Genomic DNA, 230,686 nt, shown 5'->3' on the forward strand with positions numbered 1-230,686 from the left:
CAAAAGCACTGCTTAATAAGCTTGATTGTGAGTATGAAATAGTTAGGGAATTCAAGGGCTCTGAATTAGAAGGAGTAGAATACGAACAATTATTTAAGTTTGCGAAACCTGATAAAAAAGCTTTTTATGTAGTTCATGCTGACTATGTAACACTAACTGATGGTACTGGTATAGTTCATACTGCTCCTGCTTATGGAGAGGATGATAATATTACTGGTAAAAAGTATGACTTACCTTTAATTAACTTAGTAGATACTGAAGGAAAGTTTATCTCTGAAGTTGAGCCATGGGCAGGAATACCTGTTAAAAAGGCTGATGCTAAGATTATTGAAGCCTTAAAAGAATCAGGAAACTTATACAAGTCAGAAGGCTTTACTCACTCTTATCCACACTGCTGGAGATGTGATACTCCGCTGTTATATTACCCAAGAGAATCCTGGTTTATAAAAATGTCTGCAATGAGAGATAAGCTGCTTAAAAATAACAACAGTGTTAATTGGTATCCAGACAATGTTAGAACTGGGAGAATGGGTAACTTCCTTGAAAATGTTATAGATTGGGGGATTTCCAGAGAAAGATATTGGGGAACTCCACTGCCAATATGGGAATGTGAATGTGGTCATAGAGAAATGATTGGCAGTATAGAAGAGCTTAAAGCTAAGGGAAAAAATGTACCTGATGATATAGAACTTCATAAGCCATATATAGATGCTGTGCATCTAGAATGCCCTCATTGTCATAAGGAAATGACAAGAGTGTCAGATGTTATAGACTGCTGGTTTGATTCTGGTTCTATGCCTTTTGCACAGCATCATTATCCTTTTGAAAATAAGGAATTATTCGAAGAGAACTTCCCTGCACAATTTATTTCAGAGGCTGTGGATCAAACAAGAGGTTGGTTCTACACACTGCTTGCCATATCAACTGTAATATTTGATAAGAGTCCTTTTGAAAACTGCTTAGTTTTAGGTCATGTACTTGATAAAAATGGTCTTAAGATGTCTAAGCACAAGGGCAATGTACTTAGCCCATGGGTTTCTCTAGACAATGAAGGAGCAGATGCTACCCGCTGGTACTTCTATACCTCCAGTGCACCATGGCTTCCATCAAGATTCTATGAAGAAGCTGTTATAGAAGCTCAAAGAAAGTTTTTAAGCACATTGTGGAATGTATATTCCTTCTATGTACTTTACGCTGAAATAGACCAATTTGACCCAACAAAGTATGAAGACTTTGTAAGCGGGAATATAATGGATAAATGGATAATGTCAAAGCTTAATAGCCTTATAAAGAGCGTTGATGAAAATTTAGCTAGTTATAAAATAACTCAAGCTGCACTTTCCATTGAAGAATTTGTGGATGGACTTTCAAATTGGTATGTTAGAAGAAACAGATCAAGATATTGGACAGAAGAATTAACTGATGACAAAATTGGAGCTTATGTTACTTTATATAGAGTGCTTAAGACTATAAGCTTTATAGCAGCTCCTTTTGTACCATTTATTACAGAAGAAATGTATCAAAATCTTGTAGTTAATTTAGATAAAAACGCGCCAGAAAGTATTCATTTATGCTATTGGCCAATTGTTACAGAAAAACTTATTGATAAAGACCTAGAAGCAGAAATGGATTTAGCTTATAAGGTAGTTAATTTAGGACGTAGTGCAAGAAATGCTGCTAATATAAAGAACAGACAGCCTCTTTCTGAAATGCTTCTAAGTACTAAGGTGCTTCCTGAATACTATAGCCATATTATAAAAGAAGAGCTCAATATTAAAAATTTAGAATTAGGTGCTGACTTATCTAAATATGTAAACTTTGAAATAAAGCCAAATCTTCCTGTTCTGGGCAAAGCTTATGGAAAGCTTATACCTGGAATAAGAAAAGAACTAGCTGCAAGAAATCAGATGGAATTAGCTCAAACTATACAAAATGGCGGCATAGTAGCTATAAATGTTCAAGGTACAGAAATTGAACTTAATTCTGAGAATCTCCTTGTAACTATGCAGGGACTAGAAGGATATGCATTTGCCGGAGAGGGGCAAATAGGTGTTGTACTTGATACTCATATAACTGATGAGCTTAAGGAAGAAGGCCATGTTAGAGAAGTTATTAGCAAGGTTCAAAATATGAGAAAGGAAAGCGGTTTTGAGGTTGCTGATAAGATAAAATTATATGTATCAGATAATGAAATGCTAGAAGCCGTAATCAGAAAATTCGAAAGCCATATTATGAAGGAAACTCTTACTGTAGAGGTAATTTACAATACAGATAGAGAGTATAATGAAGCCAGCATAAATGGTGAAAAACTAAAGTTAGCAGTTGAAGTAGTGAAATAAAAGATACAAAAAGCTGAGATTTTCTCAGCTTTTTATATACATAAAAATATATTCCTAATTTTTGTTCAAAGTTGTCAGACAAATGCATGGTCAAAGTTAAAGTACATTATCTTGAAAAAACGTTTACTTTTTCTTATAGTTAAGATAATAAGAAAAAGGGGGTTTGAACAAATGGAAACATCTAAAAAAATGGTAAAGCCTGTTACTGTTAAAAATAGTACAGGAAAAGCAAAAATGCAAAAGTTTGGCGGATTTCTTTCAGGGATGGTTCTTCCAAACATTGGAGCTTTCATAGCTTGGGGACTTATAACAGCATTCTTTATTCCAACTGGCTGGATACCAAATGCGTATCTAGGAAAATTAGTAGGACCAATGATTACTTACTTACTTCCATTACTTATTGGATATACAGGCGGTAAATTAGTATATGGCACAAGAGGAGCTGTAGTTGGTGCAATAGCTACCATGGGAGTTATTGCAGGAGCCTCTGTGCCAATGTTCCTTGGAGCTATGATAGTTGGCCCACTAAGTGGTTATGTTATTAAGAAGTTTGATCAATTAGTAGAAGGAAAAGTTGCTACAGGTTTTGAAATGCTAGTAGATAACTTCTCAGCTGGAATTTTAGGTGGCTTACTTACTTTACTAGCATATACAGCAATTGGACCAGCAGTAAATGCAATATCAGTTGCTCTTGGAAATGGTGCAAACTGGGTAACTCAAGCAAAGTTACTTCCATTTATAGCATTATTTGTTGAGCCAGGAAAGATATTATTCTTAAATAATGCCATTAACCATGGCGTATTTGATCCGCTTGGAGTTCAACAGGTAAAGGAAGCTGGAAAATCAATATTCTTCTTATTGGAATCTAACCCAGGACCAGGACTTGGAATACTATTAGCTTACTGGTTACATGGAAAAGGAATGGCAAAACAATCTGCACCAGGAGCAGTTATAATCCACTTCCTTGGTGGTATTCATGAAATTTATTTCCCATATGTATTAATGAATCCAGTATTATTATTAGCAGTAATAGGCGGTGGTTTAGCTGCTGATTTCACATTCGTAATAACTGGAGCAGGCTTAGTGGCATCACCTTCACCAGGAAGTATCTTTGCAGAAATAGCTATGAGCCCTAAAGGCGGACTTTTACCTGTTTTAGCTGGTATACTTGTAGGTGCTGTAGTTTCCTACTTAATAGCATCTGTAATAGTAAAGAGAAGCCATGTTGGCGAAGATGAGGAAACCTTTAATGAAGCAAAGACTTTGGTTAGTAATTTAAAGGCTGAAAGTAAGGGACAAAAGGTAGTAAATTCTATAGAAGTACCTAGTTTAATAGTTTTTGCCTGTGATGCTGGAATGGGTTCCTCAGCAATGGGAGAATCAATTCTTAAAAAGAAAATTAAAGAAGCTGGTTTTGATGTAACTGTACGGCATTCAGCTGTAAATGAGATTCCTAAAGAAGCGGAAGTAGTATTTACACAAGAGAGCTTAGCTGCAAGAGCAATGCAGGTTGCACCTAATGCTAAGATAGTTACTATTAAAAACTTTTTAGATAATTCAACTTATGATAACTTTGTTAAATCATTAAAAAAATAAAGTATTGGATGGCGATGTAAACTATGAATGACTTAACTGCCAGACAAAAGTTTATCTTAAATTCAATAATAGAGAAAGGTCCTTTAAATATAAAGGACCTTTCAGAACAAATTGCAGTTAGTAACCGCACTATTTCTAGAGAAATTGCGGTTATTAATAAATTTTTATTGGATAAAAACATTACAATAAATGAAATAAACGCTAGCTTAAGCATAAAGGGCAGTAAGGATGCCATTAAAAAGCTTCAACAGCTTCTTGTAGGCATTCCAATGCAGTGGCTTTTAAGCCAAGATCAGAAAATGCTACTTATTATTGCAGAGCTTCTGGTTTCAGAAGAACCATATAAATCAGCCTATTTCAGTTACCAGCTAAATGTTGTTGAAGGCACCATTACCTTATATATGGATAAAATAGAACAGTGGCTCAACTTAAGAAACCTTCAATTAGAAAGAAAAAGAGGATATGGCATTGAAATCAGTGGTTCTGAATGGGTTAAGAGAAACATATTCCTTGAACTTTTATATGAATACAAATCAATTGATGAATTGCTTGCCTTTGTATATGGCAGTAAAAATGATGCAGCAATAAATTCTTTCTTTAAGATAATTTTTGATGAAGAAAGTATAGAAGAAACAAAAGAAATACTTGAACTTTTAAAAGATGAAATGATAAGCATGGACGATATGTCTTATTTTAATTCCTTTATTTATATATTATTATCACTTAAGAAAGCAAAGTCGGGCTTTGCAATTGAGTTACCTGATTATTTAGTTCAGGATATTTTATCCTCAGGAGAATTTGCTTTTATTAAAAAAATAAAAGATTATTTATTAAGCATAAACATTACTGTTTGTGAGGATGAATTAGCATATATAGCTATACATCTTATGGGGAATAAGTACATTTATAACATGAACAGAAAATTTGAAGAATTAGGTGTACCTCTTGAAGAATTATCCACTGAAGTGATTTTTGAAGTGGAGAAGAACTTAAATATAAATATTGAATGTGATGAACAACTTATTTTAGGATTAACTCAACATTTTAATCCAGCATTATATAGGATAAATATGGGTATACAAGTGAAAAACCCTTTAATAAATGAAATAAAAGATTATTACGGAAATCTTTTTAATGCAGTTAATTATGCCTGTAAGCTAGTTTTTTCAAAATATAATATTACAATGCCTCAGGATGAAATTGGCTTTTTAACAATGCATATTGGAGCTGCTATAGAAAGAACCAACGCAAATAATAATAAGCTGTCAGCCTTAATTATTTGTGCAAATGGAATAGCCACTGCAAGAATATTATCGAATAAAATAAAGCATTCCATACCTAGAATTGGCTCTATCACAATTTCTTCCTTAAAAGATTGGAATGAAAAGGATAATAATTACGATATAATATTAACTACCACAAAATTAAATGAGAAGCTTAAGTTTGAAAATATGGTAAATGTAACACCCTTTCTTCAAAATGGGGATATAGAGAAAATAAATAATTTTATTAAAAATTATTCATTAAATAATAGGCTTTCCAGCAACTTTAATGCTCTATCCAAAATTAAAAAAAATAGTGTATCAGCTGAAAAGTATAAGTTATTAGATAGTATTTTAGAAAATATACAGCTTGAAGTAATTGAGGCAGATTCTTTTAATTGTCTAATTGATTTAATATCAAAGGATTTATTCAGTAAGAAGCTAATAGAAGATAGTGATGAAGTATTTAAATTAATAATGAATAGAGAAGAAATGGGAAGTGTGGTAATACCAAACAGTCATGTTGCACTGCTTCATACTAGGTCTGATAGTGTTATTGGTCCCTTTGTAGGAGTTTATAGATTAAGAAAGCATATGTTATTAAAAAGTGTAGGCTTTATAAATGAAAATGTTGATACCTTTATTGTAATGCTTGCTAGAAAAAATGAAGATAGCTACAGCTTAGAGCAAATTGGTAAGATTAGTATAGCATTAATTGAAGATAAGAAGTTTACTGAAGTCTTAAGGTTAGGTGATTTAAAAGATTTAAGAAGCTCTCTTATAACCATTCTAAATGAGGAGGCAGATTAAAATGGATAAGAAAATATTAAATGAGGCTAATATACTTTTAAATTTAAAATCAGAAGCAAAATATGAAGCAATTGAGAGAGCAGGTAAATTGTTAGTTGAAAATGGCTATGTAGAAGAATCCTATTTAATTGGAATGAGGAAAAGAGAAGAGGACATTACCACCTATATAGGAAATGGAATTGCTATTCCACATGGTATGAATGAATTTATAAAGTATATAAAGGAATCTGGAATCGTTGTGCTCCAATATCCTGAGGGAGTATACTTTGGTGAAGGAAATACAGCCTATATAGTTATTGGTATTGCCGGTAAGAACAATGATCATATGGATATACTTTCAAAGATTGCAATTGTATGTTTGGATGAAGCTAATGTCCAAAAGTTAATTGCATCAAAAGATAAGAAAGAAATAATTGATATACTTACAGAAGAGGTTTAAAGGAGGTTAAAGTCCTAAATGGACTTTAACGAGGTAGAAGCCCTAAATGGGCTTCTACGGGTAGTCTGCCGATGAGCAATCGGCAAGCTAGACTACACAGTGTTACGAGCGGAAGCGAGTGGTCTTAAACTACTCAGTGTTCCGACTAAAAGGAGGAATTTCTATGAAAACAAGAGCAGTAAGATTATATGGTAAAAAGGATTTAAGACTAGAAGAATTTGAACTGCCTGAGATAAAAGAGGATGAAATACTAGTACAAGTTGTATCAGACAGCATATGCATGTCCTCCTATAAGGCTTCTATTTTAGGCACTGACCACAAAAGGGTGCCAAAGGATGTTGCAGTAAGCCCAATAATAATAGGACATGAAATGGCAGGAAATATAGTTCAAGTAGGTGCTAAATGGAAGGACGAATTTAAACCAGGTGAAAAGTTCTCCATTCAACCAGCTTTAAATTATAAGGGAAGTATGGATTCACCAGGATATTCTTATAAATACTGCGGCGGAGATGCAACTTATGTAATAATGCCTCATGAGGTAATGGAGCTTGGATGCCTTTTACATTATGATGCTGATACCTATTATGAAGCTTCACTGTCTGAACCAATGTCATGTATAATTGGTGCCTTTCATGCCAATTATCATACTACTATGGGAAGCTATGTTCATAAAATGGGAATAGTAGAAGGTGGTAAACTGGCACTACTGGCAGCAGCTGGCCCAATGGGTCTTGGTGCCATTGATTATGCTCTGCACTGTGATAGAAGACCTTCAATGCTCGTTGTAACTGATGTAGATGAAAATAGATTGAAAAGAGCTGAAGCTATATTTAATCCAGAAGAAATAAAAAATGAGGGGATTGAATTAGTGTTTGTAAACACAAGAAACCTTGAAGATCCAGTTAGCTATTTAAGGAATTTGACCGGTGGTACAGGCTTTGATGATGTTTATGCATTTGCACCTGTTAAAGCGGTAGTAGAGCAAGCAGATAAGATTCTTGGAAGAGACGGATGCCTAAATTTCTTTGCTGGCCCTACAGATACAAACTTCTCAGGAGAATGTAATTTTTATAATGTACATTATAACTCAACTCATATTGTTGGTACTACAGGAGGCAATACTAATGATATGATTGAATCCTTAAGAATGACAGAAAAGAAACAAATTAATCCGGCAGTTATGGTAACTCATATTGGAGGACTTGACAGCGCTGCAGAGGCAACCCTTAGACTTCCAGAGGTTCCTGCTGGCAAGAAGCTTATATATACAAATATCAATATGGAGCTAACTGCAATTGATGATTTTGAAGAAAAGGGAAAATCCAATAAACATTTTGCAACACTTGCTGAAATTACTAAGAAGAATAGAGGGCTGTGGTGTGCAGAGGCAGAAAAATATCTGCTTGAAAATTGGGATAAATAGAGAAATAGTATAAATTTAACACTAAAACACCATTAAAAACGAGAAGCACTGAGGGGCCCGAACTGTTCCCGGTCTAGTGGACAGGGAATAGTTTATCTTTTATTTTTCCGAAGCAAAAACAGAATATTCTTAAAGAAAAGCTAATAAAAAATCTATGGTACAATAGCTTTGAGAATTCGGGAAAAGGAGAAGATACAATGTATAAAGCAGAAGTTGAAAATGTAGCTCATTATGCTGAAAAGAAAATAAATGCACTAAAAAAGAGCAAATTAAACTATTTAACAGCCGCTGTACTAGCAGGAATGTTTATAGGTATATCATATATATTTATTTTTACTATAGGCGGGGCGCTTCATTATGCAAATTCACCAGCTTATAAAATAGCTATGGGATTATCCTTTGGAGTTGCCCTTAGCCTTGTAATGGCTGCTGGAGCAGAGCTTTTTACTGGGACGAACCTTGTAATGACTATAGGTGCACTTGAAAAGAAAACTACTTGGCTGGACGCAGTAAAGATTTGGGCATTTAGCTGGGCAGGAAACTTTATAGGTTCTATGATAACAATAGCACTTTTTTTAGCTACTGGCCTCGCTAAAGGCACTACAGGAAAATATATTATAGAAGGTGCACAAGGAAAGATAGCACCAACATCCCTTGAAATTTTTGCAAGAGGCATACTTTGCAATATACTAGTTTGTCTAGCAGTCTGGTGTTATTATAAACTAAAGGAAGAGACAGCAAGACTTATAATGATTTTTTGGTGTATATTTGCATTTATTACCTCAGGCTATGAGCATAGTGTTGCCAATATGACACTACTGCCGCTAGCTGCTATTCTTTCAAAGGGTGCTCAGGTAACTATTGCAGGAATTGCTCATAATTTAATATTTGCAACTTTAGGAAATATTGTTGGTGGCTCATTATTTGTGGCAGTGCCTTACTGGATAGCTTCAAGAAAAGATAAAAAGGAAGCAGTGAACCTTAATATTTCGAAAAGTGCATAGTTTTAAGTATTTTAGCTAAATCACAAAGAATAACTAGTGGTTTAGCTTTTCCTTTTATTTATAAAAGGATATGTATATAATACATATATAAGACTATTGATAGAGGTGTACCTATGATTAAAAGTGGAATGTTAACTGGAAATAAGGTTCGATTAGGAGCTATAAATGCAGAAGATATAGAAACTATTGCAAGCTGGTATGAAGATGCGGATTTTCTAAGATTTTTTGATAAAATTCCAGCGAGTCCTAAATCTAAACAGGAGCTCCAGCAGTGGATAAAGGAAACTCAAATTTCAGGTAAAAGTTATTCTTTCTCAATAAGGCCAATTGATAAGGATAAAATGGTTGGCTATATTGAACTAAGTAATATTCAATGGTGGAATGGTGTTGCTAATCTAGGTATTGGCATTGGTGAAACAAAGTACAGAGGCGGCGGCTTTGGAAAAGAGGCAATGGAGCTGTTGCTTGATTTCGCTTTTAATGAGTTAAATTTGCATAGAGTTCAGCTTAACGTATTTAGCTATAATAAGGGGGCTATGTCTCTTTATGAAAAGCTTGGTTTTAAACAAGAAGGAGTATACAGAGAGTTTATACATAGAGATGGTAAGAGATGGGATATGTATCTTTATGGAATTCTAAGGTATGAATGGAAAAAAATATAAAGTATTTATAAAATCAGTACATATTTACTTGTAAAGTGATGAATTTATAAGTATAATTATGGAATAGAATAATGAGTAGGAGTTGATTTTATGGCAGCTTCAATTAAGGACGTTGCAAAAGAAGCAGGAGTATCTATTGCTACTGTTTCCAGAGTTTTGAATGATGTAGATGTAGTAAATGAAGACACTAAGAAAAAAGTTCAGGATGCTATAAAGAAATTAGGTTATAGACCTAATATAATTGCAAGAAGTTTAAAGACACAAAAGAGCAGAACTATAGGAATTATAATCCCTGATATATCTAATCAGTTTTATCCTGAAATAGTCAGAGGTGCAGAAGATGTTTCTAATATATACAACTATAATATAATGCTTTGTAATACCGATTTAGATCCTGATAAGGAAATGGAGTACCTAAGAGTACTTAAGGAGAAAATGGTAGATGGAGTTATTTACATGAGTAATTCCTTAGAAGCAGAAATGATTAACCTCATAAAGGAGCTAGAACTTCCAACAGTGCTGGTTGAAACTACAGATAAAGAAAATACCTTTCCAAGCGTTACAATAGATAATGAAAAGGCAGCAATTGATGCCATAAATTATCTTGTTAAAAAAGGTAATAAAAAGATTGCCTACATAGGTTCTCATGAGGATGCAGTAAATGCTGCAGCTTATAGATTTGCAGGCTACAGAACAGCGCTTAAAAAGAACAATCTTGAATTAAAAGATGAGCTCTGCAGTTTTGGTGGCTTAAAACCTCAAGACGGTTATGAAGGTATTAAAAGGATTTTAGAAAATAATGAGATAGACGCAGTATTTTGTGCAAGTGATGAGCTTGCTATGGGTGCTATAAATGCACTTAGAGATATGGGAAGGAAGGTACCAGAAGAAATAGATGTTATAGGTTTTGATAACATCTACAGTGCTGCATACTTCTATCCTAAGCTAACAACTGTTGAGCAGCCAATGTATGACATGGGTTCTGTTGGTATGAGAATGCTTATAAAAATAATAAATGGAGCAGAATTAGTTCAGCACCATTTTGTATTACCTCATCAAATCGTTGAAAGAGATTCTTGTAAATAATAAAGTATAAAGCCTGTTTAGATTTCATGCTAAACAGGCTTTTATTAATTAAGCTGCTTTTCAAAGCTGCCATCCAGTTTGACCTTATATAGTTTTTGACCACTTTCAGATTCACCAAAGAAGAATATATTATCATTAACTATGCTAATACTTGTAATATAATTAATAGCAATGGAATTATCCCTATTATTATTTTCAAAGACAAATATATTATTAGTAATTTTAGTTATGCCTTTCCCGTTAAGATCTGATTTGTAAATATTATTTTGGTCCTTTCCTGTGAAATAAATATTATCATTGCTAATATTGAAGTTTTGAATAGTATAAGGAAATAGGTATATTTTATTTGAGCCATTTAGGTTCATTCTATAAAGTCTTTGATCATTGTAATTGATATAAAATATATAGTCGTTGTAAATAACAAAGTTAATTATATTATCATTACTTAACTTTTTGAAATTTGATCCATCTAAATTCATGGAATTAAGACGTGTAACAGTTACAGTGTCATTAGACAAATTTGTGGCCTGTTCATAAGTAGAATTATATATTAAATTATTGTAAATGCTCATATAGGTGAAAACTTGACGTTTTGTAATTAAGGTTCCCTTATCTCCTTTTGAACTATTAAGCTTTAATTTGTATATTCCTTCTGGAGAAGAATAATAAATAAAATTATCCTTAATAAGCATCCTAAAGGCAGTATATTCAACTACCACTTCTGTAAGGCTTCCATCAGTTTTTGTCCTAAAAATATAAGATCCACTCTTATCATCAAGATAATACACCCAATCACTTATAACGTTAATGCAGCGAAAATTTCCTTCCTTAGTTATAGCCTTTAATCCTGTTTCACCATCAGTCATAACTCTATAAATTGGATGAAGTTTGTAATTTGCCGGTGGTAAAGTGAAGTAAATCCACTTTCCTTGCTTAGCAAAATAACCACCATTTAATAAATTTCCCGAGGAATTACCTTCTGTATTAGGGGTGGTGCCAGCCATTGTAATATCGTTTGTAATTTTTCCTTTAGGGGGTTCTGTTTTGTTGACTTCAGCATAAAGACCATCCTTTGATTTTGTATTATTTTCTGAAGTGGTTTTATTTTTGTTAGTATCATTAGTGACCGTAGTACTTTTTAAATTATCATTACTTTTAATAGTTCGTTGCCTCAAAACAATAAAGCTGCATATTAAAGCAATACATATACCATATATTATATATTTTTTGTATTTCAATGGAGCTTCCTCCTTGTATTCCTTTAATATAATTGTCTAGTTATACTTCCATCTAGACTAGTTTTATAAAGGCCTAAATTGCCGCTAGACTGCCCAAAATAAAATACGTAACCATCTATAATGGATAAATTATAAATAAAATATACACCCTGATAAGCAGAGTTGTTATTCAAAGTGCTGTTATTAGTTATATTAACTATATTTTTTCCGTTAAGATCCGACCTATAAATATCATTTTGGTTTCCACCATAACCCGTAAAGTAAATTTTATCCTTATTAATATTAAAATTACTTACTGTAGAATTAGATAATTGTATTTTATTAGAGCCATTAAGGTTCATCCTATAAAGCCTTTGATTATCACCTAAATAAAATAAATAATTATTATAAAAAATATAGTAATATGAATTGGCAGTGCTTAATTTTTTAAAATTTGTACCATCTAAATTCATGGTGTATAGATTAAAAACCCAATCTGTATTGCCTTGAGTAGAATTAACTGATCGCATATCAGTAGCAAGTAAATAAATTAAATTATTAATAATATAAAAATAACTATAATTTGAACCTTTCGCTATTAAGGTTCCAAGATTCTTTTTTGAACTATCTATACTTAATTTGTAAATCCCAAGTGGTGAGTTATAATAAATAGTCCCATCTTTAATAAACATATAAAATACAGGGAATTCGCTAACTTGTTCTGTAAGACTTCCATCTGTTTTTGTTCTATAAATAAAGGGACCAGTGTCGCCGTTAAGATAATATACCCAATCTCCTATAACATTAATATATCTATAAATTCCTTCCTTAGTAATGGCCTTTAGGCCGGTTTCACCATCACTCATTGCTCTATAGATTGGATGAGGTTTTGAATTAGCTGGGGGCATGGTGAAATATATCCATTTACCCTGCTTAGCAAAATACCCCCCAGTTGATAAGTTTTCAATGGTATTGCCTTCTGTGTTAGGAGTTGTACCAATCATGGTGATATCAAGCTTGCTTGTTTCTATGGAAGGATGCGTACTGTTAACTGTTTCTTTAGTATTACCAGCTGCATTTGTACTATTGGTCTCTGCATTTGTACCTCCACCACTAGTATCATTACTAACAGTACTAACTTTATTATTATCTTTAATCTTGCTACTCAGCAGCTTAATTCCAATAAGGCTACCTATTATAGCAATACATACAACGAATATTATATACTTTTTATACTTCAAGATAAATCCTCCTACCTCTGTAATGGGCAACCTTTACTTGTCTCTTATCACCAGCTAGGTTACCTTTACACAACGATTATTAATTGTTGTACTCTTTGTTACAAAATATTGGATATAATTACATTATAAATCATTTTTAGAATAAATACCATCTACGGCTGAATTAGTTAGAACAAGTAATGAGTTTTCGTAAAATAAGGGATTTATTAAGTTTTAATTAAGTAAAGTACAATTTCATCGCGAAATTATTTTAACTGTAGTATAATAATATATTGTAAGAACTTTGGAAGTAATAAAGGAGAACACAAATGATTGAACTAATAGTTAATTGGGCTGTTGCTACTCTTGGAAGGCTTGGTTATTTTGGTGTGGCAGCCTTAATGGCACTTGAAAGCGCATGTATTCCAATACCCAGCGAAGCAATTCTTCCCTTTGGAGGATATCTTGCATCAGCTGCAAATACAGGTCATAGACTTAATCTTTATGCAGTAATTATTATTGGAACTTTAGGAGGAACCTTTGGTTCTATTGTCTGCTATTATATTGGTGCACTAGGCGGTAGGCCTCTTGTAGAAAAGTATGCAGATAAGCTGAGACTTAAAAAATCCCATCTTGAAATGAGCGATAGATACTTTGAAAAGTATGGTGAAAAGATTGCCTTTTATTCAAGGCTGCTGCCTATAGTAAGAACTTTTATTTCCCTGCCTGCTGGTATAAGCAAAATGAATGTTAAGAAGTTTGCTGCCTATACTTTCTTTGGCTCCTTACTTTGGAGTATTGTTTTAAGTTATGCAGGCTATTACATGGGAGAAAATTGGACTAAGATACGTCAGTGGCTTCATTTAGCTGATTATGTTGTAATAGCTGCAGTTATAATAATAATTTTCTACTTTATTTTCAGAAATAAGAAAAAAATAAAAATATAATGTAATAGAAAATATTAAAAATTAGACACTGAACAAGCAGAAGACGAAGAGGACACTGAAGGGTTTATATTAAAACTCATCCAGTGTTCTTTGTCTTATCAACAAATTTAGTGTATATTCATAAGTTGTTTGTAATTCATTATGAGCTTAAATATTACTTAAGCATTGGTTTCCAGCTTAGAAGACTTGTTTAATACCTATAAGAATTAATATTAGCCCTGAAAGTATAGTGGCTCTTTTCTCCAGATTCCATTTCTTAAAGAAATCAGTAATATAGTTTCCTGCAAAAAGTGCCAGAAAGCTGATTACAGCTGAAAAAAAACCTACGAAAAAGGCATTTAATCCAATCATCCCAGCACTTAAGCCTCCTCCAATATTATTAATAGATAGGGCTATACCTAGAAAAGTAGCTTCTTTAAAATCTATATCCTTCGACTTATCTTTGTCGGCCTTTTCAGGATTTACTAATATATCATATATGTTAGAGTTTTTTATATCTATATCATCACTTTCTATTTTGTTTTTGTGTATATACGGCTCAATAATAATCCATAAGCCAATGATGATTAAGAGAACCATACTTATTATAGAAGCTGTATTTTTATTTAAAAGCTTTGAGATAAAGGATCCAGAAAAAGCAGCTAAGGAGGAGATTATAAAGGTTATTATAGATATCCAAAGATTTTTAGCTGTAGTTATTTTTATTCCTCTAATGCTGTAGGCTATTCTAACCCCGATATTATCTAAATTATTTGCAAGAGCAATAAATAAAGTATAAAGCGTATGCATAATGTTACTCCTTTAATTCTTAGTACATAGTCAGTATATTAAGCAGACATTAAAAGAGTTACTGATTATTAGTTTAACAAATATATTAGATTCAGCTTCATGGTTATTATCATATTTAAAGCCATGTTTCTAAATAAAGAGCAAAAAAATAGCTAACCAGGGCATAAAGCCCTGGTTTAGCTATTTAGGGTGGTAAACCCTTTAATAATAACTATGCAGTTTTAGATTCTTCTGTATTTGCGACCTTTTCCTTCTGCATATTTTCTTTCTCAGCGGGCATTTGAGCCGTAGTCTTTTGGGCTGCCGGCTTTGAAGCAGGAACTGGAATTTCAACCTTATGAATTACTATTTCCTTATCTTCTGCTGCATGTCTTCTATCATTAGTCACAGTTATAGATTTCTTTGGGCATGCTGTAGCACATTCTCCACAGATTATGCATCTTAATGCATCCAATTCCCATTTTCCTTCTTTTCTATCAACTATAATAGCATCTGCAGGGCAGCGCCTTGAACAAATTCCGCATAGTATGCAGGTGTCTGGATTTAATACAATTCTTCCTCTTGAGCGTTCAAAAGCTGGCCTTTCTGCAGCTGCAGGGAAGAGTCTTGTTTGCTTTTTATTTAATAAATTTCTCGTTATAAGCTGAAGCATATTTGCCATTTAAAAAACCCCCCAAAAATTCTTATTTGGTGATTTAATTTTAGATTAAATCATCCTTAAAAGCTCATTTTATCGCTTTATCGTTCTGTACAGCTAATGCATGGGTCAATAGTTAAAACTAGAATAGGCACATCTTGAAGCTTGCTCCCAGGAAGCATTTTAAGTAATGACGGTATATTAGCAAAGGTGGGAGTCCTTATTTTTAACCTCTCTAGGTTCTTTGTGCCGTTTGCCTTTATATAATAAATTGCTTCTCCTCTTGGCTGCTCTATTCGAGATATAGCCTCTCCCTTTGGAAAGCCCTTAACAGGTACTACAATATCACCAGAAGGCAATTTGCTAATTGCCTGTCTTATTAAATCAAAGGATTGATATATTTCTTTAACTCTAACTACACAACGTGCATAGCTGTCTCCAGCATTTTCAACTATAGGCTCAAAGTCAAGGTGCTTATAAGCACTGTAGCCTGTTGCTCTTAAGTCGTATTTAATGCCGCTGGCTCTCATCATAGGTCCAACTACAGCATATTCTGCAGCATCCTGATTTGTAAGAATTCCAACATCTACAAGTCTTTGTTTAACGGTGTAATTATCAAAAAATACTTTTTCTACATCTTTCATCTGTTGTTCTAAAGTATCAACAGTATCTAATATTATTTTTGCCTGGTCTGAAGTAATATCTTTTGTTGTTCCTCCAACCTTGTTTGCAGAAATTATTACTCTGTTACCAGTTGTCATTTCCATTAAGTCAAGAATTTTCTCTCTGTATTTCCAGGTTTCCATAAATAAGCTTTCAAAACCAAAGGCATCTGCTAAAAGACCTAGCCATAGGAAATGGCTTTGAAGTCTTCCTATTTCAGCCCAAATTACTCTTAAAAATTCTGCTCTTTCAGGAATCTGTATGTTCATGATGTCTTCTATACCTCTAACATAAGCCATAGAATGCATAAAGCTGCAAATACCGCAAACTCTTTCAACTATATAAACTGATTGATTGAAGTCCTTTAATTCTGCCATTTTTTCAAGGCCTCTATGAACATAGCCTATAGCAGGAAGTGCTTCAACTACCTTTTCGTCTTCCATAACTAACTTTAACTGAATTGGTTCCGGTAATACTGGATGTTGAGGTCCGAATGGAATAACTGTCTTTGCCATAAATGTACCCCTTTCTATTGAGCATTTTTATCTAACATTGGTGCTTTTGGTGATTTTTCTGCAAGTAGTAAATGTCCTTTGTAATCAATTAAGAGTCCCTCGAATTCAAAGCCATAAAGGTCTTTGTATTCATTTTCTATTAAGAGTGCCGAAGGATATATTGATGATACACTTTTAATAACATCCTCAGGCTTCATTAAAATTCTTATATTACTTAACTCATAATTATTGTCAAAGTGATAGGTAAGCTCGTAAAATTCTCCTTCTTTTTCACAGGTCATAGCAACAAATCTATTTCCGTAAAGCTTTTTGTTGTTAACGGCTTCTCTAATATCTTCTTTGTCTATAACAACTAGATTCTCAAGCATAAATTTCCTCCTTTTAGTCGGAACACTGGGTAATATACCATTCGCTCCGCTCATTATTACCCGTTAAAGTCCATTTAGGACTTTGACCTCTTCATTTCTTCTCTTTTTTTATCGAGTATTCCAGCTGCCTGAGCTATTCCTTCCATTATTGTTTCCGGCTTTGGACAACAGCCAGGCACATATACATCTACAGGTATGATTTTATCAGCACCTCCCAAAACATTGTAACAGTCATGGAAGATACCTCCTGATGTGGCACAAGCCCCTACAGCGACAACTGCCTTAGGTTCAGGCATTTGATTATAGGTATTTAAAACTACATCTATACTTTTACTGTTAACTGAACCAGTAATAACCATAATATCAGCTTGCTTTGGGGTTCCAATATTTAAGACTCCAAGTCTTTCAGCATCATATAATGGAGTAAGACAAGCAAGTAGTTCTATATCACAGCCATTACAGCTGTTGCAGTTCATATGAACTATCCAAGGTGACTTTGACATAACACCTGCCATAATTAAAACCTCACTTTCTTTAAATTAATTTCACATTATTTAGGTATAAGAATAGTATATTTACAATTGAGAGTCCAACAATTATTGTCCAAGTAACTTTAAGCATCCATTCCCAGGAAAGTCTTGCTGTTATGTTATCTATTATGATTACAAAGAAAAAAGTAAATAATGATAATATTGTTCCCATTATAAAATTTTGCTTCCAAAATATAAACATAAGTCCTGAAAGAAATACATATTCATACCAGTGTGCAAATTCTATTATACCCATTGTTGGCCCAGAAAAATCTGTAAACATTCCTTTGACTAATTCCTGATGCGCATGATGAGAACTTGAAAAGTCAAAAGGAGATTTTTTAAACTTTATACTCATTATAAATAGCATTGATATAAATACAAGTGGTAAATAGAGTATAAGTGGAGCATTTGCACCATTTAACTGAGAAATTTTAAAAGAACCGGTAAGCATATACATACCAACTATATAAAATACTAATATTGGCTCATAAGCCAGCATAGAAATTGCCTCTCTAGCAGCACCAATTCTACTGTAAGGAGAACCAGTGCTCATAGCTGCTAAAATAAGTGCAACATTTGCTATGGTATAAACAAAGATAATCATAAGTAAGTCCATTTCTAAGAATAACATTATAAGGCTTACTATTATAAAGATTAAATAAAACAGTATATAAAGGTTTTGATATTTGTTAACTACTAAGTTTTCCTTAGACATAAGCTTTCTAAAATCATACCAGGGCTGACGAAGCTTTGGCCCTATTCTTCCCTGAAGCTTAGCTGAAAGCTTTCTATCAACTCCAGCAAAGAAACAGCCAATTACCGGTGCTGCTATTAAAACTAAAAGTATTCTTACAATTATTTCTGTAGTACTCATTATGACAGACCTCCCAATATTACAATTAACATCAGTGCAATTGAAACTACAGTTCCAAGTTTAGTTATAAGCTTTTCATCGAAAATTTTTGTTAGATAGTAGTTTCCGAACACTGCCTTTTCATAAGATCCATCTGGAGCTCTAAACATAGCTGCATCTTCTTTAGCATTTTCACCACACATGTATATATCTGTTTTTCTTGTATTTACAATTAAGGTTCTGTGTACTAAGAGGGCCAGTATAATTACTACTGCTATAACAATAAATACAATATTATTATTGAAGCTTCCTGTCTGAGCTATTATATTTGCATTTTTAACTGTTAAAGCCTCTGATGCATTTGGCAGTAAGACTTTAAGTTCTGGTGAAACCAAATTATTATATAGTGGTGCTACAAAAATACTTGATATTAAAACTAAAATGCTTAGTATCCAAAGTGGAATATATATATTCATATTCGCACCACTTTTCTTTTCAAGGGAGTCAATTGGAGAAGCAAGCAAAGTTCCCATCCATTTAATATAGTAAAGAGTTGTTAAGGCACTGCCAAGTATAATTAGAATTACTAAAAATGGATTTTGAGCAGTAGCTTCGATGGAAATTAGCTTTGTTACTAGTACTCCAAAAGGAGGTAATATCATTGAAACAAGTCCAAAAGCGGTAATAATAGCAAGTACTGGCGCTTTTGAAACGAGACCAGTCATATCTTCTACATCTCTGCTTCCGATAGTATGCTCAATTTGTCCTGTACATAGGAATAATAGAGCTTTTGAAACAGCGTGGAACACTGTTAAAATAATTGCTGCTGCAATAGCTAAACTGCTGCCCATACCAGCACTGCAGATTATAAGTCCTAGGTTTGCTATAGTAGAATAAGCAAGTATTCTTTTTGCATTTCTTTGTGTAACTGCTATAGCTGAACATAACAGAAAGGATATTCCTCCATATAATGCAATTGCAGTACCAAGCTTAGTGCCTGCATAGGAAGGAGCTAATTTAATTATTAAATATACTCCTGCTTTAACCATTGTACTTGAGTGAAGCAGTGCAGAAACAGGGGTAGGTGCAACCATAGCACCAAGAAGCCAGCTTTGAAATGGCATCTGAGCTGATTTTGCAAATCCTGCAATACATAATAAGAAAACAGGAATTATATAAATACCAGAAAGCTGACCTTTCTCAGCTATTCCAGATAAAGTTGAAATACCTAATTGATTTTGGAATAATATAATTCCTATTGAGAAACAGAGACCACCGATAATATTTAGTAATAATGCCCTAAAGCCGCTGTTATAGGCTTCTTCATCTCCATTATAGGAAATTAAAATAAATGAAGCTAATGTAGTTATTTCCCAGAAGAAGTAAACCCAGCCTAAAGCATCACTAATAACTAATCCATTCATTGCAGCAAGAAAGATGCTTATTACAAAATAAAATAACCTTTGCTTGCTTTTCATATGTCTGTGATGTTCATATTCAGTAATGTATCCGTTTGCAAATACTAGAATTAATGTACCAATAATGTTAATTAGAAGAAGCATTATTATTGAGAAACTATCCACATTTATAAGTGCTTCATGATGCTTATCCATAAAAAATGTTGAATAAATAAATATAATTGTTTGAAGGATTGTTAGTGCAAATACGACTTTGCGATTATGTTTCTTAGATACCCAAAATATGAATGCTAAAATCAAAATCTCTAAGACAGTTATGATTCCTTCTAAGAAACTAAAAGCTGAGCCTGTTATTTGAAGTTGAATTGGCCCATGTATTGCAATGGTTATGGAAGCAATGGCTCCAAAAGCAAGTAATACATATGAAAGTATTTTATAGAGTTTCTTATTTTCACTTAGTAAAAACAAGAAGGAAAACGCTAAAGGAACTAAAATTAGTGAAAAAATTAACGAATTCAAGATAATACCTCCCCATTTGAAATAATTTTTTTATAATTACAACTAATACAGCTATTTTTTTTAAATATAACAGCCTACTATCATTATATTATTTATTCTGAAAAAAAACAACATTAATAAGGGTGCTAGAAATAATAAATAAACCGAGGAACATTTTTCTTTAAGTGTCATATTATATATGAGGATCATAGGGTCAGATTAAATCATCATAACAAGAAAGGAGGACACATAGGATGGCAAGTTTAAGCGGTTTTGAAGCTAATTTAGCTAGGCATATTGGACAAACAGTAACAATATTTACTACAAGCGGAGGAGAATCTGGAGAAGGATTTACAGGGGTTTTGATTTCAGTAAATTGCCGTTTTGTAAGACTTATTTCTCAGATAGGATCAGCACCAGGCTGTGCATTAGGAAATTGCTGTGATGTAAGAAGAGAGAATACAGAAAATGTTAATAGAGGATGTACTGAGGAAGAGAATAATGACAGAAATTTAGAGAACCAAATTAACTTTTTAGGTGGAACTGGTAACGTAGAGCGCAGAGTAACAAATAGAGAAAATAGAGGTACTGAACGCAGAATAGATTGCACAGGAAGAACTTTAGGAGCAGTAGTTGATATTCCAGTAGATAGAATCGCAGCTTTCGTTCACAATGCTGTAGGAAGCGGATGGTAGCGTTTAAATAATAAAAATATAGACATCAGCTGCTGCTGGTGTCTTATCTAATTTATATATGAACCTTCATAAAATCAAAGCATACAATAAAATTATGAGTAATTATAAGGGGAACGAGCACTTGTTTAGAAGGAACATAGTAATAGTGAATATAAATAGGAAAAAGAAATATTATAACCTTGATAATGAATGCTTCAGGGAGAGCCTTATAAAATTTATTGGTCAAACAATAACTATTTTTACTACAAGCGGCGGCATATCTGGACATGGATTTACTGGGGTGCTGCTCCAAGTAAGTACAGATCAAATAAAACTTTTGATAAAAATGCAGTCTGCTCCACAAATAACCTTTGAAGATGGTTTTTCTGATGAGGAGGGAGATGAGGCTTCCCTTGGCTCTGCAGCTAACATTCCTATTAACAAAATAGCAGCTTTTATTCATAATATAGTATAAAAATAATTTTTCATATAGTAGCAAAATTACACGTTAAACATACTATGTATTAGGACAAAGGTCCTAATAAATCTTTTTAATAAGAAAGGAGGAAACTTAAGATGCCAGATGGCTTTAGTGTAGTTGGAGATTTAGCAAGACACATTGGACAAACAGTAACCATTTTTACTACTAGCGGAGGAGAATCCGGAGAAGGGTTTACAGGAGTTTTAGCATCAGTTAATAACGGATTTGTAAGATTAATAACTCAAATAGGACCAGCTCCTGGCTGTGCACTTGGAAATTGCTGTGATGAAAGACGTTTTAGAGATCGTGAATCTGATAGAAGAACTGACAGAGGAACTTCTAGAGGAACTAACAGAATAGATTGCACAGGAAATAGAGGACTAGGTTCAATTATAGATATACCAGTAAATAGAATTGCAGCTTTCGTTCATAATGCAGTAGGAAGTGGCTGGTAATATACTGAAGACTTATATATAAATCCCTATCTTTTGATAGGGATTTTCATTTTTGTTCTACTAAAAAAATTACCCTATATCAATAAATAGATTAAATACATGATGATTTTTTTTCATTATTTATTTATATTAAATATGAAGGACTGTATTTATAATTAATTATTTAACAATATAATTTTCATTAAATTAATTTATATAAAAATTAACAATCTTTTTATAATAACCTTTAATTTAGATTAAAATTTTATAATTTTTCAAAAAATTATAATGAAATTTATCAAAAAGCTCGAAGAAGGTAATTAATAGGGAAAATTTGCTTAACTTAGTTATTCTCATTTAATATAAAATAAAAATAAGATGAGGATGTGGTTAGATGTGGTACTAGTTCCAGTAATTTTATAGTGTAATAATTGTGTTTCAGGCAATATTAATATTACAACCAACAATTATTACATAAATAAAAGGAGGAAATTTTCATGGCAAACGGAAAATTAGTACCACAGGCAAAAGATGGATTAAACAAATTTAAGATGGAAGCTGCAAGAGAAGTAGGAACTAATTTAAAGGAAGGCTACAATGGAGATCTTACTTCAAGAGAAGCTGGTTCAGTAGGCGGACAAATGGTTAAGAAAATGGTTGAAGCTTACGAAAAGAATTTATAAAAAAAGTAGTTAATAAATAAGGTCTATCATCTTATATAGATGGTAGGCCTTATTTATTATAATAAATTCCCTGCATTGAAATATATAAATTAAAAGGATATTATATAAATGTACATAATCATTAAATGAGGAGTTGACGTATATGAAAATAGTTATTCTTGAGCCACTAGGAGTTTCTGAAGAAGAACTTAGAAATATTGCAAAACCAATAAGGTCCAAAGGACATGAGCTTGTAATACATAAAGATAAAAACTTAAATGTGGAAGTTTTAAAGGAAAGGGCAAAGGATGCTGAAGTATTAGTACTTGCGAATATGCCTTTAAAAGGTGAAGTAATTTCGTCAGCAGAAAAGCTTAAAATGATATCTATTGCATTTACTGGAGTAGATCACGTTGATCTTAAGGTCTGCAGAGATAAGAACTTAATGGTTTGTAATGCAGCAGGCTACAGCACCTCTTCAGTAGCAGAATTAACCTATGGATTAATATTATCAGTTCTAAGAAACATAGTTCCTCTTGATAAGGCTGCAAGAGAAGGGAAAACTAAGGATGGATTTAGCCAAAGGGATTTAGATGGGAAAACTATAGGCTTAATAGGTACAGGTGCAATAGGTAGTAAGGTAGCTGAAATAGCTATTGCCTTTGGCTGCAACGTGCTAGCCTATAACAGAAGCGAAAAAGATAACTTAAGAGCAAAAGGGGTTAAGTATGTATCCTTAGAAGAGTTGCTTAAAGAAAGTGACATAGTATCTTTGCATACTCCATTAAATGAAGCTACTAAGGGACTTATAAATGCTGAAAAGCTTGCACTTATGAAAAAGGAAGCTATTATAATTAATACTGCAAGGGGTCCTATTATAGATAATCATGCATTAGCAGAGGCACTAAAAGAAGGAAGAATTGCAGGAGCTGGAATTGATGTGTTTGACATTGAACCACCACTTTCAATTGATGATGCCTTGCTTAATGCACCTAACTGCACAGTAACACCGCATATAGGGTTTGCAACAAAGGAAGCTATGGTAAGAAGAGCACATATTACCCTAGGCAATATAGAAAAGTGGCTAGAAGGCAACCCACAAAATGTAGTAAAGTTTTAAAACATATTAAAAAAGCAGTATGGAGATGTTTTCTTGATTCCACACTGCTTTTTAAATTTAAATTGATTTTTTAAAGCCTTTACCCTGTATTTCTGAGGTATCGAGAATTGACATAAAGGCATAGGGATCAGCATTTTCTACAATTTGCTTTGCTTTAGGCACCTGAGATAGTGATACAACACTATAAACTAACTTCTTTTCAGCCTTTGTATAGGTTCCTAGTCCATATAGAAGAGTTGAACTTCTGTGTAGATCCTGATGTATCTTATCAATTATTTCTTTTTCCTTATCAGTAACAATAAGAAGCATTTTCTTTCTATCTAGGCCTTTAATAACTTTATCCAGTACTGAAGATGCAATGTACATGGATATTAAGGTATAAAGTCCCTTCTCAACTCCGAAGAACATTGAACCAATAGATACTATCAAAAGATTTATACCAAAGGATACATTTCCAATTTCAAGATTATATCTTCTTCTTAGTATCATGGAAATTATATCAGTGCCACCTAAGGAACCATGATTACTAAATACAATTCCAAATGCAATTCCATTTATAACCCCGCCGCAAATACTGCTTAATAAAATATCGTTGGTATGATATACCATGGAAATATTTCTTGTAAGAATTAAAAATAATGACTGACAGATAGTTCCTGTTAGAGTCAATATAGTAAATTCTTTATCAAGTTCTTTTAAACTTAATATAAGAAGTGGTATGTTGAGTAAAATAATTAAAAGACCTGCAGGAATATTGAATAAATATTGAGTTATAAGTGCAATACCTGAAACTCCTCCGCTTAAAAGCTTATGAGGCACTATAAACATGTTTATTGCAATTGAAGAAAAAAGACTAGCACAGACAATGTATAACGCTCTTTTTAAGGTTATTACAGGATTAATTTTCAAAAAATCACCACCTAAGTTTTATCACGAGTATCGCATCAGTTTTTTAAAAAATTTTTATATCTTAATCTACTTATTAATAATAAATGAAAAAAATAAAAATTACTACTTAATTTTCCTATAATATATATTTCTCCAATGGTTAAATTAATATTGAAGAAATATTTAAAAAAGGAGGTCAAAGTCCTAAATGGACTTTGACGGGTAGACTGTGGATGGCAATCCACAAGTTAGGCTACCCAGTGTTCCGAATAAAAGGAGGAAGACTATGAATAATAATAAAGGCTTAAGAAAGACAAGGCCTAAATCTAATCCAGAGCTTAGACAAGTATATTTTCAAAACGGCGGCAATATAGGAATAGAAAATGGACATAAAATTGGAATGCATGAGCCAGAAAAACATTCACTAGATGCAAATTCTGAGAAATAAAAAGGGTGAAAATAGTTATGATGGGATATAGAAATGTATATGGATATGGTTATGGATATAATATGATGCCTTGGGTAGGTTTTTTCTGCCTAATGGCTTTGGTTTTAATAATAATAATCGCCATAGTGGTATATAAAATAACTTTAGGCAGAAGAGATAATGCAAAAAATTATATTAACAATAATGCTATTGAAATATTGAAACAAAGATATGCTAAGGGTGAAATTGATGAAGAAGAATATAGAAAAATCCGAGATGCAATAGAAAAGTAAATTTTATTTTTATTAGAAGTTTGGAATATCGGGCCAGACTTCTTTTTATTACTGTAAAAATTAAAACTTAATTATAATTAATCTTCATATTATCTTTAAAAGAAATTGTTATAATGAGTATAAGGATACATTAAATTAATATATTAAAAGATATTTTTATTAAGATCAAAATACGAGGTGTGTTATTATGTATAACATTTTAATAATAGAGGATGAAGAAAAGGTATCTGAGGTTTTAAAAGCATATTTAGAAAAGGAAGGCTATAAGGTGTACTGCACTACAAAAGGATTAGCAGGAATTGAACTGTTTAAAAAGTTGGATTTTAAACTAATAATTCTCGATTTAATGCTGCCTGATATAAGCGGAGAAAAAATATGCAAAATTATTAGAGAGACTTCTGATGTCTATATTTTTATGCTTACTGCAAAGGGAACGTTAAATGAAAAAATAGAGGGGTTAAATATTGGGGCTGATGAATATTTGGTTAAACCATTTAGTCCAAGGGAGTTAACGGCTAGGGTTAATGCATTATTTAGAAGATTATCTGAAGCTCACGAAAATATAAGCTTTATTTTCAATGATGGAAGATTAACCATAGATTATGATAAAAGAATTGTAAAAGTTAATGAAGAGGAAGTTTTACTTACCCCAAATGAATTTGATATATTATATACTTTAATAATAAATAAAGGGAAAGTATTATCACGAGAACAATTAATAAATAAAATATTTGGTGTTGACTTTGATGGCTATGATAGAACAATCGATGTACACATTAAAAATATACGTAAAAAGATAGAACAAGATACAAAAAATCCAAAATACGTTATAACAGTTATGAAAGTGGGTTACAAGTTTGGTGGTGAAGATTAGTGCAGACAATTAGAAAAAAATTAAGCCTTTTATTAGTTACCTGTTCAATTGCGGCAATTTTACTAATTACGTTATTTGTTAACATTACTATAAACAATAAATTCAATCAGTATATGGTGGATACACAAAATAACAGATATGAGAGTATTGTATCTTATTTTCAAGAACTATATAAGAAAGATGGAAAGTGGACTGAAAACTCAGGCATAGAGTTAATGCATGAGGCTTATATGGGTAATTATTGTTTAACTCTACTTGATAAGAATGAGAAGTCTATATGGGGCATGAACCCAAATGATATTAAAAATAAACTAAATTTAAATACAATGCCAGTAAAAAATAATGGAGTTTATAACTCTAAAAGATTTGAAATTAAAGTGAGTAATAAAATAGTTGGATATGTTGATATTGGTCAATACTCACCAGTATTATTATCAGAAGATGATTTAAATTTTAAAAACTCTATTAATAACAGCATTATTGTAAGTGGCATTATAACCCTTCTTATTATTGTTATTATAAGTCTTTATTTCTCAAGACAGTTTTCTAATCCAATAAAGGAAGTTGCTATTATGTCTGAGAGCCTATCGGAAGGAAATTTCAATGCAAAATCAAGTGCAGAAAGTAACATTAAGGAAATAGAAAGTCTAAGAAACAGTATTAATATTTTAGCCGAGAAACTGAAATATCAAGATATGCTTAGAAAGCGATTAGTATCTGATATATCACATGAAATAAGAACACCCTTAAATGTTCTGCAAAACAACTTAGAAGCAATGATAGATGGACTTTTTCCAATTACTACAGAAAGATTAAATTACCTAAATGAAGAAGTGATAAGATTTGGAAGGCTACTTAATAATTTGAATGCTTTAAAGGAGTTCGAATCAGAAAGCATAAAGTTAAATTTTGAAGTTATTCCATTAGATGAATTAATTCAAGCTATTTACTTGGATTTTAATATGGCAGCAAAAAATAAAAATATTATACTTAACTATAATGTTCAGCCTAAAAAAGACTATTTAATAACAGGTGATAAAGATAAACTTAAGCAAGTGTTTATAAATCTTATATCCAATGCCCTTAAATTCACCAAAAGTAATGGGGAAGTATGGATAAACCTTTATGGCGATGATGAAGAGGTCATCGTGGAAGTAAAAGATAACGGTATTGGAATAAAGAAAGAAGATTTAGCTTTCATTTTTGAAAGACTGTATAGGGGAGATAAAAGCAGGCATGAAATTGAAGGAAGCGGTATAGGGTTAACAATAGTTAAAAATATTCTGCAGCTTCATTCTGCTAAAATAGACGTAGAGAGCGAGGAAGGGAAAGGAACTACCTTTAAGATTTACTTTACTAAAAATAAATAATTATTTTATACAGGGTAAATAAATCTTTGTACTTTGAATAATTATGATGAAATAAATATATTTTAAGTGGTTATTTCTTCATATAGTCTTCATATAATTTGATTATTATGTATTTGTAGAATATCAAATACATAAAGGAGTTGTAATTATATGAATAAGACTAAGAAAATCGTTTCTTTACTTGTTTCTTCAATTTTAGTTCTATCCTTTGCAGGCTGCAGTAGAACAGTAACAGGAAACAAAGAAACAGATAATGGGCTTAATGCCTTTAATGCAATTGTAAAGGCCTATCCAGCAAATAAAGGCTTCCATCAAGCACTTCAGCACTGGGGATTTAAGCTTTCAAATGGAGAAAAATTTGAATGGACAAAGGACACCTCTGCTAACAAGGCAGACTTTGCCATGGTAATGCTTGCAGATCCATTAGTAAAAGCAGGACTTGATATAAATAAGCTTGATAAAAATGATTGGTTATATGAGCCAGCAGCAAAGGATGAAAATGGACAAGAATTACCAAATAGATTAATTAAACCTTATAACGTAAGTGATAAAAAGGTAAGTTCTAATGGTTCAGAGGATGCTATGAGAAGAATTTTAAAGCAAGATCCAAGCCTAGTAAAATATCATAAAACACAGCAGCATTATAGATTAATTCTCGGTGATGGTAATGAAGTAGAGTGGACAGAAAAATTAGGAATTAACGATGCAGATATGATATTTGTACTAAAAGCAGAACCGTTAATAAAAGCAGGGTTAGATATTAATAAACTACAAGAATCTGGATGGTCATTCAAGCCTGCTGGTAAGGATGATATGGGTGAAAATCCAGCTCAAATAGTAAAAACATTTAAAATAAAGCAATAAATATTAATATTACCCCACTCCTCTGAGGGGGAGTATAAATTTTTTTAGAAACCCCCTTGAAATTTATAAAATAAAGTATTATAGTATAAACATAAAACACCCCCACCTAGGGAGGGGGTATTGGAGGCAGGGTATGAACGAGGAGCAAAAAAAGGCATTACAATCACTTAAGACTTCAAAAGGTCAAATTGAAGGAATAATAAAGATGCTAGAAGATGGTAGATACTGTGTTGATATATCTAATCAAATTATTGCAGCTCAAGCTCTTTTGAAAAAAGCAAATATGCTTATTTTAAAGCAGCATATGCATCATTGTGTGAAAGATGCATTTAAAAATGACAATGGTGATGAAAAGGTTGAAGAAATTATTGGACTTTTATCTAAGATTATTGATAAATAAGAGCTTTGGAATACAGGAGGCAAAACAATTAATAATTGTTTTGTGCAGAATTAGGAATTCAGGAGACGTGAAGATTAATAATCTTCACGCGCTTAGAAGAAATACAGGAGGGATCTAAATGGCAACTAAGTCATTAAAAATAGAAGGAATGACCTGTGCAGCTTGTGCAAAAGCTGTAGAGAGAGCATCTAAAAAGCTCCAAGGAGTAACAGAGGCAAATGTTAACTTTGCCACAGAAAAGTTAAATATAAATTTTGATGAGGCTGTAGTATCTATTCCAGATATTCAAGCAGCTGTTGAAAAAGCCGGGTACAAGGCTGTTGTTGAAGCAAATAACAAAACCTTAAATATAGAAGGTATGACCTGCGCAGCTTGTGCCAAAACAATAGAAAGAGTAACAAAAAAGCTTGATGGAGTTATAGAATCTAATGTAAACTTTGCAACAGAAAAATTAAGTATTAGCTATGAACCTTCTAAAGTTAGAATGTCTGATATAAAAAAAGCAATAGAAAAGGCAGGCTATAAAGCATTAGAAGAAGAAGTTTCTGTGGATGAAGATAAAGAAAAGAAGGAAAAGGAAATAAAACTACTTTGGAAGAAGTTTATAATTTCATTAGTATTCACTATACCTCTTCTTACTATTTCCATGGGACATATGATTGGAGAAAAGCTTGGATATAGCCTTCCACAATTTATTGATCCTATGATAAATCCAAGAACCTTTGCATTAGTTCAATTAGCCTTAGTAATACCGGTTATGATTGCAGGTAACAGATTCTTTAGAGTTGGTTTTAAGTCATTATTTAGAAGAAGCCCTAATATGGATTCACTAATTGCAATGGGGACATCAGCAGCATTTTTATATGGAATATTTGCTATTGTGCAAATTTTTCAAGGAAACATTGACTACGCCTATGACTTATATTTTGAATCAGCTGGAGTAATTATAACTCTTATAACTTTAGGTAAATATTTAGAATCAGTAACAAAAGGTAAAACCTCAGAAGCTATTAAAAAGCTTATGGGGCTTGCACCTAAAACTGCAATAATAATAAGAGACGGTAAAGAAACAGAAATTTCTATTGATGAAGTCGAAGCAGGAGATATAATCGTTGTTAAGCCCGGTGAAAAGATGCCTGTAGATGGTGAAGTAGTAGAAGGCATTACTTCTGTTGACGAATCTATGCTTACAGGTGAGAGTATACCAGTAGAAAAAAATATTGGTGATAAAATAATCGGTGCTAGTATAAATAAAAATGGTAACATTAAGTATAAAGCAACTAAGGTTGGTAAGGATACAGCTCTTGCCCAAATAATTAAATTAGTGGAAGACGCTCAAGGCTCAAAGGCTCCAATTGCAAAAATGGCTGATGTAATTTCAGGCTATTTTGTTCCAGTTGTTATGTCAATAGCTGCAATTTCAGCTATCGCATGGTACATGTCTGGTGAAACAGGTGTATTTGCTCTAACTATATTTATATCAGTTCTTGTAATTGCTTGTCCTTGCGCATTAGGACTTGCTACACCTACAGCAATTATGGTTGGTACAGGTAAGGGTGCAGAATATGGAGTCTTGATTAAGAGTGGTGTTGCATTAGAAACAGCTCATAAGATAAAAACCATAGTATTTGATAAGACAGGTACCATTACTGAGGGTAAGCCAATAGTTACAGATGTTGTAACTGCAAATGGCATAAGTGAAAATGATTTATTACAGCTAGCTGCCTCAGCAGAAAAAGGATCTGAACATCCACTAGGAGAGGCCATTGTAAAAGGCGCAGAAGAAAAAGGCTTAGAGTTTAAAAAACTTGATTTCTTTAAAGCTTTACCTGGATATGGAATAGAAGTTAAAATAGATGGTAAAAGTATTTTACTTGGAAATAGAAAGCTTATGACTCAAAGCAATATATCTTTAGAGGATTTAGAAGTAACCTCTGATAAGTTAGCAGGAGAAGGTAAAACCCCAATGTATATTGCTATAGACAGCAAAATGGCAGGTATTGTAGCTGTTGCAGATACTGTTAAAGAAAACAGCAAGAAAGCAATAGAAAAGCTTCATGAAATGGGTATAGAAGTTGCCATGATCACAGGAGATAACAAAAGAACTGCAGAAGCTATAGCAAAACAAGTTGGAATAGATAGAATCTTAGCTGAAGTACTTCCTCAGGATAAAGCTAATGAAGTTAAAAAGCTTCAAGCAGAAAACAAGAAGGTGGCAATGGTGGGAGATGGTATTAATGATGCCCCAGCACTTGCACAGGCTGATATTGGTATTGCAATAGGATCTGGAACAGACGTTGCTATGGAATCTGCTGATATAGTTCTTATGAGAAGTGATTTAATGGATGTTCCAACTGCAATACAATTAAGTAAAATAACCATTACCAATATTAAGCAAAATTTATTCTGGGCCTTTGGCTATAATACATTGGGTATTCCAGTTGCCATGGGTGTACTGTACCTATTTGGAGGACCACTATTAAATCCTATTATTGCCGCAGCAGCTATGAGTTTCAGCTCTGTATCAGTTTTATTAAATGCATTAAGGCTTAAAGGCTTTAAACCAGTTAGATAAATATTTAAATATTTATATATAATATCAGCAGAAGTGAGTAGATTTAAACTACTCACTTCTGCTGACAAAAGTTTATCAGCGGAATACCCTGTGTTCCGACTAAAAGGAGGAAATTATAATGAAAAAGAAAATATTAGTTGAAGGAATGAGCTGTGGACACTGCGTTAATCACGTTAAGGAAGCTTTAAGCGAGCTTAAGGGAGTAACTAGTGTAGATGTAAATTTAGCTTCTAAAACTGCGATACTTGAAGCTTCTTCAGATGTAAAGGATGAAGATATAAAGTTTGCTATAGATGATGCAGGATATGAAGTAGCAGGAATAGAAGTATTATAATTTTTAGGAGAGCTTTGATAATTATGTTTATCAAAGCCCTTTTTTTATGAAAAGAAAATCTTGTAATATTTTAACATTAAAAAAATGTGTATTTTTTCATAAAATATTAATAAATTTGTTGTATAATAACTAATAGTAGTGATTAATGCTAAAAAAGCCAAGGAGGACGTAACTAGATGAAGAAAATGTTAAATATTGTCGTGTTTGCTGCAGTAATATTACTATTAACAATATTTAATAGTAATAAGGCATATGCAATTGATACGACAAGATTTGGGGGAGCTGATAGGTATGCAACTGCCCTAGAGGTTTCAAGAAACAATTGGACAAACTCTGATTATGCTATACTAGCTTCTGGTAAGGATTATCCTGATGCTCTATGTGCTACACCACTAGCTAAAAAGTATAATGCACCCATACTATTGACTCAGGGTGACACTTTAACTGCTGATATTAAGAGCGAATTTACCAGACTTTTGGTGAAGAACGTATACATAATAGGTGGAACCGGAGCTGTATCGCAAAATGTGGAGAATTCTATAAAGGCTCTTGGCATAAATGTCATCAGATTAGGCGGAATAAATAGATATAAAACATCTTTATTAATTGCCAAAGAGCTTGGTACCAGTACTAAGGTAGCTTTAGCCTCTGGGGATGACTTTCCAGATGCAGTTTCAGTAGCAGCACCAGCTGCACTTTCTAGTATGCCTATCTTATTGTCTAGCAAGAGTACAATAGACGATGAAATTAAACAATTTATAAATTCAACTAGTCGAGATGTGGTATATGTAATAGGTGGAAGTGGAGCAATTAGTGATACAGTATTAAATCAGTTTTCGAATACAAAGAGATTGGCAGGCTTAAATAGAATTCAAACAAATTTGGCAGTTATCAATGAATTTTTGCCAGCTTTGGATCTAAGTAAAGTATTTGTTGCTTCAGCACAGGATTTTCCAGACGGATTATCTGGATCAGCAGCTGCTGCCCTAACTGCTTCTCCAGTATTTTTATTGGACAAGACTAACTTAGCTCCTTCTATAAGCTTTATTACACCAAATATAAGCGAAAGTGCAAGCTTTAAAATTTTAGGTGGTACTGGTGCAATAAGTTCTAGTATAGAACAACAGCTTAAGACATTAAAAAATAAAACTGTTGTAATCGATGCTGGACATGGAGGACAAGATCCCGGTGCTATAGGGCCAACAGGGATCAAAGAAAAGGATGTAAATTTGGCGGTGGCTTTAAAATTAGGCCCGCTGCTTCAGGCTCAAGGTATAAATGTTGTTTATACAAGAGTTGATGACAATATTCCATGGACAACAGTAACTAATGATTTACAAATGAGGTGTGATATAGCCAATAAAGCTAATGCAGACTTTTTTATAAGTATCCATAGTAATTCTAACGATAGTAGTTTGCCTTATGGTACTGAGACCTATTATACAACTCAAAAACCTAGCGACGGATCCTTAGCTCAAATAATTCAGAGTAATTTAGTTGCACAAAATGGTTTAAGTAATAGGGGAATTAAAACTGCAAACTATTATGTTTTGAATAATACAGCTATGCCAGCAGTCCTTGCTGAACTTGGATTTATTAGTAATCCAACTGAAGAACAACTTTTAAATAGTCCTGATTTTCAAGCAAAGTGTGCAAATGGACTTGCTAATGGAATTAAGCAAGTGTTAGGATTATAAAATTATAATACTAAAGAAAAAACGTCCTACAATTAGGGCGTTTTTTCTTTTAACTTAAATTATTGACCTAAGTACTTATTTCTGATTGTTTCCACATCTGCAGTCTTTAAATTATCAACTACTTCAATTATACCAAGTACACCATTATCTTTAAGTATTGCATATCCTCCTGCTTTTTTAGGACTAAATTCAACAACATTTATTCCTTTCTTTGCAGTAAAGGAGCTAATTTCATCACCTGTATTTGCGTCTACAATCTGGTATTTTCCTTCAGCATTATCAAAAGCACTTAAATCAAAGGTTAGTTTTGTATTTAAAAGACTTCCTGTTACAACAATTAAGGGCTGAAGCTCGTAACCTTTTCCTTTAAATGTAGCACTTTGATATTTATCAGCTGCTATTGCCTTATTTACTAAGGTTGAGGTTGGAACCTTTGTAATATCACTACCATAAATACTAGGTTGGCTAGAAGCACCAGAGCCTGAAGCAGAACCACTATCGGCTACAGGACCTGCACAGCAGCTAGGACCTGTACTAGCTGGAGGTAAAGATGGATCAGCCTTTGAGGTATCTACGGTATCAAGCTTGTCAACAACTTTTATTACACCTCTTATCATACCCATCCAGCAGCTGAAGTTTATATCCTTATCACCAGGGGTAAATTCTATAACATTTTCACCACTTTTTAATTTCTGCTGTTTATTTAAAGCTTGTATTACAATATTATTATTACAAGAATTAAGCTGCTGTCCATCAATTATCCACTTAACAGGCATGTTCTTTTGGACATAAAAGGCATTAGGTGTATAACCATTGTTGTTTGCAACCATATTTATAGTTTGAACTCCATCTTTAATAGTGGCCTTAGCAACATTTGCATTAGAAGTACCAGAGGAAGATGAATTTCCACCTAAGAAACCTTTTGAGCTGTTTGCAAGTGCTGTTATAGGATTAATATTTATTCCTGCTAAGGTAAGACCTCTATTACCCATAATTAAACCTAGAACTATAATAAGAACTCCGCTAAATTTTAAAATTTTCTTAGTATAACCCTTACTAAGAAGTCCTGATAATGCGCCAAAGGTTAACATAAGAGGCACTGTTCCTATAGAAAACATAAACATTGATAAAGCACCTTTTACAGCACTTCCAGTACCTAGAGCAAAAAGCTGCATAGTTTGAAGTGGACCACAAGGCATAAGCCCATTTAAAAGTCCGACTATAAAAGGAGAGCCAGATTTATTTTTTACTTTACATGCAGCATGTGGAAGTTTAATATGAAACTTTCTAAAGGCACTGAAACCTGCCATATTAAAGCCCATTATAATCATAAAAACTCCAGCAAATACCTGCATTGCAGCTTTTGCAGTAATGGAAAGTGAAAATACTGAACCTAGTGCGCCTATTATTCCTCCAAGAATAGTGTAGGAAACAACTCTTCCCAAATTATATAATACAGCAGGTATAATTGCATCAATTTTATTTGTACTTTCTTTTGATAAACTCTGGGAGAGCATAATTCCACCGCACATGCCAACGCAGTGCAATGATGTAAGTAGTCCAACTACAAAAAGAACAGCATAAGATGCATTTGTAAGCTTAGCATCCATATCAAAGCCGCTTGTTTTTAATCCTAGCAGTACCACAGCAGCAACCATTATAAATATTCCCATGAATTTATAATCATTTGAAGCTTGAGTACTATAGCCTGCATTTTTTATAGCGGCTTTAATCTTACTGTGATTACATAACTCATCATCATATTCAATTTCAGCAAATTGACCGCTGTAATTTGCCTTTGCGTTAATTACCCCATCTAATTTTTTTACAGCTCTTTCTACCCGATTTTCACATGACGTGCAGGTCATTTCATAGACTTTAATTTTTTCTTTTTTAATACTCATGGGTTCTCCCTCCGATATTTACTTACTAAACAAATTAAGTAATATTCAATAAGCAAATAAAATTATAGTTTATTTTGTTTTTTAAAATGTAATTATAAGTTTAAAAAATAAGTCAAAATTATTATTCCAACATTAATATAGCAAATAAATGTGTTGATTTTATGAAGATATGTTTGTTTAAAATAATTACTAACAAATATTGTAAAAAAGTGAAATTAGGAATTCTACATAATTTCTACACAAATATGTTATAGAATCTTAAAATAGAATTTGCTAGGAGATGATAACATTTGAAAATATTAAAATTATTATTTATTAAGAAGTGGAAACAAGAATATTCACAAAAGTTTATAAGTGATTTTAATGAAATTAATAAAAGAATTGAAGAAGTATATTTAGAAGTTAGCAATGATAATAACTCAATAAAAGATTCGGTTGCATAAGTTTAAGAATTTAATGTATTTAAGTATTTTATAAATTCTTCATAATTGCCCCATAATCTTAAGCTACTATATGCTTATAGAAACAAATAATTAAAAAAGGAGAGATTTTAATGAAGAAAAAAGTAGGCGTAATAATAGCTACAGCTTTATTAACTGTTGGAGCAGTAACTGCGGTTTATGCAAAAGAAAATTATAATTCAAAGAATTATGGTTATACAGGAACAATGATGCAGCAGAGTAATTTAAATAATGTTTCATACAATAAAATGATAGATATTATGAGAAGCAATGGTTTTGAAGCAGCAGCAAATGCCATGGAAAACAGAGACTATAATGCTATGAGTAATTTTATGAATAACCTTACTGATGATCAATATAATCAAATGAAAAACATAATGCAAAACAATGGTTATGGGTACATGGCTAAAAGAATGTCTTCAGTGAATAGACAGCAAATGGTTAATATACACAATACTATGATGGGAAATTAATCTACATTTATCGAAGAACGAGCAAAATTTTAGCTTGTTCTTCTTTTTTGTAGATTAATTAATAATGTCTACATAAGATAAAATATAAAAAGAAGCTTGGATGGGTAAAACAAGCTTCTCTTTATTATAAAACAAAATAAAAAATGAGGGGATAAAATAATATTAAGCATTAAGTTTTTGTTTTGCTTAATAATTTTACAAACAAATAATATCAATAAAATATGTAGGACATATGAAGATAAATATTTTTATTTCTTCATATGTTCTTCATATGAGAAATATACAATTCAAATATAAGATAATATTTTTTGAAAAAAAAGAGAGTATGCGGAGGTAATAATATGAGTTGCCATGAAGATAACAGAGGAAGCCAAGGAATTCACAAACACAGTCCATTAAAACATATGTTACATATGATTCTATGCTGCGGGCTGCCTATAGTTATTATAGGATTTTTACCACTTATTACAAAATTTAGCCCCAGTGCTGGTAGTGTTATCGGAAGAATAGTACCATTTTTATGCCCATTAATGATGCTTTCAATGATACCAATGATGTTTGGCGGTAATAGAAAGGAAAGCTGCTGTGACGATGAAAAAAAGAATCTCGATAATAATAGATCTATTGAGTTAAATAAACCTGTTGAATAACTCAAGTGATTATTTTTAAGATAATGTTGCAGAAAGCATTCAAAAAGCTTAATAAAAAAAAAAGCTGTAGAAATATTGATATATATTACTACAGCTTTTTTTTAATTGTAGATTATTTGCCTTTTAATATGGTTTTTCTTTTTATATATTCTTCTTCACTTATTTCTCCGCTAGCAAATCTTTTATCTAAAATATCTATTGCACTATTTGAATTTTCATTTTTCCTAAAGATAATGTTATTTCCTTGGCTAGTAGTATTAAATATAGAAAATATTAAAACAGCAAAAATAATCAATAATATAAACATCATAATATCATCTCCTTTATTCCTTTGATTATATTATATTTTGCAATTATGAAGGAAATATGGAGAACTGAAAAAATTATATAGTTACTATATAATTTAGCCAATTTAAGGCTTGAAGATATAAAATTATCCTTTTTGATGAATTTATTAAATGCAAAAAAATTGGGCTTAGACATTAATAAAGTTATCACTAATATTATGAAAATACTCTGTTAAACAAACATAAAGAATAAAATCTAATTATCCACACAAAATAATATAGAAATTTGTCTTATTGAAATTATTTAATAATTAATAAAGGAGAGATGAAAATGGATGAAAAACCTGTAGTAGCACAAAAATCCCCAATTCCTGTAGAACTTAAGAATGGTGAAACTTATTACTGGTGTTCCTGTGGAAGAAGCGGAAAACAACCTTTTTGTGATGGAACACATAAGGGTACTTCCTTTGATCCACTAGCATTTACGGTGGAAAAAGATGAAACAGCTTATCTATGTGCATGCAAATATACTAAAAATCCACCATATTGCGATGGAACTCATAAAAATTTATAAGAAATTGGTTTAAAAATTTTTGTCCATTTGATGCACTCCAATTTCTTAAAGTATTTTATACAATTGCATCTAATGAGCTGCATAAGAAACCTTACTTAATATGGAAAATGATTGACAAAAGATGTAATTTAAAGTATAATCATTTTATCAAATAAATAAATTTAGTTAAGAGGGAGTAACTACCTTGTAAAAGGTGATAAAGTCAACATACTGACCTTTGGTCTGGCTTTATCGTAACTATTTTAGTTAAGTGAGACTTTTAGCACAATGTTTTATTGTGTTAAAAGTCTTTTTTGATGTTGTTAATTAAAGTATCAAGAAAGACTTTTAACATTATGTATTTACGTTGTGTTAGAGGTCTTAATTTTTATAAATTTTAAATGAGATTTATAGGAGGGTAGGGTTAATTAAAAACTATTTATTTAATTGGAGGATGAAGAATGGCAGTATTTATTAAAGCTTTATTACTTGTAGTAGTTGCAGAAATGGGAGATAAAACACAACTTCTTGCTATGGCTATGGCCGGTAAATATAAAGCTAAACAAGTTCTTTTGGGGGTTTTAATAGCAACTATTTTAAATCATGCGCTTGCAGTAGCAGTAGGAAGTTATTTAAGTTCAATGATACCAATGAATGTTGTAAAAATAGCGGCAGCAGCAGCCTTCATAGCCTTTGGTCTTTGGACTATACGAGGAGACAAATTAGAGGATGAAGAAGATAAAAAAGTAAAGTTTGGACCAATTGTTACTGTTGCTATTGCTTTCTTTTTAGCTGAAATGGGAGATAAGACTCAGCTTATGACTATAACTATAGCAGCGGAAAATAACCAACCCTTATTTATTTTAATGGGAACTACTGTAGGAATGCTTGTTGCGGACAGCATCGGTATTTTAGGCGGAGTATGGATGTGCAAACATATACCAGAAATATATATAAAGTGGGTAGCTGGAATCGTATTTATGTTCTTTGGAACAATAACTTTATATAGTTCTGTACCAACTGTATTATTAAGTCCTTTATATATAGTTCTATTTTTAGCCTTTTTAGGAGCACTTATATATTTATTTGGAGTAAAATTTGCCTACTTCGGTCAAGTGTGCGACGCGGCACTGCCTAAAGAAGGGGCTTCAGTAGAAAACATCAATTAAAAAAGTATTTTATTAATCAAGGAGCTAAATGATTGATAATCATTTAGTACAGTATAAGGAATACATGGAGGGAGAAATATGGAGGAAAAGTATAATGGCTTAAAGCTTGCAGAACGAGGTGCACGTGTAAGTATTATTGCATATATTTCGCTATCTTTCTTAAAGCTTGGGATCGGGTATTTATCTGGTTCAAAGGCCTTAACCGCTGATGGACTTAACAATACAACAGATATTGTGGCTTCACTAGCAGTATTAATAGGACTTAAGATTTCAAGAAAACCAGCAGATGATGATCACCCATATGGACATTTTAGAGCAGAGACTATTGCCTCTCTTATAGCTTCCTTGATTATGATAGCTGTTGGATTAGATGTTTTATATAATGCAGTTCATTCCATAATTTACTTTAAAGCACAAGCACCAGATTTAATATCTGCAGTAGTGGCAGTTTTTTGTGCTACAGCGATATACCTTGTTTATCGTTATAATAAAAAAATAGCCATAAAGATAAACAGCTCTGGCCTTATGGCTGCTGCTAAAGACAACCTTTCAGATGCATGGGTTAGTATAGGCACTGCAGTAGGTATTACGGCTTCTCAATTTGGTTTACCTTGGATAGATCCTTTAACAGCAGTAATAGTTGGTGTATTAATTGTGAAAACTGGCTTTGATATTTTTAAAGAAGCATCACATAATTTAACAGATGGATTTAAGAAAGAAGAACTAAATAATATAACTCAAAATATAAAGAAAGTCCCGGGCGTAAAAAAGGTTAAGGATATAAGAGCAAGAGTGCATGGTAATAATATTCTTCTTGATGTAATTGTTGTAGTTAGTGCAGAATTAAGTGTAATTGAAGGACACAGAATTACAGAAAAGATTGAAGAAAATCTTAGAAAAGATTTGAATATCACCTATGTAATTGTTCATGTTGAGCCTGATGTTTAAATTATAAATAAAAAAATAATGCCAAAGTTACACGCTTTGGCATTATTTTTTATTTTATACTTGACTATTTTAGTAAGATATCGTAATATTAACAAGGGCGTGATAATGAGTATCAATTGCACGTGTTAAATATTATCATATCTCAAATACATATTATTAATGTGGACAATGAAATCTTAATAACAAAATCTTAAGGAGCTGAGACAATATGCTAAAAAAAATTATGCATTTCCTTTTATTTTCACTACTATCTATTTTCTTTCTAGCTGCACCAGTACTAGCCTCAGATATAAATTCATCTCTAAAGGATGCAAATCAGGTACTAGACAAAGTAAATAATCTTGTTAATTCTGGAGATTTAGCTGCAGCGAAAGAAAATTTCGCGTCATACAGTAAAGATTGGATAAACTATGAAGATACGATTAAAACACAGTCAAAGCAAGCTTACGGTGATATAGAAGGAAAAATGGGGATGGTACAGTTTCTATTCTCACAAGAACCTGTTCAAAAGGATAAATTGCTAGCTGCTCTGAAAGATTTAGAGGAAACTAACGAAAGCTTTATTCAAGGAAAGTATAATGTTTCAGCTACTGAGAAAAATGTTAATAAAACTCAAGTTAAAGATTTAGTTACTATCTTAGAAAATGCTAAGAAGCAAATTAAAGATGGACATAACGAAGCTGCCTTAAAATCTATGCAAGATTTTAGTTCAAAGTGGCTGGATGTTGAAGGAGTTATTTTAACAAAATCTCAGAAAATATATAATGATGCTGAAAAGGATATGGTAACCTCAAAGGCATATCTATCAGTAGAACCAAAGCAGCCAGATAAAGCATTAAAGGTTATTGAAAGAATGATTGGTTACATGTCTCAGGTTGCTGGTGACAATTCATACAGTATTTTAGATGTTGTCACAATTATTCTTCGTGAAGGTTTAGAAGCACTATTAGTTGTTGTAGCACTACTTGGATTTTTAAAGAAATCAGGAAATGAAGAGAAAAAGGGATGGATTTATGGTGGTGTAGTTATAGGATTAGCAGTAAGCTGTATTATAGCTGTACTAGTTAAAGTCTTATTTAGTTCAGGAACCTTTGGAAATAACAATTTCTTAATTTCTGGATGGACAGGCGTATTTGCAGCAATAATGCTGATTTATGTAAGTTACTGGCTTCACAGTAAATCAAGCGTAAATGAGTGGCAGGATTACATTCATAATCAAAGTACAAAAGCACTCGCTGCAGGAAGTTTGTTCTCCTTAGGATTTTTGTCCTTTTTAGCAGTATTTAGAGAAGGAACAGAAACAGTTTTATTCTATATAGGAATGGCATCTTCAGTAGGATTACCTGTGCTTCTGGGAGGTATAGCAATAGGTGCTGGAATATTAGTGCTTATAGCTTTCCTGATGTTAAAGGCAGGATTACGTATTCCAATGAGGCCATTTTTCCTAATCTCAAGTATTCTTGTATTTTACCTAGGACTAAAGTTTACTGGTCTTGGAATTAACAGTTTGCAAAATGCAGGAATTATTCCTGCTGCTTCAAGTGACTATTTACCAACTATATCTTGGCTGGCTGTCTACCCATCCTGGCAAAGTGTTGTACCGCAAATTGTTTTAGTGCTAGCAGCTATAGTTATGGTAGTTAAAAATAATATTAACGCAAAAAAATTGGAGGCTAAGTAATGAAAAATTTAAAAAGTCTAGTAGTATTAACAGCATTAGTAACAGCACTTACACTTACAGGATGTGCATCAAAGAATACCGATCAGCAAAGCCAATTAAAGGAACAGCCTAAGGTAGAAGAAACACAAAAGACAATTACTATAAGTGAGGGCTCTCAGAATATGCGCGCAGCATTAAAGAATATGAAAGCACTTATGACTGCTAAAGACGAAGATGGAGCAATAAAAGAAGGATCAAAGTTAGAAGCAAATTGGAAGTTATTTGAGGATAATGTTAAAGATAAGAACAAAGATCTGTATGAGAAAGTAGAAGGTCCTCTTGATATAATTAATGCCGGAATAAAAATAAAGCCGCTGGATACAAAAACCTTAAATACTGCAATAGATTCCTTGGATAATACACTTTCTGAAGTTGAAAAGATACAGTAATTATTAACAATTACATTTTCTTGCTTGTTGGTATATAATATAATTTGTGTTTTTGTATCAATAAGGGGGGATTTTATTGAAAACTATAAAGAAGTTTATAAGCTATTATGGACCTTATAAGGGAATGTTTTTTATGGACATGTTTTGCGCCCTGGTATTATCAGCCATTGATTTGGTGTTCCCTATTATAGTAAGGTTTCTTTTAAATGATGTTTATATTAAAGATAAAACTACCATAATAAGATATGTTTCAATGATTGGTGCAGCTTTACTACTAATGTACGTAATAAGATATTTTTGTCAATATTATATAACCTCCTGGGGACATATAATGGGAGCTAGAATGGAAGCAGATATGAGGAGTGATATTTTTAGTCACCTACAGAGGTTGTCCTTTTCCTATTATGATAATACAAATACTGGGAAACTTATGTCAAGAATAGTCACAGATCTTTTCGATATATCAGAGCTTGCCCATCATGGTCCTGAAGATGTATTTATATCTCTATTAAAAATTGCAGGCTCCTTCATTATCCTTATGGGTATCAATGTTAAAATCACTGCAATATTATTTTTTATAACATTAGCAATGCTTTATTTTTCAGTAAGATATAATAAAAAGATGAAGGAAACCTTTAGGGAAAATAGAGAAAAAATAGCCATAGTAAATGCTCAGGTTCAGGATAGTCTATCTGGAATAAGAGTTGTGAAGTCTTTCTCAAATGAGCATATTGAAAATAAAAAATTTCAAAAAGGAAACAATGAATTTTTAAGAAGCAAAGAAGATAATTATAGTCTTATGGGCAGATTTTTCAGTATGAACGGTTTCTTCCAAGGGATTTTATATCTTTCTGTTGTATTGTTTGGTGGTATATTTATTAGTATGGGAAGTGTACAAGTCTCAGATTTAGTAATTTATATTTTGTATATTAATATATTCTTAAATCCTATAGATAAGCTTGTGAACTTCACAGAGCAATATCAAAGAGGACTATCAGGCTTTGAAAGATTTTTAGAGGTTATAAATACTTACCCGGACATTGTTGATAAAAAGGATGCAAAAGAGCTAATTAATCCAAAGGGAACTTTAGAATTTAAAAATGTTACCTTTAGCTATAATAATAAAAATACCATATTAAATGATATTAATTTAAAAATAGAGGCAGGAAAAACAGTAGCAATTGTTGGTCCATCCGGTAGTGGAAAAACAACCTTTTGCAGTATAATTCCTAGGTTTTATGAGATAGATGATGGAAATGTAACCATAGATGATATAGAAATAAAAGATATAAAATTAAGGTCTCTTAGAGGGAACATTGGTATAGTGCAGCAGGATGTTTATATGTTTGCAGGAACCATAAAGGAAAATATAGCCTATGGCAAACCTAATGCTAGTGATGAGGAAATAATTGAAGCTGCTAAGAGGGCTAATGCCCATGAATTTATTATGGGTCTTGAAGAAGGATATAACACCTATGTAGGAGAAAGAGGAGTTAAGCTTTCAGGAGGTCAAAAACAGAGAATATCTATAGCTCGAGTGTTCTTAAAGAATCCACCAATATTGATATTAGATGAAGCTACCTCTGCACTTGATAACGAAAGTGAAAAGTTTATTCAGCTTTCTCTAGAGGAGTTAGCTAAAAATAGAACTACAATTGTAATAGCACATAGATTAAGCACTATAAGAAATGCAGATGAGATTTGCGTATTAACTGAAGATGGCATAAAGGAAAAAGGAACTCATGAAGAATTATTAAAAGACAATGGAATTTATGCTGAACTTTATAATATGCAATTTGAGGCAATTTAAAATTATATTTGAGTTTGCAGGTTTTGGTTTATATATTCACCAACCTGCAGACTCATTATTTTTATTAATGAGAGTTATCTAGCTAAATTAAGTACAGATTTAAATGTTTGAGCTAAATGTTCTGGTCTGTCTACTGACCAAAAGTGCATGAAGAATAGTCGTGGAACTTCAGTCAGCATATGATTGTGAATAGCTGTTACAGCAATATTATTCTTCATAAGAAGGCTTGCAACCGGATTTACTTCATTTGCTAATAAAACAAAATCACCAGTTGTAGCCACTTTATCTCCTACAGATTGAAAATTAATACCGTGTGATATTCCCATAGCTGGTGATAACTGATGACCATCTTCTGTAATTACAATGGATCTCGGAAATGATAACTGAAGCACCTTACCCTTATGTGTACCTTTTCGTCCTAAAATATTTTCTATTATATTCCAGTCAATTTGTGATGGAGGTTTCTCTTTCGATACAAATGGCGTTGCTGTTTGAGAAAGAGCATTTTTTACGTCCTGGGCAAGTTTAACTGATTCTCCTTCACCTTTAATATGCATATACATAATTCTTGGCTGTTCATGCTGCAAATGATTATGCAGAGCTGTTACTTCAATTCCGTTTTCAAATAAACTAGACATGACAGGACCAACCTCATCCTCCAGCAAAACCAAATCTCCCATGACCATACTGTGACTTTCTAATTGATTAAATGCCACCCAAGAAGTGAGAGCCAGATCAGGCTCTATTATTATATTATCTATTCTGACGGTAAGATCATAACGTGGAAATGTAAATTTTATAACTCCACCTGAGGTAGTACCTTCCTGTGAAAAAATCTTTTTTATATTATTTAAATCATGCTCCAATCTATAATTTCTAAAACTTAAGTCTCTGCTTGATTCAGTAATTGGAATTAACAGTTCTTGCCTTTCAAACATTTGATACGGGCAAAAAATATTATTAAACATTGCAAGCATTTGAGCACTTATTCCAAAACGATGTGCAACAGTATAAAGTGTATCTCCATTTTGAACTTTATAGGTTATCATGAAGCTTCTCTCCTAATAATTAATAAATATCCTTTATTATTCTATTCGCTTATTTATAGATAAGTTACTAAGAATCACTACGAAATGAATAACAAAACCAATATTTTGTAATAATGAATAGAGAATATACCAATTACGTGAAAGGGAATGAAGTTTATGGCAGAATCAAATTCTAATTCTAAAGGCAGCGGTAAAGAAAGTTTGGGGAAAATAACTGCACTGCTTCTTACTTCGGCAATGATGGTTGGCACTGGAATATATACAACATTGGGTGCAGCCACAGCAAAAGCACAAAGCGGTATTCTAATATCAATGATTATTGGAGTGATAATCGTTCTATTAACAGCAATTAGTGCAGCCCAGGTAGGAGTCAATTATTCAGAGGAGGGTGGGGCTTTCATTTGGATGCGTATTTTTGGTTATCCCTCAATAAGTTTCACTGCAGGGATTTCTTATTTAATTAAAGGTATGGTTGGCCTTGGCATTCCATCTCTAGGGTTAGCAAGCTATTCAGCTGTAGTATTTCCAGGATTACCAGTACCATTAGTGGCAAGCATTGCTCTTCTCATTGTTGCTGCTGTGAATTTCTTAGGGATCACACCAACTGCAAAAGTTATAATCGGAATATTTTTTGTGAATTTAGTCTTACTATTATTATATGTAAGCTTTTCTGTTCCAAGTGTTGAGATAAGTAACTTTACACCAATTTTTGGTACTGGAATAACTGGTATAATGAGCGGCGCTGCTGCTTTCTTCTGGTCCTGGGATGGCTTTCAGCGTACAGCAATCATGGCTGATGTAATCAAGAATCCAAAAAAGTCAATTCCTTTTGCAATAATTGGCGGAATTTTAATAACAGCTATTATTTATCTCTTGGTTGCAGGTACTACTTTAGGTGTTCTTGGGGCTGACGCTTTAGGTCAAAGTGATGCTCCATTATTACTTGGTGCTAAGAAGGCAATGTTAGGATGGGGCATAGGGATAATCATATTATCTGTAGGGATATTGACATTTAGTGATATACTTGGCGATATGATGAGTACATCCAAGGTAGGCCATGCAATGGGTCAAGAACATGAATTACCCCATTGGCTTGGTAGAGTGAATAAACAATTTAAGAGTCCTCAATTTGTAATTGTTCTATTGACTATTGTTGGTCTTATACTTATAAACTTGGTTCCGCTGAGAAAGCTTACAACTGTAGCAAGTGCCAGTACGCTCTTTTGGTATATAATTACTAACATATCAGCCTTAAAATTAAATAAGGATCGGCTTTTTGCTTGGCCTATCATTTCCTGGCTAGGTATTGCTGCATGTTTAGCACTTTTCTTTTCACTGCCCCTTTGGAGTACACTTGGTACAATAGGCTTCATTGCACTCCTTGTTGGAATCCGTTGGCTATTCATACGAATAATCCAAAAATCAGTAGTAGATACTGGTGGAAACTGGTCTGTATCCGGTTTAACTTTAGCACAGGGTGATTTAATTTCTGTAACTGCACAGTATGCTGGTGAAACAAAGAGCACAGAAGTAACAAGCATAGTAGCTGAAGCGCCACTTCAAACAACAGCACCGGTAATTTCGAGAAATGTAACAGCAGCAGATACAACTGTAACTGGAAAGGCTCCTTCTGATTCGAGTGTATTGTTTAGCATTAATGGTGTGGCTCAAACAGCAGTTGTGGCTACTGGCGGAAACTGGGCTGTGTCTGGTTTAAAATTATCGCAAGGTGATATTATTTCTGTAACTGCTCAATCTGTTGGTGAAACAGTCAGTACACAAACAACTATGACTGTGGCCCCAGCACCAATTGAAACTTCAGAACCAGCAATTTCTGGAGTAGTAACTGTTGCAGATACAACAGTATCAGGTAGAGCACCCTCAGGTGCAAGCGTAGTACTTAGTGTTAATGGAAAAGCACAACCAGCAGTTGTAGCAGCCAATGGAAGTTGGACCGTTTCCGGTTTAAAGTTGTCAAAAGAAGATTTGATTTCTGTATCTGTACAGCATGGGGATGAAACAGTAAATACATCAACAGAAATGAAAGTTATTACAGCACCACTTCAAACAGGAGAACCATTAATTACTAAAGTAGTAACAGCAGCAGATACAACCGTATCAGGGAGAGCACCTGTCGGAGCAAATATAGTACTTAGTATTAATGGTAAAGCTCAACCGGCTGTTATAGCTACAAGTGGAAAAATTGAGGGGACAGGAGCAACAATGACAGTAGCTGCTGCACCACTTGAAACTGCGGTACCAGCAATTTCTGGATTAGTAACAGCATCAGATACAACAATATCAGGCAGCGCAATTTCAGGTGCAAGCGTAGTACTAAGTGTTAACGGAGTATCTAAATCAGCAGTTGTAGCTACAGGTGGTAACTGGATGGTATCGGGTTTAACTTTATCTCAAAATGATTTGATTTCAGTTACTGCACAGTCCGCTGGTAATGCAGTGAGTTTACCATTAACAACGACAGTAGCACCTGCACCACATCAAACTGCGGTACCAGTTATTTCTGGAATCATAAAATCTGCAGATAAAACAGTATCAGGAACTGCACCTTCAGGTGCAAGCGTAGTCCTTAGTCTCAATGGAAAAGCTCAACCAGCAGTTGTAGCTACAGGTGGTAACTGGATTGTAGCCGGGTTAACCTTGACAAAAGGTGATTCTATTAACGTAACTGCTCAAGCTGTTGGTGAAACAGTAAGTGCCCCAGCAGCGATCCAGGTTCAATAAAATAGAAAGAATTAGTTATATTGACACTGGAGTTTTTTTGAGGAACACATCTTTTATTTCAATGCGATTTCTTATTATTAAAACTTTAATAAAAGTCAAGCAGTAGTACAGTAAGACTGATACTCTGCGTGGCTTTTTTGTTTCTAGGAATATATGGAATAATATTGTGAAAAAGTATATAATAAATATATCCCCTACAGGGGGATAGTAATTTATAGGAGGACATCAAATGAGTGAACATAATCATCCGAATAGTAAAGCGGTAATCAATAGATTATCACGAATTAGTGGGCATGTAGATGCTATAAAACAGATGGTTCGAGATGGAAGGGATTGCAGCGAGGTACTTATTCAAATTTCTGCTGTAATATCAGCTTTAAATAATACTGGTAAAGTAATATTAAAGGATCATATAAATCATTGTGTAAAGGATGCAATTAATAATAATGATGACTCCATATTAGATAACCTTAATAATGCTATAGATAAATATTATAAATAGAGATAATTAATGGAGGTTTTTTTGTATGAATAAAGCAAAAATTTTTCCAATAATACAGGCATTGCTTGCTGCGCTTTTATTTGGTGCAAGTGCACCACTGGCTAAAATACTTCTAGGACAAATAGATCCAGTTCCACTTGCTGCCTTCCTTTACTTAGGGAGTGGAACAGGATTATTGGTATATCAAATGATAATTAATATAATTGACAAAGGAAAAAAAGGAGAAGCACCTCTTTCAAAAAAAGATTTTCCCTGGCTATTAGGAGCAATATTATTTGGTGGGGTAGTTGCCCCTATAATCTTAATGACAAGTCTAAAAATTACACCTGCGTCAACATCAGCCTTACTGCTTAATTTTGAAGGAGTATCTACAACATTAATTGCTTTATTTTTCTTTAAAGAAAGCATAGGAAGAAGAGTTTGGATTGCAGTTATATGTATTACTGCGGCAAGTATATTACTTTCCTGGGACTTTACTAATCAATGGGGATTTTCTTTAGGGGCATTAGGTGTAGTTGGGGCTTGTATCTGCTGGGGAATTGATAATAACTTTACAAGAAATATCTCTTTAAAGAATCCTTATACAATAGTAATCCTTAAAGGTTTTGGAGCAGGTACTTTCTCATTAATTTTAACATTTCTTTTGAAGAATCATATTCCTGAAATAAAAGTGATTTTATTAGCTATGATACTTGGATGCTTTAGTTATGGTTTCAGTATAGTGCTATTCGTCCTTGCCATGAGGAATCTTGGAAGTGCAAGAACAAGTTCCTTTTTTGGAACATCGCCATTTATCGGAGCAATTCTGGCATTTATATTATATCGTGAAGTACCAAGTAATATGTTTATTATTGCATTGCCATTTATGGTACTAGGAACATTCTTTCTGCTAAAAGAGGATCATAATCATAAACATATACATGAGAATTTAATACATGAGCATAGACACTGCCATAATGATAATCATCATAATCATAGCCATTTGCCTGGAGAGGTACCACCTAGCGGTTACCACTCTCATGTACATGAACATGAAGAAATACAGCATGTGCATCAACATACTCCAGATATACACCATAGACATGCTCATTAAGATCAACAAAGTTCTAAAAGAGAGCCTAAAAAGTTTATATGCAAAATAGTTGCAATATGCAACAGTTTTATATTACAATTAATTTAGAGGTGTTAATATGGATAACAAAGAAAGTCATTATTTAAGGGAACTAATAAGGGTTCTTGTTAGAAACCTAGGAATATTAGAAGAGAGTGAGGCCACATGCTGCGGGACAACAATATCTCAATGTCATGCTATCGTTGAGATAGGTAGAGTAAAAGAAATATCGTTAAATGAATTGGCTGAATTATTATCGTTAGATAAAAGTACTATGAGTAGAACTATCAATAAATTAGTAGATTCAGGCTTAGCAATTAGAGAGTTGTATCCTGAAGATAGAAGGTATATATCAATTAAATTAACAAATGAAGGAATTAAAATATTTGATAATATTGAATGCAGCATGGAGCAGTATTATCAAAGTATCTTTACAACTATACCAGAAGAAAAGAGAGAACAGGTATTAGAGAGTTTACAATTAATCATTAATGCAGCAAAACAAAATAAATGTTGTTAATGAAAGGGGCATAAGAAATGGAAAATAATATTAAAGGTAAAGTTAAGACTTATTATGGTGGAATTGCTAGAAAGGTAAGTAATAATTCAAAGGCATCTTGTGGATGTGGAGCTGCTTGCTGTGGTAGTATTAATGACAATTCTGACATTTACACTAGAGAATATTTAGAGGGATTACCAGAGGATGCTGTAGATGCATCTTTAGGATGTGCTAATCCTGTTGCTTTAGCAGCATTTAAACAAGGTGAGACGGTTTTAGATCTAGGCAGTGGTGGAGGAATTGATGCATTTATAACTTCTAAATATGTAAGTGAAGAAGGAAAAGTCTATGGCCTTGATATGACAGATGAGATGTTAGAATTAGCAAATAAAAATAAAGAAAAGATGGGAGTAAAGAATGTAGAATTTATAAAAGGCTATATTGAGGATATTCCACTTGAAAATGAAGTAATAGATGTTATTACTTCAAACTGTGTTATAAACCTTTGTGAAGATAAGGAGGTGGCCTTGAGAGAAGCATATAGAGTTTTAAGACAGGGAGGCAGAATTGCTATTGCAGATATTGTTCAATTAAAAGAAGTTCCTGAGGAAATAAGGCAAAGTGCAGAAATGTGGGTAGGATGTATAGCAGGTGCATTAGACATTAAAGTTTATGAAGATATACTTAAAAAGGTTGGATTTAAGGGAATAGAGATTACACCTGTAAATATATATACGAAAGAAATTATAGAAGAAATAGCGAAACAAAAGAACTTAAAGGACATTTATAGTCAAATAGATGCTGATTTACTAGATAGTGCTTATGCTGGAGCACATGTAAAAGCATATAAGTAGGTGGTTAAAATGGAGTTTAAAACTAGAAAAGCAAAAATTGAGGACATATCATTTATAACTAGAATTTATAATCAAGGCATTGAGGATAGGATTGCTACCTTAGAAACTAGATTAAGAGATATAGATGACATGAAAGAATGGTTTCTCAGCAGAACAGAAAGATATAAGGTAGTTGTAATTGAAGATACTGAAGGAATAGTAAGAGGATGGGCTTCCATAAATATATTTAATTCAAGGTGCTGCTATAGTGGAGTTGGAGATTTATCAATCTATGTAGAAAGAAATATGAGAGGTAAGGGAATAGGAAAGCAGCTTCTAGATTATCTAATAATAATAGCAAAAGAGCAAGATTTTCATAAACTTGTTTTAAGCACATTTGAGCACAATGAAGTAGGCAAAAAGCTTTATAGATCTACTGGATTTAGAGAAGTAGGGACTTATGTAAATCAAGGAATTCTTGATGGCGAATTTGTCAACATTACTATCATGGAGAGACTTTTATAAAAAAATTAATTGATATAATTTACATTAAAATAGTGCAAATCTAATGAAGATTTGCACTATTATTTTTAATTAAATTGTTTTAACAAATAGGAAATAGTGGCATACAATAAATTAATATAGAAGGTAATATATATAAAGTTAAACAAACTTTAGTTTCTAATAATTTAATTGACATTATATAGATAATCATCTATACTATATATAGATAGTTATCTATATAGGAGGTATTTATATGAATATGAATTATGAGGAAAATTCAAAGCTTATAAAAGCTTTATCTGATCCTAATAGATTGCAAATAATTGATATTCTATCCTGTGGAGAAAGATGTGCCTGTGAGATACTTGAAAAGTTTAATTTTACTCAGCCAACACTTTCACATCACATGAAAGTGCTAATGGACTGCGGGTTAGTTAAATGCAGGAAGGATGGATTATGGAGTTATTATTCACTTAATACAACTAATTGTAATAAGCTTATTATATTTCTTATGAATCTAGTATCAGATACAGATGATTGTATCTGTAAAGATAAATCTAAATGCGAATGTGAGGCTAAATGATGAAAAAAATGATTATTTTTGACCCAGCTATGTGCTGCTCTACAGGAGTGTGCGGACCGTCTGTAGATAAAGATCTTTTGAGAGTAGCTACTTTATTAAACAATCTTAAAAGTAATGGTATAGTTGTTGAAAGACACAATCTTACCAGTAATCCACAAATTTATGTTGACAATAAAACAATTAATAGAATGCTCCTTAAGGAAGGAGTAGAAATTCTGCCAATTACTATCGTAGAAGGTGAAGTAGTTAAAACAAAAGCTTACCCTACTAATGAAGAATTTTGCAGCCTTCTTGAAATACCAGCAGATTATTTAAAGATTTCCATAAAAAAACCTTCAAAAGGTTGAGGATGTGGCGATGGATGCTGCTAGGAGGCAGAAAGATTAATAATCTTCATGCACAGAATGAGAAATACAGGAGGGTTACATGTTTAAGGAATTCAATATTTCAGATATTAATTTGACTAAATATTTGTTCTTTACAGGAAAAGGCGGAGTCGGTAAGACTTCAACCGCTTGTGCAGTGGCAGTAACTTTAGCTGATGAAGGCAAGAAAATAATGCTTATCAGCACTGACCCTGCTTCAAATCTTCAGGATGTTTTTAACACTGAACTCAACAATAAAGGGGTAGAAATAAAGGAAGTTCCTAATCTAGTAGTTGCTAACTTTAATCCTGAGGAAGCGGCAGCAGAATATAGAGAAAGTGTATTAGCACCATATAGGGGTAAACTCCCTGAGTCTGTAATAAAAAATATGGAAGAACAGCTTTCAGGCTCCTGTACCGTTGAAATAGCTGCCTTTAATGAATTTTCAGGCTTTATAACTGATGAAAAAGCAGCTTTAGAGTTTGACCATATTATTTTTGATACAGCACCAACAGGCCATACCTTAAGAATGCTTCAGCTACCTTCTGCTTGGAGCAACTTTATCAGCGAAAGCACTCATGGAGCATCATGTTTAGGACAGCTTTCAGGGCTTGAGGATAAAAAAGAAGTTTATAAAAACGCGGTTAAGACGCTATCGGATGGAGAAAAAACAACACTTATACTTGTATCACGTCCGGAAACTTCACCATTAATAGAAGCAGAAAGAGCTTCTAAAGAGCTTCAGGATATAGGAGTTAAAAATCAGCTTTTAATAATTAATGGAGTGCTTAAGGAATCCGATGATAAGCTTTCTCATGCTATTTTTGAAAAACAACAAAAGTCATTAAAGGACATTCCGGTGAGTATTAAAGATATTGAAGCCTTTGAAATACCACTAAGACCTTACAACATAACTGGTCTTGAAAATGTAAGAGCGTTTTTAAAGAATAACAATATTAAATTAAATAAAGAAACACTAAACACTAATAATATTTCTAAACTAAATAATGTTATAGATGATTTATATAATAGTGGGAAAAAAGTTATATTTACTATGGGAAAAGGTGGAGTAGGTAAAACAACTATAGCTGCGGCAATAGCTTTAGGTTTAACTAAAATGGGTAGGAAGGTACATTTAACAACTACTGACCCAGCAGCACACTTAAAGTTTGTATTAGATGAAAGCTGCGGTATTACCTTAAGTAATATTGATGAGAAAGAAGAACTTGCAAGGTATCAAGATGAAGTACTAAGTAAAGCTAGAGAGACAATGGGAGAGGACGATATTGCTTATGTAGAAGAAGATCTAAGGTCTCCTTGTACCCAAGAAATTGCAGTATTCAGAGCTTTTGCAGAAATTGTAGAAAGATCAGAAAATGAAATTGTAGTTATTGATACTGCACCAACAGGCCATACATTATTACTTTTAGATTCAACTCAAAGTTATAATAAAGAAATACAGCGTTCACAAGGAGATATTCCGGAGTCAGTTAAAAAGCTTTTGCCTAAGCTTAGAAATGAAGAGGAGACAGAAGTTATTATAGTAACTCTTGCAGAAGCAACTCCTGTATATGAGGCTGAAAGGCTGCAAAGTGACCTTAGTAGAGCAGGTATTCTTAGCAAGTGGTGGGTTATAAATTCAAGCTTCTATGCAGCTAATACAACCAACGCCATATTACAGGTAAAAGCAAGTAATGAAGTACAATGGATTAATAAGGTGAATGAAATATCTCATGGTAATTTTGCAGTTATAGAATGGCTTCAGGATGAAGTTAAAGGAGAAAAGCTAGAAGATTTATTATAGTGAATTACTTAATTTAATTAAAATTAACTGTACGGAGGATGATTTTTTATGAAACCAAAAGTTGCCTTTATTTGTGTTCATAATTCATGTAGATCCCAAATGGCAGAAGCACTGGGAAAGCTTTATGCTGCAGACATGTTTGAGTCATATTCTGCAGGGACAGAACTTAGAGATAAAATAAATGAGGATGCTGTAAGAATAATAAAAGATTTATACAATATCGATATGAATAAGACACAAAAGTCTAAACTTCTTACAGATTTACCGGATGTAGATATAGTAGTTAAAATGGGTTGTAATGTAGTTTGTCCATTCTTACCTTCAAGGCATGAAGAGGATTGGGGTTTAGAAGATCCTTCAGGTAAAAGTGATGAGGAATTTATTAAAACTGCTAAGAAGATAGAGGAAAAAATTAAAGATTTAGCTCAAAGAATTAAGAATAAAGAAATAAATTATGATGAAGAAATTTAATAGGAGGAATAATTTTGAGTAATAAAAAAGGAAGACTTGCTTGGTTAGATAAGTATCTAACTTTGTGGATTTTTTTAGCTATGGCACTAGGAGTATTAATAGGATGGGTATTCCCAGGTCTTTCAAATGTATTATCCTCACTTTCAATAGGTACCACATCTATTCCAATTGCTATAGGACTTATTGTAATGATGTATCCACCGCTTGCTAAGGTAAATTATAAAGAGTTAGGAAAGGTCTTTAGAAGTCCTAAGGTCTTAACTTTGTCACTAGTACAGAACTGGATTATTGGACCAGTATTAATGTTTACACTAGCGGTAGTATTTTTAAGAAATTACCCACATTTTATGGTAGGACTTATACTTATTGGACTTGCAAGATGTATAGCTATGGTAATTGTATGGAATAGCTTGGCTGATGGAGATAATGAATATGCAGCTGCACTTGTTGCGTTTAATTCAATATTTCAAGTGGTATTCTACTCAATATTTGCTTATATATTTATCACAGTATTACCAAAGTGGATTGGTCTAGAAGGCATGGCAGTGCATGTTTCAATGGGGGAGGTTGCTTCGTCAGTAGCTATCTATCTTGGTATACCATTTATTGGTGGAATGCTAACGAGATTATTATTAGAACCAGCTAAGGGAACTGAATGGTATACTAAAAAATTCATACCAAAGATTAGCCCATTAGCATTAATTGCATTGTTATTTACTATTGTTATTATGTTCATGTTCAAAGGTAAATATATAATCGAACTACCGATGGATGTTGTGAGAATTGCTATACCACTTGTAATATATTTTATAATAATGTTTTCTGTTTCCTTCTTTATAAGTCATAAATCTGGAATAGACTATCCTAAAACAGTTAGCCTTTCATTTACGGCAGCTAGTAATAACTTTGAACTTGCAATAGCTGTTGCTGTAGCAGTCTTTGGAATTCAATCAAAGGAAGCATTTACTGCAGTTATAGGACCACTCATTGAAGTACCAGTGATGATAGGACTGGTTAATGTGGCACTAGGTTGGGGAAGAAAATATTTTAATTACAAGAGAAATATAGAAAGTTAAAAATTAATATAAACACTAATGAGGCCAGTATATGCTGGCTTTTTTTTAATTGAGATAGATTTATAATTATTTTCTATTATTTATTTGAGCTTTTCTATAATTTATAAATAATAGCCTAGAAATTTATTGGTAAAAATATTTACATTATAAGGAAATAAATGTATAATATATCCATAAATAATATATCGAATCGATATAGGAGGATAATATATTGAATACAAATATTGACTACCTAATAATGGGTTTACTAATGAATGGGGATAAAAGTGGATACGATATTAAGAAAATTATTGAATTATCACCAGTTCCGTCTATTTCATCAAGCTGTGGTTCTATATATCCAGCAATTAAAAAGCTTGAAAAGGAGGAAATATTAGAAAAGCATCTCATAGTTCAGGATGACAAACCAAACAAGCATCTGCTTCTTTTAACGCCAAAAGGTAAAAAAACCTTTATGGAATGGTTGAGTGCGCCTATTCTCATTGAGAATTTTAACATGGCAGATGAATCCTTTAACCAAAAATTTCTGTTTTTTTCTTATTTAAATGAAAATGAGGTAAATGCACATTGTTGTGAACAAATTAGAGCAATTAATAACTTCATTGAATCTGTAGAAGGGTTTAAGGTTAAGTACGGAAGCCAACTAGATAAATATGCATTGTGGAACCTTAAAGGTTCTTTAGATTTACTTAAATGCAGACTGAAGTGGCTAAATGATATATTAAATGATTTAAAAAATGAGGTTTCTATAAATAAATTTAGTAAAGCAAAATGTATAAAACAGCATTGCTTTAAACAAAAATTCTGAAAGGAGAACTATAATATGCGTAATATTATTCTTAGAGGAATTTATGTCGGTTTTGTTTCAGGAGTAATCACTGGAATTTTAACAATAATATCTGATGGAATATTTTACTCTAAATATGTAACGAGCAACCTGATGGCAAAAGAATATTCAAAACCAGTTATACAGTTACTGGTTTTCATGCTGATTAATATTTTTTATGGGAGTATACAAGGAGGAATATTTGCTTGGCTTCTACCTTTGCTGCCGAATGATTGGTTGTTTAGAGGGGTAATCTTTGGAGTAGTTAGTTATGTAATTTTAAGTAGGCATTTCGTTGAAGGTTTAGCATTTATTAATAATAAATTCATACCAGTAAAATTATCCATATATCTTTCTGTTGAATTTTTCTTATTATATTTATTTCAAGGCATAATAATTTCCAGGTTTTTTTAGTATCAAAAATAAGACATAAAAGTTTAATATTGAGGTAAAATGATTAATTTAAAGTAATCATTTTACCTTTATTATTTACTTTAGCAAAAAAACTATTTTTGTACCAATAATAAACCCTATTACGCCTAAAATCAAAGAAGTTAAAATATAAGTAAAGGCATTAAGTTTTTCATTTTCATTAAAAAGGTTAAAACCTTCATACATAAAGGTTGAAAATGTGGTATAACCACCTAAAAATCCATCTGCTAGAAGATGAGTTAAATTAGCACTTACTCCAATTGAACTTACTATTCCAAGTATAAAGGCTCCGGTAATATTTATTGTAAAGGTTCCTATGGGATACTTAGTTTTTGATTTTGAAGAAATTACTTTTCCAAGCTTGTATCTTACAATGCTTCCAAAGGCCCCGCCAATACCAACAAGAAGGTAATCCATCTTATTCAGCCTCCTCCTCTAAATCAGCAGCAGTTTCTTCTGCAGTTACCCATTGATGCCATTTTGTGTCTACCTGTTTATAAGAAACTATCCTTGCCACAGCTGTACCCAAATATGCCGCACCAAGTCCTAAAATTATTGAAAGTAAAATATAACATGCAGCTGAAACAAAATATCCGCTGGTTATTAGTAAAGCAGTTTCCTTGCACATAGTAGAAAAAGTAGTATATGCTCCAATAAAACCTGTCCCTATTCCAAGTTTAATATCAGAATCAAATCCCTTTATTAGAAGGGCAGCAGTTAAAATAAATGCAAGTAGAAAGCTTCCTGTAATATTTATTATGAAAGTATTTAAAGGAAATGCTCCATTGTAATGATAAAGCTGTATATTCTTTATATAATATCTCAATATTGCTCCAAGTATTCCGCCTAATCCTATAAAAATGTATTTCCGCATTATTCCTCCTAGTAGTATTTAGCTTTTACAAAAGTATAAACATTTCTGCTTATATTGCATTGTTATTTTTATAAATATTTTATCTCTTTTTGTTTTCCCATAATTTACTAAGTCTTTCTTTAATTCGTACCTCTGCTCCATTTTCTGTAGGGCTGTAATAAACCTTATCCTTATGTGAGGTTGGAAGGTACTGCTGTTCTACAAAACCACCAAAGCTATGTGGATAAAGATAATGCTGTCCCTTTTCCAAACGGTCAGCTCCCTTATAGTGAGCATCCATTAAATAAGGAGGAATACCTGAATCCCTATTTTTGCGAACATCTTCAAGTGCATTATCTATGGCAAAATATGAGGCATTAGATTTAGGTGCACAAGCTGCGTAAATAGCAGCTTGAGAAAGGTTTATTCTGCATTCTGGCATTCCAATTACTTGAGCTGCAGTCATAGCACTTGTGGCTACAACTAGTGCCATAGGGTCTGCATTTCCAATGTCTTCTGAGGCACAGATTACAATTCTTCTGGCAATAAATATAGGGTCCTCTCCACTATCCAGCATTTTAGCTAAATAAAATACAACAGCATCTGGATCACTGCCTCTCATGGATTTAATGAAAGCACTAATAGTGTCATAATGATTATCTCCATTTTTATCGTAGAGAGTCATTTTTCTCTGAATACATTCTTTAGCATCCTCTACAGTAATAATAATTTCATTATCTGCTCTTTTAGAGGTCTTTGCAGCCATTTCTAAGGCATTTAAAGCCTTCCTTATATCTCCATTGCTGTGAACAGCAAAATACTCTAGCACTTCATCTTCTAGAGAAATAGATAAATTTCCAAGGCCCTTAGGATTCTTAAGTGCATTCTTAAGTGCCTTAATTACATCCTCATCTGTTAGAGCCTTTAGCTGAAATATCATTGAACGTGAAAGTAAAGCGTTGTTCACCTCAAAATAAGGGTTTTCAGTAGTTGCGCCAATTAAGGTTATAATTCCCTTTTCAACCCAGGGAAGAAGGGAATCCTGTTGAGATTTATTGAAGCGATGCACCTCGTCTAGAAATAGTATTGTTTTTATGCTATACAGCTTAAGATTGCTTTCTGCTTCATGCACAATTTTTCTAACATCAGCCGTTCCTGCTGATACGGCGCTTAACTCTACGAAATTGGCTTTAGTTTTATTTGCTATTATCCTTGCTAGAGTTGTTTTACCAACGCCTGGAGGTCCGTAAAATATTGCTGAAGATATATTATCTGTCATTATTGCTCTATATAGCATCTTATCCTTTGAAAGTAGATGCTCCTGGCCAATAAAATCCTCAAGGGTTTCTGGTCTAACTCTTTCTGCAAGTGGTTTCAGCTTAAAGTTATTTTTTTCATTTGCTATATCAAATAAATCCATTTTTCCACTTCCTGTTTTCATGAAATATATTAAATTATAATAAGATTAAACTTCTGTAAGTTACAATATCTATAGAAATCGATTGATTTCATCATAATATTTATCTATATATTATAGCATATTAATATTCACAAAGTGTATTCAGCAAATCAGTCAAATTTTAGTGAAACACATATTTTTCACATAATTTATCTAAAATGTTTCGTTAATTTTATGCTAGAATATAATTAATTTAAAACAGTTTTGTTGAGGTGATAGGTATGTCACAAAAAATCTATCTTGTAGAAGATGAAAAAAGTTTAAATATCTTGCTGGAAAAATATTTGCAGAAGGAAGGTTATGAAGTAACTACTTTTGCAAACGGAAATTCTGCAATAGAAAAGATAAAAGATTTGCCGGATCTATGGGTATTAGATATAATGCTGCCTGATACTGATGGCTACGAAATAATTAAGACAATTAAAGAGTATAACAAAAATACTCCTGTCATATTTATGTCTGCTAGAAATGAGGAGCTTGACAGAGTGGTGGGGCTAGAGCTAGGAAGTGATGATTACCTGTCAAAGCCGTTTTTACCAAGAGAATTGGTTATTAGGGTTAACAAATTAATGGAAAGAATATATGGGAAGGTAAATGAGGAAGCTGTAGATATTCTTCTGAGTATAGGAGAATATAGAATAAGCAAGAATCAGAGAACTGTTTTACTAGGAAATGAGGAAATTCAATTGACAAATAAGGAATTTGAATTATTAAATTATTTTGTAGTGAATAAAAATACTGTAGTTTCCAGAGAACAAATTCTAGTAAATGTATGGGGCGATGATTACTTTGGTTCAGACAGAGTGGTGGATGATACAATAAGAAGACTTAGAAAAAAGGTAGAAAGACTAAACTTTGAAACTGTATATGGCTATGGTTATAAATTGGTGGTAAAAATATGAGAAAACTAAAGTTTAAATCCTTAACTATGAGAATATGGACTACCTTTACTGCTATAATTCTTGTAATAATATGCAGTATTTCTTTATTATATTTATTTGCCTTTAGAAGAATGAGCGATAATGCAAAGGTTCAAGACTTAAAGGTTGTCCACGAATTATTAAAAAGTAATAATTTTAATCAGCCAACCAGATTAGATGAACTAAAGAATTTGAGGGGCAGCGATAGTTTTATAGTCAAAATTGACAGCAGCAAACAAGTTCAGATTAATGATATTAATAATAAAATGAATGTGCCTCATGATCAGGGGAATAATCCTCCTCCTGGGTTTCATGGCAATGACACTGCTGCAAGGAACTGGATGGCAAGTTTTATAAAAGAAGATAACATTTATGAAAAACAGTTTAAAGCCAATTATAATGGTATGAATTTTATCTTTATTATAAGCTCAATAGATAGCAGCAGTACTGCAAAATCCTATTTAATTACTTATATGCCAAATTTTCAAGACAATACTTTATTATATTCAATGCTTGTCATTGGAATGGTATTTATTGCCATTGGGTTTCTAACGGCAAAACTTGTAGCAAATTATATTTCGAAGCCCCTTAAGGAACTTGAGGAATTTACAGTTAAAGTAGCCCATAAGGACTGGAAAGAATCAATAAAATTAAAAAATGAAGATGAAATTGGAAGGCTTGCTGAGTCTATGAATAGCATGCAAAGGGAATTAAAGCATGCAGATGAAGAAGAAAAAATGTTTCTGCAGAGTATATCTCATGATTTAAAAACTCCTGTTATGGTAATTATGAGCCATGCAGATGCAATTATAGATGGTGTGTATATTGATTCTGTAGAAAAAACTGCAGAAATTATTAGGGATGAAGCTATAAGCTTAGAGAAGAAAATTAAACAGCTTTTGTATTTAAATACCTTAGATTATGTTTTGGGAAATAATACTGAAAACAATGAAATTGAATTACATGATTTTTTACTTCATATTATTAATAGGTTTGAATTAGTAAACAGTGAAATAGAATGGAATCTTAATTTAGACAATTTAAGTGTTAATGGTTATGAAGAAAAGCTTCAGGTTGCCATAGAAAACATACTAGATAATGCACTTAGATATGCAAAGGAGAAGATCTGCATAACATTAAAAAGAGAAGGCGCCTTTGCTGTTTTAGAAATATTTAATGATGGGCCCAATATTAAAGAAGAGCATTTAGATCACATTTTTGACAATCTATATAAGGATAAAACGGGAAACTTCGGCCTTGGGCTTGCAATTTCTAAAAAGATTATAGATTTTTATAATGCTGAAATAAAAGCTGTAAATAGAGAAAATGGCGTAAGCTTCATAATTAAGTATCCAATAGAAGCCATATGACTTATTTTATAAGTCATATGGCTTCTACTTATTTTAACATATTATACAAGAAATAAGTCATAAGCCAATGGATGCCACTTTCACATAATGTTCACATTAGTTTTTGATAATAGTGCAACAATTAAAAATTATAATTCTTTATATGGATATAAGATGGAATTTAAGCTTCTAGCTAAGAGGAGGAATTATAATGAAGAGTAAATTAATTAAGGCCGTTATAGCAGGAATAATTGTTCTTGGCGTTGCATTTGGAGGTTTCTATGGATATAAGACCCTAGCTGGTAAGCCGGCTTCTGCAACAGTTAGCCAGTATTATTCAGTAGCTGCAAGAAAAATGAATCTGCAGGTAACTATTCAAGGTACAGGTGCAGCTTATGCTGCTGTAACTAAGGATGTAGCTCCAAACAATAATGGAACTTTAAAGAGTCTTACAGTTAAAGTAGGTGATACTGTTACTACAGGACAAAAGCTTTACACCGCTGATAGTGATGACTTAAGAAAAGCAGTTACTAGTGCACAAAATAATTTAACGAAGCAGAAGCTAACCTTAACAACTGATGAAAGTGCTGAAAAAGTAGATGATAACAAGGTTGCAATGGATAAAATATCTGTAAGTGATGCACAGTCTCAATTAAATGATGCATATGCCCAATTAAATAAAATGACTGTTACTGCGCCAATTGGCGGAGTAGTGACTGCAGTAAATAATATTAACGGAGACAGTGTGTCGCAAGGAAAGAGTGTACTTACTATAGTTGATATGAGTTCAATGAAGGTTAAGGTAGCTGTTGACGAACTAGATATAGGAAAAGTAAAGGCTTCCCAGGCAGCAACAATTAAATTTGATGCTATTAAAGATAAATCTTTTGATGGAACAGTAGAAACAATCGCTCAGACAGGTACCTCTTCAAATAATGTTACAACTTATGATGTGGTGGTAGCCATTAAAAATCCAACTGGCATAAAGCTTGGTATGAATGCAAATGTTACTATTTCAGTTGAAAGCAAAGACAATGCGCTAGTAATACCTGCAGATGCTCTAGTTGAAAATAATGGACAAAAATTTGTTAGGTTAATAAATAGTAGCAGCTCAGCAGCTGTAAACAACAGTAATGCAAATTCAAGCTCACAAAATAGTCAAAGCAGTAATTTAACTTCAATAAAGACTGGACTTGAAACTGAAAACTATATAGAGGTAACTGATGGATTAAAAGAAGGAGATAAGGTTCAAATAAAATTAACACAAGCAAGCTCTTCAAATAGTAGTAATAAAGGAAATGCCGCCGGAGGTTTCGGAGGAGATATGGGCGGCTTTGGAGGACCTCAAGGCGGAAATGGCGGCCCAATGCCTCAAGGCAGCAATGGGGGTAGCGGAACACAGGGCAGCAATAGCAGCGGGACTAAAAATTAAGGTGTGTGGAGGGTGTGAGTATGGGGGATAGTTTTATTAATAAAGATATTATTACCATGACCAATATTGAAAAAGTATATAAAATGGGAAGCAGCACCTTTAAAGCCTTAGATGGTGTTACCTTAAGAATTAGTAAAGGAGAGTATGTAGCTATTGTAGGTCCTTCTGGCGCTGGGAAGTCTACTCTTATGAATATAATTGGCTGCTTGGATAAACCTACAAATGGGGAATATATTTTAGATGAGCTAAATACAAGCTGCAGCGATAATAAATTAGCCGAAATAAGAAATAAAAAAATAGGATTTATATTTCAAAATTATAATCTGCTCCCAAAACTTAATGTATTTCAAAATATTGAGCTTCCTCTGTTATATTTAGGCTACCCAAACAGCAAGATAAGGGAAAAGGTATTGAGGGCAATTGAAAAGGTTGATCTTCAATCGCATATAAAACATAAGCCTTCAGAACTTTCTGGAGGGCAGATGCAGAGGGTGGCCATAGCAAGGGCTCTTGTTACTGAACCACAAATAATTCTTGCAGATGAACCTACAGGGGCCCTTGATAGTAAAACTGGAAAAGAAGTATTGAAAATGCTTACCAAGTTAAACTCTGAAGGTAATACAATTATTATTATTACACATGATAAAGAAATAGCTTCAAATGCAAAAAGAATAATAACGGTAAGAGACGGCGTAACTGTATCAGATCAATTAAGCGAAAGTAAGGTGGGAGTATGAAATATACAAGACTTATAAAAATGGCATTATCTGCAGTTTGGCATAATAAAATGCGCTCTTTTCTTACTATGCTAGGTATAATCATAGGTATATCTTCGGTTATAGTACTTGTAGGTATGGGACAAGGCACCCAAAAAAAGATTAGTGATCAAATTGAAAAGTTAGGGACTAATTTAATAACAGTCAATATAATGGGCAATAGAACTCCTACTATTACAGATAGTGAGTTAGCAGACTTAAAAACAAAGCCGGGAATTAAAGAAATTGCACCTACTATTTCTGAGGGAAATGTAAATATTAAATCAGGCAGCAAATCCAGCACTACCACCATTGAGGCCTCCACACCAAATTATTCGGAAATAAGAAAGCTTACTGTAAGTAGTGGGAGGTTTCTAACTCAACGAGATTTAGATAATAGATATAATGTACTTGTTATCGGTACTGATACAGCACAGAACATCTTTGACAGAACAAATGTAGTTGGAAACACCATGTATGTTAATGGTATCGAATTTACTATAGTGGGTGTTCTTGAGTCAACGGGGACCTCAAGTTCAGGCTCTGGTGATGATAGAATTATACTGCCTCTTACTACAGCTGAAAGGCTACTAAAAACTGCCAATGCAAAAACCTTTTATATAGAAGCAGAAAGTAAGGATACAGTAGATACTGCCATGTCATATTTGACGTTGTTTTTAAATAAAAAATATAAAATTACTGACAACACTACAAATACCAGAAGCTACTATAGAGTTATGAACCAAACTAGTATACTAGACACAGCAACATCAACAACTCAGAGCATGACCTCCATGCTTGCAGGGATTGCAGCCATTTCTCTTATTGTAGGTGGGATAGGAATAATGAATATTATGCTTGTTTCAGTAGTAGAGAGAACTAGAGAGATAGGTACAAGAAAAGCAATTGGAGCGAAGCGGAGAACAATACTTTTGCAATTTTTAATTGAAGCTGCAAGTGTAAGCGGACTAGGTGGAATAATAGGAGTTTTATTTGGGTATTTAGGCTCCTATGTAGGACAGCGATTTTTTAATACAACAATATTGATTTCAGGCAATATAGTAATAATTGCATTTTTGTTCTCTGTAATAGTAGGAGTAGCATTTGGAATATATCCTGCTAATAAGGCTTCGAAACTAAATCCAATAGATGCGTTAAGATTCGAATAAGAGTAGTGGACATCAATATGGCTTATGTAATAAGTCATATTGATGCCACTTAAATTAAATAAAATTGGGAATAATATCAATGAGGTGGTGTGTTAGTATGATTAATAAAATATATTCTCTAATAGTTCCGCTTTATAATGAAGAACTTGTTATTAATGAAAGTTACAGAAGATTAAAAGAAGTGATGGAAGAGACTCATGAGGAATATGAAATTATTTTTGTAAATGACGGCAGTAAGGATTTAACTAAAAAAATGGCAGAGGAAATATGTAAAAAAGATGGAAAAATAAAACTTGTTAGTTTTTCAAGGAATTTTGGGCATCAGGCAGCAATTACAGCAGGAATGAATATAGCGGCTGGCAAAGCTGTAATAGTTATTGATGCAGATCTTCAAGATCCCCCAGAGGTTATATTACAGATGATTGAGAAGTGGAAGGAGGGGTTCCAGGTAGTTTATGGAAAGAGAGCTAAAAGGGAAGGAGAAGGCTTCTTAAAAAAGTTTACTGCTAAAGCATTTTATAGAATATTGAAAAGTATGACTAGTATAGATATTCCTGTGGATACAGGTGATTTTAGACTTATAGATAGAAAGGTATGTAATGCATTAAATTCACTTCCTGAAAAAAACAGATATGTAAGAGGCCTTGTAAGTTGGGTCGGATATAAACAGAGCTCTGTAGAATTTATTAGGCAAGAGAGATTTGCGGGAGAAACTAAGTATCCTCTTAAAAAGATGATGAAATTAGCACTGGATGGAATTACCTCCTTTTCTCACAAACCCCTTATAGTTGGCAGCTATTTTGGAGGGATCATATTTTCCATAGGGATAATTTCAGCCTTTGGAGTATTAATAAGAGATTTAATAAATAAGGTAAATCCTATAAACATATATTTTATGTTTGCAATAAGCTTAATAATGTTTGGGCTTGTTTTTATAACTCTCGGAATGATGGGGGAGTATATTGGAAGAATGTTTGATGAAAGCAAAAATAGGCCTTTATATATAATAGATGACATTATTAATTATGAAGAAAAACCTCAAATATATGAAGTTATTAGCTAATGTGTAAATGTGACTCCAATTAGCAAATATATGCAAAATACTACTATATATGCTATAATAGATTAATAATTTGGATAATTGGGGGCGCAATTATGAAATCCTTGAAAAATTTGAAGATTACCACTAGTTTTAAAATTATCAGTATATTTGCAGCAGTTTTATTAATAGTAATTGGGGCCGTGGGATATTGGAGCATGAAAACCATTAATGACAATTTAAAATATGTATTAGATAATAATTTAGTGCCTGTAAGTATGACAGGTAATATGAGAAGTGACTTTCTAAAGATAGATTTAGAAGTAAGCAAGGCTGGATTAGGAGCGTTAGATATTAATACTGCTTCAACAGTAGATATGTATAAAAAAGATATGGAAAGTTCTGAAAAAGAATATAGAAAAATAAATATTTCTAGTTTTGAAAAGTCTAAGCTTGATGAACTAGATGGTTACGAAAAGAGCTTTTTTGAAATATGGGATAATGTTGTAGTACAGACAGGTAATTCTCAAAAGCTTAATGAATCAGATAGCTCTCATTTAGCAGACATAAGCGGGAAAATTGAAACCTTACTGCAGAATTTATCTCAATATAATGAAAACGAAGCTAATACTAGAAGAACAGAAAGCCTTGCAGCCTACAAAAGTGGCTTATACACCATGTTAGCCATAATAATAGCAGCATTTATTATGTTCTTAGTGATAGCTTATATAGTTATTAAAATGGTTCAAAAGGCATCAAAGAATATGATTTCTACATTAGAAACTATATCAACCGGTGATTTTACAGTTCAAATAGATGATTTTAGTAATAATGAGTTCGGAATAATGAAAAAGACTCTAAGAAAGACCATAGATGGTGTTTCTAATATGATAAAAACCATACAAGATAAAATAACACTTCTAGATGAGGATGCAATAAAGTTAAGTTCAGTTTCTGATGAGATGTCATTATCTTCAAAGAATGTAGCTGCTGCTATTGGTGAGGTGGCTAGTGGTACTAGCTCACAAGCTGAAGATTTAATGGAAGTATCAAAAGTATTATATGACTTTGGAAATCAACTTGATAATATAGTTCATTCCATAGGAAATGTTGACAATAATTCAAGAAAAATTAATGAAATGACCAAAAGTGGCAACAATAATATGGTTAATTTGACACTTTCAATTGAAAACATCAGCAGTACATTTAATACCTTCATAAATGGAATTATGAATTTGAATCAAAACATAAACAAGGTGAATGAGATTACAGGGTTAATAAATGGTATTGCAGAGCAAACTAATCTCTTAGCACTTAATGCTTCCATTGAGGCTGCTAGAGCAGGAGAGGCAGGAAAGGGATTTGCAGTTGTTGCGGATGAAATAAGAAAACTTGCTGAACAAAGTAAAGTATCCTCTGATAACATAAGCCAATTAATTTCAGGAGTATCACAGGAAAGCAGTAATATAAAGAGCAATGCTTATACAGTAAATGATGAATTTAAAAATCAAATGGTATTAATAAATACTGCAGTTGCCACTTATGAAGAAATTTTAATGGCAATAAATGAGGTTATTTCACAAATAGAAGAGGTAAATACTTCAGCCCAAAGCTTAAATGGCGGAAAAGATAATATAATAAATAAATTGGACGCGGTATCAACTGTTGCACAAGAAGTATCTGCTTCTTCTGAAGAAATTTCTGCATCAACAGAAGAGATGGAAGCTTCATCAAATGAGGTTGCAAATACCTCAAAGAGGTTAAATGAAATGGCAAAGACTATTATAAATGAGGTAAATAAATTCAAAATGTAATGTAAAAAATGTTGTGTTTTTAGTTAAACCTATAAAAACACAACATTTTTATTTTTTTACATATTAATTAAAGACAAATATTTTGCATTTACTAACCGTTTATGTGGATTAATAAAAATCTAATCTTTTTATCTCCCCAGCCCAGATCCCAAGGCACATGATATCTATCTGTAGTATGTGAATTTACCAAAGGATAGCCATGGCAATCAAAACCTGTAACAATTGCAAAATGATCTATATTACCTCTGCCTTTTTCATAGCAAACTAAATCCCCTATTTGGAGCTTGCTGATTGCAGGCGGGGAACCATTTTGTGAGGCCGTAAGCTCTTTAAAGGTACCTATCTTTATTAAACTTCCCTTTCCGGAGTAAAGGAGATAATTCTTAAATGCATCTGCATTTACCCATGCGCTAGAATGAGGAACCCAGCCTCCGCTTAAGGGCAAACCTCCGCCAGCTTTGTCTCCCAGTGCCTGGGAAACATAATTAGTACAGTCCCCACCAATACCATTATAATCATTATATTTTTTATTATATTTGAAATTATTTCCGCTGCCCCATGCTGCGCCGCAGTACTTATCAGCGTAGGCCGCTGCATTTTGCCTGTCATAATATTTTTTATTATTAAAGGAAAACAGATCATTAGATAATAGTGAGAATTTATTGTAGGATATTGTTGAGCTTGGTAATTCTATAGTGTAGGATTGTAGTGCATCTTCAAAGCAGTCAGTATACCAATCGTTATAAATTATCCAAGCACCGTTTTTATTAATAAGACTTGTTGTATGTCTTATACCAACACCAAAAGAATTAACAGGGGAAGCCTCATCATTGTTATAAACATAGTCAAATTTATAGGACTCCTCTAATGCTATTTTGATAATATTCCCCCTTGGATAAATCTTTTTAATTCTCACGTATGATTCCACATTTCCAAAGGTAATTTCTCTTTCATTTGCCCAATCATTAAGATATTTTATTCTCTTAATTTCATGCTCCAGCGCCCACTTGCCATATTTTTGAGAAGTATCAAATAATTCTTTAACTGGAGACAGGTCTCCAGAGACAAAAGCTGATGAGCGAATATTATATATTCTTTCAATTTCCGCTTTAATTTGTTTATCATCTATTGAAGATTTTGATGGTTCAGCTCTTACAACTTCGTATTTTATATTAAATGTTATTATAAGAAATAATGATATCAAAATTATGGGTAAAACTTTATTTCTAACCTTTATACCTATTATCAAGCAAAACAACTCCTTTATGCAAAGTTAATTCAAAAAGCCCTACTTAAGATATTATTTAAGTAGTTTTAGTGTATCCAAACTTGCAAAGAAAATTGTATTGATTTTAAAAAATTTAAATTCAATTTTCTTCATAAATTTTCTTCATAAATTGTTAACAATATTGCCACTAAAAAAACATTAAGGGGCAATAAAATAATTACATTGCAATAAGAAATTAATTTTGGAATCATAAATCATATATTTTAATCAAATGGGAGGAACAATATGAAAAGTAAGTTAATTAAAACTATAATAGCGTGTGTTATAGTTGCTTGTGTAGCTGTTGGAGGCTATTATGGCTACAATAAATTTATTGCAGCTAAGCCAGTTAAGGCTGCAAGTCAGTATTTAACTGTTAATGCTAGGACAATGAATATGCAGGTAACTATTCAAGGAACTGGAGCTGCATATGCAGCAGTATCAAAGGATATAATGGCTAATAATAATGGAACTTTAAAGGATCTAAATGTAAAGATAGGGGATACGGTAGCAGCTGGAGCAAAGCTTTTTACTTCAGACAGCGATGATTTGAGGAAGAATGTTACTTCAGCACAAAATAATTTAAATAAACAAAATCTAACTCTGGCAAGTGACAAACAAGCTTTAGCAAATGCTCAAGCAGCGGTTACAGCAGCTGCTAGTACTACTGCTTCAAGTTCTAATGATAAAAGCTCTTCACAAAATGGGGGACAAAGTAATCAAAATCCTCAGGATGCTGTTTTAAGTGCTCAAAATAAAGTATCCATGGATCAATTAAGTCTATCTGACGCTCAGAGTCAATTAAGCTCTGCTAATGTACAACTAAGTAAAGCTGTAGTTGCAGCACCAATAGGAGGAGTGATTACAGTTGTAAATAACTCAAACGGTGACGCTGTTTCACCTGGGAAGGCAGTTGTTTCAATAGTTGATATGTCCTCTCTTAAGATAAAGGTTCAGGTAGATGAACTTGACATAGATAAGGTTAAAACTGGACAAAAGGCACAAATTACATTTGATGCTGTTAAAGATAAAACCTTTGATGGTACAGTAGAAACCATCGCTCAAACAGGAACTTCTAATAATAATGTAACAACCTATGATGTTGTTGTTGATATTACAGATCCTACTGGAATTAAAATAGGAATGAATGCAAATGTAAGCATTCAAGTTGATAGCAAGGATAATGCACTTGTTGTTCCATCTGAGGCTGTAATTGATAGGAATGGTCAAAAATTTGTTATGGTTCCTTCAAGCAGCACTACTACTGGTACAGGATCTTCAAATAATAACCCAACTTCACAAAACAACTCTGGAAACAATGGACAATCAACGAATGGAAGTAATGGACAATCAACGAATAGAAGTAACGGACAATCATCTGGAAGCAATGGACAGCAAGGAAGCAGCGGTCAGAATAGAAGATCAGGCAGCAGCTATGGCACATCCAGTGCTGGTAAATTAGTAAGAGTACAAACTGGCCTTGAAAATGAAAACTATGTAGAAATTACACAAGGTTTAAATGATGGAGATAAGGTGCTTATACAATTACCTCAAACAAGCTCAAGTACCAACAGTTCAAATAGAAACGGGTTAAGCACTGGCTTCGGTGGCGGCAGCTTTGGTGGCGGAGGTTTTGGTGGCGGAGGTAATTTCAGCGGCGGTGGTAATAGACAACAAACCAGCGGCGGCGGAAATAATGCTTCAAAAGGAAACTAAAACAAATAACAGGAATACAGGAGGGTCCTATGGCTGAGAATTCAAATAAAGAAATAATTAAAATGACCAATATAGAAAAAGCTTACAACATGGGCAGCAGTACCTTCAAAGCACTAGATGGAGTTGACCTAAGTATTTCTAAGGGGGAATACGTGGCTATTGTCGGACCATCTGGGGCTGGTAAGTCAACTCTTATGAATATTATTGGCTGTTTAGATACCCCCACCAATGGAGAATATATATTGGACGGGTTAAATACAAATTGCAGCGATAATAAACTAGCAGAAATAAGAAATAAGAAAATTGGCTTTATATTTCAAAATTACAATCTGCTGCCTAAATTAAATATATTAGAAAATGTTGAATTACCACTTATGTATCTAGGTTATCCCAATAAAGAAATAAGAGATAAGGCAAAGGCTGCACTTGAAAAGGTTGGTTTAACCACTCATTTAAAGCATAAACCCTCTGAGCTTTCAGGAGGTCAAATGCAAAGAGTTGCTATAGCTAGAGCACTTGCAACTGAACCACAAATAATACTTGCAGATGAGCCAACAGGAGCCTTAGATAGTAAAACTGGTAAAGAAGTATTACAAATGTTAAAGGATTTAAATAAAGAAGGCAATACTATAGTTATGATAACACATGATAAAGAAATAGCTGCAGAAGCAAAAAGAATGATTACTGTGAAGGACGGAGTTATAACCTCAGACACTTTATCAGTGAGTGAGGTGGGAGCATGAAATTTACTAGACTAGTAAAGATGGCATTATCATCCGTATGGAACAATAAAATGAGATCCTTTCTTACAATGCTTGGTATAATTATAGGTATATCCTCTGTAATTATATTAGTAGGAATGGGTCAGGGAACTCAAAAACAGATAAGTGATCAAATAGAAAAATTAGGAACGAATTTGATTACAGTAACTATTACGGGAAGAAGGACTCCTTCAATCTCAGATTCAGAACTTGCAGTTTTAAAGACTCAGCCTGGTATAAAGGAAATAGCACCGCAGCTTAGTTCAGGCAGTGTAAATATTAAAGCAGGAGATAAAAGTGCAACAACTTCCTTGGAAGCTTCTACACCAAATTATTCTGAAATAAGAAAAATTAACGTAGCTTCTGGCAGGTTTATAAATCAAAGAGATGAAGATAATAGATTTAAGGTTGCTGTAATAGGACCTGAAACAGCACAAAATATTTTTGGTAATACAAACGTTGTTGGTAATACTATGTATGTAAATGGAATTCAATTTACTATTGTTGGTGTTTTAGAATCCCAAGGTACCTCAGCTATGGGGTCAAGTGATGATAGAATTATAGTTCCGCTTTCTACAGGAGAAAGGTTACTTCAAACAACAAAAATTAATAACTATTATATAGAGGCAGAGAGTAAGGATACAGTTGATGAGGCAATGTCATATTTAACTTTATTCTTAAATAATAAATACAAAATTAGTAATAATAGCAATGTAAATACAAGAAACTATTATAGAGTAATGAATCAAACAAGTATTCTAGATACTGCAAATGCTACTAATCAAAGTATGACAGCAATGCTAGGCGGTATAGCAGCTATATCACTACTAGTTGGCGGTATCGGTATAATGAACATAATGCTTGTATCAGTAATTGAAAGAACAAGAGAAATAGGAATTAGAAAGGCAATTGGGGCAAAAAGAAGAACTGTTCTTCTGCAATTCTTAATTGAAGCAGCAAGTATAAGCAGCTTAGGAGGTATTCTTGGAGTTCTCCTTGGATATTTAGGTTCCTATTTTGGACCAAAGCTTTTTGGCAAAGTAATATTAATGTCGAATAGTATCGTAATAGAAGCCTTTATTTTTTCAGTAGTAGTGGGTATAATTTTTGGTATATACCCTGCAAATAAAGCCTCCAAGTTAAACCCAATCGATGCCTTAAGATTTGAATAAGTAATGTTAAACACGGAATATAGGTTAAGCACCGAAGACGCTGAAGGGTATGCGATTTAGTACTTTAAGAGTTTTGTGTAATAGGCTATATTTCGTGTTTTATTTTAAGGAGATTTTGAAAATGAAAGAAAAAATTTTGGTTGTAGATGATGAAGATAGAATGAGAAAGCTTATATGCGCTTACTTAATAAAAGAAGGTTATGAAACTATAGAGGCAGAAAATGGTGCTCAAGCTCTTAATTTGTTTAAAAGCCAAAGCACACAACTTGTTATATTAGATGTAATGATGCCTGTAATGGACGGTTTTACAACCTGCAGAGAGCTTAGAAAGATTTCGAATGTACCAATTATTTTTTTAACTGCAAAGGCTGAAGACGAAGATAAATTAATTGGCTTTGAGCTTGGAACTGATCATTATATATCAAAGCCTTTTAATATGAGGCTGCTCTTAGCAAAGGTGAAATCACTGCTTAATAGAGCTTATTATTCCGATACTCAACCTAAGAAGGAACATTTTTTTGATGGATTATCTATAGATGAGCTCTCTCATAAAGTATCCATAGGTGGCACCACACTAAATTTATCGCCAAAAGAATATGACTTATTACTATATTTCGTAAATAATAAGGGAATAGTTTTAACCAGAGAAAAAATTTTAGATTATATCTGGGGTGTGGATTTTTATGGGGATTATAGAACAGTAGACAGTCATATAAAAAGACTAAGAGAAAAGCTTGGTGAAAAAGCTTCTTTAATTTCAACTGTAAGAGGCACAGGATATATTTTTGAGGGAAAACATGATGAAAAGAACTTTAATTAGTATAAGAAATAAATTCACAAATAATATGAGTATAACAAAGAAGTTATTTGCCATAACAGCCCTTATTTTTGCAATATTTATTATTGGTACTCTGCTTATTCAATCTCTTTTCTTTGAAAGATTTTATGTATATAGGAAAAAAACTGATTTAGCAGTAACTATTGATAAGTTTAAGACAGAATACGACAAGACTAAAAGCGATGATGAATCAGCTCAATTAATTGATGAATATGAAACTAATGGAAATATAAAAATAGTTATTTTAGATAGCTCTAATAGACTAAAATTTTTAACAAAGAATTCGGGATATAGAACAGATGTAAGTAAAACAAGAGAATTAACACAATTCATTCAAGCCTTTGCAAGTGATAATGGAATGGTTGCAAATTTAAAGCAGAGTAATAGCTCCATTACAGAGATGCCTCGGACCATAGATGGAACGGTAAAAAACATATTTTATATAACAGCTGATAAACAGAAGGATGAAGTGATTTTTGCTGTAACCTCCTTGCAGCCCGTTAATGAAGCTGTCTCAGTAATTAAAGGTCTGTATGGCTATTTTTGCATAGGAGCAATTTTCATAATTGTAATTCTCTCTTTAATATACTCTAATATGATTGCAAAACCTCTTGTGAAGATAAATAAAGTGGCAACTAAAATGGCCAATTTAGATTTCAATGAAAAATGTGAAGTTAAAAGCAAGGATGAAATCGGAAATGTTGCTTCTTCTCTTAACTTTCTCTCGGAGAATTTAGGTAATGCATTGACCTCTCTTAAAGAAGCTAATGCAAAGCTTGAAAGAGATATTGAAATGGAAAGAAATTTGGAGAAAATGAGAAAGGAATTTGTTGCTTCAGTGTCTCATGAACTCAAAACTCCAATAACACTTATAGATGGCTATGCTGTGGGCTTAAAAGATAATATATTCGAAGATGTAGATAAGGACTATTATCTTGATATTATTATAGACGAAACAGAAAAAATGGGAAACCTGGTATCTGAAATGCTTGATTTATCTCATTTAGAATCAGGAAGTTTTAAGCTTTCAAAACAGAAATTTAATATAACAGAGCTTATTAAACTTACCTTGAATAAATATGAGGCAATTTTTGATGAAAAAGAAATTAAATTAGAAACGAACCTTGCTAAAGAAGTGATGGTTTTTGCTGATTGGAACAGAATGGAGCAGGTACTTACCAATTATATTACTAATGCTATACGACACGTTGAAGATAGGGGACATATTTATATAAATACAAAAGAAGAAGAAAAGGAAATATCAATTGAAATTGAAAATACTGGCTCTAATATTCCGGAAGAAGATTTACCTAAGCTTTGGGATAGATTTTACAAGGTAGATAAATCAAGGAATAGAAAGCTAGGGGGTACTGGGATAGGACTTTCTATAGTTAAAAATATACTGCTTCATCATAGTTATAGTTTTGGAGCAAAAAATACAGATAGAGGTGTAATATTTTATTTTAAAGTTCCAAAAGAAATATAATTATATTATATATGATGTTTACAATTTATTTACCTAATTGTGATACATCTGTCATATGACTTCAATAATATAAGACTGAAGCAAATATCTACAACTTTTACTTGAGCATTATAGGAGATTGGGTTATGGGGAAAATTAAATATTTAAAAAGTCTGGGTATATGCTTATTTATTATTACATTAATTTATACTCAGACTGCCTGCACAAATAATAAGCTTGCAACTGACAGTACGAGTATTATTAGGGATAATGTTACTACCTCAAATGGACAAACAGTTAATGAAGCAGATAGTAATAATGATAATAATGACATTATGATAATGGAAAAAAAGGCACTGCTTGTAAGCTTAAATGAAAAGTCTGTTGAGTTTGAGAACAAGAGAACTGAGCTTGAAAGCCAAATTAAGGCCTATTTAGGTAACAATATCAATATGGTAGGCTTATCCTATTATGATATTAATTCTGGTAAAGAAATAATAATAAATGGAGATAAAACCTTTCTAGCGGCCAGCACAGTTAAAGTTCAAATGAATATGGTACTGGATGATATGATTCAAAATGGTACAGTAAGTGAAAATGAAAGCCTACAGTACACAGATGACAGCTTTGAAGAAGGAACAGGAATACTGCAGTCTCAGGATTTATCAAAGCCCATTTCTTTATCATTATTAAGTGATTATTCTATAATTTACTCAGATAATATTGCTACAAACATGATTATTAAAAGAATTAATTACTATAATATGAGAAATATGATTGATGCTAAACTTGGACATGCAACTGATAAATCTGGTAACTTTATTACGGCTACTGATGAAACAACCTTATTAAAACAGCTATATGAAAATGTAAACAATAACACATATTATTCTAAAATTATTGATGATATGAAAAATACAGAATTCCATGATAGATTAGATCTTTATTTGCCCTACAATATTGTTGCCCATAAAGTGGGGAACTATGACAGCTATGTTAATGATGTAGGTATAATCTATACTGAAAATCCTTACATTTTAAGTATTTACACCAATGGCTTGGATAATGCTAATGAAGTTATTGCTCACATTTCGAAAATGATTTATGATTTCCAGGTAAATTATAATTAAAAAGTGGAGGCTTAATAATGAAAAAAGCAATTAGTTTAATAGCAATATCAATTTTAACTGCATCTTTATTATTTGGATGTAAGGCAAAGACAGTTGACAACCAAAATAATGGTGCTAATCAAAACAGTACAGCTCAAAATGGTCAAAATCAAGGTAATTCTAATGGAAGAGGCCAGTTTCAAAGGGCTGATTTATCAGGACAAGTAGTAAGCATAAAGGGAAATGCGGTAACAATAAAGGTTATTAAGCAGCCTCAGTTTACGCAGCAAAATGGAAATAACAATAATGGCAGCAGCAACGGTAACGGAAATAACAGTTCAAACAATAACAGTAACAATAATAACAACAATAATACTGGTAATAACAATAATCCTAATTCGAATAACGGCAACGGTAATAATCAAGGACAAAGACCAAGAAGACAGCTGGAGTTTACAGGTGAAACAAAAACTATAACAATTCCTGATGGAACTTCAATAACTACAATGGTAAGAGGAAATCAAGGCAGACAAACAGAGCAGTTAAAGGTTTCAGATTTAAAGGCAAATGATATATTACAGATTTGGTATGCAGATAAGAATAAAGGCACCTTTTCTAAAATAACTGTGCAGGAATACGGCGTAAATGGCAATGGAGGAAACGGAAATAACAGCAATAGCAATAGCAATAATAACAGTAACAGCAGCAATCAAAGTAGTAGTTCAACTTAATTATTAAAATAAATCAATGAATATACAGGAGATACTTAAAAACGCGGAAAGAATTTCTAAAATTTCTTCCGCGTTTTTCTTTGAATTTTACTTGTATAGTGTCAAAGATTTCAATAGGGATTCTCGGAATGCTATTTACCATCCTGTAATTTAAAACAACTCTTAATTTAAAATAAATTTTTTAATTCTCTCATTTCCAGAATCATTAAAGAAAACTTCCTTTTGGCCTTCCTCTATTATTTCACCATTTTCAATAAAAATAATTCTATCTGCCACCCTTTCAGCTAACTTCATATGGTGGGTTATGATGAGTACAGCCATATTATCTTTTGCTAGACTTTCTATAGACTTTGCTACACTCTCTGTAAGCTCAGGGTCTAGTGCAGAGGTAGGTTCATCAAAACACATTATTTTAGGACTAAGTGCACAAGCTCTAGCTATAGCAACTCTCTGCCTTTCACCACCGGAAAGCTCACAAGGATAGGAGTTTAGACGGTCTTTAAGACCTAGGCTGCTTAATAATTCTACTGCTTTTTCTATTGCTTCCTTTTTTGAAACCTTATAGGCGTTTATAGGTGCCTCAATAACATTTTCTAGAGCAGATTTGTGCGGGAACAAGTTATAACTTTGAAAGACCATTCCAAGATTTTTAATCACTTCACGTACCTTTTTCTTCTTAGGATATACGCTTTTGTTATTCTCACCCTTGCATAGAAATTGTCCATCTATTTCTATAGTTCCACTGTCAGATCTTTCAAGACCGTTGATACATCTTAAAAGGGTAGTCTTTCCAGCACCGGAGGGCCCTATTATTGCTAGTATTTCACCTTCCCTTAATTCAAAATTAATATTCTTTAATACCTGATTTCCCTTAAAGCTTTTATTTAAATTATCTATTTTTAAAATCATAATTGTCACGCTCCCTATTGATAGTAAGAGTACTTTTTCTCAAATACTTTAAAAAATTTTGTTAAGACAGCCGTAATTACAAGATAAAATATACCAACTACAATTAAGGGAGTTAAGGAAGCATCTCTATTTGATGCAATTTTACCTGCACGAAGCAGCTCACCTAGTCCAACTACATAAACCAAGGAGGTATCTTTAACTAAGGTTATAACCTCATTAGAAATTGGAGGTAGAGTTCTTTTTATAACTTGAGGGAGAATAATTCTAATAAAAGTTTTAAACCTTGTAAGCCCTAAAACTTCTGCAGCTTCATACTGTCCTTTATCTATTCCTTCAATGCCGCTTCTAAAAATTTCTGCAAAATAAGCACTATAATTTAATACAAATGCTATAATTGCCGCTGTATATCTATCAAAGGTTATACCAACTACAGGCAGACCAAAGAATATAAATATTAACTGCAGAAGCAGGGGAGTTCCCCTCATAATCCAAATATATAGCTGCACTATTTTATTTAAAACCTGCAGCTTAGATATTCTGCCAATTGATACTATCACGCCTAAGGGAATTGATAGTAAAGCTGTTATTAAAAATATTTGCATAGTTGTATTAAGTCCATCAAGCATGGAAGGTATTAAATTATAAATATAATCCACTTGTAAACACCTTCTTTATTTTACAATATTTGAACCAAACCACTTCTTTGATATTTCTGCGCTTGTTCCATCTTTCTTCATATTTTCTAATTCGCTATTTACCATACTAACTAACTCATTATCAGCTTTTCTAATTCCTACGGCATACTGCTCCTTACCAAAGTCCTCTTGAAGTACTTTGTATTTTTCTATACCTCTTTCCTTCATATAGTATCTAGCTAAAACCTCATCTGCTATGACTGCATCAACTCTGCCTGCTTCTAAGTCCATAAAGGCTTCATTATTGGTATCAAATAATACTGGCTTCCCTGAACTTAGGGATTTTAAAACTTCTGGTTCCTTGTTTAAGGCATCTAAGGAGCTTGACCCATTTTGAACTGCAACTTTTTTACCTTGAAGATCCTTTTTACTTTGTATATTTGAATTTGCCAGAGTTATAATAAGCTGTCTATTTTCTAAATAGGGATTAGTAAAGGCAACCTTTTGCTTTCTTTCATCAGTTATTGAATACCCATTCCATATTAAATCAATATTTCCTGAATTAAGTTCTGTTTCTTTCATGGACCAATCAATGGATTGAAATTTAACATTTATACCTATTCTCTTAAATACTTCCTTAGCTAAGTCTATGTCAAAGCCTACAATGTCTCCTTTGGTATCTTTAAAACCCATAGGTGCAAAGGTGTCATCCAGGCCAACAACCACATAGCCTTTTGCCTTTAATTTTGAAAGAGAATCCTCATTACTTGCTGCTTTTTTTGAACACCCTGAAAATATTGCTATGCAAAATGCAAATAGAATTATTAAAACTATAAATTTTTTTGTTTTCATTATCTTTAATCTCTCCTTTAATATTTTATTATTTAAGTTTTGTGTATTAGCTGTAGATTATGAACTTTATAAACTTAAGATCAAAAATAGCAAACCCCTTTTTATTTCTTGAATTTGCAGCGCTACAAATTTAAGAAATAAAAAACTCTCGTCCTCTAGTTTCAACTAGAGGACGAGAGTAATACTCACGTGGTTCCACCTCAATTTATTAATATTTCACAATATTAACCTCTTCAAGTACGACAAAATATGCTTATACTCTAGCACTATAACGGGTGCAAGTAATCCGGAGGCAGTCTACTTCCGTAGGGTTCGATGCTCAGCTCAAAGATGTGTTCAAAATATACTCTAATGTCCTTCTCACCAACCAGGAGCTCTCTGTAAAAGAAAATATATTTTTACTCTTTCTTATCAATGCTATTATTGTTTTGATTTAATATAGTAGTATTGTAACGTACTAAAGTAAATTTGTCAACTAATTTTATAAAGGAAAAATCTAATTGCTAAAATAAATTTATTTACAATTTGGAAATAAATTTACCTTCAAATTGACATAATTTAATCGTATATTGATAATAAATATTATTCAATAATAGTAATTATTTAGGGGAGCCGTAAATTATGAAAAAAATATTTGTTTTTGGTATATTAAGCTTTATGTTAATTGTAAGCGGATGTTCAAATAAGAAAGCGGAGGTACAAGGCACGGTTAATCCAAATGCTAGTACTGAAAGTAGTACAAATGCTGTAGCAAATTCAAATACCTCAGTAAACAAGGAATTCACTTTAGCTGAATTATCAAAGTATGATGGTCAAAATGGTAATCCAGCTTATGTGGCAGTTGATGGGGTAATTTATGATGTAACTAATGCAAAGGGTTGGAGAAATGGGCAACATGTAGGTGGAGTTACTGCTGGAAAAGACTTATCTAAAGAAATAGAACAGTCCCCACATGGAAAAGATGTTCTACAGGGGCTGCCAGTGGTAGGAAAACTTAAATAAGTAATTAAGATTACATAAGGTGGACACAATCTTTTGCTTAAGAAGGGAAAAACATGAATAATAATAAACATTTAATAGCAAATAAAATTGAAAGAAAAAGAGTGATTTATACCTTAATACTATTAATAATAGTTATTGCAGCTCTTCTATTTATGATATTTAGTAATATTGATATAGTAACTGCAATAAATTACAGGAAATTAAGAAGCTTTAGGGGACTAACAGGTCAAATAGCCGCTTGGGGATTTGGATTTTCAATATCAATGCTGGTTATTAGAAGAATTGCAAAGAGAATAAATTCTAAGGATATTAAAATGAAGCTATTATCCTTAGCTAGGTTTACAAGAGAATGGCATGTTCCTATATCAATTATAGCATTTTCAGTAATTTTACTGCACGCATATATTATTTTATCAAATGGATTTATTTTAGAACTAAGATATATTTCGGGACTTGCGGCATTGATTGTATTAGGAGCACAAATAATATCTGGAATCTTTAGATATAAAAGAAAAGGTATAAAATTTCATATGATAATGGGAATATCTTTTATTGTTCTAATGGTTATCCACTTAATGTCTTAAAACTGTTATTATTTTAAAAGATTAAGTAATAATTAAAAAATTGCCTATGTTATTGTAATATCAAACTGAATTCAGAAGCTAATATTGTAATTTATTCATGTATTGCTATACTATTAGTAGGAATTTAAAATTAAGCTATATGGTAAAATACAATGCTGATAAATTATTATTTATAAGGAGTAACTAGATGCGTATTATAGTTGGAATAACTGGAGCAAGTGGAGTAATACTTGGATATCATTTATTAAAGGCATTAAAAACATATCCTGAGTGTGAAACTCATTTAATAATAACAGATGGTGCAAAACGAACTTTTAAAATGGAAACACATTTAAACATCTCAGAAGTTGAAGATTTAGCGGATGTTGTACACGATAATGGTAATCTAGGAGCAAGCATCGCAAGTGGTTCCTTTAAAACAGATGGAATGATAGTAATTCCCTGCAGTATGAAAACATTGTCGGGAATTGCCACGGGCTATGCTGAAAATTTATTAATAAGGGCTGCAGATGTATGCTTAAAGGAAAATAGACGTGTTGTATTGGTGCCAAGGGAAATGCCTTTTGGAAAAGTGCATATCAAAAACTTGAAGGAAGCTTCTGACCTAGGCTGTGTTATCCTGCCGCCAGTTTTAACCTTCTATAATTCAGCGGAAACTGTTGAAGAGCAAATCAACCATATAATTGGTAAAATCTTAATGCAGTTTGGTTTAGACTACGAGAATTTTGTAGTGTGGAAGGGCGAGGAATTTGATAGGTCGTAAGTAAAGCTAAGTGCCGTCCCTTAACTTTTAAAGTTAGTGGCGGCACTGATATTAACTAATTTTATAAAATTATTCATATCGTATTTATTGCTGACATACAGCCTATGAAGCTTAAATAAGCCATTAGCTTTGCTTGCAGTTCCTGTTATTGTTGAAAATCCCATTTTATAGCCCAAATTTTCAACTATCTTTAGAGTGTCCGTATTAAATTTACCATAGGGGTAAGCTATGTATGGAACCTCTCTTCCGAGAACCTTTTCAAGAGTAGTTTTTGAATCTTTAAGTTGACTCAATTGAACATCGTAGGATAGTTTGTTTAATTCAGGATGAGATACTGTATGAGACTCAATTTCCATACCTGACTTATCCATTTCCTGAAGCTGGTTGCTTGTTAAGTATCTATTATCGGTGTCAATACATGAGGTAATCATAAATACTGTTGCCTTAAGATTAAATTCTTTCAGTACAGGAAGGGCATTTGTATAATTATCAACATAACCATCATCTAAGGTAATAACAATGGGTTTCTTAGGGAGCTCGCTGCCATAAACTAGATGATCGTATAATTCATTAAGGGTTAGAGTTGTAAAGCCATTATCCTTAAGATACTTCATTTGAAGCCTAAATTTTTCCTTTGGTATTCGAAGTTCATTTCCCTTTTCATAAGCTATGGAATGATACATTAAAACAGGGATATCCCTTGACTTACCTTCGCCTTTAATAGCTTCCTCAATTTTTATTTTTTCTGCTTGAAGCTTCTCATCTTCTGCCTTCTTAGCTTCTTCAGTCTTCTTAGCTTCGTAAAGCTTTCTTTGATTCTCAGCTTCTTTTTCCTTCACAGCTTGTGCCGCTGCCTGAGCCTTTGCTTTATCAGAGGAATGTTTAATAGAGTAAAAACTTAATGAACTTATTAAAAGGATTACAAGAAAAATAATTGCGGATAATACATATTTTCTGCTATGTTTTCCCATGGGTTTTTCCTCACTTTTAAATATGTAGTAAATAATAAAATTATAGCATAATTTGTATATTAATAATATACATGAAATATAAAAAATGTTGCATGGACGTGGCAAGGACGTTTCTCAGACGTCCCCGTACCACATTAAAAAAGGTTAAGGCAAAATGTAAAAATATTTGCTTTAACCTTATTATTTTAATATTTATATTTTATATACTACTAATTCATGTAATGCTCTAGTTGCCATTACGTAATTAAGTTTGCTGTCACTTAATTTTTCCTTGCCATGAATTAGAATAACGGCATCAAACTCTAGACCCTTTGCAAAGTAGGAGGGGATAACAACAGTACCGCCATTATATATTAAATCTTCTTCATCTAAGAGTTTAATGTAATCCTTTGATTTAAGACTTTTTCCTATTTTCTCGGTTTCCTCCATATCTCTGCAGAGGACAGCAATATTTTCATATTCTTTAGCTTTAAGAGTTTGGAGGGCTTTATCAATATCTTCAACTAAGGTATCTTCATTATTAAAGTTTTTTTCTATTACTTTCTCACCACTTCTTACTAAAGGAACTATTCTGTTATCGTCTATAAATTCATTAGCATATTCCATTATCTCTTTAGTTGATCTGTAACTCTTAAATAAGTTAAAGTATTCAATATTAAGAGATGGTAGAATCTTATGAAGGCTAAGCATTGGAGTAGTTCCATCAAGTGGTATAAGCCTTTGATTACTGTCACCTACAATAGTTAGAGAGCTGCACCTTGTAAGCTCTTTAATAACTAAGAACTGAATAGGGCTATAGTCTTGTGCCTCATCTATAACTACATGTTTTATTTCTTCTTTTAATGCTAAACCTTCTAGTTTTAATTTAAGATATAAAATTGGAGCTAAATCATCTTGTGTAAGCTCTTTATTGTCATTTATTTCATTATAGAGCTCTATGCAGGAAGGGTTATTAAGCCAGCTCATTTCCTTTTTAGCCCTCATAACTTCACTAACTGCATCTCTGATATTATTTATTCTAGCCATATTAAGAGAGGTTTCAAATAGCTCAAGTTCAGCCTTTGACATACTTCTGATCTTTTCCTTATATTCACGCTTAATAGTTCTTACTTTTTCGTCTCTTAGCTCTTTAAGCTTTGTAAAAATAATTCTTTTTATTTTTTTAGAACGCCTGAAAAGAGGCATGGATTTATAATGAAAATTAAACAGCTTATCAATTTCCTTTATATCAACTGCGGTTTTATCAAAGTAATTTACATCTTTATAACTATATAAGCTTAAATCAAGCTTATTAGTAAACTCATTAAGCGTATTTAAGTAATCTAAAGATGTCTTTTTGCGTACATCAGCAATAAATTCCTTATCTCCTATTAGGATCTTTTCCATGTAGGTTTTAAAATCCATTACAGCAGGAGTATCTAAAATTTTCATAGCAAAATTTCTAAAGGTTGTTTGTTTTACTCCTACTTCACCTAGACTTGGAAGCACTGTGCCAATATACTCCATGAAAATACTGTTAGGACCAAGTATAAGAACCTTGTCTTGCAGTGTATCTCTGTGATTATAAAGTAAATATGAAATCCTATGAAGAGCAATAGTAGTTTTTCCGCTTCCTGCAACTCCGTCTACCACAATGGTTTTATCCTTAGGCTGTCTAATCAGCTGATCCTGCTCCTCTTGAATAGTCATTATAATATCCCTTAATTTTGCAGAGGTATTGGAGCTTAATACTAACTGTAGTATGTCATCTTTAACATCTAAAGCAGAGTCAAAAAGGCCTACCAGTTTAGATTTCTTAATAACAAATTGTCTCTTAAGTTTAATGTCCACTGTTATTTTGCCTGCTGGGGCATTGTAGGAATTCTCCCCAAGCCTATTAGCGTAGAAAAGAGCCGAAACAGGGGCTCTCCAATCAACTATTACAGGTTCATATTCTCCTTCAGGAGTCATACCAAATCTGCCTACATAAATTATTTCCTTATCATCTTCATCAGCTTCATTATAATCTATTCTTCCAAAATAGGGAGAAACAGATAATATATTAAGTTCCTTTAATCTGGAATCAATATTTTTAAAGGACTCCTCTTTAACATATCTTTCGTGATCAAAGTATTCAATAAGTTTATCTTCATCATCTCGATATTCTTCAATTGTTTTTTTTCTGTAATCTTCAATATAATTAGCAACATTTTTTCTTTTATTGATGTAGACTAATATTTCTTTATTAATTAACTCTATAACTTCAGAAAGCTTTGTACTTTCTAGGTTAAACTGTAACTCCTTTTGAAGTTCAAGTTCTTTTTCTAGTGTAAAATCATTATTCTCCAATAATATCGCCTTCCCTAACTACATTACTTTCTTTTACCATTTCCATAAACTCGTCGCCCATTAAGGTTTCTTTATCTAGAAGCCTTTCTGATATTTTAGTCATAAGCTCTCTATTTTCCTTAAGTACGTTTATTGCTTTTTCATGAGCTTCTTTAATTATTTTTAAAGTTTCTTCATCAATAATTGAAGCAGTTTCTTCACTGCAATTCTTAACTGGTCTACCATCTAAGTATCTGTTTGACTGAGACTCTAAGCCCATCATGTCAAAGCGATCTGTCATTCCGTACATACTTACCATACTTCTTGCAGTTTGGGTAGCTTTTTCAATATCATTTGAGGCACCTGTTGAAATCGAGTTAAATTCTACTTCTTCAGCAGCTCTTCCACCTAATAAAATTGCAATTTCATTAAAGAGTTCTTCCTTTGTTAAAAGGTATTTTTCTTCCTCAGGTAGCTGCATAGTGTATCCAAGAGCACCCATGGTTCTAGGAACTATTGTGATTTTATGCACTGGATCTGTACCCTTTAGAAGAGCTGCGACTAATGCGTGGCCAACTTCGTGGAAGGCAACAGTCTTTTTCTCCTTTGCAGAAAGAATTCTATCCTTTTTCTCTTTACCAGCTATTATAACTTCAATGGATTCTTCTAAATCCTCTTGAGCAATTTCCTTTCTTGAATGCTTTACAGCTCTAAGTGCAGCTTCATTAACTATATTTGCAAGATCTGCTCCTACTGCACCAGGAGTTGCCTTTGCAACAGACATAGTATCTAAATCAGGAGAGGACTTTACAGCTTTTAAATGTACTTTAATTATAGCTTCTCTTCCTTTTAAATCTGGTCTATCCACAATAACTCTTCTATCAAATCTGCCTGGTCTTAAAAGAGCTTTATCTAAGATTTCTGGTCTATTAGTGGCTGCAAGTATTACAACACCTTTAGAGGAATCAAATCCATCCATTTCAGCAAGAAGCTGATTTAAGGTTTGCTCTCTTTCATCATTACCGCCTAGGTTTCCATCTCTGCTTTTACCTATAGCATCTATCTCATCAATAAAAACTATACATGGAGCCTTTTCTTCAGCCTGTTTAAAGAGATCTCGCACTCTTGAAGCACCCATGCCAACAAACATCTCAACAAATTCAGAGCCAGACATTGAAAAGAAGGGTACTTTGGCTTCTCCAGCTACAGCTTTAGCAAGAAGTGTTTTACCTGTTCCAGGAGGGCCAACTAATAGTGCACCTTTAGGAAGCTTTGCACCAATTTCGGAATATTTTTGAGGGTTGTGAAGAAAATCTACGATTTCTACAAGAGATTCTTTTGCCTCTTCTTGACCTGCCACATCTGCAAAGGTTTTGCCTGTTTCATTTTCTGCATAAAGCTTTGCAGTGTTTTTGCCAAAGGACATAACTCCACTGCCCATTTTTTTATCCAGTCTTCCAAAAAGGAGCCTTCCTATAAAGGTAAATAAAACTATTGGAAGAATCCAGTTGAACAAAAGGTTCTTCATAGGGTTATTATCAGGAACTGAGGCGCCAAATATTACTCCTGCAGCATTTAATTTATCTACTAATTGAGGGTCATTCATATTACCAGTATAAAGTATCTTTTTATTTTCACCTGAATCAGGTTTTGGTATTATTACAAGTTTGTCCGCAGACACCTGAACCTCTTCAACTTTTTTATCTGTAAGCATCTTTAAAAAATCATTATATTTTATGGACTGTGTCTGCATACTACCTAGTATGTAGTTTGCAAACATTAATAAAATTGCCGCTCCAAGTATATAATAGGTAGCGTACTTAAATTTTTTATTATCGAACATTTCATCCTCCTACAATGTTAAGCAGTGATTACCTTAATTTGTTATTTTAAAGAATTTTTATCTTAACTTTTAAAACAATAATTACATTATAGTATTAGTTTTAAAATTATATCATACTACAAATTATAAACCAAAAGCTACAACTTTAGATATAGAGTTAATAAAATATTAATAATAAAATTAAAGTTTATTGACATTAATTCTTATAATGGTATAATATTTTTTATAAAATATGTAAAACTATGATGAGAAGAGTAAGCTTTTTGAATTTACAGAGAGAGGATATATTAGCTGAAAGTATCCTTAAAGGAAGATTGCTGAAGACCACCTCAGAGTGACTTTAATAGAGTCCGGTAATGCGTTATAATTTAGCAAGTGGTTTATATTATAGAATTGCAATTTCACATTATATCAGTTAACTTAAGAAATTGAAATTCTAATAAACAATTTGGGTGGAACCGCGGGAGAACTTACACTCTCGTCCCATTTTCTTTTGAATTTGGGACGGGAGTTTTTATTTTATCAAATTTTGTTAATAATAAAAATTATATTGAGAAAGGAGAAATATAAATGATAAAAATTAAATTAAAGGATGGCTCAGTAAAGGAATATGAAGCTGGCATAACAGTTTTTGAAGTTGCAAAGGATTTAAGTGAGGGCCTTGCAAGAGTAGCTACAGCAGGAAGCGTAAACGGGAAAACTGTAGATTTACGTTTTAAACTTAATGAGGATTCAGAAGTTAACATATTAACTTTTAATGATGAAGATGGGAAAAAGGCATTTAGACATACAACTACTCATATATTAGCACAAGCTGTAACAAGGCTATTTCCTGGAACAAAGCTTGCAATAGGACCTGCTATAGATGATGGCTTCTATTATGATTTTGATAAGGAAGGTTCCTTTTCAGCTGAAGATTTAGAAAGATTAGAAGAGGAAATGAAAAAGATTGTTAAGGAAGAGCTTGACATTGAGCGTTTTGAACTCCCAAGAGAGGAAGCACTTAAGCTTATGGAAGAGAAAGGGGAAAGCTATAAGGTAGAGCTCATAAATGACTTACCGAAGGATTCAATTATTTCCTTTTATAAAATGGGAGAATTTGTAGACCTTTGTGCAGGTCCACATTTAATGAATACAAAATATGTTAAGGCCTTTAAATTAACTCAAGTTGCTGGTGCATATTGGAGAGGCAGCGAAAAGAATAAAATGCTTACCCGTATATATGGAACTGCCTTCACAAAGAAGAATGAATTAGAAGAACATTTAGCAAAGGTAGAAGATGCTAAAAAGAGAGACCATAATAAGCTTGGAAGAGAATTGGAATTATTTACTACTGTAGATATTATAGGCCAGGGACTTCCTCTTTTAATGCCAAAGGGAGCAAAGGTAGTTCAGCTCTTGCAAAGATTTGTTGAGGATGAAGAGGAAAGAAGAGGATACCTTTTAACTAAAACTCCATTCATGGCTAAGAGTGATTTATATAAAGTTTCAGGACATTGGGATCACTACAAAGATGGAATGTTTGTACTAGGCGATGAGGAAAAAGATGAAGAAGTAATGGCACTAAGACCAATGACTTGCCCATTCCAATTCCAAATTTATAACTCAAGACAAAGAAGCTACAGAGATTTACCACTTAGATATGGTGAAACTTCTACTCTATTTAGAAATGAGTCCTCTGGAGAAATGCACGGACTTATAAGGGTTAGACAGTTTACTATTTCAGAAGGTCATTTAATTGTCAGACCTGATCAGCTTGAAGATGAATTTAAAGGTGTTGTTGATTTAATTAACTTTATGCTTGATACTTTGGGAATCAAGGAAGAAATCACCTATAGATTCAGCAAGTGGGATCCAAATAATAAAGAAAAATATATTGATGATCCAATTGCATGGGAAGCAACACAGGTTGAAATGAAGAAAATACTTGATGATTTAGGCTTAGATTATGAGGAAGCTATTGGTGAAGCAGCCTTCTATGGTCCAAAACTAGACCTTCAATTTAAAAACGTTCATGGAAAAGAAGACACAATAATTACTGTACAGATAGATTTCTCACTTGCCCACAGGTTTGAAATGACTTATGTGGATAAGGACGGTGAAAAGAAGTATCCATATGTTATTCATAGAACTTCAATTGGCTGCTATGAAAGAACTTTAGCAATGCTAATTGAAAAATATGCAGGAGCCTTTCCAACTTGGCTTGCACCAGTTCAGGTTAAGGTACTTCCAATCTCAGAGAAGTATCATGACTATGTAGAAAAGGTAGATAAGGCTCTTAAGCTAAAGGGTGTTAGAGTTGAACCAGACTACAGAGCTGAAAAAATTGGTTATAAAATAAGAGAAGCGAGAATGGAAAGAGTTCCATATATGCTTATCGTTGGAGAAAAAGAAGCAGCAGAAAATACAGTATCAGTTAGAAGTCGTAAGAATGACGATGAAGGTGCTGTAGATTTGCAGCAATTTATTGATAGAATTGTTAAAGAGATAGAAACTAAAGAAAAATAAGTAACTTTATGGCAGCTAATTTATATGCTTCCATTATGATAAGCAGTTAAAATAATAAATACTGTTTATCATAAGAAGGAGCATATAATTTATTAGCTGCTTTTTTTAACGAAAAGACTCAATATTTAAGATAATTTGCCGATATATATATTGTATTATAAAATTGTAATTTGTAAATTTTTACTAAATTAAACAATATATTAATTGGATGTGATTAATATGTTCTATTTACTAATGCTCTTATTTTTAATAGTTTTTTTTATTGCTAATATGTTAATTTGTAAATTTATCATTAAATTATTTAAGTCCTATTTAAATAAAAGAAAGTATAAATTAACCTACAAGTTTAATTTGACTTTAATTTATCTTCTTATATTTTCAGTGGGATGTGTTTTGGGAGCAGGTATACTTTTTAAAATTCTATAAAGGCTATAGGGGGAAATATAATGTCTATGATGATGTCTGTATTTGAAAAGCTAAATTTAGTTGAAAAGGATGATGCTGAAGCTGTTAAAAAAAGCGAAGCACAAGAAAACAACAATGAAAGCATAAATGAAAAGGAGACTGAGAAAGCATCTGAGTATCAGTTAGAAATTAAGGAGCTTGAAAATAATAACGCTGTGGCACAAAAGAAAAAACATGAAAGAAACATGACAATTAATGAAATTTATTCAATATACAATTTAGAAAATAGCAATATAAATACAATTTTTATGCTTGGAAATTTTATAAATGCACTTCCTGAAAACCTGCCATATGAAATTAAAAAGAAAACAGTTATGAATATAATTAGTGCTTCTAACACCGACTTGAATAAACTAATGTCAGACGGAGAAAAAAGAATAAATGTTCTTAAGCAATTTTCTGAGGATTTTTATTCTACTATTGAAGGAGATATATCAAACTTACATGCAGAAATTAAGAAACTCTCAGAGCTTATAGATAAACATAAAGAGCAGATAAGTATTAGAACAAATATGCTAGAAGAACAAAATCATGCAATTAAATATGAGGCACAAAAGATTAACAGTATTATAGACTTTTTTAGAAATGGCGATTAATCGCTATTCTAGAGGGGTAAACTATGGATGAAAAGAATATTAATATAAGAAAAGTCGTTAATATAATATTGCTTGAATTTATACTAAGCAGTACTGGAATTTTAGCTGGATATGGCTATAAGTTATATGAAGAGAATAAAAAATGGGACATGCTTCTATATCCAGGAATTAAAATTGAGGGTATAGATGTAGGCGGAAAATCTAAAGAGGAATGTCTAAATATAGTTCAAGCTAAGCTTTCGGAATCAGTTCTTAGAGAAAAGAGTATTTTAAAGACCAAGGATAAAACCTTTGAAATAGAAAACTCAAAAATAATTGATAAATTTAATATTGATGCGGCAGTTACAGAGGCTCTGGACTTTACAAAGAGTATGGACCCTTTAAAAAAACATTACTTAATTAAAAACGGGGTTCAAAAAGAGTATAAAGTTGATGTTACCTATAATAAAACTGAATTAAATAATTTACTGAAGACCATTGAAAAGGAAATTAACAAAGATCCTATTAATGCCAGTATTATTATAGATCCTACTGATACAAAAATTACTTACTATGAAGGAAAAGATGGCATTAAGGTTAAAACAGCAGAGCTTGAAAATAATATAAAAGACTCCTTACTTAATAACACTAATGAAGACTCTAGTATAAAAATTCCAACTGCAGAGGTAATGCCAGCTTTAACATCTGATCATTTAACAAATATAAATAGCATAATATCGTCCTTTAGCACATACTATGCTGAATCCTCATATCAACGGTCAAATAATATTAAATTAGCAGCCAGCTTTATTAATGGGAAAATCTTAATGCCTGGAGAAACCTTCAGCTTTAATGATACAGTAGGAGAAAGAACAAAAGAAAGAGGCTTTCTAGAGGCTCCTGTTATAGTTGATAATAAGGTGGAATCAGGCTTTGGCGGTGGAATATGTCAAGTTTCATCAACTTTATATAATGCAGTTTTATTGGCAGGTATGAATGCCACAGAAAGAACCCATCATACCTTACCCTCAGCTTATGTAAAACTTGGGATGGATGCCACGGTTGATTGGAATAACATAGATTTTAAGTTTAAAAATACATTGGAATATCCACTTCTAATTGATATGAGCGCAAAGGATGGAGTTTTAAAGGTTAATCTGCTTTCAAATTCTGAGGCATCAAAGAAAAAATACTTATTAAAAAATGATATATATGAAACTATTAATTCCAGTACAACCTTAGTAAATGACTCAAATTTAGCCATAGGCAGCAATAAGGTCGTTCAAAATTCTTATACAGGCTTTAAAGTTAAAGTAATAAGAAGTACCTATGATGATGGGAAGTTGGTTTCCTCTGAAGTTATTTCAAACGATTATTATTCTCCTGTTAATGGAGTTATAAAAGTAGGAGCTAAAGGTAATTAAAACATTTAATAAAAATTATTTTACAGTAATATCCTTTTGCAGAATAATTCATATTATGGTATTAGTGAAATTATTTTGGAGGTAAATTATGCGAAGTAATTATTGGTTAAATGAATATGACAGAAATTACTTACCCTACTATTGTCCATATTGCCAGCCAAGTCCATATGATTATGACAGATTTTATGATGAGGATTTCTACAATGAATACGGTAGCAGTGACTATAAAGATTATGAGACAACAGAGGATTATTTAGTAAAGTACCCTATTTATGGAGGAAGAAATTATAGAAGCAGAAATGAAATTGAAGATACGGCAAAAACAGTTTTTTTAGATATAAGCAAGGATATAAAGCTTGTTGAAAATATGCCAATTGCAAAAGAATTAATGCATTATTTAATACTAGTCATAGGAGACTACATTAATAAAAATCATGAAAAGTTCTTTGGACCTATTGAGAAGAAAGTTTCGGATATAGCAGCAGCATTAAGAAAAGATCTATATTGGATTTTTGATATTTTAGCATTTTTCGGGGTAACTCCTGAAACCGCAGTAAGCTTTGTAGAAAACGTAGTTAGCAAGTTCTTAAGAGAGCTTATACCAGAAAATAGAGAAGAACAAAAATCACCTTTGTGGGGTTAAATTAATTGTCATATCTTTATTAAAGAAGTTATCATAAGGTTTTGATAACTTCTTTTTGTTTTTTAAAGGAAAATTAAATATATTATAGAATATAAAAGGTATCTAATTTTTTATAGGAGTGTATTTTACATGGCTGAAAGAAAAGAGTTTGGGGATGGAATTATATTTACTATAGGAAACTATGTATGGTGGTTTTTTGCAGCAAATATTTATTTTCTATTAGTTAATATACCATTTATTTTCATAAGTTTAGTTTCTGCACAGACCGGTGCCTCAGGAATAAGTTTGCTTTCTATAATTTGTTCACTGCCTATTGGACCGGCATTAGCTGCACTTTTCAGCGTAATGGGCAAGCTAATAAGAGAGAAAGACATAGATGTAACTAAGGACTTTTTTAAAGCTTACAAGACAAATTTTTTAGAAGGCTTATTCTTTTGGACTATATTAGTGTTTATTCTTTCTGCCATATATATTGATATAACTGTAATAAAGACATCACAGATATTTAATATATTATTTTATGTAATGGCTCTTATTATTGTATCACAGGCCTTTTACATTTTTACTTTTATATCCCGTTTTTATTTAAGAAAGATAGATGTGGTTAAGTTAGCATTTATATATTCGATTAAAAAAATTCATGTAACCATATTAAATTGGATATTATTAGTGCTGATAGCTATACTTGTTACCATAATTCCAATAATACTGATTTTATTTATTTGTAGTATTTATGCATACTTAGCAATGTATATGCAAAAGGGAATATTAAAGGAAATTGAAGAGAAATTCTCGAATAATAAGGAGAACACAAATAATGATATGCAAAGGGCAGGGAACTGATAGTTCTCTGCTCTCTATTATTTAAGCTTTATGGTATCATAACATTCCTTTGCATACTTGCTAGGACTCATTCCTGTAAATTTTTTAAATAACTTGCTAAAGTAATAAGGATCCTCTATACCCACTAGATATGCAATTTCAGTAAATTTCAGGGTAGAATTACTAATTAATTCTTTTGCTTTATTAATTCTAACTAGATTTAAATAATTTATTATAGTATAGCCAGTCATTTTATGAAATACTCTATTCAAATAGTCGTAATTAGATTCAAATCTTTCTTCAATTTCTGAAGTAGTTATTTTTTTGCTATAGCTGCTGCTAATGAAATTTACTATATCTCTTGCTTTAATAAAGGACTTTGAAAATTGAGCTTCAGATTTTTCTATTTTAGTAGTTGTATAGTTCCTGCATATTTTTATTAATAGTTCAAGAAATCTTAATGAAGTAATTGTTTTGTAATTCTCATATCTTTGATAAAAATCATATTCTGCTTCTGAAAGAATAGATAATAATTCACTGCTATTTTCATAGTGATAATGCTTAGGTAAATAATAGATGGAACTTGTGGGAAGTGCTTCAGAGTATATATCGCTTGTGAGGGAAAGTTTTCTTTTGTCTATTAGGTCACTGGAAATTTCCGTATAGGTTTTATCAATTATCTTGGAAATACCATTATGCTTAAAATGAATATAGTAATAATGGCAGGTAGCCTCTTTATAGCCAGAGTGTTCAATATTTGGCTCTAGAAGAAAAGCATCACCCTTCTTTAAGACATAGTCATTATTTCCTTCTCTTATATAAAGCTCACCGCTTTTAATGAAATACAGTATGTATTCATCAATAGTACGAGTAAAATGTTTCCAAGGTAAGTTATAATTCACCCTGCCTAATAGACGCACTTTTGGAACTATATTTGTATCTAATGCAAGCAAGTCCATGTTTTTTCTCCTTAAAATGAATTCTCTAATATTATTTTAAAACAAAAAATCATAAATGCAAGAATTGAGCATTAATGATTTAAAAAAAATGAAAAGCATTTCAAAAAAAGTCGCTATAGTACAAAGAAACTATGAATTGTACATTTTAATTAGCTTGTATAAATTATAAAATAAAAGCAGAAAGAAGCTAAAACAAGAGTTAAGCAGCACAAATTTTTTTATGCACTTACTTTATTCAATGAAAAATGTAACTTAAGGTGTGATTAAATGAAGCTTAGAATTGGAAATAAACAATTGATAAGAGATATAAACAGACAGCTTATAATTAATGAAGTAAGATTAAATGCTCCAATGAGCAGAACTGATTTAGCTAAAAATTTGAAGCTTGGACTTTCTACTATTACTAATATTGTAGAAGAACTAAAAGAGCAGAATTTAGTCTTTGAAACTGGTGAGGCTGATTCCACTGGTGGAAGAAAACCAATAATGCTGGATTTCAACCATCAATATGGTTACACAATTGGAATCAAAATCGAAGAAAACTGTATGCTTTTAGCATTAACTGATTTAAAGGTAGAAGTTAAAGAGTCCTGCAAAGTTACTTTTAAAAAGAATTCTAATAGTGACATAGTGCTTTATCTTCTTATAGAAAGTATTGATAAGTTAATAAATAAAATACCTAAAGGCAAAAGTCTAATGGGAATTGGCATTGCAATATCAGGACTTGTAGATCAGAAAAAAGGGCAGCTTATATTTTCAGGTATGCTTAATTGGAAGGGAATAAATATTTGTAAAATTTTAGAGGAGCACTTTAAAGTAGCTGTTTTTATAGATAATGATGTAAATGCTTATACCTTAGCAGAGCTATGGCAAGGGAAAGGAAAAAGTCTAAGTGATTTTATTGTGGTTACTTATGGCTCAGGTGTAGGGTCAGGCATAGTTCTAAATCATAAGCTCTATAGAGGAAACTTCGGTGGAGCGGGGGAAATAGGACATATGGTTATTGATATTGGAGGCAAAAAGTGTGAATGCGGCCAGCGGGGCTGTCTGGAAGCTTATGCTTCAGAAGCATTTATATTAGAATATATTAAAGAAAATAAAGAGTTTTATAATGACTGCATCATAGATGTTAATGAGGATTTGTCCATTGAAAAAGTTTATGAATATGCAAAGCAAGGGGACATGCTAGCCATAAATGGTTTAAAACTTTCAGCTAAATATTTTGCCTATGGTTTAGTAAGTATAATTAATCTTTTAAATCCATCAACTATTATATTAGCTGGTGAAGGCTTAGTGGCAAAGGATATAATTATTCCAGTAGTAAAAGATATAGTGAAGGATAACTTCTTTAAAATGCATAATAAAAAGGTGGAAGTTTTAATATCTGATTTAGGTGGATATGCTTTTGAAATAGGGGCATCCCTTCTAGTTGTTAGCAAGCTTTTTGAAATGCCACTGTATGAAGAGCGAGAAAGCTCGCTATCTTCTTTATAATATATTATTTTTCATAGTTACTTCATTCAGTGAAGAAAGTAAATATAAAATTATTATAAAAGGGGGAAATATTAAATGAAAAGTAAAGGATTATTTGCTTCTATAGTTGCGGCTTTAATGATTACCACAATTTTTACAGGCTGTTCAAATAAGCCTGCTGCTACAACTGAAAGCAATAATACAGCTACAGATTTGACCAAATTAAGTGGTCAGATTGAAATGTGGAGTACATTCTCAGACAATGAAAACAAGGTGTTAAAAGACAAAATAATACCAGCCTTTAATAAAACATACCCAAGTATAACTGTTAAGGTTACAGCAATGCCTAGTGGAGATGACTACAAAAAGCAAATACTTCAAGCTGCAATGAGTGGTACTACTCCAGACTTAGCAAGAACAGATATTACAGATGTAGCTCTCTATGCTAATCAAGATTACTTAGTACCATTAGATTCTATGCAAGGCTTTGATGAAGTAAAAAAGGATACCTTTGAAGGACCAATGAGTACTAATATGTATAATGGTCATTATTATGGTATTCCACTAGATACAAATACAAAAATTGCAATATATAATAAGGCAATGTTAACTAAAGCAGGCTTAACAGAGGCGCCTAAAACAATGGATGAGCTTGAGCAATATGCCAAGGCATGTAAAGCTGATAAAGTGATGGCTATAGGTATGGGAGGAACTGAAGCTTGGGCTATATCTCCATATTTTTTATCACTTGGAGGTAAGTTTACTGATAATACAAATACAAAAGCTACAGGATATTTAAATAGTCAAGAAAGTGTTAAAGCTCTTACAAAAATAGTGGAATGGAACGATGCCGGATATGTAGGAAAGAGCTTGCTTGGTGGAGAAGGTACTTGGGAAGGCTACAATGCAGGACATTATGGTATGATAGATGACGGTCCATGGTGGTATGGAGCTAATAAAGATCAAAAGCTGGTAAAGGATAATGTAGTGTTTGCTCCAATGCCAAAGGGTGACGGAGGCAGTGTTTCAGTAGTTGGAGGAGAAGATACAATAATATTTAAGGGGTCAAAGAATCAACAACAAGCTTATGCTTTTGCTAAGTTCTTAGCTTCAGACGAGGCGCAAACTATATTTGCAACTGAGTTAAACATGATGCCTGTTAACAAGACTACAGCTAAAAAATCAGTGATAACAGATAATCAAATGTTAGGTGTATATGTTAATCAATTAGGTTCAACTTGGGCAAGAACTCCAAGTCCCAAGTGGGGAGATATTTCAAGCGCAATGAAAGATGATTTTGAAGCGGCCATAAGACATAAGCTTACTCCACAAGCTGCATTAGATGATGCGGCAAAGAAAGTTGATGCATTATTACAGCAAAAGTAACAAAGACAATGTAATAAATTAAGGATTAAGAGGTTTCTTAATCCTTAATTTTAAAATAGAGGAGAGTGATATATTTGGAGAGAAAGCATGTAGCTGTTTCACATTCTAGAAGACTTAAGAAAGAACATAGGGAGGCTTTTGAGGGCTGGGCCTTTATTGGCGTAGGGTTTTTACTTTTTTTAGTATTTGTGGCTTATCCTCTTTTAAAGAATGTGATGATGGCATTCATGAATTACAGTGTTAATCCAAATAAAGCTAGTACCTTTATAGGACTTGCGAACTTTAAAAAGGCATTTATTCCAGGTGGAGTATTAGATGAAAGTTCTAAGTTTTATTTATCTATAAGAAACACACTGCTGGCAGTACTGATTACAGTTCCGGCTCAATGGTTTTTAGGTATGGTAATTGCTGTTATTATTGAAGCACTTTCAAAGGGAAAGATGATCTACAGGTTTTTACTATATATTCCTGTAATTTCAGATTGGATAGTTGTTGCTTTGTTATTTAAGTATATTTTTCAGGATACTAGAGGAGCTTTAATAAATTCCATTTTACTTAACCTGCATCTTATAAGTGAGCCTGTTGCTTGGCTCCAAAATGAGTGGACAGGGAACATTGTAATATGGTCACTTTGTATTTGGAAAGGAATAGGCTGGGTAATGATTATGTATACTGCTGCTCTTCAAGACTTGCCAAAAGATATGTATGAAGCGGCAGAAGTAGATGGAGCAACCAAGGTGCAGCAAGTATTTAAAATTACATTACCATTACTTGCATCAAGAACCTATTTCATAATAATTAACTTAATAATAGGAGCCTTCAATATAATGCTTCAGGTAATGCTTGTTACTGGAGGTGGACCACTAGGTAGGACTGACGTTCTTTTAGATTATATGTATAATAAGGCTTTCTCAAGCTTTGACTTTGGCTATGCAGCAGCACTAAGTTTAGTAATGGGAACTATTTTAATTACTATTTCCGCTGTGCAGAAAAAACTAACTAAGAATATAGAAGTTCAATTCTAAGGAGGTGGAATAATGGTTAGGAATAATTTTGCTCAAAAATTAATGCATTTAATCCTTATATTAATAGTTATAATTTCATTACTTCCATTTCTAAACATGATAACTATGTCACTAATGCCTAATACCTATATTTTACCTTCAATGCCGCAGATAATTCCAAAACAATTTTACTTTGGAAATTATGTTGCTGTTTGGATGGGTGAGAACTTTTCTAGATATTTTATAAATAGCCTATTTGTTACTTTGTGCACTACGTTTCTCACATTATTTGTAGCATCATTATCAGGCTACGGCTTTGCAAGATTAAATTTTCCAGGGAAAAATATAATATTTAATATTTATATATTTTCTTTGATGATGCCCGCTGTGCTTGCTTTAATTTCACAGTTCACTATTTTGCAGGGATTGCACTTAGTAGATACTTATCTAGGTCTACTGCTCTTATATGTTAGTATGGGTGTAGCAGGTAATACCTTCTTTTTAAAAGGTTTTTTTGAAACTATTCCAAAAGAATTAGAAGAATCTGTAATTATGGATGGAGGAAATAAATGGACTATCTATAGGAAAATAATTCTGCCACTTTCAAAACCAGCTTTAGCTACTATGGCCATAGGTACTTTCTCAGGCACCTGGATGGAAGTGTTTACAGCACTAACTGTTATTAAAACTCAATCAAAGAGAACATTACCTATTGCATTAAAACTGCTGCAAAATGGGAAAGCAACTGAATGGGGACTGATTTTTGCTGCAGCCATAATGGTTTTAATACCTATAATTATGATATTTATTATATTTAATAAGCAATTTATAAAGCAAGGTGGAAATCAAGGTGCTGTTAAAGGTTAATTAGATTTCTAGAAATGCAGTGTTTAGTAGAACTTATATTGAAAAAAGCTTGGGAAGGCGGGTAATTATGATTTTAGATTTATATCCAAGGAAGTCATATTTTTGCACAGGTGAAGCAATTAGCATAGAAGTGCTTTTAGATAACATAATAGGTGATTATATTCTTAAACTGCAAGTTTTTAATTTGCAAGAACTTATTTATGAAGAAATAAGACCAATAGTAAAATCAGATAAAAAGGTGATTTTAGAGTTTAAGCTTCCTGTTAAAGAAGCAAATTTAAGTGGGTTTGGGGTAGAGGCTTTGCTTTTAAAAGGGGAAGAGACTATCTCAAGTTCAAGTACAGCCTTTGATGTTTTAGAAGATTTCAAATATGCTCCTCGATATGGATTTCTTTCTGATTTTGAATCTTCGGAACTTAATGATGAAAGTGATGCAGCTCAACTTAATAAATATCATATTAATGCAGTACAGTTTTATGACTGGATGTATAGGCATCATGAGCTCTTGCCTCCTGAAGATGAATTTATTGATGCTATGGGCAGAAGATTATCACTTCCTGTAGTAAAGCAAAAGATTGGCTATGTGAAAAGCTATGGAATGAAAGCCATAGGCTATGGAGCAGTTTATGGTGCAGAGAAGGAATATTACAATGAAAAAAAGGAACAGGTTTATTTTAAAAATGATGGGAAAGTAATAAATTTTATAGATTTTATTTATATGATGGATATTAATAGGGAATCTCCTTGGCATGATCACATAATAAGGGAATTCTCAAAGGCTATTGACTTTGGTTTTGATGGAATACACATGGATCAATACGGATTTCCTAAGGAAGCCTTAGCAAGATCAAAGGAAGGATTAAAGGTTAGGCACTTAAGAGATGATTTTCCAAAACTTATTGAAGATACAAGAAGCTATATTGAAGCTAGCGGAAAGGAAGTTAATTTAATTTTCAATGCAGTAAATAATTGGCCTATTGATTCAGTTGCAAAGGCACCACAGGACTGCATGTATATAGAGGTTTGGTCTCCTAATGACACTTATGAGGATTTAAATAAGCTTATAGTAAATGCTAAAAAATATGCTCCTGATAAACAAGTTATACTAGCAGCATACTTAAAGCCTTTTCTTGAGAAAGAAGAAGAAGCAAGAAAGAGTGCTGAAAATGGAGCTCTTCTTACTATGTCCTCAATTTTCTCCTCTGGCGGATTTCATCTTCTATTAGGTGAAAATAATGGAGTGCTTACAGAAGCTTATTATCCACAATATGCTAGATTAGATTCTGAAAGCTTTATAAAAATAATGAGAAACTATTACGATTTTATTGTAAGATACGAGGAACTGCTTTTTAATTTCAAATTAATTGATAATACATTTACTTATACAGGTGGAATAAATGGAGAATATACATTTAAAAATGGAAACTTTTCACCTAAGCCTGAAAGCGATAAGGTATGGACACAAATAAAAGAAATGGATGGTATAAAAGTTATAAATTTAATTAATTATACTGGAATTAATAATATGAATTGGAATGAAGGAAAGCAGCAGCTTCCAGAAGAGCTTTCAAATATTGAAGTAACTTGTTTAGTTGTTGAAAAAGTAAAAGAAGTTTATTTTGCTTCACCTGATTTTGATAACTGTATGAGTAGGAAAATCAATTTTAAATATGTGGAACATGACCAAGGTAAAGCTATACAGTTCATTGTTCCAAAGCTTCATATTTGGGATATTGTATATATTATGGTAGGATAATATCAAAATATTTGGCAATTGAAAGGAGATTATATATGGAAAGCAAATGGTGGAAGGAAGGGGTAGTTTATCAAATTTACCCAAGAAGCTTTAAGGATTCTAATGGAGACGGTATAGGTGACTTAAGAGGCATCACTCAAAAATTAGATTACCTTAAAAGTTTAGGAATAGATATTATATGGCTTTGCCCAGTATATCAGTCTCCAAACGATGATAATGGTTATGATATAAGCGATTATAGAAATATAATGAATGAATTTGGAAATATGGAAGATTTTAATGGGCTTCTTTGTGAAATACATAAAAGAGGCTTAAAGCTTTTGATGGATTTAGTAGTAAATCATACTTCAGATGAACATAAATGGTTTATAGAAAGTAGAAAATCCAAGGACAATCCCTATAGAGAATATTATATTTGGAGAGAAGGTAAAGGAAATAATCCTCCAAACAACTGGGGTTCTTTCTTTAGTGGTTCTACCTGGAAGTATGATGAATCTACAGGAGAATATTTTCTTCATATGTTTTCAACTAAGCAGCCAGACTTAAATTGGGAAAATGAAAGGGTAAGAGCTGAAGTTTATGATATGATGAAATTCTGGCTTGATAAAGGTATAGATGGCTTTAGAATGGATGTTATAAATTTAATATCTAAGGTACAAGGACTCCCAGATGGAGAAAAAGGACAAAACGCACTTTATGGCAATGGTTTTCCGTATGCAGCTAATGGTCCAAGAGTACATGAATATTTGCAGGAAATGAATAAGGAAGTACTCAGTAAATATGACATAATGACTGTAGGGGAAACCCCAGGAGTAAATCCTGAAACTGCTAAGCTCTATGTAAATAATGATAGGCATGAGCTCAATATGCTTTTTCAATTTGAACTTATGGATATAGACTCAGGAATGGATAAATGGGATATAAAGCCCTGGAAGCTTACTGATTTTAAGAAAATTATGCTCAAATGGTATGAAGGTTTAAAGGAAAAGGGCTGGAACTCAGTATATCTTAATAATCATGATCAACCAAGACTTATTTCAAGGTTTGGGAATGATAAGGAATATAGAGTGGAGTCAGCTAAAATGCTGGCAACATTACTCCATACCTGGCAGGGAACTCCTTATATATATCAGGGAGAAGAAATAGGTATGACTAATGTTCATTTTGAAAATATTGAGGATTACAAGGACCTTGAAATTTTAAATATGTTCAAGGAAAAAATAAGCCAAGGAATATCTAAAGAAACAATTATGAATGGAATTTATGAAAAAGGAAGAGACAATGCAAGAACTCCAATGCAGTGGAATTCATCTATTAATGCAGGTTTTACAAGTGGGACCCCTTGGATTAAGGTAAATCCTAATTTTACTGAAATAAATGTAGAGAAAGCTTTAGGTGACAAAAATTCTATATATTATTATTATAAAAAATTGCTTCAACTTAGAAAACAGCATAAGGTAATAGTTTATGGGGATATAGAGCTTTTAGAAAAAAATAATGAAAGTATATTTGCCTATACTAGAAGCTTTGAAAATAGAAAATTATTAGTTATTCTTAATTTTTCAGAAAAAGAAGTGGAATTTAAGCTGCCTAAATCCTTAAGAAGTAATGATTTTAAATTGATTATAAGTAATTATTTAAACAAAGCACAAACTGAAGAAAGTAAAACTTTAAGACCATATGAGGCAGTAGTTTATTTGGCGTAAATAAAACTGCTAGTAATATACTTTGAACTATGGCTCATGTATTATAGGGGAAGGTTCAAAGAATTACTGGCAGTTTTTATTTTCGAAATTGATTGGTTTTTCCCATCATATAGGCAAGTTTTATAATAGACCTCTCTTCCTTTGACATTTCCCTATTGTACATTTTCTCAAATTGCATATAAAGCTTAATAAAATCAATTTTGCTGCTAGCTTTTTTATGCTTAATATTAGGTTTATTAGGATCATATAACTTTGGCATAATAGCTTCATTACTAATTTTTCTAAAAACCTTTGCCGTATACTTAGCATCGCTAAGGGCATCATGGAAGCTATTATTAATTGGTATATGCAGAAGTTCAACTGCATTTTTAAGGCCCATTAATATGCCTTTTGGGCAATTAAAATATTTAGAGGCATATTTCTGAAGATCTATATATTCTTTTGGAAGAATAGAGATATCAAAGTTATGGTAAGAAAAATTTCGATAAAGTTCCTTAATATCTGCCTTTCCCCATACGCATAAAACGCAGCTTTCCTTTCCTATAAAATGCATAAAATCTTTGTAAACAAAGCTGTGGTCAGGAGCGCTTCTTAAGGCTTCTTCAGTAATTCCAGTAATTTCACTGACATAAGGGCTGAGCCTAGAATATATTTCTGGTTTTATAAAATTATTATAGGTGGATATTTTCTTAAAATGTTCATCTAGTTTTACTGCCCCGATTTGTATTATTTCAAAAGGGCAATTTGGATTATTTGCCGATTCGGGATCTTTAACAGAGTTATAATATTGATTAAATTCTAAATCAAAAACTATATAATTCATTTATCATACCTCTTAAGTAAATATATTATATATTATGTCAAAAATATTACATATTAGTATATACTCCATTATAATTTTACAATAAATTTGATAAATATTTAATTAAATGTTGTAATATTTATAAGGATTTATTACAATTATTTATGGTAGTAAAGGATATCAATTATAAAGCACATTTAATAACATATAAGGAGGGTCCACGGTTAAATGAATTTATTAAATTCAATGCCTTATGGCCAATTAGGAATAATAGCACTAGAAAGCTGCAGAGATTTAGGAATTAAAATTGATCAATATTTGCTTCAAAAGCGTGAAAACATGGAAGATTGCCCAAAAACCTTTCTAATTTCCACAGATGAAATAAGGTTTTCAAATGGGGAAGGTAAGGTTAGACTTGAAGAAACAGTAAGGGGTAAAGACATATATATTTTATGTGACGTTGGAAACTACAGCTGTACCTATGAAATGTATGGATTTACAAATCATAAAGGACCTGATGAACATTTTCAGGACATTAAAAGAGTTGTTTCTGCTATAGGTGGAAAAGCAAGAAGAGTAACAGTTATAATGCCTATGCTGTATGAAGGAAGACAGCACAAGAGAAAAGGTAGAGAATCACTAGATTGTGCAATAGCACTTCAAGAACTGGAAAGATTGGGAGTCAAGGATATCTATACCTTTGATGTACATGATCCAAATGTTCAAAATGCAGTACCATTATTAACCTTTGAAAATTTATATCCTACCTATGAAATAGTAAAAGCATTTTTTAATAATGAGGATATAGAAATTGACAAATCAAAAATGCTTACAATAAGTCCAGATACAGGTGCAATGGATAGAGCAATTTATTATTCCAGTGTTCTAGGTTTAGATATCGGTCTTTTCTATAAAAGGCGTGATTATACTTCAGTTATAAGAGGAAAAAATCCTATTGTACAGCATGAATACATTGGAAGAGATGTTGAAGGAATGGATGTTCTAATTGTTGATGATATGATTGCCTCTGGAGAATCAGTTTTTGATATTGCTAAGGAGTTAAAGAAGCGTAAGGCAAATCGAATATTTGTTGCTACAACCTTTGCATTATTTACTGAAGGAGTAAAAAAATTCAACGAATTTTTTGAAACAGGAGTAATAGATCGTGTTTATTCAACAAATCTAACCTATATATCCCCAGAAGCTAAAGAAGCAGATTGGTTTAGAGAAGTAGATATGTCTGATTTTCTTTCAACTGTTATAGATTATATTAATAATGATAAGTCAATTAGCCCATTAGTTGACGCGACCTACAGTATAAAACAGCTTGTAAGCCATTCTTTATAAATTTGTTATAGAACTTGTACTATAAAAAAGACACATTTATTGCTTTAAAGGTACAAGTATTCAGTAACTACTTAATATAATTGAAAAAGCGACATATTTCCCAGGAAATGTGTCGCTTTAATTTTTACAAAGCGCCGCTTCCAATAGAATTATGAACAAAGGCAGCAATTTTGCATACTGGTATATCTACAATTGAACCAAGTGTATTTGCCCTGCAATCAAATCTGTTATTGGTACCTCTATCCGTATTTCTAACGTTATTTCTTTCAGTTTCGCATTCATCAAATGAGAAATCATTATTATTAGATTCATTCCTGTCATTTCTTCTGTCTACATCACAGCAGTTTCCAAGTGCACAGCCGGGAGCTGGTCCTATCTGAGTTATTAATCTAACAAAGTCTTCATTAACAAAAGCAAGTATTCCTGTAAAACCACGACCTGATTGTCCACCACTAGTAGTAAAAATAGTTACAGTTTGTCCAATATGACGAGCTAAGTTACGTGCAATTTCTGATCTACTGGGCATCTCAAATATTCCCCTTTCTTATATAAAATAGTAGGACCTTTGTCCTGCTATATAATATGAAGTTTACTTAAAATTGTTACAAGATATTAGTATGGCAAAGAGCTGTTTATATTGCCACTTATATATAGCAAAGGGACGCTTCTTCCGCCACTTTCTGGTTTTGAAGCGTCCCATAATAATATTTTTGATTATTTAGGCTTACTTACGAACATTTGTGAAAACATATTTCCATAAGGGCCACCGCTTTTAATTCCTATTCCTATATGTGTATATGCAGGATTAAGAATGTTTTGTCTGTGCCCAGGTGAATTCATAAGTGCGTTTTCAGCATTTTGTACGCTTTGATTACCGGCTATGTTTTCTCCAGCCTCAACGTAGTTAATACCAAAAGCCTTAAGCATATCAAATGGACTGCCATACTTTGGAGAATTATGGCTGAAATAATTATTATCTATCATATCTTGAGCCTTTATTCTAGCAACATTAGTAACTTGCATATCCGCCTGCAGTGGTGGTACGCTATTTTGTGCCCTAGCTTGATTTATTAAATTCAGCATCTGCTGCTCCTGGGCTGTAAGTGTACTGGAATTGTTTTGTGCTGTAGGAGTTTTAGGTGCTGTAGAAGCTGTAGCATTGCCTTGTGATGCCTGAGGTGCTCCGCCAGAAGTATTAGGAGCATTTTTAGCCGCATTGCCTTCAACTACTATTGGCTTAGCATCTTGATTATGCACAAAACCTATTTGATTATTAGGTTGTTTTACAGCATACCAATCTGAAACCTGACTTACTACATCTAATGTACTATTCTTAGCAGGAGTGGAAACTATAGGGGAGTTAGTAGAACATCCACTTCTAATATTTGAATTATCTGCAGTCAATTTTACTGTTTTCACATTTCCTGTTTCATAAGCAGAAGATTCAACACCTTGAATAGGCTGTGCATTTTTCTGCTGCTGTGTAGTACACGAAGTACCTAAAACTAAGGATGATGCTATTAAAAAAGTAAGAAACTTTTTACCCACAAAAAATTACCTCCTCGTATTCCTTATTTTCTCGGGGTAATCTTTGCTCGTCGATTTCCATCGATTAGATTACCCGTAAAAGTCCATTTAGGACTTTTACCATGACAATATTAATTGTCACGCTCCTTATTTAGCTGTTAATATAATTTACAATATTAATATTTGTTTAAATCAAAGCTTTTATAAGTGTAAGTTCTGTGAGGAGAACCATTTCTTAAGGTTTAAACCAAAATGTCACAGTAAAATGAAAAAAACTTGAAACTAATATAAACCTTACTTTTTAGCAAGTAATAAGGTATTCACTTTTGAATATGCATAATCTATGGAAGACTCAAGATTATTTATACTTTTACCGCCGCCTTGTGCAGAAAAAGGACTGCCGCCGCCTTTACCATCTATTAAACTAATTGCATCTTTTAGTAAATCATTCATACTAATACCTTTAATATTTTTAGAACACATAAATAAAAGATTAGCAACAGCTTCGGATTTCATTCCAAATAAAACTATAACATTTTCATGAAAGACAAGCTTTGAAGCAAGTAAATTTACATATTTAATATCTGTATTTACATATATATTTTTTACAATTCTTATATTATTAATAACATCACAGGTATTAAGTATATTTTGAACTTCAAAATCTGCAATTTGTGATTTTAAATTTTTATTTTCAGCCTTTAAGCTATTCAACTCATTAGTTATAGTATTTACTTTAATTAAAGCTTCATCCTCATTACAGTTTAGTGTTTTACAAAGTCTATTTGAAAATTTATATTTTTTAAACGCTTCCATAATAGCTCTTTTTCCACAAGTAAATTCTAAACGCATATTTCCTTTATATTTTTCTTTTTTTAGAATTTTAATTGCTTGAAGTTCGAGAGTTGATTTAGGATGCAGCCCGCAGCAGGCAGTTATATCAACATCTTCGATTTTAACAATTCTTAGGGGATCATTAATACTTGGAATTTTCCTAAGAGATAATTTTTTTAGTTCAGATTTTGATGGAAATAAAAATTCAACTTTTTTATTATCAAAAATATAATTATTAGCTAAATCTTCAACTTTTTCTAAGTCCTCATCACTTAACAACTTATCTAAATCTATAGTACAAATATCTTTTCCCAAATGAAAGCCAACTGTATTACAGCCAAAAGCATCTATAAAGGCAGCAGAAAGAACATGCTGTCCCAAATGCTGCTGCATGCCGTCAAATCTAAAGTCCCAATTAATACTGCATTTAGCTTTATGTATTTTTATAGGTTTTTTATCTGAAACATGATATGTGATTCCATCTTTTTCATAAACGTATGAAATTACACTATCCTCTATTTTTCCAATATCCCAAGGCTGTCCGCCACCACCAGGGAAGAAGGCTGTCTTATCTAGTTCAATATGAAATTCCTTATCTTTTTCTATAATATTTAATATTTCTGCTGTAAATTCTTTTATATATTGATTTTCGTAATAAAGTTTCTGAGTCATAGAAACCTCCTTATAAAGTTGAATTTGCTTGGTATTTTTTTATCCGCCTTCCAATATAGTGAACCACAAATAGTCATATGGTCTATTAATTGAATTTATAATACCATATTGTTGGCAATTTTATCAATAAAGCAATAATTTTAGAATTAAATATAAATTCATATAATTAAATAAAAATTAAATATTGCTTTTATTTAAATAATATTATATTATAAATTCATAGTACTTATGTGTATCGGTTTCGTACTTTTGTTTACCGGTTTCGTTAACTGATTTATAAAGGAGTTATCAAAATGCAAGAAAAAGATATAACTACAATTAACGATGTTGCTAAAGCAACTGGTGTGTCAAAAACTACTATATCTAGATATTTAAATGGCAAATATGAGTATATGTCAGAGGACACAAGAAAACGAATTCAAAATGTCATTGAGGAACTTAATTATAGGCCAAGCAATGTTGCAAAGACTCTAAAGTCAAATAAAAGCGGGCTAATTGGTGTAATAATAGCTGACATTGCCAGCCAATTCTCTTCTATATTAGTTAAGGGTATTGGTGATGTGTGTAAAGCTAATGGGTATCAAGTAATGATATCAAACGTAGACAATGATCCTGAAAAAGAAAAAGAGTATATTCAATCACTGATGGACAACAGAGTCGAGGGAATAATAGTTAATACAACCGGATATAATGATGACTTTTTAGTTGAGATTAATGAAACTAGAGTTCCGCTAGTGCTTGCTGATAGAACTATGCAGGAATTAAAAATAGATTCAGTTGCCACTAATAACTACAATATGACCTTTGATACAATAAAGTTTTTAATTGAAAAAGGTTATAAAAACATAGCATTCTTTACAGAGGAACCTCATAAAAATAGCGCCAGACATTTAAGAAGACAAGGATATCTAGATGCAATGCAGCAATACCTTGGTGTAGATGCTAATGAGCTAGTATATACCATTGACTCTGAGGATGAAAGTACATCTATTAATGCAATTGAGGAGTTTAACAATTTATATAAAAACAAGCTTAAAGCTATCTTCACAGTAAATGGTGTTACTTTATTAAGCGTACTTCAAAGTATAAAAAAGAGTAAGTATAAAATCCCTGAAGATTTTTACGTATGTGGATATGAAGATTGGGGTTGGGCTACACTTGTTTATTCTGAAATACCGGTAATTACACAGCATTCCTATGAAGTTGGTGCAGAATCCGCTAAGATGCTTATAAAAAGAATAAACGGAAAAAGAAAAGGTAAACCCAAATATAAAGAACTTCAAGCAAAGCTGATTATTGGAAATTCTAAATAAATTAAACTATAGGAGGGTTAAAATGGACAAGCAATCAGTTAAAGAGAAACTAAGAAATAAAATAATTGCAGTTATACGCTGTGAAGATGCTGCAAAAGCAAAGCTGATATCAAAAACTATTATAGAATGCGGAATAGATGTTTTAGAGGTTACATTTACTGTTAAAGGAGCACCGCAGCTTATTAAAGAATTAAAAGCGGAAAATCCTAATGTAGTAGTGGGTGCAGGAACAGTGCTTACTACTCAGCAGGCTGAAGAAGCATTAATCAGCGGCGCAGACTTTATAGTTTCACCTTGTACAATCGAAGAAATCGGAGCCTTTTGTAGAGAAAAAAATATATTTTGCTCTATGGCTGCTGCTACCTCTACAGAAGCATATAATTCGCACAAATTTGGAAGTGATGTAGTTAAATTATTTCCAGGTGAATTTATAAGTCCAGGAATTATCAAGGGAATAAAAGCTCCTATGCCATTTATAGATATGATGCCCACTGGTGGAGTAGATAATAAAAACATTAAGACCTGGTTTGAGAATGGTGCCTTTGCTGTAGGAGTTGGAGGGCATTTAACTAAGGGTATTGATGAGACCAACTTAGATGTATTAAGAGCAAGGTGTGAAGCTTTAATTAATGCAGCTAAATAATACTAATAGGAAAGTCAGGAGAAAGCATGGAAAAAAATAATATAGTTATCAATACTCTAGTATTTCTAGAGGATTTAAAAAGTGGTGTAGAGCAAGTAAAGCTTTTACAAGATATTCATTCTTTAGGAATAAACAAAGTAGAAGTTAGGAGAGAGTACATAAAAGATTTTGATAAAGAACTAGACGCTATAAAAAATACAGCAGAAAAGTATAATATGGTGATATACTACTCGGTTCCAAAATACCTATATGTTGATGGTGAGCTTGCTATTAACGAAGTTGAAGAATATTTTTCTGAAGCAAATAAAATGAACTGCAGAAACGTTAAATTAAATATTGGAAACTACAATTTAATAAGTCCTGAAAACGTTACTAATATCAATAGGCTATGCGACAAATATTCCGTAAAGCTTACCATAGAAAACGATCAAACTGAAGAAAATGGGAAGGTTCAGAAAATCAAAGAATTTTTAGATAGAGCAGAAAGGCTTGGAGCTAAGGTTAGCTGTACTTTTGATATTGGAAATTGGCTTTGGCAAAATGAAGATCCAAAAGAAAACGCATACAAATTAAAGCCTTATGTTACATATATCCATTTAAAAGATGCACATCTTCAAGACAAACCTCAAGCTGCATATTTGGATGAAGGAATAATACCTTGGAGAGAGATACTAAAAATATTTCATGAGGACATACCTGTAGCCATCGAGTATCCTTGTTATCCAGATACACTTGTAAGTCTTGAAAAAGAAATAACAAAGTTAATTAAGCTAGGCTAATTAAATCATAAATTTTATGGAGGTGATAAGCACTAAAAACATTACAGTCCGTATCCAATAAAACTAAAGTCAAAATCAAAATTTTAGGGGGAAAAAATATGTCAACACCAGTACTTATTGGAATCTTATTATTAATTTCCTATTTTGGATTAATTTACTTTGCTGCTAAGGGTGGCAACCTTATGTTAGGATTTTTAGTTATGGCTATAATATGGGTAGCACTTGGTATGGCAGGCGGCAAGATTACTTGGCAGGTAGCACAGACTCAAGTATTCCAAGGCGGACCTGAAAGTTGGGGTGCAACAGCAGTTGTAGTTATATTTGGTAGCTGGTTTGGAAGAGTTTTAGTAGAAACAGGAATTGCAGCTACAATTATAAGAAAAACTGTTGAACTTGGGGGAGATAAGCCATTAGTTACCACAGTGCTATTATCAATTGTAACTGGACTTATTTTCACAAGTACCTTTGGAGCAGGAGCAGTAGTAGCTATCGGTGTTATAGTACTTCCAATCCTATTATCCTTAGGAGTTCCAAAATCACTTGCAGTTAGTTCATATCTAATGTCAGTTGGATCAGGTATGTATGTAAACTTAGTTTTATTTAAGCAAATGCAAGGAATTTTCCAAGGCTTTAAATATGATAATAATTATTTGAAATTTGGATTTGTTGCAATGGGAGTTCAATTAGTAGTTATTATAATTATGCTTGCAGTAAGACTTAGAAAGAGCGCTGTAAACCATGCATGGGCAGCTTCAAGCTCAAGTGCAGCTGCACAAAGTTCACATGTTCCAGCTATTGCTCTAATAACTCCTATAGTACCAGTTGTATTAGCTATAGTATTTAGCTGGCAGCCAATACCTGCATTTATAGTAGCAGTATTTTATGCATTATTTGTTTGCGGAAAGCTTAAATCCTTTAAGGAAACAGAGAAAATTGTTACAAAGACTTTCTACGATGGCGTTGTAGACGTAGCTTCCTTACTAGGTTTCTTGTTTATTCTTCCAATGTTTAATAAAGTATCTGGCTTAGATGCTTCCTTCTTCCAAGCAATTTTAGGAGGGGTAATGCCAACTAGTGCACTATTCCTTTGCATACTTTTTGCAGTAATAGCTCCACTTGGTTTATTCAGAGGACCATTAACAGTATTTGGTGCTGGTTCAGCAACCTTAGGTATATTAAATGCAATTGGAGGCTTTACACCAACATTACTATTCCCATTAATCTATATACCAACAATTACTATGAATATATCTGCTTGCCCAACTCAGTCTTGGAACTTATGGGCATTAAATTACTCTAAAGTAAGTGTTAAAGAATTCTTAAAATCAGGAGTTGTTTGGGCTTGGGTAATCTGTATTATTAACACAATTGTTGTATTCATGATGTATGGAGCAAAATAAGTATTATTATAACATTTTACTAATCTGCAGAAGTAATTCTGCAGATTAGTTATAAAAAGGCTATGTTTTAGAATGTGGTTGAAATTTATAATAAGCAACTATATTCTAAAACATAGCCCAAATTAAAAAAATCAATTGGAGGGAAATATTTATGACAAAAAGATCAGTTCGAGTTGGGATTGACGTTGGAGGTACTCATACAAAAGCAGTAGCTATTGATAATGATACTCATGAAATTATAGGTAAAGCTTCAGTTATGACATCACATGATCATGAGATGGGGGTTTCTGCAGGCGTTATTGAGGCCTTTGAGAAGTGCCTTAATGCCAACAACATTGATCCAGATGAGGTAATTTTCATAGCACATAGTACTACTCAGGCAACTAATGCACTACTAGAAGGCGATGTTGCTGATGTTGGAATTATAGGAATTGGAGCAGGTGGGCTGGAAGGCTTTCTTTCTAAAAAGCAGACTAAAATTGATGATATAGATTTAGGAACTGGAAGAATTATTAAAGTTCATCATACTTATATGAAAAAGAAGACTTTTAACAGAGATACTATAGTAGCTGCTGTTAAAGAGCTTACCGAACAAGGAGCTACTGTTATTGTTGCTTCAAAAGCCTTTGGAGTTGACGACATTAGCGAGGAGGAACAAGTACAGCAGGTGGCAGAAGAAAAAAATATTCCCGTAACAGTAGCTTCTGACATAAGTAAGCTATATGGATTAACAAGAAGAACAAGAACTGCTGCAATAAATGCAAGTATACTTCCTAAAATGTTAGAAACTGCTACAAGTACAGAAAAGAGCGTTAGAAGCGCAGGAATAAAAGTACCGCTAATGATAATGCGTGGAGACGGCGGAGTTATGGATATTTCAGAAATGAAAAAACGTCCGGTACTTACAATGCTGTCTGGACCAGCGGCAAGTGTAGTTGGAGCATTAATGTATTTAAGAGCTTCAAATGGTGTTTATTTTGAAGTTGGAGGAACAAGTACAAATATTGGTGTTATTAAAAATGGAAGACCTGCTGTTGACTACTCTATTGTAGGAGGTCATTCAACCTATATAAGCTCCTTGGATGTTAGAGTTCTTGGTATTGCAGGTGGAAGTATGGTAAGAGCAAGTGCCAGCGGCATTGTAGATGTTGGTCCAAGAAGTGCTCACATAGCAGGTATGCCCTATGCAGTATATACTCCTGAAGAAGAAATTGTTGAGCCAGAGTTAGAATTTTTCTCACCTAAAAAAGGTGATCCTGCAGATTATGTAGCAATAAAATTAAAAAGCGGCAAGAGAATAACTATCACAAATAGCTGTGCAGCAAATGTACTTGGAATTGTTACACCTGAAGATTATTCCTATGGAAATGTAAATTCAGCGAAAAAGGCAATGGAACCTTTAGCAAAGCATCTTGGAGTTTCAGTAGAAGAGGTTGCAAAACAGATCTTACAAAAGTCCTTTGAAAAAATTAAACCGGTTATAGAAGCCTTAGCTGAAAAATATAAGCTTGAAAAAGACCAGATTTCTTTAGTTGGTGTTGGTGGAGGTGCTGCAGCACTGCTTCCCTATACTGCTAAGAATATGGATTTAGAATATAGTATTCCAGAGAATGCTGAGGTAATATCCTCAATTGGAGTTGCCCTTGCTATGGTTAGAGATGTAGTAGAAAGAGTTATACCAAACCCCTCCACTAAGGATATTTCAGACCTTAAAAAGGAAGCAACTGAAATGGCCATTGCCAGTGGTGCCGTTCCGGACAGCATAGAGGTACAAGTTGAGATTGATCCGCAGACTTCAAAGATAAGAGCAATTGCATTAGGCTCAACTGAAGTTCAAACTACTGATTTATTAAAAGCATGTACTGAAGATGAAGCTAAGGAAATTGCTGCTAAATCCATTGGAATTCCAATGGAAAAGGTTCAGCTTCAATGCAATAACAATGTATTTTATGTATTTTCCGGCATAAAAGATGAAAAACAAGGAAAGACACAAATTAGAGTTGTAGATAAAAAGGGCTTTATAAAAATTCAAAGAGGAGACGGTATTAGTAAGCTGTGCAAGGTTGGCGAGGTAAGAGAAGTAGCTGCAGATATGTGGGAAAATCTTTCTGTATTTAAAAGCGATATCAGGCTTACTCCGGATGTTTATCTTTGTATTGGCGGTAAAGTACTTGATTACTCAGGAATGATGGACCTTGAGCAGTTATACATGGTTATGGAAACTGAAACTATGCTCTTAGAGCCAGATGAAACAGTAATTTTAGTTGGAGCTAAGAATGACCTATGATTAAGGAAATAATAAGCAATTTAAGAAATATTGACAAAAACATTTGGGGCCTTTATACCTTTAAAAGAGACCCCTTATGTAATAAAATTACTTTTGCAGAAAAGATAGATATGATTGAAAAGGCTAATAAGTGCGGCATAGAGAAGGCCCTTGAACTTAGAGAAAGTTTTGGCAGTAAAACCTGCAGGGAGTATGCTGATAAGCTTGGATTAAGTGTCTCAGAAATAGAAGAAAGAAATAGTAATGACTACATTCTCTTTGCAAAATTCAATGCTCCAAATAAAATTTCCATTTGCAGGAACAATGTTAAAATTGCAAAAGAAATGGTTGAGAGAGAAAAAATAAGTACTTTAATTGATGATGTAAATATTGAAGATGTGTTAATATCACATGAAATGTTTCATTTCTTAGAAGGTCAAGATAAAAATATATATACAAAAAATGAAAAAATTAAACTTTGGAGTATAGGTCCAATTAAGTACCATTCAGGGGTAGTGGCTTTAGGCGAAATTGCTGCAATGTCCTTTGCTAAAGAACTGCTTAAGCTTAATTACTATCCTAATTTATTTGATATATTGCTTTTATATCCCCAAAATGAAAAAAGAGCATTAGAATTATATGATGAAATTTATGCAGTGAAAGGAGCTGATGACAATGCCTGAAATCATACTAATTGGTGAACCTATGGCAATGTTTGTGGCAGACTATGTTGGCAAATTGGAAGAGGTTGAGAAGTTTACAAGATCCTTAGCAGGAGCTGAGGTTAATGTTTGTATTGGTTTAAAAAGATTAGGCTATGATGTTAGCTATGTTACAAAGCTTGGAGTAGATCCTTTTGGAAAATATATAAAAAATTTTTTAGATAAGGAAAAAATAAATACAAGCTATATAACTTTTGATTCAAAATTTCCAACTGCCTTTCAATTGAAAAGCAAGACAGATGTTGGTGATCCGGAGGTTGTCTATTTTAGAAAAGGAACTGCAGCCTCTAACATTTCTAAGGAAGATATTGAAAAAATAGATTTATCTGAAGTTAGACTTGTTCATGTTACTGGAATTCCTCCAGCTTTATCAGAAAGCTGCAGAGAAGCAACCTATGAGCTTATAAAAAAAGCAAAAGAAAAAGGTCTATATATAACCTTTGATCCAAATCTAAGACCTGCTCTTTGGGCTAGCAAAGAAGAAATGGTGAAGGTTATAAATGATATTGCTTCTAAATGTGATATGGTAATGCCTGGCATGGCAGAAGGACTTACATTAACAGGAAGTGAAGATCCTGCAGAAATTGCTGACTTTTATTTAAAGCTTGGAGTTAAAACTGTTATTGTAAAAGTTGGAGATAAGGGCGCATATGTAAAGACTAAAGAGGAAGCTTACACAGTACCTGGTTTCAAGGTGAAAAAGGTAGTGGATACCGTTGGAGCCGGAGATGGCTTTGCAGTTGGTATAATAAGCGGGTTACTTGAAAAATTACCCCTTAAGGAGGCTGTCGTAAGAGGAAATGCTATAGGTTCTCTTCAAGTAATGGTATCAGGGGATAATGAGGGCCTTCCAAGTCGTAAAGAACTTAAGCAGTACTTAGAAGAGCAAATGAGGTAATGATATGAAAATACAACTTGCCATTGATAGAGTAAGTATTGAAAAAGCTAAGGAAATATCAAAAGAAGCTAGTCCTTTTATTGACATTATTGAAGTTGGAACCTCACTAATAAAAGATTTTGGTGTTACAGCTATAAAAGAGCTAAAAGATGCTTTTCCCAATAAAACAATTTTAGCTGATATAAAAACAATTGATGAAGGTGCCTATGAATTTAAAGCAGCTTATAATAACGGTGCAGATATAGCAACTGTTATGGCTGCGGCTTCTATTGATACCATTAAGGCCTGTTATGAGGTTTCTCAAGGTTTTAATAAGGTTATGATGATAGATCTCTTAGGAGTAGATAATGAGAAAATTGATAAATTGAAAGTTTTTAATAAAGCCATATTCTGTATTCATGCTCCTTCAGATGGAGGAGAAAAGGATTTAACTTCACTTCTTGAAGATTTTAAAAAGATGTTTCCAGAAATAAAGAATATTGCAGTAGCAGGTGGCGTAAATTACAACACTATAACTTCAATAAAAGAAGCAGAGGCAGCTATAGTAATAATTGGCGGTGCAATAACTAAAGCATGCAATATTGAAGGTGCTGCTAGAAAGTTTAGGGAGTTGATTTAAATGGATACATTAAATATTATTGCTGAGGAAATACTTTCTGTCTTATCTAAGGTAGACAGAGTGGAACTTAAAACAGTTGTAGGTACAATAGGTAAAAATTCAAGAATATTGGTGGATGGAGAAGGCCGCTCAGGATTAATGGGAAAGGGCTTTGCAATGAGACTTATGCATTTAGGTTATGAGGTATATGTCGTAGGCGAAACTATAACACCTGCAATTGAAAAAAATGATATATATTTTACCATATCAGGTTCAGGAGAAAGTTCTAATGTAGCTTTGAATACAAAGAAGGCAAAAGAAAAAGGCTGTTTTATCATAGCTGTTACAAGCAAATCAGAATCCACAATAGCTTCCTTAGCTGACAAAATAATACTTGTGCCAGGCACAACAAAGGGGGATAATGGAGAAGAAAGGAAATCTGTTCAGCTGTTAAGCTCACTCTTTGATCAAAGCCTTCACGTAGTTCTTGATGCATTATGTCTAATGCTTAGTAAAAAGGACAATGTTTCAAATAGTGAAGCTACAGCAAAGCATTGGTAGGTGTGTATATGAGTAGTAAAATGATTAACTTTGGTATTATTGGTACAAATAAAATAACTGGTAGATTTATTGAAGGTGCTGGTTTAGTTGAGGAGTTTAAACTAAACGCTGTTTATTCAAGAACCTTTGATGCAGCAAAGGCTTTTGCTGATAATTATGAGGTAACCAATATATTTACGAGCTTAGAAGAAATGGCAAAAGATGAGTGCATAGATGCGGTTTATATAGCAAGTCCTAATTCCTTACACGCAGAGCAGGCTATATTATTTTTAAACAATGGAAAGCACGTCCTATGTGAGAAGCCCATAGCATCAAATGCTGCAGAATTAGAGTCAATGTTTGCAGCAGCTAGGGCAAGCAATGTGCTGTTAATGGAAGCCATGAAAAGTAGCTTTTTACCTAATTTTAAGGTTATACAAGATAACCTTCATAAGGTTGGCAAAGTAAGAAGGTTTTTCTTCAATTACTGTCAGTATTCTTCAAGATATGATCTATATAAGCAAGGAAAGCCTGTGAATACCTTTGAACCTAGATTTTCTAATGGGTCAATAATGGACATAGGTGTTTATTGTATTCATCCAGCTGTAAGATTTTTTGGCATACCTAAGGATATGAAAGCTACTGCCATTAAGCTTCCATCTGGAGTAGACGGACTGGGGACCTTGAATTTTTTATATGATGAAATGGAAGGTGTAATTCAGCATTCAAAAATAAGCAACTCTTATATACCTTCTGAAATACAAGGTGAAAATGGCTCAATGATAATTGATAAAATAAACTCCCCTGAAAAGGTAAAAATTATTTATAGAAATGGAGAGGTGGAAGAGCTATCCCTACCGCAAATTAAGGATGATATGTATTATGAAGTGAATGAATTTATTGAGCTAATAAAAAATAACAAAGTAGAATCAGAGATTAATTCCCACAGCCTATCACTTAATGTAATAAAGCTTATAGAAAGTGCTAGAAAGCAAACGGGTGTTGTGTTTCCAGCGGATAAATAGCATCAAGTATAAAGCAAAATTACTGAATATTAAATAAAGAAAGATAACCCCCTGTATTAATTTTGTATTAGATACAGGGGGCTCTTATTATATACCATGAATATACTTATTCTTCCTTGGAGCTTTATCTACTTCTTTGTGCTTCAACTATGTCCTTTGCGATTTCATTAGCATTTTTATAAATCTCATTTGAATTAACAGTGAGAAGCTCTCCATCCCTAGAAACTATTTTGCCATTAACAATAGTCATTTTAGTGAAGCTGGAATTTCCAAGGCAAACTAATGATACAAGCGGATCATGACAGCCTGCATACTCAATTTTATTAAGATCAAATAAAATAATATCTGCAGCTTTACCAATATCTAATCTTCCCGTATCCTTTCTTCCAAGCACATCTGCTCCGCCTCTTGTAGCCACCTTTAAGATTTCATAGGCATTTAAGCCATTAACTCCATATTTTAAATGATTTAATAAATAGGCCCTTCTAACTTCTTCCCACATATTTGAGCCGTCATTGCTTGCACTTCCATCTACTGCAATGCTGAGCTTTCCGCCAGCTTTAACTATATCTGTAGTTCTGCAAATTCCGCTGTTAAGCTTCATATTTGATGATGGGCAATGTGCTATACCAGAGCCCTTTAAATTATTTATTTCCCTATCACTTAAGTATATACCATGAGCAAACCATACATCAGGGCCTACCCATTCAAGTTCTTCCATTAGCTCAAAAGGTCTCCTGCCGTATCTTTCAAGACAGAAATTTTCTTCATCCAGGGTTTCTGCAAGATGGGTATGCATCATAACTCCAAGCTTCCTTGCTAAATTCTTAGTTTCAACCATTAAAGCTTTGGTTACTGAGAAAGGAGAACAAGGTGCGAAGGCTATTCTAGTCATAGCAAAGTCATAGGGATTATGGTATTTACTAACTAGTCTTTCACAATCCTCTAATATTTTACTTTCAGTTTGTACAACTGACATTGGTGGCAGTCCACCTTGATCTTTGCCAAGGGACATAGAACCCCTTGTGGCATGAAATCTGATTCCTATTTCATTGGCAGCCTTAATTTGGTCGTCAATTAAAGTATTTGGCTGGTTATTTGGGAAAACATAATGATGATCAGAGGTCAGTGTACAGCCTGTTCTAAGCAGCTCACTAAAGCCTACCATTGCTCCATAGTAAACTGCCTCAGGAGTTATGTTCTTCCAAAACTCATAAAGTCCAATAAGCCAAGGGAAAAGAGGTTTTTCCTGAACTTCTTTAATACCTCTAAATAAGGTTTGATATAAATGATGATGAGTGTTTACAAAACCGGGAAGGGCAATAAGGCCTGTACAATCAATAACTTTACAATCATCAGATACTGATAAGTCCTTACCTATGGCTGTGATCTTTGAATCTTGGATGAGAATACTGCATTCTTCGAATATTTCTTCTCTGTCATTAAAGGTATAAATGCAGTTAATGTTTTTTAATAGTAATGTGTTCAATATTGTTACCCCCTAAAATAAAATATTGAGTATTTTTAGTGGTTAACTCGACACTGCATACAAAGAAATGAAAATTTCAAATAATTAAGAAATGTATGCATAAATATTATATCAGATTAAAGAGTTGTTTTTCTATACAATTTAAATAACTAAAGGGAAGTATTTAGGCTGAACCAGCCATAAGTACTTCCCTGTGATTTTATATATTTTCTATTTGCCAATCTATAGGTTTCTTTCCTATGGAAGCAAGAAACTTATTAGTCTTAGAAAAAGGCTTGCTTCCAAAGAAGCCTCTGTGAGCAGATAATGGACTTGGATGAACCGATTTTATAATATAATGCCTTGGATTATTTATTATATTTAGTTTAGATTGAGCATTGCTTCCCCATAATATGAAAACAATAGGGTCTTCTCGATCATTTAATAAACTGATTATTTTATCAGTGAAATGCTCCCAGCCCATGTTATGGTGGGAATTTGCCTGGCCTTCCCTAACTGTTAATGCAGTATTAAGAAGCATAACTCCTTGATCAGACCACTTCTTTAAGTAGCCGTTATTAGGTATAAAGCAGCCTAAGTCACTATTAAGCTCCTTATAGATATTCATAAGAGAAGGCGGAGCAGGAACACCTGGTTTTACAGAAAAGCTTAAACCATGAGCCTGATTTGCGCCGTGGTAAGGGTCTTGTCCCAATATTACCACCTTTACATCCTTATAATTTGTAAAATGCATTGCGTTAAAAATATCATACATATTAGGGTATATAGTTCTTGTCCTATATTCATTTATTAAAAACTGTCTAAGGTTTAAATAGTACTCTTTTTTAAATTCATCTTCTAATAAGTTGTTCCAATCATTTTTTAATACTTGCATTTTTATCACCCAAATAGATTATATCATAAAAAAGATACTTAAATTGTTAATGGAAAAAATAGCTATAATCAAACTTTACCTTGAGAATAAAAGGATATTTATGGGATAATAAACTTGACCGGTCAATATGGTAGAAAAGGGGATGATAAGTTTGATCATATTTAAGAGGTGGCTTAAAGCCTAGAACAATAGGGGGAGGTAACTAACCTCCTCTTTAAAGTAAGTAAACAATCGAGGTGAATATTTATGGTTGACATGAACTATGAATTTCTATATTATATAATTACAGGTAAAATATACAAGAATCAAATTCAGGTGAATGGAGGGGTTAGAAATGAAGTTAAGAAGAGAGGTTTCCGATTATTAACTAAATATTGGAGAAAATATTAACCATCATCTGAGTTTTCATAGATATGCGTCATATGAAAGTAGCAGGAGGATGTCCTGTTTTTTTTATTGAATTTTTTAGAGTATATAATCCCGCAGATGGTTAGTTTCTGCGGGATTTTTATATGTTTTTTAAAACTAAATTGTTTAGTACTAAAAAGAAGCATAAAGAGCTAAATGATTGATAATCATTTAATTAATAATGAGAAATAAAAGGAGGCGTAGTAATGATTAAAGTATTAAGTGAAGTCGTTAACGGAGCAGTATTAGAGGTAAATGGGAGGATAAAGTATTGCAATATAAAAACGGAAAGGAAATATTACCGGCAGAGTTATTGAGGGAGCTTCAAAGGTATATACAGGGAGAATTGATTTATATACCAACCTCTGAAGCTAAAAGAAAGGGTTGGGGAGAAAATAATGGTACAAGAGAAATTATTAAAAAAAGAAACCTTGAAATTCATAAGCTTTATAAAGCTGGATATACAATTGACTTATTAATGGTTACTTTTAATCTATCAGAAGATAGTATCAGGAAGATAATATGTAGAATCAATAAAGGATAATAAATGGGACGTCTAAGCAATGTGGTGCTTATGCATTAAGTTGATGAACGTCCCTTTAGCTGCTAATTATTTGAAAATTATAAAAAGAGATTGACATTTTAAATTTAGAGTCATATAATAACCATAAAGAAAGACAATGATGAGGAAAAGTAAATAAATTACTATTTTACAGAGAAAGAAGTTCATCGGCTGAAAGACTTCTAAAAATAAGTGTTGTTGAAAACCACCTCTGAGTTGATTGCTGAAGTCCTTATGGACATAAGCATATCCGCAGCCAGCGTTAATGGTATTAAGTGACAGTGATAGAGTTTTTAATTGCTGTAATTTGGGTGGAATCGCGATAAACTCGTCCTAAGTATGGGAGGAGTTTTTTTATTACATTTAAATTATAGCAAGGATTTGTTTACTATACCTGTAATTTGGGTGGAACCGCGAGAATACTCGTCCCATGTTTATGCATGAGACGAGTTTTTTATTTTAAAAAAGCGCATCCATATATGGGATAAGCTGCAAGGCTACAGTAGTAACACTATAGATATTAATATTCTTATAAATAAAAGGAGGTAAAAATTATGTTAAAGGTAATTTTAAAAGATGGAAGTGTAATTAATGCAAATGAAGATGAAGGAAGAAGGGCACTAAGACATACAGCTTCACATATATTAGCTCAAGCAGTAAAAAGATTATACCCAGAAGCTAAGCTTGCTATTGGACCTGCAATAGATACTGGATTCTACTATGATTTTGATATAGATAAGCCTTTTACTCAAGAAATGCTGGAAAAAATAGAAGAAGAAATGAAGAAGATAATTAAAGAGGACTTGAAACTAGAAAGATCCGTTATGTCAAGAAAAGAAGCACTAAAGCTTATGAAAGATAAAGATGAAGCTTATAAGGTTGAGCTTATTAATGACTTACCAGAAGAGGAAGAACTGTCATTCTTTAGGCAGGGTGATTTTATAGATTTATGTGCAGGCCCTCATGTACTCTCAACAGGAAAGGTTAAAGCTATAAAGCTTTTATCTGTTGCTGGTGCCTACTGGAGAGGCAGTGAGAAGAATAAAATGCTTCAAAGAATATATGGAACTGCCTTTGCAAAAAAGAGTGAGTTAGATGAATATTTAAATATGCTTGAAGAAGCTAAAAAGAGAGATCACAGAAAGCTTGGCAAGGAGCTTAAGCTATTTGCACTTATGGAGGAAGGCCCAGGATTTCCGTTCTTCCTGCCTAAGGGTATGATTTTGAAAAATATTCTAATAGATTATTGGAGGGAGCTTCATAGAAAAGCTAACTATGTAGAAATTGAAACTCCAATTATTTTAAATAGACAGCTTTGGGAAACTTCCGGACATTGGGACCACTACAAAGAAAATATGTACACTGTTAACATTGATGAAGAAGAATATGCTATAAAGCCAATGAATTGTCCTGGTGGAATGCTGGTTTATAAATCAGAAACACATTCCTACAGAGATCTTCCAATAAGAGCGGGAGAACTAGGCAGAGTTCACAGACATGAGCTGTCAGGAGCACTTCACGGGCTAATGAGAGTAAGAGCCTTTACTCAGGATGATGCCCACATATTTATGATGCCTGAGCAGATTAAAGACGAAATTAAAGGAGTAGTTAAGCTTATTGATGAGGTTTATGGGAGATTTGGCTTTAAATATAATGTAGAACTATCAACAAGACCAGAAAATTCTATGGGAACAGATGAAGAATGGAATATGGCTGAGGTTGCTCTTAAGGAAGCTTTAGAAGACATAGGAATGCCCTTTAAAATAAACCCGGGGGATGGAGCCTTCTATGGACCAAAGATAGATTTTCATCTACAAGACAGTTTAGGAAGAACTTGGCAGTGCGGAACAATACAGCTAGACTTTCAGCTTCCTCAGCGTTTTGATTTAAATTATATAGGAAGAGATGGAGAAAAGCATAGGCCAATAGTAATTCATAGAGTTATATTTGGAAGCATTGAGCGTTTCATAGGAATACTAATAGAACATTTTGCAGGAAAATTCCCAACTTGGCTAGCTCCGGTGCAGGTTAAGGTACTTCCAATATCTGATAAGTATAACTCCTACGCAGAAAGTGTATTCAAGATACTAAGAGATAAGGGTATTAGGGTGGAAATTGATGACAGAGCAGAAAAGGTTGGCTTTAAAATAAGAGAAGCTAGAAATGAAAGAGTGCCTTATATGATTGTTCTTGGAGAAAAAGAGCAGGCAGACGGGACTATTACTGTAAGAAAAAGAGATGATGGTCAGCAAAGTAGTGTTGTGCTTTATGAGTTTATTGCAGAAATAAGAGAAGAAATAGATAATAGGCAGCTTAAATAGTGAAAATAAACCTAAAGCCATGTGTTTTCGTTAATTATTACATTCAAACGACAACACTAAGGCTTTAGGTTTATTCTTTTCCTAAAAATTTATATTATCTCTATTTTAAAATCTATTCTTTTTATTTTTCAAATACAAAGCTTCTTTCCTTAACTGGCTCCTTTAATTTGATACATAACAAAACTGTTATAAGCATTAGAATTATTAGTACATTCATTGGAACGGTCATGGAATCCGTCTTAGTGGATTTAAGGGCATCCATACCAAATATAAAAATTATACCTGAAATTTGTCCCATCATCATAAGTATACCGCTTGAGGTTCCTTCAGGAGCTGGATAGGCGATTTCAGCTCCGTATTGAAAACCTAAGGGTGCACAGCTTAGCATAAAGAAACCAAGACTAAAGGCAGAAATAAGAACAACAGGATAGCTTGTAGCATAGGTAATTCCTATAAGACCAGGAATAGAGCCTGTTATAGCTAATATAATAAAACCTACTCTATTATGAAGCTTATCAGAAAGCAGTGGTATTATAGCTGAACCAATAACTCCGCTTAAAACCATGCTTCCACCTATAATTCCTGCCTGAATTGATGTAAAACCGCGAGGCTTAAGTATATTTTCAATCCAAGTTGATAGGCCGTTAAATACTCCAAGACCAATAAAAAAGATAATCATTAATAAGATAAATTCTTTATTTGTAAGCATTTGCTTTAAACCGTCAAAAACTAAGGACCTTTCTTCCTCCTCTGGTTTGCATTGAGCTGTGGGGGGATTTTCCTTTGCAAAGGCTATAAAGAGTACTGCTGAAAGTAAAGATACTATTCCATAATAAAGGAGCATCTTTGGAATATTGTTACCTATAATAAGATAAGGTGTTAGTACTAAGCCTGCAATTAGACCTAGGTAACCTGCAAGCCAAGCTAATCCTGATGCTGTACCCCTTTCTTCAATAGGAAACCATCTAGCAGCAACTTTAGTAACAGCATTGACTATAAATGGTTGTCCAATTGCAATGCCTATTTGAAATATTAATACAAAGGTATAATTTGAAGGGAAAAGTCCCCTAAGAAGGCCGAATACACCTGTTAAAATTGAACCTATTCCAACAGATATATGAAAGCCATAGGTATCTATAAGCCATGAAGCAGGTATAGAAGCAAATATGTATACAATCATAAATACCATAGAAAGAATTCCAATGCTAAGCTCAGAAACCTTAAAATAAGCAGCTGCATCCGTAGTGATGGCAGCAAAGGTTATCCATAATAGCTGCTGCACAGCCATCATAAGCATGAACATAAAAAGAACTACCCATCTGTATTTGTAGGTTACAAGCTCTTTATTTTCCATTATAAAGCCTCCTAAAATTAAATAAATGCATATATAAATATTATCACCTGTTTGCAGGCCGTGCAATTATAAGTATATTTAATTTAGCAGACAAAAAGATATTCCAAATTCATTTTTAATAGCATATCTTGTTTAATATCATATACTATAAGGAACAGTGTTCAGCTATAAAGTGTTTATAAACTGCATTTCTACTGCATCCAGAAATTAAGAAGAAGGAGGGAAACCATGAGTAATACAAAAACTGTTGTAGTTGGCGCATTATTGGCAGTTATAGCAGCTTTGTTTCAAGTAATTCCTGTTTTTCTTTCAGAGCTATTTGTTATTTTAACTATACTTAGTGCAGTTCCTATTTATATTGTTTCAAGATTAAGTCCTAAAATCGGCCTATTATCTTATTTCACTGCTAGTATGCTTATTATGCTTATAAGTACCCATGAAGGGATATTTTTCTTATGTACTAATGGAATTATAGGAATTTCACTTGGAATATGCAGCTACTATACAAAAAAGAAGACCATTACTTGGCTTATAAGTTCTGTAATCCTAACTATTACCTTAAGTATTATGAATTATGGCATAGGTATACCTGTTTTTGGTACAAATATTCCTGGTGGAATAATAATTCAATTAGCCATATTATTTATATTTTCAGTAGTCTATAATATTTTTTATTATAATTTTTCAAGCCTTATTTTTAAATTGATTAAAAAGCTTAAAATCTATTAACTAATTGTTAAAAAGAGAGGCTAGGTAAAATATGCCCCTCTTTCAGTAATTTAATCTGCATTATTATTTTGAATTCTAGCTATATATTTATAGGACATAAAGTGCCATCTCATATTCTCTCCAGAAATAGAACATATATCACTTAAAAACTTTTCATCCTCCTCATTTCTACCGCTAGTCCAATATAGAACATAGGGAATTTTATAACCACATTCCAAAGCTATATTATTTATATCATTATAGGTAAAAAAGTTATTTTGATTTTTATTTAATATACCATTTGCACCATATATAAAATTACCTTTTAAAAGGTCACGGAGTACTGAGAAGTGTATAAGATTGGGAACTTCTGCAATTACATAACCTTGAGGCTTTAAATACTTACGAAGCTCCTTAAGAAGTTTACGTGGATCTATACAGTACTGAAGAAAATCTCCTAAAATTATATAATCAAATAGCGTATCCTTAAATTCTAGAGGAAAATCCTCAATTTCCTTAGCTAAACATTGGATTAATTTACTTGTAATATCAGCAATACTTTTATTTGCCTCTACTCCATAAAGCTCAGCATAAGGATATAAATATTTAAGTCTTAATAAGGTAGCTGCTCTACCACAGTCAACTTCTAGTATATTCATTTCCTTGTCCCTAGTTTCATTAATAAGTGATATTATATCAGATTTTAAATTTTCAGTTAATGCAGCCTCAAAGCCCCATTTTTCTCTGAATTTTTGAGAATTTACTGCAATTATATTGCTAAACTTTACCGGTTCTTTTTTAAAAGTGGCATTTCCATAATGATGAATAAAACAATCATTACAAACAAATAATTTATAACCTGCCTCTATTATTCTTACGCACAAATCATCATCCTCGAAGTTACCTGGAGAAAACCGCTCATCAAGCACACCAATAATATCCAAAACCTTTCTTTTTATAAGAATACAAAACCCTACAAGCTTGGCCTTTGGCTCCCATTTACTTCTGTCCGAATTATTTATAGTCTTAGAAAATGAAATCATTTCTTGAATAGAAGTATAGGGGATTTCTATAGATTGATTATTCCAGGCATAGTTTGTTATAGGGCCAACAGCGCCTATATCATTACTGCTATACAAACAAGTTTTTAAATTATAAAGCCATTTTGGGGTAACCACTATGTCATTATTTAGAAGGAGAATATCATTTTCTTTTCTAGCTGCCTCAATTCCCAAATTACATCCTTTTGGGAAACCAGTGTTTTCATCTGGAAAAACAAGTTTTAAATCCCTTTGCTTTTTAAGCCATTCTCTAGTACCATCAGTAGAACCATTATCTACAATAATTATTTCATAGCTACCTTCTTCTGTATATTCTCTTATACTTTGTATACACTGCATATTGTAATCAAGATTATTAAGGGTAAGAATTATAATTGATACTTGATTCATACTATTGCTCCTAAATTTTATATTTTATATAGTATTTAAAGTTAGAATTTTTCAAGAACTGGATTATCTTCAAGTATACTGTCATAGTGCTGCTTTGGAACAAATTCAGAGTTAGGATCTAAGAGTTTATATTTTTCGTATTTAGCTCTTCGAATCTCTTTAGTAAAGTGGCCATAATGTCTAAGCCTTACATAACAAAAGCAGCCAGGCATGTCATAAACATTAATAGGATGTCTGTAGCTATGCAATCCCATATGGTACCATTCATATTCGTAATTGGGCTGATACCTTAATAGATAGATTCTAAAATCAACTGGCTTCCAAAGACCATCAACTCTATAATGTTCATCGTCTTCCCACATATGATATATTTTGAAATAATAGGCATCATAGTTAACATCATTTACAATTATCGGAAGTATTTGAATACCCCAATCTTCAAATAGCTCGTCCCCATCTAAAAGCAATATCCAATCAGGCTGTTCTTTTATTGCGAGATTCCAAAGTTTTTCTTTACATTCTGATTCCTTAAGATTTTGTATCATTGGTTCATCGTTTAAATAAATCTTATGAGGAAAGTCCTTAAGAACTTCTTCACATACCTCTACAGTATTATCTGTGGAAGCATCATCAAGTATAACAATATTAGAAACATACTGCATAGCATGAGTGAGCATTCTCCTAATAAATTTGTCTGCTTCATTTCTAATAGAAATAGCTAGTGTAATTTTATTTCCTTCAGGCTTAGCAATACGTAATCTCTTTTTTAATAAATCAACAAGATGAAAGCCATAGTTTGTAATGCCATCTTTATTGAATAGGGCTATTTCTTTTATTTCATAATCATCCTCTTTTGATATTAATTTTAGCCTGCAATTGTATTCTTCAAATTCGACTCTTGGCTGCTGTTTTTCTAACATAAAATTGAACTCTACTTCCAATAGTTCATCTTTTACAGTAAGAAATTTTATATTTATATCTTGAGCAGTACAAATAAAGTTACGATTTTTTAAATATGCCGTATATTCATCACTTTTTTGATTTAAAAGTTCCTTATAATAATTGCATAAGTAATCATTAACTTTAATGTTGCCAATGCCTTGATTATAGCTAAAATTCTCTGAAGTAAACGACCTTAAGAGTTTATAAATCTTGGTCATATTTATTTTATTGTCCATTAAAAACCACCTCGAAAGCTTCAATAATCTACAATATATTATGGAGATGATTAAGTAATTGTTACTGCAGATATTACTAATAATCTTTAACCATTACTCCAGGTGCTGAATAATATATAGTGCTATAAACTATAATAAGGATTTGATGCTAAATGAGTAGAAATTTTACTATTTTTCAACCAGGCTTTGATAGTGCTGTTTTTAATAAAGATGTAGGATTAATCCCCATTGTTTTTCAAAATAGTTTAGATTACAATTGTAGTTTTTTATGCAATTGGATTAAGGATCCCAAAAATGAAGTAATTAAAAATAATATGCAGGTTATTCTTATTGATAATGAAGAAACCATAGTCAGAGCCTTAAAAAATACAGATATTTTAATGCTATATGGAATTTATGATTACAATCTTGAAATTATAACCAAGTATAAAATAATAAAGCCTGAAGGAAAAATATATTTGAAGTTAGACATGAACATTCATTGGCTTAAAAATATACAGATGAATGATAACCTAATAGAATCACTTAAAAGTTGTACTTTAATAACTGTAGAATGTCGTAGCTTGGAAAAGTATATTGAGAAGCATTGGCCTGTAAAAGTAGAATATATACCAAACGGATATTATGATTTTAGCGACAGCACTATAAATTATGAGGATAAAGAAAATACTATAATTACAGTAGGAAGACTAGGATCACATGGAAAGGCAACGGAAGTTTTACTGAAAGCTTTTAAGCTTGCAGCTGCAAGGCTTACGGATTGGAAGTTAAAGTTAGTAGGAGGAATAGAAGATTCTTTTAAGCCATTTATAGAGGAGCTTTTTAAAAATGATCCACAATTAAAGGATAGAATTATATTTACAGGTAAGATTGATGATAGAAAACTTTTAGAAGAAGAGTACAAAAAGTCTAAGGTCTTTTGTCTCACATCAAGGTATGAAGGGTTCCCTAATGTTTTTCCTGAGTCTGCAGTTAAAGGGTGTTATATAATTTCATCAGATATTGATCCAGCTTATGATATTACAAATAACAAAAAATATGGGAGCCTATTTCCAATAGATGATTTTGAAGATTTATCTAAGGTGTTAATTAATGTATGTTCAAATGAAGAGCTTCTTAAACAGACTTCTAGTGATATTCAAAAATATACAAAGGAAAACTTTAATTGGGTATCACTATGTGAAAGAATTGAATATTATCTAAATATGCCTTTAAGTTATCGAGAATTAATGCCTCATATAATTAAAAGAGTAACTTTAGAATCACCCTTATCCATATTAGATTTATGTAAGTATCCAATGGGGCATGCTGTGTTAGCTGAAGAAAATTTAAATAACTCAAGAAGTAGCTTAATAGTGGATAGAATTGATTTTGATAAAAGTAATAACTATTTATTATATAAAAATATTTATAATCAAATATATGATGGAAATATAATTGATAATATAGATAGTATGTCAAATTATGATGTAATACTGATATCTAACGTATTGGAACACTTTAGCAAGGATAATGGCTTTCTCTTAATTGATAAGTTATTGCGGCATACTAATAAGATGCTTATAATTACAACACCTAAATCACTTGATGATAAAAATTTAAGCAGATGGAGTTTTATAGATTTTTATAAGTATAATTTTAGCTGCAGCACTGTAAATGTACAAGGAAATGAAATTTTTATTTTTAATTTTTACCCACTTAATAATAAAATAAATGCTATTGATAAAATGTATAATGATTTCAAAGTTAATAATTCATTATTATATGAAGACAATAAAAAATTAAATATAGCTTATATACTTCCCCATAGAGCTGTTACTGGAGGACTTAAAATTTTAATAAAGCAGATGAAATTATTAAAAGATAGAGGACATACCATTACGGGTATTCTGCAAGGTAATTATACAGGAAGTATTTTTCCAGACACAAATAAAATAGAAATTGATAAAGAGTTAATAATTGGCCATAATGAAAAAATAGATGATTATCTTAAAGGCTATGATGTAATAGTCACAGGCTTTATTAACGATTGGATGAATATCGAAAATAAAAAGTTACCAGTTATACTTTTTGAACAAGGTTATGAAACTTTATTTGGAGAGTATAAGGCTCAAAGTCCAAATATAGAGAGAAATCACAAATTATATTTTGATGGCATTTATAGTAATAGAGAAAATTTAATTGTATCTGTGTCTTCTGTTTTGTCTGATATATTATACTATAGATATGGCAGAATATGTGAAGCTATTCCGAATGGTATAGATGCTTCTATGTATTTTCCTATAAAGAAATCAGAAGGTAGCACAACTAAAATTCTGCTTATAGGCAGCCCCTATTTGGATTTTAAAGGTTTTGATTTAGCTATCAAAGTGTTAAAAAAATTAACAGAGTTGTCTTATAAGTTGGAAATAACTTGGATATGTCAAGAAAGACCTTTTTACCATGTTCCTTTAAATATAAGTTATATAGTTAACCCTAAGGAGGGCCTTTTAGCAAAAACAATTAGAGAAAATGATATATTACTTTCAACCTCTTGGTATGAAAGTTTTGCGCTGCCACCTTTAGAGGCAATGGCTAGCGGCACTGCAGTTGTTGCTACTGACAATGGAGGCATTAGGACTTATAGTAAGCATGGATACAATTGTATGCTAGTTGAACCTGGTGATGTTAATGGTCTATTGACCTCTTTAATAAGCTTAATACTAGATGTAAATAAACGGAACAATATTATTTCTAATGGATTAAAGACAGCAAGTGAATTTAGTATTGAAAATATGATTATTACGTGGGAGAAAATGTTAAATAACGTTTCAAGCTTCTATAAATTATAAGTCCCCAATTATTTGGGGGCTTTTTTATTTTTAAATAACCAAAACAAACTGGATTTCATACTATATACTGAAAAATTCTTCTGGGAGTGATTATATGATTACTATTAGTTTATGTATGATAGTTAAAAATGAGGAAGATGTTCTTGCTAGATGCTTAGATTCTGTAAAAGAAATTGCTGATGAGATTATTATAGTAGATACTGGTTCAATAGATAAAACCAAAGAAATTGCTAAAGTATATACAGATAAAATATATGATTTTATATGGATCAACGATTTTTCTGCAGCAAGAAATTACGCCTATTCTAAAGCCACAAAGGAATATATTCTTTGGCTAGATGCAGATGATATTATATTTGATGAGGATATAGAGAAATTTAAACAATTAAAAGTGAGCTTGGATGAAAAAGTTGATATAGTAATGATGAAATACAATGTTGGATTTGATATTGATGGTAATGTTACTCTCTCATATTATAGAGAACGTTTATCTAGAAGGACCCTTAATTGTCAATGGAAGGAACCTGTCCACGAGTATTTAGAAATAAGTGGAAATATTATTAACACTGATATTTGTATAGCTCATAGAAAAGAACATGTGGCTACTCCAGGTAGAAACTTGATTCTATATAAGAGCTTTATTTCAAAAGGTAAAAAGTTATCTCCAAGAGGTCTTTATTATTACGCAAGAGAACTATATTACAATGAAAAGTATAATGAGGCAATAAGATATTTCAATAAATTTTTAGATACGGAACAAGGATGGATAGAAGACAATATAAATGCTTGTTTTACACTTTCTATTTGCTATAACAATTTAAAGGATAATAAAAATAGATTAAAAATTTTATTAAAAAGTTTTGAATATGATAACCCAAGAGCAGAAATTTGCTGTCAACTTGGCTATTTTTATTTTGATAAAATGGAGTATGAAAAAGCAATATTTTGGTATAAACTTGCCACTGAGATAAAAAAACCTGAAGATGGTTGGGGATTTATATCACACGATTATTTTGGATATATACCGTATATACAGTTATGCGTATGCTATGATAAGCTTGGCAACATAGAAGAAGCAATTAAATGTAATAATAAAGCAGCAGAATTTAAACCTAATGCTGATGCCATAAGTTATAATAAAAAATATTTTGAAAGTATTAGTAAGAAAAGCTAGGAAAATGTTTGTTAACTCTTATCTGCAAGAGATATATACAAGTTAATATAATCATTATTAGCGAATTAAAGTAATAGAAGGATTGACCTTTAGGTTATATCTTTCTTTTTTTATTAAATATAATAAGAAGCAATCAGTTTTTAAGGTGAATTATTATTTTAAAGTTTCAGTTATAATAGCCTGTAGAAGATAATAGATGAAATTAATTTAAACTTAATTCTGCTGGTTTAACATTTGAAAAATAGAAGAGCTGCCCAAAGCTAATTGGGCATACTCTTCTTAAATTGTTTTTATTGGGTATTTAATAATTCAATTGTTAATGCAGTAGCATTTACATTTGCTCCATCAATACTATTTGCTAAGTGGTGTGTTGTACTACCAATATTAACTAGACGAATTTGATCACCTGCATTTAAATGAATTATAGCCTCCCCATTTATTTGAAGATTGGTGCTTGCACTTGATCCTGATGCTAAATCAGCACCTATACCAAATCTACTTGCATCCACTGTTGTAAATGTCACACCTCCATCAGTACTTACTTGTATTGCATAAGCACCTACTGTAGGAGTAGTTGCTGTGCCCCCAGCATTTCTAAATATTACGCTGTAATTAACTTCATAATCCCCAGTATGATTAATTGTGAGTGTAGTGAAAGGTGCTGGGCCATGTGTGAAGTCTCCAGTGCAAACGCCTTGTGTGTCAAATGTTACTGGTTGACCTGATGCATTAGATCCTTGAGATCCAGTACTAAATATATCGCAATATCTTGGTTGACAACTACAGGTTCCCGTAGGACCGGTAATTCCAGTATCACCATTAACTCCAGTAGCACCAGTAACTCCAGTAGCACCAGTAGCACCAGTAGCACCAGTAGGACCAGTAGCACCAGTAGGACCAGTAGCACCAGTAGGACCAGTAGCACCAGTAGCACCAGTAGGACCAGTAGCACCAGTTACACCAGTAGCACCGGTTTCACCAGTAGCACCAGTAACTCCAGTAGGACCAGTAACTCCAGTAGGACCAGTTACACCAGTAGCACCAGTAACTCCAGTAGGACCAGTAACTCCAGTAGGACCGGTTTCACCGGTAGCACCAGTAGCACCAGTAGGGCCAGTAACTCCAGTAGGACCAGTAGCACCAGTTTCACCAGTAGCGCCAGTAACTCCAGTAGTACCAGTAGGACCAGTTACACCAGTAGCACCAGTAGGGCCAGTAGCACCAGTTTCACCAGTAGCGCCAGTAGCTCCGGTTTCACCAGTAGCACCAGTTACACCAGTTGGGCCAGTAGGACCAGTAGCGCCAGTTTCACCAGTAGCACCAGTTGGGCCAGTAGGACCAGTAGCTCCGGTTTCACCAGTAGCACCAGTTACACCAGTTGGGCCAGTAGGACCAGTAGCACCAGTTTCTCCAGTAGCACCAGTTACACCAGTAGCACCAGTTGGGCCAGTAGGACCAGTTACACCAGTAGCGCCAGTAACACCAGTGGCCCCAGTTTCGCCAGTACCACCAGTTGCCCCAGTAGTACCCGTTACACCAGTAGCCCCCGTTGCACCAGTAGCACCAGTATTTCCAGTAGCTCCAGTTACACCGGTAGCACCAGTTTCGCCAGTAGGACCAGTTGCACCAGTAGCCCCATTTTCGCCAGTAGCCCCCGTTGCACCAGTAGTTCCGGTAGCTCCAGTGATACCAGTAGCCCCATTTTGACCAGTAGCCCCAGTAGGACCAGTTATACCAGTAGCACCAGTTGCCCCTGCAGCACCAGTGTTTCCAGTAGGGCCAGTAGCTCCGGTTTCACCAGTAGCACCTCTAGCACCAGTACGTCCGGTTTCGCCAGTAGCACCAGTTGGGCCAGTAGGACCCGTTGCACCAGTAGCACCTCTAGCGCCAGTAGGACCAGTAGGACCAGTTTCGCCAGTAGGACCGGTTTCACCAGTAGCGCCTCTAGCACCAGTACGACCAGTAGGACCAGTTTCGCCAGTAGCGCCAGTAGGACCAGTTACACCAGTAGCACCTCTAGCACCAGTACGTCCGGTTTCGCCAGTAGGACCAGTTACACCAGTAGCGCCTCTAGCACCAGTAGGACCAGTAGGACCGGTTTCGCCAGTAGCACCTCTAGCACCAGTACGACCAGTAGGACCAGTTTCGCCAGTAGGACCGGTTACACCAGTAGCGCCTCTAGCACCAGTACGACCAGTAGGACCAGTTTCGCCAGTAGGACCAGTTACACCAGTAGCACCTCTAGCACCGGTACGTCCGGTTTCACCAGTAGGACCAGTAGGACCGGTTTCGCCAGTAGGACCAGTTGGGCCAGTAGGACCGGTTTCACCAGTAGCGCCTCTAGCACCAGTACGACCAGTAGGACCAGTTTCGCCAGTAGGACCAGTTACACCAGTAGCACCTCTAGCGCCAGTACGACCAGTAGGACCAGTTTCGCCAGTAGGACCGGTTACACCAGTAGCGCCTCTAGCACCAGTACGACCAGTAGGACCAGTTTCGCCAGTAGGACCGGTTACACCAGTAGCACCTCTAGCACCAGTACGTCCGGTTTCACCAGTAGGACCAGTAGGACCAGTTACACCAGTAGCACCTCTAGCACCGGTACGACCAGTAGGACCAGTTTCGCCAGTAGGACCAGTTACACCAGTAGCACCTCTAGCGCCAGTACGTCCGGTTTCACCAGTAGGACCAGTAGGACCGGTTTCGCCAGTAGCACCTCTAGCACCAGTACGACCAGTAGGACCAGTTTCGCCAGTAGGACCGGTTACACCAGTAGCACCTCTAGCACCAGTACGTCCGGTTTCACCAGTAGGACCAGTAGGACCAGTTACACCAGTAGCACCTCTAGCACCGGTACGTCCGGTTTCACCAGTAGGACCAGTAGGACCGGTTTCGCCAGTAGCACCTCTAGCACCAGTACGACCAGTAGGACCAGTTTCGCCAGTAGGACCGGTTACACCAGTAGCACCTCTAGCACCAGTACGTCCGGTTTCGCCAGTAGGACCAGTTGGGCCAGTAGGACCCGTTGCACCAGTAGCACCTCTAGCGCCAGTACGACCAGTAGGACCAGTTTCGCCAGTAGGACCGGTTACACCAGTAGCGCCTCTAGCACCAGTACGACCAGTAGGACCAGTTTCGCCAGTAGGACCAGTTACACCAGTAGCACCTCTAGCACCAGTACGTCCGGTTTCGCCAGTAGGACCAGTTGGGCCAGTAGGACCCGTTGCACCAGTAGCACCTCTAGCGCCAGTACGACCAGTAGGACCAGTTTCGCCAGTAGGACCGGTTACACCAGTAGCGCCTCTAGCACCAGTACGACCAGTAGGACCAGTTTCGCCAGTAGGACCGGTTTCACCAGTAGCGCCTCTAGCACCAGTACGACCAGTAGGACCAGTTTCGCCAGTAGGACCAGTAGGACCCGTTGCACCAGTAGCACCTCTAGCGCCAGTACGACCAGTAGGACCAGTTTCGCCAGTAGGACCGGTTACACCAGTAGCGCCTCTAGCACCAGTACGACCAGTAGGACCAGTTTCGCCAGTAGGACCGGTTTCACCAGTAGCGCCTCTAGCACCAGTACGACCAGTAGGACCAGTTTCGCCAGTAGGACCAGTTGGGCCAGTAGCACCTCTAGCACCAGTACGTCCTGTAGCACCGGTTTCGCCAGTAGCACCAGTGGTTCCAGTAGCCCCTGTACGTCCAGTAGCTCCAGTTCTGCCGGTAGGACCTGTAGCCCCGGTGGCGCCAGTAGGACATTTGATTTTACATTTTTTGCAGATATCTTCTAAATCACAATCTTCATCATGCTTGTGACATTCTTCGTGTTTATCATGTTTATCACAATCATGTTCTTTATCGTGTTTATCGTGTTTATCGTGTTTATCATGTTCTTTATCATGTTTATCATGCTTATCGTGTTTATCATATTCTTTATCATGTTTATCGTGTTTATCATCTTGTTTATTGTGCTTTTCAGATTTATCTCGTTTATCAGCAATAACATGCTTGTCCAAATCATTATTTTCATTCCAAATGTCGAATTCTTCATTAGTTTCCGGCAGTCCAAATTCATCATTAGTTTCTGGTAGTCCAAATTCTTCATTTGTACTTTTGAAAAAATCGAAATCCAAATTTTTTACCTCCTTTATTTAATATTTATCTTCGCTCTATAATATGGTGTATTTAAGCAACAGTTACAATTTTTAATAAGTTTTTAATAGAGTTCATAAATTAGCAAAAATATTATTTTATAATGCATTTTATATTGTGTTGTGTAATAATATATTTAAGTATTACTAATAATTTTTAGTAAGTACTTATTTTTATCAATTAGCATTAAATTAGGAGGAATTTAAATGAATAATTTCACATTTTTAATCTCAACCAAAATTATTTTTGGAAAAGATACTGAAGAACTTGTTGGAAGCGAGGTAAAAAAGTATTCCAGCAGGGCTCTATTATGTACTGGCGGCGGAAGCATTAAAAAAAGTGGGCTATACGATAAAGTAATTAGATCTTTAGAGGAAAATGGAATTGAATATATAGAGTTATCAGGAATTCAGGCAAATCCAAGATTAGGCCTTGTTTATGAAGGTATAAAGCTGTGCCGTGAAAATAAGCTTGATTTTATTTTAGGAGTAGGCGGAGGCAGTGTAATAGACACCGCCAAGGCAATTGCCGTAGGAGTTCCATATGAAGGAGACGTGTGGGATTTTTATTCAATGAAAGCAAAGCCTGAAAAAGCACTTCCTGTTGGAGATATTTTAACTATTCCTGCTACTGGAACAGAAGCAAGCATTAGCTCTGTTATTACCAATGAGGATGGCATGTATAAAAGAGGACTTAACACTGAACTAATTAGACCTGTATTTTCAATACTAAATCCTGAATTAACCTTTACACTTCCTGATTATCAGACAGCCTGCGGTGCTTGTGATATGATGGCTCATACAATGGAAAGGTATTTTACAAATGTGGAAAATGTGGATTTAACTGATAGACTTTGTGAGGCTATATTAAAAACCATAATAAATAATACACCTTTAGCACTTAAAGACAGATCAGATTATGCTGCAAGAGCTGAAATTATGTGGGCTGGAACAAATGCTCACAATGGATTAGTAGATCCTGGAAGAATAGGAGATTGGGCATCTCATGGAATTGAGCATGAATTAAGTGCCTTATATGATATTGCACATGGTGCAGGTCTTTCCATAGTATTTCCTGCATGGATGAAATATGTTTACAAACATAATATAAATAGATTTGTGCAATTTGCAGTTAGGGTATGGGATGTAGATCTATCCTTTGAATCCAGTGAAGCAATTGCCTTAGAGGGAATAAACAGAATGATGGAATTCTTTAAGAAAATAGGACTTCCAGTTACCTTAAGTGATGCCAATATTCCAGAAGATAAAATTGAGGAAATGGCTGATAAGTGTACAAATAAAGATACAAAAACTGTTGGAAACTTTGTAAAATTAAATAAACAGGACATAATAAACATATACAATTTAGCAAAATAATTTATGCTTACCAAGGGACTTTACCGTTATAAAACTTTAAATATAGCTGGGAAAGTCCTTTAATTACTAAAATAATTACATGGAAGGAGACAAATAAATGTCAAAATTATTTTCGGAATATAATCTAAAAAATTTGAATTTAAAAAATAGAATTGTAATGGCACCAATGTGTATGGACAGTGCAGATAATTATGGAAATGTAAACTCCTGGCATTTTATTCATTATGGAACTAGAGCTGTTGGTGGAACCGGACTTATTATTCTTGAAGCAACTGCAGTAGAAAGCAGAGGAAGAATAACTGATAAGGATCTAGGTATATGGCAGGATTCACATATAAAGCCTTTAAAAGAAATTGTAGATGAATGTAAAAAGCATGGCGCAAAGATGGGTATACAGCTTGCTCATGCAGGTAGAAAGTGTGAAGTAGGTACTGAGGACATTATAGCCCCAAGCTCTATAGCCTTTAATGAAAAATACAAAACACCAATAGAAATGAGCAAGGAAGATATAAAAAGGGTAATAAGTTCCTTTAAGGATGGTGCCAGAAGAGCTAGGGAGGCAGGTTTTGATGTAATTGAAATTCATGGAGCTCATGGATACTTAATAAATGAATTTATGTCTGGGTTAACTAACAAAAGAACAGATGAATATGGCGGCAGTAAAGAAAACAGAGCTAGATTCTTAATGGAAGTTATAAAAGCAGTAAGAGAAGAATGGCCAATGGAATTACCTTTAATACTAAGGGTTTCAACTGTAGAATATGCAGCAGGTGGTAATAACCCTGAAGATACTGCTGAAATTATTAACTTTGTTAAGGAAGCTGGTATAGATATTATTAATGTAAGCTCAGGCGGAGTAGTTCAAGCACACATAAATACATATCCAGGGTACCAAATAGGGTTTGCTGAAAAAATAAAAAAACTCACCAGCTTACCTGTTGTTGCGGGTGGCCTTGTTACAAGTCCTCTTATGGCAGAGGAAATTATACAAAATAATAGAGCTGATTTAGTATATTTAGGGCGTGAGTTGTTACGTAACCCGTATTGGCCCCTAGTTTCAGCTAAAGAGCTTCAAGATGATATATTTTGGCCAGTTCAATATGAAAGAAGTAAAGAAGTAAGAAAGGGTGGTTTCTAATTTATAATAAAAAAATCAATAGTTCTTTTTACAGTGAAAAGCTTAATATGTATTATAAATTGACTAAACTAATTATAATTTGCGAAATTTAGGGAAAAATAATTGAATTTTTAGACAAAATAATCCGTTATTAGACAAAGGATATATGATTTTTCTATAGAATTGTATAAGTAATATTATGAGTTAACTATGGAAGGTGTCATATATGGTAAAAGGGAAGCAGCTATTGTATGTTCATGAATTAACTCCAGGTATGATTTTGTCTAAGGAAATAAAAGCTAATGGTAAGCTTCTAATTGCAGAGGGTACAATTGTAACCCAATATGCAATAGATAAACTGAAAGATTATTATATAGACAATCAAATTGAGGTATACTATGGAGATTTTGATGCTGAACAAGATTACAGCAAGGATGCTGATGAAATTAGGACTTTTGAGGAAGTTCAAGAAAGTCTTGAGGAACTTACCTTCAATGTAGAAAATATTTATGAGGATATGGAAAATTTAAAAGTAACAAGTATAGAAGAAATAAGAAGATTTGCTGTTAAAATTCAAAGTGAGTTAAAATCAGTAAACTCAGTGATTAAGAATATTGTCCTTTATGGCAGTGGGAAAGATACTATTTATAGACATGGAGTTAACGTTACTGCTTTAAGTACAATACTAGGCAAATGGATAGGATTAAGCGGCAGTGATCTTAACCTTCTTACATATTCCTCAGTTTTACATGACTTTGGTAAAGTTAAAATAGATAAGAGTATTTTAGATAAACCTGGAGACTTAACTAAAAAAGAATTTTATGAAATTAAGAAGCATCCAACAATAGGTTATAACTATATAAAAGAGATACCTTTTTTAGATAAGTCTGTGAGCTATGGCGTGCTTATGCATCATGAAAGAAATGATGGCTCCGGATATCCATTAGGATTAAAGGAAGAGAATATTCATAAGTTCGCAAAAATAATAGCTATAGCAGACACCTTTGATGCTGTGAATTCTGATAGGAGCTATAAAAATAGCAAGGGACCTTTCGAAGCACTTGAAATAATTAAGAAAGAAAGTCTAGGAAGGCTTGATTATGAGTATAGTAATATTTTCTTAAGTCACGTAGTTAATTATTATATTGGAGAAATGGTTGAATTAAATACAGAAAAGGTTTGTAAGATTATACAAATAGATGTAAATGATTTAACAAGACCACTACTGCTGGACAACTCTGAGTTCCTAGATTTGAAGCAGCATAAAGAATTATCAGTTAAGAGATTGGTTTTATAATTAACAAATAAGAAAGGCATTCCAAGTTTTATTGGAGTGTCTTTTTTATTTTATTTGTGTATTGCAAATAAATTTTCATTTCCATAGGATAAAATATGGCACCTGTATACCATACCCCCCTATATTATATAAATAAACATTTAACTATCATGTGAAAATACTAACAATACTAGTACAGAGAACATTGTGAAATCAATATTTATCATGTTAATATTTTATTTATAGTATCTTTTTGGATCTTCTGTAGTATAATATACGTATAAGAGGTATAGAGAATTTATAAGTAATTTGGGAGGTGTAATAATGAATATATTAATGTATGCTATTAGCAAAAAGTATAGGGAAAAAATAAAATCAGAGTTCAATAAAGACTTATCCCATAAATTAGAGCAGGAAGTAATTCAAAATGAATTTATATACAAGACTGTATTAGAGGGTAATGTGAATTAACTATATTGATGCCCATAGATCTTAAATGTGCCTATGGGCTCTTTTTATTTAGTTTAATAGACTTTATTCAATGAAAACTGTCACTTTTTTTGAAATTATTACAAATTATCTTAGGTACCACCTAAAAAATACAAAATATTTCGTATAATTATTATTAGATATATTGATTTCTCATTTAATATAGAATATAATGGTAATAACTTAATATAAATCAATTATTTTATATTAGTAAATAGCAAATCCATCAAAAGGTGGAGACGCAAAGCCGTGAGTCTAAAGCAAATTTATTTGCCATGATAGTCAGGTTGCCAAAAATATAGGGTAACAGTTGTATCTTTCTAAGATAGGCGCTGTGTTGCCTGTCTTTTTTTAATGTAAAAGTTACTTGTAACTTAAACGTTAAATAATTTGTTACCTAAAAACAAAACGTTTTATTAATTGAGAGGTGCAGTATGGTAAAAAAGTGGAGTTCAGAAGAACAAAAGTATCTAGCTGAAAATTGGGGACAAGTTGAATTGAGAGTTATTATGGAGGTGCTTGATAGGAGTTATGACAGCGTAGTTAGAAAAGCTCAAAGATTAGAGCTAGATACAAACAAATATCCAAAGGAGAATTTAACCAATAGGTGGTCTGAGCAGGAAGAAAATGTTCTTTATAACTTTTATCAAATTAAACCAATGAATGAATTAATCTTATTACTACCCAATAGAACAAGGGAAAGCATAATTAAAAAAGCCAAACAACTAGGTCTTAATTGTGAAAATAGGCATTGGCTTTCAGAAGAAGTAACTTATCTAGAAGAAAAATGGGGCGTAATGACCATAGAGAATATTGCAAAGAAGCTTGCTAGAACCAAAAATGCTGTTTTACTAAAAGCCCACAAAATAGGTCTTAGAGAGCAGATAATTGCAAACGGTGAATACCTTACTCCAAAGGATATTTCTGAGATTTTAGCGGTTGGCACAAGAACTGTTTATAATTGGATGGATAAAGATTATTTAAAATATAAGAAATTTAGAATAAACTCAATTAAAAAATATCAAATTTCAATAGATAACTTTAAACTATTTATAGAGGAACATGAAGATAAATGGAATACTAAAACAGCAGATATTAAATTTATTACATCATGTTATACCACTTTCAGGGACATGGCAAGCACCAAGGTGCCAGAATGGCTGCAGCAAAAAATTAATGTAGACAAGCAGAAGAAACTTCCCGCATGTCGCAAGCAGTGGACAATTAAGGAAGAAAATAGGGTTAAGTCAATGATTATTGGAGGCAAAACCTGTAAGGAAATAGCACTATTATTAAATAGAAGCTTTTATTCAGTACAAGATAAAATAAGCAGCAAAAGGCATGAATATTTTCAAAGCAATAATATAACATCATCTAGTTTAAAGGAAATGGATCAAATTTCAATAGTTGGATAAGATATTACATAAAATTAGTATATATCAGCAACTTAGGCTGAGAAACACTCCCACATAATAAATGAATATAAAAGGGGGATTTTGCAAAACTATTTTTAATAATAGTTTTGTAAAATCCCCCTTTTATTTATGCATTATGCCCCTGCTGGAGTGGATTGATTTGAACTATTTGCTGAAGCACTTTGAAGTAGGTTTAATAAGGAATCTAAATCAGCATTTAATTTAGTAAGTTCGCTAATTCTTGTGTTTTGAATACTTATCACTTTATCTAAATCAGAAGTTGCTGCATCAAATTTTTTGCTTTGCACGTCAGATTTAAATTGAGTAAAGGCTTGTTCAATGGTGCCATTAGTAGCTTGTATTGCGGACACATCATTTTGAATTAATTTACGCTGTGCATCAATTTTGCTTAAATCATCAGAAGTTAATTGCTTTTTACTTTGTTTAATATTATTAATGTCTGTTTTTACAGTGGCTCTTTTATCAGATACTGTTTTTCTAAGCCCTTGAATGGTCTCGTGATTTTTCTTTATAGTATCTTTTTTCTGGAGCATATTAGCTTTGAACTGCTGTCTTTCCTGAACTAACTGAAGGTGCTGCTGCTGTTTTATAAGTCCATCGCCAAGTTTACCTGCTGTAGCACTTGTTCCTTGGGCATGGACAGCCATAGGTATTATAAGGGCTGCTGAAATCAATGATGAGATTACCTTAAATTTTAAATTTTTCATTTTAAAAACATCTCCTTAATTTATATTATTTATTATTGACTCAGTTGTATTTATTTCCGAACTATTATCTAGGCCATTTAAGGTACTATCTAATTTATCTAGCATATTAGAAGCTTCCTGCATTTCCTTATCTGTTGATGGGGTCATATTAGTTGATCCATCGGCCTTATTAATATTTGCTGAAGTAGTATTATTCTTTTGAGCAGGGCTTAGTATAGAGGATTTTTTATTATTTGATACGGGCGTTAATGTTCCGCTCCTTTCGCAGCCAGCAGCCAAAAAACATATAAGCATTAACATTATTAATAAAATCTTTTTCAATAATATCCCTCCTGTATTCCTAATTCTGCACAGAAAGATTATCAATCTTTCTGCCTCCTGTATTCCTTACTTTCTCCTTACAAATAAAGTTTACCATTTTAATATAGGTTAAATCTCCGATAAAATGTGGCAGAATTGTGGCAAGTTTTTAGCAGTTATATTACATATAAAAGACAAATGTTATAATAGATAGTGAAGATGTCTATATGAGGTGAAATTAACGTGGAACAAAAACTTATATATATAGCAGATGATGAAATCAAGATTCAAGAATTAATAAAAATATTTTTAGTTAAAGAGGGATACATTGTGGAAGCTTTTACTAATGGTGAGGAGCTTTTACTGGCCTTTAAGGAAAAGGCTGCTGACATGCTTCTTCTAGATATTATGATGCCTGGGATAGATGGGCTTTCAGTCTGCACTCAAATACGAAAGGAAAGCAACGTACCAATTATTATTATCTCCGCAAAGGACGGAGAATCTGATAAGATTGCTGGTCTAATGCTTGGAAGTGATGATTATATGACTAAACCCTTTAGTCCTGTAGAACTAGTTTTGAGAGTAAAAAGTATATTTAAGAGAATGGAATTTGAGAAAACTAGAGAGAGTAACTCAGCATTAATAAACATATTAGATGTAACTATTTCTACTGAAGGCAGAAATGCAGTTTGTAATGGTCATGATTTAAAGCTTACTCCCATGGAATTTAATTTATTCCTTTATTTAGTAAGAAATGTAAATAAGGCAGTATCTAGAGAAGAACTACTAAATAAGGTTTGGGGCTTTGATATGGAAGTAGATACGCGTGCTACTGATGATATGGTAAAAAGAATTCGAAGGAAGCTAAATAATGAAGGAGCTGCACTTACAATTGAAACCATGTGGGGCTATGGATTTATGATTTCTGGTAAACAGGAATAGGAAGGTTTAGATCTATGAATAATTCTAAAAAATCCATTAGGAAAAGTATATTTTTATCACATATATCAATTATTATTATATTGGTAATTTTAACTTCCATTGTATTTAATATATGCATCAATATTTATATAAGGTATCAAACCAGGAATCAACTCTTATCTGCTGCTCAAATTATTCAAAAGTCACTGAATACGCAGCTTATAAGCAGCACGAAGGATAATATTACTGCAGACGAGAAAACAGAACTGAACTCTCTGTTAAAAATAAATAGAATACTTAAACAGACCCAAACCTTTCTTGACATAAAATATGCAGTGGTAAACGTAAATGAGAAGGTGATTTTTCCAAGGAATTTAGCAAGTGAAGAGGCGGGTATATTAAGTAATGATATAATACCTTCCTTAGGTAAGAAAAATATTTTAGGTAGTGGGCTGAAAAAGAATAGAATAGAATACTTTAGTGCTTCAAATATAAAGTATGCAGCACTAATACATCCCTTTGCTTTAGAAAATAAAAAATCATTAGGGAATTTAATACTCTATTCAGACATGAAAAATAGCAGTCAGCTTATACTTTCAATTAATGTAATACTTTTTTCCATAATGCTTGTTGCTGCAATTATTGCATTAATAATTTCAAATGCTGTATCTAAGAAGATCTCCAAACCAATTTCACTTTTAAATGAATATGCCAAGAAAATCGGTGAAAGAGATTATAAAATTGTACCTGAAAAATATGAGGATAATGAAATTGGAGAATTGGCAGAGACTATGGAAGCAATGGCAGAAAAGCTTAAAGCTTATGACTCTACCATGAAGACCTTTTTACAAAATGCCTCACATGAACTTCGTACACCATTAATGTCAATACAAGGGTACGCAGAAGGAATAAAGCTTGGAGTAATAGAGGATACAAATAGTGCAGCTGATGTGATAATTGATGAGAGCAAAAGGCTAACGAATATTGTGGAGGAACTTCTGTATTTATCTAAGCTAGATTCCATGCAGGAGGCTTTTAACCTTGAAGCCTTAAATACTGAAGACCTTCTTAAGGGCTGTATAGATAGAGTAAATGGCATTGCCATAAAAAATGGCGTGAACATAAGCCTTAATGTAAAGGATAAAGATCTAATAATTAGGGCAGATGACGAAAAATTATCAAGAGCTGTAATTAATATATTAGGAAATTCCTTGAGATATTCTAAAAAAGAAATTAGTGTAAGCCTTGAAAGCTTAGGTAACAGTATTAATATAACCATAAAAGATGATGGGCCGGGCTTTGATGGGCAGGAATTAAAGAATGTCTTTGATAGATTTTATAAGGGAAAAGGAGGTAAGCATGGACTTGGACTTGCAATTACAAAGAGCATAATAGAAAAACATAATGGCAGGGTTACAGCTGAAAATAACAGCAGGGCAGGAGCATGTTTTAAAATTATTTTACCTAAAGTAGTTGAATAAAGCCCTAAATAGAAATTAGTTACTAAGTAATTTTGTTAAAGGAGCTTGCAGGAGAGAAATAAGCTTTCACTGTGGGTTCCTTTTTTATTTCATATATTATAATCTTGGTAAAATATTACTTCACAATATTGTTACATTTTGATATAATTTTACATATAACTACATAATCCATCATAAATTGTTAAAATAAGATACCATAGATAAAGGCAAACCTATTGAAAGATAGAGACGCAAAGCCACGGGCCTAAAGTTTATTAAGCTAAGGCAGCCGGGTTACCTAAATAGTATTGTTTACGCTTTTACTTATCTAACACCATGTATTATTATTGCAGTTAGGTATATCTATGGATTTGTTTGGAGGTGTATACCTGAGAGAAAATAGTATCCATAGCTATATTTGATCATTGATTTTATTAATACAAAGGGGAGTAAAAGATGGGAAAAAGAAAGTTATTAAGTGCTATTACTGCAGTACTGTTCTTATTTCAATTGATTTTTGGAGTTGGATTTGCAGGGAAGGTTAAGGCTGAAGCAGCTAGTTCTTCTCTTCCAACGTTTATGGATGTTAGAAAAGAAACTTTGGGCTTTGCATATCAGTATAAAAATAAGACAATTGTTAATAATACTGTAATTGTTGACAACAATATAAAATTCTTTGTTGAAGAGAATGGCCAAAAACATATAATTTCTCAAGACTTTAATCTTATAAGGCATTTAATTTACATAGGAGTATATAACGATAATGTTTATGTAGCTTCAAATGGAGATGACCAAAGCCAGCCATATGCAATATATAAGGCAAATTTAAATACCTACAAGATGGAATTTGTAAAAAATGTACCTATCTACGGTGATGGAAAAGCATATATTACAGATTACAAAATAGATGCAAATGGAGTATTCTGGTTTGCAGCAGACCAAAACAATATTCCAATCTATGATGCAAATGGAAAAATTACAGATTATAATACAAAATACATAATATATAATGATAAGGGATTTTCCCATGAAGAACTTGTTCTTCAAAAGGGAGATTCTTTGTATAACACATATGGTAGGCTGCAACAGGGTTTAGATGGAAGTATGTGGTTTTTTAAATCCCTTGCATTAGGTGCTGATAATAAGGTATTTAGGATCTTAAATGATAACACAATTAAGGAATATTCAATAAATAGTACAAATCATATTAAAGCTATTTATCCTGGGACAAACAATACATTGCTTGTATACACTCAAGAAATTTCACCAGTTAACTATGCCGTAGTGAAGAATATCATACAAAAGTATACAATTAGTAATAATGGTCTTAGCCTTGTTAAAGAATATGATTTATCTGCAAAACAATTTTTTGAATCAGGCGATATCAATGGAAATATGTGGATAGATACAGATGGGGTCATTTCAAAGTTGGAAGACCAGGGCTTTGTAGATAAGTATATTGTATCTAGCGGTATGCTTGGACTTAATGTGTATGATGATCAGCATTTAGTTACATGTGGTATTGTAGGGTTTGGCTATACACCAATATCTATAGACCAACCTTCATCAGCAGCTCCAGCAGCACCAGCTTCAGAAAATTTCACAACAACTCTTAATGGCAAAGATGCCCTCATAACATTAAATTCAAGTAAAATATCTAAGGATGCTGTAAATGATATAACACCAGTTATACCTACAGATGTAAAAACTGTAGAAGCTAAAATTGATGCTGCGTCCATAAATGGCGGTAAAGGAAGCATAAAGCTTAATTCTAATAATGTTATAGTTGGTCTTCCATTTTCTACTATAGATTTTAATGGAATAGGACAAGGAGACTATGTAAATTTAAAACAAAATTTAGTAGTAGGAGATGCAGTTTTAAATTCACTTAAAAGTGTAGGGAAGGTATTTGATTTTAGCCTTTCTGCATATAAACAGGACGGCACGAAAATAAAGGATATACATACATTTAAAAGTGGAAAAGCTAATATATCTGTAAAATTGTCTAAAGATGAAATTAGTGGTTTAGATATTACGAAACTTGCCGCTTTCTACTACAACGAAAATACAAAGCAGTGGGAAAAAGTTGGTGGAAGCTATAATAAAGATACAATGACCTTTACCTTCGATACTAGTCACTTTAGTAAGTATACTATTGCTGAAGCAAATGGTATGCTTCCTCAAACAGGATCAGTAATAAATTTTAATAATTTAATGCTCCTAGCCTTTGCGTTTATCTTAATTGGAGGCTTTATGTTCTTTAGAAAAGATAAAGCAGTAAAAGCGGGCAATTAAGAGCAGTAGAATCTAATATACAAAAAACCTAGAGAAAATTCTCTAGGTTTTTATTTTATTTTGCTATATATTAACAATGGTTTTAAAAATAAATATTGCCTCATAAAATGAATTATGAGCTTTGCATTAAATAAAGGAAGTAATTCGTCTATATAATTAAAGAGCTTATAAATAATACATAGGCAAGGACAACTATTAATTGTTCAAGGCTAGTAATTCATAGGGGCTGGTATTATGGAAAAGGAAAAACAAAAACCTAAACCAAATAAAATTTTATTAGTCATTTTAATTCCTCTTTGCTCTTTACTAATTATATATTTTGGGACATCAATTTACTTTTTAAAGCATTTTTATTATGGCTCCACCATTAACTGCATCAATGTTTCAGGTAAAACTGTTGAGGAAGTAAAAAGTGAAATGTCATCAAAGCTTCAAGACTTTACCTTGGAATTAAAAGAGAGAGGCGGAGCAAAGGAAGAGATAAGCGCAGTTGATATTGACTTAAAGTATACTTCTGAGGAGGAATTTAAGAAGTTAAAGGATAAACAAAGTGCTTTAAAATGGATTACTGCATTTAGCAATAAAAAAAATAATGAAATTACTGTTGGTGTTACCTTTGATAGAGAATTACTAAAAAAGCAGCTTGATAAGCTTAACTGCCTTAATAGTAGTAACATTGTTGAGCCTAAGAATCCCCGCTTTACCTATACAGAGAGTGGGTATATTATTGTACCGGAAATCCCAGGAAATAAAATTAATAAAGATATTTTATATAATGAAGTTGAAAAGGCAATTTTAAAGGAGGGCACTTCTTTAGATTTGGAAGCTATAAATTGTTATATAAATCCACAATATACTTCAAAATCTGAAAAAATAATTGAGACTAAAAATATTCTTAATAAATATGCAGCCTCCAAGATTACCTATAATATTGGAGACAAAAATGAAATAATAGATGGTTTAATAATAAATAAGTGGCTTAGTGTAGATGAAAACTTTAAAGTTAGTCTTGATGAGGTAAAGGTAAAGAGTTATTTAACTGGACTCTTCAATAATTATAATACCATTGGGAAAACAAGAAGTTTTACTACCTCCTCAGGAAAAACAATAAAAGTAAGCGGCGGGGATTATGGCTATGCCATTAATACATCAGCAGAAACACAGGACTTTATTGCTGCAATAAAAGAAGGAAAAACTATAACAAAAGAGCCAAAGTATTCTCAAACAGCTTTTTCAACCATAACAAGTGATATTGGAAATACCTATGTTGAAATAGATATGACAAAGCAGCATATATGGTTTTATAAAAATGGCTCCCTTATAGCCCAGGGAGATATTGTTACAGGCAACGTTAACGCCGGGCACAAAACACCTTCAGGTATCTATAGATTGAAATACAAACAAAATGGTGCTGTGTTAAGAGGACCGGATTATGCTGCACCTGTTACCTACTGGATGCCCTTTAACGGAGGAATTGGATTACATGATGCCAGCTGGAGAAGCAGATTTGGTGGCAATATATATAAAACAGATGGCTCCCACGGCTGTGTAAATCTCCCCTTCAGCCTAGCCAAGACCATATTTGAAAACATCGACGCCGGAACCCCGGTGGTATGTTTCTATTAGGGATGGTTAATTACTTTGGTCTCTCTCCATTAGGGGACGGTTAATGATTTTATTCACTATTACGCTATTAAAGTTTAGGGGCGGTTAACATTTTATTGTACTTCTTAATTAAGTGTACATTTTTGTTAACCGTCCCATTTTAGAGTGAAAATTGTTATTAACTGTCCCCATTGGATAATATCCATAAGTTAATATAGCGAGGTTAAATTGGTGCCAGGTATAGCAGCTAGCATTCTTGAGGATATAAATTTGTGACCATTCCAAGTTAAAAAGTTCTGAATATAACCTAAGGTATCGCTGTTAGTAGTACCTATAATACGCTGAAAAGCAAGTAAATCAAAAGAATTACTTTTTTCATTGTTTACAACTGGAACTAAGGCACCTATAGCAAGCACTTCTCCTTGCACAGGTTTCTTTAACCTGCCATCTTCGTTGTAAAACAGAGATAAATAATCATAGCCTTTATAGCTAATGTCTAGTATAAAAAGCTTATTTAGCATTACATTGGCTACTTGGACTTTATAGAAATCAGCATAATCAACTTTATAAATATACTCCTTATTGTAATTATCAAAGTTGAATATCTCCTGAAGATTACTATTTTTAAAAGAATAAATATAAAAGAACCCATAGCCACCGCTGCCGCCTGAATCAATACTTACCTTTATATCATCAACCTTATCTTTGGTAAAGTCACCAAGAAATAAGCTTGCATTATACCCTGAATTGAACTCAGGAGTAATAGCTTTTCTTTGCTTTGTGTACCCATCCTCAATTACAACTGTAATGTTATCAGCAAAAATTCCTTTAAAGCCATTAGGCTTGGTGCCATATAGGGAAACCTTATCAGGTATTCCATCACCTGTTACATCTCCAAACTTCATGTCCAGTAAATATACCCTTGAGAGAAAAGGATTTACACTATTCATTTTAAACCTTCCTGCATATTATTCATCATAAAAATATTATATGATGGCTCAACTTGTTATGCTAATTTAAAAATAAAGATTTGAATAGATTACACTTGATTTTAGGAGGAAGCGCACCTACAAGTAATCTGCCAAAATCTCTGAATGTAAACATACCTGGATTTGAAACAGCAGGTAATGCAGGTTGGATAATATCTAACTTAAAGTGTACTATCCAGAATCAATACACGTACAGGCACAAAAGGGTTCAATACATAATGTGGTTGAAATGTTATTAATTAACATGTATAATTATACTGTTAACATATGTAAGGTTAGATATTAATCGTAGATGCAGGCATATATTTTTTTTGTACAAATAGAAATCGTTTTCTAAATGCCATTATATACTTTTCCTAAATTATTTTATTAAAGCTATTAAGCGGGGGGTGAAATGATTAAGACATAAAAGGATGGTTCAAGCACTTTCAAGCAAGGAAGTACAGTAAAGGACTTACCGGCAGGTACCATCCAGCTTAGAATTGACCTTGGAGATGGGCCAAATAATGTTGTACAAATAAAAATAAATTAAGATCTTATTACGATTTGTGGTTGAAATGTAATATAGTGGTATGGCAAAAATTTTAAAAATACTAAAAGGAGGATAAAAATGAGAAAAACTAGAAAAAAGATAATTTCCTACTTGTTGAGCGCAGCTCTCTCTATTTCGATGTTGGCAGTGCCTTCAGTATCCTATGCAGATGTTTTAAGCGTAACAACTCAAGGGAATCCGGGTTCATTTACTTTACCAGCCTCGCAAGGAATAACAGGAACTCACACCGTTACCTTTGATCCTTATTCTTTAATGATTGATGGTAAGCGAACTTTCATTTATTCCGGCGAATTTCATTACTGGCGTTTGCCAAGTCAATCGGAATGGTTGGATGTGCTTCAAAAAATGAAGTCGGCTGGTTTTAATGCTGTTTCCATTTACTTCAACTGGAATTTCCATTCAGCGGCACAAGGACAATACGATTTTACAGGCATCCGAGACATAGACAAGCTTCTTACCATGTGTGAGGAGGCTGGACTCTATGTTATTGCCAGACCAGGCCCATATATCAATGGTGAAACAGATGCTGGTGGATTCCCCGGCTGGCTGATGACTCAAGCAGGAAAGGCACGCACTAACGCACCAGATTATGTTGCAGCTTGTAAAGAATGGCTGAGTACTGTGGATTCAATTATTGCAAAACATCAGATTACAAATTCTAACAATCCCGGAAGTGTCATTCTATATCAGGTGGAAAATGAATATACCGGCGGCGATAAAAATTATATGCAGGCCCTGATTGACACAGTACATGCTGATGGAATCAACGTGCCATTGTTTCATAATGACAAAAGCGGGCCTCAAGGTAACTGGGCATCTGGCTTGGGTGCTCCGGAAATATATGCCTTTGACAGCTATCCAAGCTTTGGCACTCTTCCAACATACTATGGAGATGGAAACAAAAGGAACCCAAACTCTCCAAACTTTGTGGCAGAACTTGGTGGCGGTTGGTTTGACCCTTGGGGCGGTAAAGGATTTGCTTCCCTTGCTCCAAGCTACAATGCCAATTATGAAAATATTGCATATAATCATGTGGTATCCGAAGGCGCTACCATGATGAATATTTATATGACTTATGGTGGTACAAGCTGGGGGTATTTACCCTTCCCGGGAGTTTATTCTTCCTATGACTACACAGCTGCTATAAGCGAGAACCGTCAGATAGGCTCAAAATACAACGAGGAAAAACTGCTTGCTACTATGTATCGAACGCTTACACCACTTACCAAAACGGATACATTAACGACGCAAGTCCCGAGCAATTCAGGCCTAATCGTGAATGCAATGAAAAATCCGGATTCGGGGACTCAGTTCTATGTGCTCCGTCATAGCTCCGGTAACACAACAACTACTGATACAACAAATTTAGCAATCAGTACTGCTGATGGTAACTACACCATCCCCCAGCAAACTGGTACTTCTATTAGTATAAATGGGCAGGAATCAAAATTCTTGGTTGCAAATTATGCACTTGGTTCTGAGCACCTGGTGTATTCAACTTCAAATTTATATACTTACATAACGCAGGGAAACCGTGATACTGCTCTCCTTTATGGAGCAGGACCAGGCACAAACGGAGAAACCGTTCTTCGTTATGCACAGCAGCCAACTGTTTCAGTTTTATCTGGAACTGTAACATCAAACTATGATCCAGTAAGTAAAGATTTACGCTTAAATTATAATCATAATGATAGTGAAGCTCGTGTTCTTATTTCAGATGGCAGCAGAGAATTGCTGCTGATTCTTACAACTACCGCAACAGCTCAGACTTATTGGCGTAATGATACATCTAGCGGAGCTGTACTGGTAAAAGGACCCTATTTATTACGTTCAGCTTCTGAGGAAGCTGGTAATACTTTGGCACTTCAGGGTGATAATGACAAAGCAACAACTGTTGAAGTCTTTGGGGCTTCTTCAATCAATCAAATCACTTGGAATGGGGTACCAATGAATGCATCCCAAACAGCCTCTGGATCCTATACATTCTCTCTTGCAGATCCAGCACCAGCTGCCATTCCGCAGCTTGCAAACTGGAAGTTTACTTATGAAACTCCACAGGCACAGCCAAGTTTTGATGACTCTAGCTGGATAAGTGCAAATAAAACAACTACAAATAACCCAACAAAGCCTTCAACTCCTACTGTTTTATATGCAGATGACTACGGATTCCACCGTGGTGTCATTTGGTTCCGTGGTCATTTTAATGCAAGTGGTAATGAAACGGGTATTACCCTTGATGGAGAAGGAGGAACCAATGGTGCTTTTGCTATATGGCTCAATGGTTCCTATCTTGGTTCTTCCTTAAGCGGAACGAAAGCTTTCACATTTCCTTCAAATCTCTTGAATGTCGGCAGCGACAATGTGATATCTGTAATGCTGCAAAGCATGGGACATGATGAAGATGGAGGCAATAATGATGCGCAGAAAAGTCCTCGAGGACTTATTAAAGCAGCAATGCAAGGAGCGTCCACCACTTTATCCTGGAAGCTCCAGGGAAACCAAGGCGGAGAGACTCTATTAGATGCGGTTCGTGGTGTACCAAACGCAGGTGGATTATATGGAGAAAATAATGGATGGAACCTCTCAAGTTATCCGGATCAATCCTGGACTCAAGTGACGCTTCCTGACAATTGGGCAGCTAGAAGTCTGCCGGCAGGAGTCGCATGGTATAGAACTTCATTTGACCTGGATTTTCCGACCATGAGTGATGTACCACTGGGACTTAACATTAGTGATACTGCGTCAAAAAACTATCGTGCCTATATTTATGTAAATGGATGGCTTCTAGGCCAATACATCAATAATCTGGGGCCGCAGCATCTATTTGCGCTGCCTCCGGGTGTGTTGAATCCAAATGGAAAAAATACTGTAGCCATTGCAGTATGGGCATTGGATGGATCTTCAACGGGACTTGGTCAAGTGAATTTGCAGCAATTAGGCAATTATGCAGGCGGCGTACCGGTTCAAATGATGGACAGCCCCGACTATAATTCACTTTTTGCCGGAATAACTCCATCTCAAAGAGATAATGCAGTGCTGGCTCTTTCCTGCCCTGTTACGACTATAGGCGGGGGGAAAACACAAACAATAACAGGCGTACTAACGAATGAAGGAACGAATCCAATTCAGATTAACAGCGTGAATATAAATGCTCCGGCAGACTGGACTGTTGCTTTAAAAGGTGCAGCTGCAAGCGGAATAGTGGCACCGGGCCAGACCAAAACTGTACAATGGGATGTCACCACCGCTTCGGCATACCCGGGATATTTGGTGCAATTGACTGCAAAAGCAAATTATACTGACTCACAAGTAGATACAACAACTGCAATGCTTTCAATTGGCGATGCATCCATTTCTTCCACTGCTGTATCAGGGATTTCACTGGATAAGCCTGACCTTTACTTGCTGCCGGGAACAACAATGCCCATCATTCCCATCATTGCACCGGCAGATGCCTATAACAAGGCAGTAACCTGGACTTCTTCTGATGAGTCTGTTGCAACCGTTGACCAAAAAGGAAATGTCACCGGCGTTGCAGAAGGATATACGATTATTACAGCTCAAACAGAAGATGGTAATTTTGTTGCAACCTCAAACGTCAATGTAGTACCTAAAGTAACACCAGTGTCAGGTATCACTTTGAACAAAAATATGTATAATTTTGTATCAGATTATTTCTCCTCAGTCACTCCGACATCGATTCAACCAAAGACACAGTTGGTTACCAGTATACAACCGGTTCAGGCAACTGATGTACGTGTCACTTGGGCGTCGGACAATCCATCAGTGGCAACAGTAGACCAATCAGGCATAGTAACTGCAATTAGACCGGGTATCGCTAATATAAAAGCGACAACTAATGATGGCGGTTATATAGCAGCGGCTGCAGTGTATGTACCTACAATGAGCGAAAGCTTTCAGAACCAGAACTCTGGATCCAACTGGGGTGTAGGAAAAGGCAGTGAAAATGGTACTATGTCTGCATCTGTTGGAACAGCCTCAGGTGTCACAGGCCAGGTATTAAATTTAGCTGGCAGCGGTACCGGTGCAAGAGCTGCCTATAAAAACTTTACACCAGCAATTGCAAACAGCAAAATACAGCTTGCTTTTGACTGGAATATTGGAGCTCCTGCTGCAGGATCAGGGCAACTTCGTATTCAAGATAGTAACCATAAAAATTTCATAACCTTCGGTGTTCCACAAGGCGGCACAAGCACTTTACTTTATACAACAACTGCAACTCTTCCGTCTAATACCGCACTGAATACATCCACTGCAAAAGTAATAGCTGCATCCGGGTTTAATACGGCTAATGCAACTTATCATGTTAATGTTATACTGGATATGACAAGCAAAATAATCAGTTTTACTTTTACAAATACAGCCGATGCAAGTAAAGCTGTAACCGTGAACAACGTGCCCTTTGCAACTGGAACTACATATGCTCAAAATCTAGGTGCTCTTGAGTTCTATGCAACCCGAACCGGATCTATGAACTGGTACCCGTGGATTGACAATTTCAATGTATATAAGTTGTCAGATACAACAGCTCCAGTAACTACATCAACCATTTCACCTGCAGCAGCAGATGGTGAAAACAACTGGTATGTTCACTCTCCAGTGGTCACATTAAATGGAACGGATGATTTAACAGGCATTGAAAAGATTCTTTACAGCCTTGATAATGGAACTACATGGAACACATACACAAAACCAATTTCAGTAGAAAATAATGGAGTAAATTACCTACAATACTATTCAATAGATAATGCAGGTAATATTGAACAAACAAAATCGTTAACTTTTAATGTAGACTTAAATGCACCAACTACAACTTTTGTTGTGTGCCCAACTTCTTCAGAAGGTAAAAATGGATGGTATATTAAACCTGTGTCCGTTTCATTAAGTGCAGCTGACGAGGAGTCTGGTGTGAACTCCATAATGTATAGCTTGGATAATGATGCATTTATGACATATACTGATGCTATAACTGTTGATACTAGTAGAAATCACATTTTACAGTACTATTCTATTGATAAGGCAGGCAATAAGGAGGATATGCATACTCAGTCTATTAATATAGATTTGGATGGCCCCATAATTGTAATAACACAACCTACGGCTGATTCCTACAGTGATGCTGCAAACCTAATGCCTCAGTTTACAGTAAATGATTCAGTATCAGGTTTGGATGTTTCCAAAACCACGGTGACTCTAGATGGGCAGGCCATTGCACAAAATTCTTCAATCCCTCTTTATACATTGGAACTTGGAGAACATGTGATTTCCGTTACCGCCTTCGATAAAGCCGGAAATAAATCGACTCAAACAGTTACATTCAAAACTAAAACTAGTGTAGATAGTTTAAAATCACTTATTGCTTGCTTTACTAAATTGGGTTCTATTGATAATAGTGGCATAGCAAATAGTTTAATACAAAAGATTAATAATAACGATCTGAAGAGCTTTATAAACGAAGTTGAAGCGCAGGCGAATAAGCACATAGAAGGAGAAGCATCGAAAATTATGCTTCGTGATGCACAAGCCCTCTTAAAATAGAAAAAGGAGGGTAAAATATAGAGCTAGTTTACAGCTATTCGAGTCAATGAATTATACTAGGTAACACTGGGCATAATATCACTCCGAAAAAAAGGAGATGATATTATGTCCAGCTTTTTACGTATTAAAGCTATGATTTCATATACCATACCAAAAATATCTAAGTTATCTGATATATGGCTTCATCGGATTTATGAGGATGAAAGCTATTCAAAAAAAAATTTATACAGATTACACTTGATTTTATTCATATTAATCCGATAATAGAAAGTAGGTGGAAAATTAAAGAAATGGGTAAATCTGAAAGCAGATGATGGGAGTTGGGTGAATGAAATTTAAAAACAAAATAACTTGTATAATATTATCTACAGCTGTGATAATATCATCGAGTACAACCGTGTTTGCTGATCCGACAGTTGACTCTCTTAATAACCAAAAACAGCAGCTGGAGAATCAAAATAAGCAAAATAACTTGAATATGCAGAAAAGCCAATTAAATGCTGATAGTGCTGAAAAAGATATTAAAAATCTTAATAAACAGATAGAAATGCTAGATTCTAAGATAGAAGGTCTTAATAGGACCATTGCAGATACAAAGGCAAAAATAACTACAAAAGAAGCAGATATACAAGTAGCCCAAAAGCATTATGATGAAGCTGAAGCTGATTTAAAAGATGAGCAGGAATTATTCAATAAAAGAATGAGGGCTATGTATATAGCAGGAAATGATCAATATGTAAGTATCCTGCTATCATCGAAAGATTTCAATGACTTTCTTTCAAAAGCACAGGCTATTGTATCAATAATTAATTTCGATAATAGAGTAATAAAAGATTTTCAAGATAAAAAACAAATAATTAAGTCAGCAGAAGCAGCTTTAATGCAGGACAAAGATGAACTCACAGCATATAAGAAAGAAAATGAAAGCAAATTAGCTGAAGTTCAAAGTAATATTGAAAATCAAAGGCAGTTAGTAGCAGAGGCAAAAAGTAGACAAGCATATTATATTAGTCAAATAAGCGATTATAAAAATAAAGTTGCAGCTGTAGACAAGCAGGTTCAAGATACAATTAAACAATTACAAGCCTTAGCACAAGCTCAAAATCCATCAAATAATAATGGAGCAGGGGTGCCAGCTGCACCAAATGCTATTGTAGCCTATGCCTATACTTTTTTAGGAGATCCTTATGTATGGGGAGCTGAAGGCGAAATTTTTACGCAAGCAGATATAGATATGTATAGAAATACTGCTCATGATTTAAGTGGTATGGAAAAGTTACTAGGTAGACAATCCTTTGATTGCTCAGGACTTATGCAATATATATACGCACACTTTGGAATACATATCAGCAGAACTACTTACTCACAAATTAATGATGGAACCCCGGTAAGTAGAAGCAATCTAAAACCAGGTGATTTGGTATTCTTTGGGACTTATAGTGATCCCCACCACGTTGGCATGTATGTAGGAAACAACTGCTATATACAAGCGCCATATAGCGGAGATGTAGTAAGGGTAAGTTCTCTAGATGATTCAGATGAATATCTATGTGCTAGAAGAATATTAAAATAGCAACAAGTTATCTAGCAGCATGCAATGCAGCAATGACTGTAAAGTAAAAAGCCAGGCACAGCCTCTTGTAAAGGTTATGTCTGGCTTTTATATTACCTAATTTCAGTAACAGAGTGAAAATAGTTATTAACCGTCCCCATTAGACCCATTGAATTTATGCTGAAGGCTCTATGGTTTCCTCTGTCTTAACTTTATTCATTACACTATGCTTATAGCCGTAAAGCATGTAAACAATAATACCTATTACAAACCAAACTACAAATCTAATTTGAGTAACATGTGGTAGCTTAATAATTAGGAAGCCGCAGAATAATATAGCAAGACCAGGTACTACTGGAACAAATGGACATTTAAATGGTCTCTCTAGATCAGGTCTCCTCTTTCTTAGAAGAATTATTGAGAAGGCAACAATTATAAAGGCTGCAAGTGTACCTATATTTGTTAATTCAGCAACTACTCCTATTGGAGTAAAGCCAGCAAGCAATGAAGTAACTATACCAACTAGTATTGTGCTCTTTACAGGAGTCTTGAATTTAGGATGAACTTCACCAAATACTTTAGGAAGTAATCCATCTCTTGACATTGCAAAGAATACACGAGTTTGACCAAACATCATAACAAGTAAAACTGAAGTTATACCGCAAACTGCTCCAACAGATACTAAGGCAGCTCCCCAGCTGATTCCTAATTGCTGAAGTGCAAATGCAACTGGTGCAGCGGTTTCCTTATAGATTGAATATGGTAATATACCGGTTAGTATTGCAGATACAATTATATATAGAATTGTACAAATTATTAAAGAGGCAATTATACCTTTTGGCAAATCCTTTTGAGGATTCTTAACTTCTTCTGCGGCAGTAGATACCGCGTCAAAGCCTATATAAGCAAAGAATATAATTGAGGCTCCTTGGAAAACTCCACTCCAGCCATAGGGCATAAATGGTGTCCAGTTCGCAGGTTTTACATGTCCTACTGCAAGACCAATGAACAATAAAACCATCAATATCTTTATTCCTACAATTATATTATTAAATTTTGCGCTTTCTTCTACTCCAATAATGAGCAAGCTTGTTATACAGAATATAATAAAGATTGCTGGTAAATTAATTAAGCCCCCATCAGTTCCAGGAGCATTTATAAGCTGCTTTGGTAGATGAATTCCTGCAGCTCCCAGCAGTTCCACTATATAGCCCGACCAACCAATGGCAACAGCGGCTATAGCCACAGCATATTCAAGGATTAAATCCCACCCGATAATCCAAGCCCAAATTTCTCCTAAGGCTGCATACCCATAGGTATAAGCACTTCCGGCTATTGGTACCATTGCTGCAAATTCAGCATAGCATAAAGCTGCAAAAGCACAGGCTAAGCCTGAAATGATAAAGGAAAGTATAAGAGCTGGTCCTGAGTATTTTGCAGCTGCTACTCCAGTTAACACAAAGATGCCTGTCCCAATAATGGCACCTACACCAAGCATGGTTAATTCAAATGCACCTAGAGACTTTTTTAATGATTTTCCTGAAGTTGATTCTGCGATTAATTCATTAATAGGTTTTAATCTAAAGATTTTTTTTATCATGTCATTCCCCCCAGTTCGAGTTATTTTTTATACGTCATTGAAGTAAAGCTATACAGCAATAATATTATTATTAGTATATATTGAATATTTGCATTTTTCAACATATTTTTTAGTTAATTTATAAAAATTTCAAAAAAATTTTATTACTATTAATGAAAAATATAGAATTATGGAATAATATGAAAATTATGGGTGAAAAGCAGTGTTTTTCTTCAGATATTTTAGTATAGTAACAGCTATTTTTATATAATTAAAATATAGTATAATAAGTTATATCATAAGCTTGAATAAGTTAATCTATTAAAAGAGTATATGAGAAATAAAGTTTTTTATGGTGTACAGAATTTAATATTATTTATGTGCTGAATAAGGAATTTAAGGGATTGACTGATTAATAATTATCCACTCAAAAGAATATTTGGAGGTACTAGTGTGATAAGAAAGGCAATAGTAGAAGATTTAAGAGATATTATGAATATAATAAAGGAAACTAAAGTGGAAATGCATTCTTATAATAATTATCAATGGGATGAAAGCTATCCTTTGGAAAAGGATTTTATTAATGATATTGAAGATGGATGTTTATATGTAGCAGAAAGAGAAGGTAAATTGATGGGCTTTGTATGTATTAACAAAATAGAGCCATCAGAGTACAGTGGACTAAATTGGTCATTAAATGAGGAAGCTATGGTTATTCATAGAATGTCTGTTAATCCATCCAGCAGAAGAATGGGAATTGGCACTGAGCTAATGAAGTTTGCTGAAGAATTAGCTTTGAAAAATAATATTAGATATCTGAAAACAGATACCTATTCAATAAATACAAAAATGAATGCCTTGTTTGTAAAATGCGGACACAAACTTGTTGGAGAAATGAGTTTCTTAAGTAAAGAAAAACCCTTTTACAGCTATGAAAAAATATTGTAAAATTTAATGATTAAAACTGAATTAAAAATAAACTATAAACAAAATAAGAGGTATAAAGATGGGGATGAATAATAGTACTGAGGCTGGCAGTGAGTCTAACATGACTCAAAATAAGAAAACATATATTAAACTTAGTGAAGAAGTTAATAAGGCAAGAAGATTACATACTAATTTTATTTTTGCCATATTTATTTGCTTATTTTTTGGCTTCGGAAATCCATTATTTTTAGTGGGAACAGCTGCACTTACCCTATATATTTTTATTAGTAAAAATGCCAGACAAAGAAGGTTTGTGGCCGTGGCGGTGAGCAGCTTACATTCTTCAAAAATAAACAAGGCTAAAGATTATTTGGAAAAGGCTAGAAACATAACTGAAAATCAGTTAGTTAAAGCCTTAGAAAATGATATTAATAAAATAGAAAATGCAGGTAATGATGAAGTAGAAGTGGAAGATAATATATTTAAAATGCAGAAGGAAAGAAATATAAGAGCAGAAGAGCTTGAAAAGCAAGGGGATGTAAAAGGTGCAATTAAGCTCTATGAGGAAAATATTAAAGAGGGCTTTCCAGGAATACTTCCTTATGACAAGCTTTTGGTTATATATAAAAAAGAAAAGAATTATGATGAGGAGCTTAGGATCATAAATAGGGCTATTGAAGTTTTTGATAAGCTATATTTAAATTGTGATATTGAAATTAATAAAGCTTTATATTTGGAGACAGCCCAAAAGTATAAGAAAATATTAAATAAATTGCTAAATAAAAAATAAATCCGAGTTTTTATAAAAACTCGGATTTATTTTTTAAGTTAGGCTATGTTATAGAATATTGTTAACAATAATATAGCACTTATATACGAAATTATCCAATATACATGCTATAGGATTAGTTTTCATCTGTATTTTATTGTAACTTTAGTAATATAATTACGTATAAAGTTTATAGTTATAATAAAAGAGGTTTGATTATTTTGTCATTTCCCACTTTGGGATATAAGTATACATAGAAAAACAGAACAAAAGAAGCCTGTAATATACAGTAAGTTTATTCTTTAGGAGGTAATGATAAAGGATGAAAAAAATTATTTTAATTATTTTTTCAACATTTCTACTTTTAGGGCTAATTGGATGCTCAAATCAACAAAAATTAAAGATGCAAATGTAAAGCAACCAAGTAATGTGACTGATAAAAAACAAGATGTTAGAGAGGTTGTATGGAATCAACTTAATGCACAGGAAAAAGAGCATATAAAAGGCACATGGAATGACTTTAAAGTGAGTAAAATAACTTTAACAGAAAATATGGGAAGAATATCTGATAAGTCCTATATTGGTAAAGAAGTATATCTTATTGATTTTACAATCGACAGTATGGCTATACCAAACAATAGAATTGTATATGCATCATTAGATGACTACAAACTTATAGGTTATGGTTTGGTAGATTAACTTTAAAGGGCTAATATATCCTAAGATTAAGAAGACATCCTTAATTAACTTAAAGGATGTCTTCTTAATATAAAATTAATATTGATACTTCTTTTCCAATATATGAACCAATTCATACATTACATAAGCTATAATTGAAAGTATTAAAATACTCATCATAACCATGTCTAATTGAGATACCTGGCCACCGTATACTATAAGGAAGCCTAAGCCTTCCCTTGCTACAAGGAATTCACCCATAATTACACCAACCCAGGACAAGCCTACATTTATTTTTAGTGCAGAAATAAGAGTTGGAATGCAGGAAGGAATAATTAAGTGTGTCAGTGTTTGAAGCTTACTTGCACCAAAGGTTTTTAAGAGCTTTACCTTATCTTCATCCACCTCATTGAAGCCCCCAAGGACTGTAATGATTGTTACAACTACGGATATTAAAAGTGCCATAACTATAATAGCTCCTACTCCATTTCCAATCCAAAATATAATTATAGGGCCTAGGGCTACCTTTGGAAGGGCATTTAAAACTACAATGTATGGGTCTAACACTCTTGACAAAAACTTTGACCACCATAATATTACTGCTATTATTGTTCCAAGGAGGGTTCCTAAGGTAAAGCCTACTATGGTTTCAGTGCAGGTGACTGAAATATGCCTAAACAAAGTACCTTCCTTATAAATTTCAATGAGGCTTTTAAACATTCTTGAAGGAGTACTAGTTAAAAAAGGATCTATAATCTTTAAGTCTCCCAATACCTCCCACAGAAGAAAGAAAACAATGAGGATTAAAAATCTTGCAATTGTAACCCTTCTATTTGTGCCTTTTACCTTTTTTATATATTGTAATTGTTCTTTACTTTCCATCAAGATTCACCTCCAATTCCTTCCAAATGCCATTGAAGTATTCTCTAAAAATTGGAGCCTCTCTTCGGCTAAAGGGTGTCTTATATTTTTCTTCAAAAATAACAGGCACATCATTTTTTATTCTTGCAGGACGCTTAGATAAAATAATTACTCTTGATGACATGGATACTGCTTCAGAGATATCATGGGTAACCATAATGGCAGTCTTGCCTTCTTTTTTTATTATTTCATAAATTTCATCACTAACGTTTAGCCTGGTTTGATAGTCAAGTGCTGAAAAAGGCTCATCTAAGAGAAGTACTTCTGGGTCCATAGCCAAAGTTCTTATTAGTGCTACCCTTTGCCTCATACCGCCAGATAATTCCTTTGGACGATGATCTTTAAATTCCCATAAATTATATTTCTTAAGTAGGTTCTCTAACTTTTCTTTATTTTTGCTATTTAGTTCATGTTTTATGTTTAAGCCTAAGGATACATTATTCCAAACGCTTAGCCACTCAAATAAATGATCTCGTTGAAACATATACCCAAGTTTCTCAGAATAGCTATGAATTTCTTCCTCGTCCACCTTAACCGTTCCAGATGAGGGTTTAATGAGCCCAGCTATAATATTTAAAAGAGTAGATTTACCACAACCTGAAGGCCCAACAATGCTGACAAATTCTCCTTTTTCTATATTAATATTAATATTTCTTAGGGCTGTGGTCTCTCCCTTTAAAGAGTGATAGTTCATATTAACATCTATAACCTCAACCTTACTCATTGGCATTCTCCTTTTCAATAAACATAATTTAGTATATGAATTATAGAGAATTAATGTTAAAAAAAGGAGGCATTAAAAAAGCATATTCCACATGGTAAAATAAATTATTGAAGTGTTTTTTATTTTTAAATCGTTATATTAAATGTAAGGATAAATGAAGGTGGTGGTAGCTATTGAAAAAGAACAATTTGCAAGTTGTATAAAACATTATGAACGATTAATTATCACTATTTGTCTATCCTTTACTAAAAATTACTTTGATGCTGAAGACTTGGCTCAGCAAACCTTTTTAGCTGCATATCAAAGCTGCGAAAGGTTTGATGGTACTAACCTTAAGGCTTGGCTTACAACAATTGCTGCAAATAAGTGCAAGGACTACATTAAGAGTAAAGCAAGGACAACAGTTAGCTTATCAGATGAAGAGTATGAAGGCTTGGAGGATAGTGGAGATTCGCCAGAGGAAACAGTTGTGAAAAAGAATACTATGGAGAGAATACAACATGTATGTAATAAGTTAAAAGATCCTTACAGGACTGTAGCGGTAAGTTATTTTTGCAAAGGTATTAAGCTTTCACATTTAGCAAAGGAAACAGGTCAGAACATTAAAACTCTAGAAACTCAGCTTTATAGGTCAAAAAAATTGTTAAAGGATTTATGGAAGGAGGAGTTTATGTGAAGAGTACATTATTTAATAAAGAAGGTCATTTAACTGAAGAAACATTAAAGGCACTTAAATTTGGCATTTTAAAGGATGATGAAATGATTCCTATATTGGAACATATCAGTGATTGTCAAAAGTGTGCTGGTGCATTTGCAGACAGTTTTCTAGATAATGAACTTGCAGAGGCTCCTTTAGGTTTTGAAGAGAAAGTACAAATTAAAATAAGAGATAAGAAACGAAGTAATGTTCAGTTTAACTTTTACTGTGTTAAAGTAGCAGTTGCAGCTAGTATAGCATTAATTATGGTTTTTTCAAATGGATTAAATTCTCTGGCTAATTCAACAATAAATTATGTGAAACCGCCAGATTTAAGCATTGCAAGCTCAGTTAATGCAAAGCTTAATAGTTTTTCTCAAAAAATAATCAAATTGGAGGTTTTTAATAATGATAAAGAAAAAAAGTAAATTTCTAACTTTTGTTTTTTCAATGCTGCCTGGTGCAGGGCATATGTATATGGGGTTTATGAAAATTGGTGTGTCATTTATGTCAGTGTTTTTCTTTTTAATATTTCTTTCTTCTTGGCTTGATACAGGTCCATTATTATTTATAGCTCCAATTATCTGGTTTTATTCGTTTTTTGATTGTGCTAATAGACTAAGTTTAGAAGAGGATAAGCTTTTACTTTTAGAGGATAAATATCTGTTTTCTATTGATAGACTGGTAAAATTAGATAAAGACATATTTGCAAAGCGTAGACTTGCAGCTGGAGTGTTGTTATTATTTTTTGGTATCTATTTATTACTAGGTAATATAATGCATTTCTTACAACCATATATTTCATATAAAATATATTCTATTATCTATAATTTAATAAGGCAAGCCCCTCAAATAATTATAGGTGTTGCAATAGTTGCACTTGGTATAAAGCTTATCAAGGGCAAGAAAATGGAGAGTGAAGCTTATGATTAAGGGACGGAGAGTAGGTACCTTAACCGCAGGAATCGTCTTAATTGTATTTGGGTTATTGTTTTTACTTAGATTAGTAACCGCTAATATTAATATTCTTATCATTGCATCTATCTGGCCTCTTATATTAGTAAGTGTTGGAATAGAAATTATAGTAGCCTATGTAATAAATAAGGAAGAAAAAATACAATATGATTTTACTGCAATAGTTTTAGTTGTTATTTTAGTTTTCTTTGCTATGGGTATGGGGGGAGCAGAATTTATAATTAATCATTTATCTTATTTTAAAGGAACAATTTAAATAGAATGATAGAGCTTAAAAGTGGTAATTCGAAACTAGAATCTATAAAAAGGCTTGACTAAAAGGATGTTTCTCTGTCATATTTGTACAAAAAAAGAATTATGGTCAATTTTGAGCATACATACTCTCAATTGACTATAATTCTTTTTTCATAAGTTAGTAACTTAAAGGCAGTTTGATTATGCCTTCCAATTGAATAGCTATTTTACATTTTTTATTGCCTTGTCTGCAAAGGTATTATTTACTACCTTGTTGTATTCAGGCCTTGTTTTTAATAGATTTGCATCATAAGACTGAATTATGTCCATAAGCCTGTTTAAATTTTCTTCCTTTAAGACTGGATCCTTTGCATAGGCATCTATAGCCTTATAGTTTTTAATAACCTGAATTATCAAAGCTTCATCAGTACCTGGGAAAAAGGACTTAATTGCTTTTGCAATATCTTCATTACTATTTTTCTGAACCCATAGCTGTCCCTTATATATAGCCCTTGTGAATTTATCAATTATAACTGAATTTTTATCCATATAATTCTTTGTAGTGTAGAAACAAGTGTAAGGTAAATCTCCCGCAGCTGCTCCTACTGATGCTGCTAAGGAACCACCCTGTGCTTTTACAATAGAACTTGCAGTAGGTTCAAATATTGCTGCATAGTCACCAGTACCGCCCTTAAAAGCTGCTGGCACCGTTTCGAAGGCAATATTGGTAATTAGTTTTATATCCTTGTTTTTATCAATACCATGGTTTTTTAGTACATATTCAAGTGCCATTTCAGGAACCCCGCCTGGTCTGCCCCCTATAATTATCTTGCCCTTTAAAGATTCCCATGTAAAATTATTTTCTACAGTTCTGGAAACTAGGAAGGATCCATCCTTTTGTGTAAGCTGGGCAAAAGCTATAGGATAATTTTCTCTCTGCTGATTATAAACATATAAAACTTGCTCAGGCCCGGAAAACCCTATGTCAACATTACCGCTTAATAACTGCTGCATAGTTTTATCTGCTCCACCGCCGGTAGAAAGTTCAATTTCTAAGCCCTCAGCTTTAAAGAAACCTTGATCTATAGCAGCATACATTGGTGCATAGAAAATAGAGCGGGTTACTTCATTTAATTTAACCTTTGTCAATGGACTATCATTTTTTTTACCACAGCCTGTAAAGCCAAATGCTAAGGTTGCTATAGTTACTATAGCTGTAGTTAATTTTAATATATTTTTCCTCACGAAGGCCTCCTTCATATTATAGAAATGCTATCTATTTTATAATATGAGGGATTAGACTTTTGTGTTAATTATAGTTATGCAAAAAAATAAAAATCAGAGGCTAAATAAGAAAGTTGACAAATAACAGGAATATAAGTATTATAAGCATATAATTAAATACTTATATAGTAAGATATATAAACTCAAGTTAACATATCTTACTAGAGCAATCCTTAAGCAAGTATAAATACTAATAGATTGTTGAAATATAAAAAGTGAAAGGAAGAAAGTTTATGCTAGATAAAATAAAACAAATCTCCGAATTGTTAAAAGTGTTATCCAATGAGAATAGATTGGCAATTGTATGCCATTTAATTGAAAAGCCAATGACAGTTAGCGAACTGCACGAAAGGCTCAATCATGTCACTCAGCCAGCTTTATCTCAGCATTTGGCTGTACTTAAGGCAAACAAAATATTGGATTCCAAGAAGAGCGGTCTTACAATTACTTATTTTATTCAGGATAAGAGAATAATAAATGTAATAGAAGCCTTAAAGACCAATTACTGTAATTAGATAATTCATAAGATGGGAGCTGCATATAGGATGAATATGGTGAATTCACTTGAAGAAGTAAAGGGATTAATTGAGAATAATCAGATGATGTTATTATATTTTAGCAGCAGTAGCTGCAGTGTATGCAGTGCTGTAAAGCCAAAAATTAAAGATATTCTTAAGGACTATCCTAAAATTAAAAGTGCGCAGATAGATGTAGAAAAATCACTTGATATTTCAGCAGCCTACAATATATTTACAATTCCTGCTATTCTTATATATATAGAAGGCAAGGAAATAATCAGAGAGGCTAGAAACATCAGCATACAGGACTTAAGCAGTAAAATAGAGAGATATTATAATATGCTTTTTGAATAATGCTAAGAATAATAGTATTGACAAAATAAAAGTGTAGATATAATATAAGTATATAAGAATATTATTATATAAAGATTAACAAATGAAGGAGGTATATTATGTTTTCATTTATGCAAAGAGATTCAGTTAAGTCTATAGAGGTTAACGAGATAGATAATCTGCTTGGAAAAGTAGAGCTAATAGATATTAGGGAGCCTTATGAATATAAAGCAGGGCATTTGCCAACAGCTAAAAATATCCCAATGGATACAATTTTATCAGAGCCTGAGAAGTACCTTGATAAAGTAAAAGAATATCATATTATATGTCAATCCGGCGGAAGAAGCTCAAGAGCCTGCAGTGTTTTGAAAAACAAGGGATTTAATATAGTCAACGTATCAGGTGGTACAGGTAGATATACAGGAAGGCTGCAGAGATAATTAAAATTCTATTAGTGAAATAAAAATCACTAGCTATTTTCATGTTAAAAATAGCTAGTGATTTTTTATAATCTTTAAAGCTTCTTGAAGTTTATAATACGAAGATATATAATAAAATCAATCTATATCAAAAAAAATTGATATAGCTTAGGAGGTATATTATATGTGCCAAGGTAAATGTACTACTGAAGTACCAAGAATATTTAAAAAAGATGTTAATTATTTTGATATTAATGAGTTAAATCAAATGTCTGAGATAACAAGAGCCTTAAGCGACCCTATCAGATTGCAAATAATTTATCTACTTGAACAACGAGAGGACATTTGTACTTGTGAGTTTCAAGAGTTATTAGATATGTCACAATCAAAAGTCTCATATCACCTTAAAATTTTAGTTGATGCTAACATACTTGAAAGAAAGGTTATTTGTAATTGGAGGCATTATAGTCTAATTAAAAAAGATATATTAAAGAAAGTAGAACAATTATTAGATTAGTTTTTACATTCTATATCAAATTTATTTGATATATGATTAATGGTAATTATTTTAAGGAGGTAAATAAAGATGGAGAAAAATAATTCTATTAAAAATATTATAAAAAATCTACAAATGGCTATAGAGCTTCCCAAATGCAGAAAGTGTGGGTGCATGAAAGAATCCTTAGAAGCAATGAAGAAGGAACTTCTAAAGATTAATAATAGGGACTTTTTAGAACTTCTAAATGAGGTATATGCTTCAATAGATAAAATGGAGCCTGTTAAATACACCTGACTAGGATGTAAACAATGCTGGTCAGCAGATATTACAAATTCCTTTGATGAAGCTTTTTCTGAATTAAGCAGCATTCATTCTATAGAAAACATTCCTGTTAATAATGGTTACCTAGATATACTTCCTGCTGTAGGTGAATACCATGTTTTATCGCTTAACCATAGTAATCCTGTGGCTATATCCACATTAGGCAGTGTAGAATTAGCTGATAAGATATCAGAGTTAAAACCACAGGGATTAAGCATTGTAGGAAAAACTGAAACAGAAAATATAGGTATTGAAAAGATTATAAAAAATGTTTTGGCTGTACCTTCGATAAAATATCTTATACTTTGTGGCAAAGACTCTGAGGGTCACTTTAGTGGAAATACTCTATTAGCTCTTGATAAAAATGGCATTGATAGTAGCATGAAAGTTATCAATTCTAAGGGAAGAAAATCTATTTTATCAAATACAACAAAGGAAGAAGTATCTGCTTTCAGAAACCAAATTGAAATTATTAATATGATTGAATGTGAGGAATTAAGTAGAATATTAGAGAAGATAAAAGAGCTTTCTGAAAAAGATATATCTAGATGTAATTGTGAGGGGAATTGCTCTGTAGAAAATAAAGAGCCTATGTCATCTACAATAGAAGTAATAAATGTCGAAGAAAAAGACCCTAATAAAGTTAAATTAGATAAAGCAGGATATTTTGTAATTTTACCAAAAGCTGATAGTAATACAATTTTAGTTGAACATTATAGTTATACTAATCAATTGCTTCGTATAATTAAAGGAAAAGATGCAAGAAATATTTATTGGACAATTATAGAAAACGGATGGTTAACTGAACTTAGTCATTCTGCTTATCTTGGAAAAGAACTCACAAAAGCTGAAATGTCCATAAAGTTAGGATTTAAGTATATTCAAGATAAGGCTTAAAGCCTTAATAAACCCCGTGGAGAAATCTTCGGGATTTTTTAAATTTTTAAAGGTTTAGAAGTATAATTAAGAGTTTTTTTACCTTGACTACTAACTATTCAAAATCTTAATTGAAGATAATAACGAGGTATCACTTTCTTTAAAGGATAAAAAATAGTATGATATAATAATATAAAGATTATAACATATTTGTAAATTATTGCTCGCTAAAAATGTAAACTTTTAAAGTCTAATATTAATTGAGTGGGGGAAATTCATGGACACTAATGGTTTTGCCAAAGTAAATGGAACAAGCCTGTATTATGAATTAACAGGTGAAGGAGAAGTTTTAGTCTTGCTTCATAGTGGTCTTACTGATTTAAGACAATGGGATGATCAATTTAATTTTTTTGTAAAGTATTTTAAAGTTATCCGATATGATATAAGAGGATTTGGAAAGTCTGATAAACCAAAGGAACTATTTTCACATTCTGAAGACTTAAAAGAGTTATTTGATTATCTTGGTATAATGAAGGCACACTTAGTTGGGGTTTCCATGGGGGGAAGCATTGCTATTGATTTTACTCTCCAATATCCAGAGTTAGTTAAAAGTTTAGTATTAAGTGGTTCATCTCTAAATGGATATAATATAATTGAAGATGATGCAAGTAAACAAAGATCTTTAGCAGTAATGTCAATAGCAAAGAGAGATGAAAATTTCAATGAATCGGTTGAGTTTATGCTTGATAATCCTATGTGGAGGCAAAGTAAACCAAATGCTCACCAACGCTTAAAAAAAATGTTTACGGATACATCATTAGAATGGGCATTGGAAGATACAGAGAAAAAAGTTAATCCTCCTGCTTCAGAAAGACTTTCTGAAAATAACTAAAAGAACGTTGCTAATTATAGGTTCTGAAGACTCTCAACCTATAAAAGAAATTGCAAGTGTGTTGGAATCAAATATAACTATGGCACAAAAAATTGAAATAAATGGGACTGGACATCTGCCTAATTTAGATAAACCAGATGAATTTAATAAAATTGTGTTGGAATTTTTATTAAGTAGTAAAGAAGGAAATTAGGAATAAAATGGTGGCAAAATAAGGCCATCCCGAAGGTAGAAAATAGAAAGGAGAATTATTATGTCCAAATATGAAGAATTGCAGACAAAGTATAATGAAGAGGAGAAAAAGTATAAAAATGGTGAACAAGTTGACAAATTAAGACTATTCTACATGGGACAAGCGCTTAATGCTGTGGACTATACTAAACGTGCTTTTGGAGTAGAACTTGATTTTTCCGAAGAGAGTATAAAAGCTCTCGAAGGTATATTGGATAGGCTTGAACAAATAGTTAAGATAGAAAAACCGTCTGATGAGCAGATATTATTATTTTCGAGAGCATATGCAGGATATATTGGGCAAGTAATAATCTTTAAATGGGGTGGAAAATGGATTGACGAAAAAGAATTTAATATAGATAATGGTCCAGCACTAAGAGTCTATATATCATGGGAACGCAATTTATTCCTGTTATCTAAGGTATATAGGAGAATTACTCAAGGGGCGTCGGAAAATATTTGGGGATTTTATCAAATGATAAAGTCGGAAACAAAATAAACTTATGTTAATATAAATAAAGCTACATATATAAAGCTTTAAGTACTGATTTATCATATGACGCAACAGGATGGTTTTATGACAAAACCATCCTGTGCTTTTCTTGCAATTGTTACTTCTGAAAATTCCATTTACACTGCTGGTAAAAATTATTCCTCACTTAAAATTGTATATCCATTTATAGCTTCCAAATATTCTTGCCTTTTATGGACCTATTATTCTCTCATGTCTTTAAAATTCCCACCTTAGGAAGTTTGGCTAAAATAGCCTCATTACCATGGCAGCCTTGAAACTGCGAAGTTAAATCCTTGCCTGCTATAAGGCCGAAATGGCTTGCACCACCCCAGGTTGCTTCATTACTGACATCGTAAACAATTCCGTTCACTGCCACATAAGCTGGTTTTCCCATAGAACCGTTATAATAAGCAAGTTCGCTTAATGTAAATTCTTCCAAGGTTTTATAGTTTCTATAATCAAGGGTATTTCTGCAATTATAGCAGGGATAAAAATAAGGGATTGAAAAATACATTTAAATCCTCCAGACAAATAGATTACTACATCATTATTTTATGTCATTTTATTGAAGTGGCGCCTCTTTATTTAGAAACTAAAAAATTACATTGAAGAAGGTAATTAATTAAAGAATTCATTAATAAAATAATATGATACTTATTAAAGTCGGGGGAAGCAAAATTGAGGAACTTATCAAACTGTCCTATATCAGCTGATAAGGAGTTATCGGCCTTTAGCATGGCTAAAGAAGCTGTTAGGAGCATCAGGGAAGGTGAGGCTAAGAAAATAAATGCTATATGGCTGGAGGCTACAGGGTGTTCTGGTAATACCATTTCTCTTCTAGATGCAGCTGATCCAGACGCAGTCTTTTTTATTAGAGAAATGGTAAATCTAACCTATAACAACAGCTTAATGGCTGAAGAAGGCGAAAGGGCCTTTGAAGAGTTTATAAAAACTTTAGAAACAGAGTTTATATTATTGGTTGATGGCGCTGTAGCATTAAAAAAGAACGGAAACTACAACATTATAGCTAAGTATAAGGGTAAGGAAATAACTGCTCTAGAGGCAGTTAAAATGGCAGGAGAGAAGGCTAAATATGTACTGGCTGTGGGTACTTGTGCCTCCAGCGGTGGAATTTCAGCTTCAAGGCCAAATCCTTCAGAATGTGTTAGTTTAAGGAATGTACTTAAAAGAGAAGTAATTAACCTCCCAGGTTGCCCCTGTAACCCTGCCTGGGTTATAGGAACTATAGCCCATATAATTACTAGAGGAAAACCGGAAGTTGATAATATGAATAGGCCAATTTTATTTTATGGAGTTACAATTCATGATAGATGTCCTAGAAGGTCTTTCTTTGATAATAGAATCTTTGCAATAAAGCTTGGTGAGGAGACTTGTATGTTTAAATTAGGCTGCAGGGGACCTATTACTAGAACTGACTGCCCAACGAGAAGGTGGAATGCTCGTGTTAACTGGCCTATTGGAGATAACACACCTTGCATAGGCTGTGCTAATTTTGCGTTTCCAGATGGTATGGAGCCTTTTGTAAGATTCTAAAGGGTAACACTGAATTGAGGTGAAGGTAAAAATATGAGTAGAACAATAACAGTAAATCCATTAACACGTATAAGCGGCTTTATGGAGATAGAGGTGAAGATTGAAAAAAATAAAGTAGTTGATGCTAAAAGCAGCGGTCTATTATTTAGAGGCTTTGAAAAGATGCTTATAGGAAGATCCCCTTTTGATGCTATCTATTTTACTGAGAGGATATGCGGAATTTGTTCCACAGCTCACTCAGTTACATCTGCCCTTGCATTAGAAGATGCTCTTGAAGTTCATCCCAAGGAAAATGATAAGATGCTGAGAGACATTATTCATGGCTGGGAGTTTATCCAAAATCATATAAGACACTTCTATCTTTTTACTTTGCCGGATTTTGTAGTCACTCCGGAACTTGAGCCGGTATCTTCTGCTGGAGGATATGACCTAAGGCTTCCAAAAGCTTTAAACAAGAAAATATCAGATGATTACTTGGAGGCTATAAGGTTCAGTAGACTAGCTCATGAAGGCTTGGCAGTGCTTGGAGGGAAGGCTCCACATAATCATGGGGTTTTTGTTGGAGGGGTAGTTGAAGGCTTAGATGCTTCTAGGCTTATTCATTTAAAGTATTTAGTTTCTGAAACAAAAGCCTTTATAAATAATAGAATGCTGGAAGATGTGAATATTATTGCCCATTATTATAAGGACTATTTTAAGATGGGCCGCGGTTTTGGGAACCTAATGAGTTATGGAGTATTCAACACCTACAGTGAAAAGGAAGTAAGCTACGTAAAGCCTGCAGTTATGCTTAACGGACAGATGAGCCCATTTGAGCAGACAAAAATAACGGAAAATATATATAATTCATGGTATAAGGGAGAAACAGTTCAAGATAATCTATTTGGCAGCTATACTGAAGATGATATGGACAAAGCTCAGGCTTACAGCTTTGTAAAAGCACCTCGCTATCAAGGCCATCCTATGGAAGTAGGTCCTCTTGCAAGAATGATTTTAAGCGGCAACTATGAAAATAAGATATCCATGATGGATAGAACCATTGCAAGAGTTTTGGAGACTAAAAGGGTTATAGAAATAATTGAAGGGTTGCTTGAAATGGCCAGCTTTGAAGCTGTAGGTCAAAGGCAATACGAGATTCCGGATAATTCAAGAGGCAGCGGACTTATAGATACAACCAGAGGAGCACTGGGTCATTGGGTGTCTATTGAAAATAAGCTAATAAATCATTACAACATTATTACACCAAGTGTCTGGAACTGTTCCCCAACAGATTCAAAAGCAGTAAGAGGAGTGATAGAACAGGCCCTTATAGGTACTGAGATTCAAAACCCAGGGCATCCTGTGGAAATAGGAAGAATTGTAAGATCCTATGATCCATGTATATCCTGCGCTACACACATTGTCAGTGATAGATTTAAACCAATGGAGCTAATAATATGTCCATAAAGATTGTTGTAATAGGGAACAGGCTCATGGGTGATGATGGAGCTGCTATTCATATCATTGAAAAGCTGGACAAAAGCTTTGAGGAAGGCGATATTGAAGTAATCATTGGGGAGACAGACTTTCAGTATTGTCTTAGCAAAATCCATGAAGGTGACTACATAATCATAATTGATGCAACCTATTTTGGAATTGAACCAGGAACAGTAACAGTTAGTAGTTTAAAGGATATTTATAGGCTAAATACTAATGAAAGTCTATTATCACAACACGGATATAGCTTTATAAAAGCCCTTGAAACCTTTTATAAAGCCATTGATGGAATATTAGTAGGTATAGAAGGTGAAAACTTTGATTTTACCTTGTCACTTAGCAGCAGTATTGAAGATAATTTTGATAATATATGCAGTGAAGTGAAGGAAGCTATATGGGAAAGAGTTAATATCTTGATAGATTAGTCTTCAAACATTTTTTCCTTAATGAAATTTTTAGATTGTTAAAGTAATTTAGTTCTTCCAAAAGATTTTTTTGTTATTTTTTTAATAATATCTATTGACAAGAGTAAGTATATTATTGTACTATAGTTACGCAAGGTAACTGAGTAATAAATGATTAGTATATTACAAAAATATTCTAATTTTAACAACATAAATTATTCAGTAAAATAAATTCTGAAAAGGAAGAATAATATGCTAAACTTTTTAAAAAAATTATTTGAAAGGAAAGATGTAAAAATGAATAAAGTATTATATATTACTGCAAACCCAAAATCCAAGGAGGAATCTTTTAGCTTAGCTGTTGGAGATGCCTTTATGCAATCATTTATAAAAACTCATTCCAATTATGAAATTACAAATTTGGATTTATACAATATGGAAGTGCCTTTAATTGATGAGGATGTATTTAGTGCATGGGGAAAATTTGGACAAGGTAAATCCTTTGAGGAATTAACAGAAGTAGAGCAGAAGAAAGTATCAGCAATGAACTCAATATTAGAACAGTTCATGTCAGCAGATAAATATGTATTTGTAACACCACTTTGGAATTTTACAGTGCCACCTAAGATGAAGGCTTATTTGGATAATATTTGTATTGTAAATAAAACTTTTAAGTACACAGAGAATGGTCCAGTAGGACTTCTAACTGACAAGAAAGCAATTCATATCCAAGCTAGAGGGGGAGTATACTCAGAAGGACCAGCTGCAGATGTGGAAATGGGCGATAAGTATATTAACACTATCCTAAATTTTATAGGAATAAATGATAGACAATCTATCATAGCAGAAGGCATGGCTGCAACTCCTGATAAGGCAGAGGAAATAAAAGTAAATGCTATTGAAAAGGCTATAAAGGTAGCAAAAACATTCTAATTATAAATAGAGGACTATATGATTTACACTTGGTAATCATATAGTCCTTTTCTTATTGGTTGTGTTTTAATTAGTAATTTCTTGTCTATTTAAGTTTATATTTAAATTACCATTAGAGTATTTCGAATATATAAAATATACAATAGGTAATATATACAAGTAAAAGGCATAGGGTATATATCCCACTATATTTACATTCAGAGTTGTTGTAGGAACAAGTGCGGCAATATTCCAAGGAATGAGTGCAGCAATTAGTATTCCAGAGTTTTCAAGGTCTAATGAAAATTGATATTTATCAACATCTTCATAACAATCTTTCATAATTTCATTAGTCATAACAGAGCTAATTGTTTGATTACACCCAAAGGCTGCAGTTATAATGCTTACCATGGAGGTTATACTGAATAAATTTTGTCTTGTTAATGTTTTGTACGTTATTATTTTTTTAAAACCCTCAAAAACATTTATCTCTTTAAATATACCCGAAAGAGAGCAGGAAACAAACAATACCAAACTTGATTTTAACATTGAAATAATACCGCCCCCTTTTAAAATATTATATAAGGGACTACTTTTACTTGTTTGAAATCCGAAAATAATAAATTGAATAACTTCTTTAAATTGATAATGTTGAAAAATTACTGCAAATACTGAAGCTACAAAAATACTTATAGGAGCAGAAAAATAAATCTTAATTTTACAAAGTGATAAAATTAATATAATTATAGCTGGCAGTAATATAATGAACCCTATTTTGAAGTTTCCCAAAAGCTCATTTGATAAATTATTATTCATGCCTTTAAGTGGCTGTAATACAGATAAAGTATAATAGAAAACTATGGACAGAGAAAATGGAATTATTGAAGAATACAGCATGTTCTTTATATTAGTAAATATATTAGTTTTAGTTAGGCTGGCAATTAAAGCTGCACTGCTGGACATTGGAGAACATCTGTCTCCGAAGTAAACACCAGCAATAATGGTACCTGCTGTCATATTTAAATTTACATTTCCACTTCTTGCTATTATCATTAATGGCAGACCAACCATGCTTACACTTCCTAATGAAGTACCTATTAACAATGAGACTCCACAGCAGATTAAAAATACAGAAAAAATAAATAAAGAAGGGGTAATAAGTTTTAAACAATAATAAACTATGGCAGCTATAGTTCCTGAAGCCATCCAAACTCCTATAACAGCACCAATCAAAAGGAGAACTTTAGCAACTACAAAGGATTGTTTCCCACCCTTGTAAGACATTTCTAGGATTTCTTTTATTGTATATCCTTTTTTTATTGAAATTACTGCAAAAATTAACCAAGCAGCAATTAGTGCATATCCAATGAACATGCCTTTTAAAACACTAATTATTAATAAGCAGAATGAAATTAAAAATCCAAATAATATTTCCATATGTATCCTCCTAGCACAAATCTCTATGATGTTAAATTAATTCAATCTTTTTTATTGACTATACCTTTAAAATCAAGTATTATTTTAGCAAAAATTAATATATAATTAAAATATCTAAAACATATGATATTTATATATTTTTATGTATGAATCATGGAGTGAAATTAAAAATGGATATAAAGCAACTTAGCTATTTTATTGGGATAGCCGAAGAAGGAAATATTACAAAAGCAGCTGAAAAACTACATATTGCACAGCCTCATCTTAGCAATCAACTGAAACTCCTTGAGGAGGAACTGGGTGTAACTTTGGTGGAAAGAAGTACTCGAAAAATTCAATTAACAAATGCAGGGGAGATGCTGCTCTATAGAGCTAAACAGATGCTGGAGATGATGGATAGAACAGTTAAAGAGCTGAAGGATTTCAATGAAGGGCTCCAAGGGACATTATCAATTGGTGCTATATCATCTGCTGGAGATATTCTTTTACCAAAATGGATTTATAACTTTCATAAGCAGTATCCAGGAATAAATTTTCATATACGAGAGTGCCATACACATGAGATTTTGGATTTATTAAATAATGGACTCATAGAAATTGGAGTTATTCGAACTCCTATAAATACAGAACTATATGAGTCAATTTTGCTGCCTAATGAACCTATGATTGCAGCCACCAGTGGAAATCTTTGCTGGAAGAAGGATCAAAAATATATTGAAATGAAAGACCTTAGAGATAAGCCACTATTAGTACACCGCAGGTATGAGAAAATGATTGTAGAAGCATGTGAAAAGTCAGGTTTTGAACCAAGGATTCTGGGAAAAATCGATGATACGAGGGCGATATTATTATGGGCTGATACAGGAATGGGGGTAGCTATAGTTCCAAAGGACTGGATTGGACTTATTTCAAGTACAGATTTGAAGTATGTTGAAATCGAGGAATCAAATTTGATTACAAGAACTGCAGTAGTATGGAAAAAAAGTCATTATCTTTCATCTGCAGCTAAACATTTTTTAGATAATTGTAAGGTGTTTATTGGTTAATAGCCTTCGACAAAGTATTGAATAAATCTCTATATTTAGGGAGGGCATGCAGTTGTAGCCTTGTAAGCACCTCTTTCTCCAATAACTCCACCACAAAAATGTGGTGGAGTTATTAAACAACTAACATATTTCATTTAATTACAAGGTGTTATTTATCTTAATTATGGCATCTATCAAAAATTTTCCACTTTTACGACTTAAATTCCCATTAATAATAAAAACCTTAACTTGGGTTATGAAAGTATTAAGTTGATTTTTTGCAGCTTTTTTATTATTTTTATTAATTTGAGTCATTGCTTCATCTAATTTTTTAAGTAAATAATTTCCAAGTGCTCTGCCATTATTTCCTTCTGATATCGATTTATTTATCTTTAACTTAAGTGCTAATATTAATTCTTCAGGAGAAGGTGATGGATCTTTGGAAGTATTTTCAATAACTGGATTGTTAATGGAGTTAGGAATATACTCATTACCGGGTATAGCAGCATTATTTGTTATAGTACCTTCACCGACAGATTTCTGTGAATCATTATTTACTATGCTTAAGTTAGCGAAAGTAAATATATTTCCATAGCACATGATAACACCGTTACAAACAGCATATACCATACCACTTGGTGATGCACTTATAGATTGAATCCCTTGATTCTCATTATTAGGAGTGCTCATAAATCCCCATCTATTACCATCATAGTAAAGGATAGAGGTACTAGTTACAGCATATACATTTGTTGGTGAAATGCAATAAATACCTGTAATAGCTAAGTTTGTACCGGAAAACATATTTGACCACTCATTGCCATTATAATGTAATATTGTTCCATTATTACCTGATACAAATATATCATAATGAGAAGTTCCACTTATGCTATACAAATCCTCAATTGAATTGCTATTCATTGTCTTCCAATTAGCCCCGTCAAAGTGATATATAAATCCAATCTCATTAATGGCAAATATATCATTATCTGAAGTTCCCCAAATATTAGTAAATCGTGATGTGCTAGAGTAATCGGTGTATACAGGCTCTAAATTTACACCATCGAAGTGCTCTATTCTATTTGCCGATGTAATATAAATGTTATTAGCAGAAGATCCCCAGATACCAGTGACATCGTAAAGGTCTTCATCAAAATAATTGGAATTACTCCAAGAAACTCCGTCATAATGGATTACAGTATCATTGTTTCCGATTGCAAAAATATCATTAGGTGATAATCCCCATACCCCTTTAAGGCATATATCTGGTAATGTTAGATTGCTTAATGACATAGGTGTCCAATTTACACCATCATAATGAAGAATGCCTGCACTCCTATTATTATTTTCATCTGAATAAACACCAACTGCAAATATATCGCTGTCCGAAAAAGCTAATATGTCATACATGCTATATTGAGAGTCATTATACATAATGGACCATTCTCTTTCCACTTCTAAAGACCTCCTTACAAGAAATCATTTATAAATAGCAATTATTTTACTTGATATATTATATGGTGTATTAACTGGAAGGTACCACTAAGAAGGTAGCAATAACATTTTAATAAAAAATTGAGGACTTTATGATTTACACTTTTTCAGCATAAAATTTTAGGGCTTCTCCAATAAATTTAGATGCACCATCTCCATATTTCTTATCCAATACTTTTTTATAAGTAGACTCTGACATATACTGCTCTGCCTGATAACTCCAATAATTTTCTCCAACCTCTACTTTTAAAGTTTCATGCTGCTTTTGTGTCTCATCTACTATCTCAGAAATAATTTCTTGAATTTCCTTTGAGAAAGGATCTTTATATAAGTCAGCTGTAAGTTTTTTATATAGTGTTTCTATTTTAGGCTCATAATCTCCCAAATAAATTTTTAAAGCATTTCCAATAAATTTAGATGCACCATTTCCATATTTTTTATCAACTTCTTCTATCCAATCAGGAAACATTAAGTAAAGTCGTACCATAGTGTACCAATAATAGTCTCCCATATTAGTTTTAAAAGCTTCATAATCTTTTTTAGCTGTATTAGTTATTTCACCAGCAATTTGTTGAATTTCCTTTGAAGAAGGATCTTTGCTTAAGTCAGCTGTAAGCTTTTTATATAGTTCTTTTAATTTAGGATGCTTATCATGAAGACAATCCTTTTTAAACTCATCAATTTGTTCTGCTTTAGTTATTGCCAGACTATTATTTAAATTTTTCTTTACAGCTTCAGTATATTTTTTTATGCTTCCATATTCTTTTATAGCCATATTGGCAAGATTTGATTCCCCAGCCTTTATTTTTTCAATCATTTCATCAAATTTATCTACACTTCCAAACTGCCTAATTACTTTATCTTTATTTTCTTTCTTAAATTCTTCTAGTACATTATAATATTCACTCATATCAAATTCTTTAAAACTCATCCTATTCGCTCCTTTTAAGGTTTTATTTATAAGCTCTATCAAACCATTTAATCGATCCCTTTTTAAAATGATTAGTTTCTTATGATTTTCTAGTGCTTTCATCTTATCAAAGCCAGAACTAGTTATGATTTCTTTAATTTCCTTTAGTGGTAAATCAAGTTCCTTAAAAAATAAAATCTGCTGCAGAGTTTCAAGAGCTTCATCATCATAAAGTCTATAACCTGCTTCCGTTAATTTAGTTGGTTTTAATAATCCAATCTTATGGTAGTGGTGCAGCATACGTACACTTATTCCTGTTAAATCCGAAACTTGTTTTATTGTTCTCATAACTTCACCCCAAACTTTGATTTTAGAGCCTTAATACCACCTAATGCTCTGCCGGCTGAGCTTTATTAGCATTATCAACCTCTAATTTAATATTACACTATGACATAATGTCAGGGTCAACACTTTTATAAAATTTAAACAGCGTTAATATTCACATATATTAACGCTGTTTTTTGTCCTTCTGCTTAACTAAAACAGGCAAATAATCGCAATTCCCATATATACAGGTTGTCCAAAAGTTACGATATTTTTCATATAATTACTTATTTATCATAAGTAGATTAATTATTTCTATAATTAATAAAAAAATAAAAAGGATTATTATTTTTTTATTTTTATTAACTTGCTTAGCGTTAAAGTTATAAGAAAGTATTTCGTCATCATTTATAGAAGTATTTAGTTCATTATATTTTACCTTGCTACCTTTATTCTGGATTAACAATTGAAACCTTTCATCACTTTTGACCTTTTCATAAATTCCATCTTCAATGTCTTCGTTGTCAATACTGAGTCCTTTTTTCTCTAAGAAAATTTCGAAATTTTTATAAAAGCCATCATAGTTATCTTGAATAAGATTAATTTCAGCTAAAATTTTATATGAGAAAAAATCATATGGATCTAGTTCAATAGCTTTTAAAGCATAATCCCTTGACAATTGAGTATTTCCGATCATTTTTTGTAAGTAAGCATAGCTTTTATAAATATTAGCTTTTACCAAGGTTTCTGAAGTTTTCATTTTTATATTAAGTGCTTTAGATAGAAAATCATCGGCTTTAGCATATTCTTTTGATTTAATATATATAGTACCTAAATTGTTGTATGCAGTGCAGAGATTTTTTGATTTACCTAAAAATTCTCCACTCACAAGTTCAATTGCTCTGTTTAAGTTCTCTATAGCTCTTTCATATTCGTTAGTATGTAAATAGAACCACCCCAGGTTTGTATAAGCAACGCTGGATTTAGGTTTTAGTTCTACTGCCTTTAAAAAATATTTAAGTGCTTTGTCATATTGTTTAAGCTCAGTATATACAACTCCAGCTTTTACAATATTAATTAAAGGAAGCTTTTTAATTTTACAGGAATCCACTAAATCCTGTAAGGCTAAATCAAATTTTCTTATTCTTAAATAAACCATTCCTCTATAAGCTAAAGGCAAGGCCTTTACAGTTTTATTTGAACTCTTTAAAGATCTTGAGAAAAGCTCTATTGCTTTTTCAGCATCTCCATTATTTACAAGATAAGCCCCCTTATTTAGAACTTTGAAATTTCTGATAGTCATATAGGCTATCATTAATGAAAAGATAAAAAATACAGTTAAAAATCCCCAAAACGCAAACTCACTTTTTTTATAGGCTATTAAAATAATTGCAAACATTAACGCATAAAGCGTTAGAAATGCTTTTCTCGTTTCAACTACCTCCTTATTTAATAAACTTGTGTATACTCATAATACATTAAACTTTTTAATAAAAATCATCTGATTTAAAACTGTGATTTAATCTTTATGAAAATTATATCATAATACAGTAATTACGATTGTATGAATAATATGTTGTCGCAAATAATTAAAATAGTTATAGGAAATATTCTTTATGGTTTATTTATGTAAATCTTTGATAACAAGTATTGAATAAATCTCTATATTAATTAAAATAATAGATAAGATAAATCAAAAGGAAAATGTAATAAAGATAAACGAATTCAAAAATTAGGAGGTTAATATGGGGAGAGTAGTTCATTTTGAAATTCATGTAGATGACATGGAGCGTGCTAAGAAGTTTTATGGAGAGGTATTTGGATGGACCTTTGAAGATTGGAGCGATTATGCTGGAACTCCTTATTTTGGGGCTGTAACTGGGGACTCAAAGGAGCTGGGAATTAACGGGGCTTTGATGAAACGTCAAGGTGTTTCCCCTGTATCAGGTCAGGCTTTGAATGGCTATGCATGTACAATGGGAGTTGAAGACTACGATTCAACTGAAACCAAAATTCTTAATAATGGCGGCAAGGTAGCATTGCCAAAATACGCCCTACCCGGAATGGCGTGGCAGGGATATTATATTGACACTGAAGGTAATGTTTTTGGTATACATCAGCCAGATGAGAATGCAAAATAGTATTTTTTATTACTTAAATTCTAAGTCAAAATCCAGGATTATTTAAAAAGCCGCATGTATTGCGGTTTTTTTACGCATAAATAGCACTTCAGCATTTATAGACCACTTTGTCATATAGTGGTATAATCTTATTGATAATAATTATTAATTATTACTTCCTAATAATTAATAACCGAAAGAAAGGAACACTATGGAGAAAGTAAAGCTTTTAGAAATGATTAAGATTAATCCAAATACTATAGCAGCTATAGATAACCCAACAGATGAGATGAAATTACTTGCCATAAAGATAAATGGTCTTATGTTAAAATATATAGATAAGCCAACAAGAGAAATGCAGGAATTAGCTATGGAAAATAACCCTGCAGCCATTAAATTTATAAGTGACCCAACTGAAGAAATGATGATAAAAGCTGTAAGTGCTGGATGGCCAAACTTAGAGTATATTAAAAATCCAACGATGTCGGTAATAAATTTAGCTGTAAGTGAGGCTGGATGGGCTATTAGATATGTTAATAATCCAAGTGAGGAATTGCAATTATTAGCTGTAAGAAAAAATTATGATTCTATAAGGCTTATAAAAGAGCCCTTTGAGAGTGTGCAAGAAGAGGCAGTAAAAATAAGCTATGATGCACTAAGATATATAAAATCACCTACCTATAATACAGAGCTAATAGCTGTAAAAAATAATGAGGAAGCTATTAAGTTTATAAACGATTTAGACAAGAAGAAGATACTAGAGTTTCTAAAGATTAATATTTTAGTTATTAAATATGTAATGAAGGAAGTTTCTAAAGAAGAATTAGAAGAAGTATTAAAGGGTGAATTATCAAAGGAAGATGTGGAAGAAAAATATGTAAGAGACTTCTTAAATTATAATACCTTAGATAAGGACAGTGACATTATGGAAATGGATAAGATAATGTTTATTTATAAATATGGAAGTAAGAAGGCAAAGAAAATAGCTGTAGATGAGAAGCTTAAGATAATATAGGAGTGAAACAAAATGAATTTTATAGATACAATAAAAAGTGTTGACCTGGTACTAGCAACAGGAGAAGTGCCTTTAATAGTAGGTGAAAGCGGAATAGGAAAAACTGCTTTGGCAAAGGATATTGCCAGGGAAAATAATTGGAGTCTAATTGTCATAGATGGAAATCTTCTTAAGGAGGGTGAAATAGGCGGTCTTCCAACTATAGAAGCTTATGCAGCAGTAAATGCTAAGGGAGAAATGGTAGAAAAGAAAACTACAGTATATGCCATCCATAATAAGTTAAGGGAAATTGACGAGGTAATATCCAAAGGGAAAACAGTGCTTTTATTTATTGACGAGATAAATCGCTGTGAACATACAGTACAGCAGGAGCTTATGAACTTAATATTAAATAGAGAAATTAATGGATATAGGTTACATGAGGGAGTAAAAATACTAGCAGCCATGAATCCTTCAAGTAAATATGGCTCGGATTTTGATTACCAGGTTGTGGATATGGATGCAGCACAAGAAAATAGATTTGTGTGGTTATACATGGAGCCTGATTACGTGCAGTGGTTAGATTGGGCAATAGATGCAGGGCTTGATCAAAAGATTATAGAGTTTATCGGGACTTTCCCGGAATATTTGAACAAAGCAAATGAGGATGATATAAGAGCCACTCCAAGAAGCTATGAAAGAATTTCTAAGCTTTATAAAATTTATAAGGAGAAAAAAGCTTCAATACCTAGAGCGGTGTTTTTAAATGTTATTAAAGGAAATGTAGGAAAACTTATAGCAGAAGAATTTATTAGCTTTGTGGAAGCAGATTATAGTCCTCTTATATCTTATGAAGATGTTTTTTCAGGAGCTTCTCTTAATGAGGCAGTTATTGATAGAATAAGGAAGGAAAGTCATACAAGGCTTTATTTATCCGCTAAGAATATTCTAAAAAGCTTAGAAACAAATGTAAAGGACAAGGATTTTGACTCAAGTTATTATGTTAATAGGTTTATTGAGTTTTTAAAAATATATCCTGTTGATTTAATGATAGGAATCATGAAGGACATTAAAAATAGCTATACAGAAGTTTATAAATATGCAATAGAAAATGAAGCCTTTGTAGAAGCGTATTTTGAAGCCTACAGCTTAATAAGGGGATAAATTATGGAAGTTAATTTTGATAATACAGTAAAGGGGCTTTATGATAAGGCATATAAAATTATAGATACTTTCTTAAAAGAAAATCGTTATTATGAGGAAGCAAAGATAAGTGTACCAGAAGAATTTAAGATAGAGTTTTTTAGCCTTGTAAATAAGGTTAATTTAGGTCTTATGGAAGACAAGGATAATTTCTACGGATATTTTTTGTTTCAAATGTCAAGAGAGATAAGATTTGATATAAGCAGTCCCACAGCTGTGAATTTTAAGGGAGCTAAATATGTTATATATTTTAATCCCATAATTTTTTTAACTCTTAATATAGAGCAAATGGAAAGTACAATAAAGCATGAAATACTTCATATATTATCTATGCATTTAATAAGAGCAAGGGAATTTAAGGGAAGGTTCAGTAAAATAGCTATTAATATGGCAATGGATGTAGTGGTAAATAAATATTTGAATGATTTACCTCCTTATGCCACTACTTTAGAATGGGTAAATTTAAATTATTCCTTAAAGCTTAAGCCCTTTGAGCCCTTTGAATATTATGTGGAAAAGCTTCAAATTGCCATAGCTTTACTAGAAGAAGATAAGGATGCTGCAGAGGATGATAGTGATTTTGAGCAAAGCAACAAAGATGACAATATAGAAACTGAATATAGCCCTGAAAAAACCCATGACCTTTGGGAAGGTTCCAGTGATATAGATGAAAAAACACTTAATGAATTTACTGAGAAGTTTGTAAGTAATTCTGAAAAAGGTACAATACCTGCCTATTTAGAAGGTATGATAGCGGCACTTAAAAACAGTAATGGGGAAATTCCTTGGAATTTATATCTTCATAGGTTAATGGGGACTATTGAAAGTAATAAAAAGAAGACTATAACTAGAAGAAATAGAAGGCAGCCAAATAGGCTAGATTTAAGAGGAGAGCTTCGCAGCCATAAACCCCAAATTGCTGTTGCACTCGATATAAGCGGAAGCATTAGTGATGAGGAATTTAAGCAGGCAACTAAAGAAGTACTGAGTATTGTAAAAAATTATAATCATGAAATTACTATTATAGAATGTGATGCTGAAATTAGACGTTCCTACAAAGTTAAATCTATAAAGGACATAAAAGAAAGAAGCAATATAAGTGGCGGTACTAGGTATTCTCCAGTTTTTGAATATGCTAACAATAATAAGGTTAATTTGTTAGTGTACTTTACTGATGGGAAAGGTGAAGATGAGCTTCAAGTAAAACCTAAGGGATATAGTGTTTTATGGGTTATTTCTGGTAGAGGAGAGAAGCTCTCCTTAAAGGAGCCCTTTGGAGCAGTTAAGAAACTAAGTAATATTGAAATAAAAGATGACACACCAGATTTAAAAGATGTTATAAGAGATGGGTTTTCAATGAATAATCAGGAGAGAATATAATGATATATCCAACTTGCCAGTTCAACTTTGGTATTTTTTGTCGGAAATATTTCTATTTATAAATTTGATAGAGAGTTATATCGAAAAAAATAAAAATAGGCTCAAAAATGTAAAACGAATAGGTGGTGTTTTAATATGCTTACTGTTATATACTTAAATTGGATATAACAGTAAGCATATGATTTTATAATAGGGCTGCAATATTTTTGTATTAGGAATAAGCAATATACAAGTTTAGAACAATTAAACAGAAGAAATTTAAGGTTTAGGGGAGGAACTGCAAGAAGTCTGTCTTCTGTAAGAGATGTAAAACTCAAATTAAATTGACTAAAAATTACCGAAAAGGTTTTTTATTTTATAAGAACTGGTAATGATGTGATTATGAGTCCTAAAATTACAGAATAATTGGAGATTATCTGTATTTCTTTAGAAGAAATTTTTGAAGTTGAAGGTAGTAATATTAGAACAAGCTGTTATATTGTGGAGTCAAAAAATAGAATATAATGGGGGGAGCTAAATGAATACAAAGGTACGATTGAAAAAGCTTATCTGCTATAGTTTGTCAATATTGATGCTTTTAGGAGCAAGTGTCTCCAAAGCATCAGCAGCTGAAACAACTTCTGGTAACGCTGATTTAAAGACCATTGGAAAAGTCAGTTCTATTACACAGTCGGAAAATAAGGTTAATATTAAGCTGGAAACAGGTGAAGATTTAAGAATTACTTTTCTAACAGAGGATGTGCTGCGCGTAAATATGGAACCAAGTGGGAACTTCCTTGAAAATCCGGTTCCAAATAGTTCTGATCATACTACGACGATTCTTGCCAAAAGCGAAGCAGATTACGAAAAAGAAAATAAAGTTAATGTATCTGTTGCAACTACTGATTCCAATTACATCATTTCTACAGGAAAAGTGGAACTAAAAATAGAAAAAGAAAATTCTAAGATGCAGCTTGTAAACAAAGCCTCTAATAAAGTTTTATGGAGTGAGGCTGAACCCTTAAAATATGGGACAAGTAAAACCGTTCAAACCCTTTCCACCAATGATAATGAATATTTCTATGGTGGTGGCCAACAAAACGGGTATTTCTCACACAAAGGAACAGTTGTTGATATAGTTAATGAAAATAATTGGGCAGATGGCGGGGCATCCAGTCCATCTCCTTTCTATGTATCAACAGGTGGCTATGGAGTAATGCGGCATACATGGAAGCCAGGTAAGTACGATTTTGGAGCAACTTCTAAAGATATCGTTACCACAGTGCATAACGAAGCAAGATTTGATGCTTACTATTTTGCAGGCGGAAGCATCCCAGCTGTATTAAATGAGTATACAGAACTAACTGGAAAGCCAGCACTTCTACCGCAGTATGCATTTTATCTTGGGCATGCAGATGCCTTTAACAGGGATATGGTGGGCCCTCCTGGAAATCAACACAGAGAATCATTAAATGTTGAAGGAAGGGCCGCGCTGGATAGCTATGGCTCTAACGGTATGCCGCTTGGATGGTTTTTGCCAAATGATGGCTATGGTTGTGGCTATGGCCAAACTGATACCTTGGATGGAAATATAGCAAATTTAAAATCCTTTGTCGATTATTCAAATTCAAAAGGTGTTCAGGTAGGATTATGGACGCAGTCCAACATTCATCCACTTGATCCAAACAATCCTACAGTCAATGATCGTGACATAGATAAAGAAGTTGGTGTAGCAGGAACCCGTGGAGTTAAAACGGACGTTGCCTGGGTTGGAGCAGGTTACTCCTTTGGCTTGAATGCGGTGAGACAAGCATATGAAGGTATCCAAAACAATTCCAATTATCGTCCTTTTGTAATATCATTAGATGGTTGGTCAGGAACTCAGCGATATGCAGGATTATGGTCAGGCGATCAAACTGGAGGAGATTGGGAGTACATTCGTATGCATATTCCTACATATATTGGGGCTGGATTATCCGGTAACCCAAATGTAGGATCGGATATGGACGGAATTTTTGGAGGAAAAAATCCGGCAGTACAGACCCGTGATTTTCAGTGGAAGGCATTTACACCTATTCAAATTGATATGGATGGTTGGGGCTCAAATGCAAAGAATCCATGGGTATTTGGCGAGCCATATACTTCCATTAACAGAATGTATTTAAACTTAAAAGCACAAATGCTGCCTTACTATTATACTTATGCAGCAGAATCCAGCAAGACCGGTATGCCAATGGTAAGAGCCATGGTATTGGAATACCCAAATGATCCTTTTACCTATGGAAAGCAAACTCAGTATCAATATATGTGGGGAAAGAACTTGCTTGTTGCTCCTATGTACCGTGGTGACGAAAACAATGCCGGAATCAGAAATGGAATTTACCTGCCTGATAAGAACCAGGTATGGATTGACTATTTTACCGGAGACCAGTACAAAGGCGGCGTAGTATTAAATAATTTCAGTACCCCAATATGGAAACTACCGCTTTTCGTTAAAAATGGCGCTATAATTCCTATGACTACTGAAAATACATCACCAAGCAAGATTGCTAAGGATGCAGATAGAATTTTTGAAGTATATCCATCAGGTAATACCGACTTTTCAATGTACGAAGATGACGGATATTCACAAAATTATAAAAATGGTGTATATGCTGCAACAAAAATTACATCATCAGCCCCAGTAACAGGCAAGGGCCAGGCAGTTATTACGGTTGACAAGGCTGTTGTCAATTCAGGCGACTACGCAAGTTTAGGCCTTGACAAACAGCGTGGAACACAGTTTATTGTCAATGTTCAGGAAAAACCTGAAAGCTTACAAGTGAAGGTTGGCGGTACTGAGGTTCAGTTAACAGAAGTTACAAGCGAAGCGGATTTTAATGCTGCTTCAGGAAATGTATATTTCTATAATGAAAAACCTAACCTGAATAAATATGCTTCTGCAGGTTCTGACTTTGCTAACACTGAGATTACAACAACTCCAAAGCTTTATGTTAAAGTGGCAAAGACAGATGTAACAGCTAATAGTGTTGAGCTAACAGTAAATGGATTTAACAATACACAGGCTGTAAAAGATGATGGAGCTATAGCACCGCCAGCAGTACCTGTTGGATTAGGTTCTAGTGATGCTGCAATTACAGATTCACAGATTAAGTTAACTTGGAATGCAGTTGAAGGTGCCAAGACATATGATATCCGCATAGGTGGAGAAAATGGATACATTGTTTCAAACCTTAAGGATACATCTTATATTCATGAAGGATTGCCTTCTGATACTGAATATACCTATGAAGTGCGTGCAGTAAATTCAAAAGGCACCTCTGATTGGAGTCAAGTTTACACTGCAAGGACAAAATTGGATCGTTACAGAAATGTTGTAAAGAATATTTCAATCACATGCAGTGCTAGCGATCAGCCGGGAACACCAATTCAAAATGCGGTTGACGGTGATGACACAACTCTGTGGCATACAACCTGGGGAATATCTCAAACACCAATGTCAGTTACAATGGACTTGAAGGCAGTATATGATATTGATAAGTTTGAATATACACCTCGTACTGATGCTGGAAACGGAACAATTACAAAATATGATTTTTCATACAGTGTTGACGGAAAGTCATGGAAGACTGCTATTACCGACGGCACTTGGGTAAGAAGCAAGGATGTAAAAACAATCCAGCTTGATAAACCAGTGAAGGCTCGATACTTAAAGTTATATATTAAGCAGGCTGTGGGTGGATTTGGTTCAGGTATCGAATTCAGGCCTTACAAGGTAGATGGCTCCACGGCATATCCGGCAGGAGACTATAACTCAGACAACAAAGTAGATGAAGGAGATTTAACATTCCTGAAAAACTATATGGGCATCAAAGAGGGAGATGCCGATTGGAATTACGCAAGTAGAGCAGATGTTAACTACAACGGAATAATTGATGGATATGATTTAGCATTTGTAACCGGTCAGTTGGATGGAGGAGTGGTTGCAGGCAATACAAATGTATCTGGAAACATGATATTAATTCCATCGAAAACAGATTTAAAAGCTGGTGATGAATTTGCCGTAAAGGTATATGCCAATAACTTTAACGATGTAAATGCCTTTAGTATGGAAATTCCCCTTGATACAACCAAATATGTATTAACCACCGGAAGTACGAAGGATGTATTGATTTCTGACCTAGATAAGGAAATGCTTAATTATTCAACAGTACTTGCAAAGGATAATAAGACCAGAATAAATTTAGCCTTTGCCAATCTTGGAAACAAAGCTAAGATTACAGGAAACGGTGTTGTAGCTACTTTGAAATTAAGAGCAGTAGCTGATATTAAATTTGATATGGCTGCCAGCAATGCAGTTGTAGTAAACAGCGATTTTGACAGTAAAGACGGAATAGGAATTGTTGAGGCCAACGATGCAGGATTTCCTGCTATACCATCATCAGTTGTTAAGGTGCCTAGAAATATAATTTCCGTTGGTGGATTGACAGATGAGGATGGCCAAAAACTCCAAGGCGGCCCAAGTGCCTTTAACTCTTTAATAGATGGCAAGCAAGGGACTTATATGGAGCTAATGTGGATTTTTGATACCACACCAGTAGAGAGCTATAAATATCTACCGCTTAACATGAAATTTACATTTAGCAGCCCTCAAAAGATTACAAATTTCACGATTCGTAAGCGTCCAAATGGCAATGGATCAATGAAGACTATCGTAGCAAAAGGTTATTTAAACGGAGTTGAAACAATAATTGGAACAAAAGTTGCCGGGCAGGCAGATTCTTCTTTAACCTTTGAGAATGTAAATGCAACCTTTGATACTATAGTTTTAACAGCTACAGATTCTTACCCGCCACTTTATAACGGCAAATATTACATGTTGACCATTGATGAGGTTGAGTTCTATACAAACAATGGAATAAGTGTATCTGGTATTCAGTTTGATTCGAATAATCAGCCATCCTTAACTGCTGGAAGCATAGTTCCATTCAAGGCCAATGTGCAGCCTTCAAATGCTTTGAATAAATACTACAGTCTTGCAAGCAGTGATGAATCCCTAGTCAAGGTTATAAGAGTAAGAGATGCTGATAACAGCATTAATTACCTGCTGCAGACCTTAGTGGGAAGTAATATAAACAAAACCGTTAAAATCACTGCTACATCGGCAGATGGAGGACTAACAACTGAGAAAGAAGAAAATATTATTCCAACTAATGAATCAGTTCAAGTTACCTTGGAAAAAGCAGAGCTGGTAACAGGAGGAGTAACAAAAGCTGCTGTGACAATTATTAATGGTGATAAGAATGACACAAGAATAAATTGGTCATCTTCAAATACTAAGGTAGCTACTGTAGACAAACTCGGAAACATTACGGCAACAGGAATAGGAAATACCGATATTATTGCTACAACAATGGATGGAGTAAGCGGCGAGGTTGCCCTCAGGGTTAAGCCGAAGCTTGTAAGTGTTAATTTAACAGCTGACAAGACATCCCTTGAAAGAAACATTAGTACACAGTTAGTTGTTACTCCAAAACTTGATGATGGTACCATAGTTGATTTAAAGAATACAACAGTAGAGTACTTCACAAGTAATCCAACAGTTGCAGCAGTTGATAAGAATACAGGCGTTATTACAGGGGGCAATGTTGGCACTGCTGAAGTCTCCGTAAAAGTAACCTTTGAAGGTATAACCGTAGAGTCAAATAAGATAACTGTTAAGGTAGATACAAGTATTGCATCTATAGAAAGGATGATAAGTAGTTATACTACGTCTGGAGATTTGGTTGGACCATTGGTGTCGCAATTAACTAATAATCTGGCTCAAGCAAAACACTTTACTGAACAAGGAAAAACTAATGAGGCTATAACCCATATGGAGGACTTTATAAAACATCTTAACAATCCTCCAATGGACAGCCGCATATCAGATACAGCTAAGAATATATTAAATCTTGATTCAAAAGCACTTGTTGATAAGTGGTCAAGATAATTAAGAAATTAGCTTAGATGACAGGAGCTGATTAGTTTGGTACGTTTTATGTTCCAAACTAATCGCCCTCTTGTCATGTTTAAAGGATATAATAGATAAGTGTATAGATGATTATATGTTTGCAGGTATTCCCTAAAAATAAGTGAATTTCCTAAAAGTATATTTACTTATATTAAATGTAAATATATTATATAATTAGTTATTGTAACTACAACACTACTAGTTAATGAATCTGTAAATATACTCTGGAGGTTAATTTATGAAGATAGACAAAAGAAGCAGAATGCCCCTATACTCACAATTGATGGATATTTTAATTGCAGCAATAGAAAAAGAACTTAAGGAAAACGATCAAATTCCTTCTGAAAGAGATATATGTGAAAAATATGATGTGAGCAGGACTACAGTAAGACAAGCTATAAATGAACTTGAAAAAGAAGGATATATATATAAGATACATGGGAAAGGTACTTTTGTAGCTCCTAAAAGGGTAAATCAGGATTTAATTAAATTTTACAGCTTCACCGAAGACATGAAAAAGATAGGTAAAAAACCTACATCTAAGGTTCTTGATTTTAATATTATTAATATTGATAGTTATATATCAAGGAAAATTAGAATAATGGAAGGAGAATTAGTTTATAGATTCAACAGACTTAGATTAGCTGACAATATTCCTATGATGCTTGAAACAACATATGTTTCTTATGCAAGATTTCCAGGCCTAACTAAAGAGGATTTAGAGAGAGAGGCTTTGTATGATTTAATACAGAATCGGTTTAATACTCTGATTACATATGCTGAAGAGACTTTTACGCCTATATTAACTAATGAAACTGAAGCGCATATATTAAACATGCCAAAAGAAATTCCTAGTTTAAAAATTGAGAGATTCACATATGCAGAAAGCTCCATTATAGAATATACAACAAGCATTGCTAGAGGAGATAAGTTTAAATATAGGGTTAAATTGGAAAGATAGTTTTTTATGAAATCTATCTCCATCTGTTGCCTTTTTTTCGGCTTCAAGGAGTTTATTGTTTTCTCTTAACTTTCCAAATTCAGACATTTCTTCTTCAGATTTTCTTTTGCCTCGTCTGTCCAGAATTGCTGCCACGCCAGCTTTCTCATATTTTGTTGCCCATACATAAACTTTCTGATAGTAAACTGATATAATATATATAAATCTTAATTAGAATAAAAGTTGTATAAAATGGGGGTGGGTTTTATGTATTCATTAAAATCACTAGTTTTGGGGCTTCCTGAGGATGTTGAAAGATATGTAATGTATGGAGATTTTGATTCTGCTGACAGGCTTATTGATATCTATATGAAAAGAAATATCCCAGAACTACTTAAAGAGAGACTTCAATATGAGAAAAGAAGAATGAGAAGACTTACAATGGATTACTTATATTCCTTTGATGAGGCACTAGAAATGGCAGTGAAGAGAATTAAGGATTTCAGCGGTGAAGAGCTTCAAAGAATGATGGACGAAAGATTTGCTGACTGGATATACATAAATGGAAGAGTAATGCTCCATGATAATTTTCTAGAAACCATTATTAAGGTAGTTCCCAATATATCAGAAAGGCTTCTTGAAAAGCATGAGGATAAGGAAACAGGGAATACGGATGTGCTAAACGAGGTTATTGATGACATAATTAATAACGGAGAAAAAAAGTATTTTATACATGTAAAAGCTGGAATGAAGCTTAAAGGAGATTCTGTAAGGAAAGGTGAAACAATAAAAGTGCATGTTCCAATTCCAAAGGAAGCTCAGCAGATAAAGAATATAAAGCTTATAAGAACTTTACCAGAAACAAAGTTTGTATCACCAGAAGATTATCCTCAAAGGACTGCTTACTTTGAAAAAGAGGTAACAGGTGTGGAAGAGTTTACAGTGGAGTATTCCTATGAGAATCATATTAAATACAACCTGCCAGATCCAAATATAGTTTCAGAAAATCAGCCTGATTTTTATACAGAAGAAATGCTGCCTCAAATTAGGTTTACACCTTATTTAGTAAACTTAGCCCATGAAATTGCTCAAGACGAAAAAAATCCATTGCTTAAGGCAAGGAAAATATATGATTATGTCACACAAAATGTTCAGTACTCCTTTATGAGAGAGTATGCATCAATCATTAATATACCAGAATATGCTGCCTACAATCTAAAGGGAGACTGTGGTGTAATGGCGCTTTTATTTATAACCCTATGCAGAATTGTAAAGATACCTGCAAGATGGCAGTCTGGACTTTACGTAAATCCTACCCATGTTGGAAACCACGATTGGGTAGAATTCTATGTAGCACCCCTTGGCTGGCTATTTGCAGATCCATCCTTTGGAGGAAGCGGCTATAGAACAGGAAACATGAAAAAATGGAACTTCTATTTTGGAAATCTTGATCCCTTCAGAATGGTTGCAAATTCAGATTTCCAGCAGGATTTAATACCAAAGAAGAAGTTTTTCAGAGCTGACCCTTATGATAACCAGGTTGGAGAGGCTGAGTATGAAGATAGGGGGCTTTATCAGGAGGATGTTGAGTACATTAAGGAAATAGTGGATATACATGAGATATAAGGTTATATGGCTTAAAGGAGAGTACTTGTAATTACTTCTAAGGGCACCTACTGATATTTAAACTGTTATATGATTATTGAGGGAAAAGGTATAGACTTTGCATAAGACTATGCCTTTTTATTTTTACATAATATTAAGAGGATTTTAGTGGTTAATACAGAATATACCATATATAACAAGCAATAGAGGTGATTAGACATGTTTAAAGAAGGAGTTTACGAAGAGCCTATAAATCAACAGCTAGGCTAGTTCAACATTATATAGATAAAAGAAATCTTTTTATAGATATTATTTTTTGAAGGAATTTAAGGTCATTTGTAGAATAATGGTATTAAACATAATAATTAGATATATTGTAATTAATGTCTAGTTGGAAAAAGAATAAATATGTAAAGGGGATTGGATAATGGAATCTATTACAAAAATTTTTTCAAATCTACCACTAGATAAATTAACGCCTAATGGTGTACTTACTGTTGCAATAATATTATTAATTGTAATTGGGGTTATTACTTTCATTAACAGGAAGGCACATAAAATTCATATTGAAGACAAAGGTTCAAAAATAGTTGGGTTGAAAGCAGGAATTGTTGAAAATTCAAATAAGAATAAGTCAATTAAAATTAAACTAGAGAATAGTAACATTAGAAATTCTGAAATAGGGTGTATAAAAAATGATACTAACAAGGACTAATGCTGAAAAAAAAGAAATTGATATAGTTAACTCAACATTAAATAATAACAATATTGGATGTAATATTACTAACAATGTTGATTTTTTAGACTTGGCAATTAAAGAATCGTTTACAATTATTCTCAATGAAATAAAGGAAATTGAAGATAAAGTTGTAAGTCTAGCTCTGGAAAGATCTCATTATGTAATTAACCAACTTTATAAAAATAATAAGCAAGAATTTTTAGAGTTAGCAAGAATTTCTTCTTGTTCGTTAGATAAGGACCCAACTGAAATTCAGATGCAGAATATTATTAAGTTCTGGGTTATTGTTAAGTATTGCAATAAAGACATTGATATGGTTTCAGCTGCAAAACTATCTGGAAAATTTCAGGTTAATGGTAGTAACATGTGGTTTTTTTCACCTTCAAATTCATTAAGTAAGAGCATTGAGAAAAGTATAGCAATAATAAGCCATTTTTTAAAAATTACACAGTTAGATTCTATTAAAAATGGAAGGTGTTATATATCAAAAATTACATTAACAAAAGAATTTAGCTGCGATAATTGTATAGATGGGTCTATCATATTAGGTAGCATGAGTGAGATAATTGATGACTTTGTTGATGGTAAAAAAAATATAGTGAATTTTAATGATGAGGTTCTTCAAAAAGATTTTATAAGTATTCAAATTGAAAAAAATTTAAAAATGCAATGTGGAAATTGTTTGTCCGATATTGAACAAGTTCCTGTAAATGTACCAAAATTCATGAAGTAAGGGGGATCTTTATGATAGAAGGATTTGAAATTTATAAAATAAATAATTATATAAAAATAGATGATAAGGATTTAAATGATTTTGACAAGATAATACACTCAGAAGATTCTTTAATAATAATAAAAAAATATAAAACATTAAATGAATTAAAGGATAATTGGAAAGAACAAATGTATTTTGTAGGTGGTTATATTCAAAATAAGTTTGATATGCTTAACCTACCAGAATCATGTTTATGGAATACATATATAATATATTTGGTAAATTTTGATGTCTCAACACAATTAAAAATAGAAATTGAAACTGACAAGTTTTGTTGTAAAAAATATGTTATTGATACTAGAAATAAAGTAAGTGAGAGTGAGGCTATAATAGAGGAACTACCAGCTTTAACTTCGCTCTGTATTAGATCAAATATATGTGAAGTAATAAATGATGAAACAACGATAAAAAAGTTGTTTGTTAGTACTGGAGAAATTAATGAAAAGATAAAAGATTATTTCATTAACAAAGAGGAATACAATATAAAATCAATAGATATTGTAATTGATGAAATGGTGGGTATATTAGATGAGTTGGATTAAAAATATAGAGTTTAAGAATTTTAGAGTATATAAAAAACAAGAATTTGAGATTAATCCTAATGCGAGAATAATACTTATCCATGGAAATAATGGTTTGGGGAAAACATCTTTTTTTGATGGTATTGAATGGGGGTTAACTGGAAATATTCAAAGATATGATAAAGCATCAAAAGAAAAAAATGAGTATGATGTTTTACGAAATACTTTGGCTGATAAAGAGGAGGATTCATATGTAAAATTAACTTTTGATGATGATCAGGTACTTAAAAGATCAGTAATTTATGTAAGCAATAAAGATTATAACACTGGTCATTTAAAAAGTGATTTCAAAATTGATGAAAAACTTGTTTCTGATGACTATCGCGGAAAAATTAAATTTGAAGAATCTTTTTGCTTTTCACAGTTTTTATCTCAAGAACTAATAGATAGATTTATAAGAGAAATGAAGGATACTGATAGATATACTTCAATTAGAAATATCTTAGGTTTACATAGGTATGAAAAATATGAAACTTTCATTGAGAAGGTTAATACGGAAGCGATTTCCAGGGCTAAAGTATTGACAGAAAGTGAAAGTAATCTTTTGAATAAAATTGAAGTTGCTAATGCAAAAAAAACAAATATCACTTTAAATGAGGAAATATTAAAACTATGTTATGTGAGATATTTTGGTGAATATTTTCAAGAGATAGAAAGTAACAAAATAGTTCAGCAAATAGATAATGAAATATTAAAAAAAATGGGAACTTATAATAATTTAGATACAGAAATACGAAGTCTTAATCAAGCTACAATAGATTTAGAGGAACTTAATGAGGAAAAATTTAATAATTTCTCAAAAAATGAAGTAAGTTTAATTTCTATTAGAAATAATATCAACAGAAATAAAGAGATAATTAGCCATATTAAAAAATATGATGAAATAAAGTATTTAAATGATAACATTAAAGAGTATTTGAATATTGTAAGTCTAAAAGGTGAGAATGATCGAATAAGAAATGACTATGAAATCAAAAATGAAAGATTTTCTAAAATTAAATCAGCTAATAGAGATATTAAATCTATAATGAATTTTTTTCAATTAAACAATATGTATCTAGAGGATATTGATAAATATAGAAAAGCACTTAGTTATGTAGAAAATCTTAATAACTCAATTAGTAATAAACATATAGAATTAGAAAGGATGATGTCTTTTAAGCAAGAGTTTGTAAATACTACATTAAAATACTTAAAAACTAATGTAAAACTTGAGAAATGCCCTGTATGTAAGCAATCATTTAACCTTGAAGAAGCAATTAACTATCTAAATAAAGAGTTAGAAAGTAATTCAGATATTACAATAAATACGATAATTAGAGAATTAAATCAACAAGAAAAAGAACTAGAAACTTATAAAAATGAGAAAGTACAATTAGAGCAAAAGTTAATATTAGAATTTAGGAATATGCAAAATAAATTAGAGCAAGAAATAATTAATATTCATGAAAAAATTAATGCTATTCATAAAAATGAGGCAGTTGAAAAAGAATATTTAATACGACTAAGTAAATATGGAACTGAAATTGATAAAATTAGTACTGAATACAATAAATATGATATTTTTGTCAAAGGATTAGGTGAAAATAAAGAAAAAGAGCTCTTCTTAGGTTTAATTAAAAATTTAGAGGAAAATCAATTAGAACTAACAAATGAAATAGGGCATTTTAAGAAAAAACTTGAAAAGTATGATGTTAAAAATTATGATGAAGTAAGGTCAAAATTAGATGAATTGAAATTAAAAGTAGATAATTTAAATTCAGATATGAATAAAGAGAAAATACAAATTAATGAATTAAAAGAATTATCGAGTTTCTACAATAATAATATTCAAGATAACAACTTGAAACAATTGAATTATGAATTAGTTAAAGTTAGAAGTGAATTAAAAAAAATAAATACAATTAGTAAATCATTTGAATTAATGAATGAAAATAGTAGGGAAGTATTACTCAATGAAATAGATAGAATTTTCAAGTCAGATGATCTTCCAATAAAAATATTATATAACTATTTAAATCCTAATTATAATTTTGATAAATTGAACTTCAGAATTGATAATAGCAATCCTAAGAACAATCGACTAATACTTGAAGCAATATCTGAAAATGGAGCAGTAATTAATCCAGCATATAGTTTTAGTTCAGCACAGAATAATGTTTTAGCTGTCAGTATATTTTTAAGTTTTGCATTAACTCAGAAATGGAGTAATTTAGATTGTATTTTCATGGATGATCCTATCCAGAATATGGATGATATTAATGTGAATAATTTTGTTGATATAATTCGTAACATTATTAGAACAACTAATAAGCAAATATTCATATCAACCCATGATATTAGAATATATGAATTCATGAAAAATAAATTTGGGAATCATACTCAACTATTTAATTTTATTGATTATGGTAGTAAAGTTCAAGGTAGGTAGTTATTGGATAAAATAATAAGCACTAGTTGATAAAAACTAGTGCTTTGCTTATATTCCAAGGGTAGTTTGATTAAAAGTAATAGCAGCTTCATCAGATTCCATAATCCTAATATCCTTTTCTCTTTTAAAAATCTTATCGAGCTGATAGCCCATTTTTTCAATCAGGCCAACAACTAAAGCATTACCCATGCAGAAATATCTAAAGTTTTCAGGCATTCCTGTGTCTGTCCAATTATCAGGAAAACCATTCAGCCTCTCACATTCAATAGGGGTTAAAATTCTATAGTTTCCAGAAATAGCATCTTCGATAACATGAGTGCTACGATTTACGCTTCCTTCGCTTGTAAGCATAGTTCTTCCAGGAAAATCAAGATTGTCGGGAAAGTTCATTCCACCCTCAGAGTAGAAGTATTCGTAGCCATTTTTATCTACTCTCTGTATTTTCTTTGATCCCTTAAGATATTTGAACTTATCTAGCCTATTAGTATCTGTATGAATAAAGTATTTCTCATCTACAGCTTCATCTTGTCTAATTTGCCTCAATGTTATAGGTAGAAACTCTTTTGCCTTTAGCTCCATAGAAGTTATCGAACCGTTAAACATTATACCAGAATTCTTGAAATCAAATTTAAAGTTGTCAGACATATCCACGATATCATTAAAACTATTAAGTTCTATGGATAAATTATCTTTAAGAAATCTAGAAGGAAATTCTGATTGGAAAAATCCATTGTCTAAAATCCATTTGTCTAAACTATCAAGTTTCGATAACTTAGCATAGTATTTCGTTCGGTTATGAAAAGCAAATATGAAAGTTCTTCTTCGTTTCTGGGCTAAGCCAAACTCAGCTGCATTGATTACTCTCCATTCAACAGCATAACCTAACTTGCATAGACTATATAGTATAATGCCGAAATCTCTTCCACGCTGTTTAGCAGGAGACTTAAGAAGTCTATCTACATTCTCAAGAAGTATAAATGGAGGCCTCTTTGCTTTAACAATCCTATTTATTTCCCACCATAAAACGCCTTTATGTCCTTGGATTCCTTGAGCCTGAGTTCTGGCAACAGAATAATCCTGGCAAGGGAAACCTCCAACAAGCAGATTATGGTTGGGGATACTGTTTTCATCTATTGTGCCAACATCTTCATTTACGTGATTTACACTCTTACCAAAGTGATGTGTATAGCAATCGAAGGCATACTGATTTTTTTTGCCAGGCTCCCATTGATTAGCAAATACAAAATCCCAATTGTTATTATCATCTTTTCCGTTTAAGCCAACTCTAAATCCACCAACTCCTGCAAATAATTCGCATACCGTCTTTTTCATTTTACACCTCTGTGAATACTTTATTCATCCTAAGTTATATACATTACATAATAATTACTATTATAATTATAATATAAACAATTGTAAAGATCAAGAGTTAAAATGGGAGGATAAGATGGGGAATAAGGAAACTATTTACTCTACTGAAGAGGAATTGATTGAACATGCTAAAAAGCTGACAGGAAAGAGCTTTAAAAATATAGATAAAACAGGGAGAATTGCAAATCAAAAGGCAAAAGGAAGATTAGGACAGATAATTGAGGAAAGCCATTTTGGTTATGAAATCAACTCGAGAGCAGAAGCGGATTTTAAAGAGCTTAATATTGAGCTTAAGGTAACTCCATACAGGAAAAATAAGAACGGGACCTATTCAGCCAAGGAAAGACTTGTATTAAATATAATAGATTACATGGCCGAAGTGGACAAGGAGTTCTATACAAGTTCATTCTGGATTAAGAACAATAAACTCTTATTAGTATTCTACAGGTATGAAGAAGGGTTAGATGTAGGAGATTATAGAGTTACAGATACACTTATATTTGAGGTGCCAGAAGAGGACCTACCAACAGTAAAACAAGACTGGGATTGTATTGTTAATAAGATAAAGCAGGGCAAGGCACACGAGTTATCTGAAGGGGATACCTTTTATCTTGGAGCCTGTCCTAAAGGAAAGGATAGTTCATCTGTAAGACAACAACCATATTCAGATATTCCAGCAATGCAAAGAGCTTATGCATTTAAACAGTCATATATGACACATATCCTTAGGACTCGTATATTAGGTGAAGGCACCGAGAAGCTTATAAAGGATGGAAGGACATCTATTGAGCAGTATGTTGATAAGAAGCTAAGACCTATTATAGGAAGAATATTTAATGAACTTTGCGAAGAGTATGGACAAGTAGATGGTGCTAAGAATGCTGTGCAGCTGCTTATGTCAAAGGTTTTTGGTATAAAGGGTACAGATTTATCTAAGATTGAAGAGTTTGAAAAGGCGAATATAAAGATAAAGACTATCAGAGTTGAAAAAGACAATAAGATAAAAGAGAGCATGTCATTTCCTACATTTAAGTTTAAGGAGATAGTTGAGACGTCTTGGGAGGATTCTTATTTAAAGAGGATACTTGGTGAGCAAAAGTATTTATTTTTGGTATTTAAGAAGAACGAAAATGATGAACTTGTATTTAAAGGTTATAAGTTCTGGAATATACCATTTCAGGACTTGCTTGAGGTTAAGAAAGTATATAAGAGGACTGTAGATATAATCAAAGAAGGAGTTAAGATAGAGGAGCAGGTTACTAAGAAAGGTATTATCAGAAAAAATAATTTACCATCTATGAGGGAGAATCCTGTTTGTCATGTTAGACCACATGGAGCGAATGGACAGGATGTTTATGAGTTGCCTGATGGTAGATGGATGTCTAAGCAGTGTTTTTGGTTGAATAATGGTTATGTGTTTAATCAAGTTAAAGATTTAATTGATTAATTGAAGGTCTTATATAGACAACTGCTAGGAATAAATAAAAATTGATATTAGTAAATTGTTTAATAATAAAATATTGGGGGATAAACATGAGATTTGCAAATGCGAAAATAATGATAAAAGAGGCATATACAACAGAGAATCTAGAGTGTAAAAAGTATCCTAAATGGGAATTGCACGAAAAGGAGATAGAAACAGATAGTGATAATATCAAACTTCAGATTCCAGGGAAAAAAACAGATATAAGTGTATATGATTTTAGATTGTTATTGAATATAGGTAATTACAAGTATTTTCTCACTCATGCAAATATAATTATAGATTTATATACAAAGATAAAATATAATCCTAGCTTTGCTACAAATCTTAGAGAATTTATTGTTGATATAGCAATTAATGGGTTAAGAGAGGAGAATAGGCTAGAAAGATATGGACTGGATAAACTAAAAACTAATCAATTTGTGAAGACAGAATACAAGAATATAGCCGCAGAGTGTGTGCCAAATTATAATAAGTATTTTAATTATAGAACCTGTGATATGAATTTGTTGAGAAGTATACTGTTTTGGGTCACTCTACAAGAGGATATAAATTATCCGATAGATAAAGGATGTCAGGGAAGAAGACTAGCTTTTACAAGATTTGTTGAGTCTATATACTGCGCAGAACATGATTATGAAGATTCAATGATTAGAGTTGTGCTCACGAATAGTTATAACCATGGAAGGGGAGTTCCTGATTTAATGGAGAACTTACAGGAGGAGTATCTTTATGCGATAAAATTAGTGCAGAATATTAGAGAGTAGGTTAGTTTATTAGAGAATATGCATAGGCTTGCATTTAACCTTGGTACAGGAGTAACAAATTCGTTTCTTCACTCCTCGCAAAGGGGCCATGTACTACCCAAATTTTGTTCAAATTTGCTATAAAAAAAAGAAAAAACAGAGAAGCATGACTTTAGATACGCTATTATACACTGTTTTAGACGAGTTGATCCCTACTTGGATAAATAAAGAAAATGCTGTGAATCCAAAAGCTAAACTACACAGCATTTTCTTTATTACCATCAATATTCATCTAAAACTAATGAATTATCACAAACCCCTTCAAAACCTCACTCTCACTCATTTCCTCCCCACTTAATTCCCTAAACTCTTTCATCATTCCACTTAACTCCATAACAATCTCATAAAACTTCGGTCTCCACTTTTCCTTGCTTTCCATCGACACCTTCGGATCATCAAAAAACTCCTCAGCTTTTTTCTCTCTTGCCAAAACTTCATTATATTTCTTTTTTAATTCCTCTAATCCCAAGGGCATTTTTCCTCAACCTCCACAGCACATTCTAATATTGGTTTCCAGGTATTTATCCAGCTGAACTTTTTATTTAGGTTGTCGCTTGCTCCATAGAGCCTTTTTGAGGGATAGTGAAAGTACAGGCCTATGGTTTTATCCTGATGTCCTAAGGGTCTGTTTTTGAACAAATCAATCATGTTATCATAAGGGCAGGCTGGTACTATTACATCGCCCCTATTTGTTAGCTTGTCCTGTTTTTCTTCTTCACTTACTCTATGGATACTAATAACATAATCCGCAAGGTTTGTTATATCTCCAGAGCCTGCTACATCCAGTTTAGTAAGCCTTCGTATTACATCAGTTTTTCTAGGATGAGCAATGAGATGAATTACAGAGTTAAACTTCCTGGCAAAGGTTTTAAGATTAAGGACAAACTCTTTCTGTTTTTTATTTAACTCATATTCACTACATTCTAGGTCAATCATCATCAGGTTATCTAGTACAAAGTTCTTTGTACCGTATCTTTTAGCAAGCTCCTCCATTTTATTTAGAAGGCTTTTAGCTCGTAAATCATCCTCATTACTGTAAACATGGACTTTTTTTCGGTACCAATCATCCATGGCAGATTTTATTTCTCGGGGAATATAATAACCCTTTGGCTGATTTGGGGCATTGTCAGATTCCAGAGAATATTCTGGACCTGCAAGGGGAAATTGTATCCATGCTCGAAGCTGAGATCTACTTAATTCTCCACTGAAGATAAAGGTGTTGTAACCCTGTTCTAGGGGTTCTGCTATGCACAGCTGGTTTATAAGTGTGAACTTTCCACTGGAGTTATAGCCTGTGATTATATTGACAGTACCAAGTACAAAGCCACCAATCCATTTATCTAATGAAGCAAAGCCACTGCTTATCTTTTCAGCTTTGTTTATATCAAAATCTGCAATATCAGCTAGATCTACCACATCTTTAATTGGAATTTCATTTGCCGCTTCTATTGCAGTAATTACACTTTCTTTACCTTCTTTATAGAGATGAAGGTTTATATCTTTATGAGGACTTGTCACTACATAACACCTGTATTCTCCAAGTCTTGGAACAACCTCTTTTCTCATCCTTTCTCCAGCATCATCATTGTCTGACCATATTATTATCTTTTCAAACTGAGTAAGCCACTCCCAGTTATATTCAATCCAATGATAATTATTGGCACCGAAGGGCACAGAAACAGCATTAGTAAAGCCTGCTTCTATGACGGCCAGGCTATCGATCTCGCCTTCACAAATTAAGAGTGGCTTGGTAACATCTATTTTATCCATTCCAAAGAGTAGGGGAGATGTATCCTTTTCTTTCTGACACCAGGTTTTAGTTTCAACTTTTGCTACCTTTCTAGAAGGTCTGTACTTAACTGTCATAAGTACTCCATATTGATTTTTATACTAAAACACCATATTGCCTTTGGAGTCTTCTTTTATTCCTCTTAAGTCTAGAGTTTTTGGACTGATGCCGCGGGTAGCCATATAGGTCTTCACCTTTGCTCTTAAGGTGTTCCTTTCAAGAACAGGATAATTATAAGGCTTGATCTTCTTAGGTATATATTCTTCAAAGTCATATTGAATATTGGTTTCCTTAAACAATTCCTTAACTGCTTCTAAGAAATTCATGTTTTTGTGGTTTATATAATATTCAAGGATATCCATAGTTTGTCCACACCCAAAGCATTTAAAGTAATTATCTTTTTTATGCCAGGTGAAGGAGGGCGTTTTTTCAGTATGTAGGGGGCAGCAGCCTTTTAAATTTCTTGCATCCCAGTTTCTAAGATTAAGTCCGGAAGAAATTATTTCGGAAGCTCGGCTTCCAAGGGTTTCCTTAGCTTGTTTTATAAGCTCTGCAGGTATATTCATTATATTTCTCCTTTCATTCAAAACACTGTGTAGCTTAACTTACTCTTTCCATTTGCAAATTGCCTTTTAAAGCCCATTTGGGTCTTTAAAATACTAACTTTCTGCATTTAACCAATAAGGCTTTTCTTTTGAATCTATCCAATTATCACTTGCTGCCTGCCTTTTACTTCTGCTTTGGATATAGAGTTGAACATATTTTTCTCTTAACTTTAAAGTGCTTAATATATTGCCCTTCCAAAAGTCATTGTTTTGACTGAATATTATCATTTGTCGTATTCCTTCAGCAGTCCTATTATCTAGTCTAATCATTAGATCTATATTCTTTGCCCAGGTTTGAAGATTTGGCTCCTTAGCACCGGGGTTATTGTTTTTTATTAGGCTGAATAATTCCATGGACAAAATAAACTCTATAGAATCCTTAGAAAATTTATTTTTCTCAGTAGTACTTTTCATTTTCTTTTTATCATTCTTTTCATTATTGTTTATATTGTTTGGATCCTGCTGCTCCCTTGTTGCCACCGCTTCAGCTTCAGCAGTGCTGGTGCTGCTGCTCTCGTAGTTTTTGGGGTCTTGATAAAAGCTGTAGCTGTCTATGTTTATAAGCATTCCCTGTGTTGCCCTCGTAGTTGTTATCATTGTTGTCTCCATAGCCTCACCAGCTGCTCCTTCGCGGGGTTTTCGCAGCCACTCAATTATTTGGTATATTTGATCCTTTGTAGGAGTAACTTTTCTATAACCCACATACCAGGAACAGGCCTCCATAATTTCTGAAATACTGGTTCTTACTTGCCCCCTCTTAAGCTGCTTGTAGCTGCTGTGCTGTGCCTTTTGCAGTAAGTATATCCAAACCTTTAAATACAGTAGAGGCTTTTTATATATTTCACTTTCTATTATTTTTCTTGCCAGCAGTAAGTAACCGCCTACTATCTTTGGTTCACTCATTTATTTCACCTTCCTTATGATGCTCTTTATAATAAAATCTTATTGCTTCATCAACGATAGAACTTAAATAAGCATTTACATCCTCATGCTCGGCCTTAAGCTTGTTTAAGAGCCTAATAGTTGAGTATCTAAATAAAAATGTACGCTTTATTTCAAAGTTCTCCCCATCAACTGGAGGCGTTATGCCATAAGGCTGTGAGCGAGGGGTTCTGTTGTCGTAAAGTTTTGTAAAATTATTTTCTTTGTTTCTGCCCATGTTAATGCTCCTTTCTTATGTGATATACATTAATATGCAGTTCAAAAGAAAGTTTTCAGTGCAATTTTCAGTTTTAACTTGACTAACACCCCTCAAAGGCGCATAAATACTATGTATTCTTATAAATAAAAATATTTTTATATTTATATATAGTTATATTTATCTTTTTTTCTAGTTATATATTTATCTATTTAAATAGGTTTCTTGTTGTTAAGTGTAAAGGCCAGGGAAAGTTAAAAAATAAAACTGATAAAAATTTAAAAAGTTTGCTTTATATAGTAAACTGTGCTATTCTTATTAAGAACTTAAATTAATAGTAAATAATTAAACACAAATATATTTCAATTGGTACTTATAATATAATAAGGTAAATCGAGATTTTATTGGTGAGTTGTTACAATGAGTTTAAGAAAAATAAAATTTCGGAGGTACACATTATATGAATGGTACAGTAAAATGGTTTAATGCAGAAAAAGGATTTGGATTTATTACAGGAGAAGATGGAAAAGATGTTTTTGCACATTTCTCTCAAATAAAAACAGATGGTTTTAAAACATTAGAAGAAGGTCAAAAAGTTTCTTTTGACATTGCTAAGGGACAAAAAGGTCCTCAAGCTGAAAATATTACAGTTATTTAATTAAGGAATATTTTAACCCCTTAAATAGTTAACCTATTTAAGGGGTTTTTAAATGTTCATAATTAGATTTTGAATATATGGTCTAAGAGGTACTTAGGAGGTCAAAGGTCTAAATGAACTTTGACGAGTAGTTTGAGAGGTAAAAGTCCTAAATGGACTTTTACGGGTAACTTGTGAGCGGAAGCGAACATCTTAAGTTACCCAGTGCCCGAAGGGCAGCGAGTAGGCTTAAACTACTCTGCGTTCCGACTAGAAGGAGGAAAAGATATGTTGTTTGAAAATTTAGATATAAATAAATCCATTTTAAAGGCGATTAAAGAAGAGGGGTATATAAAACCAACACCAATACAGGAAGAATCTATTCCATATTTATTAAAAGGAAAGGATCTGATAGGCTGCGCTCAGACCGGTACTGGAAAAACGGCAGCCTTTGCTATTCCAATATTACAGAATATCTCCAATAGAAAAAGTTTGGGAAAAGTGTCAGGATATATTAGTGCTTTAATATTAGCACCTACAAGAGAATTAGCTATTCAGATAGGAGAAAGCTTTACAAGCTATGGAAAATATATAGATATTAATAACTTGGTTATCTTTGGAGGTGTGCCACAAAATTCTCAGACGAGAGCACTTAAGAGAAGGGTAGATATACTAATTGCAACTCCAGGGCGATTACTTGATTTGATTGATCAAAAGTATATTGACTTGAAAAATGTAGAACACTTTGTACTGGATGAAGCAGATCGTATGCTAGATATGGGTATGATCAATGATGTGAAAAAGATTATAACAAAACTTCCAAAGGTTAGACAAAATATGTTGTTCTCAGCAACTATGCCAAAGGAAATCCTAGCACTAGTAAATTCAATTTTGAAAAATCCAGTAAGTGTAAAAGTTACACCGGTTTCATCCACTGTAGATACTATTAAACAAGAGTTATATTTTGTTAGTAAAAAACATAAAAAATATTTACTTATAGATTTGCTAAAAGATAAAGCTATGCAATCTGTGTTAGTTTTTTCAAGAACAAAGCATGGTGCAAATATAATAACAAGAGATCTTAATAAAGCTGGTATAGAGGCTCAAGCTATTCATGGTAACAAATCTCAAAGTGCAAGGCAACTGGCCTTAAATAATTTTAAGGAAGGTAAAATACAAGTTTTAGTTGCAACTGATATAGCTGCAAGGGGCATTGATGTAGATAAATTATCTCATGTAATTAATTTTGACTTGCCTGAAGTTCCCGAAACCTATGTTCATAGAATTGGACGTACTGGAAGAGCAGGACAACAGGGAACTGCAATATCTTTCTGTGATGTGGAAGAAAAGGATTATCTTAAGGCTATTGAAAAACTTATATGCAAGAAAATACCGTTAATAGAAGAACACTCTTATAAAATAAGTTCTAATACGGAACCCTTAAAGTGCGATAAACTTACTACGAAAACCACAACTACTAAAAAGACTAGTAAAAGTTTGAATTATAGTAGGGTGAAGAAACAACAAATGATGAAGCTATAATCAGAACAAAAGTACCTAGAGGGAGAAAATCTTCTATTTGCTTAGCTTAGTTATCTCCTGGGACCTCAGAGGATATTCCATCTGATGGAAGCTACTAAGAGATAGTAAGGCTACCGGAGCTAAGCTAAGCCTTATCCTTCACATCTCCTGCTGCTGTGCAAAACAAGGCAGCCTTTTTAAACCTAGCTTTGTTTTCTTCAATATAGGTTCTAACTGGCGTTGATATACGGGAAGCCCAAATTGGAGAACCTATTATAACTAAGTCATAGTCTGAAGGATTATACATAGTTGGTTTTATAACAGTCAATCTGTTTTGTGAGGCATCTCTGCCAGCTAAAATATAGCCTAAAATACCCTTCCTGTTTCTAGTGTCCACTATCTCTTCAAGATCAGCTTTAAACTTCTATCTAAATTCTTCTGCCACAATTCTTGTATTACCACCTCTAGAATAAAAAACTACAAGTGCAGGTGAAAGTTGAATTCTTCTCATGAAGATTTGATTTCTTACCTCTTTACTTTTCAATAGGATTATCAGTAATGAAAACAATGATATAATTAACTAAAATAGCAAAATATAAATATATTTTCTAAAATCTTGTAACTTTTAAAAATAAAGTCGGTCTATACTAATGAGAACAAACTATATGTAAGGAGGCGGGCAGGTGTCGGATGTAAGGACGGAAATTTATAACACTTACAAGAAGGATATTTTTAGTTATTTCTATAAAGCAATTCTTAATTATCATAATGCGGAAGACCTTACTGAAGATACCTTTTTGAGAGCCTTTAAATTCTTCTCTTCCTTTAGGGGAGAAAGCAGTGTAAAGACCTGGCTCTTTAAAATAGCTAGAAATGTTTTAAATGATTATCTCTTAAAAAATAGTTCTAAGATTGAAGAAATAGATGAAAATACCCATGAAGATATTTCAAATGATTATAACAAGTTAGAGGATAAGCTATTAATAAAAAAAGTTATGTACAAGCTTTTGGAAGAAGAACGCACTTTAATTATACTTAGAGATGTAAATGGTCTATCTTATTTAGAAATAACAAAAATAATGAGTTTTACAGAAGGACAGGTAAAGATAGGCATACACAGGGCGAGAAAGAAATTTAAAGAGCTTTATTTAAAAGAGATGGAGGTGTAAAGACTTGAAGCTAAATTGTACTATCGTTAAGGATATATATGTGCTCTATGAAGAAAATGAGCTAAGTGAGGAAGTTAAAGGATATGTAAGGGAACATCTTTGTGAATGTGAAGAGTGCAGAGCAATATATGAAAGTGGGAAGTCTCTGCCAGATCTAGTAAAGGAAAAGCTACCAGAGCCTTCAGAAAGATTAGATGAGAAGATGATGATGAAACTTAAGCTTTCAAGACTAAGGATAGCTCTTGTATTTATAATAGTTATTATAGGAATAACTGCTTATAATTTATATTCACAATCAAGGATGTATCTTACTCGGGATTTTCAGGAATATTCCGATACAATAAATCAATACAATTTTCAAATTGAGGATTTGAAAAGTCATGTTAAAGTACAAGAGCCTTATAATATTTACAATCATACTGCAGGCGAAATGCTTAACAAAATTAATGGCAGCTATGAACAGGCAGAAAGAGATTTTAATATCCTTGAAAAGCATGCAATTAAAGACGACTATTCAAATCAGTGCTTTGACCTTTCAATGAGCACCTTGGTTTTAACCTTAAACAATAGATGGGAAAATGGACGCTTTAGTGAAAAGGATGAAGAGGTCTACAAGCGGCTAACAAGCGAGATGAAAAATATTGCACAAATTAGTAATGAATATGGAATCAAGCTTAATAATAAATTTTTTATTATGGATACTAAGAAATTAAAGGATAGTTTAGATAAATTGAATACTCTAGCGGAAGTTTATACAAAGTATAACAAATTTCTTGAAGAGATTAAGTATCTCTCCGATGATCAACTTAAAGCTAGAATAAGCTTTGTTATAGGAGAGCAGGCTAAGGATATAAGCTTAACAAAACTGCCAGATCTTATTTATAGTTTTAGAATGCTTGGCATGGATGAGGTTTCCTATCTTGGTGAGATAGATGCAGTGACAGGTGAAGTGTTAGCAATAAGGGGTGGCACACCAACTTTAAAGGGAGATTTAATCGAAGTAGATAAAGCCAAGAAAAAAATAAGGGACCTAACCTTAAGAAATCTAGGAGAGGGATTTGACGTTAATGTTGAATACCTTGGTGTAAATGTTAATTTTCAATCTAATTCAGATGCGAAAGTATACTGTTTTAAGCTTCAGCCTACCTTCAAAGGATATAATATTTTTATTCAATATAATGTTATGCTTGATGCTAGAAGCAATACTATATACAATTATTCAACTCTGATATTAAGGGGGAATATTCCCATAGCAGGGGATAGGCCATTGAAAGCTGACGAGAAGTATAACCCAGAGGAAGCTCTGAAGAATTTAGCTGCAGATGATATTAATAAGGAGTTATTTAAATATAAAGACACTTATTTTATAAAGTCTATGTTTACAGGTGAGTATGTACTTGTTCATTATTATGAAGAAATGGTAGATACAAAAAAGGCAAATCCCAGAAAGCTGTATATAAATACTGAGACAGGAAAAGAAGAGTGGGTTGCATTTGCAGATGGGACAGTAACTTATTAGTTATTGTGATTTAATGGAATACTTACTATGACATAAAGCTTGTAATATCAATAGCTAACGAGGGATTAGGAGAACGCAAGCTAAATGATGTAATGAAGGTGCTATTAATAAAATTTTCTGAGAAAGTTCTATGCATATGATAACATCTTGAGGATAAAATAAGCTTGAGGTGATTACATATGAAAAAAATAGGCGTAGAAATAGGGTTGTCTATGATAGCAGATTATTTAAGTAGTCAAGGCTATCAAGTACAAATGCTAAGCGAAGGTATGGAGAACAATGTAAGCAAGATTCAAAATCTAGACGCAATTGTTGTATCAGATATAAATTCTGATATGATGGGTTACAGTGACACTTCTACAAAGGTTCCTGTAATCAATGCAAGCGGGATAACCCCTGAGGAAGTAAAGAAATTAATAGACAGCAAGGCTACCGGAACTAAGTGATAAACAAGATAATTGTCGGTTAAAGGTATATGGCATAGGAGTTATGCTATATACCTTTAATCTATATCGTCTTCAAAATGAATTTAAAACCATAGATGTCGGTGAGGAAAAAAGTGATGGAAGCCTTACAAATGGACTTGAAGAGTATCTTCCAGTTCTTCAACATAGAAGCACCAGTGACGTTATTTTAAGAAACTATATTACTGGTTTAAAGTTATTTAATAATTATTTTGATTTCATGGAAAATTGTGTTATAATATGTATTGTATTGAAGAAATAGCGTGCCGATAATAGCAAACTTGTCGAAAGGCAGGGACGCAAAGCTATGGGTCTAAGGGATGTATAATCCTATGATTGCCAGGTTGCCGAAGTATGAAATATAGAATGCCAAAGGCGACGCATAATCAAGTCTTCTTTGGTATTTTTTGAGCCTTTTTTGTGCTTCCATAAAATACTCGGCGGATTTTATATAAAGATGGAGGTGAGTCTATAGCAACATCGTAGACAAGAAGTTTACATCCTTTAAAGTATCTAAGGATACAAAATCTGCAAACAGGAACAAAGAGTAAAATTTGGAGGCGATTAATAATGTTTAAAAATGTATACATTGAAGGAATAGGGAGCTACCATCCTAGAAAAATAGTTGGTAACGACTATTATGTTAATCACTTTAAAAAATACGGCATGGAAGAATATGCAATTGGCTTAATGGAGAAGGTTGGGAGAGAGAAAAGAACTCTAGCGGATGAAAATGAGACAAGCATTACAATGGCCGGTGAAGCTGCAAAGAAGGCTATCAAAAATGCGAAGCTAGAAGCAAAGGATATCGACGCAATTATTTCAGTTTCAGATACTCCAGAATTCCTGACTCCATGCTGTGCACTAATATTAAAGAATATGCTGCAAGCTGATAAAGTAACAAATGTATTTGATATAAATAATGACTGCATAGGAATGATTACAGGTATAGACATAGCAACAAAATATTTAAAAACTGACAAGAAGTACAAGAGAATTCTTGTAGTAGGATCGATGCACATAAGTCCTTTTGCCAAGGAAGATGATTTAGTTGTTTATGGGTGTATTTCAGATGGAGCAGCTGCTGTAGTATTAGTGGTAAAAGAAGAGGAAGAAGAAAGAGGATTTTTAGGATCCAGAATGTATACTGATGATACATATAATGAAACTATTAGGTTTCCTGCATGCGGTCTATCTAACATAGCTAATAACGATATAGATCCAGAGGATAAGAAGATGGAGTGGAATCCTTTTGATTTTGGCTTCCTTTCAGAAAAGTGGTCTGAACTAATAATTGGATTGCTAAAAGAATATGGGTACTCCGAATCAGATGTAACACATTACTTCATGTCTCAGTTTTCTAAATTTGATGTAGAATTAACTATGGAAAAATTGGGAGCTTCAAATGACCAAGCAATCTTTATTGGGAATAAGTATGGTTATACAGGTTGCGCAAGTCCAATTATGGCTTTGGATGATAGATTAAAGAGAGAAGAATTTAACAAGGATGATATTTCTATATTCTGCTCAGTGGCCGGTGGTTACACTATGGCAGCATTATTATATAAATGGTAAAAATAAAAAAGTTAGAAAAACTAAGGAGAAAGCCTATGAATATTCCTGTAAATATAATAGTTGATTATCAGAAGAGAACACTTAAGTTTGTTTTGATTATCTACTCAATAAGTGCTTGCTTAGCGGGTGGACTATTTTCAGTTATGAAATTAATTGGCTTATATAGCGAAATGAAATGGACTCCTATTTTAATACTGGTAGGATTGATTTTAGTTGAGCTGCTCACCTTTTTTGTTATGTATAAAGCTGCCATAAAGGATGAGAAGAATTGGAATAAGAAATTGATTATGATAAAGGCAGTTATATTACTGATTTCTTATGTTAACTATATGTATCTCACATTTTTAGTACCTTCAAAGGAACTATGGATAAGTGTTTTTTACTTTGTAATTCTTGGTGCTATGTTCTTAGACACAAAGATGAATATAGTATCAATAATAACAAGCATTATATGTCAAATAGTCCTCTTTACATTAAATCCATTAGTACTTCCTGATAAACAAGTACTAGTTAGAGAACTGCTTATAAGAGTTGTAGATATAAGTCTTGTTTCTTTTGGCATTTTCATATTTACCTTGTTTTCCTCTAGATTGCTTAAAGAAGTTGAGGAAAATCAAAACATACTCAATGAAAAGAATGACAATATATCAATGCTCTTTAATAAGATCTCTGAATTTTCAAGGACTCTGTTAAGTTCAAGCGATACATTAACAACCGTTATTGAAGAGGAAAACAGTTCTATGCAGGAAATTGCAGGCATCAGTATGGCAGTTAGTACAGATGCAAATGAAATGTTGAATAAATCACATAAAAGCAGAGAAATTCTAGAAACTCTTCTGGAAATAAATAAAACAGTGTCTTCAAAAATTAAAGATACTGAATCAATTACTGAAGAGCTTATGTTAGCTTCCAATAACAATGAGAAGTCTGTTAAAAATGTGCTTGATATTATGAATGGAGCAATGAAAAGTATAACAGTGACTTCAGAGGCAACTAAAGTGCTGAAGGAAAAATCAAGGCAGGTGGATGAGATATTATCTATGATAGGAGATATTTCTGAGCAGACAAACCTCCTTGCATTAAATGCCAGTATCGAGGCTGCAAGGGCGGGTGAAGCTGGAAAAGGATTTTCTGTTGTTGCAGAAGAGGTTAAAACACTGGCTGAACACAGCAGGAAGTCTTTAAGTGATGTAAGTGTTATTGTTAATGAATTTAAAGAGAAGACACTACAGGTTGAAACACTTATGGAAGACAGCAATGAAAAGATAGAGTTTGGAAATAAAATTCTAAGTGAAACTGTTTCAAGTGTAATAAGCATGTTAAATAAGCAGAAGTTATCAGGTGAAAACATTTCAGAAGTTACTCAGCTTATGACCAGCTTATTAGAAGAAACAGAAAATGTTGTAGTGTTCAATTCAGGCATAGTTGAGACTACTGAAAATACACTAAGCAGATTTGATACAGTAACTCAGGCATTAAGCCAAACTGCCGCTATAAGTGAAGAGATGGCAGCTAGTGCTGAAGAATTAAAAAATGCTGCTGCTGAAATGAATGGTTTAACCAAGTAAATATAAAATTTTCGCTCAAGGGGAAAAAGCAAAAGTAATATATTAAGAACTCTGAATTAACAGAGTTCTTTTGATTTACTAAATAATAAGGGAAAAACTCTTTTTAAAGCCTTTTTACCTATCACTTGCTTCATTTACATTATTATTTCTTAAATCAAATGTTTCGATTGGTTCTGGCCCCCTTAATATTTTTCTTTTTATATGTAGATCACCTGAGAAGTCAGTGCTGATCAGCCATTGAATCAACATTATTTGTCCATCTACTATTTCAATACCTTGTATTCCACTTGCCCTTACGCATGATCCGTCATTGAAGTAAGGTAATTCTTTAACTTTGGGGAAATGTGGTCTATGGGTATGTCCACAGATGATCATAATTTTGTTCTTTTTAATCCAATAACTATACATACGTTCAATTTTATGTATCTTATCAGCACTTCTTACGGGGCTTGCTGGGTTTGTAAATCCTATGGAGTGAAGATATCTCCAAAAATATCTTACTGTAAGCCTTGTAAAATGCCATAACTTGTCATTCATTCTGTCTCCCTGATGACCATGAACAGTTAGTATTTCCTGTCCGGTATTTTTATGTTTAAATACTACTGACTCATATGGTGTTATTCCTGGAAATAATTCTATTTCTTCCTGATTATAATCATCGTAGTATCCATAATAATTCTTTTCTACAAATTTCCTATACTTTAAGCATATATTGTGATTACCATATAACATAATCAATCTATTGGAATCAAAGAACATTTTCATGAGAGAATATACCTCATCATGTGCCAGCCTTATAGGCTTAAAATTAGAGCTTTCCCAAAGTTCATCTCCATCCCCAACCTCCACATAAGTATATCCATCATTAAAATAGGATTCTAATGCGAATAAAAAGATATTTTGATTTTTTGCAAATTCATCAGAAGGTGTACTGTCACCTCTATGACAGTCACTGAAAAAAATATATTTAGAATTGTTATCAAAGTATTCAATTTTGGCATTATTATAAGCTTCAGTTAATCTCTTTGCTGCTAACTTCTTTTCTGATATCATAGAACACCTCATTAGACTAAAAATCAACTTTTGTATTAACATAAGAACAATTTCACTATATAGTTAATCTACCCCAATAAGAATATATTTAAAGCAATATTAATAAAAAATAAAGGCAACTTTGGCTTGACCCCTCTATTTTTCGTGATATAATAAAGAAAATCACATAAGCGAGGATGTATTATGACCAAACATAATATCTATACAATGAGTGTGGCAAGTGTCTATCCCCTTTATGTTACGAAGGTAGAGAGAAAAGGACGTAGGAAAACAGAAGTGGATGAAATCATCCGCTGGTTGACTGGATATAGTGAGGAAGAGTTAGAAGCAGAGCTGGAAAAACAGACAGATTTTGAGACCTTCTTTGAGAAAGCTCCTAAACTGAATCCTTTGCGAGCTTTGATTAAGGGTGTGGTCTGCGGTGTCCGAGTGGAAGACATTGAAGAACCAACTATGCAAGAAATTCGCTATTTGGATAAGCTGATAGATGAGTTAGCAAAGGGAAAAGCGATGGATAAGATTTTGCGGAAATAATAGTTAAATTAAAGAGTACAACTTGCAAGTATTATTCTGCAGAGTTGTACTTTTTTGTGATTAAAATTGTGGACTATTAGACATAATTGATACAGAAGTTAAAAGCATAGGAGATGATGACATGAATTCGATAATTGAAGTTGAAAATTTCACTAAAAAATATGGTGATTTTACAGCTGTAAATGATATTTCTTTTAAAGTGGAGGAAGGGAGTATTTTCGCCTTTTTAGGACCCAATGGTGCAGGAAAGAGTACTACCATAAATACGCTTTGTACAATATTTGAAAAGACATCAGGTACACTTATAATAGATGGGAAAGATGTTACTACACAAAAAAGTGAAGTTAGATCGGCAATTGGAGTTGTGTTTCAGGATTCAACCTTAGATTCAAAAATGACAATTGAAGAGAATCTTAAAATGCACTGTGTCTTTTATAATGTCCCTAAAAAAGAAGTTGAGGAACGTATTCAGTTTGTTCTAAATTTAGTTGATTTATTAGGTGAAAGGAAGAAATCAGTAGGTGCCTTATCAGGCGGGATGAAACGTCGAGTAGAAATTGCTCGTGGATTAATTCACTACCCAAAAGTTTTATTTCTTGATGAGCCCACCACAGGGCTTGATCCACAAACAAGATCTCATATTTGGGAGTATATTGTGAAGCTTCAAAAAGAAAGAAATATAACTATTTTTCTAACGACTCATTATATGGAAGAAGCAGAAATATGCAATAAAATTGCAATTATAGATGGTGGAAGGATAGTGGCCCATGATACACCCTATGCTTTGAAAAAAAAGTATACAAAGGATAAGGCATATATCACTACAAAAAATGAGCTACAACTTGAAAAGTGGCTAACACAATATGAATTGAATTATGTAAAAAAGGATGGCTATTATAAGGTTGACGCTGAAAACATTAATCCTTTATTGCAAGTTTTAAGTTTGCAAAAGGATGCTATTACTGACATTGAAATAAAAAAAGGTACCTTTAATGACGTTTTCTTAGAAATAACCGGTAGAAAAATTAGGGAGGAGGCATAAATATGAATACCGTAATTGCATTGTGGAAAAGAGGATTGAAAGCCTTTATAAGGAATAAAACAGGTTTGATTTTTTCACTTGTTTTTCCTTTTTTCTTTGTTTATGTGTTTGGAGCTATTTTTAAAAATGACTTAATAGAAAATCCTATTGCATATATGCTCTCTGGAGTTATTATAACAACAGTGTTTGAAAGCTCGCTTAATCTGGCCTCATCAACTGTTGATGATATGGTAAGCGGCTTTATGAAAGAAGTGTTAGTTTCTCCTGCTAAAAGGATAACCGTTGCATTGGGGCAATTATTATCGGCGGCAACCGTCTCCACCCTACAAGGAACTATGATTTTAATTCTTGGACTATTTATAGGTATAAAATTTACATCATGGATAACGCCACTGTGGGTACTGCTAGCTATGATTAGTGTTGGAGTTGTATTTTCAGGTGTTGGCCTATATTTAGCAACAATTGTACGTAGTGGTCAAACCTTTCAAATAGTTAAAACTGCGGTAACCATGCCATTAACCTTTATATCCGGCGCATATATTCCATTATCCATGCTGCCTAATACTCTTAAATATGTTGCTTATTTTAATCCAATGACCTATGCAACTGCTTTTTTTCGTATGGTTGTTTTAGAAAAAACAAGTTTATCCCCTGAAGAACTTGTGAGGCAGGGATTGGCCATTAAAATCCATGGATTTATTGTCACTCCTATCATGTCTTTTGCTATCATTATGGCTATAGGATTTATATTCTTGATATTATCAACTTATTCATTTGTTAAAACAGATTTTTCTCGCGTTAACAGAAGTTCAAGTGATGCCAGTGCAATATGGGGATAATAAATCCCCACTTAGTTATAATTACTAGCTCACAGCGTTTTTTTGCTAATAACTAAATTTATAGTTCCTATCAATGTTATTGTCTAACAAAATTCGTTTGGTGTTACAAAATAATGAAAAATTATTAGTTCACCGTACCATTGAGTGTTTCCATTAAATAGATAGAATAATAGGTAAGAGGTGATAATGTTGAAAAAGATGAATGTAACACAAAAAATGTATGAAGTAGGTGCTCTTGCAATTGTGAGAGTTGAAACGCTTGAAAGAGCCTGTGAGATTGCAGAAGGATGTATAAAAGGCGGCATTCCTGTAATGGAAATGAGTTTTACACTGAACAATGCAGGTGATATTATTGAGGGGTTAACCAAAAAGTATGGTGATAAGTTATGTGTTGGGGCAGGAACCGTTTTGGATAGCGAAACTGCCAGATATGCCATATTGAAGGGAGCCGAATTTATTATTGCACCAAATTATTCCCCGGAAGTTGCTAAAATGTGCAATAGGTATCAAATTCCATATGCACCCGGATGTACTTCTATTACAGAAGCAGTTGATGCATTAAGCATGGGGGCAGCTTTTATAAAGGCTTTTCCGATTTCTGATTTTTATGGATCCAAACTAGGTAAGGTATTTAAAACTCCTATTCCAGATATGCCTATCTTAGCCAGTGGTGGAATTAATTTGGACAATTTATCTAAATGGCTGGAAAATGGTGTTGATATTTGTGGTTTTGGTGGTTTATTAACTAAAGGTAGTTCTGATGAGATTGCTGAAAACGCTGCTAAGATCCGAAAAATTATTACTGATTATCGTAATAAACATAATTAATTTACATAGTATAGATTCCTTCTAATGTAGGTATTTGTATAAATGCTTAAATTACAAGGAATTTTTTATTGCAAAAATAATAGTGTTTCCTTAATTTTAGGACAACTTTTGGTTGTTTGAGCGAAAATGTAATATTCTTTTTGGTTTCTTCACACATATTATTTTGAAAACGATTATATTATAATTTACACATAACGATGGGAAAGGAGAAATAACGACATGAGTATTGCTTTAACGAGAGTAGATTTTAGACTAATTCATGGACAGGTAGTAACCAGGTGGCTTAAGCAGTGTGATATTAATGAAATCGTTACTGTGGATACTGCATTAAGTAAAGATGACTTCATGCAGGACGTATTCAAGATGGCTGCACCTAGAGGAGTAAAGATTAGAATTTTATCTGTAGATGAAGCAGTCAAGGCGCAGCAAAATAATGAGTTTGAAAAGAACAGAGTATTGATTTTGTTTAAGAGTGTTCAAGAGATAGACAATGCTGTGAGAGCTGGTTTAAAACTTGAAGAAATCCAAATTGGAGGCTTAGGCGGAGGACCAGGAAGAAAAGCAGTTAATAATGCGATTACTTTAGACCGCAAAGATGCAGATACTCTATTAGCTCTTGAAAAAATGGGAATCAATATTTATTTTCAAACAACTCCTGATTACCCATCCGAAACACTACAAAAAGCTGTTGCGAAGCTTTAAAAAAATAAGGAGGATAAGAAATGGTAATTAGAGCTTTATTAGTCGGTTTAATTTATTGGCTGGCAATGGGAAGAGCACAATATTACTTCTCATTTGCATTTCGTAATCCAGTTGTGTTAGGTGTTTTTATTGGTTTAGTTTTTGGAGATGTACATACAGGTCTTATATATGGAGCAACAATTCAGTTGATGTATATGGGTACAATTGCTGCTGGTGGTAATATTCCTAATGACCCAGGCTTGGCTGCATGTATTGCTATTCCAGCTGCTATTGTTAATCATCTTGACCCACAGGCTGCAGTGGCAATTGCTGTTCCGGTCGGTATATTAGGGGTACTTATAAATAATGTTCGTCGAACCATAAATTCATTTTATAATACAAAAGCGGATTCATTTGTAGAAAAAGAGGAATATGATAAATTATCTACATTCTCATTTTTATTACCTTGGCTCACAAATGGTGTGTTATATATCACTCCAGTATTCGTTGCTACATTATTTGGACCAAGTGTAGTACAAGCCTTTCTTAAAGTCATTCCTAAGTGGGTTATGAGTGGCCTTGGAAATGCCGGAGGAATGTTACCAGCATTAGGATTTGCTTTAACTCTAGTAGTTATGGGTAAGAGACAATATGTTCCATTCTTCGTTTTAGGCTTCTTCGCACATGCTCTTTTAGGATTCTCAATGTTAACTGGTGCAGTTATCGCTCTCAGTATAGCTATGATAGTTTCACTATTTAAACAAAATGAGGAAGGAGAATTAGCATGAGCCAAATAGAAGAAAAAAAGAGCAATATTATTACCAAGATGGATTTGATGAAAGCTTGGTTTAAATGGGTTTTAGCAGTTGAAGTTCCTAATAGTTTTGATAGAATGCAGGCTTTGGCTTTTGGATTTTCATTGAATAAAATACTAAGAAAAGTTTACAAAGATAATCCGGAAGAATTAAAAGAAGCAATGAAACGTCATACATCAATGTTTAATACGAACTGTGATTGGGGAAGTCTTATTCATGGTATTGTAATTTCACTTGAGGAACAAAGAGCTGCAGGTAATGAGAATATTACACCTGAAATGATTCAATCTTTAAAAATCGGTCTTATGGGACCACTGGCCGGCATCGGAGATAGTGTTGACCAGGGAATTGTAGGTACTATTCCACTTGCAATTTTTGTCCCATTGGCACTTAAAGGATCAGTTATAGCTGCCTTTATGCCAGCTCTCATATATATGACATGGGCCTATGGATATTCATGGTTTTTGTGGCAAAAAGGATATTCTTTAGGTAAGAACGCTGTAATAGAAATATTGCATTCTGGTAAGGTTAAGAAAGTTATTGATATTGCAAGTATTGTTGGTATATTCATGATTGGATGCTTATCTTCAGCATATGTTAATTTTAAAACTATTTGGGTCCTTAATGCTGGTACACCGCAGAAGGTGGCATTACAAAGCATTTTAGATGGTATTATGCCTAAATTATTACCTTTTGCTTTAGTTATGGGTATATATCTATATATCACAAAGAAAGGTCCAAAATACTTACGTATAATTATTTACACAATAATTTTTGCCTTAGCTATGACGTTCCTTGGACTTATGTAAATTAATGTTTTATACAAGGCAAATCCATGACAGACATGGGTTTGCTTTTATATTATGTAATATTCGCTGTTATTAGAGAAAGGTAGGGAAAGAATTTGAAAGTTTTAATTACACCAAGAGGCTTTGCAAATTATGGATTAGATCAAGTCAAATTTATGGAATCTAAAGGATTAACTGTTCATTATAATAATACCGGAAAGGCTTATACAAAAGAAGAATTTCATAAATTAGCTGCTGATGCAGCTGCTATTATTGTGGGTGTTGATATAATTGACCGTGAATTGATTGAGAAATGCTCTAATTTAAAAGTTGTTTGTAAGTTTGGCGTAGGAACAGACAATATTGATCTAGATTGTGCTAAGGAAAAAGGGATTTTTGTTGGCAGGACTGTTGGATCTAATTCTAAGGCAGTTGCAGAACATGTTGTAGCTTTAATGTTTGAAGAATCAAAGAATTTATATAGTACTATTAAGGAAGTTAAAGAGCATAAATGGAACAAGCCAACTGGACAAGAAATCAGTGGTAAAACATTAGGCATTATTGGTTTTGGAGCCATAGGCAAATACCTTGCATATTTTGCAAATGGATTGTCTATGAAAGTGTATGCATATGATGCTTTTGAAATTGCTGATGAAGTTGCCAAAGAATATAATGTAGAGAAAAAATCTCTTGAAGAAATTATAAGTGAAAGTGACTATATTTCTTTGCACGTACCACTTCTAGACTCTACGAAAAATATGATTTCCACAGAAGAATTCAAAAAAATGAAAAAAAATGCTTGTTTGATCAATGCAGCAAGAGGAGGTATTGTTGATGAAGAAGCTTTATATGAAGCTTTAGTTAATAAAGAAATCCGTTCAGCATACTTTGACGTTTACAGTTCAGAACCACCAGCAGCTAATGATAAACTACTTGCATTAGACAATTTTTTCTTAACACCTCATACAGCTGCAAGAACAGTAGAATCTGAGATAAGAACCTGTCAAATGTCAACAGAAATTATAGTAGAACATTTGATAGGATAGTTGGTGATATTATGGATAACGAGATTCAAAGCTTTTTGAACAATGTTAAGGAAGAAATTGATAAAAATATTGAAAGTGCTGATATAGCGAGCGTGAAAAAAGCTGCTGAAATCATATTGGAGAGTGAAAAAAAAGGTGGTCGTGTTCATGTGACCGGAATTGGTAAACCAGGGCATGTGGCAGGATATATTGCTTCTTTATTATCTAGTACAGGCACTAGTGCTTATGAACTACATGGAACAGAAGCTGTGCATGGTTCAAGTGGTCAAGTGAAACCGGGTGATGTGGTCATTGCTATATCCAATAGTGGTGAAACAGTAGAATTAAAGGCCACTTTAGAAACTTTATTGATTAACGGAGCGCATATTATTAGTTGTACAAGTAATGCTGAATCATGGCTTGCAAAACATTCTGAAGTATGTTTGCTGGCCCATGTAGATGTTGAAGGTGACAATTTAAACAAACCACCACGTGCTTCAATTTTATCTGAGATTTTAATCCTTCAATGTTTGAGCGTTGTCTTACAGAATGAAAAAAAGTTGAATTTGAATCAATATGTGAAATGGCATCCAGGCGGAAGCCTTGGTAAAAATATAAAAGAAATGCAGAGAAAGTAGGAAGTTTTATGTCAAAATTAAATATTGTGGTTGGAACACATGGAAGATTTGGTGAAGAACTTATTAAATCAGCTGAAATGATTGTTGGAAAAATGGAAAATGTTAAATCAGTGTCCTTATTACCAATGATGTCTTTTGAGGAATTTATGCAACAGGCGGATTCTGTTTTAAGTGATATGGAAGGCCCTGTTTTGGCTTTAGTAGACTTGTATGGTGGTACACCATGTAATGTACTTTCTGCTTTAACCAGGAAATATCATCATAATGTAATTACAGGCGTAAATTTACCTATGTTAGTAGAATTGTACGTTGATACTATAAATAAGGAAGAGCTAGATATGGAAGAGGTAGTTAAAAACTGTATTGAAATCCTGAAATCAAGTGGAGTACATACGAATAAGATGCTGGAATAGTTCATCAGTAGTATTATCACTTACCGGGTAAAATAGCCAGCTAGGGTTTAGTAGGATAAAATATTGGCTTTAACTGGGTAAATCAAGGAGGAAAATTATGTTTGAGGGAATTATTACACCGATTGTTACACCATTTAATCGTGATGGGGAACAATCCATAAACTATAAAGCTGCAGAGCAATTAATAAACCACTTAATTGAAAAAGGGGTTAATGGTATTTTTGTATTAGGCAGCAATGGTGAATTTCATGTGATTGATGAAGAGGAAAAGGTGGCTTTTGCAAAAAAAGTTATCGAGATTGTTGACCACCGCGTTCCGGTTTTTGTAGGAACAGGTGCATGTTCAACCAGGGAAACTGTAAGGTTATCTCAGAGAATGGAAGCCATAGGTGCAGATGCATTATCTGTTATTACTCCATATTTTATTAAGCCCACGGATGAAGAGCTTTATGAACATTTTAAAGAGGTTGCAAGCAGCGTCAAAATTCCAATTGTTTTGTATAATATCCCTAAATCTACCGGCTGCAATATTCCCAAAGAAGTTGTGGCGCGTTTAGCCATGATTGAGAATATTGAGGCTATTAAGGATAGCAGTGGTGATATAGAGAATTTAAAGGGATATATTGAAGCTGCAAGTGGTAAGAAGCTGAGTGTATTAGTTGGTTCAGATTCTAAAATTTCTATAGGATATGGCCTGGGAGCCACAGGTGCTATTGCAGGTACAAGTAATGTAATTACTGATGTTTTGGTAAAACTGAATAAAGCTCTCAAAACAAATGACACTAAAACTGCAAAAGTAATGCAAGAAGAGATTGAGGTTCTGAGAGGAGTCTTAAAATTTGGTACGGTGCCTTCAGTAATAAAGCGGGCATTAGAATTAGCTAATATAGCAGCTGTGGGACCTGCCAGAAGACCTGTTAGAGAAATTACACCTGTGGCTGATGAAAAGATTAAAGAAATGCTTAAACATTATCAATTGATTTAAACTAGTCAAAAAAATCCATGAAATTTTAATGGATTTGTGGTGAAAAACATACTAATCTTAACTTAATATCAGGGATATATATATAATTCTTTACCTTGCGTAATAAATCTCTGATTATAATACAATAGTTGTAAGTTTATTACAAAATATGTTAAAATAAATTTAAAGATAGCCAATAATAAGTGCATCAGAGTATTTGCAGATTTTAATTAGAGTTAATGACTGGCTGCTATTTCGACTTTAGTAACTATGTTAAAACTCTAGTTTTTCAGAACAGGAAAGGTAGAAATATGATGTTAGTTGAGATCTTTAAAGAATTCATTGATGTTGTAAAAGAAAATCATAAATATACTATAGGGTTGTTGAATCAATATGGATGTGTTATTTCTTGCAGTAAAGAAGAATATATAGGACACAATTTTGATATTAAAGAATCTCATGCTGATAATATGTTTTATGAAATCAGAGTTAAGAATCAAGATTATGGATATATTTGGATTAGCGGTGAAGATGAAAATCTCAAAATGATTAGTAGTTTATTGCTTAATACCTTCAAAACACGATTGATGTATGAGATAAACACAAATTCTTTAAAACAAAAGGTAACTAAAGATGATGAATTAATTAAGTATTTACTTAATGCCGAGTATTTTGATTTGAATCATATTTTAGATTTGATCAATCAATTAGGTATAGATAAAAACAAGAATAGGGTAGCTGTATTTATTATTAATAAGGAAGGTTTTAATTCGGAAGAAATTATGCGTTTAAAATTAAAACCTGACAGCAAAGAGTTAATGTATTCTTTATTAGACAGGACTAGTTTGTTATTATTTAAGGATTTACCTGATGATCTAGAGAATGCCAGCATAAAGAGGTACTTTCGAAAATATATTAAAAGTTTGCAAGACTGGGGATTACAAGGCTGCTCTTATCTCATAGGTTCAATGCAGGATAAACTAAAGCAATATATTGTAAGTTATCAGCATTGTTTGTGGTTAAAAGATAATGTGCATTTTTCTCAAGATGAACCATTATTTTTCATGGATTATTTATTTGAGTATTTCGCTTCCAAATTCCCTCATGATGATGTTCGAAATATCTTTGATTTTTATAAGGATCGAAGTAAAGGTTTTGATATTGATGAGTTTATAACTATTGCAAATCAATTGCTTATAAATGATTACAACATTACGCAGACTGCTGACGATCTGTATTTGCATAAGAATACTTTAATTTATAAGCTCAAGAAATATGAAGAGATTTTCAATATCGATATTAGAGGAAGCTTTCAAGGGAAAGTTTTATTGGCCTTAATTGCTAGTACCTTAAAGGAATATCAAAGACAAAGACAGGTTGGTGAAAAAGTATGAGTACGACAATTAAGCTTGCACGAGTTGATAAAAGATTATTGCATGCAACCGTGGCTGTAAATTGGAATCAGTTTGTCAATGCTAATTATGCTGTAATAGTGGATCCAAGTTATAGTAATGATCCATTTATAACTAAAGTTATGCAGTTATGTCTTCCTGAACCCATGAAGGTTAAAATTTTCTCTGTTGAAGAATTAATGGCTTTCATAAATGAAGAGAGTATTGCAAAACGCAATTTAATGGTTATATTTAAAAATTTGGCTATAGCTAAAAAGGCAGTTGAAGCAGGATTTAAAACAAAAGAAATTCAATTACCTTATCCGGCAAGCCGAATTGTGATTAAGAAACTTTCAGATTTCTTTAGTGAAGAAGAAATCGAGGATATACATTTTATTCAAAGTAAAGGGATTAAGGTTTATTTCCAAACAGCACCATTAGATAATAAAGAGTATTCAGTGTTTAAAAAATAGAACTGGACAATTAAAAACGATTATACTAAGCAGATAGCAAGCTCTCGGAAATGTACAATGAAAAGAGCTTGCTGTTTTATAATTAGCAATATTGTGAGGTGGGGACAATGAAAAAAATAGAAGGCATTATCTTTGATATGGATGGAATATTATTAGATACAGAGAGAATAGGATATGAATGTTATAGGAAAATCTTTAAAAAGTACGGGTATGATATGAATAAAGAAGATTATTGCTTATTAATTGGCAGAAGTCGTAGAAATATCAGTGAGATACTTATTAAAAAGTATGGACAAGACTTACAGTTAACAAATATTTATTCAGAAAAAGATATAGAAATGAATGAATTTATATGTAGGAATGGCCCAACTGTTAAACCAGGTGTATATGAATTGTTAGATTTCTTAATTGAAAAGGAATATAAAATAGCAGTAGCAACCTCCACATCCAGGGAAAGGGCAGTTGACCTATTGGAAAGAACTAACATAAGAGACAAGCTTAACGCAATAGTTTGTGGGGATGAAGTGAAAAATTCTAAGCCTGATCCAGAAATATTTTTAAAAGCTGCAGAAAAGTTAAATGTAGAGACTAATAGGTGTATTGTTTTGGAAGACTCTCCGGTAGGTATAGAAGCAGCTCATTGTGGTGGAATAATGAGTATTATGATTCCAGATTTAAAGGAACCTGATGATAAGGTTAAGAAACTTGCTTATAAAATATGTGGCAATTTGCTTGAAGTCAGAGAATTTTTAAAGAATAGTAATTCTTAAATTATTATTTCCATATTATTAAATATTTTAGAGAGGTGGTATTAATGACAGATAAGCTGTATCAATTGCAAAATGGCACTGATATAAGAGGGATTGCAATAGGACAACCAGATTTTAAAGTTAATTTGACAAATGAAGCCATAAACGCTATAGCCTGTGCTTTCGCAGTTTGGTTAAGAAGCAAAAAAGATATTAAAACTGGGAGTATTAAGATCGCTGTGGGGATGGATTCAAGGTTATCTGGTGATAGCATAAAATCATCAGTAATAAGTGGGATAACAAGTCTAGGATATGATGTATATGACTGCAGTATGTGCACTACACCAGCAATGTTCATGACCACTATATTGGAAGACTACAAATGCCATGGAGCGATTATGATTACAGCCAGCCATCTGCCATACTACTATAATGGGTTTAAGTTTTTTACAGAAGACGGTGGTTGTGAAAAGGAAGATATAAAGAATATATTATCTATAGCCTGTAAACAAGACTTTAAGTACTCAGATGTAAAAGGAAAAGTTTCTAAAATTGATTTTATTGAAGAATACTCAAATTTACTAATAAATTTAATCCGCCATGGAATTAATTCTAAGATTAACTATGATAAGCCGTTATTGGGTTTTAAAATTGTTATTGATGCCGGTAATGGAGCAGGTGGATTTTTTGCCCACAAAGTTCTAAAAAACTTGGGAGCAGATACTAACGGAAGCCAATTTATTGAGCCAGATGGCAGATTCCCTAATCATATCCCCAATCCTGAAAATAAAGAGGCCATGGAATCACTGCGCAATGCTGTACTAAATCATAATGCAGATTTAGGGATAATTTTTGATACAGATGTTGATAGAGCAGCTATTGTTGGTTCAAATGGAATTGAAATCAACCGTAATGCACTGATAGCTTTAATCTCTGCTATTGTTTTAGATGAGCATCCAAATTCAGTCATTGTAACTGATTCAGTAACCTCAACGGGACTTAAAGAGTTTATAGAGACAAAACTTGGTGGAATTCACCATAGGTTTAAGCGAGGTTATAAAAATGTAATAAATGAAGCACTTAGGCTTAATAGAGAAGGTAAGAAATGTTATTTGGCTATTGAGACTTCAGGGCATGCCGCACTAAAAGAAAATTACTTTTTCGATGATGGTGCATATCTAATTGCAAAGATATTAATTAAAATGGCAAAGCTGCATCAAGAGGGAAAAACTATACAAAGTCTGATTGAAGACTTAAAAGCGCCTTCTGAGAGTTCTGAATATAGAATAAAAATTCTGGATGATAATTTTAAGGAATATGGTTCAGTTATATTAAATGAGCTAAAAGAACTTATAAGAAAGGAAAATGGATGGTGTCTAGTGCCTGATAACTATGAAGGAATTAGAGTAACATGTAATAATGAAAATAGTAAAGGATGGTTTTTGCTAAGATTATCATTACATGAGCCATTGCTGCCCCTTAACGTTGAATCAGATGTAAAGGGTGGAGTTCAGACAATCCTAGGTAAATTAAAACCATTTTTAAAAACTTATGATAAGTTAGATCAAAGCTGCTTAAGATAGAAACGCTGAAAGTGAAGAATACAATTAATAAAAGTTTGGAATAGACACTTCTACTTTGGTAAAGGTGTCTTTTTGCTTGGGGCTTGAAGGCTATACTGTAATTGAGAGGTTGATGAGTTAATAATTGCTCATCAACCTTTGTTTTATCAGGGATTTTAAAAACTTAAGATTTCGTAAGAAATTCTTATAAATGTCGTAATGTTAATCTTTTACAATAAGATTATGTAAAAGACAAGGAGTAGAGAGTATGAAAAAGATTTTAACATTTATTTTGATAATCTGTGGTCTAGTTTACATAACTGGGTGGATAGCTAAAGATAAAAATTCTGACGGCAATAAATCTGCTGTAAATGATAAAGCTAGTCAAGGAAGCCCAAATAGTATTCTTAAAGAGAATGAGCTACTATTAGTAAATGATGACCATGGCTTAAGTAAAAATTATAAACCAGAAAAATTAACTATACCAAATATACCTTTTGCAGCAGGAGTAGATCAGGAAGAAAAACATGTGGCAGGAAATATAGTAGATCCTTTGGAAGAACTAGTGAACGCAGCAAAAGAGGATGGGGTTATATTACTTGGTAAATCAGGTTATAGATCATACCAGTCCCAAATGGATACCTATACTAGCAGGATAAAAATAGATGGAAAGAAACTTGCAGATGCCTATGTGGCTAAACCAGGCTATAGTGAACATCAAACAGGGCTGTGTATTGACATTACAAACCAAAGCGGCTATTTTGCAAAAGGAACAAAAGAAGCAGATTGGCTTGCAGAAAATTGCTATAAATTTGGTTTTATTATAAGATATCCATATGGAAAGAAAAGTATAACAGGAATTGAATATGAACCTTGGCATATTAGATATGTTGGAGAGAAAGCAGCTAAATATATTTATGACAATGGAATCACCTTAGAGGAGTACTTAGAAAAATAATTATAAAATGGAGGAGTAAATGAACAGTAATATTCTTGTAGTAGATGATGAAATAGAAATAAGAAATTTGCTGGAAATAAACCTTAGAAATGAAGGGTACAGTGTATTTAAGGCAGCCTGTGGAGAGGAAGCTTTATATATATTAGATAAGGAAGAAATTCATTTGATAGTTTTAGATATAATGATGCCAGGTATTGATGGGCTTGAGGTTTGCAGGAGAGTAAGAGAAAAATATAACTTACCAATTCTTATGTTAAGCGCAAAAGCAGAGGATATGTACAAAATTCAAGGTATAATGACTGGTGCAGATGACTATGTCTGCAAGCCCTTTAATCAATTGGAGCTTATAGTTAGAGTAAAGGCATTACTTAGAAGAACATATTTTTTAAATACTAAAATGCAGGTTTCTGAAGACTTAATAAGAATTGAATCAATGGTTATAGATAAAAGTAAACATAAGTTAACAATAGAGGATAAAGAAGTAGATCTAACGGCTAGAGAGTTTGAAATATTATATTTGCTAGCTACAAATAGAGGAAGAGTTTTTAGTGCAGAGGAAATTTTTGAGAAGGTGTGGAAGGAAAGATACTTTCAGGCTAATAATACTGTTATGGTACATATAAGCAGACTAAGGGATAAGATAGAACAGCATATGGAAGGAAATAAGGTAATTCATACTGTATGGGGAGTTGGATATAAAATTGAAAAATAAAAGATTCTATAAATACTGGCTATCATCATTAGCTGAGGTAGCAGCTGCTGCATTATTAACTTATATAATTTTATTAACAAGTAATAAAGTATTAGTTTATCTATATTTAAACACTAAAATTCAACTTATTAATTATATTTTTAAATTTTGGAGAATTATTAATGCTAATATGCTTGGAAATGTAAGCTATATACTTATTGAAATATTTTTGTTTGTGGGGTTATATTTACTTATAACCTATAGGAAAACTAAAAGCTTAGAAGCAATTATAGATCAAACGGAAATAATGGCTAATGGTGACCTAGACAGACTAATAGAAGTTAATGCAAGAGGTGATATTAAAAATTTAGCGGAAAATATTAATAATATATCAAGGCAGCTTAAAGAGATAACAGTAGAAGAAAGAAAAGCGCAGCAAACTAAAAATGATTTAATAACTAATGTTTCCCATGATTTAAGAACCCCTTTAACATCCATAATGGGTTATTTAGAGATTATTGATAATGATAAGTATAAAGATGAAGTGAAACTAAGATATTACGCTAATATAGCATTC

At 33.0% G+C, this 230,686-nt stretch carries 214 protein-coding genes, 3 riboswitches and 2 other annotated features (2 of these 219 cut by a window edge); of the genes, 160 read left to right on the top strand and 54 right to left on the bottom strand.

Going from position 1 to position 230,686, the window contains the following annotated elements; genetic code table 11:
• The 8 genes from ileS to ACJDUH_RS00945 form a co-directional block, all read left to right on the top strand.
• Window positions 1-2,339, top strand: the 3' portion of a protein-coding gene (ileS, locus tag ACJDUH_RS00910) for an isoleucine--tRNA ligase (protein ID WP_406763271.1). The gene continues 769 nt to the left of window position 1, outside the view; 2,339 of the gene's 3,108 nt are visible here — the last part of the coding sequence; its start codon lies beyond the left edge, outside the window; its stop codon occupies window positions 2,337-2,339.
• Between the two features lie 171 nt (window positions 2,340-2,510).
• Window positions 2,511-3,935, top strand: coding sequence for a PTS mannitol transporter subunit IIBC (locus tag ACJDUH_RS00915; protein WP_406763272.1), 1,425 nt, complete (start codon window positions 2,511-2,513; stop codon window positions 3,933-3,935).
• A 23-nt stretch (window positions 3,936-3,958) separates the two neighbouring features.
• The gene (locus tag ACJDUH_RS00920) at window positions 3,959-6,007 is read left to right on the top strand and encodes a BglG family transcription antiterminator (protein WP_406763273.1); all 2,049 of its coding nucleotides are present in this window, start codon (window positions 3,959-3,961) and stop codon (window positions 6,005-6,007) included.
• A gap of 1 nt (window position 6,008) precedes the next feature.
• Window positions 6,009-6,446 carry a PTS mannitol transporter subunit IIA gene (locus ACJDUH_RS00925; RefSeq protein ID WP_406763274.1) on the top strand — a complete coding sequence of 146 codons (438 nt, stop codon included), beginning with the start codon at window positions 6,009-6,011 and terminating at the stop codon, window positions 6,444-6,446.
• 163 nt (window positions 6,447-6,609) lie between these two features.
• The gene (locus ACJDUH_RS00930; RefSeq protein ID WP_406763275.1) at window positions 6,610-7,869 is read left to right on the top strand and encodes a zinc-binding dehydrogenase; all 1,260 of its coding nucleotides are present in this window, start codon (window positions 6,610-6,612) and stop codon (window positions 7,867-7,869) included.
• A gap of 197 nt (window positions 7,870-8,066) precedes the next feature.
• A complete protein-coding gene (locus ACJDUH_RS00935; protein ID WP_406763276.1) occupies window positions 8,067-8,873 on the top strand; it encodes a formate/nitrite transporter family protein in 807 nt (268 codons plus the stop codon).
• A 113-nt stretch (window positions 8,874-8,986) separates the two neighbouring features.
• Complete coding sequence (locus tag ACJDUH_RS00940; protein ID WP_406763277.1) at window positions 8,987-9,535, top strand: GNAT family N-acetyltransferase; 549 nt, start codon at window positions 8,987-8,989, stop codon at window positions 9,533-9,535.
• Between the two features lie 90 nt (window positions 9,536-9,625).
• Window positions 9,626-10,621, top strand: a complete 996-nt coding sequence (locus ACJDUH_RS00945; RefSeq protein WP_406763278.1) for a LacI family DNA-binding transcriptional regulator — start codon at window positions 9,626-9,628, stop codon at window positions 10,619-10,621.
• 44 nt (window positions 10,622-10,665) lie between these two features.
• Here ACJDUH_RS00945 and ACJDUH_RS00950 read toward each other — a convergent pair whose 3' ends face one another.
• Window positions 10,666-11,859 carry a DUF5050 domain-containing protein gene (locus ACJDUH_RS00950; RefSeq protein ID WP_406763279.1) on the bottom strand — a complete coding sequence of 398 codons (1,194 nt, stop codon included), beginning with the start codon at window positions 11,857-11,859 and terminating at the stop codon, window positions 10,666-10,668.
• Between the two features lie 23 nt (window positions 11,860-11,882).
• Window positions 11,883-13,079, bottom strand: coding sequence for a DUF5050 domain-containing protein (locus ACJDUH_RS00955; RefSeq protein ID WP_406763280.1), 1,197 nt, complete (start codon window positions 13,077-13,079; stop codon window positions 11,883-11,885).
• Between the two features lie 308 nt (window positions 13,080-13,387).
• Here ACJDUH_RS00955 and ACJDUH_RS00960 point away from each other — a divergent pair, with 308 nt between their 5' ends.
• Entirely contained in the window at window positions 13,388-14,005 is a 618-nt protein-coding gene (locus ACJDUH_RS00960) for a DedA family protein (protein WP_406763281.1), read from the top strand.
• Between the two features lie 177 nt (window positions 14,006-14,182).
• On the opposite strand, the gene ytaF is transcribed toward ACJDUH_RS00960, so the two are convergent.
• The 7 genes from ytaF to ACJDUH_RS00995 form a co-directional block, all read right to left on the bottom strand.
• Window positions 14,183-14,794: a sporulation membrane protein YtaF gene (ytaF, locus tag ACJDUH_RS00965; protein ID WP_406763282.1), complete on the bottom strand. Its 612-nt coding sequence runs from the start codon at window positions 14,792-14,794 to the stop codon at window positions 14,183-14,185.
• Window positions 14,795-15,005: 211 nt separating this feature from the next.
• Window positions 15,006-15,455 carry a 4Fe-4S dicluster domain-containing protein gene (locus ACJDUH_RS00970; protein WP_406763283.1) on the bottom strand — a complete coding sequence of 150 codons (450 nt, stop codon included), beginning with the start codon at window positions 15,453-15,455 and terminating at the stop codon, window positions 15,006-15,008.
• A gap of 77 nt (window positions 15,456-15,532) precedes the next feature.
• Window positions 15,533-16,609 (bottom strand): hydrogenase large subunit, encoded by a 1,077-nt coding sequence (locus tag ACJDUH_RS00975; protein WP_406763284.1) that lies wholly within the window; start codon window positions 16,607-16,609, stop codon window positions 15,533-15,535.
• A 14-nt stretch (window positions 16,610-16,623) separates the two neighbouring features.
• Entirely contained in the window at window positions 16,624-16,977 is a 354-nt protein-coding gene (locus ACJDUH_RS00980) for an NADH-quinone oxidoreductase subunit C (RefSeq protein WP_406763285.1), read from the bottom strand.
• 74 nt (window positions 16,978-17,051) lie between these two features.
• The gene (locus ACJDUH_RS00985) at window positions 17,052-17,492 is read right to left on the bottom strand and encodes an NADH-quinone oxidoreductase subunit B family protein (RefSeq protein ID WP_406763286.1); all 441 of its coding nucleotides are present in this window, start codon (window positions 17,490-17,492) and stop codon (window positions 17,052-17,054) included.
• 19 nt (window positions 17,493-17,511) lie between these two features.
• Complete coding sequence (locus ACJDUH_RS00990) at window positions 17,512-18,384, bottom strand: respiratory chain complex I subunit 1 family protein (RefSeq protein WP_406763287.1); 873 nt, start codon at window positions 18,382-18,384, stop codon at window positions 17,512-17,514.
• Window positions 18,384-20,300: an NADH-quinone oxidoreductase subunit 5 family protein gene (locus ACJDUH_RS00995; RefSeq protein WP_406763288.1), complete on the bottom strand. Its 1,917-nt coding sequence runs from the start codon at window positions 20,298-20,300 to the stop codon at window positions 18,384-18,386. The genes ACJDUH_RS00990 and ACJDUH_RS00995 overlap by 1 nt, the downstream gene beginning before the upstream one ends.
• A gap of 233 nt (window positions 20,301-20,533) precedes the next feature.
• On the opposite strand from ACJDUH_RS00995, the gene ACJDUH_RS01000 reads away from it, so the two are divergent.
• The 5 genes from ACJDUH_RS01000 (at window position 20,534) to ACJDUH_RS01020 (ending at window position 23,650) form a co-directional block, all read left to right on the top strand.
• Window positions 20,534-20,974, top strand: a complete 441-nt coding sequence (locus ACJDUH_RS01000; protein ID WP_406763289.1) for a hypothetical protein — start codon at window positions 20,534-20,536, stop codon at window positions 20,972-20,974.
• Window positions 20,975-21,125: 151 nt separating this feature from the next.
• Entirely contained in the window at window positions 21,126-21,428 is a 303-nt protein-coding gene (locus ACJDUH_RS01005; protein ID WP_406764986.1) for a hypothetical protein, read from the top strand.
• Window positions 21,429-21,529: 101 nt separating this feature from the next.
• Window positions 21,530-21,889: an LSm family protein gene (locus ACJDUH_RS01010; protein WP_406763290.1), complete on the top strand. Its 360-nt coding sequence runs from the start codon at window positions 21,530-21,532 to the stop codon at window positions 21,887-21,889.
• A 476-nt stretch (window positions 21,890-22,365) separates the two neighbouring features.
• Window positions 22,366-22,551, top strand: coding sequence for an alpha/beta-type small acid-soluble spore protein (locus ACJDUH_RS01015; protein ID WP_406763291.1), 186 nt, complete (start codon window positions 22,366-22,368; stop codon window positions 22,549-22,551).
• Between the two features lie 142 nt (window positions 22,552-22,693).
• Window positions 22,694-23,650, top strand: a complete 957-nt coding sequence (locus tag ACJDUH_RS01020; RefSeq protein WP_406763292.1) for a 2-hydroxyacid dehydrogenase — start codon at window positions 22,694-22,696, stop codon at window positions 23,648-23,650.
• 57 nt (window positions 23,651-23,707) lie between these two features.
• Here ACJDUH_RS01020 and ACJDUH_RS01025 read toward each other — a convergent pair whose 3' ends face one another.
• A complete protein-coding gene (locus tag ACJDUH_RS01025; RefSeq protein ID WP_406763293.1) occupies window positions 23,708-24,559 on the bottom strand; it encodes a YitT family protein in 852 nt (283 codons plus the stop codon).
• Window positions 24,560-24,824: 265 nt separating this feature from the next.
• Here ACJDUH_RS01025 and ACJDUH_RS01030 point away from each other — a divergent pair, with 265 nt between their 5' ends.
• From ACJDUH_RS01030 to ACJDUH_RS01070, 9 genes are all read left to right on the top strand, one after another.
• Window positions 24,825-24,986 carry a hypothetical protein gene (locus tag ACJDUH_RS01030; RefSeq protein WP_406763294.1) on the top strand — a complete coding sequence of 54 codons (162 nt, stop codon included), beginning with the start codon at window positions 24,825-24,827 and terminating at the stop codon, window positions 24,984-24,986.
• 17 nt (window positions 24,987-25,003) lie between these two features.
• Entirely contained in the window at window positions 25,004-25,258 is a 255-nt protein-coding gene (locus ACJDUH_RS01035) for an SHOCT domain-containing protein (RefSeq protein WP_406763295.1), read from the top strand.
• A 187-nt stretch (window positions 25,259-25,445) separates the two neighbouring features.
• Window positions 25,446-26,132 (top strand): response regulator transcription factor, encoded by a 687-nt coding sequence (locus ACJDUH_RS01040; protein ID WP_406763296.1) that lies wholly within the window; start codon window positions 25,446-25,448, stop codon window positions 26,130-26,132.
• A complete protein-coding gene (locus ACJDUH_RS01045) occupies window positions 26,132-27,502 on the top strand; it encodes a sensor histidine kinase (RefSeq protein ID WP_406763297.1) in 1,371 nt (456 codons plus the stop codon). The genes ACJDUH_RS01040 and ACJDUH_RS01045 overlap by 1 nt, the downstream gene beginning before the upstream one ends.
• A 150-nt stretch (window positions 27,503-27,652) precedes the next feature.
• Window positions 27,653-28,366, top strand: coding sequence for a hypothetical protein (locus tag ACJDUH_RS01050; RefSeq protein ID WP_406763298.1), 714 nt, complete (start codon window positions 27,653-27,655; stop codon window positions 28,364-28,366).
• Between the two features lie 133 nt (window positions 28,367-28,499).
• Window positions 28,500-28,766, top strand: coding sequence for a metal-sensing transcriptional repressor (locus tag ACJDUH_RS01055; protein ID WP_406763299.1), 267 nt, complete (start codon window positions 28,500-28,502; stop codon window positions 28,764-28,766).
• Window positions 28,767-28,884: 118 nt separating this feature from the next.
• On the top strand, window positions 28,885-31,341 hold the full coding sequence (locus ACJDUH_RS01060) for a heavy metal translocating P-type ATPase (protein WP_406763300.1): 2,457 nt from the start codon (window positions 28,885-28,887) through the stop codon (window positions 31,339-31,341).
• A 118-nt stretch (window positions 31,342-31,459) separates the two neighbouring features.
• On the top strand, window positions 31,460-31,675 hold the full coding sequence (locus ACJDUH_RS01065) for a heavy-metal-associated domain-containing protein (protein WP_406763301.1): 216 nt from the start codon (window positions 31,460-31,462) through the stop codon (window positions 31,673-31,675).
• A gap of 176 nt (window positions 31,676-31,851) precedes the next feature.
• Complete coding sequence (locus ACJDUH_RS01070; RefSeq protein WP_406763302.1) at window positions 31,852-33,372, top strand: N-acetylmuramoyl-L-alanine amidase; 1,521 nt, start codon at window positions 31,852-31,854, stop codon at window positions 33,370-33,372.
• 59 nt (window positions 33,373-33,431) lie between these two features.
• Here ACJDUH_RS01070 and ACJDUH_RS01075 read toward each other — a convergent pair whose 3' ends face one another.
• Window positions 33,432-35,276: an urease accessory protein UreH domain-containing protein gene (locus ACJDUH_RS01075; protein WP_406763303.1), complete on the bottom strand. Its 1,845-nt coding sequence runs from the start codon at window positions 35,274-35,276 to the stop codon at window positions 33,432-33,434.
• A 290-nt stretch (window positions 35,277-35,566) separates the two neighbouring features.
• Here ACJDUH_RS01075 and ACJDUH_RS01080 point away from each other — a divergent pair, with 290 nt between their 5' ends.
• The 3 genes from ACJDUH_RS01080 to ACJDUH_RS01090 all read left to right on the top strand — a co-directional run bounded on the left by ACJDUH_RS01080 (window position 35,567) and on the right by ACJDUH_RS01090 (window position 36,860).
• A complete protein-coding gene (locus tag ACJDUH_RS01080) occupies window positions 35,567-35,719 on the top strand; it encodes a hypothetical protein (RefSeq protein WP_406763304.1) in 153 nt (50 codons plus the stop codon).
• 110 nt (window positions 35,720-35,829) lie between these two features.
• Window positions 35,830-36,210, top strand: coding sequence for a hypothetical protein (locus tag ACJDUH_RS01085; protein WP_406763305.1), 381 nt, complete (start codon window positions 35,830-35,832; stop codon window positions 36,208-36,210).
• A gap of 341 nt (window positions 36,211-36,551) precedes the next feature.
• Window positions 36,552-36,860, top strand: a complete 309-nt coding sequence (locus ACJDUH_RS01090) for a hypothetical protein (RefSeq protein WP_406763306.1) — start codon at window positions 36,552-36,554, stop codon at window positions 36,858-36,860.
• A 112-nt stretch (window positions 36,861-36,972) separates the two neighbouring features.
• Here ACJDUH_RS01090 and ACJDUH_RS01095 read toward each other — a convergent pair whose 3' ends face one another.
• The gene (locus ACJDUH_RS01095; RefSeq protein ID WP_406763307.1) at window positions 36,973-37,170 is read right to left on the bottom strand and encodes an SHOCT domain-containing protein; all 198 of its coding nucleotides are present in this window, start codon (window positions 37,168-37,170) and stop codon (window positions 36,973-36,975) included.
• 308 nt (window positions 37,171-37,478) lie between these two features.
• On the opposite strand from ACJDUH_RS01095, the gene ACJDUH_RS01100 reads away from it, so the two are divergent.
• The 6 genes from ACJDUH_RS01100 to ACJDUH_RS01125 all read left to right on the top strand — a co-directional run bounded on the left by ACJDUH_RS01100 (window position 37,479) and on the right by ACJDUH_RS01125 (window position 43,736).
• Window positions 37,479-37,721 (top strand): CDGSH iron-sulfur domain-containing protein, encoded by a 243-nt coding sequence (locus tag ACJDUH_RS01100; protein ID WP_406763308.1) that lies wholly within the window; start codon window positions 37,479-37,481, stop codon window positions 37,719-37,721.
• A gap of 440 nt (window positions 37,722-38,161) precedes the next feature.
• Window positions 38,162-38,869, top strand: coding sequence for a TMEM165/GDT1 family protein (locus ACJDUH_RS01105; RefSeq protein WP_406763309.1), 708 nt, complete (start codon window positions 38,162-38,164; stop codon window positions 38,867-38,869).
• A 78-nt stretch (window positions 38,870-38,947) separates the two neighbouring features.
• Window positions 38,948-39,817, top strand: a complete 870-nt coding sequence (locus ACJDUH_RS01110) for a cation diffusion facilitator family transporter (protein WP_406763310.1) — start codon at window positions 38,948-38,950, stop codon at window positions 39,815-39,817.
• 208 nt (window positions 39,818-40,025) lie between these two features.
• Window positions 40,026-41,498 carry an FTR1 family protein gene (locus tag ACJDUH_RS01115; RefSeq protein WP_406763311.1) on the top strand — a complete coding sequence of 491 codons (1,473 nt, stop codon included), beginning with the start codon at window positions 40,026-40,028 and terminating at the stop codon, window positions 41,496-41,498.
• A complete protein-coding gene (locus tag ACJDUH_RS01120) occupies window positions 41,498-41,926 on the top strand; it encodes a hypothetical protein (RefSeq protein ID WP_406763312.1) in 429 nt (142 codons plus the stop codon). The genes ACJDUH_RS01115 and ACJDUH_RS01120 overlap by 1 nt, the downstream gene beginning before the upstream one ends.
• A 76-nt stretch (window positions 41,927-42,002) precedes the next feature.
• Window positions 42,003-43,736 (top strand): ABC transporter ATP-binding protein, encoded by a 1,734-nt coding sequence (locus tag ACJDUH_RS01125; RefSeq protein WP_406763313.1) that lies wholly within the window; start codon window positions 42,003-42,005, stop codon window positions 43,734-43,736.
• 74 nt (window positions 43,737-43,810) lie between these two features.
• On the opposite strand, the gene ACJDUH_RS01130 is transcribed toward ACJDUH_RS01125, so the two are convergent.
• Entirely contained in the window at window positions 43,811-44,785 is a 975-nt protein-coding gene (locus ACJDUH_RS01130) for a DUF1259 domain-containing protein (RefSeq protein WP_406763314.1), read from the bottom strand.
• A gap of 156 nt (window positions 44,786-44,941) precedes the next feature.
• Here ACJDUH_RS01130 and ACJDUH_RS01135 point away from each other — a divergent pair, with 156 nt between their 5' ends.
• From ACJDUH_RS01135 to ACJDUH_RS01195, 13 genes are all read left to right on the top strand, one after another.
• Window positions 44,942-47,527, top strand: coding sequence for an amino acid permease (locus tag ACJDUH_RS01135; protein WP_406763315.1), 2,586 nt, complete (start codon window positions 44,942-44,944; stop codon window positions 47,525-47,527).
• 229 nt (window positions 47,528-47,756) lie between these two features.
• The gene (locus tag ACJDUH_RS01140) at window positions 47,757-48,029 is read left to right on the top strand and encodes a metal-sensing transcriptional repressor (protein WP_406763316.1); all 273 of its coding nucleotides are present in this window, start codon (window positions 47,757-47,759) and stop codon (window positions 48,027-48,029) included.
• 25 nt (window positions 48,030-48,054) lie between these two features.
• The gene (locus ACJDUH_RS01145) at window positions 48,055-49,122 is read left to right on the top strand and encodes a DMT family transporter (RefSeq protein WP_406763317.1); all 1,068 of its coding nucleotides are present in this window, start codon (window positions 48,055-48,057) and stop codon (window positions 49,120-49,122) included.
• A gap of 97 nt (window positions 49,123-49,219) precedes the next feature.
• Window positions 49,220-49,660, top strand: coding sequence for a MarR family winged helix-turn-helix transcriptional regulator (locus tag ACJDUH_RS01150; protein WP_406763318.1), 441 nt, complete (start codon window positions 49,220-49,222; stop codon window positions 49,658-49,660).
• Between the two features lie 17 nt (window positions 49,661-49,677).
• The gene (arsM, locus tag ACJDUH_RS01155; protein ID WP_406763319.1) at window positions 49,678-50,493 is read left to right on the top strand and encodes an arsenite methyltransferase; all 816 of its coding nucleotides are present in this window, start codon (window positions 49,678-49,680) and stop codon (window positions 50,491-50,493) included.
• Window positions 50,494-50,502: 9 nt separating this feature from the next.
• Complete coding sequence (locus tag ACJDUH_RS01160) at window positions 50,503-50,997, top strand: arsinothricin resistance N-acetyltransferase ArsN1 family A (RefSeq protein WP_406763320.1); 495 nt, start codon at window positions 50,503-50,505, stop codon at window positions 50,995-50,997.
• Between the two features lie 232 nt (window positions 50,998-51,229).
• Window positions 51,230-51,559: an ArsR/SmtB family transcription factor gene (locus ACJDUH_RS01165; protein ID WP_406763321.1), complete on the top strand. Its 330-nt coding sequence runs from the start codon at window positions 51,230-51,232 to the stop codon at window positions 51,557-51,559.
• Entirely contained in the window at window positions 51,559-51,906 is a 348-nt protein-coding gene (arsD, locus tag ACJDUH_RS01170; RefSeq protein ID WP_406763322.1) for an arsenite efflux transporter metallochaperone ArsD, read from the top strand. Before ACJDUH_RS01165 ends, arsD begins: the two co-directional genes overlap by 1 nt.
• A 79-nt stretch (window positions 51,907-51,985) precedes the next feature.
• Entirely contained in the window at window positions 51,986-53,728 is a 1,743-nt protein-coding gene (gene arsA / locus ACJDUH_RS01175; RefSeq protein ID WP_406763323.1) for an arsenical pump-driving ATPase, read from the top strand.
• Window positions 53,729-53,776: 48 nt separating this feature from the next.
• Window positions 53,777-54,199, top strand: a complete 423-nt coding sequence (locus ACJDUH_RS01180; protein WP_406763324.1) for an arsenate reductase ArsC — start codon at window positions 53,777-53,779, stop codon at window positions 54,197-54,199.
• 14 nt (window positions 54,200-54,213) lie between these two features.
• Window positions 54,214-55,275, top strand: a complete 1,062-nt coding sequence (gene arsB / locus ACJDUH_RS01185; protein WP_406763325.1) for an ACR3 family arsenite efflux transporter — start codon at window positions 54,214-54,216, stop codon at window positions 55,273-55,275.
• Window positions 55,276-55,486: 211 nt separating this feature from the next.
• A complete protein-coding gene (locus ACJDUH_RS01190) occupies window positions 55,487-56,083 on the top strand; it encodes a PadR family transcriptional regulator (protein WP_406763326.1) in 597 nt (198 codons plus the stop codon).
• A 15-nt stretch (window positions 56,084-56,098) separates the two neighbouring features.
• On the top strand, window positions 56,099-56,515 hold the full coding sequence (locus ACJDUH_RS01195) for a hypothetical protein (protein ID WP_406763327.1): 417 nt from the start codon (window positions 56,099-56,101) through the stop codon (window positions 56,513-56,515).
• Window positions 56,516-56,590: 75 nt separating this feature from the next.
• On the opposite strand, the gene crcB (ACJDUH_RS01200) is transcribed toward ACJDUH_RS01195, so the two are convergent.
• From crcB (ACJDUH_RS01200) to ACJDUH_RS01210, 3 genes are all read right to left on the bottom strand, one after another.
• The gene (gene crcB, locus ACJDUH_RS01200; protein ID WP_406763328.1) at window positions 56,591-56,950 is read right to left on the bottom strand and encodes a fluoride efflux transporter CrcB; all 360 of its coding nucleotides are present in this window, start codon (window positions 56,948-56,950) and stop codon (window positions 56,591-56,593) included.
• A gap of 1 nt (window position 56,951) precedes the next feature.
• Window positions 56,952-57,407 carry a fluoride efflux transporter CrcB gene (crcB, locus tag ACJDUH_RS01205; RefSeq protein ID WP_406763329.1) on the bottom strand — a complete coding sequence of 152 codons (456 nt, stop codon included), beginning with the start codon at window positions 57,405-57,407 and terminating at the stop codon, window positions 56,952-56,954.
• 79 nt (window positions 57,408-57,486) lie between these two features.
• A complete protein-coding gene (locus ACJDUH_RS01210) occupies window positions 57,487-58,806 on the bottom strand; it encodes a replication-associated recombination protein A (RefSeq protein WP_406764987.1) in 1,320 nt (439 codons plus the stop codon).
• A 260-nt stretch (window positions 58,807-59,066) separates the two neighbouring features.
• Here ACJDUH_RS01210 and ACJDUH_RS01215 point away from each other — a divergent pair, with 260 nt between their 5' ends.
• The 7 genes from ACJDUH_RS01215 (at window position 59,067) to ACJDUH_RS01245 (ending at window position 67,323) form a co-directional block, all read left to right on the top strand.
• A complete protein-coding gene (locus ACJDUH_RS01215; protein ID WP_406763330.1) occupies window positions 59,067-59,747 on the top strand; it encodes a response regulator transcription factor in 681 nt (226 codons plus the stop codon).
• Complete coding sequence (locus tag ACJDUH_RS01220) at window positions 59,744-61,135, top strand: HAMP domain-containing sensor histidine kinase (RefSeq protein ID WP_406763331.1); 1,392 nt, start codon at window positions 59,744-59,746, stop codon at window positions 61,133-61,135. The genes ACJDUH_RS01215 and ACJDUH_RS01220 overlap by 4 nt, the downstream gene beginning before the upstream one ends.
• A 190-nt stretch (window positions 61,136-61,325) precedes the next feature.
• A complete protein-coding gene (locus ACJDUH_RS01225) occupies window positions 61,326-62,546 on the top strand; it encodes an efflux RND transporter periplasmic adaptor subunit (protein ID WP_406763332.1) in 1,221 nt (406 codons plus the stop codon).
• Window positions 62,547-62,566: 20 nt separating this feature from the next.
• The gene (locus ACJDUH_RS01230) at window positions 62,567-63,283 is read left to right on the top strand and encodes an ABC transporter ATP-binding protein (protein ID WP_406763333.1); all 717 of its coding nucleotides are present in this window, start codon (window positions 62,567-62,569) and stop codon (window positions 63,281-63,283) included.
• Entirely contained in the window at window positions 63,280-64,470 is a 1,191-nt protein-coding gene (locus tag ACJDUH_RS01235) for an ABC transporter permease (RefSeq protein WP_406763334.1), read from the top strand. Before ACJDUH_RS01230 ends, ACJDUH_RS01235 begins: the two co-directional genes overlap by 4 nt.
• 97 nt (window positions 64,471-64,567) lie before the next feature.
• The gene (locus ACJDUH_RS01240; protein ID WP_406763335.1) at window positions 64,568-65,533 is read left to right on the top strand and encodes a glycosyltransferase family 2 protein; all 966 of its coding nucleotides are present in this window, start codon (window positions 64,568-64,570) and stop codon (window positions 65,531-65,533) included.
• A 92-nt stretch (window positions 65,534-65,625) separates the two neighbouring features.
• Window positions 65,626-67,323: a methyl-accepting chemotaxis protein gene (locus ACJDUH_RS01245; RefSeq protein ID WP_406763336.1), complete on the top strand. Its 1,698-nt coding sequence runs from the start codon at window positions 65,626-65,628 to the stop codon at window positions 67,321-67,323.
• A gap of 91 nt (window positions 67,324-67,414) precedes the next feature.
• On the opposite strand, the gene ACJDUH_RS01250 is transcribed toward ACJDUH_RS01245, so the two are convergent.
• Window positions 67,415-68,560: an amidase domain-containing protein gene (locus ACJDUH_RS01250; RefSeq protein ID WP_406764988.1), complete on the bottom strand. Its 1,146-nt coding sequence runs from the start codon at window positions 68,558-68,560 to the stop codon at window positions 67,415-67,417.
• A 276-nt stretch (window positions 68,561-68,836) separates the two neighbouring features.
• Here ACJDUH_RS01250 and ACJDUH_RS01255 point away from each other — a divergent pair, with 276 nt between their 5' ends.
• The 7 genes from ACJDUH_RS01255 (at window position 68,837) to ACJDUH_RS01285 (ending at window position 76,382) form a co-directional block, all read left to right on the top strand.
• Window positions 68,837-70,306, top strand: a complete 1,470-nt coding sequence (locus tag ACJDUH_RS01255; protein WP_406763337.1) for an efflux RND transporter periplasmic adaptor subunit — start codon at window positions 68,837-68,839, stop codon at window positions 70,304-70,306.
• Between the two features lie 29 nt (window positions 70,307-70,335).
• Window positions 70,336-71,049 (top strand): ABC transporter ATP-binding protein, encoded by a 714-nt coding sequence (locus ACJDUH_RS01260; RefSeq protein ID WP_406763338.1) that lies wholly within the window; start codon window positions 70,336-70,338, stop codon window positions 71,047-71,049.
• A complete protein-coding gene (locus ACJDUH_RS01265) occupies window positions 71,046-72,239 on the top strand; it encodes an ABC transporter permease (RefSeq protein WP_406763339.1) in 1,194 nt (397 codons plus the stop codon). The genes ACJDUH_RS01260 and ACJDUH_RS01265 overlap by 4 nt, the downstream gene beginning before the upstream one ends.
• Window positions 72,240-72,360: 121 nt before the next feature.
• On the top strand, window positions 72,361-73,059 hold the full coding sequence (locus ACJDUH_RS01270; protein WP_406763340.1) for a response regulator transcription factor: 699 nt from the start codon (window positions 72,361-72,363) through the stop codon (window positions 73,057-73,059).
• Window positions 73,037-74,563 (top strand): ATP-binding protein, encoded by a 1,527-nt coding sequence (locus tag ACJDUH_RS01275; protein ID WP_406763341.1) that lies wholly within the window; start codon window positions 73,037-73,039, stop codon window positions 74,561-74,563. Before ACJDUH_RS01270 ends, ACJDUH_RS01275 begins: the two co-directional genes overlap by 23 nt.
• A gap of 125 nt (window positions 74,564-74,688) precedes the next feature.
• Window positions 74,689-75,672: a serine hydrolase gene (locus ACJDUH_RS01280; protein WP_406763342.1), complete on the top strand. Its 984-nt coding sequence runs from the start codon at window positions 74,689-74,691 to the stop codon at window positions 75,670-75,672.
• Window positions 75,673-75,689: 17 nt separating this feature from the next.
• A complete protein-coding gene (locus ACJDUH_RS01285) occupies window positions 75,690-76,382 on the top strand; it encodes a hypothetical protein (protein WP_406763343.1) in 693 nt (230 codons plus the stop codon).
• 162 nt (window positions 76,383-76,544) lie between these two features.
• Here the strand turns inward: ACJDUH_RS01285 and ACJDUH_RS01290 are convergent, their stop codons facing one another.
• The 3 genes from ACJDUH_RS01290 to ACJDUH_RS01300 are packed head-to-tail and all read right to left on the bottom strand — an operon-like array spanning window position 76,545 to window position 78,778.
• Window positions 76,545-77,288, bottom strand: a complete 744-nt coding sequence (locus ACJDUH_RS01290; RefSeq protein WP_406764989.1) for an amino acid ABC transporter ATP-binding protein — start codon at window positions 77,286-77,288, stop codon at window positions 76,545-76,547.
• 17 nt (window positions 77,289-77,305) lie between these two features.
• On the bottom strand, window positions 77,306-77,947 hold the full coding sequence (locus ACJDUH_RS01295) for an amino acid ABC transporter permease (RefSeq protein ID WP_406763344.1): 642 nt from the start codon (window positions 77,945-77,947) through the stop codon (window positions 77,306-77,308).
• 15 nt (window positions 77,948-77,962) lie between these two features.
• Window positions 77,963-78,778 (bottom strand): amino acid ABC transporter substrate-binding protein, encoded by an 816-nt coding sequence (locus ACJDUH_RS01300; protein WP_406763345.1) that lies wholly within the window; start codon window positions 78,776-78,778, stop codon window positions 77,963-77,965.
• Window positions 78,779-78,943: 165 nt separating this feature from the next.
• Window positions 78,944-79,202 (bottom strand) — a binding site (T-box leader).
• A gap of 197 nt (window positions 79,203-79,399) precedes the next feature.
• On the opposite strand from ACJDUH_RS01300, the gene ACJDUH_RS01305 reads away from it, so the two are divergent.
• The 3 genes from ACJDUH_RS01305 (at window position 79,400) to ACJDUH_RS01315 (ending at window position 81,127) form a co-directional block, all read left to right on the top strand.
• Complete coding sequence (locus tag ACJDUH_RS01305) at window positions 79,400-79,780, top strand: cytochrome b5 domain-containing protein (protein ID WP_406763346.1); 381 nt, start codon at window positions 79,400-79,402, stop codon at window positions 79,778-79,780.
• Window positions 79,781-79,833: 53 nt separating this feature from the next.
• Window positions 79,834-80,364 (top strand): hypothetical protein, encoded by a 531-nt coding sequence (locus ACJDUH_RS01310; RefSeq protein WP_406763347.1) that lies wholly within the window; start codon window positions 79,834-79,836, stop codon window positions 80,362-80,364.
• Between the two features lie 187 nt (window positions 80,365-80,551).
• Window positions 80,552-81,127 (top strand): UbiX family flavin prenyltransferase, encoded by a 576-nt coding sequence (locus ACJDUH_RS01315; RefSeq protein WP_406763348.1) that lies wholly within the window; start codon window positions 80,552-80,554, stop codon window positions 81,125-81,127.
• Between the two features lie 20 nt (window positions 81,128-81,147).
• Here ACJDUH_RS01315 and ACJDUH_RS01320 read toward each other — a convergent pair whose 3' ends face one another.
• From ACJDUH_RS01320 to ftsH, 3 genes are all read right to left on the bottom strand, one after another.
• Window positions 81,148-82,098 carry a polysaccharide deacetylase family protein gene (locus ACJDUH_RS01320; RefSeq protein WP_406763349.1) on the bottom strand — a complete coding sequence of 317 codons (951 nt, stop codon included), beginning with the start codon at window positions 82,096-82,098 and terminating at the stop codon, window positions 81,148-81,150.
• A gap of 192 nt (window positions 82,099-82,290) precedes the next feature.
• A complete protein-coding gene (locus ACJDUH_RS01325; RefSeq protein WP_406763350.1) occupies window positions 82,291-84,426 on the bottom strand; it encodes a HelD family protein in 2,136 nt (711 codons plus the stop codon).
• Entirely contained in the window at window positions 84,416-86,248 is a 1,833-nt protein-coding gene (gene ftsH, locus ACJDUH_RS01330; RefSeq protein ID WP_406763351.1) for an ATP-dependent zinc metalloprotease FtsH, read from the bottom strand. The genes ACJDUH_RS01325 and ftsH overlap by 11 nt, the downstream gene beginning before the upstream one ends.
• Before the next feature lie 570 nt (window positions 86,249-86,818).
• On the opposite strand from ftsH, the gene thrS (ACJDUH_RS01335) reads away from it, so the two are divergent.
• The 5 genes from thrS (ACJDUH_RS01335) to ACJDUH_RS01355 all read left to right on the top strand — a co-directional run bounded on the left by thrS (ACJDUH_RS01335) (window position 86,819) and on the right by ACJDUH_RS01355 (window position 92,706).
• Window positions 86,819-88,756, top strand: coding sequence for a threonine--tRNA ligase (thrS, locus tag ACJDUH_RS01335; RefSeq protein ID WP_406763352.1), 1,938 nt, complete (start codon window positions 86,819-86,821; stop codon window positions 88,754-88,756).
• A gap of 446 nt (window positions 88,757-89,202) precedes the next feature.
• Window positions 89,203-89,817, top strand: a complete 615-nt coding sequence (locus ACJDUH_RS01340) for a hypothetical protein (RefSeq protein WP_406763353.1) — start codon at window positions 89,203-89,205, stop codon at window positions 89,815-89,817.
• 23 nt (window positions 89,818-89,840) lie between these two features.
• Window positions 89,841-91,220 carry a VanW family protein gene (locus ACJDUH_RS01345; protein ID WP_406763354.1) on the top strand — a complete coding sequence of 460 codons (1,380 nt, stop codon included), beginning with the start codon at window positions 89,841-89,843 and terminating at the stop codon, window positions 91,218-91,220.
• Window positions 91,221-91,308: 88 nt separating this feature from the next.
• Window positions 91,309-91,863 carry a hypothetical protein gene (locus ACJDUH_RS01350; RefSeq protein WP_406763355.1) on the top strand — a complete coding sequence of 185 codons (555 nt, stop codon included), beginning with the start codon at window positions 91,309-91,311 and terminating at the stop codon, window positions 91,861-91,863.
• A gap of 129 nt (window positions 91,864-91,992) precedes the next feature.
• Window positions 91,993-92,706, top strand: coding sequence for a YesL family protein (locus ACJDUH_RS01355; protein ID WP_406763356.1), 714 nt, complete (start codon window positions 91,993-91,995; stop codon window positions 92,704-92,706).
• 17 nt (window positions 92,707-92,723) lie between these two features.
• On the opposite strand, the gene ACJDUH_RS01360 is transcribed toward ACJDUH_RS01355, so the two are convergent.
• Window positions 92,724-93,644 carry an AraC family transcriptional regulator gene (locus ACJDUH_RS01360; protein ID WP_406763357.1) on the bottom strand — a complete coding sequence of 307 codons (921 nt, stop codon included), beginning with the start codon at window positions 93,642-93,644 and terminating at the stop codon, window positions 92,724-92,726.
• Between the two features lie 267 nt (window positions 93,645-93,911).
• On the opposite strand from ACJDUH_RS01360, the gene ACJDUH_RS01365 reads away from it, so the two are divergent.
• The 6 genes from ACJDUH_RS01365 (at window position 93,912) to ACJDUH_RS01390 (ending at window position 101,836) form a co-directional block, all read left to right on the top strand.
• The gene (locus tag ACJDUH_RS01365) at window positions 93,912-95,138 is read left to right on the top strand and encodes an ROK family protein (RefSeq protein ID WP_406763358.1); all 1,227 of its coding nucleotides are present in this window, start codon (window positions 93,912-93,914) and stop codon (window positions 95,136-95,138) included.
• A 75-nt stretch (window positions 95,139-95,213) separates the two neighbouring features.
• On the top strand, window positions 95,214-96,503 hold the full coding sequence (locus tag ACJDUH_RS01370; RefSeq protein WP_406763359.1) for an extracellular solute-binding protein: 1,290 nt from the start codon (window positions 95,214-95,216) through the stop codon (window positions 96,501-96,503).
• Between the two features lie 74 nt (window positions 96,504-96,577).
• A complete protein-coding gene (locus tag ACJDUH_RS01375) occupies window positions 96,578-97,528 on the top strand; it encodes a carbohydrate ABC transporter permease (protein ID WP_406763360.1) in 951 nt (316 codons plus the stop codon).
• 12 nt (window positions 97,529-97,540) lie between these two features.
• Window positions 97,541-98,374 (top strand): carbohydrate ABC transporter permease, encoded by an 834-nt coding sequence (locus tag ACJDUH_RS01380; protein ID WP_406763361.1) that lies wholly within the window; start codon window positions 97,541-97,543, stop codon window positions 98,372-98,374.
• 67 nt (window positions 98,375-98,441) lie between these two features.
• The gene (locus ACJDUH_RS01385; protein WP_406763362.1) at window positions 98,442-100,130 is read left to right on the top strand and encodes a glycoside hydrolase family 66 protein; all 1,689 of its coding nucleotides are present in this window, start codon (window positions 98,442-98,444) and stop codon (window positions 100,128-100,130) included.
• Window positions 100,131-100,165: 35 nt separating this feature from the next.
• Window positions 100,166-101,836 (top strand): glycoside hydrolase family 13 protein, encoded by a 1,671-nt coding sequence (locus ACJDUH_RS01390; protein ID WP_406763363.1) that lies wholly within the window; start codon window positions 100,166-100,168, stop codon window positions 101,834-101,836.
• Window positions 101,837-101,912: 76 nt separating this feature from the next.
• On the opposite strand, the gene ACJDUH_RS01395 is transcribed toward ACJDUH_RS01390, so the two are convergent.
• Window positions 101,913-102,659 (bottom strand): 3'-5' exonuclease, encoded by a 747-nt coding sequence (locus ACJDUH_RS01395; RefSeq protein WP_406763364.1) that lies wholly within the window; start codon window positions 102,657-102,659, stop codon window positions 101,913-101,915.
• Between the two features lie 207 nt (window positions 102,660-102,866).
• Here ACJDUH_RS01395 and ACJDUH_RS01400 point away from each other — a divergent pair, with 207 nt between their 5' ends.
• The gene (locus ACJDUH_RS01400) at window positions 102,867-103,985 is read left to right on the top strand and encodes a ribose-phosphate pyrophosphokinase (protein ID WP_406763365.1); all 1,119 of its coding nucleotides are present in this window, start codon (window positions 102,867-102,869) and stop codon (window positions 103,983-103,985) included.
• Window positions 103,986-104,109: 124 nt separating this feature from the next.
• Here ACJDUH_RS01400 and ACJDUH_RS01405 read toward each other — a convergent pair whose 3' ends face one another.
• From ACJDUH_RS01405 to ACJDUH_RS01415, 3 genes are all read right to left on the bottom strand, one after another.
• Complete coding sequence (locus tag ACJDUH_RS01405; RefSeq protein ID WP_406763366.1) at window positions 104,110-104,511, bottom strand: hypothetical protein; 402 nt, start codon at window positions 104,509-104,511, stop codon at window positions 104,110-104,112.
• Window positions 104,512-104,699: 188 nt separating this feature from the next.
• Window positions 104,700-105,533 (bottom strand): CAP domain-containing protein, encoded by an 834-nt coding sequence (locus ACJDUH_RS01410; RefSeq protein ID WP_406763367.1) that lies wholly within the window; start codon window positions 105,531-105,533, stop codon window positions 104,700-104,702.
• 273 nt (window positions 105,534-105,806) lie between these two features.
• Window positions 105,807-107,018 (bottom strand): alanyl-tRNA editing protein, encoded by a 1,212-nt coding sequence (locus ACJDUH_RS01415; protein WP_406763368.1) that lies wholly within the window; start codon window positions 107,016-107,018, stop codon window positions 105,807-105,809.
• Window positions 107,019-107,311: 293 nt separating this feature from the next.
• Between ACJDUH_RS01415 and ACJDUH_RS01420 the strand changes: the two genes are divergently transcribed.
• The 10 genes from ACJDUH_RS01420 to ACJDUH_RS01465 all read left to right on the top strand — a co-directional run bounded on the left by ACJDUH_RS01420 (window position 107,312) and on the right by ACJDUH_RS01465 (window position 117,202).
• On the top strand, window positions 107,312-108,331 hold the full coding sequence (locus tag ACJDUH_RS01420; RefSeq protein WP_406763369.1) for a LacI family DNA-binding transcriptional regulator: 1,020 nt from the start codon (window positions 107,312-107,314) through the stop codon (window positions 108,329-108,331).
• 22 nt (window positions 108,332-108,353) lie between these two features.
• Window positions 108,354-108,974 (top strand): bifunctional 4-hydroxy-2-oxoglutarate aldolase/2-dehydro-3-deoxy-phosphogluconate aldolase, encoded by a 621-nt coding sequence (locus ACJDUH_RS01425; RefSeq protein WP_406763370.1) that lies wholly within the window; start codon window positions 108,354-108,356, stop codon window positions 108,972-108,974.
• A 26-nt stretch (window positions 108,975-109,000) separates the two neighbouring features.
• Complete coding sequence (locus ACJDUH_RS01430; protein ID WP_406763371.1) at window positions 109,001-109,753, top strand: sugar phosphate isomerase/epimerase family protein; 753 nt, start codon at window positions 109,001-109,003, stop codon at window positions 109,751-109,753.
• A gap of 98 nt (window positions 109,754-109,851) precedes the next feature.
• The gene (locus tag ACJDUH_RS01435; protein ID WP_406763372.1) at window positions 109,852-111,153 is read left to right on the top strand and encodes a citrate transporter; all 1,302 of its coding nucleotides are present in this window, start codon (window positions 109,852-109,854) and stop codon (window positions 111,151-111,153) included.
• A gap of 151 nt (window positions 111,154-111,304) precedes the next feature.
• Window positions 111,305-113,440, top strand: coding sequence for a hydantoinase/oxoprolinase family protein (locus ACJDUH_RS01440; RefSeq protein WP_406763373.1), 2,136 nt, complete (start codon window positions 111,305-111,307; stop codon window positions 113,438-113,440).
• On the top strand, window positions 113,437-114,102 hold the full coding sequence (locus ACJDUH_RS01445; RefSeq protein ID WP_406763374.1) for a hypothetical protein: 666 nt from the start codon (window positions 113,437-113,439) through the stop codon (window positions 114,100-114,102). Before ACJDUH_RS01440 ends, ACJDUH_RS01445 begins: the two co-directional genes overlap by 4 nt.
• Complete coding sequence (locus ACJDUH_RS01450) at window positions 114,095-115,039, top strand: sugar kinase (RefSeq protein ID WP_406763375.1); 945 nt, start codon at window positions 114,095-114,097, stop codon at window positions 115,037-115,039. The genes ACJDUH_RS01445 and ACJDUH_RS01450 overlap by 8 nt, the downstream gene beginning before the upstream one ends.
• A gap of 4 nt (window positions 115,040-115,043) precedes the next feature.
• Window positions 115,044-115,658, top strand: a complete 615-nt coding sequence (locus ACJDUH_RS01455; protein ID WP_406763376.1) for an orotidine 5'-phosphate decarboxylase / HUMPS family protein — start codon at window positions 115,044-115,046, stop codon at window positions 115,656-115,658.
• Window positions 115,659-116,198 (top strand): 6-phospho-3-hexuloisomerase, encoded by a 540-nt coding sequence (gene hxlB, locus ACJDUH_RS01460; RefSeq protein ID WP_406763377.1) that lies wholly within the window; start codon window positions 115,659-115,661, stop codon window positions 116,196-116,198.
• 8 nt (window positions 116,199-116,206) lie between these two features.
• A complete protein-coding gene (locus tag ACJDUH_RS01465) occupies window positions 116,207-117,202 on the top strand; it encodes a Gfo/Idh/MocA family protein (protein WP_406763378.1) in 996 nt (331 codons plus the stop codon).
• A gap of 124 nt (window positions 117,203-117,326) precedes the next feature.
• Here the strand turns inward: ACJDUH_RS01465 and ACJDUH_RS01470 are convergent, their stop codons facing one another.
• Window positions 117,327-118,691 (bottom strand): 8-oxoguanine deaminase, encoded by a 1,365-nt coding sequence (locus ACJDUH_RS01470; RefSeq protein WP_406763379.1) that lies wholly within the window; start codon window positions 118,689-118,691, stop codon window positions 117,327-117,329.
• Window positions 118,692-118,890: 199 nt separating this feature from the next.
• Window positions 118,891-119,565: a uracil-DNA glycosylase gene (locus tag ACJDUH_RS01475; protein ID WP_406763380.1), complete on the bottom strand. Its 675-nt coding sequence runs from the start codon at window positions 119,563-119,565 to the stop codon at window positions 118,891-118,893.
• A 679-nt stretch (window positions 119,566-120,244) separates the two neighbouring features.
• Here ACJDUH_RS01475 and ACJDUH_RS01480 point away from each other — a divergent pair.
• Window positions 120,245-120,517 (top strand): CD3324 family protein, encoded by a 273-nt coding sequence (locus tag ACJDUH_RS01480; RefSeq protein WP_406763381.1) that lies wholly within the window; start codon window positions 120,245-120,247, stop codon window positions 120,515-120,517.
• A 127-nt stretch (window positions 120,518-120,644) separates the two neighbouring features.
• Window positions 120,645-120,874 (top strand) — a binding site (T-box leader).
• A gap of 215 nt (window positions 120,875-121,089) precedes the next feature.
• Entirely contained in the window at window positions 121,090-122,856 is a 1,767-nt protein-coding gene (gene thrS / locus ACJDUH_RS01485; RefSeq protein ID WP_406763382.1) for a threonine--tRNA ligase, read from the top strand.
• A gap of 121 nt (window positions 122,857-122,977) precedes the next feature.
• Here the strand turns inward: thrS (ACJDUH_RS01485) and ACJDUH_RS01490 are convergent, their stop codons facing one another.
• Window positions 122,978-124,210 (bottom strand): MFS transporter, encoded by a 1,233-nt coding sequence (locus ACJDUH_RS01490; RefSeq protein ID WP_406763383.1) that lies wholly within the window; start codon window positions 124,208-124,210, stop codon window positions 122,978-122,980.
• Between the two features lie 228 nt (window positions 124,211-124,438).
• Here ACJDUH_RS01490 and ACJDUH_RS01495 point away from each other — a divergent pair, with 228 nt between their 5' ends.
• A complete protein-coding gene (locus tag ACJDUH_RS01495) occupies window positions 124,439-124,939 on the top strand; it encodes a YybS family protein (protein WP_406763384.1) in 501 nt (166 codons plus the stop codon).
• A gap of 50 nt (window positions 124,940-124,989) precedes the next feature.
• On the opposite strand, the gene ACJDUH_RS01500 is transcribed toward ACJDUH_RS01495, so the two are convergent.
• Complete coding sequence (locus ACJDUH_RS01500) at window positions 124,990-126,369, bottom strand: glycosyltransferase (RefSeq protein ID WP_406763385.1); 1,380 nt, start codon at window positions 126,367-126,369, stop codon at window positions 124,990-124,992.
• 41 nt (window positions 126,370-126,410) lie between these two features.
• On the bottom strand, window positions 126,411-127,547 hold the full coding sequence (locus tag ACJDUH_RS01505; RefSeq protein ID WP_406763386.1) for a glycosyltransferase family 2 protein: 1,137 nt from the start codon (window positions 127,545-127,547) through the stop codon (window positions 126,411-126,413).
• A 152-nt stretch (window positions 127,548-127,699) separates the two neighbouring features.
• Between ACJDUH_RS01505 and ACJDUH_RS01510 the strand changes: the two genes are divergently transcribed.
• Together ACJDUH_RS01510 and ACJDUH_RS01515 are read left to right on the top strand one after the other, a co-directional pair.
• The gene (locus ACJDUH_RS01510) at window positions 127,700-130,378 is read left to right on the top strand and encodes a glycosyltransferase family 4 protein (RefSeq protein WP_406763387.1); all 2,679 of its coding nucleotides are present in this window, start codon (window positions 127,700-127,702) and stop codon (window positions 130,376-130,378) included.
• Between the two features lie 94 nt (window positions 130,379-130,472).
• The gene (locus tag ACJDUH_RS01515; RefSeq protein ID WP_406763388.1) at window positions 130,473-131,552 is read left to right on the top strand and encodes a glycosyltransferase; all 1,080 of its coding nucleotides are present in this window, start codon (window positions 130,473-130,475) and stop codon (window positions 131,550-131,552) included.
• 290 nt (window positions 131,553-131,842) lie between these two features.
• On the opposite strand, the gene ACJDUH_RS19710 is transcribed toward ACJDUH_RS01515, so the two are convergent.
• The gene (locus ACJDUH_RS19710; RefSeq protein ID WP_420492544.1) at window positions 131,843-135,679 is read right to left on the bottom strand and encodes a hypothetical protein; all 3,837 of its coding nucleotides are present in this window, start codon (window positions 135,677-135,679) and stop codon (window positions 131,843-131,845) included.
• A 225-nt stretch (window positions 135,680-135,904) separates the two neighbouring features.
• On the opposite strand from ACJDUH_RS19710, the gene ACJDUH_RS01525 reads away from it, so the two are divergent.
• From ACJDUH_RS01525 to ACJDUH_RS01545, 5 genes are all read left to right on the top strand, one after another.
• Window positions 135,905-137,074 carry an iron-containing alcohol dehydrogenase gene (locus ACJDUH_RS01525; RefSeq protein WP_406763389.1) on the top strand — a complete coding sequence of 390 codons (1,170 nt, stop codon included), beginning with the start codon at window positions 135,905-135,907 and terminating at the stop codon, window positions 137,072-137,074.
• A gap of 97 nt (window positions 137,075-137,171) precedes the next feature.
• Window positions 137,172-138,212: an NADPH dehydrogenase NamA gene (gene namA / locus ACJDUH_RS01530; RefSeq protein WP_406763390.1), complete on the top strand. Its 1,041-nt coding sequence runs from the start codon at window positions 137,172-137,174 to the stop codon at window positions 138,210-138,212.
• 205 nt (window positions 138,213-138,417) lie between these two features.
• On the top strand, window positions 138,418-139,488 hold the full coding sequence (locus ACJDUH_RS01535) for an HD-GYP domain-containing protein (protein WP_406763391.1): 1,071 nt from the start codon (window positions 138,418-138,420) through the stop codon (window positions 139,486-139,488).
• Window positions 139,489-139,791: 303 nt separating this feature from the next.
• Entirely contained in the window at window positions 139,792-139,938 is a 147-nt protein-coding gene (locus tag ACJDUH_RS01540) for a hypothetical protein (protein ID WP_406763392.1), read from the top strand.
• A 224-nt stretch (window positions 139,939-140,162) separates the two neighbouring features.
• Window positions 140,163-140,251: riboswitch (cyclic di-GMP riboswitch) on the top strand.
• Between the two features lie 139 nt (window positions 140,252-140,390).
• Complete coding sequence (locus tag ACJDUH_RS01545) at window positions 140,391-141,371, top strand: hypothetical protein (protein WP_406763393.1); 981 nt, start codon at window positions 140,391-140,393, stop codon at window positions 141,369-141,371.
• Between the two features lie 134 nt (window positions 141,372-141,505).
• On the opposite strand, the gene ACJDUH_RS01550 is transcribed toward ACJDUH_RS01545, so the two are convergent.
• The gene (locus tag ACJDUH_RS01550; protein ID WP_406763394.1) at window positions 141,506-142,099 is read right to left on the bottom strand and encodes a hypothetical protein; all 594 of its coding nucleotides are present in this window, start codon (window positions 142,097-142,099) and stop codon (window positions 141,506-141,508) included.
• Window positions 142,100-142,114: 15 nt separating this feature from the next.
• The gene (locus tag ACJDUH_RS01555; protein WP_406763395.1) at window positions 142,115-142,420 is read right to left on the bottom strand and encodes a hypothetical protein; all 306 of its coding nucleotides are present in this window, start codon (window positions 142,418-142,420) and stop codon (window positions 142,115-142,117) included.
• Window positions 142,421-142,642: 222 nt separating this feature from the next.
• Between ACJDUH_RS01555 and ACJDUH_RS01560 the strand changes: the two genes are divergently transcribed.
• The 4 genes from ACJDUH_RS01560 to ACJDUH_RS01575 all read left to right on the top strand — a co-directional run bounded on the left by ACJDUH_RS01560 (window position 142,643) and on the right by ACJDUH_RS01575 (window position 148,701).
• Entirely contained in the window at window positions 142,643-143,341 is a 699-nt protein-coding gene (locus tag ACJDUH_RS01560) for a response regulator transcription factor (RefSeq protein ID WP_406763396.1), read from the top strand.
• Between the two features lie 14 nt (window positions 143,342-143,355).
• Window positions 143,356-144,801 carry a sensor histidine kinase gene (locus ACJDUH_RS01565; protein WP_406763397.1) on the top strand — a complete coding sequence of 482 codons (1,446 nt, stop codon included), beginning with the start codon at window positions 143,356-143,358 and terminating at the stop codon, window positions 144,799-144,801.
• A gap of 195 nt (window positions 144,802-144,996) precedes the next feature.
• A riboswitch (cyclic di-GMP riboswitch) is annotated at window positions 144,997-145,082 on the top strand.
• A 154-nt stretch (window positions 145,083-145,236) separates the two neighbouring features.
• Window positions 145,237-147,075: an LPXTG cell wall anchor domain-containing protein gene (locus ACJDUH_RS01570; RefSeq protein ID WP_406763398.1), complete on the top strand. Its 1,839-nt coding sequence runs from the start codon at window positions 145,237-145,239 to the stop codon at window positions 147,073-147,075.
• A gap of 234 nt (window positions 147,076-147,309) precedes the next feature.
• Window positions 147,310-148,701, top strand: coding sequence for a L,D-transpeptidase family protein (locus ACJDUH_RS01575; RefSeq protein WP_406763399.1), 1,392 nt, complete (start codon window positions 147,310-147,312; stop codon window positions 148,699-148,701).
• A 188-nt stretch (window positions 148,702-148,889) separates the two neighbouring features.
• Here the strand turns inward: ACJDUH_RS01575 and ACJDUH_RS01580 are convergent, their stop codons facing one another.
• Entirely contained in the window at window positions 148,890-149,630 is a 741-nt protein-coding gene (locus ACJDUH_RS01580; RefSeq protein ID WP_406763400.1) for a VCBS repeat-containing protein, read from the bottom strand.
• A gap of 649 nt (window positions 149,631-150,279) precedes the next feature.
• Here ACJDUH_RS01580 and ACJDUH_RS01585 point away from each other — a divergent pair.
• Both ACJDUH_RS01585 and ACJDUH_RS01590 read left to right on the top strand, forming a co-directional pair.
• Window positions 150,280-155,781 (top strand): beta-galactosidase, encoded by a 5,502-nt coding sequence (locus ACJDUH_RS01585; RefSeq protein ID WP_406763401.1) that lies wholly within the window; start codon window positions 150,280-150,282, stop codon window positions 155,779-155,781.
• Between the two features lie 328 nt (window positions 155,782-156,109).
• A complete protein-coding gene (locus ACJDUH_RS01590) occupies window positions 156,110-157,354 on the top strand; it encodes a C40 family peptidase (RefSeq protein WP_406763402.1) in 1,245 nt (414 codons plus the stop codon).
• Window positions 157,355-157,508: 154 nt separating this feature from the next.
• Here ACJDUH_RS01590 and bcaP read toward each other — a convergent pair whose 3' ends face one another.
• Entirely contained in the window at window positions 157,509-158,930 is a 1,422-nt protein-coding gene (bcaP, locus tag ACJDUH_RS01595) for a branched-chain amino acid transporter BcaP (RefSeq protein WP_406764991.1), read from the bottom strand.
• A gap of 435 nt (window positions 158,931-159,365) precedes the next feature.
• Here bcaP and ACJDUH_RS01600 point away from each other — a divergent pair, with 435 nt between their 5' ends.
• The 3 genes from ACJDUH_RS01600 (at window position 159,366) to ACJDUH_RS01610 (ending at window position 161,307) form a co-directional block, all read left to right on the top strand.
• The gene (locus tag ACJDUH_RS01600) at window positions 159,366-159,860 is read left to right on the top strand and encodes a GNAT family N-acetyltransferase (RefSeq protein WP_406763403.1); all 495 of its coding nucleotides are present in this window, start codon (window positions 159,366-159,368) and stop codon (window positions 159,858-159,860) included.
• Window positions 159,861-159,918: 58 nt separating this feature from the next.
• The gene (locus ACJDUH_RS01605; protein WP_406763404.1) at window positions 159,919-160,629 is read left to right on the top strand and encodes a hypothetical protein; all 711 of its coding nucleotides are present in this window, start codon (window positions 159,919-159,921) and stop codon (window positions 160,627-160,629) included.
• Window positions 160,630-160,920: 291 nt separating this feature from the next.
• A complete protein-coding gene (locus ACJDUH_RS01610) occupies window positions 160,921-161,307 on the top strand; it encodes a hypothetical protein (protein ID WP_406763405.1) in 387 nt (128 codons plus the stop codon).
• Between the two features lie 75 nt (window positions 161,308-161,382).
• Here the strand turns inward: ACJDUH_RS01610 and ACJDUH_RS01615 are convergent, their stop codons facing one another.
• Window positions 161,383-162,174 carry an ABC transporter permease gene (locus ACJDUH_RS01615; protein WP_406764992.1) on the bottom strand — a complete coding sequence of 264 codons (792 nt, stop codon included), beginning with the start codon at window positions 162,172-162,174 and terminating at the stop codon, window positions 161,383-161,385.
• On the bottom strand, window positions 162,158-162,931 hold the full coding sequence (locus ACJDUH_RS01620; RefSeq protein WP_406763406.1) for an ABC transporter ATP-binding protein: 774 nt from the start codon (window positions 162,929-162,931) through the stop codon (window positions 162,158-162,160). Before ACJDUH_RS01620 ends, ACJDUH_RS01615 begins: the two co-directional genes overlap by 17 nt.
• Window positions 162,932-163,094: 163 nt before the next feature.
• Between ACJDUH_RS01620 and ACJDUH_RS01625 the strand changes: the two genes are divergently transcribed.
• The 4 genes from ACJDUH_RS01625 to ACJDUH_RS01640 are packed head-to-tail and all read left to right on the top strand — an operon-like array spanning window position 163,095 to window position 164,859.
• Window positions 163,095-163,607: an RNA polymerase sigma factor gene (locus ACJDUH_RS01625; RefSeq protein WP_406764993.1), complete on the top strand. Its 513-nt coding sequence runs from the start codon at window positions 163,095-163,097 to the stop codon at window positions 163,605-163,607.
• Entirely contained in the window at window positions 163,604-164,056 is a 453-nt protein-coding gene (locus ACJDUH_RS01630) for a hypothetical protein (protein WP_406763407.1), read from the top strand. The genes ACJDUH_RS01625 and ACJDUH_RS01630 overlap by 4 nt, the downstream gene beginning before the upstream one ends.
• The gene (locus ACJDUH_RS01635) at window positions 164,037-164,561 is read left to right on the top strand and encodes a hypothetical protein (RefSeq protein WP_406763408.1); all 525 of its coding nucleotides are present in this window, start codon (window positions 164,037-164,039) and stop codon (window positions 164,559-164,561) included. Before ACJDUH_RS01630 ends, ACJDUH_RS01635 begins: the two co-directional genes overlap by 20 nt.
• Window positions 164,554-164,859 carry a hypothetical protein gene (locus tag ACJDUH_RS01640; protein WP_406763409.1) on the top strand — a complete coding sequence of 102 codons (306 nt, stop codon included), beginning with the start codon at window positions 164,554-164,556 and terminating at the stop codon, window positions 164,857-164,859. The genes ACJDUH_RS01635 and ACJDUH_RS01640 overlap by 8 nt, the downstream gene beginning before the upstream one ends.
• A 200-nt stretch (window positions 164,860-165,059) precedes the next feature.
• Here the strand turns inward: ACJDUH_RS01640 and ACJDUH_RS01645 are convergent, their stop codons facing one another.
• The gene (locus ACJDUH_RS01645; RefSeq protein ID WP_406763410.1) at window positions 165,060-166,082 is read right to left on the bottom strand and encodes an ABC transporter substrate-binding protein; all 1,023 of its coding nucleotides are present in this window, start codon (window positions 166,080-166,082) and stop codon (window positions 165,060-165,062) included.
• A 272-nt stretch (window positions 166,083-166,354) separates the two neighbouring features.
• Here ACJDUH_RS01645 and ACJDUH_RS01650 point away from each other — a divergent pair, with 272 nt between their 5' ends.
• The 9 genes from ACJDUH_RS01650 to ACJDUH_RS01690 all read left to right on the top strand — a co-directional run bounded on the left by ACJDUH_RS01650 (window position 166,355) and on the right by ACJDUH_RS01690 (window position 170,709).
• Window positions 166,355-166,636: an ArsR/SmtB family transcription factor gene (locus tag ACJDUH_RS01650; RefSeq protein WP_406763411.1), complete on the top strand. Its 282-nt coding sequence runs from the start codon at window positions 166,355-166,357 to the stop codon at window positions 166,634-166,636.
• A 30-nt stretch (window positions 166,637-166,666) separates the two neighbouring features.
• Window positions 166,667-166,993 carry a thioredoxin family protein gene (locus ACJDUH_RS01655; protein ID WP_406763412.1) on the top strand — a complete coding sequence of 109 codons (327 nt, stop codon included), beginning with the start codon at window positions 166,667-166,669 and terminating at the stop codon, window positions 166,991-166,993.
• Window positions 166,994-167,091: 98 nt separating this feature from the next.
• The gene (locus tag ACJDUH_RS01660; RefSeq protein ID WP_406763413.1) at window positions 167,092-167,412 is read left to right on the top strand and encodes a rhodanese-like domain-containing protein; all 321 of its coding nucleotides are present in this window, start codon (window positions 167,092-167,094) and stop codon (window positions 167,410-167,412) included.
• A 163-nt stretch (window positions 167,413-167,575) separates the two neighbouring features.
• A complete protein-coding gene (locus ACJDUH_RS01665) occupies window positions 167,576-167,908 on the top strand; it encodes an ArsR/SmtB family transcription factor (RefSeq protein ID WP_406763414.1) in 333 nt (110 codons plus the stop codon).
• Window positions 167,909-167,977: 69 nt separating this feature from the next.
• Window positions 167,978-168,184: a hypothetical protein gene (locus tag ACJDUH_RS01670; protein ID WP_406763415.1), complete on the top strand. Its 207-nt coding sequence runs from the start codon at window positions 167,978-167,980 to the stop codon at window positions 168,182-168,184.
• Between the two features lie 117 nt (window positions 168,185-168,301).
• On the top strand, window positions 168,302-169,108 hold the full coding sequence (locus ACJDUH_RS01675; RefSeq protein WP_406764994.1) for a DUF4346 domain-containing protein: 807 nt from the start codon (window positions 168,302-168,304) through the stop codon (window positions 169,106-169,108).
• Between the two features lie 256 nt (window positions 169,109-169,364).
• Window positions 169,365-169,979, top strand: a complete 615-nt coding sequence (locus tag ACJDUH_RS01680) for an alpha/beta fold hydrolase (protein ID WP_406763416.1) — start codon at window positions 169,365-169,367, stop codon at window positions 169,977-169,979.
• 7 nt (window positions 169,980-169,986) lie between these two features.
• Window positions 169,987-170,172, top strand: coding sequence for an alpha/beta fold hydrolase (locus ACJDUH_RS01685; RefSeq protein ID WP_406763417.1), 186 nt, complete (start codon window positions 169,987-169,989; stop codon window positions 170,170-170,172).
• Window positions 170,173-170,232: 60 nt separating this feature from the next.
• A complete protein-coding gene (locus tag ACJDUH_RS01690; RefSeq protein WP_406763418.1) occupies window positions 170,233-170,709 on the top strand; it encodes a hypothetical protein in 477 nt (158 codons plus the stop codon).
• A gap of 223 nt (window positions 170,710-170,932) precedes the next feature.
• On the opposite strand, the gene ACJDUH_RS01695 is transcribed toward ACJDUH_RS01690, so the two are convergent.
• Window positions 170,933-171,238 (bottom strand): cytochrome b5 domain-containing protein, encoded by a 306-nt coding sequence (locus tag ACJDUH_RS01695; RefSeq protein ID WP_406763419.1) that lies wholly within the window; start codon window positions 171,236-171,238, stop codon window positions 170,933-170,935.
• Between the two features lie 164 nt (window positions 171,239-171,402).
• Here ACJDUH_RS01695 and ACJDUH_RS01700 point away from each other — a divergent pair, with 164 nt between their 5' ends.
• The 4 genes from ACJDUH_RS01700 to ACJDUH_RS01715 all read left to right on the top strand — a co-directional run bounded on the left by ACJDUH_RS01700 (window position 171,403) and on the right by ACJDUH_RS01715 (window position 175,091).
• Entirely contained in the window at window positions 171,403-172,278 is an 876-nt protein-coding gene (locus ACJDUH_RS01700) for a hydrogenase small subunit (protein WP_406763420.1), read from the top strand.
• Window positions 172,279-172,311: 33 nt separating this feature from the next.
• Window positions 172,312-173,724, top strand: a complete 1,413-nt coding sequence (locus ACJDUH_RS01705; protein ID WP_406763421.1) for a nickel-dependent hydrogenase large subunit — start codon at window positions 172,312-172,314, stop codon at window positions 173,722-173,724.
• Complete coding sequence (locus ACJDUH_RS01710; protein WP_406763422.1) at window positions 173,715-174,179, top strand: hydrogenase maturation protease; 465 nt, start codon at window positions 173,715-173,717, stop codon at window positions 174,177-174,179. The genes ACJDUH_RS01705 and ACJDUH_RS01710 overlap by 10 nt, the downstream gene beginning before the upstream one ends.
• A 276-nt stretch (window positions 174,180-174,455) precedes the next feature.
• On the top strand, window positions 174,456-175,091 hold the full coding sequence (locus ACJDUH_RS01715) for an FMN-dependent NADH-azoreductase (protein ID WP_406763423.1): 636 nt from the start codon (window positions 174,456-174,458) through the stop codon (window positions 175,089-175,091).
• A gap of 66 nt (window positions 175,092-175,157) precedes the next feature.
• On the opposite strand, the gene ACJDUH_RS01720 is transcribed toward ACJDUH_RS01715, so the two are convergent.
• Window positions 175,158-176,507: a Na+/H+ antiporter NhaC family protein gene (locus tag ACJDUH_RS01720; protein ID WP_406763424.1), complete on the bottom strand. Its 1,350-nt coding sequence runs from the start codon at window positions 176,505-176,507 to the stop codon at window positions 175,158-175,160.
• A gap of 170 nt (window positions 176,508-176,677) precedes the next feature.
• On the opposite strand from ACJDUH_RS01720, the gene ACJDUH_RS01725 reads away from it, so the two are divergent.
• Window positions 176,678-177,553 carry a LysR family transcriptional regulator gene (locus ACJDUH_RS01725; RefSeq protein WP_406763425.1) on the top strand — a complete coding sequence of 292 codons (876 nt, stop codon included), beginning with the start codon at window positions 176,678-176,680 and terminating at the stop codon, window positions 177,551-177,553.
• A gap of 138 nt (window positions 177,554-177,691) precedes the next feature.
• Here the strand turns inward: ACJDUH_RS01725 and ACJDUH_RS01730 are convergent, their stop codons facing one another.
• The 3 genes from ACJDUH_RS01730 to ACJDUH_RS01740 form a co-directional block, all read right to left on the bottom strand.
• The gene (locus tag ACJDUH_RS01730) at window positions 177,692-178,987 is read right to left on the bottom strand and encodes a WD40/YVTN/BNR-like repeat-containing protein (RefSeq protein WP_406763426.1); all 1,296 of its coding nucleotides are present in this window, start codon (window positions 178,985-178,987) and stop codon (window positions 177,692-177,694) included.
• Between the two features lie 136 nt (window positions 178,988-179,123).
• The gene (locus ACJDUH_RS01735; RefSeq protein ID WP_406763427.1) at window positions 179,124-180,284 is read right to left on the bottom strand and encodes a MerR family transcriptional regulator; all 1,161 of its coding nucleotides are present in this window, start codon (window positions 180,282-180,284) and stop codon (window positions 179,124-179,126) included.
• A 259-nt stretch (window positions 180,285-180,543) separates the two neighbouring features.
• Window positions 180,544-181,659, bottom strand: coding sequence for a tetratricopeptide repeat protein (locus ACJDUH_RS01740; RefSeq protein WP_406763428.1), 1,116 nt, complete (start codon window positions 181,657-181,659; stop codon window positions 180,544-180,546).
• 346 nt (window positions 181,660-182,005) lie between these two features.
• Here ACJDUH_RS01740 and ACJDUH_RS01745 point away from each other — a divergent pair, with 346 nt between their 5' ends.
• From ACJDUH_RS01745 to ACJDUH_RS01795, 11 genes are all read left to right on the top strand, one after another.
• Window positions 182,006-182,401: a VOC family protein gene (locus tag ACJDUH_RS01745; protein ID WP_406763429.1), complete on the top strand. Its 396-nt coding sequence runs from the start codon at window positions 182,006-182,008 to the stop codon at window positions 182,399-182,401.
• Between the two features lie 190 nt (window positions 182,402-182,591).
• The gene (locus ACJDUH_RS01750) at window positions 182,592-183,395 is read left to right on the top strand and encodes a hypothetical protein (RefSeq protein WP_406763430.1); all 804 of its coding nucleotides are present in this window, start codon (window positions 182,592-182,594) and stop codon (window positions 183,393-183,395) included.
• Between the two features lie 12 nt (window positions 183,396-183,407).
• The gene (locus ACJDUH_RS01755; RefSeq protein ID WP_406763431.1) at window positions 183,408-184,538 is read left to right on the top strand and encodes an ATP-binding protein; all 1,131 of its coding nucleotides are present in this window, start codon (window positions 183,408-183,410) and stop codon (window positions 184,536-184,538) included.
• 3 nt (window positions 184,539-184,541) lie between these two features.
• Complete coding sequence (locus ACJDUH_RS01760; RefSeq protein ID WP_406763432.1) at window positions 184,542-185,957, top strand: vWA domain-containing protein; 1,416 nt, start codon at window positions 184,542-184,544, stop codon at window positions 185,955-185,957.
• A gap of 517 nt (window positions 185,958-186,474) precedes the next feature.
• A complete protein-coding gene (locus tag ACJDUH_RS01765) occupies window positions 186,475-191,928 on the top strand; it encodes a TIM-barrel domain-containing protein (RefSeq protein WP_406763433.1) in 5,454 nt (1,817 codons plus the stop codon).
• Between the two features lie 259 nt (window positions 191,929-192,187).
• On the top strand, window positions 192,188-192,910 hold the full coding sequence (locus ACJDUH_RS01770; protein WP_406763434.1) for a GntR family transcriptional regulator: 723 nt from the start codon (window positions 192,188-192,190) through the stop codon (window positions 192,908-192,910).
• A gap of 246 nt (window positions 192,911-193,156) precedes the next feature.
• Window positions 193,157-194,515, top strand: coding sequence for a transglutaminase-like domain-containing protein (locus ACJDUH_RS01775; RefSeq protein WP_406763435.1), 1,359 nt, complete (start codon window positions 193,157-193,159; stop codon window positions 194,513-194,515).
• Window positions 194,516-194,921: 406 nt separating this feature from the next.
• Window positions 194,922-195,209, top strand: a complete 288-nt coding sequence (locus ACJDUH_RS01780) for a hypothetical protein (RefSeq protein WP_406763436.1) — start codon at window positions 194,922-194,924, stop codon at window positions 195,207-195,209.
• On the top strand, window positions 195,190-195,966 hold the full coding sequence (locus tag ACJDUH_RS01785; RefSeq protein ID WP_406763437.1) for a hypothetical protein: 777 nt from the start codon (window positions 195,190-195,192) through the stop codon (window positions 195,964-195,966). Before ACJDUH_RS01780 ends, ACJDUH_RS01785 begins: the two co-directional genes overlap by 20 nt.
• 11 nt (window positions 195,967-195,977) lie before the next feature.
• A complete protein-coding gene (locus tag ACJDUH_RS01790; RefSeq protein ID WP_406763438.1) occupies window positions 195,978-196,550 on the top strand; it encodes an ABC-three component system middle component 1 in 573 nt (190 codons plus the stop codon).
• Window positions 196,537-199,020, top strand: coding sequence for an AAA family ATPase (locus ACJDUH_RS01795; protein WP_406763439.1), 2,484 nt, complete (start codon window positions 196,537-196,539; stop codon window positions 199,018-199,020). The genes ACJDUH_RS01790 and ACJDUH_RS01795 overlap by 14 nt, the downstream gene beginning before the upstream one ends.
• Window positions 199,021-199,068: 48 nt before the next feature.
• Here ACJDUH_RS01795 and dcm read toward each other — a convergent pair whose 3' ends face one another.
• Window positions 199,069-200,352: a DNA (cytosine-5-)-methyltransferase gene (gene dcm, locus ACJDUH_RS01800; protein ID WP_406763440.1), complete on the bottom strand. Its 1,284-nt coding sequence runs from the start codon at window positions 200,350-200,352 to the stop codon at window positions 199,069-199,071.
• A 115-nt stretch (window positions 200,353-200,467) separates the two neighbouring features.
• Between dcm and ACJDUH_RS01805 the strand changes: the two genes are divergently transcribed.
• Together ACJDUH_RS01805 and ACJDUH_RS01810 are read left to right on the top strand one after the other, a co-directional pair.
• Complete coding sequence (locus ACJDUH_RS01805; RefSeq protein WP_406763441.1) at window positions 200,468-201,838, top strand: Sau3AI family type II restriction endonuclease; 1,371 nt, start codon at window positions 200,468-200,470, stop codon at window positions 201,836-201,838.
• Window positions 201,839-201,924: 86 nt separating this feature from the next.
• Entirely contained in the window at window positions 201,925-202,641 is a 717-nt protein-coding gene (locus ACJDUH_RS01810) for a hypothetical protein (protein ID WP_406763442.1), read from the top strand.
• Between the two features lie 277 nt (window positions 202,642-202,918).
• Here the strand turns inward: ACJDUH_RS01810 and ACJDUH_RS01815 are convergent, their stop codons facing one another.
• The 5 genes from ACJDUH_RS01815 to ACJDUH_RS01835 form a co-directional block, all read right to left on the bottom strand.
• The gene (locus ACJDUH_RS01815) at window positions 202,919-203,155 is read right to left on the bottom strand and encodes a hypothetical protein (protein WP_406763443.1); all 237 of its coding nucleotides are present in this window, start codon (window positions 203,153-203,155) and stop codon (window positions 202,919-202,921) included.
• Window positions 203,140-204,546 (bottom strand): bifunctional DNA primase/helicase, encoded by a 1,407-nt coding sequence (locus tag ACJDUH_RS01820; protein ID WP_406763444.1) that lies wholly within the window; start codon window positions 204,544-204,546, stop codon window positions 203,140-203,142. The genes ACJDUH_RS01815 and ACJDUH_RS01820 overlap by 16 nt, the downstream gene beginning before the upstream one ends.
• 24 nt (window positions 204,547-204,570) lie before the next feature.
• Complete coding sequence (locus tag ACJDUH_RS01825; RefSeq protein WP_406763445.1) at window positions 204,571-205,035, bottom strand: CHC2 zinc finger domain-containing protein; 465 nt, start codon at window positions 205,033-205,035, stop codon at window positions 204,571-204,573.
• A gap of 93 nt (window positions 205,036-205,128) precedes the next feature.
• Window positions 205,129-205,977, bottom strand: coding sequence for a hypothetical protein (locus ACJDUH_RS01830; protein ID WP_406763446.1), 849 nt, complete (start codon window positions 205,975-205,977; stop codon window positions 205,129-205,131).
• Window positions 205,970-206,233, bottom strand: coding sequence for a hypothetical protein (locus ACJDUH_RS01835; protein WP_406763447.1), 264 nt, complete (start codon window positions 206,231-206,233; stop codon window positions 205,970-205,972). Before ACJDUH_RS01835 ends, ACJDUH_RS01830 begins: the two co-directional genes overlap by 8 nt.
• 439 nt (window positions 206,234-206,672) lie before the next feature.
• Between ACJDUH_RS01835 and ACJDUH_RS01840 the strand changes: the two genes are divergently transcribed.
• Together ACJDUH_RS01840 and ACJDUH_RS01845 are read left to right on the top strand one after the other, a co-directional pair.
• Window positions 206,673-206,870, top strand: coding sequence for a cold-shock protein (locus tag ACJDUH_RS01840; RefSeq protein ID WP_406763448.1), 198 nt, complete (start codon window positions 206,673-206,675; stop codon window positions 206,868-206,870).
• Between the two features lie 267 nt (window positions 206,871-207,137).
• Complete coding sequence (locus ACJDUH_RS01845; protein ID WP_406763449.1) at window positions 207,138-208,391, top strand: DEAD/DEAH box helicase; 1,254 nt, start codon at window positions 207,138-207,140, stop codon at window positions 208,389-208,391.
• A gap of 124 nt (window positions 208,392-208,515) precedes the next feature.
• On the opposite strand, the gene ACJDUH_RS01850 is transcribed toward ACJDUH_RS01845, so the two are convergent.
• Window positions 208,516-208,767 (bottom strand): flavodoxin family protein, encoded by a 252-nt coding sequence (locus ACJDUH_RS01850; RefSeq protein WP_406763450.1) that lies wholly within the window; start codon window positions 208,765-208,767, stop codon window positions 208,516-208,518.
• A gap of 286 nt (window positions 208,768-209,053) precedes the next feature.
• On the opposite strand from ACJDUH_RS01850, the gene ACJDUH_RS01855 reads away from it, so the two are divergent.
• The 6 genes from ACJDUH_RS01855 to ACJDUH_RS01880 all read left to right on the top strand — a co-directional run bounded on the left by ACJDUH_RS01855 (window position 209,054) and on the right by ACJDUH_RS01880 (window position 214,665).
• Window positions 209,054-209,539 (top strand): RNA polymerase sigma factor, encoded by a 486-nt coding sequence (locus tag ACJDUH_RS01855; protein ID WP_406763451.1) that lies wholly within the window; start codon window positions 209,054-209,056, stop codon window positions 209,537-209,539.
• Window positions 209,540-209,543: 4 nt separating this feature from the next.
• The gene (locus tag ACJDUH_RS01860; RefSeq protein ID WP_406763452.1) at window positions 209,544-211,058 is read left to right on the top strand and encodes a zf-HC2 domain-containing protein; all 1,515 of its coding nucleotides are present in this window, start codon (window positions 209,544-209,546) and stop codon (window positions 211,056-211,058) included.
• Between the two features lie 179 nt (window positions 211,059-211,237).
• A complete protein-coding gene (locus ACJDUH_RS01865; protein ID WP_406763453.1) occupies window positions 211,238-211,504 on the top strand; it encodes a YkuS family protein in 267 nt (88 codons plus the stop codon).
• A gap of 43 nt (window positions 211,505-211,547) precedes the next feature.
• On the top strand, window positions 211,548-211,784 hold the full coding sequence (locus ACJDUH_RS01870) for a hypothetical protein (RefSeq protein ID WP_406763454.1): 237 nt from the start codon (window positions 211,548-211,550) through the stop codon (window positions 211,782-211,784).
• Between the two features lie 2 nt (window positions 211,785-211,786).
• Window positions 211,787-211,874: riboswitch (cyclic di-GMP riboswitch) on the top strand.
• A gap of 218 nt (window positions 211,875-212,092) precedes the next feature.
• Window positions 212,093-213,097 (top strand): 3-oxoacyl-[acyl-carrier-protein] synthase III C-terminal domain-containing protein, encoded by a 1,005-nt coding sequence (locus tag ACJDUH_RS01875; RefSeq protein WP_406763455.1) that lies wholly within the window; start codon window positions 212,093-212,095, stop codon window positions 213,095-213,097.
• Window positions 213,091-214,665: a methyl-accepting chemotaxis protein gene (locus tag ACJDUH_RS01880; protein WP_406763456.1), complete on the top strand. Its 1,575-nt coding sequence runs from the start codon at window positions 213,091-213,093 to the stop codon at window positions 214,663-214,665. Before ACJDUH_RS01875 ends, ACJDUH_RS01880 begins: the two co-directional genes overlap by 7 nt.
• 114 nt (window positions 214,666-214,779) lie before the next feature.
• On the opposite strand, the gene ACJDUH_RS01885 is transcribed toward ACJDUH_RS01880, so the two are convergent.
• Window positions 214,780-215,718, bottom strand: a complete 939-nt coding sequence (locus ACJDUH_RS01885) for a metallophosphoesterase (protein ID WP_406763457.1) — start codon at window positions 215,716-215,718, stop codon at window positions 214,780-214,782.
• A 183-nt stretch (window positions 215,719-215,901) separates the two neighbouring features.
• On the opposite strand from ACJDUH_RS01885, the gene ACJDUH_RS01890 reads away from it, so the two are divergent.
• The 18 genes from ACJDUH_RS01890 to ACJDUH_RS01975 all read left to right on the top strand — a co-directional run.
• Window positions 215,902-216,252, top strand: a complete 351-nt coding sequence (locus tag ACJDUH_RS01890; RefSeq protein ID WP_406763458.1) for a DUF2200 domain-containing protein — start codon at window positions 215,902-215,904, stop codon at window positions 216,250-216,252.
• 121 nt (window positions 216,253-216,373) lie between these two features.
• Window positions 216,374-217,294, top strand: a complete 921-nt coding sequence (locus ACJDUH_RS01895; RefSeq protein ID WP_406763459.1) for an ABC transporter ATP-binding protein — start codon at window positions 216,374-216,376, stop codon at window positions 217,292-217,294.
• A gap of 2 nt (window positions 217,295-217,296) precedes the next feature.
• Window positions 217,297-218,133 carry an ABC transporter permease gene (locus ACJDUH_RS01900; protein ID WP_406763460.1) on the top strand — a complete coding sequence of 279 codons (837 nt, stop codon included), beginning with the start codon at window positions 217,297-217,299 and terminating at the stop codon, window positions 218,131-218,133.
• A 186-nt stretch (window positions 218,134-218,319) separates the two neighbouring features.
• Window positions 218,320-218,961 (top strand): beta/alpha barrel domain-containing protein, encoded by a 642-nt coding sequence (locus tag ACJDUH_RS01905; RefSeq protein ID WP_406763461.1) that lies wholly within the window; start codon window positions 218,320-218,322, stop codon window positions 218,959-218,961.
• A 219-nt stretch (window positions 218,962-219,180) separates the two neighbouring features.
• On the top strand, window positions 219,181-219,663 hold the full coding sequence (locus ACJDUH_RS01910) for a PTS sugar transporter subunit IIB (RefSeq protein ID WP_406763462.1): 483 nt from the start codon (window positions 219,181-219,183) through the stop codon (window positions 219,661-219,663).
• A 20-nt stretch (window positions 219,664-219,683) separates the two neighbouring features.
• Window positions 219,684-220,430 carry a PTS mannose/fructose/sorbose/N-acetylgalactosamine transporter subunit IIC gene (locus ACJDUH_RS01915; protein WP_406763463.1) on the top strand — a complete coding sequence of 249 codons (747 nt, stop codon included), beginning with the start codon at window positions 219,684-219,686 and terminating at the stop codon, window positions 220,428-220,430.
• Window positions 220,427-221,266 (top strand): PTS system mannose/fructose/sorbose family transporter subunit IID, encoded by an 840-nt coding sequence (locus ACJDUH_RS01920; protein WP_406763464.1) that lies wholly within the window; start codon window positions 220,427-220,429, stop codon window positions 221,264-221,266. Before ACJDUH_RS01915 ends, ACJDUH_RS01920 begins: the two co-directional genes overlap by 4 nt.
• Window positions 221,267-221,361: 95 nt before the next feature.
• Window positions 221,362-222,291: a phosphoglycerate dehydrogenase gene (locus ACJDUH_RS01925; RefSeq protein WP_406763465.1), complete on the top strand. Its 930-nt coding sequence runs from the start codon at window positions 221,362-221,364 to the stop codon at window positions 222,289-222,291.
• Between the two features lie 11 nt (window positions 222,292-222,302).
• Complete coding sequence (locus ACJDUH_RS01930) at window positions 222,303-222,908, top strand: SIS domain-containing protein (RefSeq protein WP_406763466.1); 606 nt, start codon at window positions 222,303-222,305, stop codon at window positions 222,906-222,908.
• An 8-nt stretch (window positions 222,909-222,916) separates the two neighbouring features.
• A complete protein-coding gene (locus ACJDUH_RS01935) occupies window positions 222,917-223,321 on the top strand; it encodes a PTS sugar transporter subunit IIA (RefSeq protein WP_406763467.1) in 405 nt (134 codons plus the stop codon).
• Window positions 223,322-223,418: 97 nt separating this feature from the next.
• Window positions 223,419-224,306, top strand: coding sequence for a 4-hydroxy-tetrahydrodipicolinate synthase (dapA, locus tag ACJDUH_RS01940; RefSeq protein WP_406763468.1), 888 nt, complete (start codon window positions 223,419-223,421; stop codon window positions 224,304-224,306).
• 218 nt (window positions 224,307-224,524) lie between these two features.
• Window positions 224,525-225,679, top strand: a complete 1,155-nt coding sequence (locus ACJDUH_RS01945; RefSeq protein WP_406763469.1) for a PucR family transcriptional regulator — start codon at window positions 224,525-224,527, stop codon at window positions 225,677-225,679.
• The gene (locus tag ACJDUH_RS01950) at window positions 225,676-226,149 is read left to right on the top strand and encodes a PTS sugar transporter subunit IIB (RefSeq protein WP_406763470.1); all 474 of its coding nucleotides are present in this window, start codon (window positions 225,676-225,678) and stop codon (window positions 226,147-226,149) included. Before ACJDUH_RS01945 ends, ACJDUH_RS01950 begins: the two co-directional genes overlap by 4 nt.
• 107 nt (window positions 226,150-226,256) lie before the next feature.
• The gene (locus ACJDUH_RS01955) at window positions 226,257-226,919 is read left to right on the top strand and encodes an HAD family hydrolase (RefSeq protein ID WP_406763471.1); all 663 of its coding nucleotides are present in this window, start codon (window positions 226,257-226,259) and stop codon (window positions 226,917-226,919) included.
• Between the two features lie 44 nt (window positions 226,920-226,963).
• Window positions 226,964-228,481, top strand: coding sequence for a phosphohexomutase domain-containing protein (locus ACJDUH_RS01960; protein WP_406763472.1), 1,518 nt, complete (start codon window positions 226,964-226,966; stop codon window positions 228,479-228,481).
• Window positions 228,482-228,728: 247 nt separating this feature from the next.
• Window positions 228,729-229,418 (top strand): M15 family metallopeptidase, encoded by a 690-nt coding sequence (locus tag ACJDUH_RS01965; protein WP_406763473.1) that lies wholly within the window; start codon window positions 228,729-228,731, stop codon window positions 229,416-229,418.
• Window positions 229,419-229,437: 19 nt separating this feature from the next.
• Window positions 229,438-230,130 (top strand): response regulator transcription factor, encoded by a 693-nt coding sequence (locus tag ACJDUH_RS01970; protein ID WP_406763474.1) that lies wholly within the window; start codon window positions 229,438-229,440, stop codon window positions 230,128-230,130.
• Window positions 230,120-230,686, top strand: the 5' portion of a protein-coding gene (locus ACJDUH_RS01975) for a sensor histidine kinase (protein WP_406763475.1). 561 nt of this gene lie beyond the right edge of the window; 567 of the gene's 1,128 nt are visible here — the first part of the coding sequence; it begins with the start codon at window positions 230,120-230,122; its stop codon lies off the right edge, out of view. Before ACJDUH_RS01970 ends, ACJDUH_RS01975 begins: the two co-directional genes overlap by 11 nt.

This window comes from Candidatus Clostridium radicumherbarum (genome assembly GCF_045310525.1).
GTDB classification, from domain to species: Bacteria; Bacillota; Clostridia; order Clostridiales; family Clostridiaceae; genus Clostridium_AT; species Clostridium_AT radicumherbarum.

Excerpts from the sequence above, each read along its gene's own strand:
- ACJDUH_RS00915 (WP_406763272.1), top strand. The coding sequence starts at position 2,511 with ATGGAAACATCTAAAAAAATGGTAAAGCCTGTTACTGTTAAAAATAGT.
- ACJDUH_RS00920 (WP_406763273.1), top strand. The coding sequence starts at position 3,959 with ATGAATGACTTAACTGCCAGACAAAAGTTTATCTTAAATTCAATAATA.
- ACJDUH_RS00925 (WP_406763274.1), top strand. The coding sequence starts at position 6,009 with ATGGATAAGAAAATATTAAATGAGGCTAATATACTTTTAAATTTAAAA.
- ACJDUH_RS00930 (WP_406763275.1), top strand. The coding sequence starts at position 6,610 with ATGAAAACAAGAGCAGTAAGATTATATGGTAAAAAGGATTTAAGACTA.
- ACJDUH_RS00935 (WP_406763276.1), top strand. The coding sequence starts at position 8,067 with ATGTATAAAGCAGAAGTTGAAAATGTAGCTCATTATGCTGAAAAGAAA.
- ACJDUH_RS00940 (WP_406763277.1), top strand. The coding sequence starts at position 8,987 with ATGATTAAAAGTGGAATGTTAACTGGAAATAAGGTTCGATTAGGAGCT.
- ACJDUH_RS00945 (WP_406763278.1), top strand. The coding sequence starts at position 9,626 with ATGGCAGCTTCAATTAAGGACGTTGCAAAAGAAGCAGGAGTATCTATT.
- ACJDUH_RS00960 (WP_406763281.1), top strand. The coding sequence starts at position 13,388 with ATGATTGAACTAATAGTTAATTGGGCTGTTGCTACTCTTGGAAGGCTT.
- ytaF (WP_406763282.1), bottom strand. The coding sequence starts at position 14,794 with ATGCATACGCTTTATACTTTATTTATTGCTCTTGCAAATAATTTAGAT.
- ACJDUH_RS00970 (WP_406763283.1), bottom strand. The coding sequence starts at position 15,455 with ATGGCAAATATGCTTCAGCTTATAACGAGAAATTTATTAAATAAAAAG.
- ACJDUH_RS00975 (WP_406763284.1), bottom strand. The coding sequence starts at position 16,609 with ATGGCAAAGACAGTTATTCCATTCGGACCTCAACATCCAGTATTACCG.
- ACJDUH_RS00980 (WP_406763285.1), bottom strand. The coding sequence starts at position 16,977 with ATGCTTGAGAATCTAGTTGTTATAGACAAAGAAGATATTAGAGAAGCC.
- ACJDUH_RS00985 (WP_406763286.1), bottom strand. The coding sequence starts at position 17,492 with ATGGCAGGTGTTATGTCAAAGTCACCTTGGATAGTTCATATGAACTGC.
- ACJDUH_RS00990 (WP_406763287.1), bottom strand. The coding sequence starts at position 18,384 with ATGAGTACTACAGAAATAATTGTAAGAATACTTTTAGTTTTAATAGCA.
- ACJDUH_RS01000 (WP_406763289.1), top strand. The coding sequence starts at position 20,534 with ATGGCAAGTTTAAGCGGTTTTGAAGCTAATTTAGCTAGGCATATTGGA.
- ACJDUH_RS01010 (WP_406763290.1), top strand. The coding sequence starts at position 21,530 with ATGCCAGATGGCTTTAGTGTAGTTGGAGATTTAGCAAGACACATTGGA.
- ACJDUH_RS01015 (WP_406763291.1), top strand. The coding sequence starts at position 22,366 with ATGGCAAACGGAAAATTAGTACCACAGGCAAAAGATGGATTAAACAAA.
- ACJDUH_RS01020 (WP_406763292.1), top strand. The coding sequence starts at position 22,694 with ATGAAAATAGTTATTCTTGAGCCACTAGGAGTTTCTGAAGAAGAACTT.
- ACJDUH_RS01030 (WP_406763294.1), top strand. The coding sequence starts at position 24,825 with ATGAATAATAATAAAGGCTTAAGAAAGACAAGGCCTAAATCTAATCCA.
- ACJDUH_RS01035 (WP_406763295.1), top strand. The coding sequence starts at position 25,004 with ATGATGGGATATAGAAATGTATATGGATATGGTTATGGATATAATATG.
- ACJDUH_RS01040 (WP_406763296.1), top strand. The coding sequence starts at position 25,446 with ATGTATAACATTTTAATAATAGAGGATGAAGAAAAGGTATCTGAGGTT.
- ACJDUH_RS01050 (WP_406763298.1), top strand. The coding sequence starts at position 27,653 with ATGAATAAGACTAAGAAAATCGTTTCTTTACTTGTTTCTTCAATTTTA.
- ACJDUH_RS01055 (WP_406763299.1), top strand. The coding sequence starts at position 28,500 with ATGAACGAGGAGCAAAAAAAGGCATTACAATCACTTAAGACTTCAAAA.
- ACJDUH_RS01060 (WP_406763300.1), top strand. The coding sequence starts at position 28,885 with ATGGCAACTAAGTCATTAAAAATAGAAGGAATGACCTGTGCAGCTTGT.
- ACJDUH_RS01065 (WP_406763301.1), top strand. The coding sequence starts at position 31,460 with ATGAAAAAGAAAATATTAGTTGAAGGAATGAGCTGTGGACACTGCGTT.
- ACJDUH_RS01070 (WP_406763302.1), top strand. The coding sequence starts at position 31,852 with ATGAAGAAAATGTTAAATATTGTCGTGTTTGCTGCAGTAATATTACTA.
- ACJDUH_RS01075 (WP_406763303.1), bottom strand. The coding sequence starts at position 35,276 with ATGAGTATTAAAAAAGAAAAAATTAAAGTCTATGAAATGACCTGCACG.
- ACJDUH_RS01085 (WP_406763305.1), top strand. The coding sequence starts at position 35,830 with ATGAAGAAAAAAGTAGGCGTAATAATAGCTACAGCTTTATTAACTGTT.
- ACJDUH_RS01090 (WP_406763306.1), top strand. The coding sequence starts at position 36,552 with ATGAGTTGCCATGAAGATAACAGAGGAAGCCAAGGAATTCACAAACAC.
- ACJDUH_RS01095 (WP_406763307.1), bottom strand. The coding sequence starts at position 37,170 with ATGATGTTTATATTATTGATTATTTTTGCTGTTTTAATATTTTCTATA.
- ACJDUH_RS01100 (WP_406763308.1), top strand. The coding sequence starts at position 37,479 with ATGGATGAAAAACCTGTAGTAGCACAAAAATCCCCAATTCCTGTAGAA.
- ACJDUH_RS01105 (WP_406763309.1), top strand. The coding sequence starts at position 38,162 with ATGGCAGTATTTATTAAAGCTTTATTACTTGTAGTAGTTGCAGAAATG.
- ACJDUH_RS01110 (WP_406763310.1), top strand. The coding sequence starts at position 38,948 with ATGGAGGAAAAGTATAATGGCTTAAAGCTTGCAGAACGAGGTGCACGT.
- ACJDUH_RS01115 (WP_406763311.1), top strand. The coding sequence starts at position 40,026 with ATGCTAAAAAAAATTATGCATTTCCTTTTATTTTCACTACTATCTATT.
- ACJDUH_RS01120 (WP_406763312.1), top strand. The coding sequence starts at position 41,498 with ATGAAAAATTTAAAAAGTCTAGTAGTATTAACAGCATTAGTAACAGCA.
- ACJDUH_RS01130 (WP_406763314.1), bottom strand. The coding sequence starts at position 44,785 with ATGATAACCTATAAAGTTCAAAATGGAGATACACTTTATACTGTTGCA.
- ACJDUH_RS01135 (WP_406763315.1), top strand. The coding sequence starts at position 44,942 with ATGGCAGAATCAAATTCTAATTCTAAAGGCAGCGGTAAAGAAAGTTTG.
- ACJDUH_RS01140 (WP_406763316.1), top strand. The coding sequence starts at position 47,757 with ATGAGTGAACATAATCATCCGAATAGTAAAGCGGTAATCAATAGATTA.
- ACJDUH_RS01145 (WP_406763317.1), top strand. The coding sequence starts at position 48,055 with ATGAATAAAGCAAAAATTTTTCCAATAATACAGGCATTGCTTGCTGCG.
- ACJDUH_RS01150 (WP_406763318.1), top strand. The coding sequence starts at position 49,220 with ATGGATAACAAAGAAAGTCATTATTTAAGGGAACTAATAAGGGTTCTT.
- arsM (WP_406763319.1), top strand. The coding sequence starts at position 49,678 with ATGGAAAATAATATTAAAGGTAAAGTTAAGACTTATTATGGTGGAATT.
- ACJDUH_RS01160 (WP_406763320.1), top strand. The coding sequence starts at position 50,503 with ATGGAGTTTAAAACTAGAAAAGCAAAAATTGAGGACATATCATTTATA.
- ACJDUH_RS01165 (WP_406763321.1), top strand. The coding sequence starts at position 51,230 with ATGAATATGAATTATGAGGAAAATTCAAAGCTTATAAAAGCTTTATCT.
- arsD (WP_406763322.1), top strand. The coding sequence starts at position 51,559 with ATGAAAAAAATGATTATTTTTGACCCAGCTATGTGCTGCTCTACAGGA.
- arsA (WP_406763323.1), top strand. The coding sequence starts at position 51,986 with ATGTTTAAGGAATTCAATATTTCAGATATTAATTTGACTAAATATTTG.
- ACJDUH_RS01180 (WP_406763324.1), top strand. The coding sequence starts at position 53,777 with ATGAAACCAAAAGTTGCCTTTATTTGTGTTCATAATTCATGTAGATCC.
- ACJDUH_RS01195 (WP_406763327.1), top strand. The coding sequence starts at position 56,099 with ATGCGTAATATTATTCTTAGAGGAATTTATGTCGGTTTTGTTTCAGGA.
- crcB (WP_406763328.1), bottom strand. The coding sequence starts at position 56,950 with ATGGATTACCTTCTTGTTGGTATTGGCGGGGCCTTTGGAAGCATTGTA.
- crcB (WP_406763329.1), bottom strand. The coding sequence starts at position 57,407 with ATGCGGAAATACATTTTTATAGGATTAGGCGGAATACTTGGAGCAATA.
- ACJDUH_RS01210 (WP_406764987.1), bottom strand. The coding sequence starts at position 58,806 with ATGGATTTATTTGATATAGCAAATGAAAAAAATAACTTTAAGCTGAAA.
- ACJDUH_RS01215 (WP_406763330.1), top strand. The coding sequence starts at position 59,067 with ATGTCACAAAAAATCTATCTTGTAGAAGATGAAAAAAGTTTAAATATC.
- ACJDUH_RS01220 (WP_406763331.1), top strand. The coding sequence starts at position 59,744 with ATGAGAAAACTAAAGTTTAAATCCTTAACTATGAGAATATGGACTACC.
- ACJDUH_RS01225 (WP_406763332.1), top strand. The coding sequence starts at position 61,326 with ATGAAGAGTAAATTAATTAAGGCCGTTATAGCAGGAATAATTGTTCTT.
- ACJDUH_RS01230 (WP_406763333.1), top strand. The coding sequence starts at position 62,567 with ATGGGGGATAGTTTTATTAATAAAGATATTATTACCATGACCAATATT.
- ACJDUH_RS01235 (WP_406763334.1), top strand. The coding sequence starts at position 63,280 with ATGAAATATACAAGACTTATAAAAATGGCATTATCTGCAGTTTGGCAT.
- ACJDUH_RS01240 (WP_406763335.1), top strand. The coding sequence starts at position 64,568 with ATGATTAATAAAATATATTCTCTAATAGTTCCGCTTTATAATGAAGAA.
- ACJDUH_RS01245 (WP_406763336.1), top strand. The coding sequence starts at position 65,626 with ATGAAATCCTTGAAAAATTTGAAGATTACCACTAGTTTTAAAATTATC.
- ACJDUH_RS01255 (WP_406763337.1), top strand. The coding sequence starts at position 68,837 with ATGAAAAGTAAGTTAATTAAAACTATAATAGCGTGTGTTATAGTTGCT.
- ACJDUH_RS01260 (WP_406763338.1), top strand. The coding sequence starts at position 70,336 with ATGGCTGAGAATTCAAATAAAGAAATAATTAAAATGACCAATATAGAA.
- ACJDUH_RS01265 (WP_406763339.1), top strand. The coding sequence starts at position 71,046 with ATGAAATTTACTAGACTAGTAAAGATGGCATTATCATCCGTATGGAAC.
- ACJDUH_RS01270 (WP_406763340.1), top strand. The coding sequence starts at position 72,361 with ATGAAAGAAAAAATTTTGGTTGTAGATGATGAAGATAGAATGAGAAAG.
- ACJDUH_RS01275 (WP_406763341.1), top strand. The coding sequence starts at position 73,037 with ATGATGAAAAGAACTTTAATTAGTATAAGAAATAAATTCACAAATAAT.
- ACJDUH_RS01280 (WP_406763342.1), top strand. The coding sequence starts at position 74,689 with ATGGGGAAAATTAAATATTTAAAAAGTCTGGGTATATGCTTATTTATT.
- ACJDUH_RS01285 (WP_406763343.1), top strand. The coding sequence starts at position 75,690 with ATGAAAAAAGCAATTAGTTTAATAGCAATATCAATTTTAACTGCATCT.
- ACJDUH_RS01300 (WP_406763345.1), bottom strand. The coding sequence starts at position 78,778 with ATGAAAACAAAAAAATTTATAGTTTTAATAATTCTATTTGCATTTTGC.
- ACJDUH_RS01305 (WP_406763346.1), top strand. The coding sequence starts at position 79,400 with ATGAAAAAAATATTTGTTTTTGGTATATTAAGCTTTATGTTAATTGTA.
- ACJDUH_RS01310 (WP_406763347.1), top strand. The coding sequence starts at position 79,834 with ATGAATAATAATAAACATTTAATAGCAAATAAAATTGAAAGAAAAAGA.
- ACJDUH_RS01315 (WP_406763348.1), top strand. The coding sequence starts at position 80,552 with ATGCGTATTATAGTTGGAATAACTGGAGCAAGTGGAGTAATACTTGGA.
- ACJDUH_RS01320 (WP_406763349.1), bottom strand. The coding sequence starts at position 82,098 with ATGGGAAAACATAGCAGAAAATATGTATTATCCGCAATTATTTTTCTT.
- ftsH (WP_406763351.1), bottom strand. The coding sequence starts at position 86,248 with ATGTTCGATAATAAAAAATTTAAGTACGCTACCTATTATATACTTGGA.
- thrS (WP_406763352.1), top strand. The coding sequence starts at position 86,819 with ATGATAAAAATTAAATTAAAGGATGGCTCAGTAAAGGAATATGAAGCT.
- ACJDUH_RS01340 (WP_406763353.1), top strand. The coding sequence starts at position 89,203 with ATGTCTATGATGATGTCTGTATTTGAAAAGCTAAATTTAGTTGAAAAG.
- ACJDUH_RS01345 (WP_406763354.1), top strand. The coding sequence starts at position 89,841 with ATGGATGAAAAGAATATTAATATAAGAAAAGTCGTTAATATAATATTG.
- ACJDUH_RS01350 (WP_406763355.1), top strand. The coding sequence starts at position 91,309 with ATGCGAAGTAATTATTGGTTAAATGAATATGACAGAAATTACTTACCC.
- ACJDUH_RS01355 (WP_406763356.1), top strand. The coding sequence starts at position 91,993 with ATGGCTGAAAGAAAAGAGTTTGGGGATGGAATTATATTTACTATAGGA.
- ACJDUH_RS01360 (WP_406763357.1), bottom strand. The coding sequence starts at position 93,644 with ATGGACTTGCTTGCATTAGATACAAATATAGTTCCAAAAGTGCGTCTA.
- ACJDUH_RS01365 (WP_406763358.1), top strand. The coding sequence starts at position 93,912 with ATGAAGCTTAGAATTGGAAATAAACAATTGATAAGAGATATAAACAGA.
- ACJDUH_RS01370 (WP_406763359.1), top strand. The coding sequence starts at position 95,214 with ATGAAAAGTAAAGGATTATTTGCTTCTATAGTTGCGGCTTTAATGATT.
- ACJDUH_RS01380 (WP_406763361.1), top strand. The coding sequence starts at position 97,541 with ATGGTTAGGAATAATTTTGCTCAAAAATTAATGCATTTAATCCTTATA.
- ACJDUH_RS01385 (WP_406763362.1), top strand. The coding sequence starts at position 98,442 with ATGATTTTAGATTTATATCCAAGGAAGTCATATTTTTGCACAGGTGAA.
- ACJDUH_RS01390 (WP_406763363.1), top strand. The coding sequence starts at position 100,166 with ATGGAAAGCAAATGGTGGAAGGAAGGGGTAGTTTATCAAATTTACCCA.
- ACJDUH_RS01395 (WP_406763364.1), bottom strand. The coding sequence starts at position 102,659 with ATGAATTATATAGTTTTTGATTTAGAATTTAATCAATATTATAACTCT.
- ACJDUH_RS01400 (WP_406763365.1), top strand. The coding sequence starts at position 102,867 with ATGAATTTATTAAATTCAATGCCTTATGGCCAATTAGGAATAATAGCA.
- ACJDUH_RS01405 (WP_406763366.1), bottom strand. The coding sequence starts at position 104,511 with ATGCCCAGTAGATCAGAAATTGCACGTAACTTAGCTCGTCATATTGGA.
- ACJDUH_RS01415 (WP_406763368.1), bottom strand. The coding sequence starts at position 107,018 with ATGACTCAGAAACTTTATTACGAAAATCAATATATAAAAGAATTTACA.
- ACJDUH_RS01420 (WP_406763369.1), top strand. The coding sequence starts at position 107,312 with ATGCAAGAAAAAGATATAACTACAATTAACGATGTTGCTAAAGCAACT.
- ACJDUH_RS01425 (WP_406763370.1), top strand. The coding sequence starts at position 108,354 with ATGGACAAGCAATCAGTTAAAGAGAAACTAAGAAATAAAATAATTGCA.
- ACJDUH_RS01430 (WP_406763371.1), top strand. The coding sequence starts at position 109,001 with ATGGAAAAAAATAATATAGTTATCAATACTCTAGTATTTCTAGAGGAT.
- ACJDUH_RS01435 (WP_406763372.1), top strand. The coding sequence starts at position 109,852 with ATGTCAACACCAGTACTTATTGGAATCTTATTATTAATTTCCTATTTT.
- ACJDUH_RS01440 (WP_406763373.1), top strand. The coding sequence starts at position 111,305 with ATGACAAAAAGATCAGTTCGAGTTGGGATTGACGTTGGAGGTACTCAT.
- ACJDUH_RS01445 (WP_406763374.1), top strand. The coding sequence starts at position 113,437 with ATGATTAAGGAAATAATAAGCAATTTAAGAAATATTGACAAAAACATT.
- ACJDUH_RS01450 (WP_406763375.1), top strand. The coding sequence starts at position 114,095 with ATGCCTGAAATCATACTAATTGGTGAACCTATGGCAATGTTTGTGGCA.
- ACJDUH_RS01455 (WP_406763376.1), top strand. The coding sequence starts at position 115,044 with ATGAAAATACAACTTGCCATTGATAGAGTAAGTATTGAAAAAGCTAAG.
- hxlB (WP_406763377.1), top strand. The coding sequence starts at position 115,659 with ATGGATACATTAAATATTATTGCTGAGGAAATACTTTCTGTCTTATCT.
- ACJDUH_RS01465 (WP_406763378.1), top strand. The coding sequence starts at position 116,207 with ATGAGTAGTAAAATGATTAACTTTGGTATTATTGGTACAAATAAAATA.
- ACJDUH_RS01475 (WP_406763380.1), bottom strand. The coding sequence starts at position 119,565 with ATGCAAGTATTAAAAAATGATTGGAACAACTTATTAGAAGATGAATTT.
- thrS (WP_406763382.1), top strand. The coding sequence starts at position 121,090 with ATGTTAAAGGTAATTTTAAAAGATGGAAGTGTAATTAATGCAAATGAA.
- ACJDUH_RS01490 (WP_406763383.1), bottom strand. The coding sequence starts at position 124,210 with ATGGAAAATAAAGAGCTTGTAACCTACAAATACAGATGGGTAGTTCTT.
- ACJDUH_RS01495 (WP_406763384.1), top strand. The coding sequence starts at position 124,439 with ATGAGTAATACAAAAACTGTTGTAGTTGGCGCATTATTGGCAGTTATA.
- ACJDUH_RS01500 (WP_406763385.1), bottom strand. The coding sequence starts at position 126,369 with ATGAATCAAGTATCAATTATAATTCTTACCCTTAATAATCTTGATTAC.
- ACJDUH_RS01505 (WP_406763386.1), bottom strand. The coding sequence starts at position 127,547 with ATGGACAATAAAATAAATATGACCAAGATTTATAAACTCTTAAGGTCG.
- ACJDUH_RS01510 (WP_406763387.1), top strand. The coding sequence starts at position 127,700 with ATGAGTAGAAATTTTACTATTTTTCAACCAGGCTTTGATAGTGCTGTT.
- ACJDUH_RS01515 (WP_406763388.1), top strand. The coding sequence starts at position 130,473 with ATGATTACTATTAGTTTATGTATGATAGTTAAAAATGAGGAAGATGTT.
- ACJDUH_RS01525 (WP_406763389.1), top strand. The coding sequence starts at position 135,905 with ATGAATAATTTCACATTTTTAATCTCAACCAAAATTATTTTTGGAAAA.
- namA (WP_406763390.1), top strand. The coding sequence starts at position 137,172 with ATGTCAAAATTATTTTCGGAATATAATCTAAAAAATTTGAATTTAAAA.
- ACJDUH_RS01535 (WP_406763391.1), top strand. The coding sequence starts at position 138,418 with ATGGTAAAAGGGAAGCAGCTATTGTATGTTCATGAATTAACTCCAGGT.
- ACJDUH_RS01540 (WP_406763392.1), top strand. The coding sequence starts at position 139,792 with ATGAATATATTAATGTATGCTATTAGCAAAAAGTATAGGGAAAAAATA.
- ACJDUH_RS01545 (WP_406763393.1), top strand. The coding sequence starts at position 140,391 with ATGGTAAAAAAGTGGAGTTCAGAAGAACAAAAGTATCTAGCTGAAAAT.
- ACJDUH_RS01550 (WP_406763394.1), bottom strand. The coding sequence starts at position 142,099 with ATGAAAAATTTAAAATTTAAGGTAATCTCATCATTGATTTCAGCAGCC.
- ACJDUH_RS01565 (WP_406763397.1), top strand. The coding sequence starts at position 143,356 with ATGAATAATTCTAAAAAATCCATTAGGAAAAGTATATTTTTATCACAT.
- ACJDUH_RS01570 (WP_406763398.1), top strand. The coding sequence starts at position 145,237 with ATGGGAAAAAGAAAGTTATTAAGTGCTATTACTGCAGTACTGTTCTTA.
- ACJDUH_RS01575 (WP_406763399.1), top strand. The coding sequence starts at position 147,310 with ATGGAAAAGGAAAAACAAAAACCTAAACCAAATAAAATTTTATTAGTC.
- ACJDUH_RS01580 (WP_406763400.1), bottom strand. The coding sequence starts at position 149,630 with ATGAATAGTGTAAATCCTTTTCTCTCAAGGGTATATTTACTGGACATG.
- ACJDUH_RS01585 (WP_406763401.1), top strand. The coding sequence starts at position 150,280 with ATGAGAAAAACTAGAAAAAAGATAATTTCCTACTTGTTGAGCGCAGCT.
- ACJDUH_RS01590 (WP_406763402.1), top strand. The coding sequence starts at position 156,110 with ATGAAATTTAAAAACAAAATAACTTGTATAATATTATCTACAGCTGTG.
- ACJDUH_RS01605 (WP_406763404.1), top strand. The coding sequence starts at position 159,919 with ATGGGGATGAATAATAGTACTGAGGCTGGCAGTGAGTCTAACATGACT.
- ACJDUH_RS01610 (WP_406763405.1), top strand. The coding sequence starts at position 160,921 with ATGATAAAGGATGAAAAAAATTATTTTAATTATTTTTTCAACATTTCT.
- ACJDUH_RS01620 (WP_406763406.1), bottom strand. The coding sequence starts at position 162,931 with ATGAGTAAGGTTGAGGTTATAGATGTTAATATGAACTATCACTCTTTA.
- ACJDUH_RS01635 (WP_406763408.1), top strand. The coding sequence starts at position 164,037 with ATGATAAAGAAAAAAAGTAAATTTCTAACTTTTGTTTTTTCAATGCTG.
- ACJDUH_RS01640 (WP_406763409.1), top strand. The coding sequence starts at position 164,554 with ATGATTAAGGGACGGAGAGTAGGTACCTTAACCGCAGGAATCGTCTTA.
- ACJDUH_RS01650 (WP_406763411.1), top strand. The coding sequence starts at position 166,355 with ATGCTAGATAAAATAAAACAAATCTCCGAATTGTTAAAAGTGTTATCC.
- ACJDUH_RS01655 (WP_406763412.1), top strand. The coding sequence starts at position 166,667 with ATGAATATGGTGAATTCACTTGAAGAAGTAAAGGGATTAATTGAGAAT.
- ACJDUH_RS01660 (WP_406763413.1), top strand. The coding sequence starts at position 167,092 with ATGTTTTCATTTATGCAAAGAGATTCAGTTAAGTCTATAGAGGTTAAC.
- ACJDUH_RS01665 (WP_406763414.1), top strand. The coding sequence starts at position 167,576 with ATGTGCCAAGGTAAATGTACTACTGAAGTACCAAGAATATTTAAAAAA.
- ACJDUH_RS01670 (WP_406763415.1), top strand. The coding sequence starts at position 167,978 with ATGGAGAAAAATAATTCTATTAAAAATATTATAAAAAATCTACAAATG.
- ACJDUH_RS01680 (WP_406763416.1), top strand. The coding sequence starts at position 169,365 with ATGGACACTAATGGTTTTGCCAAAGTAAATGGAACAAGCCTGTATTAT.
- ACJDUH_RS01690 (WP_406763418.1), top strand. The coding sequence starts at position 170,233 with ATGTCCAAATATGAAGAATTGCAGACAAAGTATAATGAAGAGGAGAAA.
- ACJDUH_RS01695 (WP_406763419.1), bottom strand. The coding sequence starts at position 171,238 with ATGTATTTTTCAATCCCTTATTTTTATCCCTGCTATAATTGCAGAAAT.
- ACJDUH_RS01705 (WP_406763421.1), top strand. The coding sequence starts at position 172,312 with ATGAGTAGAACAATAACAGTAAATCCATTAACACGTATAAGCGGCTTT.
- ACJDUH_RS01710 (WP_406763422.1), top strand. The coding sequence starts at position 173,715 with ATGTCCATAAAGATTGTTGTAATAGGGAACAGGCTCATGGGTGATGAT.
- ACJDUH_RS01715 (WP_406763423.1), top strand. The coding sequence starts at position 174,456 with ATGAATAAAGTATTATATATTACTGCAAACCCAAAATCCAAGGAGGAA.
- ACJDUH_RS01720 (WP_406763424.1), bottom strand. The coding sequence starts at position 176,507 with ATGGAAATATTATTTGGATTTTTAATTTCATTCTGCTTATTAATAATT.
- ACJDUH_RS01725 (WP_406763425.1), top strand. The coding sequence starts at position 176,678 with ATGGATATAAAGCAACTTAGCTATTTTATTGGGATAGCCGAAGAAGGA.
- ACJDUH_RS01735 (WP_406763427.1), bottom strand. The coding sequence starts at position 180,284 with ATGAGAACAATAAAACAAGTTTCGGATTTAACAGGAATAAGTGTACGT.
- ACJDUH_RS01740 (WP_406763428.1), bottom strand. The coding sequence starts at position 181,659 with ATGTTTGCAATTATTTTAATAGCCTATAAAAAAAGTGAGTTTGCGTTT.
- ACJDUH_RS01745 (WP_406763429.1), top strand. The coding sequence starts at position 182,006 with ATGGGGAGAGTAGTTCATTTTGAAATTCATGTAGATGACATGGAGCGT.
- ACJDUH_RS01750 (WP_406763430.1), top strand. The coding sequence starts at position 182,592 with ATGGAGAAAGTAAAGCTTTTAGAAATGATTAAGATTAATCCAAATACT.
- ACJDUH_RS01755 (WP_406763431.1), top strand. The coding sequence starts at position 183,408 with ATGAATTTTATAGATACAATAAAAAGTGTTGACCTGGTACTAGCAACA.
- ACJDUH_RS01760 (WP_406763432.1), top strand. The coding sequence starts at position 184,542 with ATGGAAGTTAATTTTGATAATACAGTAAAGGGGCTTTATGATAAGGCA.
- ACJDUH_RS01765 (WP_406763433.1), top strand. The coding sequence starts at position 186,475 with ATGAATACAAAGGTACGATTGAAAAAGCTTATCTGCTATAGTTTGTCA.
- ACJDUH_RS01770 (WP_406763434.1), top strand. The coding sequence starts at position 192,188 with ATGAAGATAGACAAAAGAAGCAGAATGCCCCTATACTCACAATTGATG.
- ACJDUH_RS01775 (WP_406763435.1), top strand. The coding sequence starts at position 193,157 with ATGTATTCATTAAAATCACTAGTTTTGGGGCTTCCTGAGGATGTTGAA.
- ACJDUH_RS01780 (WP_406763436.1), top strand. The coding sequence starts at position 194,922 with ATGGAATCTATTACAAAAATTTTTTCAAATCTACCACTAGATAAATTA.
- ACJDUH_RS01785 (WP_406763437.1), top strand. The coding sequence starts at position 195,190 with ATGATACTAACAAGGACTAATGCTGAAAAAAAAGAAATTGATATAGTT.
- ACJDUH_RS01790 (WP_406763438.1), top strand. The coding sequence starts at position 195,978 with ATGATAGAAGGATTTGAAATTTATAAAATAAATAATTATATAAAAATA.
- ACJDUH_RS01795 (WP_406763439.1), top strand. The coding sequence starts at position 196,537 with ATGAGTTGGATTAAAAATATAGAGTTTAAGAATTTTAGAGTATATAAA.
- dcm (WP_406763440.1), bottom strand. The coding sequence starts at position 200,352 with ATGAAAAAGACGGTATGCGAATTATTTGCAGGAGTTGGTGGATTTAGA.
- ACJDUH_RS01805 (WP_406763441.1), top strand. The coding sequence starts at position 200,468 with ATGGGGAATAAGGAAACTATTTACTCTACTGAAGAGGAATTGATTGAA.
- ACJDUH_RS01810 (WP_406763442.1), top strand. The coding sequence starts at position 201,925 with ATGAGATTTGCAAATGCGAAAATAATGATAAAAGAGGCATATACAACA.
- ACJDUH_RS01815 (WP_406763443.1), bottom strand. The coding sequence starts at position 203,155 with ATGCCCTTGGGATTAGAGGAATTAAAAAAGAAATATAATGAAGTTTTG.
- ACJDUH_RS01820 (WP_406763444.1), bottom strand. The coding sequence starts at position 204,546 with ATGACAGTTAAGTACAGACCTTCTAGAAAGGTAGCAAAAGTTGAAACT.
- ACJDUH_RS01825 (WP_406763445.1), bottom strand. The coding sequence starts at position 205,035 with ATGAATATACCTGCAGAGCTTATAAAACAAGCTAAGGAAACCCTTGGA.
- ACJDUH_RS01830 (WP_406763446.1), bottom strand. The coding sequence starts at position 205,977 with ATGAGTGAACCAAAGATAGTAGGCGGTTACTTACTGCTGGCAAGAAAA.
- ACJDUH_RS01835 (WP_406763447.1), bottom strand. The coding sequence starts at position 206,233 with ATGGGCAGAAACAAAGAAAATAATTTTACAAAACTTTACGACAACAGA.
- ACJDUH_RS01840 (WP_406763448.1), top strand. The coding sequence starts at position 206,673 with ATGAATGGTACAGTAAAATGGTTTAATGCAGAAAAAGGATTTGGATTT.
- ACJDUH_RS01845 (WP_406763449.1), top strand. The coding sequence starts at position 207,138 with ATGTTGTTTGAAAATTTAGATATAAATAAATCCATTTTAAAGGCGATT.
- ACJDUH_RS01865 (WP_406763453.1), top strand. The coding sequence starts at position 211,238 with ATGAAAAAAATAGGCGTAGAAATAGGGTTGTCTATGATAGCAGATTAT.
- ACJDUH_RS01870 (WP_406763454.1), top strand. The coding sequence starts at position 211,548 with ATGCTATATACCTTTAATCTATATCGTCTTCAAAATGAATTTAAAACC.
- ACJDUH_RS01875 (WP_406763455.1), top strand. The coding sequence starts at position 212,093 with ATGTTTAAAAATGTATACATTGAAGGAATAGGGAGCTACCATCCTAGA.
- ACJDUH_RS01880 (WP_406763456.1), top strand. The coding sequence starts at position 213,091 with ATGGTAAAAATAAAAAAGTTAGAAAAACTAAGGAGAAAGCCTATGAAT.
- ACJDUH_RS01885 (WP_406763457.1), bottom strand. The coding sequence starts at position 215,718 with ATGATATCAGAAAAGAAGTTAGCAGCAAAGAGATTAACTGAAGCTTAT.
- ACJDUH_RS01890 (WP_406763458.1), top strand. The coding sequence starts at position 215,902 with ATGACCAAACATAATATCTATACAATGAGTGTGGCAAGTGTCTATCCC.
- ACJDUH_RS01895 (WP_406763459.1), top strand. The coding sequence starts at position 216,374 with ATGAATTCGATAATTGAAGTTGAAAATTTCACTAAAAAATATGGTGAT.
- ACJDUH_RS01900 (WP_406763460.1), top strand. The coding sequence starts at position 217,297 with ATGAATACCGTAATTGCATTGTGGAAAAGAGGATTGAAAGCCTTTATA.
- ACJDUH_RS01905 (WP_406763461.1), top strand. The coding sequence starts at position 218,320 with ATGTTGAAAAAGATGAATGTAACACAAAAAATGTATGAAGTAGGTGCT.
- ACJDUH_RS01910 (WP_406763462.1), top strand. The coding sequence starts at position 219,181 with ATGAGTATTGCTTTAACGAGAGTAGATTTTAGACTAATTCATGGACAG.
- ACJDUH_RS01915 (WP_406763463.1), top strand. The coding sequence starts at position 219,684 with ATGGTAATTAGAGCTTTATTAGTCGGTTTAATTTATTGGCTGGCAATG.
- ACJDUH_RS01920 (WP_406763464.1), top strand. The coding sequence starts at position 220,427 with ATGAGCCAAATAGAAGAAAAAAAGAGCAATATTATTACCAAGATGGAT.
- ACJDUH_RS01930 (WP_406763466.1), top strand. The coding sequence starts at position 222,303 with ATGGATAACGAGATTCAAAGCTTTTTGAACAATGTTAAGGAAGAAATT.
- ACJDUH_RS01935 (WP_406763467.1), top strand. The coding sequence starts at position 222,917 with ATGTCAAAATTAAATATTGTGGTTGGAACACATGGAAGATTTGGTGAA.
- dapA (WP_406763468.1), top strand. The coding sequence starts at position 223,419 with ATGTTTGAGGGAATTATTACACCGATTGTTACACCATTTAATCGTGAT.
- ACJDUH_RS01945 (WP_406763469.1), top strand. The coding sequence starts at position 224,525 with ATGACTGGCTGCTATTTCGACTTTAGTAACTATGTTAAAACTCTAGTT.
- ACJDUH_RS01950 (WP_406763470.1), top strand. The coding sequence starts at position 225,676 with ATGAGTACGACAATTAAGCTTGCACGAGTTGATAAAAGATTATTGCAT.
- ACJDUH_RS01955 (WP_406763471.1), top strand. The coding sequence starts at position 226,257 with ATGAAAAAAATAGAAGGCATTATCTTTGATATGGATGGAATATTATTA.
- ACJDUH_RS01960 (WP_406763472.1), top strand. The coding sequence starts at position 226,964 with ATGACAGATAAGCTGTATCAATTGCAAAATGGCACTGATATAAGAGGG.
- ACJDUH_RS01965 (WP_406763473.1), top strand. The coding sequence starts at position 228,729 with ATGAAAAAGATTTTAACATTTATTTTGATAATCTGTGGTCTAGTTTAC.
- ACJDUH_RS01970 (WP_406763474.1), top strand. The coding sequence starts at position 229,438 with ATGAACAGTAATATTCTTGTAGTAGATGATGAAATAGAAATAAGAAAT.